A 230,686-nucleotide genomic window follows, 5' to 3' on the forward strand; every position below is an offset into this window, starting at 1 on the left:
GAGCGAACGTCGTCTGGGGTGATACCGCGCAAAATCGCGATGAGCGGAAGTTTAGTTTGCCACTGCATTTGCAATACTCCTTATTCCTGCCTGGAATGCATTGTCGCCATCCAGCACTTTCGCCTGGTAACCCAACAACTCAAGCGCGTGGATATAACGCTGGCTCAAAGAGGGATTGGCAACAATGGTGATAGGTTGTTGACGGCTCGGTGCGTAGTGGCGAGTCATCGCCGCCGCTTCGTTACCAATCAACAATCCGGATAGAAATTCGCTGACTTCGCTACGCGGTAGTTCGCCCAATACGTGGGCCGCGCGTATTTCGAAAAGGCGCGGCAACAAAGCGCCGTCGTTGATACCGCGCTTCAACCCGGCTAGAAATGCGTCATGGCTGGTTTGTTGTTCAGGCAGGCCCGCGCCAATTAAGGAGTGATTGAGCAAGATATGATGCAGTTCACCGGTCATCACCGTGCGGAAATCCTGCACCGTGTCGTTATCCGCATGAACCCATTTGCAGTGTGTACCCGGCATAATGTAGAGCGAGGCCGGGCCGAGAGTTGTCGCGCCAAGAAGCTGTGTTTCTTCGCCGCGCATCACGTTGCAGTTATCTTCACTTTGCACGCTCAGGCCAGGGATAATCCAGACGTTATCCAGCACCGGCGTGAGCTGTTGGCTTAAATCAGAAAAACGAGCCGGACACGGCAGATAGGGGGCAATTTTCCAGCCCGCGTTACTGCCCACCATTCCGGCCATCAAAACCGGCGTGTTTTTTTCACGCCAGCCCTGAGTGACTTCATCGAACACCGCTTCTGGAGTTTTACCGTTCAGGCGCGTAACGCCTGCTGTGGTCTGGCGACTATCAATGCAAATTCCGTCCTGGTAATGCCAGGCGCGGAGGTTAGTCGACCCCCAATCAATAGCGATGTAGCGTGATGTCATGTGATTTCCTTTAGTCGTCTGGTGGAGCTGGCAATCATTGCCAGCGCGGCTTTTTCCGCAGCCTGGCTATCCTGATGGCGAATGGCATCGAACAGCATTTTGTGTTCCTGAAGCGTTCGCGGCATGTTGGCTTCATCGCCCATCCAGGTGCGTTCAAAAACGGCACGCTGGAGTGAACTGATGGCAATGCTTAACTGCTGTAAAACCGGGTTATGTACGGATTCCAATACCGCTTCGTGGTAGCGAATATCCGCTTCATTAAACGCATCCCGATCCTGATTATTTGCCACCATGTCGTTAAGTGCGCCTTCGATACGCGCCAGATCGCTGGAGGTGGCGCGTTCTGCCGCCCAGCGGGCAATCGCAGGCTCGACCAGGTTTCGCACTTCGCTCATGGCGCTAATCAGGCGCGGGTCATAGTCGTTTTCCAGCACCCACTGCAGCACGTCGGTATCAAGGTAATTCCACTGATTGCGTGGCTGCACAAAAGCACCGCGATAACGTTTCATTTCGACTAACCGCTTCGCCATCAAAGAACGAAAAACTTCGCGGATAATATTGCGTGAGGTTTCGAACTCCTCGCAAAGTTCGGCTTCTGACGGCAGTGCCGCACCCGGTGCGTACTTCCCGCCGATAATTTGTTTACCCAGCGTCACGATAATGCGATCGGTCTTAGTCATGGTTTGCCCTGTTCAAATTCAGTAGTAACCACACTTTACCGTGGGCGCTGAAAAACACCGCTACTTTGAAGTACAAATGTGAAGTACATAGCCCTCTACATGTGCACAATGTAGTACAAACATATTATGTTGTACTACAATCCAGATCACAAAACAGACAGCCCACAAAAATGAAAGCAAAAAAAACCCTGACGTAATCGGTCAGGGTTGTGTCGTGTCAAAGACATCTCAGTTCAAAACAAACTTCTCTATCGCGTACGCCACACCATCCTCAAGATTCGATTTAGTAACGAAGTTACTGACTTCTTTCACTTTATCGATGGCATTTTCCATAGCAACACCGATCCCTGCGTATTCCAGCATCGCAATATCATTTTCCTGATCGCCAAGCGTCATCACTTCCTCTTGCTTGATACCGAGGGACTCTGCCAGGGCTTTCACGCCGGTGCCTTTGTTGACGCGCTTGTCGAGTATCTCAAGGAAATAAGGTGAGCTTTTCAGCAAGGTATAACGCTCATACACATCGTCAGGAATTTTAGCGATCGCTTTATCCAGAATCGCAGGCTCATCAATCATCATCACTTTCAGGTATGCGCCATTTTTATCCATGTTTTCTGGCTCGCTGAACACCAGCGGGATATTGGCGATAAAGGATTCATGAACGGTGTAGTAGCTGATGTCGCGGTTCGCGGTGTACAGCGTGTGGCGATCCAGCGCATGGAAGTGAGAACCCACATCACGGGAGAGCTGTTCCAGGAAACGATAGTCATCGTAATTAAGTGCGGTTTGCGCCACGGTGCTGCCGTCACCTGCCTTCTGCACCAGCGCACCGTTATAGGTGATGCAATAATCGTTTGGCTTATCCATATGCAGCTCTCTGAGATAGCTCTCAACACCTGCAAAAGGGCGCCCGGTACACAAAACAACGTTAACGCCGCGTTCACGCGCGCTGGCGATGGCAGCTTTAACGGCTGGAGAAATGGTGTGGTCTGGCAGCAACAATGTGCCGTCCATATCAATAGCAATGAGTTTTATAGGCATAGGATTTTCTGAGGTAGTGAGTTTATCCCATGCTAACGCGATTAAGCTCGCAAAAATAGCGCTACGTTTCGCGTGAAAAAGGTCCGTTTTAGCCGTAAAAAAACGCCACCCGGAACCGCAAATAAAAAGCGTGAGTGGCGTTTTTTAGCTATCTGAAAAATTTATCCTTCAGCATATGGAAGCCTTTGGTCAGCAAATCTTCATCGTGAGCAACTTCACCTGCTGGCGATAAGGTATCGACTATTTTCGGAAACTGCTCGGCCAGCAGTTGTGATGCGCTTCCTACATCTATTCCGAGTTTATCAGCCAGTCCGCTGATTGCTGGTATGCCCAGCACCTCTTGTACTTGCTCAGGGCTAACGCTTTGATTATGCGCGCCGCTCAGCCACGAGGTAACGACATCAGAGAAACCTTTTTCTCGAAACTGTTCAAGAATGGCCTGAATGCCGCCCTGTTCATTAATCCACGTAAGGATGACTTTGAATTTACCTGCATCGCCACCCCCCATCATGCCAGTAACTTGATCGAATAAACCCATGACCGTGTCCTCTTGCAATCACGAAGTGTGCATTAGAAGTGTAGTCTCAAAGGGGTTTTAGCGCGGAAAAATAAGGGAGAGCAAGGAGGATTGCTGGTGAGCAGACGCCCACCAGCAGGGACTGACTTAGATATCGATGTTTGCCGCTTTCAGGGCGTTTTCTTCTATAAAGGCACGACGTGGTTCAACCGCATCGCCCATCAGGGTGGTGAACAGCTGATCGGCGGCAATCGCGTCTTTAACGGTAACGCGCAGCATACGACGGCTTTGCGGATCCATTGTGGTTTCCCACAGCTGATCCGGGTTCATTTCGCCCAAACCTTTGTAACGCTGAATAGAGAGGCCACGACGGGATTCTTTACCCAGCCATTCCAGCGCCTGCTCGAAGCTGGCGACTGGCTGTTGGCGCTCGCCACGTTCGATGAATGCATCTTCTTCGATAAGACCGCGCAGTTTCTCGCCCAGCGTGCACAGACGACGGTATTCACCGCCAACGATAAACTCTTGCTCCAACGGATAGTCAGTATCCACACCGTGGGTACGCACACGAATCACCGGCTCAAAAAGATTCAGTTCACGGTTATGACGAACCAGGGAGTTCCAGGTGCTGCCGTGCTGTTCGTTTTCGTTAAGCGCTGTTACCAGAGCAGAAACCCAGGATGTCACTTTGCTTTCGTCAACCAAATCGGCATCAGCAAGCGTTGGGTGATAAACCAGATTGTTCAGCAGGTTGCGCGGGTAACGGCGCTCCATGCGGCCAATCATTTTCTGGCAAGCTTTAAACTCAGACACCAGTTTTTCCAGCGCTTCGCCTGCAAGAGCTGGGGCGTGGGCATTGGTGTGAAGCGTAGCGCCATCCAGCGCGATTGCGATCTGGTATTGATCCATCGCTTCATCATCTTTGATGTACTGCTCTTGCTTGCCTTTCTTCACTTTGTACAGCGGCGGCTGGGCGATATACACATGGCCACGCTCAACGATTTCAGGCATCTGACGATAGAAGAAGGTCAGCAGCAGGGTACGAATGTGCGAGCCGTCGACGTCCGCATCCGTCATGATGATGATGCTGTGGTAACGCAGTTTGTCCGGGTTGTATTCGTCACGGCCAATGCCGCAGCCCAACGCGGTAATCAGCGTGGCAACTTCCTGAGAGGCGAGCATTTTGTCAAAGCGCGCTTTCTCAACGTTCAGAATTTTACCTTTCAGCGGCAGGATCGCCTGGTTCTTACGGTTACGCCCCTGTTTTGCAGAGCCGCCCGCAGAGTCCCCTTCTACAAGGTACAGTTCGGAGTGAGCCGGGTCGCGTTCCTGGCAATCAGCCAGTTTGCCAGGCAAACCTGCTAAGTCCAGCGCGCCTTTACGACGGGTCATTTCACGTGCGCGACGGGCAGCTTCACGTGCGCGAGCCGCATCAATGATTTTGCCGACAACGATTTTCGCGTCAGACGGGTTTTCCAGCAGGTATTCAGCCAGCAGTTCGTTCATCTGCTGCTCAACCGCGGATTTCACTTCTGAAGAGACCAGTTTGTCTTTGGTCTGAGAAGAGAATTTTGGATCGGGAACTTTTACAGAAACCACAGCAATCAGGCCTTCACGGGCATCGTCACCGGTGGCGCTGACTTTCGCTTTTTTGCTGTAGCCTTCTTTATCCATGTACGCGTTCAGAGTACGCGTCATCGCGGCGCGGAAACCGGCCAGATGAGTACCACCGTCGCGCTGTGGGATGTTGTTGGTAAAGCAGTAGATGTTTTCCTGGAAACCGTCGTTCCACTGCAACGCCACTTCCACGCCAATGCCGTCTTTTTCAGTGCTGAAATAGAACACGGTTGGGTGAATAGGGGTTTTGTTTTTGTTGAGGTACTCAACAAACGCGCGGATACCACCTTCGTAGTGGAAGTGGTCCTGGCGACCATCACGCTTGTCGATCAGGCGGATAGAGACACCGGAGTTCAGGAATGACAGTTCACGCAGGCGTTTTGCCAGGATGTCATATTCGAACTCAATCACGTTGGTGAAGGTTTCGTGGCTTGGCCAGAAACGAACTTGCGTACCGGTCGCGTCAGTTTCACCCGTTACAGCCAGAGGCGCCTGCGGCACACCGTGGATGTAAGTTTGCTGATGGGTTTTACCTTCGCGGCGAATCAGCAGTTCCAGCTTCTGGGAAAGGGCGTTAACAACCGAAACCCCTACGCCGTGCAGGCCGCCAGAAACTTTATACGAGTTGTCATCGAACTTACCGCCGGCGTGAAGCACGGTCATGATAACTTCGGCAGCAGACACCCCTTCTTCCGGGTGAATACCGGTAGGAATACCACGGCCATCATCGGTGACTGAAACAGAGTTATCCGCATGGATGGTGACAACGATGTCTTTACAGTGACCGGCAAGTGCTTCGTCGATAGCGTTATCTACGACCTCAAATACCATGTGGTGCAGACCGGTGCCGTCGTCCGTATCGCCGATATACATTCCCGGGCGCTTACGTACCGCATCCAGCCCTTTAAGGACTTTGATACTGGAGGAGTCATAAGAATTCGACATCAACGTTTCTCGCTCAATTATTCTTGGGTTAATCCGTTATTTTACCCTGATCCACGGCGAACATCTTCGAATTTTTGTCCGCCATATCCATCACATGTTCTGCGCTTATCGCACTGACAAAAACCTGTGATTCCGTCGCCTTTAACCGGCTGGCTAATAGACCACGACGTGCATCATCTAGTTCAGAGGCAAAATCATCTATCAGATACAGGCAACGCCGCCCGTTCTGTCGGGTGAGAAACTCACCCTGCGCCAGTCGTAAGGCGCACATCAGTAATTTAAGCTGCCCGCGCGACAATGTATCTTCTACCGGCGCACCGTCTGCACGGATCCTGAAATCCGCTTTGTGAGGGCCGTGAGCGGTGTAGGTCAGCATTCGATCGCGCTCGAAATTGCGTTCCAGTAGCTCGCCATAATCACTCTCTTTTTCCCAGCCGCGCTGGAAAGAGAAGTTAAGCGAGAACTCAGGTAGAAACTGCGCGCAGGTATCAGCCATATCATCGGCAATGGCTGCGCTGTACTCGGCACGCCAGCGGCTAATTTGCTCCGCTAGTGGGATAAGTTCTTGATCCCATGGCCGCAGTTGCGCATAGCGCGTTACCTGTCGCAACGCAGCGTTACGTTGCTTGAGCAGGCGCTTGAGATTGCTCCAGGCGACAAAAAATCCTGGTTCGTTGTGGAAACATCCCCAATCGAGGAAAGCTCTACGGTATTTAGGGCCACCGTTAAGCAAGGTAAAACCCTCGGGGGTGATGAGTTGCATGGGCATCAATAGGGCAAGTTCAGCCACTTTGTGGCCGTCGCTGCCGTCAATGCGCACTTTGCTATCGCCTGCGCGGTCTTTGGTCAGGCCAACTGCGGTTTCCCGCTCGCCGTTCTGTATGCGCCCGTGCAGGACAAAGGATGCTTGTTCATGACGAATCACGCGCTCTATTTTCAGACTACGGAAAGCGCGCCCGTGCCCGAGGGTGTAAATCGCCTCTAACACGCTGGTCTTGCCACTTCCGTTGGCTCCTACCAGGAAATTAAACCCCGGAGAGAGAGCCAAATCCGCATTTTCGATATTACGAAAGTCTTTAATCAATAAACGCGAGAGCGACATCTACAGTCTCATTGGCATTACGACATAGGCCGCAGCCTGAGACGCTGCATCTTCAATCTGCACACTGGAAACGGAGTCGGTCAGCAAAATGCGCACGTTCTCGCATTTCAGCGCATTCAACACGTCCAGCACGTAGCTGACGTTGAAGCCAATTTCCATATCTGTGCCGTCGTAGGTAACGTCCAGAATCTCTTCGGCTTCTTCCTGTTCCGGGTTGTTAGCCGTGATCTTCAACTGATTGGCGATGACTTGCAGACGAACACCGCGGAACTTCTCGTTCGACAAAATAGCCGCACGTGAAAACGCCTGTTTCAGCAAATCACAACTGGCATCGAGATGTTTGTCCGGATTCTTCGGCAATACGCGGCGATAATCCGGGAAACGGCCATCAACCAGCTTAGAGGTGAAGATAAAGTCACCAACGTGCGCACGAATATTGTTGCTGCCAATCTGGATACGCAGCGGTGAATCACCACCGTCCAGCATACGCATCAGCTCAATCACGCCTTTACGCGGCACGATCACCGAATGGTTAGGCAAAGACTGACCGACCGGCATGGAACATACCGCCAGGCGGTGACCATCGGTCGCCACGGTGCGCAGCTCTTCGCCTTCGGTTTCAAACAGCATGCCGTTCAGATAGTAGCGAACGTCCTGATGCGCCATAGAAAACTGCGTGGCTTCGATCAGGCGTTTCATAGTCGCCTGTGGGAGCGTGAATTCTACTTCACTCTGCCAGTCGTCCAGGTTCGGGAAATCTGCCGCTGGAAGCGTAGAGAGCGAGAAACGGCTGCGCCCAGAGCGCACTAGCATGCGGTCGCCCTCAAGCGTCACGGCGATTTCCGCGCCTTCCGGCAAACCACGACAGATGTCGAAAAATTTACGCGCAGGCACCGTAGTCGCACCCGGCTCATGCGGCTGCACCAATGCAACGCGCGCCACCATCTCCATTTCCAGGTCGGTGCCTGTTAATGAAAGCGTTCCTTCCGCGACTTGCAACAGCAGGTTGCCGAGAATCGGTAACGTCGGACGGCCACCTAATGGGCCACTCACCTGTTGCAGCGGTTTTAATAAAGTTTCACGTTCAACGGTAAATTTCATAGCGTCACGAAGATAATGTTCTGATTAAGTTGGAGAAATCTTCTTTGATGTCGTGGCTTTCTTCACGCAACTGCTCAATCTTGCGGCAGGCGTGCAGAACCGTAGTATGGTCGCGGCCACCAAAGGCGTCGCCGATTTCTGGCAAGCTATGGTTTGTCAGTTCCTTCGCCAGAGCCATCGCCATTTGACGTGGGCGGGCAACCGAGCGGGAACGACGCTTGGACAACAGGTCAGCAATCTTGATTTTATAATACTCTGCCACCGTCTTCTGAATATTGTCGATGGTGACGAGTTTCTCTTGCAGCGCCAGCAGATCGCGCAGCGCTTCACGCACGAAGTCGATGGTAATCGCCCGGCCAGTAAAGTTGGCGTTGGCGATGACACGGTTCAGTGCCCCTTCAAGCTCACGCACGTTGGAACGTAAACGCTTAGCAATAAAGAAGGCGACTTCACCCGGCAGACGAATGTCGTTCTCGTCTGCTTTTTTCATCAGGATCGCTACGCGCGTTTCTAATTCTGGCGGTTCTATAGCAACGGTTAAACCCCAACCGAAGCGAGATTTCAGACGATCTTCAACACCGTTGATCTCTTTTGGATAACGATCCGAAGTCAGAATGATCTGTTGGTTGCCTTCAAGCAGGGCGTTGAAGGTGTGGAAGAATTCTTCCTGTGAGCGCTCTTTGTTAGCAAAGAATTGAATGTCATCTATGAGCAGCGCATCAACAGAACGGTAGTAACGTTTGAACTCTTCAATGGCGTTATTTTGCAGCGCTTTTACCATGTCCTGCACGAAGCGTTCGGAGTGCATATACACCACTTTCGCATTCGGTTTGCGCGCAATAATGCCGTTGCCAACGGCATGCAACAGGTGAGTTTTACCCAGTCCCGTGCCGCCATAAAGGAATAAAGGGTTATACGCGCCGCCTGGGTTATCCGCCACCTGACGCGCCGCCGCGCGAGCCAGTTGGTTAGACTTACCCTCAACGAAGTTATCGAACGTATGCTTTACGTTGACGTTAGAGCGGTATAGCTGTTCAGCCGGAGCCGGAAGGTTATCCCAGCTTGGGCGATGATGAGTTGTAGGGCGTGCAATGTGCGCAGGGGCAGTAGTAGCAACAGTCTGCTGGCTCAGGACCTGGCTGACCGGTTTGCTGCCCACTTCAAAACGCAGAGCGGGTGCATCATTACCACAAAAATCATTGAGCAGGCCATTGATGTTATTGAGGTATTTGTCTCTCACCCAGTCGAGAACAAAACGGTTTGGCGCATACAAGGCCAGCGTGTTATCGCTAAGTTCCGCCTGTAGGGGGCGTATCCACATACTAAATTCTGTGGCTGGTAACTCATCCTGCAATCGGGCAAGACACTGCTGCCAAAGCGAAAGTGACACGGCGGACTCCACTCGAACAAAGTCGATAAAATGACGAAGACTGAAAGTTTATATTCATGATTGTTGACACACGCCGACTCTTCCTCATCGGAACCCCGGTACGGGAAGCGTGCGAACCGCTATCTGCGGTTTACCCCAGGGTGAACGCTAAAGGATCACGATCGGGACCGCGGATCATAGCCTAAAGTGCGCCAGAGATCTTCTGTTTCTCACAGTTTCTTCCCGATTTATCCACAGGGCTATTTTGTGGAGTGTAAGTGTAAACGATCCTGTCAGACGCGCAGCGCTTTACCTTCCTATATTGGAAAAATTACTGACTAGTGCACAAAATCGACTCATCTGATCTAAGGAAGATCCCTGACGATCCTTGCGCTTTAATGGGGACGCCGTATAATTCCCCACCCGTCGCGTGTCACCACGGCTTTATTTTGGTCAGATCCTGGTCGTTTTTGGGGTCAAAAAGCGAATTAAGGCACGGGAATTAAGGAAAGAGAATTGACTCCGGAGTGTACAATTATTACAATCCGGCCTCTTTAATCAGCCACACTGAGGCGTAAGTCGTTTGCAGTTTATGCAAGGCTTCGCGCTAACCCAGTGAAATTTATCCAAGTTTAGGTAGAAATCGCCATGAAACGCACTTTTCAACCGTCTGTACTGAAGCGCAACCGTTCTCACGGCTTCCGTGCTCGTATGGCAACTAAAAATGGTCGTCAGGTACTGGCACGTCGTCGTGCTAAAGGCCGTTCTCGTCTGACCGTTTCTAAGTAATAAAAGCTAACCCCTGAGTGGTTAAGCTCGCATTTCCCAGGGAGTTACGCTTGTTAACTCCCACTCATTTCACTTTCGTCTTCCAGCAACCTCAACGGGCTGGCACGCCGCAAATCACCATCCTCGGCCGCCTTAATTCGCTGGGGCATCCCCGCATCGGTCTTACAGTCGCTAAGAAAAACGTTAAACGTGCACACGAACGCAATCGGATTAAACGTCTGACGCGTGAGAGTTTCCGTTTGCGTCAGCACGAACTTCCGCCAATGGATTTCGTGGTAGTGGCTAAGAAAGGGGTTGCAGACCTGGATAACCGGGCTTTATCGGAAGCATTGGAAAAGTTATGGCGCCGTCACTGTCGCCTGCATCCCGGCTCCTGATAGGCCTGATTAGGGTCTATCAGCGCCTGATAAGTCCGCTTCTCGGGCCGCATTGTCGTTTTACTCCAACCTGTTCTCACTACGGAATTGAGGCATTGCGCAGGTTTGGGGTACTAAAAGGCAGTTGGTTGACGGTGAAACGCGTATTAAAATGCCACCCTTTGAACCCCGGTGGAGACGATCCCGTCCCACCTGGACCTTTTGATACCAGAGAACACTAACGATGGATTCGCAACGCAATCTTTTTCTCATCGCTTTGTTGTTCGTGTCTTTCATGATCTGGCAAGCCTGGGAGCAGGACCACGCTCCGCAACCTCAGGTGCAACAGACCACGCAGACTACGACCACCGCAGCAGGTAACGCCGCAAGCCAGGGTGTGCCGACCAGTGGCCAGGGGAAAATCATCACGGTTAAAACTGACGTCCTTGAGCTTTCCATCAACACCCGTGGTGGTGATGTGGAGCAGGCACAGTTGCTGACCTACCCGAAAGAGCTCAAATCTAATGAGCCATTCCAGTTACTGGAAACGACGCCACAATTTGTCTACCAGGCGCAAAGTGGCCTGACCGGTCGCGATGGCCCGGACAACCCGGCTAACGGTGAGCGTCCTCTGTATAACGTTGATAGCGAAAGCTTCGTACTGGCAGACGGCCAGAACGAAATCGTTATTCCAATGACTTATACCGATGCGGCGGGCAACACCTTCACTAAATCTTTCACTCTGAAACGCGGCGAGTTCGCGGTAAGTGTGGATTACAACGTGAAGAACGCCGGTGAGAAACCGCTGGAGCTGGCTACTTTTGGTCAGTTGAAGCAGTCCATCAATTTGCCGTCTCACCGCGATACCGGAAGCAACAACTTTGCGTTGCATACCTTCCGCGGTGCTGCGTACTCAACGCCTGATGCGAAATACGAAAAATATAAATTCGATAAAATCGCTGACGGTGAGAACCTGAACGTTAACGCCAGCAATGGTTGGGTAGCGATGTTGCAGCAGTATTTCGCAACAGCCTGGGTTCCGCGTAATCAGGGTACCAACAACTTCTATACCACCAAACTGAACAACGATGTGGCCGCGATTGGTTATAAATCCGCTCCACAACTGGTTCAGCCAGGCCAAACAGCTCAACTGGGTAGCACCCTGTGGGTTGGCCCGGAAATTCAGGACAAAATGGCAGCCGTTGCGCCACACCTTGACCTGACTGTGGATTATGGTTGGTTGTGGTTTATTTCTCAGCCGCTGTTCAAGCTGTTGAAATTCCTGCACAGCTTTATCGGTAACTGGGGCTTCTCCATTATCGTTATCACCTTTATCGTTCGTGGCATCATGTACCCGCTGACTAAAGCGCAGTACACCTCCATGGCGAAAATGCGTATGTTGCAGCCGAAACTGGCGGCCATGCGTGAGCGTATTGGTGACGACAAACAGCGCATGAGTCAGGAAATGATGGCGCTGTATAAAGCAGAGAAAGTTAACCCGCTGGGTGGTTGCCTCCCGCTGGTTATCCAGATGCCAATCTTCCTGGCGCTGTACTACATGCTGATGGGTTCCGTGGAGCTGCGCCATGCGCCGTTCGCACTGTGGATTCATGACTTGTCTGCACAAGACCCGTACTACATCCTGCCGATCCTGATGGGTCTGACGATGTTCTTCATTCAGAAGATGTCGCCGACCACTGTGACCGACCCGATGCAGCAGAAGATCATGACCTTTATGCCGGTCATCTTTACGGTGTTCTTCCTGTGGTTCCCGTCAGGCCTGGTACTGTACTATATCGTCAGTAACACCGTGACCATCATCCAGCAGCAGCTGATTTATCGCGGTCTTGAGAAACGTGGCTTACACAGCCGCGACAAGAAAAAGACCTGATAGCGATTTAAGCATAAGCACACGGAAGGCGGTCAATTGACCGCCTTCTTTTTTTCGTAGAGTGGATAAGCAAAGCGCCATCCACCAGCAATCCCGAAGGGACAGTAATGAGCCATAACGAGACAATCGTTGCCCAGGCGACACCGCCGGGACGTGGTGGGGTTGGTATCCTGCGCGTCTCAGGCCTTCAGGCACGTGAAATCGCACAAGCGATTCTGGGTAAACTTCCCAAGCCACGCTACGCCGATTACCTGCCATTCCGCGATGCAGACGGCAGCGTTCTGGATCAAGGTATCGCGCTGTGGTTCCCCGGTCCTAATTCCTTCACCGGTGAAGACGTGCTGGAACTGCAGGGCCATGGTGGCCCGGTTATCCTCGATTTGCTGCTAAAGCGCATCCTGGCACTTCCAGGCGTACGTATCGCACGACCTGGCGAGTTCTCCGAGCGTGCATTCCTGAACGACAAGCTGGATTTGGCGCAGGCCGAGGCGATTGCCGACCTGATTGACGCCAGCTCAGAACAAGCCGCTCGTTCAGCGTTAAATTCTTTGCAGGGCGCGTTCTCCGCCCGTGTAAACCATCTTGTTGAAGCCCTGACCCATCTGCGTATTTATGTGGAAGCGGCGATTGATTTTCCGGATGAAGAAATCGATTTTCTCTCTGATGGCAAAATTGAAGCCCAGCTTAACCAGGTGATTGGCGATCTGGACGCTGTCCGCGCCGAAGCGCGCCAGGGCAGTTTGCTACGCGAAGGGATGAAAGTGGTTATTGCCGGGCGTCCAAACGCCGGGAAATCAAGCCTGCTGAATGCCCTTGCCGGGCGCGAAGCGGCGATTGTGACGGATATTGCCGGAACCACTCGCGACGTACTGCGCGAACATATCCACATCGATGGGATGCCGCTGCACATCATCGATACCGCGGGTCTTCGCGAAGCCAGTGACGAAGTTGAGCGCATCGGTATCGAACGTGCCTGGAACGAAATCGAACAAGCTGACCGCGTGCTGTTTATGGTTGACGGTACCACGACTGACGCAACCGACCCGGCAGAGATTTGGCCTGATTTTATCGCCCGCTTACCGGCTCGTTTGCCGATTACCGTGGTGCGTAACAAAGCTGATGTTACTGGTGAAACGCTGGGCCTGAGCGATGTAAATGGTCACTCACTTGTGCGCCTTTCTGCGCGTACCGGTGAAGGCGTAGATGTGCTGCGCGATCATCTAAAACAGAGCATGGGTTTTGAAACCAACATGGAAGGCGGATTCCTGGCGCGTCGTCGTCACCTGCAGGCACTGGAGCAGGCCGCAAACCACCTGCAACAAGGCAAAGCCCAACTGCTGGGCGCGTGGGCCGGAGAATTACTGGCCGAAGAGCTGCGCCTGTCTCAGCAAAGCCTGAGTGAGATTACCGGCGAATTTACCTCGGATGATTTGCTTGGACGCATTTTCTCCAGCTTCTGCATCGGTAAATGATTTAAAAAAGTAAGCGTGCGCTCACTTTTTATCCATCCCGTGACATGATGTGTGTTGCGGGATTTTTTTGCCTTTTTAGCCGAAAAAGCGAATGTATTTAGCCAGATAATCATCAATTGCAAAAAATGGCTTAGACCGCACAGCATTAAATCCAAAATATTCATACAGTTGATCATTCACGGAAGAGTTGCCGTTTTTTTACACATACCTGGCCGTGCGTTTCGCTGCTAAAAAACCTACAATCAAGAAAAGTGTACATTGCCCATTATCAAGGAGAGACAAATGGCAACGCATTTCGCAAGATGGACGATCACCCCAAAATACCCCTTTTCGAGCCGGCTAAATGACGAGTGTCACGCTCACGCCCGGCAAATGCCAGAGCATCGCCGTTTACGATTTTTAGCCTCGCGCAGTCTGCTGGCTGAGTTACTGCACATGTTGTACGGCATTCAACAACTGCCCACGATTATCACCACCGCAGCTGGACGACCGCACTTTGCCGACCCTTCTCTGATGGATTTCAGTATCGCGTATGCTGGAAATAAAGTCGGCGTGCTGGTCACAACCGAAGGCCGCTGCGGGCTGGATATCGAGATTAACCAATCTTTCGGCAACCTTCCTTCTATCGCTTCAGGGTCAGCGTTTCGCAGCAATGAATCCATCTGGATCAACAATCAAAAAAACCCAGGTGAATCCAAAGCTCAACTGCGCACGCTGCATCAAAGCGCGTTTAAATTGACGGGTTGCGAAGAAAGCTTACAGCTTCTGCCAGGGGCGGGCCGTATTCGCGTTAGCGATCAATCAGAAATTGAAGCAATCAGCGATGTTGAAGGGTTGTTGATATGGGGATGTGTGGTGTCACCTGGCATTGAAAAACTTAATTTGTGGGAGTTTGAAAGCCCACAAAACTGGCATAGTCTATGGGATGTAAAATCTCGCTATCGCGATCCCAACAGCAGCATCATTCGCTTAACCAGTATGTCGTCCGAAAAAGCGTTATCCCCACACTGATCTTTCCTGAACGTCCTGACAAAAAGAGGTATTCATGTCCGACACGTTAAAGATAGTCACGTTATTAGGTAGCCTTCGCCATGGCTCATTCAACGCTATGGTTGCCCGCACTTTGCCAAAAATCGCACCGGCTGGCCTGAGCATCAAGGCGTTACCGTCGATTAAAGACATTCCCCTGTACGACGCCGATATGCAGCAAGAAGAGGGTTTCCCGTCCTCCGTTGAGGCTATTGCGCAGCAAATTCGTGCCGCTGATGGCGTAGTGATTGTCACACCGGAATATAACTACTCGGTACCTGGCGGCTTAAAGAACGCCATCGACTGGTTGTCTCGATTACCAGAGCAGCCGCTGGCGGGTAAACCGGTATTGATTCAAACCAGTTCGATGGGAGCGATTGGCGGGGCACGCTGTCAGTACCACCTGCGCCAGATTTTGGTCTTCCTCGACGCAATGGTGATGAATAAGCCTGAATTTATGGGCGGCGTGATTCAGAACAAAGTGGATACGCAGACGGGCGAAGTGGTGGATCAAAGTACGCTCGACCATCTGACCGGTCAACTGACCGCGTTTGGTGACTATATTCAGCGCGTTAAAAGCTAATTTGCTAATGCACGCCACATAGTTTCAAAACCTAACGCCTTAAAATCGCCAGCACGTTCAGGTTCGCGGCTGGCGAACTCCATCGTTGTTTCTGCCAGTGAAGAAAAAATCGCGTCACTAAATGCACGGTATGGGCCTGACTGAAAAGCCTTTAATATCGACTGCGAACAGATCTCGTGCAGTTCCGGGAATAACTCAGCCACTTTCTCTTTCGTCGCTTCGCCAATCTTGTCGCTCACGGACAATTGGCGGATCGCGCGATGCGCCTGCGGATTGCTGATAGCCCAGTCGATGTAACTGTTCCAGATATAACGCGTATATTCTTTGGGATCGTTCAGGGTTCGGTCGATATTAGCCAGCATCGCCTGGCAAAGGTCTTGTTTTAAAAATAGATAAAGGTCGTTGAGCAATTCATCCTTGGTGGCAAAATAGCGAAACAGAGTCCCTTCAGCGACACCCGCAGCACGAGCAATCTGCGCCGTAGACGCAACGATCCCGGCCAGGGCAATGGCGATGGTCGCCGCTTCCAGTAACGCTAATTTTTTATCTTCACTCTTCGGACGAGCCACAACGCTTTACCTCTTCCATCCTAAAACCCGAATTGAATCACGTGAACCAGGACACTGCAACGCTGATTGTCAGCCTTTGAAAAGCATCTTGACGCTGGTCACTTCCCATCTATAATGAGTGCTTACTCACTCATTATCAAGTTTATCAGCATCGGGCCAGTGGATGGAACGACTATGCGGGCCAGGATATGAAACGTCTCTCCTTATGCACGGTAATAATTATGTTGATTGCAGCAGCAGCCAGTTTACCTTTCGTCCTGAATGCCGGGTTTGGTCAGGCTCCGCAAGGGGAAGGTCTAAGTTTAGTCGAACGCTCGCCAAACTATGTTGATGGGCTGTTCCGCAACCAGGTTCCCACGCTTGGCTATACCGGGCAGAAAAGTAAACTGGCGGCCTGGTGGGGGTTTTTAACCACACGCACTGAAAATGCACGCCCGCAGCAGCCATTGCCGTTGGTCAAAACCGATCTGGCTAGTTTGCCCCTGGGGCAGGACACAATGGTATGGCTCGGCCACTCCTCGTGGTATATCCAGCTCGCCGGAAAACGCATTCTGATTGATCCGGTATTCAGTAATTACGCCGCCCCCTTTTCGTTTCTGAATAAAGCCTTTCCAGGGGATTACCCATGGAAAGCGGAATCGATGCCTGAGATCGATCTGCTAATTATTTCCCACGACCATTACGATCATCTGGATTACGCCACCATAAAAGCGCTGAAACCCAAAATTCGCCAGGTGATCACACCGCTTGGGGTTGGTTCCCACCTGCGCTACTGGGGCATAAATAGCGACATCATTCATGAAAAGGACTGGAATCAGGCGGTAAAAATATCGAACGAGCTGACCGTTCACGTTTTACCTGCACGCCATTTTTCAGGCCGCAGCCTGAAAAGCAATCAGACGTTATGGGCGAGTTTTATGTTCGTAACGGATAGCCAGAAAATCTATTACAGCGGCGACACCGGCTACGGGCCTCATTTCAAAGCGATTGGCGAACAGTTTGGTTCGGTGGACGTAGCCATTATGGAAAACGGCCAGTACGACGAGGACTGGAGCAATATTCATATGATGCCGAATGAGACAGCTCGGGCAGCCGTTGAGCTTAATGCTCGCGCCATATTACCGGGCCATGCGGGTCGCTTTGTTCTGGCAAAACATACCTGGGATGCGCCGTACAAAAGCCTGGCGCAGGCCAGCGAAGGGAAAAACTTTCGTCTGTTAACGCCAAAACAGGGCGAGCCTGTTTGGGTAAATGACAGCACGCAGCAATTTAGCGCCTGGTGGGAATCCACCAGTGCCATGTAAGCGAAACGCGCAGGGGGCTAAATGACAATTTCCGCTCAGGTTATCGACACGATTGTTCAGTGGATTGACGATAATTTGCATCAACCATTACGCATTGATGATATTGCCGATCATGCGGGTTATTCGAAGTGGCATTTACAGCGATTGTTTATGCAGTACAAAGGCGAGAGTCTGGGGAAGTATATTCGCGACCGAAAACTGCTGCTGGCGGCACGCGATCTGCGCGATACCGATAACAAGGTTTACGATATTAGCCTGAAGTATGGATTTGATTCGCAGCAGACGTTTACGCGGATCTTTACGCGAACGTTTCATCAGCCGCCGGGCAGGTATCGCCGGGAGAATCACACGTAGGTCGGATTAGCGCAGCGACATCCGACAAAACAGGCATAAATTAGGGTGGATGTCGCTTACGCTAATCCACCCTGTAAAACCTGTTAGTGTGCGTCGATAAACACGATTTTAAGCACGAACAGCAGCGCCACAACAATCACGCATGGGCTGATTTCACGCCAGCGGCCGGTACCCAACTTCATCACGCAATAAGAGATAAAGCCAAGCGCGATACCTTCGGTGATGGAGAAGCTAAATGGCATCATCACCGCAGTAATGAACGCAGGAACCGCTTCAGTAAGGTCGTCCCACTTCACACGCGAAAGGCTGGATGTCATCAACACGCCAACGTAAATCAGTGCGCCTGCGGCTGCATATGCCGGCACCATGCCCGCCAGCGGTGACAGGAAGATAACCAGCAGGAACAGCAGACCCACGATAACCGCAGTCAGGCCTGTACGCCCACCTACAGAGACGCCTGAAGAACTTTCGATATACGCGGTAACCGATGAAGTGCCGATAAATGCACCCGCAACGGAAGAGACGCTATCCACGTACAGCGCCTGCTTCATGCGTGGGAATTTACCTTTTTCGTCGGCCAGACCCGCTTTATCTGTCACCCCAATCAGCGTGCCGGATGAGTCAAACAGGTTAACCAGCATAAAGGAGAAGATAACGCCTGCCAGCCCGATGTTCAGCGAACCGGCTAAATCAACCTGGCCCACAACGGAAAGCACGCTTGGTGGCGCGGAAACAATACCGTGGTATTGCACATCGCCCATCATCCAGCCGAGCAGCGTGGTCACCACAATGGACACCAGCACAGCCGCATGAATATTACGTGAAGCCAGAATAGCGATGATGAAGAAGCCCAGGGCGCCCAACAGCACGCTGTGCGATGTCAGGTTACCGATGCTCACCAGAGTGTCTTTATTGGCGACGATAATCCCGGCGTTTTTCAGGCCCATCATACCGATGAACAGACCGATACCGCTGGTAATACCCACGCGCAGGCTCATCGGGATATTGGCAATCATCCAGTAGCGCACGCGGAAAATGGTCAGCAGCAGCAGGCCCATGGCACCCCAGAAAATGGCGCCCATACCGACTTGCCATGAAATGCCCATCGCCCCAACAACCACAAAGGCGAAGAATGCGTTCAGGCCCATTGCCGGAGCCAACGCAACTGGCAAGTTAGCGAAAATACCCATCAGGATGCTACCTAATGCGGCAATCAAACAGGTGGTGACAAAAACGGCCTGGGTATCCATACCCGCGGCGCCAAGGATCTGCGGGTTGACGAAGACGATATACACCATCGTCAGGAAGGTCGTAAGACCTGCGATCACTTCTGTGCGTGCCGTGGTGCCGTGTTCGCGCAGTTTAAACACGCGCTCGAGCAGCCCCGGATTCGCGACCGGAGTAGATTGTGGTTGGCTCATTTAGTCTTAATTCCGAACATTGAGAGGGAAAATCCGTCGCTATCCTATACCAAAAATTACAAAACATGATGAACAACGCAGATTTTTTTTCATTGAATTTTCTTATACGGCAACGATTGCGTGCCGCAAAAATTGCGCAAATTGGATAAGATGGTCATTCACTCTTAAATAAGGAAGCGGTATGTCCCGGATAGATGCGGTGTTCTTCGACTGCGATGGCACGCTGGTTGATAGTGAGGTGATTTGCTCCAAAGCCTACGTACATATGTTTGCGCAATACGGCATTGAACTTGCGCTTGAGGAGGTTCATAAGACCTTTAAGGGTATAAAGCTCTACGAGATTATCGACACCATCAATACCCAACACGGAGTGAGCCTGCCAAAAGAGGAGCTGGAACCTGTTTATCGCGCAGAGGTTTCCCGCTTGTTCGAAAGCGAACTGGTGGAAATAGAGGGTGCAGCAGCGCTCATTGCGCAAATCAAGGTGCCGATGTGTATCGTTTCCAACGGCCCGGTAAGCAAAATGCAGCACTCGCTGGGAAAAACCGGCATGCTCAACCATTTCCCGGACAAACTGTTTAGCGGCTACGATATTCAGACCTGGAAACCGGACCCGGCGATCATGTTTCATGCCGCAGATGCCATGCGCGTGGATGTGAAGAACTGCGTGCTGGTGGATGACTCGATGGCCGGTGCGCAATCCGGTATCGCCGCAGGAATGGAAGTTTTCTATTTTTGCGCCGACCCGCATAACAAGCCGATTGATCACCCGAAAGTGACGACGTTTACTGACTTAGCGGACTTGCCGGAACTGTGGCGTGCGCGCGGCTGGGATATTACTGTTTAACGAAAATGGCGGATGGCGCAAGCTTATCCGCCCAACAATTGCCGCACTCAGGTGCTCCGACGTAACTCAATCTGGTAGCTGAATTGCTCAACGCGCGTTTCATCTAATTCATCATCCCGCTCGTCATTCAATAGATCAATCAGCAACTTACCTGCATCTTTACCCATTTTTTTATAATCGACACGGACAGACGTTAGCGTCGGGTGTGTTTGATCGCAGCTATCTGACCCGTCGAGACAAGCCACCGCGATATTTCCAGGGATTTTCAGCAAGCGCCGTTGGCACTCAAACATGATACCCAGCGCAATCTCTTCGTGGCTGCAAATCACGGCATCCAGTTCTGGCTGGCGCAGTAAGATTTCAGATAACGCATAACGCCCGAACTGCAGGCTGGCGGCATCTGGCGTGGTGATAACCTGGTCGGAATTCTGGTAACGATTGAGCATCGCTTTATGCCAGCCGTTTAACTGCTGCCGTTGCAGGCGGTTGTCCATGTGCGCGCCGATAAAACCGATATTCTTATAGCCCTGATCCAACAGGTGTTCGGTCAGTTTATGAGACGCCTCAAAAAATGCCGTCTCAAGCGTAATCCGCGCCTGGCTAAATGGTGAGCCGACAACGTTAATGGTGGGAATGTTCGTCTTTTCGAGAATTTGGTAGGTTTTTTCTGCCAGTTGAGAGCCAAAAACCACCAGCGCAGCCGGGTTGCTTTGCAGCAATGTCATCAAGATTTCAGCTTCTTTATGCTGATTGTGTTCGTGGCAGCCAAGCAGGAGCTGAAACTCATTTTTGTTCAGCACTTGCTGTAACGACTGCATAAAGCGTGAGCTGGATTTGTCGGTCAAAGAAGGTATCAGCACGGCGACCGTATCACTGTGGCCGGAAGCCAGCGCGCCAGCAGCCCGATTGGGGATGTAACCCAACTCTTCTACCGCTTGTTCTATCTTCTCACGCAGTTTGTCAGAAACCTGCTCCGGGGTTCTTAATGCGCGGGAAACTGTCATGGTTCCGACACCCGCAAAATTGGCGACTTCTTGTAGCGTGACTCGTCCGGTGCCACGGCGCTTACGCATCTTTTCCATTCTGGCTCCCGTGACGATTGCAACTCGCTGTTTTCATTATTTTTATTTCACCATTAATCCGTCAACTCTTCGGCCACGGTAGCAAATATCCTGGCTCATTGTATATGCGCGAAACGGATATAGCCAAAATCAGACCGGGAAGAAATGATAGCGCTATCACAAACATTGATAGCGCTATCAGGTAGCGCTATCAAATGAGATGAGCGTCACATTAATTACTGACTTAAAAATCTACTCTCCTGTTAATTATCATCGGGAGTTATCAGTCGCATGTTAAAAAAACTATTAACCGCAGAGGTTGTGCAGGTCGTCGATCAGGCTAAAGACTGGCGCGATGCCGTGGCGATTTCATGCCGTCCGCTGATTGAAAATGGTTCTATCGAGCCGCGTTATGTCGAGGCCATCTACCGCTCGCATGAAGCGATCGGCCCGTACTACGTAGTTGGCCCAGGTATTGCGATGCCCCATGCCCGCCCTGAAGAAGGTGCAAACAAACTCTCTCTGGCACTGACGCTTATCACTTCAGGCGTGAATTTCGATGCCGATGAAAACGATCCGGTGAAATTGTTGATTGTGTTAGCGGCAACCGACAGCACCAGCCACATTGAAGCGATCTCTCAGCTCGCCCAATTATTCGATAACGAACAAGACATTCAGGCCATTTTGCAGGCCAAAACAACGCAAGACATTTTGTCCGTCATTGCGCGCTATTAATCCAGGGGAACAATTATGAAAATTACAGTAGTTTGCGGTAACGGTTTAGGCACCAGTCTGATGATGGAAATGAGCATTAAAAACATTCTGAAAGAACTGGCTGTCCCTGCAGAAGTTGATCATGTCGATCTCGGTTCCGCCAAAGGCACGCCGAGCGATATTTTTGTTGGTACCAAAGACATTGCCGAGCAACTAGTCGCCCAGTCCGTCGCCGGGAAAATCGTCGCTCTGGACAACATGATCGACAAGAAAGCCATGAAAGAACGTCTGTCCGTGGCATTAACCGAATTAGGCGCACTTTAAGTCGAGGTCGTAATGGATTTCTTTCGTTTTTTGATGAGCGATGTGCTTTCCGAACCGGCAGTGCTGGTCGGTTTAATCGCCTTGATTGGCCTGATTGCGCAGAAAAAACCGGTCACCGAATGCATTAAAGGCACCGTCAAAACCATCATGGGTTTTGTGATTTTGGGGGCGGGTGCTGGTTTAGTGGTGTCATCCCTGGGTGACTTCGCCAACATCTTCCAACACGCTTTCGGTATTCAGGGCGTAGTGCCTAACAACGAAGCTATTGTTTCCGTCGCGCAGAAAAGCTTCGGTAAAGAGATGGCGATGATCATGTTCTTCGCTATGGTTATCAATATCTTGATTGCCCGTTTCACGCCGTGGAAATTTATCTTCCTGACCGGCCACCACACGTTGTTTATGTCGATGATGGTGGCGGTGATCCTGGCCACTGCGGGTATGACGGGCGTTACACTGATTGCCGTTGGCTCTTTGGTGGTTGGCGTGGCGATGGTCTTTTTCCCGGCCATTGCTCACCCTTACATGAAGAAAGTCACCGGCTCAGATGATGTCGCCATCGGCCACTTTTCGACATTGTCTTACGTATTAGCGGGTTTCATCGGCAGCAAGTTTGGGAATAAAGAACACTCGACTGAAGACATGAACGTGCCGAAAAGTCTGTTGTTCTTGCGCGATACACCGGTCGCCATCTCTTTTACCATGAGCATTATTTTCCTGGTGACCTGCCTTTTTGCAGGCGCGGATGTGGTGAAAGAGCTGAGCGGTGGTAAGAACTGGTTCATGTTCTCCATTATGCAATCCATCACTTTCGCCGCAGGCGTGTACATCATTCTGCAAGGTGTGCGCATGGTGATTGCGGAAATCGTTCCGGCATTTAAAGGCATTTCCGACAAACTGGTTCCGAATGCTAAGCCTGCGCTCGATTGCCCGGTCGTTTTCCCTTATGCGCCGAACGCGGTGCTGGTTGGTTTCCTGAGCAGTTTCGCCGCAGGCTTAATCGGCATGTTCGCGCTGTACCTGCTGAACATGACGGTCATTATTCCAGGCGTAGTACCGCACTTCTTCGTCGGCGCGGCGGCAGGGGTATTTGGTAACGCGACTGGTGGGCGTCGTGGAGCCATTTTTGGTGCCTTCGCTCAAGGCCTGCTGATTACCTTCCTACCAGTGTTCTTGCTGCCAGTGCTGGGTGATATCGGCTTCGCTAACACCACCTTCAGTGATGCAGACTTCGGTGCGCTGGGCATTCTGTTAGGGATTATCGTTCGCTAGAATTTTGGCCTGAGCATTTACTAACAAAAACGCCAGCAATTAGCTGGCGTTTTTGTCTATTGAAGATTTGACGCCAGGGTTTTTGAATTGCCTCTTATTGTTTGTTTTAGCCTAACTAATATCCGAGTATGTTTTAATACAAATCATAAATTTTATTTACCATTTCTGATGTAGATATCTTTTCCCCTGAAACCAAGACTGTAATCTTTAGCCTTTGTGTTCATAAGGATTTAAATAATGGTTAGAGTATTGGACAGTCTTGGCGGTTGTTGTGAAGCAGGAGCCGCTGACCGTCGCTATATGGTACGTATTAACCTGCCTATTGAGGTGGATTGATTATGCCTGTTTATTATGTTAGCACCCGCATTAACTCGAATGTTCCCCCGAGTTCCATTCTGTATGATTTATGCATTTACCGCATGGATTCAAAAAGAAATAAGTATCCTATTGTGGATGTGAAACAACAACCGCTACAGGATAATTATGAAACCCAGCCTCATGTAACGGAAAATATCAGCGAACCATTTTCAACTATCTATATTATGGAAGTAACACTTTACCGAAAATCGATGCTTAAAACGGTTTGTGTTTCACCTACACCTTTTACCCGCATGTATACACTGGCAGAGTTTGCTTCAGGAAAGGCCTGGTCTTCCGTTAAGCGCGAGAGTCCTTGTTATTTTGAATCGACAGCAACCACAAAACTAAAAAGTGAAGGAGATAATACAGTTACGGTAAACATATCTAAACCGGAAAGACCTTTTATTGCACAGGAATATCCCATTGGTAGCCCTCAGGATCCGTTTGAGAAAGGTATAATCGAAAGAGATATTAAAGACAGGTTTTACCATCGGTCTTATCCATATCAAGCAAGCGCTAGTGTATGTGGCCCTGCTGCATTTTTTTACTGCTTACAAAAAGATCGGCCCGATGTGTATGCACAAATTGCACAGGAACTGTGGCGACATGGAAAAACTAAAATAGGCAAGCTTGAGATAACACCGAGTAATGGCTGCTGCCATCCCGCTGGTCACTTTTACGGAAATATATCTGGTCTTGACTGGATGACCCTGGCAGGGTTGAGGGATTCAGAAAATTCCGTTTTGAGTTTTAATGCACTCGATTCACCGCTCGCAGGAATCACTATGTGGCAAACGCTGACACAATGGTTTGAGAAAGCGGGCTATGAAAAAGTGTTCAGTAATGTTGGAATAACCCAAGCAGGGCCCCAGGGAATAAATGATTTAAATGAGTATGTACGAAAAGGCTACAAGGTTGTTTCACTTATCAATGACAGCTTATTACGGGGTAGTTTATCTGAACGGGCCACTTACCCAACTCACTGGATTGTGTGGGATGGAGCTGTTACGCAAGATACTAACGGACATGTTCATTTAGATTTATTTTCATGGGGTAAAGTTGAAGATCAGATAAAACCTCAAAAGGACCTGTCTTTTTTCATTCATCGATTTTTTGGAGGGGTGGTTTTTAAACCACTGAAATAAAAATGTTGATCTTACGCTTAATTTTCATACTTTGTCTGTCTAGTTTATCTGCATGTAGTCTATTCAGTGCCAAGGCAGAATATATTCCTGATAATGAAATGTTAAAGAACGCAACAGTTGGTGAACCATATTTTTACAAAATAGATATTTTGGGTGGAGGTGTTATTGGAATAATTGGAATGGAAAGAAATGTTGGACTTGTTGTACCTGATGACGCTGGTATTTTTCTGCGTAACTGTCAATTGCCAGCATGGAGAGTCAAAAACATGAAACCAATGGATAGCAATAATTATAACTGTGTAGAGATATATGGCACTCCAACCAAGCCTGGTATTATAAAAATAAATATTAGCGGTGGAATGTATGGGAATATGTTTGTCCCCGCCAGCGAATTCAGCAAGGACTACATATTAAAAATTAATCAGCCATGAATTTTAGTGAGCGAAAGGATTTTCTAAGATCCTTTTGCTCCTTGTGCAACCTCAATAAAAATAAATTTATCTCGCTGGGCCGTTTAGAGTGATTTCACTAACTAGAAATCGCTCTAAGAATAATCTATAAAAAATAGTTATTGGAGGCGTGGTTTTCAAACCACTTAAATAATAATGTTAAAATTAAGCGTAATTTTAATTCCTTGTCTACTTTTCTTGTATGCTTGTACGTTATTAAGCCCCAAAGCAGAATACATTCCCGATAATGAAGTTTTGAAAAGTGCAACCGTTGGAGTTCCTTACCGCCTCAAAATTGACATTCTGGGAGGAGCTGCTTTTAGGGGAACATCGAGAAAACCTGGTTTTGTTTCGCCAACTGATTCTGGCATTTCCATACATTATTGCCAGTTATCCGAGTCGGAAATAAAAGACATGGAACCACGGGATAGCAATAATTATAACTGTGTTGAAATATACGGTACACCAATAAAATCCGGCGTACTGAAAATAACCATAAAAGGAGGGATGTACGGAAGCATGATCGCCCCTGCAAGTCATTTCAGCAAGGACTACACATTAAAAATTAATCAAGCATAAAGATGAGTGCGCGAAAGGATGTTCTAAGATCCTTTCGCACCTTGTGCAACCTCAATAAAAATACATTTAACTCGCTGGGCCGTTTAGAGTGATTTCACTGACTAAAATCACTCTAAGAATAATCTATAAACATAGTCATTGGAGGTGTGGTTTTCAAACCACTTAAATAAAAATGTTAAATTTACGCGTAATTTTCATTCCTTGCCTGCTTTGTTTATCTGCATGTACATTATTAAGCCCCAAAGCAGAATATATTCCTGATAATGGCGTGTTAAAAGATGCGATAGTTGGCATGCCTTATTTTTCAAAGATTAGTATCGTAAGAGGTAGAGTTTTTGGTGGCGTAGAAAGAAAGGCAGGGATTATAGAACCTAATGATTCGGGAATTTTTTTACGGAATTGTCTGTTACCTTCCTGGATGATTACAGAAAACACAAGAGATACCAAGGATCATAACTGTGTTGAGGTTTACGGTACTCCCACAAAGCCTGGTATTATAAATATAAATATCAGTAGCGGAATGTATGGACATATGTTTGCCCCTGCTAGCGAATTCAGCAAGGACTACACTCTGACCGTAGTTAATCCCTAAATGTAGCTAAAGGTTTACGCCGCGTAATCATCATCACTCATCGGTGTTTGAAGCCTTTTTTCCTTTTTGACGGCGCTTAATCTCAGTACGAACAGCGGCAATAATAAACTTAGCTCTTGTCTCATCATCCAGAAGGCACTCATCCATCTCTTCAACAACATCATGTGGAATACGGGCGTTGATTTGTTGAGATTTATTATTGATATAGCCCGTTGCCATGAGTGAATCCCTTGTTCGATGTGATGAAAAATAGTGCTTATACAGTATTGAGGTGTTATTCACTTTACTATAAGGTGAATAACACTAAGGAGCTCTTCCAGACCTTAAAACAACGCTCCGATGTGCGTCAACACATTCGGAGCGTCTAACCAAAACGTTAAAAGGAGTAACGCTATGGCTAACGCCGATAGTAACACAATCGCTCGCCCTGAAATCGAGTCAGCTATCACCATGCAGTTAAAAACCCCGCTTGGTGCCACCCACGATCTTTTTCAGTTACTTGATGGTTGCCAGCGCGATGCTGATGCATTAATTGAAAATGATAACAACACTGAATGCATGGCTCTTTGTGGTCGCTTGCTTGCCGGGCTGGAAGTAATGAAAGGAACACTCAAAGCGCCGCTACCCGATCATCTAATCAAGCGTCTTACGGTCAATAATATCAATGCAGACGACTATCGTTGCCCAATTTCGACGGATTCAGAAACGTTGCGTGAATATTGTGTAGCGCTAACGATAGTGCTGTTAAATCATCAGGAGTCAGCGGAACAGAAGGCGCACATCACGGGAATGTTATTTGAAATGGTAAATCTGCTGGTCGACGATTTAAAAGCACCACGTTTTATTGATACTGGTGAGGGGTTGGCGATGATTAGCGGGGAGAAGGTTTCAGTAATTCATTAAGTTAGAAGAGTGGATAAATCCCCTCTCCCAAAGGAGAGGGAACTGATTAACTCAGATGACGGCAATAAATCACTCTTTCGGATCTTTCCCGGCCAGCAATTTATCCAGCTCGTCGCCGCCGACATGGCGGAAGTCCTGCCCTTTAACGAAGTAGAAGATAAACTCGCAGATATTCTGGCAGCGGTCGCCGATACGCTCGATAGAACGCGCGCAGAACAGCGCGGTCAGCACGCTGGGAATAGTGCGTGAGTCTTCCATCATATACGTCATCAACTGGCGCACGATGCCTTCATATTCCTGGTCAACTTTCTTATCTTCGCGATAGATACGCACCGCTTCGTCGAGATCCATGCGCGCGAATGCGTCCAGCACGTCATGCAGCATTTGCACGGTATGGCGGCCTAATGACTCCAGGCTAACCAGCAGCGGTTGGTGCTGCTGGGAGAATTTCTCCAGCGCCGTGCGGCAGATTTTATCCGCCACGTCACCGATACGTTCCAGCTCAGAAATCGTTTTGATGATCGCCATGACCAGACGCAGGTCGCTGGCGGTTGGCTGGCGTTTCGCGATGATGCGCACACAGGCTTCGTCGATCGCGACTTCCATCATGTTTACTTTCTGGTCGCCTTCAATAACGCGCTTTGCCAGCTCGCCATCCTGATTGTGCATGGCGGTGATGGCATCAGAAAGCTGCTGCTCCACCAGCCCACCCATCGTCATAACCTGGGTGCGGATATATTCCAGCTCGGCGTTAAACTGGCCGGAGATGTGTTTGTTGAGATTGAGGCTATCCATTGTATTCTCCCGGATCAACCGTAGCGGCCAGTAATGTAATCTTCAGTCTGTTTTTTCGCAGGCGTGGTAAACAGCGTATCGGTTTCGCTAAATTCAATCAGCTCGCCCAGGTACATAAACGCGGTGTGATCTGAACAACGCGCCGCCTGCTGCATGTTGTGCGTAACGATAACCACGGTGTAATCCTGTTTCAGCTCGGTGATCAGCTCTTCGATACGACCGGTAGAAATCGGATCAAGCGCTGAGCACGGCTCATCAAGCAGCAACACTTCCGGGCGAATCGCAATGCCGCGCGCGATGCACAGACGCTGCTGTTGGCCACCGGAGAGACTGTATCCGCTCTGGTGTAATTTATCTTTGGTTTCGTTCCACAATGCGGCTTTGGTCAAAGCCCACTGCACACGCTCGTCCATGTCGCTGCGTGACAGCTTTTCAAACAGACGCACACCGAACGCGATGTTGTCATAAATCGACATCGGGAATGGCGTCGGCTTCTGGAATACCATACCGACTTTGGCGCGCAGCAGGGCGATGTCCTGGTTCTGGGTGAGAATATTTTCCCCATCCAGCAGAATTTCACCTTCGGCGCGCTGCTCCGGGTAGAGCGAGTACATTTTGTTGAAGGTGCGCAGCAGGGTGGATTTGCCACAGCCTGACGGGCCAATGAATGCGGTAACCTGGTTCTTAGCGATATCCAGATTGATGTTTTTCAGGGCGTGGAACTTACCGTAGTAGAAGTTCAGATCGCGAACCTGAATTTTGCCTGAGGCTGTATCGACCATACTCATCTGTTTCTTAATCTCCATCCGACGCCGCCGTTGCCGCGCCGTAAAATTTAACCGTGTTTACTCTTTGAGAAAATCACGCGCGCCATAATGTTCAGCAGCAGTACACAAAGCGTAATAATCAGAACGCCAGCCCAGGCTAACTGTTGCCATTCGGCAAACGGGCTCATAGCAAATTTGAAAATGGTGACCGGCAAGTTAGCCAGCGGCTGCATCATGTCGGTGCTCCAGAACTGGTTGGAAAGCGACGTGAACAGCAGCGGGGCCGTTTCACCCGCGATACGTGCAATCGCCAGCAATACCCCAGTGATAATCCCGGAAACAGAGGCTTTCAGCGTAATCGCAGAAATCATTTTCCACTTTGGCGTGCCCAGTGCGTAAGCCGCTTCGCGCAGGCTATCTGGCACCAGTTTCAGCATGTTTTCTGTGGTACGAATGACAATCGGCACCTGCAATAACGCCAACGCAATCACCCCAGCCCAGCCGGAGAAGTGCTGCATTTTCGCCACCACGATGGTGTAGACGAACAAACCCACCACAATTGACGGCGCAGAAAGCAGGATGTCGTTAATAAAACGAATAATTTCAGCCAGAGCGGATTTGCGTCCGTACTCCGCAAGGTAGATACCCGCCATGATGCCCAGCGGCGTCCCAAATACCGTCGCCCACAGGATTAACAGGCCGCTGCCCGCAAGGGCGTTTGCTAAGCCACCGCCTTCGGTATTTGGCGGCGGCGTCATTTCGGTAAACAGTGCAATCGACATACCGTCGATACCGCGCGTCACCGTTGAAAACAGAATCCACACCAGCCAGAACAGACCGAATGCCATGGTTCCCATTGATAGCGTCAGAGCAATGCGGTTTTTGAAGCGGCGACGCGCCTGCATTTTGCGGCGAGATTCAGCTAACGCTGCGCGGCTTTGCATTTCCATTGTTGTCATGAGCGTGTTCCCTCATTCTTCGCGAGGCGCATAACCATAAATTTAGAGATAGCCAGTACGATAAAGGTGATAACAAACAGGATCAGGCCGAGTTCCATCAGCGCTGCGGTGTGCAGGCCAGATTCAGCTTCAGCAAATTCGTTCGCCAGGGCAGACGTAATGCTGTTCCCCGGCATATACAGCGAGGCGCTGTCGAGCTGGTAGGTGTTACCGATGATAAAGGTCACCGCCATGGTTTCACCCAGAGCACGACCCAGTCCTAGCATCACACCGCCAATCACACCATTTTTGGTGAACGGTAAAACAATGCGCCAGATAACTTCCCATGTGGTGCAGCCGATGCCGTAGGCCGACTCTTTCATCATCACCGGCGTTTGTTCGAAGACATCGCGCATAACGGCGGCAATGTAAGGGATGATCATGATCGCCAGGATTACGCCTGCGGCGAGAATACCGATACCGAACGCTGGGCCTGAGAACAGTTCGCCCACAATCGGTACGGAAGAAAGCACGTTGCCAACCGGCTCCTGGAAGTAGGTCGCAAACAGCGGAGCGAAGATAAACAGACCCCACATGCCGTAAACGATACTTGGGATTGCCGCCAGCAGTTCGATAGCGATACCCAACGGGCGGCGCAGCCAGTTCGGAGCCAGCTCCGTCAGGAACAGCGCGATACCGAAACTTACGGGAACGGCGATTAACAGTGCAATAAATGAGGTCACCAGCGTGCCGTAAATCGGCACCAGCGCACCATAAATATCGTTCGGAGCATCCCACTCTTTGGTCCATAAGAACGAGAAGCCAAACTTCTCGATACTCGGCCACGAGGAGATGATCAGGGAGATGATGATTCCGCCCAGCAGAAATAGCACAATCAGCGCAGCCAGTTTTACCAGCGCGCTGAAAATGACATCACCTTGTTTGCCAGGGGCTTTGAACACCGGCTTACTCACTGCCATAACTTACTCTTTTAGTTTAGAAATGTCGGGTAGCGCTGCGCTTACCCGACCTACAGAAGGCTATTGTAGGGGGATAAACGACAACGCCATCCACCAATTTGAAGCAGTTGTAGGGTGGATTAGCGTAAGCGACATCCACCATTTTCGTCAAAATAGACTTAGTACAGCGCCTTACCGGAGCTGTCTTTCACGTTGGTTTTCCATGCTGCACGAACTTGCTCAACAACCGCATCTGGCAGGGAAGCATAATCCAGGTCATTAGCCTGTTTAGCGCCATCTTTATACGCCCAGTCGAAGAACTTCAGCACTTCAACGCCTTGCTCAGGTTTCTTCTGATCTTTGTGAATCAGGATGAAGGTGGTGGAGGTGATTGGCCACACATCATCACCTTTCTGGTTAGTCAGATCCTGAGCGAAAGTTTTGCTCCAGTCAGCGCCTTTAGCCGCGTTGCTGAAACTCTCTTCCGTCGGGCTTACTGGCTTGCCGTCAGCAGAAACCAGCTTGGTGTAAGCCAGGTTGTTCTGTTTTGCGTAAGCGTATTCGACATAACCGATTGAACCCGGCAGACGCTGAACGAAGGCTGCGATACCGTCGTTACCTTTACCACCCAGGCCGGTCGGCCAGTTTACGGTGGAACCTGCACCGATTTTAGATTTCCACTCTTCGTTCACTTTTGCCAGGTAGCTTGTGAAGACGAATGAAGTACCGGAACCGTCAGCGCGACGCACAACGGCGATGTTCTGTTGTGGCAGTTTCATGCCTGGGTTGAGTTTAGCGATCGCTTCGTCATCCCATTTTTTGATTTTGCCCAGGTAGATATCACCCAGGGTTTTACCGTCGAGCACCAGCTCACCGGATTTTACGCCCGGCAGGTTAACGGCCAGAACGACACCGCCGATAACAGTCGGGAACTGGAACAGCCCTTCTTGTTGCAGCTTTTCATCAGACAGCGGAGCATCAGACGCGCCGAAATCCACGGTGTTAGCAATGATTTGTTTAACGCCACCGGAGGAGCCGATACCCTGGTAATTCACTTTGTTACCCGTTGATTTCTGATAGGTATCTGCCCATTTGGCATACACTGGCGCAGGGAAGGTTGCACCGGCACCGGTCAGGCTTGCAGCGGCGTTTGCGCCGAAAGCACTCAGGGATAAGGTCGCGGCGACAACAGTTGCGACAGTGGTACGCATAACTTTCATAATGTCTCCTGCAGAGGTGAACGTAAATCGTTGTTTAGTGGATGCAGGATAGAAAATAGGACAGTTTGGTGACAGTTAAATGTACGAATTATTACAGTTTTATGACAGTGGAGAGTGCGTAGAAAAACAAGAGATTAAATTATTAAATATCAAATGGTTATATTTATTTCATCTCAATAAAAACGTAGAGAAAACTATTAAATCTTTTTCTCTTTAAGACACAATTCTTCATCACTTCTCGCACGTCCCCCGTTTCAATACCGCTTTTCAGTAATACCTCTTATTCGCCATACCACTCATTCATACAAATTATAAAAATCACCCATACCATTACCACCAAAAATGTGACGGACGTCACATAGGTAATCCATAGGGGGTAGATTACTCAATAAAAATTGAGATTAATCACAAATAAAAATGAAACGCCGGTTCATCATCACTGCGTATTGTGATCTTCATAACAAAAACAAGTCCAGGATGGGCCAACCCAGAATCCACGACGTCTTCTGAAGCGCCGCTGATTTTTATCTCCTCTGAATTATTTATTTGCCTGCTGCCTTGCAGCGGTCAGGCCACTTATTGCTTGAAATACGGGACTTAGTTATGCGCAAAACAGGCCACAAGCGCTGGTTTATGCTTTCTCTGGTGACGCTTGGCACCATTCTTTGTTATTTAACCAGAAACACCATTTCTGCGGCAGCGCCAACGCTGCAAAGTGACCTTCACATCACTACCCAGCAATATTCTTACATTATTGCGACATTCTCCGCCTGCTATACCATCGCGCAGCCGATTGCCGGTTATCTGCTTGATACATTGGGCACTAAAGTGGGTTACACCATTTTTGGCCTGCTGTGGGGCGCGTTCTGTATCGGGGCCTCGTTTGCGACCGGCTGGAAAGGCCTGGCAATGTTCCGCGGCCTCGGTGGTTTTGCTGAAAGTGCGATGATTCCCGCAGGTTTAAAATCAGTAACCGAATGGTTCCCGGATACCGAACGTTCCGTCGCGGTGGGTTACTTCAACGTAGGTTCATCTATTGGCGCGGTAATTGCGCCTCCGCTGGTGGCGTGGGCAATCTACATTAAGGACTGGAGACTGGCGTTTATTATGGTTGGCATCATGAGCATGATGTGGGCTATCGGCTGGTATTTCACCTATAACCGCCCGGCAAAAACCAAATCGCTGTCTAAAGAAGAGTTTCTGTATATCACTAACGGACAGCCACAAAAGCCGAAGGTGGAAAAAGTCCGTATTGGTCGCCTGCTGAAACAGCGTAAATTCTGGGGGATCGCTTTACCGCGCTTCCTGGCTGAACCGGCATGGGGAACATTTAACGCCTGGATCCCACTGTTTATGGTGCACAGATACGGCTTTAACCTCAAAGATATCGCCATGTTTGCCTGGATTCCGATGCTGTTTGCCGATTTTGGCTGCATTATTGGCGGTTATCTGCCGGGTATGTTCCAGAAGGTATTCGGGGTGAATATCGTGGTTTCCCGCAAACTGGTGGTCACCATGGGTGCCACGCTGATGATTCTCCCGGGGATGGTCGGTTTGTTCGGTAGCCCAATGGTGGCTATAGGCCTGTTATGCGTTGGTGGGTTTGCTCATCAGTCACTGTCTGGTGCGTTGATCACACTGTCTTCTGATATGTTCGACTCCAACGAGGTCGCTACCGCTAACGGATTTACCGGCATGGCAGCCTGGACCGCCAGCACCATGTTTGCACTGGTTGTCGGTGCGCTGGCCGATACCGTTGGTTTCAGCCCGCTGTTCGCGGTGCTTTCTGTGTTTGATGTTATCGGGGCGATAATCTTATGGATTCTGCTGAAATCCCCGGAACAACCAAAGCTGGTGACGCAGGAAGAAGTTTGATTTAAAGATAAAAAAAGTCCGGTGCAAAACCGGACTTTTTATTTATACATTAATAGTTAGAACGGCTTATTCGACCGTTACTGACTTCGCCAGGTTACGTGGCTGGTCAACGTCGGTGCCTTTAATCAGCGCAACGTGGTAAGACAGCAATTGCAACGGCACGGTGTAGAAGATAGGCGCGATCACTTCTTCGACATGTGGCATCTCAATGATGTGCATATTGTCGCTGCTGGCAAAACCAGCATCTTTATCAGCAAAGACATACAGATGACCGCCGCGAGCACGAACTTCTTCGATGTTCGATTTCAGTTTTTCCAGCAGTTCGTTGTTTGGAGCGACAACGATAACCGGCATATCTGCATCAATCAGCGCCAGCGGGCCATGTTTTAGCTCGCCTGCCGCATACGCTTCCGCGTGAATATAAGAGATCTCTTTGAGCTTCAGCGCGCCTTCCATTGCGATCGGGTACTGATCGCCACGGCCTAAGAACAGCGCGTGATGCTTGTCGGAGAAATCTTCAGCCAGAGCTTCGATGCGCTTATCCTGAGACAACATCTGCTCGATACGGCTCGGGAGCGCCTGCAAACCGTGAACAATATCTTGCTCGATGGATGCATCAGCACCTTTCAGACGGCTCAGTTTCGCCACCAGCATCAGCAGAACGGTAAGCTGAGTAGTAAACGCTTTGGTAGACGCCACGCCGATTTCAGTACCCGCGTTGGTCATCAGCGCCAGGTCTGACTCACGCACCAGCGAAGAACCTGGAACGTTACAGATAGCCAGTGAACCTAAATAGCCCAGTTCTTTAGACAAACGCAGCGCCGCCAGGGTATCCGCCGTTTCGCCAGACTGAGAAAGGGTGATCATCAGGCTGTTGCGGCGAACCGCTGATTTGCGGTAGCGGAATTCGGAGGCAATTTCCACGTCGCAAGGTACGCCTGCCAGGGATTCAAACCAGTAACGCGAAACCATACCGGAGTTATAGGAAGTCCCGCACGCCACAATTTGAATGTGCTCAACCTGGGAGAGCATTTCGTTCGCTTTAGGGCCAAGCTCAGTAAGATCGATTGCACCGTGGCTAATACGGCCAGTCAGGGTGTTTTTAATCGCGTTTGGCTGCTCGTAAATCTCTTTTTGCATGTAGTGGCGGTAAATGCCTTTGTCGCCCGCGTCATACTGCAAATTAGATTCGATGTCAGGGCGTTTAACCTGCTCACCTTTGGTATCGAACACGGTGACAGAACGGCGAGTCACTTCGGCAATATCACCTTCTTCGAGGAAGATGAAACGACGCGTGACCGGCAGCAGTGCCAGTTGGTCAGAGGCGATAAAGTTTTCGCCCATGCCCAAACCTATAACCATTGGGCTACCGGAACGCGCAGCCAGCAGAACGTCTGGGTTGCGGGTGTCCATGATAACGGTGCCGTAAGCGCCACGCAGTTTAGGAATGGTGCGCAGCACGGCTTCACGTAGAGTACCGCCTTGCTCCAGTTCCCAATGGACCAGGTGGGCAATAACTTCGGTGTCAGTCTGGGAAACAAACGTGTAGCCACGACCCTGTAATTCTTCGCGCAGCGGCTCATAGTTTTCAATAATACCGTTGTGAACCACTACGATATGGTCAGAAACATGAGGGTGAGCATTTACTTCGGAGGGTTCGCCGTGCGTCGCCCAACGGGTGTGAGCGATACCGGTGCCGCCATGCAGCGCAGTTTCTGCCGCCGCTTCAGCCAGTTTGTTCACTTTACCCAGACGGCGCAGACGGGTCATATGACCTTTTTCATCTACTACAGCCAGGCCCGCAGAGTCATAACCACGGTATTCCAGACGACGTAATCCTTCGAGAAGGATTTCAGCGATATCACGTTGCGCGACCGCGCCAACAATTCCACACATAAGATTAGATTCCTGATAATGGCGTTATGCCATGTGTTGTCGCTGACCTGTATGTTCCCGGTTATCCGGGGCCCCGAGCCTTGTAGAGAGTGGGGTTATAGTTTTTTTGTACTACATGGGCGGAGGAATATATTTTCCCCTCACCAAATTTTTATTGCCCGAACTGTCGGGTGGCGCTGCGCTTACCCGACCCACGCGGTGTTCGTAGGGTGGGTAAGCAAAGCGCCACCCACCACAGTTGCATTACTTCTTCTTCACCGGACGCTGCCAGCCCTGGATATGCTTCTGCTTCACGCGACTAATCACCAGTTCATCTTCACCCACGTTACGAGTGACCGTGGTGCCCGCAGCGATGGTTGCGCCACGCGCAACGGTGACAGGGGCAACCAGTTGGCTGTCAGAGCCTACAAACACGTCATCGCCGATGATGGTTTTAAATTTGTTCGCACCATCGTAGTTACAGGTGATAGTGCCGGCGCCGATATTCACGTTATCGCCAATTTCGGCATCGCCCAGGTAGCTCAGATGGCCCGCTTTGGAACCTTTCCCCAGACGCGCTTTTTTCATTTCCACGAAGTTGCCAACGTGTGCCCCTTCAGCCAGCTCAGCGCCAGGGCGCAAACGGGCAAATGGGCCGATGGTGCAAGTCGCAGCAAGCGTTGCATCTTCCACCACGGTGTAAGGGCTGATTTCGCAATCATCGCCAATCACACTGTTTTTAATCACGCAGCCGGTGCCAATTTTGACGCGGTTACCTAGCGTTACCGCGCCTTCAATAATGACATTAGTATCAATTTCAACATCGCGCCCGTGCGTCAGTTCGCCGCGCAGGTCGAAACGCGCCGGATCGCGAAGCATAACACCCGCCAGCAGCAGTTTATCAGCCTGCTCGCTTTGATAGACGCGCTCAAGACGTGACAGTTGCAGGCGATTGTTCACCCCTTCAACTTCGCTTAAACGATCGGGATGCACCGCTGTAATTTCGCGGCCTTCATGATGCGCCAGGGCGATAATGTCAGTGATATAGAATTCACCCTGAGCGTTGTTGTTATCGAGTTTCGCCAGCCAACGTTTCAGGTCTGCGCCGTTCGCCACCAGAATTCCGGTGTTAATTTCGTCAATTTTGCGTTGTTCTTCAGTCGCGTCTTTATGCTCAACAATGCCGACCACGTTGCCGTTTTCACGCGCAATACGGCCATAGCCCGTTGGATCAGCCAGTTTTACCGTCAACAATCCAATGCCACCCTGCGGTTTGGCGTCACGCAAGCGCTGCAAAGATTCAACAGAGATGAGCGGCACATCGCCGTAAAGCATCAGAACGTCTTCGTCGTCAGCAAAGAAAGGGGCTGCTTGCTGCATGGCGTGACCGGTGCCTAATTGCTCTGCCTGTAGAACCCAGTTAAGGGAACCATCGCTAAGCGTATTTTTAAGCAAATCACCGCCGTGACCGTAAACCAGGTGCACGCGCTGTGCGCCTAATTTATTCGCGGCATCAATAACATGCTGAACCATCGGCTTCCCGGCAAGGGTATGTAATACCTTCGGGAGATCTGAATACATGCGGGTCCCTTTACCTGCGGCTAGGATAACCACGCTCATTGCACTGTTTGACATACGCGTCCTGACTTTAAATTGTGAGTGAAGTAAAACGATTTCACGTTGAAAATTCTACATATTTTGCAACAAAAAACGTGGCGCCTAAAAAACAGACGCCGACCGTGCTTTTTGATTGCCCATGCGCTCAATTGTAGGTGGATCAGTACGGAAAAAGTACTTCCAAAATGATAAAAGCCATATATCTCTATGGATTAACACTTCTTTTCAGCGGGAAACAAAGCCCCCCCACATATTTTGTTGTTCCTGTTTTAAAAAACGACATTTGTGACAAGAACAAAAGAAACGCTGTTTCATTTTTATACATAATGACGCTGACATTGATAAGGAGAATAAGAATGGCGTCAAAAATACCTCTGGCTCTTACGCTTTGTGGTGCGGCTTTATCGCTGCCCGCGATCGCACAGCAACAACCTGTCTGGCATGCAATTGCTTTTGGGCAATCAACAGACGTTAACTTTTCATCCAACGTGTTACCTGAAAAAATCGGTGTGAATAACGTTACGATCGATGGCAAAAAGCTGACCACCGCCGATGCCGCAGATCTTTCCAAACCCATAACCATTGAGAGCCGCGGCGGTAAAATCGCGAACTCTCATGACGGATTAACGTTCTTCTATACCGCACTACCGGCCAGCGAGAATTTTGTATTACAGGCGACGGTCACCGTCGATCAGTTTGGTCCTGAAAATGGTGCGAAACCTGCCGCTCAGGAAGGTGCTGGGCTGCTGGTCAGGGATGTAATAGGTAACCCGCGCCAGGAGCCGCTAAAAGAGGGCTACGAAGAGTTTCCTGCGGCATCAAATATGGTGATGAATGCCATTATGACGCAGGATAAAAAAGATGCGTCGCGAGTTAAAATGCAGGCGATTGCACGGGATGGTATTACCCAACCGTGGGGAAACACCGGCTCGACCATTTCTCGTAAAAGCTATCAGGAAGCCATTGATCTAAGCAAAACGCCGACGTTCCGCATGAAGCTTGAGCGCACCAACGAAGGCTTTGTCACGTCATGGGCACCAGAGGGCAGCGATGTCTGGGTTTCTGAAAATGTGAAACGCGCTGACATCATCACTTCCCAGGATAAAAACCAGTATTACGTCGGTTTCTTTGCCTCACGCAACGCCAAAATTACCGTTAGCGACGCGTCTTTAGAAACCAGCGAGGCAAAAACGATCTCCTCCGCGCCGTTCGTGCCGAAAGCCTGGCCTGTAGTTATGCAAATAGCTTCGCCACAGAAAAGCACCACCAGCGATTACGTTGTGCAGGCGCGAGCTAACTATGATGGCAACTTCACCGTTCGTCAGGATGAAGTGGTGATTGGTCAGGAAAAAACGGCGAAAGCCGGGGAAATGTTCTCCCTGCCAACCAAACTGAAAGAGCAAAATAGTTTTACGATCACTTTTACGCCCACCAGCGGGAAAGACAAAACGCCGGTAAGCCAGAGTTTCACCGTCGAGCACGTCAAAAATATGCAGGGTAATACGCTGTATGTCGCTCCGAATGGCGTCTCCAGCAATGAGGGATCTAAGACTGCGCCGTTAGATTTGGCCAGCGCGATTTCACTTATCACCCCCGGCGGGAAAATAATTCTTAATAGCGGTGAGTACCCACTTACTACCATTCCTACGGCTGCTAGCGGGCTAAAAGACAAACTGAAAACGCTTGAAGCAGATGGCAAAGTCGTTATCCATGGTTTGCTGCTGGATGGTAATTACTGGCATGTAAAGGGCATTGAGGTTACCGATAAGAGCCTGCGCGTGCAGGGTAGTAATAACCTTATCGAAAACGTTATCGCCTATAAAAATGATGATACCGGTATCCAGATTTCATCCCCTGCAGATGTTGGCCGCCCGCTATGGGCAAGCTACAACAGGGTTGTTAACTCCGAATCTTTCAGTAATGAAGACCCGGGTAAGATCAATGCGGATGGCTTTGCGGTGAAGATGCGAGTTGGTGAAGGTAATCGGCTTGAAGGTTGCTACGCCCACGACAACATTGATGATGGCTACGACCTGTTTAACAAGATTGAAGACGGTGCAAATGGCGTTGTGGTGATCGAGAATTCAATTGCTCGCAACAATACCAGCAACGGTTTCAAACTGGGTGGGGAAGGGCAGCCTGTCGCGCATGAAATCCATAACAGCGTAGCAATTGGTAACCTTCTCGATGGCTTTACCGATAACTTTAACCCTGGCGCGCTGGTGGTGGCGAACAACGTGGCGGTGGATAACCAACGCTTTAACTATATCTTCCGTCCAAGCCCATACGGCAGCGCCGAAACGCAGGGCAAGTTCACCGATAACATTTCATTGCGCAGTTCAGAAGGCAAATACGATGACGCTATTTCCGGGCGCGTAGATAGCAGCAACTATTTCATTCGCGATGGCAAAACAGAGAACAGCGAAGGGAAGCAACTGAGTGTTAAGGACTATCAATCTTTAACCCTGCCGGTGCCTCTGCAACGTAATGCAGATGGTTCGTTTAAAACCGGCGAGTTTCTGACGAAGCAGTAAAAGAGTTCAGACGAAAAAAATGCCAGTCAGGGAAGCCTGGCTGGCATTTGTCTTTTCAAGCAGGTAGTTACATCGCTTTTCTGGTCAACTCGATAACACGAAGTTTCGCGATCGCTTTAGCCAGTTCAGCAGAAGCCTGAGCGTAGTCCACATCACCGTGGGAGCTGTGGATGCGCTCTTCCGCTTTACGCTTCGCTTCCAGGGCTCGAGCTTCGTCGAGATCCTGACCGCGAATTGCGGTATCTGCCAGCACGGTTACCGTGCCAGGCTGCACTTCCATCACACCACCGGACAAGTAGATGTACTCTTCATGTCCGTGTTGTTTCACGATGCGGATCATACCAGGCTTAATGGCGGTGAGCAGCGGGGCGTGGCCAGGATAAATACCCAGCTCACCTTCGCTACCCGTTACCTGGATCTTCTCGACCAGACCGGAGAACATTTGACTCTCCGCGCTGACGACGTCCAGGTGATAAGTCATTGCCATATCACCCTCCGATTAAGGCGTTAAAGTTTTTTAGCTTTCTCAACGGCTTCGTCGATAGTGCCAACCATGTAGAACGCCTGCTCTGGCAGATGGTCGTACTCGCCGTCCATGATGCCTTTAAAGCCACGGATGGTATCTTTCAGCGAGACGAACTTGCCCGGAGAACCGGTAAAGACTTCTGCTACGAAGAACGGCTGAGACAGGAAGCGCTGAATCTTACGCGCACGTGCTACAACCAGTTTATCTTCTTCAGAAAGCTCATCCATACCAAGAATGGCGATGATGTCTTTCAGTTCCTGGTAACGTTGCAGAATAGACTGCACGCCACGCGCGGTGTCGTAGTGTTCCTGACCAACAACCAGCGGATCTAACTGACGGCTGGTGGAGTCCAGTGGATCTACCGCAGGATAGATACCCAGAGACGCGATGTTACGGCTCAGTACCACGGTTGCATCCAAGTGTGCAAAGGTGGTTGCTGGAGATGGGTCAGTCAAGTCATCCGCAGGTACGTATACCGCTTGAACAGAAGTGATTGAGCCAGTTTTGGTGGAGGTAATACGCTCCTGCAAAACACCCATCTCTTCTGCCAGAGTTGGCTGATAACCTACCGCAGATGGCATACGACCCAGCAGCGCAGATACTTCTGTACCGGCCAGGGTATAACGGTAAATGTTATCAACGAACAGCAGAACGTCACGACCTTCGTCACGGAACTTCTCAGCCATGGTCAGACCGGTCAACGCAACGCGCAGACGGTTACCTGGTGGCTCGTTCATCTGGCCATAAACCAGTGATACTTTGTCCAGAACGTTGGAATCGGTCATTTCGTGGTAGAAGTCGTTACCCTCACGAGTACGCTCACCCACGCCTGCAAACACAGAATAACCGGAGTGCTCGATCGCGATGTTACGGATCAGCTCCATCATGTTTACAGTTTTACCAACACCCGCACCGCCGAACAGACCCACTTTACCGCCCTTAGCGAACGGGCAAATCAGGTCCATTACTTTGATACCGGTTTCCAGCAGATCCTGGGAGCTAGACAATTCTTCGTAGCTTGGCGCAGGACGGTGAATAGCCCAACGTTCTTCTTCGCCAATATCGCCTTTCATGTCGATAGGCTCGCCCAGGACGTTCATGATACGACCCAGAGTTGCTTTACCTACCGGCACTTCAATTGGGTGATCGAGGTTAGAAACTTCCAGACCACGACGTAAACCATCAGAAGTACCCATGGCGATAGTACGAACTACGCCACCACCTAACTGTTGCTGAACTTCCAGCACCAGACGGTCATTACCATTTGTAACCTCAAGAGCGTCGTACACTTTTGGTACGGCATCCTGAGGGAACTCGACGTCCACCACGGCGCCGATTACCTGGATAATCTTTCCAGTAGCCATCTCGAATCCTCTAAATACGTAAACCTGGTTATACCGCGGACGCGCCACCGACGATTTCGGTGAGTTCCTGAGTAATGCTGGCCTGACGAGCTTTGTTGTAAACCAACTGCAGCTCTTTAATCAGGCTGCCGCCATTGTCGGTAGCGGCTTTCATCGCCACCATACGTGCGGCCTGCTCGCTGGCCAGGTTTTCTACGACGCCCTGATAAACCTGAGATTCCACATAACGGCGCAACAAGGTGTCCAGCAGCGCTTTAGGATCAGGTTCATACAGATAATCCCAGGATTTCTTTTTCAACTCGCCGTCTTCTGCTGGCGGTAACGGCAGCAGTTGGGTAATCGTTGGAACCTGAGACATTGTGTTAATAAATTTGTTGCTGACAACATACAGCTTGTCCAGACGGCCTTCATCGTAGGCCTGCAACATCACTTTCACCGGGCCAATCAACTCGGACAGAGAAGGGTTATCACCCATACCCGTCACCTGAGCAACAATATTGCCGCCTACAGAGTTGAAGAAAGAAACGCCCTTAGAGCCGATCATTGCGATTTCGCTTTGAACGCCTTTATCGGACCACTCTTTCATGTCAGCCAGCAGCTTTTTGAACAGGTTAATGTTCAAGCCACCACACAGACCACGGTCAGTGGACACCACCAGGTAGCCCACGCGTTTAACTTCGCGTTCATCCAGGTAAGGGTGTTTGTATTCAAGATTACCCAGAGCAAGGTGACCAATCACTTTACGCATGGTGTCTGCATAAGGACGGCTGGCTGCCATGCGTTCCTGCGATTTACGCATTTTGGACGCGGCGACCATTTCCATTGCTTTGGTGATCTTCTGCGTGTTCTGGACGCTTGCGATCTTACTACGTATCTCTTTTGCGCCGGCCATGAGCTTCTCCTCAATGCCTTGCGGCTTGCCCTAAGACAAGCCGCCAGACTTTACCAGGACTGAGTTGCTTTGAAGGAATCGAGGATGCCTTTCAGCTTGCCTTCGATTTCGTCGTTATAGCCACCAGATTGGTTGATTTCTTGCATCAGTGGAGCATGGTCACGGTCAACGTAAGCCAGCAGAGCGGCTTCGAAGCTACCGATTTTAGCCAGTTCCACATCTTCGAGGTAACCACGTTCAGCAGCGAACAGAACCAGAGACTGCTGCGCAACAGACATTGGCGCATACTGTTTCTGTTTCAGGAGCTCGGTCACTTTCTGACCATGGCTCAACTGCTTACGGGTCGCATCGTCAAGGTCGGATGCAAACTGAGAGAACGCAGCCAGTTCACGATACTGTGCCAGAGCGGTACGAATACCACCGGACAGTTTTTTCATGATCTTGGTCTGAGCAGCACCACCCACACGAGATACGGAGATACCCGGGTTAACCGCAGGACGAATACCGGCGTTAAACAGGTTGGATTCCAGGAAGATCTGACCATCGGTAATGGAAATTACGTTGGTCGGAACGAACGCGGAAACGTCACCAGCTTGCGTTTCGATAATCGGCAGCGCAGTCAGGGAACCTGTTTTACCTTTCACTTCACCTTTGGTGAATGCTTCAACGTATTCGGCGTTAACACGCGCAGCACGTTCCAGCAAACGGGAGTGGAGGTAGAAAACGTCGCCTGGGTAAGCTTCACGACCTGGTGGACGACGAAGCAGCAGGGAAATCTGACGGTAAGCAACGGCTTGTTTAGACAGATCATCATAAACGATCAGTGCATCTTCGCCGCGGTCACGGAAGTATTCACCCATTGCGCAACCGGAGTACGGTGCCAGGTATTGCAGTGCAGCAGATTCTGATGCAGTTGCAACAACAACGATGGTGTTTGCCAGTGCGCCGTGCTCTTCCAGTTTACGAACCACGTTAGAAATAGTGGACGCTTTCTGGCCGATAGCCACATAGATACATTTGATGCCGGAATCACGCTGGTTGATGATGGCATCGATCGCCAGAGCAGTTTTACCTGTCTGACGGTCACCGATGACCAGTTCACGCTGACCACGACCGATTGGGATCATGGCATCAACGGACTTGTAGCCTGTCTGCACAGGTTGGTCTACGGATTGACGTTCGATAACGCCAGGTGCGATCGCTTCAACAGCGGAGAAGCCGTCATGGTCCAGAGGACCTTTACCGTCGACGGGTGCACCCAGGGTGTTCACCACGCGGCCCAGCAGGCCACGGCCAACCGGTACTTCAAGAATACGGCCAGTACACTTAACTTTCATGCCTTCGGCAAGGTCAGCGTACGGACCCATTACTACTGCACCTACAGAGTCGCGCTCGAGGTTCAGTGCAATGGCGTAACGGTTTCCCGGCAGGGAAATCATCTCACCCTGCATAACATCGGCCAGGCCGTGTACGCGGATGATACCGTCACTTACAGAAACAATTGTACCTTCGTTATGAGCTTCGCTCACAACACTGAACTGAGCAATGCGCTGCTTGATCAGTTCGCTGATTTCGGTGGAATTCAGTTGCATGCTCCAGTCCCCTTAAGACTGCAAGACGTCTGTCAGGCGATCAAGACGGCCGCGTACGCTACCATCAATGACCATATCACCCGCACGGATGATGACACCCGCCATTACAGACTTATCGATTTTGCAATTCAGCTTAACTTTGCGTGACAGACGTTTTTCCATCGCGGCGCTGATTTTCGAAAGCTGGGTTTCGTTTAACGCGCTAGCAGAAGTCACTTCGACTTCAACCGTAGCTTCACGGGCTGCACGCAGTTGAACGAATTGCTCAAGTACATCAGGAAGAACCTTCAAACGACCGTTTTCAGCCATCACCTTAATCAGGTTCTGACCGTTGGCGTCTAACTGGTCACCACAAATAGATATAAACGACTGAGAGAGCGTTTCCGGAGCTAAAGCACCGGAGAGAAGCTCTGCCATTTGTTCGTTTTTAGACACCTCGGCGGCGAAAGCTAGCATGGACTGCCAGTTATCAATGCTTTGGTGTTCGACGGCAAAGTCAAAAGCTGCTTTGGCGTAGGGGCGAGCTACAGTTACAAATTCAGACATCAGCCCCTCCCTCCTTACAGTTCAGCGACCAGTTTATCAACGATGTCGCTGTTAGCAGCTTCATCTACGGAACGTTCAATGATCTTCTCGGCACCGGCGATAGCCAGCAGAGCCACTTGCTTACGCAGTTCTTCACGAGCGCGTTTACGCTCTGCGTCGATTTCTGCCTGAGCCTGTGCAACGATTTTGTCACGTTCCTGCTCTGCCTCAGTTTTAGCTTCTTCAAGGATCTGAGCGCGGCGTTTATTCGCCTGCTCGATAATCACCTGAGCTTCACCTTTGGCTTTTTTCAGCTGGTCGGTCGCGTTGGCCTGTGCAAGGTCAAGGTCCTTTTTGGCACGTTCTGCAGAAGAGAGACCGTCAGCAATTTCTTGTTGACGCTTCTCGATGGCAGCCATGATTGGCGGCCATACATACTTCATACAGAACAGAACAAACAGGACAAACGCGATGGCCTGGCCGAGGATTGTTGCGTTAAGATTCACAGCACAATGCCTCTTTGTTAGTTAACGTTCTGATATTGCTTAGAATAATAAGCAATGCTTACTACGCGACGGCGAACATCACGTACAGACCCAGACCAACAGCGATCATCGGGATAGCATCCACCAGACCCATAACGATAAAGAACTGAGTACGCAGCAGAGGAATCAGATCAGGTTGACGCGCTGCGCCTTCCAGGAATTTTCCACCGAGGATGCCGATACCGATCGCCGCACCGATTGCCGCAAGGCCCATCATAATCGCGGCAGCCATGTACAGCAGATCCATATTCAGGTTTTCCATGACAGTCTCCAGTTTGTTTCAGTTAAAACGCAGTAGTGGTAAGTAAAATCAATGCTCTTCTGATGCCATCGACAGATAGACAATCGTCAGAACCATGAAAATGAAGGCTTGCAGCGTAATGATCAGGATGTGGAAAATGGCCCAAGGCACACTAAGAATCCACTGTGACCACCACGGCAACAGACCAGCAATCAGAATGAAAATCAATTCACCGGCATACATGTTGCCGAACAGTCGCAGACCAAGTGATATAGGCTTGGACAGCAGGCTTACCCCTTCAAGGATTAAGTTGAATGGTATAAATGCCCAGTGATTGAACGGCTGCAGCGTCAGCTCTTTCGTGAAGCCGCCAATGCCTTTCATTTTGATGCTGTAGAAAAGAATCAGGATAAACACGCCGAGCGCCATAGATAGCGTGATGTTCACGTCCGCAGACGGCACCACACGCAGGGCTGGCAAGCCTAAAACGTGTTCGCCGATAAACGGCAGGAAATCGATTGGCAGCAGATCCATCAGGTTCATCAGGAAGACCCAGACGAAGACGGTCAGCGCAAGCGGTGCAATGACCTTGCTTTTGCCATGGTACATGTCTTTGACACTGCCATTAACAAAGCCGATGACCAACTCAACTGCTGTCTGGAATTTCCCTGGTACACCACTGGTGGCGCTTTTCGCTACCTTACGGAAGATAACCAGGAACAAGAGACCCAGGACCACTGAGAAAAACATGGAGTCAATATTGAGCGTCCAGAAGGTGGCCGGGGGGTTTTGCGGATCCACCAGCGAGAAAGTACGCAGGTCCAACTGAAGGTTATTCAGATGGTGGCCTATATACTCCTGCGGTGTAGAGATTTCTCCTGCAGACATGATGCCTCTTACCCTTTGTTGTTAATTACAGCTGGTGCGAGTATCTGCACAACCAGCACCGAAACCCACGTCACAATAAGCGGCAACAATACCGCCTTAAAACCAGCTAACGCCACCACCAGTATGGTAAAGCTCGCAATAACCTTTAACACTTCGCCGATGGCAAAAGTCCAGGCCACGCGGCCTTTTGAAGGTGTATGCACTTGGTGACGCCAGGCAAAATTCATAAATACAGCATTTGGCAACCAGGCTGCCAGCCCCCCGCCAAAGGCAGAGGCTCCCCATGCAGGGTCTTTGAGGAAAAACAGCAATCCCATTGCTACCACTGCAAGAAGCTGAAGAACCACAAGCTTACGAGCAACGTTTCGACTCAAGAGCGACACAGACATGGCGTATTCTTACTCCTGCTCCCTTTGGGGTATGCCGCGCTGGTATAAAACTGCCTTTACGACTTTGAGTCAAGCCTCAAAAAGCGAGCAAATTATACGGTGCGAGCCCGTGATTTCAAACAATAAGTAGCAAAAAGGTGAACAAATGTTTAAAAAAATTCCATCGCAGTTATTTTTAAACTTTTGCTGAATACCGATTATTTTCCAGAAAACTGCAAACAACCGAAATAACCGCATAATAAAGCGTGCACAAGATCACAAATCAAACATCTCATGGCCGTCAGGCTTTTGTCTGTCTCATAAAGTGCGAAACACAGATGCCTGATAAATAAGCTGATTACTGTCTACTCTATTGAAAATAGCCTGAAACACCATTAAAACAATTCGTTGACATTTTTATTAATATTTTAACATCTGATTTAGCTTAGTCATTCCGCAATATTTAGCAGAGTTATATTTTCGTTCTTGACTAGTTACAAAATCAATTAAGCGTTCAGCGTTAAATTTCGCACCCACAAAAGTTAACGCTGCGTTAAATGTAACCAGAGATTTCAGGCGTTTTCTCCGGTACTTTTAACGTTAAGGAAACAATCCTTTTTCGCCTTTTTTTGATAAATATTAATTTTTGTTTGGTTTAATCATCACCAGATGACGCTCACCATCAAGTTCAGGCACCTGTAAACGAATCACTTCTTCAACGGTAAAGTCCGCTGATAAAGCGGCAATTTCATCATCCGGGCGTAAACCTTTCAGAGCGTAGAAGCGACCATTCTCAGCTGGCAGATGTTTACACCAGGTCACCATGTCAGTCAGAGAAGCAAACGCACGGCTGATTACCCCATCAAATGGCGGTTCAGCCGGGAACTCTTCCACACGGCTTTGTACCGGAGTGATATTCTCGAGGTTAAGCTCATGCTGCACCTGGCGCAGGAAACGCACGCGCTTACCGAGGCTATCGAGCAGGGTGAAATGCGATTCAGGACGCACGATAGCCAGCGGAATACCCGGCAAACCAGGGCCTGTTCCTACGTCGATAAAACGCGAACCCTGCAAATGTGGCTCCACAACAATACTGTCGAGAATATGGCGCACCAGCATGTCAGCAGGATGACGCACTGAGGTCAGGTTATACGCTTTGTTCCACTTGTGAAGCAGTTCTACATAACCCACCAGCTGTTGTTTCTGGTTTTCTGGCAGCGTAATACCTGCGTTATCCAGCAGGCGATTTAGTTTGTTAAGCACGGTGATCTATACCCATCAAAAAAAGAGGCCAGGAAAATCCTGGCCCTGAAATGTATCTATCAGGCGCTACGGCGTAGCAGGCCTTGTTTTTTTAACCAGACCAGCAAAATGGATATCGCCGCCGGGGTTATACCCGAAATGCGCGATGCCTGCCCGATTGAGACTGGTTTATGATCGTTAAGCTTGGCGATCACTTCGTTAGAAAGTCCGCTAACCTGCTTATAATCGAGCGTTGCTGGCAACAACGTGCTTTCGTTACGTTGTTGTTTTTCAATCTCTTCTTGCTGACGCGCAATGTAACCTTCGTATTTGACCTGAATTTCTACCTGCTCGGCAGATTGCGGATCTTCAAGCCCTGGTGCGAACACCGATAATTGCATCATTTCAGCATAGGTCATTTCCGGACGACGCAGCAGATCTTCGCCGTTGGCTTCACGAGACAGCGGAGCACTCAGCTTAGCGTTCACTTCTTCGACACTTTCAGAATGAGGATGCAGCCAGATGTCTTTCAGACGTTGACGCTCAAGCTCAATGCTTTCTAGTTTTTCGTTGAAGCGTGCCCAACGTTCGTCGTCCACCAGGCCCATTTCACGGCCAGCCGCGGTTAAACGCAGATCGGCATTATCTTCACGCAGCATCAGGCGGTATTCGGCGCGAGAGGTAAACATGCGGTACGGTTCTTTAGTGCCGAGAGTACAAAGATCGTCAACCAGAACGCCCAGATAAGCCTGATCGCGGCGTGGCGCCCAGCCCTCTTTCTCAGCAGAGAAACGAGCGGCGTTAAGACCGGCCAGCAAACCTTGTGCCGCCGCTTCTTCGTAACCGGTGGTGCCGTTGATTTGACCCGCGAAGAACAGCCCCTGGATATATTTACTTTCCAGCGTCGGTTTGAGATCGCGAGGATCAAAGAAATCGTACTCAATCGCATAGCCAGGACGCACGATCTTCGCATTTTCCATGCCTTGCATCGAGCGGACGATCTGCATTTGGACATCAAATGGCAGGCTAGTAGAGATGCCGTTCGGATAAATTTCGTTGCTGGTTAAGCCTTCTGGCTCAAGGAAAATTTGGTGCTGGTTGCGATCGGCAAAACGCATCACCTTGTCTTCGATAGACGGGCAATAACGTGGCCCAATCCCTTCGATAACGCCTGCATACATTGGGCTGCGATCGAGGTTATTACGAATAACGTCGTGCGTTTTTTCGTTGGTATGCGTGATGTAGCAAGGGACTTGCGCAGGATGCTGGTTCACATTTCCCATGAACGAGAATACCGGCATTGGGTTATCCCCATGCTGCTGAGCAAGAACGCTGAAATCGATAGTACGAGCGTCGATGCGCGGAGGTGTGCCTGTTTTCAGGCGGCTGACACGCAGTGGCAGCTCACGCAGACGACGAGAAAGCGAAATAGACGGCGGATCGCCAGCACGGCCACCGCTGTAGTTATCCAGTCCGATATGAATTTTGCCATCCAGGAATGTGCCGACTGTCAGCACCACGGATTTAGCTCTGAACTTCAGGCCCATTTGCGTTACAGCGCCGACAACCCGATCGTTCTCAACAATCAGATCTTCAACAGCCTGTTGGAAGATCATCAGGTTTGGCTGGTTTTCCAGAGCGGTACGCACCGCCTGACGATACAGCACACGGTCAGCCTGAGCACGAGTAGCCCGTACCGCAGGCCCTTTGCTGGCGTTTAGTATCCTAAACTGGATGCCTGCCTGATCGATCGCTTTCGCCATCAAACCGCCCAGTGCGTCCACTTCTTTAACCAGATGTCCCTTGCCAATACCGCCGATCGCTGGGTTGCATGACATTTGTCCGAGCGTGTCGATATTGTGTGTCAGAAGAAGGGTTTGTTGGCCCATCCGTGCAGCGGCCATTGCAGCCTCGGTGCCTGCATGACCCCCGCCAATGATGATGACGTCAAAAGGATCTGGATAAAACATGGTACTGCCTCACGGTTTTGCAAATGGGGGATGACTGATTCCCGGGGTTGGCGATTCTACTTAACTTTAGCCTTTCGAGAAAGTGTCGGGATCGTCGGTAATTAAAAGAAGATCTTTTTTATTTAAAGATCTCTTTATTATGATCTCTTATTAGGATCGGCCTGTTCTGTGGATAACCACTTTTAAGGTAAAGAGATCAATTAATTAAGGAGGATCGTTAGCTGTGAATGATCGGTGATCCCAGAACGTATAAGCTGGGATCAAAAGAGGTAGTTATGCACAACTCAAAAAGTGAACAGGAGTTGTTATTGGGATAACTACTGCTTAACCCAAGCTTTTAAGCATACTTATACACAGATAAAAGTGAGATCTTTACAAATCCTGGAGTAAATTCTTCCATGATCCGACCCAAATCTCGGCTGGATCTTCAGGAATATCGTGATCGAGGATGTTCACTTTCAATAAAGAGCCCACTCTTTTGGCACCACATTCCGTCAGAAGGGTGTCCAGTTTCTCAATCGCACCGCAAAAAGTGTCATATTCACGGCTGCCAATCCCGACTGCACCATAATGAAGAGCACTCAGATCCGGGCGTTGTTCATTTATAGCGTTAAAGAAGGGTTGCAGATTGTCAGGAAGATCTCCGGCACCATGAGTAGAAGAGACAATCAGCCATATTCCACTTGTTTGCAGATCTTCTAACTCAGGCCCATGCAGCGTCTGGGTGGTAAAACCCGCCTCATCCAGCTTCTCAGCTAAATGTTCAGCCACATATTCGGCACTGCCCAGGGTACTGCCGCTAATCAGAGTAACTTCTGTCATTGCTGCCCACCTTTTCGAAACGATGGGCATTGTACGCTGTGTAAGGCCTGCGATCTACCTGTGGATAATATGGGTATTAAAAATAGCTGTCAGGGCTTAATGGTACGCATGATTGGGTTCTGGAGGGAGATCAATGTTTCGGTGGACTGAATTTCATCGATTGTTTGGATCTTGTTGATAAGTACCTGCTGCAGCGCATCGATAGATCGACACATCACCTTAATAAAGATGCTGTAGTGGCCGGTGGTGTAATACGCCTCGGTCACCTCTTCCAGGCTTTCGAGTTTTGCCAGCGCAGAAGGATAGTCTTTGGCGCTTTTTAAAATGATGCCGATAAAGCAGCAAACATCGTATCCCAACTGCTTAGGACTGATGTCGATTCGCGCCCCGGTAATAATTCCAGCCTGCTTCATTTTCTCTACGCGAACGTGAATGGTGCCAGGGCTTACACCAAATTGTTTAGCCAATTCGGCATAAGCAGTGCGGGCATTTGCCATTAAAGCGTCAAGAATGCCGCGATCGAGATTATCGATCTGATAATTATCCATCACTTTTTCCTATGATTAGTAACGATAGTTCAGCTTTTATAGCCTTAAATTAGTCGATTAAAAACAGGCAAGCCTTTTTTATTGTTGATTATTGAATGTTAGGCCATGTTTGTTGCTTAATCATCTTCAGTAACACAACACAATAAAGAGAAAGCCATGAAAACTGCCTACATCGCTAAACAACGCCAGATTAGTTTTGTGAAGTCCCATTTCTCCCGTCAACTGGAAGAAAAGCTTGGTCTGATGGAAGTCCAGGCTCCGATTCTTAGCCGCGTGGGTGATGGTACTCAGGACAATCTATCTGGCTGCGAGAAAGCGGTGCAGGTTAAGGTGAAAACCTTGCCTGAAGCGCAGTTTGAAGTGGTGCATTCGCTGGCCAAATGGAAAAGAAAAACACTCGGCCAGCACGACTTCAGCGCGGGTGAAGGGCTTTACACGCACATGAAAGCCCTTCGCCCCGATGAAGACCGTTTGACCCCGATTCACTCTGTGTATGTCGATCAGTGGGATTGGGAACGAGTAATGGGTGAAGGCGAGCGTCATATCGGCACGCTAAAGCAAACGGTAGAAAGCATCTGGGCGGCAATGAAAGCCACGGAAGCCGCAGTGAGCGAGCAGTATGGATTGACGCCTTTCCTGCCTGAACAAATTCACTTTGTTCATAGCGAAGAATTACAACAACGCTTCCCGGATCTAGATGCAAAAGGCCGTGAGCGAGCGATAGCAAAAGAGCTGGGGGCGGTTTTCCTGATTGGCATCGGCGGTAAGCTGGCTGACGGGAAACGTCATGACGTTCGTGCCCCGGATTACGATGACTGGTCAACCGTCAGCCATGGCGATTTTAAAGGCCTGAACGGCGATATTATGGTATGGAACCCGGTGCTGGAAGATGCTTTTGAGCTTTCTTCTATGGGGATCCGTGTGGATGCCGAAACGTTGAAACGCCAGTTAGCCGTAACCGGTGATGACGATCGTTTGAAACTTGAGTGGCACCAGTCGCTGCTGAAAGGTGAAATGCCGCAAACGATCGGCGGCGGTATCGGCCAGTCTCGTCTGGTGATGCTGATGCTTCAACAGCCACACATTGGCCTGGTGCAATGCGGCGTGTGGCCTTCTGAAGTTCATGCCAGTGTTGAATCATTGCTGTAAAGCTTAACGCCGCCAGCGACGCAGCAGGCGGCTACGCATCCCGGTATCAAAGCGCCAGATATGATCGAAAATGCGCATGATGCCGGGTTTGCCATGTGCCGACATAGCAACCGCGTGAAAACGGTGCAGATGTATGCGCTGCAGATCCTTTACTTGCTTCACAACATCATCTGGCAACCGCTGGGCGATAAAATCAGAAATCACCACCGCATCGGCGTCATGCCATTCACTTCCCTGCATCTTTTCTGCGATCGCCCGAAAACAACTGGCGAGATCGGTACCGCCGCGAAAACGTTGACTCAGAAAACGGATCGCCTGCTCAATACCCTCAGAGCTACTCAGCTCGTACCGCACAACTTCGCTGGAAAACAGCATAATGAAACAACGGCGGTTATCGGCCAGCGCAACACGCATTAACGCCAGACAAAAGGCCTTGGCACATTGTTCGTTAAAGCCGCCCATTGAACCTGAGGTGTCGACACAAACAATAAACGGCCCACGGGGCTGTTCATCAAAATCCTGATGAACGACAGGGCGTTCAACGATTTTCTCGCGCCATGAATCCCCATGGAGTCGATAGGTCAGCAACTGTTTTTCCACCAACCGGCGATAAAACTCAAATTCCAGCTCGCTAATGCCCAGCGTGGCCAACTCCGGTGGTAGCAAACGCAAGATGTCATCGCTGCGCTGTAGGCCATCAACTTGTTCAGGAACCGTGGCGGGCTCCCGTACTAACATGCGCCAGGTTTCGGTTGGGGCATCTTTTCTTGGAACCGCTTTGGCTTCTTTGGAACGGCCTAGCTGTTCGGCAAGAGTTAACAATTCAGGCTGGCTTGCGAGAAATTCACCGTACTGAACGATAAGCTGATAATCCCCACGTTGAAGCGAACCGGCGCTCATGTCCCACAGCCGACCGGCTGCGTTATCGCTATCGACCAAAACCGGTTCAAGCTGGCCGCTTAATGCCAGGCGCTGCTGAACTTCTGCCAGAAGCTGATCGCGCTCGTCTTCCAACAACTGTTGATTAAGGGAGGTTGCCTGCACTACCAGACTAAGCCGCCAGCGTTGTAGAAAAAGCGTTTGTTGAGCGGGTGTCAGGTGCGGGGTTTCAGCCACCAGCGTTTGTGCCTGCCCGTAGAACGGTGAGTCGACGCTTTGTAACAGGCGCAAAATTTCTGGAAGTTTTGCCGATAACTGGCTGGTGGTGAGCAACTGACTTTCCTGAAAACACATCACTTCACGGGTTAACTCTTGCGGGACGCTGGTGTCGTGCAGCCTGGCTTTGAGTAATTCGCGCCAGCGAGGAATATCTTTTGTTACGGCGTTTTTTAACCGGGGGAATTTCTCAAAAAATACCGCCAACTGCGGGGCGGCTAAGAGCGTAATAATGATCTCTTCTATTAATTCACCCTCGCCGATCGCGAGGATGAGATCGAGAGCTTCAACGCTGAGCATCAGTGACGAGCCTGTTTAATTTGTTCGGCCACGTCTTGCAGGCTGGCTTCAATTTTTCCCAGCCATTCATTGTGGATAAACAAACATTTTTGCTGATCGTTAAAACGTTCATGCTGCTGGTGGAGAGTGGCTTCCAGGTCGTCAAATTGTTTTTTGATCTCATCCGGCATCCCTTCTTGCTGTTGGCCGGGCAGAACCAGACGTGTACCTTGCAGGCTGACATCGCGCAGCACCAGGTGCTGGCTGGAGTCGACTTCCATATTCAGTACCTGAGCAAAACCGATCCCATTAAGTTTGCCGCGGAGTTCGCCTCCTTTTATTAGCCACTGCGCGCAGGCTTCACGGGAGATAGAAACATGGATAACTTCAATATCGTGCAGTTTCAACGGTTGCTGAAGCAGCAGCGTCAGCGTCTCTCCGGTCAGGGAATCTGGTAACTGATACTGCGGACGGCGGCTGAACATCCCGCCTTGTTTGTTGACGGTAAGCGCCTCGCGGTCGCTATGTTGCTGTTGCAAATGAATACGACGCTGCACGATGGCGCCTAATTTACCGAGCATGGCGTGTTGCTGCCACGCGTGTCCGGTCATCAATATTTCCAGCTGCTGTTGCATCAAATTCATGGCGGCGGTGTCATGCCACAAGCAGTCTTTTAGCAGGATCAAATCAATCGGTGCGACGGCTGTTCGGCCATTAAAATAGGCGCTGGCCTGCAGCAGGCGAATGGCTTTCTTCCAGCGACGGTCTGAAACATAAGGCGCCCCGGCGGTATTTTCGAGTTGCTGGCGTAAGGTGAAGATCAGTTCAAAGACGTTATCGGGTAAACCGACAGTGCCTATTTCCTTCTGCCAGGCGAAATACTCGTCGTCAGTAACCTGTAGGTTTTCTGGCACCGGATTGTCATTTTCATCATGCTGGCTGGTGAGCATTGAACGGAAATTGCCTTTGTCCTGCACTTTATCGAGCCACAGGCGAATCAGCATACGGTCATACAGCGCTTCAAGGCTGCTATCGGCTTCTGGCAATTCGTTGGAGGCTGCCACCAGCAAACGCATCGGGATTTTTTCTTCGCTGGCCCCGTTACGAAAACGCCGTTCATTTATTGCGGTCAGCAGAGTGTTCAGAATGGCGGGGCCTGCTTTCCAGATTTCATCAAGAAAGACGATTTCAGCTTCCGGCAAATAACCGGCGGTCAGGCGTTCATAACGGCCTTCATCTTTTAACGCTTGAATGGATAACGGGCCAAACACCTCTTCAGGCGTTGAGAAGCGCGTCATAAGGTATTCAAAGGCACGGGCGTGCTGAAAGGCAAATTTTAAACGTCGGGCTATCAAACTTTTCGCGATACCCGGCGGGCCAAGCAAGAAAACGCTTTCGCCGCTCAACGCCGCCAATAAACACAGGCGTACCGCGTGGCTTCGTTCAAACAGTCCTTTTTCCAGAGCCTGGCTAAGCCGTGAAATTCTTTCAGCCAATAAATGTGATTGAGCCATAATTAGCATTGCATCCTTACGCGGTTATCGCTGAGCGAAAAACGAATATCTCGTTCCTCTATATTATCGTTAATGGATTGAGGTGCGGCTCTTTTTTCCCTGACATAAGTTAAGCCTGTTGTATTTAGGGGTACGATTTCATTCATTATCGTGCATACTGTGCGCCTTTTTGTGGGCCAAGGGACTAAGCACACGCTTTCAGGATTCCAACAAAAGATTAGTCTATGAGCGCTGATAATAAACAATCATTGCCTGCGATAACGCTGGCTGCAATTGGGGTAGTGTACGGGGATATCGGTACCAGCCCGCTTTATACTCTTCGAGAATGTCTGTCTGGCCAATTTGGATTCGGCGTAGAACGTGACGCTGTATTTGGCTTTTTGTCTTTGATTTTCTGGCTGTTGATCTTAGTCGTCTCTGTAAAATATCTCACCTTTGTTATGCGGGCGGACAACGCCGGTGAAGGGGGGATTTTGACGCTGATGTCTTTGGCCGGGCGAAATACGTCCGCGAGAATGACGTCGGTGCTGGTGATCATGGGATTGGTCGGCGGTAGCTTCTTCTATGGAGAGGTGGTCATTACGCCTGCAATATCGGTTATGTCGGCGATAGAAGGCCTTGAGATAGCCGCGCCGTCGCTTGATGCCTATATCGTTCCGTTGTCGATAGTCGTGTTAACGCTGCTGTTTATGATTCAGAAGCACGGTACTGGCATGGTCGGTAAACTCTTTGCTCCTGTCATGCTGCTGTGGTTCCTGGTGCTGGCCGTTTTAGGTGCGCGCAGTATTATCGCAAACCCTGAAGTGCTTCATGCGCTGAACCCTGCATGGGCAGTGCATTTCTTCCTGGAATACAAAACCGTTTCGTTCTTCGCGCTCGGTGCCGTGGTGCTTTCTATTACCGGTGTGGAAGCGCTGTATGCGGATATGGGCCACTTCGGTAAATTCCCGATTCGTATTGCATGGTTCTCGGTTGTTCTGCCGTCTCTGGTGCTGAACTATTTCGGCCAGGGCGCTTTGCTGCTTAAAACGCCGGAAGCGATTAAGAACCCGTTCTTTTTGCTGGCCCCTGACTGGGCGCTGATTCCGCTGATGATTCTGGCAACGCTGGCAACGGTTATCGCTTCTCAGGCGGTAATCTCCGGTGTGTTCTCTTTGACTCGCCAGGCTGTGCGTCTGGGGTATCTGTCGCCAATGCGTATCATCCATACGTCGGAAATGGAATCCGGGCAGATCTACATTCCGGCGATTAACTGGATACTCTATATTTCCGTTGTGATCGTCATCGTGAGCTTCGAGCATTCCAGTAATCTGGCTGCGGCATATGGGATAGCGGTAACCGGTACCATGGTACTGACCTCTATTCTTTCTTGTACCGTGGCGCGCAAAAACTGGCACTGGAACAAAATTGGCGTGTTGCTGATGGGGGCTTGCTTCCTGTTCATCGATATTCCGTTGTTCTCCGCTAACGCCGTTAAGATTTTCTCCGGCGGTTGGCTGCCGCTCTGCCTGGCACTGCTGATGTTCATCATCATGACGACCTGGAAAAGCGAGCGTTTCCGTCTGCTGCGCCGTATGCACGAGCACGGAAATTCACTGGAAGCGATGATTGCCTCTCTGGAAAAGTCGCCGCCGGTACGCGTGCCTGGCACGGCGGTGTATATGTCCCGCGCGCTGAACGTGATTCCTTTTGCGATGCTTCATAATCTCAAGCACAACAAAGTGCTGCATGAGCGTGTGGTATTGCTGACTCTGCGAACCGAAGATGCACCATACGTTCATAACGTGAAACGTGTTTCTATTGAGCAGTTGTCGCCAACGTTCTGGCGAGTGGTGGCGAGTTACGGCTGGCGTGAAACGCCAAACGTGGAAGAGGTATTCCACCGTTGCGGCCTGGAAGGGTTAAGCTGCCGAATGATGGAGACATCGTTCTTTATGTCCCATGAGTCGTTAATTATCGGCAAACGTCCATGGTATTTACGACTGCGCGGCAAGCTGTTTATGGCGTTACAACGAAATGCGTTACGCGCCCCTGACCAATTCGAAATCCCGCCAAACAGGGTTATTGAATTAGGAACGCAGGTCGAGATTTAACATCTACGCCCCTTCAATCGAAGGGGTGTTTTTTTGTTCTGTTATGTACGCGCTCTCATTTCATTCCTTTTGAAACAGAACAGCGAAACGTTTCGATGTTGATCACAATTTCGTAACGCACTGGTTGTTTTCCCATCACGACATTTTCTACACTTTAGGTCAGCGAAACGTTTCGCTAGTGGAGTAAGAAAATGAAGAAAGGCAAAGTTCTCAACGCTGATATCTCGTCCGTAATTTCTCGTCTTGGCCACACTGACACGTTAGTGGTTGGCGATGCCGGGTTGCCCATTCCACGCAATACACCGCGTATTGATTTGGCACTGACTCATGGCGTACCGGGTTTTATGCAGGTCGTTGAAGTCGTAACGCAAGAGATGCAGGTTGAAGCGGCGATCTTAGCTTCGGAAATCCAACAACATAATCCCCAACTCCACGAAACGTTGCTCAAACACATCGAGCAACTGCAACAACACCAGGGAAACACCATTTCTATTCGTTACATCAGTCATGAGCAGTTCAAGCTTCACACCGCCGATAGCCAGGCGGTTATTCGCAGCGGGGAGTGTTCCCCGTATGCGAATATTATTCTCTGTGCTGGCGTGACCTTCTGAGGCCGGTATGGAAACGTTACTGCAACTTAAAGGGATCAATAAATCGTTCCCCGGCGTAAAAGCCCTTTCAGGCGCTGCGCTGAACGTTTACGCGGGGCGCGTAATGGCGCTGGTAGGCGAAAACGGCGCGGGCAAATCCACCATGATGAAAGTGCTGACCGGCATTTATCAACGTGATGCGGGTTCGCTGTTATGGCTTGGCAAAGAAACCACTTTTAACGGCCCAAAATCTTCGCAGGAAGCGGGCATCGGTATCATTCACCAGGAACTCAACCTGATTCCGCAGCTCAGCATTGCGGAAAACATCTTCCTGGGCCGTGAGTTTGTAAACCGCTTTGGCAAAATCGACTGGAAAACGATGTATGCCGAGGCGGATAAATTACTCGCCAAACTTAACCTGCGTTTTAACAGCCAGCGGCTGGTGGGCGATTTGTCGATTGGCGATCAGCAGATGGTCGAAATCGCCAAGGTTCTGAGCTTTGAATCTAAAGTCATCGTCATGGACGAACCAACCGATGCGCTGACTGACACCGAAACGGACTCTCTGTTCCGGGTGATCCGCGAACTGAAAGCGCAAGGGCGCGGCATCGTCTATATCTCTCACCGCATGAAAGAGATCTTCGAGATCTGTGATGACGTGACCGTCTTCCGCGACGGGCAATTTATTGCCGAGCGCGAAGTGGTGACGTTAAGTGAAGATTCGCTTATTGAAATGATGGTCGGCCGCAAACTTGAAGATCAATATCCTCGTCTGGATAAACAACCCGGTGAGACGCTGCTGCGTGTAGATAACCTTTCCGGACCGGGCGTGCATGACGTCAGCTTTACTCTTCGTAAAGGTGAGATCCTCGGCGTTGCCGGTTTGATGGGCGCAGGCCGCACCGAATTAATGAAAGTGCTGTATGGCGCGCTGCCGCGTACCGGCGGCTATGTAGCGCTGGATGGCCGTGAAGTCGTGACGCGTTCGCCGCAGGATGGCCTGGCAAACGGCATTGTTTATATTTCTGAAGACCGTAAGCGCGATGGCTTAGTGCTTGGGATGTCGGTCAAAGAGAATATGTCGCTGACTGCGCTGCGCTATTTCAGCCATAACGTTGGCAGCCTGAAACACAAAGATGAGCAGCAGGCGGTGCAGGATTTTATCCGTTTGTTCAACGTTAAAACCCCGTCTATGGAGCAGCCTATTGGCCTGTTATCCGGTGGCAATCAGCAAAAGGTCGCTATTGCACGCGGGTTGATGACGCGCCCGAAAGTGCTGATTCTTGATGAGCCAACGCGTGGCGTAGACGTTGGCGCGAAGAAAGAAATTTATCAGCTAATCAATCAGTTCAAAGCCGATGGGCTAAGCATCATCCTTGTTTCATCCGAAATGCCGGAAGTCCTCGGTATGAGCGATCGAATTATGGTGATGCATGAAGGGCATTTGGGCGGGGAATTTACCCGAGAAGAGGCCACCCAGGAAATTCTCATGGCGGCAGCCGTCGGCAAGCTAAATCGCGTGAATCAGGAGTCTGTAAAATGAGTACCCAGTCTATTGCTGGCCGTCGCTGGTTCACTAAAGCGTGGCTATTAGAGCAAAAATCATTGATCGCACTGCTGGTGCTGATTGCTGTTGTTTCGAGCCTTAGCCCGAATTTTTTCACCGTCAATAACCTGTTCAATATCCTGCAACAAACCTCCGTGAACGCCATTATGGCGGTCGGTATGACACTGGTCATTCTGACTTCCGGGATCGACCTGTCCGTCGGTTCTTTACTGGCGCTCACCGGAGCAGTGGCCGCCTCAATTGTTGGCCTGGAAGTGAATGCGTTGGTAGCCGTTGCCGGGGCGCTAGCGCTAGGTGCTGCAATCGGGGCTGTGACGGGCGTTATTGTCGCGAAAGGTCGGGTGCAGGCGTTTATCGCCACTCTGGTGATGATGCTTCTGCTGCGCGGCGTGACGATGGTGTACACCAACGGGAGTCCGGTCAACACCGGCTTCTCTGACAATGCAGACGTATTTGGCTGGTTTGGGATCGGTCGCCCGCTGGGTATTCCTACACCGGTGTGGATTATGGGCGTTGTGTTCCTGGCTGCGTGGTACATGCTGCACCACACGCGTCTGGGTCGTTACATCTATGCGTTGGGCGGTAACGAAGCGGCGACGCGTCTTTCCGGCATCAGCGTTAATAAAGTCAAAATTATTGTCTATTCACTCTGTGGTCTGCTGGCTTCGCTTGCCGGGATCATCGAGGTGGCGCGTCTTTCCTCTGCGCAGCCTACGGCGGGTACCGGCTATGAGCTGGACGCTATTGCCGCCGTTGTGCTTGGCGGAACCAGCCTTGCAGGCGGGAAGGGGCGTATTGTTGGGACGCTGATCGGCGCGCTGATCCTCGGCTTCCTGAACAACGGGCTGAACTTATTAGGTGTTTCTTCTTATTACCAGATGATCGTCAAAGCAGTGGTTATTTTGCTGGCGGTGCTGGTGGACAACAAAAAGCAGTAAATCATAACCCTACAGGACATCTGACTATGAATATGAAAAAGCTGGCTACCCTGGTTTCCGCTGTTGCACTGAGCGCCACTGTTAGCGCAAACGCGATGGCAAAAGATACCATCGCGCTGGTCGTTTCCACGCTCAACAACCCGTTCTTCGTTTCCCTGAAAGATGGCGCGCAAAAAGAAGCGGATAAATTGGGCTACAACCTGGTGGTGCTGGATTCGCAAAATAACCCGGCGAAAGAGCTGGCAAACGTGCAGGACCTGACGGTTCGCGGCACCAAACTGATGCTCATCAACCCAACCGATTCTGATGCGGTAGGTAATGCGGTGAAAATGGCGAATCAGGCTAAAATCCCTGTTATTACCCTCGACCGTATGGCGAATCAGGGAACTGTAGTCAGCCATATCGCTTCTGATAACGTCGCAGGCGGTAAAATGGCCGGTGACTTTATCGCGAAAAAACTGGGTGAAGGCGCGAAAGTGATCGAATTGCAGGGAATTGCGGGGGCGTCTGCTGCGCGTGAACGTGGTGAAGGCTTCAAACAGGCAACCGCTGCGCACAAGTTTACCGTTTTGGCGAGCCAGCCTGCAGACTTTGACCGTACAAAAGGTCTGAACGTGATGCAGAACCTGCTGACCGCGCATCCTGACGTGCAGGCTGTGTTTGCTCAGAACGACGAAATGGCATTGGGCGCATTGCGTGCACTGCAAACTGCCGGTAAATCTGACGTTTTGGTGGTGGGTTTTGACGGAACGGCTGACGGTGTGAAAGCCGTTGAAGGTGGCAAACTGGGGGCAACGGTTGCTCAGATGGCTGACCAGATTGGTGTTATCGGTGTAGAAACCGCAGACAAAGTATTGAAAGGCGAAAAAGTCGACTCCAAAATCCCGGTTGACCTGAAGCTGGTTACTAAATAAGACGACAATAGAAAAGCAGGGCACCGCGCCACTCCTGAGTCTGGAGTGGCGCACTTAACTGGACTGATAAATATGAAAACGAAAGGCAATCTCGTCGTCCTGGGCAGCATTAATGCTGACCATATTCTTAACCTCGAACATTTTCCTACGCCGGGTGAAACTGTCACCGGGCATGAGTACCAGGTCGCGTTCGGTGGAAAAGGCGCAAACCAGGCTGTTGCAGCCGGGCGCAGCGGCGCAGACATTGCCTTTATTGCCTGCGTAGGCGACGATGATACCGGTAGCCGCGTTTGCAAACAGTTAATCAGCGACAAAATCGATACATCCCCCATCAGCACAATTAAATATGCATCAACGGGCGTTGCGCTTATTTTTGTGAATAGCGCCGGTGAAAACGTGATTGGTATTCACGCCGGGGCGAACGGGGCATTAACGCCGGAGCTGGTGGCGGAACAGAATCAAAAAATTGCACAGGCCTCTGCGCTTTTAATGCAACTCGAGTCACCGCTGGAAAGCGTGCTGGCTGCCGCGAAAATTGCCCATCAGAACAAAACCAAAGTGGTGCTCAACCCTGCGCCAGCGTGTGAGCTTTCCGACGAACTGCTCGGGCTGGTGGATATGATTACGCCAAACGAAACCGAAGCGGAAAAACTCACGGGCGTGCGCGTCGAAAATGACGACGATGCGGCGAAGGCGGCTCTCGTTCTTCATGATAAAGGCATTGAAACCGTCATTATTACGCTCGGCAGCCGTGGTGTTTGGCTGAGTGAAAAGGGCAAAGGGCTGCGCGTTCCGGGTTTTAAAGTTAAAGCCGTGGATACGATTGCCGCAGGCGATACCTTTAATGGGGCATTGGTTACCGCGTTGCTGGAAGACAAGCCAATGAATGAAGCGATTCGTTTCGCACATGCTGCCGCCGCAATTGCCGTGACGCGTAAAGGGGCACAACCTTCCGTGCCGTGGCGCCATGAAATCGACGAGTTTTTGCAACAGCAAGGATAATCATGGCTACCATGAAAGACGTCGCGAAAATGGCGGGGGTTTCGACCTCAACAGTTTCGCACGTCATTAATAATGATCGTTTCGTGAGTGATGCCATTCGCGTCAGGGTCGATGCGGCAATCAAAACGCTTAACTATGCGCCATCGGCATTGGCGCGTAGTCTCAAACTCAATCAAACACACACTATTGGGATGTTAATCACCGCCAGTAGTAACCCGTTTTACTCAGAATTAGTGCGCGGCGTTGAACGAAGCTGTTTTGAGCGTGGGTATAGTTTGGTGTTGTGTAATACCGAAGGTGACGAACAGCGTATGAACCGCAACCTGGAGACGCTTCTGCAAAAACGCGTCGATGGGCTTTTACTGTTATGCACCGAAACCCATCTGCCTTCGCCAGAAATAATGAGCCGTTATCCATCTATTCCTACCGTGATGATGGACTGGTCGCCCTTTGAAGGCGAAAGCGATGTGATTCAAGATAACTCTTTATTAGGTGGCGAAACGGCAACGCAACATCTTATTGATAACGGTTATACCCGCATCGCCTGCATTACTGGCCCGCAGGATAAAACACCCGCGCGCTTGCGCCTGGAAGGTTACCGCAATGCGATGCATCGCGCAGGGCTGGAAATTATTGAAGGGTATGAAATTATCGGCGATTTTGAGTTTCAGGGTGGTTTCACCGCCATGAATTCCCTGCTCGCGCTTGGTCAACCGCCTCACGCCGTCTTTACTGGCAACGATGCGATGGCGGTCGGGGCGTATCATGCGTTATATCAGGCGGGTTTGACGGTGCCGAGGGATATGGCCGTTGTCGGCTATGATGATATAGAGCTTGCGCGTTTTATGACGCCGCCGCTCACGACCATTCATCAGCCTAAAGATGAACTGGGTGAGTTGGCTGTCGATGTTCTGATTCATCGCATGGCGCAACCCACCCTGAGCCAGCAGCGTCTGTGTCTGACGCCTGAGCTGGTGGTGCGAAGTTCAGTTTAGCGCTTAATCATATTGCGCCCATCTTTCGGGCGTAATAATGCAAACACCAGAGCCGAAACGAGGGTTACGGCACCCATCGTCAGGAACGTGTAGTGGAACTGCTCAACGGTATTAATATTATCGAACCCTTCATATAAACGAAGTACCGCTGCACTTACTGCAACCCCCAGACTAATGGCAAGCTGCTGCGTCACGGCTAACACACTATTACCGCTGCTGGCGTTTTCATCGGTGAGATCGGCAAGTGTGATGGTATTCATCGCTGTGAATTGCGTAGACATCGCCATCCCAAGAATAAACAGCGGTAAAATCAGCAGCCACACCTCCATTCCCGGCGACTGCAATGAGAATTGCCCAATCAGCAAACCAATCACCAGCGTTACGCCCACCAATGTTTTTCTGTAACCCCATCTACGTAATACCTGCGTGACGGTCGATTTCGCCAGCAGCGATCCAATAGCGGTTGGTGCCATCATGCATCCGGCGATCAATGCCGAATAACCAAAACCCACTTGCAGCATTAAAGGCATCAAGAACGGGACACATCCGGTTCCGAGACGTGAAGCGAGATTTCCTACAATACCAATCGAGAAGGTTCTGGTGCGAAACATCGGGAGGGCGATCAAAGGCGTCGGGTGGCGACGAGCGTGTGCGATATACGCGGCCAGAAGAATAAATCCGCCGAGAATGGTCAGAATTCCAATATAGCTGGCAACAATACGCTCGCCGAATAACTCCATCCCGCTTGAGATCAGTACAAGGCTTAAACCAAATAGAAGAAAGCCTCCCATATCAAAGCCGCGACGTGGGGTCGTAAAGTTCGGCATATACTTGCGGGCGTAGATCAGTCCAAGAATGCCGATAGGTATATTAATGAGGAAAATCCAGTGCCAACTCGCCCACGTAACCAACACACCGCCCAGAAGCGGGCCTAAAATTGGGCCGACAAGCCCAGGCATAGTGACGAAGTTTAAAACTGGCAGTAATTCACTGCGCGGGTAGGCACGTAATAAAGCTAAGCGGGCGACCGGCATCATCATCGCGCCACCAATGCCCTGAATGACGCGGAAGACAACTAATTCTCCGAGCGAGTTGGACATAGCACAGGCAAACGAGCCGAGAGTAAACAGGGTTACCGCAAACATAAACACGCGCCGCGTACCAAAGCGATCAGCAAGCCAACCGCTGACGGGGATAAGCATTGCGACAGTGAGGGTATAACTGATAATCGCGGATTGCATTGCCAGGGGGGAACGCCCAAGGCTGTGGGCAATGGCGGGAAGCGCGGTGTTCAGAATAGTGGCATCTAGTGCCTGCATAAAGAAAGCCATCGCCGCAATCCACGGTAACCCGGCCATACTGCGAGCAGTTTTAGTCATTTTTTTCCTGATGTTTTAAAGCACCGAGGAGAATGTGAGACTTTACCCGTGAGAGAAAGGTTCTTTTAAGAGTGCCTGACCGGCGTCTAGCGCGGCCTGGCTATCACCCTGGGTAATGGCATCAACGATTGCCTGGTGCAAATCGAGCTTAACAACGTCGTTATCGGTTATAGCGGTAAAGTAATTGTAATAAATAGAACGGAATAAGTTAGCGAAAGAACAGAGGAAAGGGTTACCACTCATTGCATAGATTTGTTCGTGGTAGGCCATATCAACTTCTATCCAGCGTTGACGGTCAAATGCACTTTTCATTTTTACCATTTCGCTCATCATTTCACTGAGAAGTGCTTTTTGCTCGCTGCTTCCATTTATCGCGGCAAGTGCACAGGCTTGTGGCTCCAGGCTATTGCGCATAACAAGGAAGTATTCCACTACATCGTTAAAGTTCTCCTCGGTCATCCACCAGGTCAGCAGTTCCTTATCAAGGAAGTTCCAGTGACCGCGAGGCATTACGCGAGTGCCAATGCGTGGGCGGGGTAAAACCATTCCTTTAGCTGTTAATGTCTTTACCGCTTCTCGTACAGCTGTGCGACTCACACCGAAGAGTTCTCCTAATTCAATTTCACCGGGCAAAATACTTCCTGCTTCGTATTCGCCTCTGAGGATGCGTTGTGCGAGTTTTTCTGCAAGAACATAGGATAGGTTCTTCTGTGCCGCGAGTTTTTGTGCAGAGAGAGACATAAATGCAATTCCTTGAGCGTTGTTTCTATTATTAGTATGCCACCGGGTCTCTTTTTCTGATGCTTAAAACAGCAAATATCCGGTGTTATGCGGCTTCAGGAGTGTTTTTGGCGAAAAAAACGCGGACGGTAATATTTTTGCAATAAACACTTGTCAGCCTCCAGAAAATCCCTATACTGCGCCTCCACTGACACGGCACAACGGCTTACAAACCGGCCCGTCAGGCAGACGAAAAGCGAAAATAAACGCTTGACTCTGAAAGAGGAAAGCGTAACATACGCCACCTCGAGTTAGCAAGCGAAAGCGCGTAACTCACTGCTCTTTAACAATTTATCAGACAATCTGTGTGGGCACTCGCAGGATTGATATCTCAGATACCTCCGGGTATCAAAAAAATATCAAGTCTTGAAGAGTGACCAAGCAGTAATTCATTTAGTTGAATTATTACGAAAGTTAATTTTTGAGCACCGCTTACTCATTGTAAGCAAATCAAGCTTTTAATTGAAGAGTTTGATCATGGCTCAGATTGAACGCTGGCGGCAGGCCTAACACATGCAAGTCGAGCGGCAGCGGGAAGTAGCTTGCTACTTTGCCGGCGAGCGGCGGACGGGTGAGTAATGTCTGGGAAACTGCCTGATGGAGGGGGATAACTACTGGAAACGGTAGCTAATACCGCATAACGTCTTCGGACCAAAGAGGGGGACCTTCGGGCCTCTTGCCATCAGATGTGCCCAGATGGGATTAGCTAGTAGGTGAGGTAATGGCTCACCTAGGCGACGATCCCTAGCTGGTCTGAGAGGATGACCAGCCACACTGGAACTGAGACACGGTCCAGACTCCTACGGGAGGCAGCAGTGGGGAATATTGCACAATGGGCGCAAGCCTGATGCAGCCATGCCGCGTGTATGAAGAAGGCCTTCGGGTTGTAAAGTACTTTCAGCGAGGAGGAAGGCATTGTGGTTAATAACCGCAGTGATTGACGTTACTCGCAGAAGAAGCACCGGCTAACTCCGTGCCAGCAGCCGCGGTAATACGGAGGGTGCAAGCGTTAATCGGAATTACTGGGCGTAAAGCGCACGCAGGCGGTTTGTTAAGTCAGATGTGAAATCCCCGGGCTCAACCTGGGAACTGCATTTGAAACTGGCAAGCTTGAGTCTTGTAGAGGGGGGTAGAATTCCAGGTGTAGCGGTGAAATGCGTAGAGATCTGGAGGAATACCGGTGGCGAAGGCGGCCCCCTGGACAAAGACTGACGCTCAGGTGCGAAAGCGTGGGGAGCAAACAGGATTAGATACCCTGGTAGTCCACGCCGTAAACGATGTCGACTTGGAGGTTGTTCCCTTGAGGAGTGGCTTCCGGAGCTAACGCGTTAAGTCGACCGCCTGGGGAGTACGGCCGCAAGGTTAAAACTCAAATGAATTGACGGGGGCCCGCACAAGCGGTGGAGCATGTGGTTTAATTCGATGCAACGCGAAGAACCTTACCTACTCTTGACATCCACAGAATTCGGCAGAGATGCCTTAGTGCCTTCGGGAACTGTGAGACAGGTGCTGCATGGCTGTCGTCAGCTCGTGTTGTGAAATGTTGGGTTAAGTCCCGCAACGAGCGCAACCCTTATCCTTTGTTGCCAGCGGTCCGGCCGGGAACTCAAAGGAGACTGCCAGTGATAAACTGGAGGAAGGTGGGGATGACGTCAAGTCATCATGGCCCTTACGAGTAGGGCTACACACGTGCTACAATGGCGCATACAAAGAGAAGCGACCTCGCGAGAGCAAGCGGACCTCATAAAGTGCGTCGTAGTCCGGATCGGAGTCTGCAACTCGACTCCGTGAAGTCGGAATCGCTAGTAATCGTAGATCAGAATGCTACGGTGAATACGTTCCCGGGCCTTGTACACACCGCCCGTCACACCATGGGAGTGGGTTGCAAAAGAAGTAGGTAGCTTAACCTTCGGGAGGGCGCTTACCACTTTGTGATTCATGACTGGGGTGAAGTCGTAACAAGGTAACCGTAGGGGAACCTGCGGTTGGATCACCTCCTTACCTGAAAGATACGAACTTGCGTAGTGCTCACACAGATTGTCTGATAGATGTAAAGAAGCAAGGCGTCTTGCGAGTGAGACTTCAGTGTCCCCTTCGTCTAGAGGCCCAGGACACCGCCCTTTCACGGCGGTAACAGGGGTTCGAATCCCCTAGGGGACGCCACTTGCTGGTTTGTGAGTGAAAGTCGCCGACCTCAATATCTCAAAACTGACTTAGCAGTCACGTTTGAGATATTTGCTCTTTAAAAATCCGGAACAAGCTGAAAATTGAAACGACACACTGTTTCCTTTCTCCGTAATAAGAAAGGAAGTGAGGTGTGTTCGAGTCTCTCAAATTTTCACGACACCGATTGTGTCTCACGAGACACCTTCGGGTTGTGAGGTTAAGCGACTAAGCGTACACGGTGGATGCCCTGGCAGTCAGAGGCGATGAAGGACGTGCTAATCTGCGATAAGCGTCGGTAAGGTGATATGAACCGTTATAACCGACGATTTCCGAATGGGGAAACCCAGTGTGATTCGTCACACTATCGTTAAGTGAATACATAGCTTAACGAAGCGAACCGGGGGAACTGAAACATCTAAGTACCCCGAGGAAAAGAAATCAACCGAGATTCCCCCAGTAGCGGCGAGCGAACGGGGAGCAGCCCAGAGTCTGAATCAGTTTGTGTATTAGTGGAAGCGTCTGGAAAGTCGCAGGGTACAGGGTGATACTCCCGTACACAAAAATACACATGCTGTGAACTCGAAGAGTAGGGCGGGACACGTGGTATCCTGTCTGAATATGGGGGGACCATCCTCCAAGGCTAAATACTCCTGACTGACCGATAGTGAACCAGTACCGTGAGGGAAAGGCGAAAAGAACCCCGGCGAGGGGAGTGAAACAGAACCTGAAACCGTGTACGTACAAGCAGTGGGAGCCTCTTTATGGGGTGACTGCGTACCTTTTGTATAATGGGTCAGCGACTTATATTCTGTAGCAAGGTTAACCGTATAGGGGAGCCGCAGGGAAACCGAGTCTTAACTGGGCGTTAAGTTGCAGGGTATAGACCCGAAACCCGGTGATCTAGCCATGGGCAGGTTGAAGGTTGGGTAACACTAACTGGAGGACCGAACCGACTAATGTTGAAAAATTAGCGGATGACTTGTGGCTGGGGGTGAAAGGCCAATCAAACCGGGAGATAGCTGGTTCTCCCCGAAAGCTATTTAGGTAGCGCCTCGTGAACTCATCTTCGGGGGTAGAGCACTGTTTCGGCTAGGGGGCCATCCCGGCTTACCAACCCGATGCAAACTACGAATACCGAAGAATGTTATCACGGGAGACACACGGCGGGTGCTAACGTCCGTCGTGAAGAGGGAAACAACCCAGACCGCCAGCTAAGGTCCCAAAGTCATGGTTAAGTGGGAAACGATGTGGGAAGGCACAGACAGCCAGGATGTTGGCTTAGAAGCAGCCATCATTTAAAGAAAGCGTAATAGCTCACTGGTCGAGTCGGCCTGCGCGGAAGATGTAACGGGGCTAAACCATGCACCGAAGCTGCGGCAGCGACGCTTATGCGTTGTTGGGTAGGGGAGCGTTCTGTAAGCCGTCGAAGGTGGCCTGTGAGGGCTGCTGGAGGTATCAGAAGTGCGAATGCTGACATAAGTAACGATAAAGCGGGTGAAAAGCCCGCTCGCCGGAAGACCAAGGGTTCCTGTCCAACGTTAATCGGGGCAGGGTGAGTCGACCCCTAAGGCGAGGCCGAAAGGCGTAGTCGATGGGAAACAGGTTAATATTCCTGTACTCGGTGTTACTGCGAAGGGGGGACGGAGAAGGCTATGTTGGCCGGGCGACGGTTGTCCCGGTTTAAGCATGTAGGCGGGAAGTTTAGGTAAATCCGGACTTCTGTATAACGCTGAGGTGTGACGACGAGGCACTACGGTGCTGAAGTGACAAATGCCCTGCTTCCAGGAAAAGCCTCTAAGCATCAGGTAACATCAAATCGTACCCCAAACCGACACAGGTGGTCAGGTAGAGAATACCAAGGCGCTTGAGAGAACTCGGGTGAAGGAACTAGGCAAAATGGTGCCGTAACTTCGGGAGAAGGCACGCTGTCGGTAAGTGAAACCCCTCGCGGGTGGAGCTGAAGGCAGTCGAAGATACCAGCTGGCTGCAACTGTTTATTAAAAACACAGCACTGTGCAAACACGAAAGTGGACGTATACGGTGTGACGCCTGCCCGGTGCCGGAAGGTTAATTGATGGGGTTAAGCGCAAGCTGAAGCTCTTGATCGAAGCCCCGGTAAACGGCGGCCGTAACTATAACGGTCCTAAGGTAGCGAAATTCCTTGTCGGGTAAGTTCCGACCTGCACGAATGGCGTAATGATGGCCAGGCTGTCTCCACCCGAGACTCAGTGAAATTGAAATCGCTGTGAAGATGCAGTGTACCCGCGGCAAGACGGAAAGACCCCGTGAACCTTTACTATAGCTTGACACTGAACACTGGTCCTTGATGTGTAGGATAGGTGGGAGGCTTTGAAGCGAGGACGCCAGTTCTTGTGGAGCCAACCTTGAAATACCACCCTTTAATGGCTGGTGTTCTAACGTAGACCCGTAATCCGGGTTGCGGACAGTGTCTGGTGGGTAGTTTGACTGGGGCGGTCTCCTCCTAAAGCGTAACGGAGGAGCACGAAGGTTAGCTAATCACGGTCGGACATCGTGAGGTTAGTGCAAAGGCATAAGCTAGCTTGACTGCGAGAGTGACGGCTCGAGCAGGTGCGAAAGCAGGTCTTAGTGATCCGGTGGTTCTGAATGGAAGGGCCATCGCTCAACGGATAAAAGGTACTCCGGGGATAACAGGCTGATACCGCCCAAGAGTTCATATCGACGGCGGTGTTTGGCACCTCGATGTCGGCTCATCACATCCTGGGGCTGAAGTAGGTCCCAAGGGTATGGCTGTTCGCCATTTAAAGTGGTACGCGAGCTGGGTTTAGAACGTCGTGAGACAGTTCGGTCCCTATCTGCCGTGGGCGCTGGAGAATTGAGGGGGGCTGCTCCTAGTACGAGAGGACCGGAGTGGACGCATCACTGGTGTTCGGGTTGTCATGCCAATGGCATTGCCCGGTAGCTAAATGCGGAAAAGATAAGCGCTGAAAGCATCTAAGCGCGAAACTTGCCCCGAGATGAGTTCTCCCTGAGCCTTTAAGGCTCCTGAAGGAACGTTGAAGACGACGACGTTGATAGGCTGGGTGTGTAAGCGTAGCGATACGTTGAGCTAACCAGTACTAATGATCCGTGAGGCTTAACCTTACAACACCGAAGGTGTTTTGTTTGAGAGACAGAGATTTAATTTTCAGCTGAATTCCGGATTTAGGTTAACGGTCACCCGGGAGGTGACGGTTAATGAAACAGAATATGCCTGGCGGCACTAGCGCGGTGGTCCCACCTGACCCCATGCCGAACTCAGAAGTGAAACGCCGTAGCGCCGATGGTAGTGTGGGGTCTCCCCATGCGAGAGTAGGGAACTGCCAGGCTCCAATCAAGTAAGAAGCCCTGCACTGACGTGCAGGGCTTTTTGCCGTCTGCGGTTTATGGAAATTGATACCCCACTTCGCCATAGCCTTCTGTAAAACCCTCAAGTATCAGTATCTTTCTACTTTTTGAGCCAGTTAATAATGAAATCTGCGATCTGTTCAGGCTGATTAATATCCAGAGCAGGCAATGCTACGCTCAAATTGACATCACTTGCGATAGCAATAACATGGCTATCAATCACTAGTTCATCCGAACGCTGAGAAACACCTTCTCTGTAGAGCAAAATTTTCGGCACTGATTCGTGCTTAAAGCCCTCAACCAATATGATATCCAGCGAAGACTCATCCATTCGGCTGGCAAGATAATAAAGATCTAACTCATTTTCATCGGGAGTCTCAGTCATCAGGGCCCAGCGCTGTTGGCTTGCCACAAGCGTTTGTGCTGCTCCGGCTTTGCGTAACTCATAGCTGTCCTTTCCGGGTTTATCGACATCCATATCGTGATGTGTATGCTTTATCAGACCTGGACGAATACCACGTTGGTTCAACAGGGGTATTACCTTCTTCAACAGCGTCGTTTTCCCTGTTCCGCTACTGGCTGCGAATGCTAACAGTGGCAACATCTATTCCTTCTCCCATTGAGCAAGATCTTCAGGTGTATTTACGTTGGCAAAATTTTGCATTTGGTTTGGAAACTCGACTGCTTTCCCACCTATTTGTCTCAGAAAGACCATCACCCGTCGCTCTCCTGAAGCCAGATACTGCTCGAGATCCGTCGCTAATCTGCGATGCATAAGCGCAATAGTCGGATGATCACGTTCACCATCATTTACCCATACGGCTATTGAATCCCCTTTCTGCTCCCACAATTTATATGCCAGATCGCCCGGGATATTGGGCGTATCACAAGGGCAGAATAGAAACCACTCTTCACTCAGATGCTGCATTATTGATAACATTCCGGCCAATGGCCCCGGAAAGTCGGCTAACGTATCACTCAAAACACTTAACCCAACAGACTGATATTTTTCTATATTTCTATTAGCGCTAATCACCACATTGTTAACCTGCGGCGCGAGCTTACTGATGACGTGTTCAAACAACGGTTGGCCATTAAAGTTAATCAGCCCCTTATCCTGGCCACCCATTCTTGTTGCTCTTCCGCCAGCCAACACCACACCAGTCACTTCTGTTAAACAACTCACTTATATCGCCTCTTTTAATGTGGGTTTGAGCCTGCTAACGTGTGACATCTCTCATGTGAATGGAGCACAATCATGAAATGTAAACGCCTTAACGAACTGCTCGAGCTACTTCAGCCCGCATGGCAGAAAGAGCCGGATCTCAATTTGATTCAATTTTTGCAGAAACTCAGCAAAGAGTCAGGTTATACCGGCGAATTAACCGATCTCACCGATGATGTGCTTATTTATCATCTAAAAATGCGTGACTCTGCAAAAGATGCCGTCATTCCTGGCATCCAGAAAGATTACGAAGAAGATTTTAAAACGGCCCTATTGCGCGCTCGCGGCGTAATTAAAGAGTAAAAGCTTGTAAGCCAGGCCACTTTAACGACGATGAAATGTTATCCTAAACTATTCGTATTTACAGTCGGTTGCCTGGATGACAGACAGCGCTTTCAATTTTCAAACATTACATCCGGATACCATCATGGATGCCCTTTTTGAACAGGGTATACGGGTGGATTCCGGCTTGACCCCGCTAAACAGTTTTGAGAACCGCGTCTATCAATTTCAGGACGAGGATCGCAAACGTTATGTGGTTAAGTTTTATCGACCCCATCGCTGGTCCCCGCAGCAAATAGAAGAAGAACATCAGTTTGCGCTTGAGCTATTAGCTGATGAGGTTCCGACCGCAGCACCCATGCATTTCAATGGCAATACAGTTCTGCACCATCAAGGTTTTATGTACGCAGTGTTCCCAAGCTTAGGCGGAAGGCAGTACGAAACAGATAATCTTGATCAAATGGAATGGGTTGGTCGCTATCTTGGCCGTATCCATCAAACGGGTCGCCGAAAGCTATTCAGTGCACGCCCTGATATAGGCTTACGTGAGTACTTATTTGAGCCGCGTGAGCTATTCGAGCATACACCACTGATTCCATCCACCCTCAAGAAGAGCTTTCTTAGCGCAACAGATGCATTAATAGAGGAAGTGAAGCTTCACTGGCACACAGATTTTCAGCCATTACGTCTGCATGGCGATTGCCATCCGGGAAATATTCTCTGGCGTGATGGCCCGCTATTTGTCGATCTCGATGACGCTCGTAATGGTCCGGCAATCCAGGATATCTGGATGCTTCTCAATGGCGATAAGGCCGAGCAGAGAATGCAGCTGGAAATGATTATCGAAGCATATGAAGAATTTGCCCCTTTTGAATCAGATGAAATCGCTCTTATAGAACCTTTACGCGCCATGCGTATGATTTATTATCTCGCGTGGATAGTTCGACGCTGGGATGATCCTGCTTTCCCCAGAAATTTTCCGTGGCTTACCGACGAAGATTACTGGCGAAGACAAACTGCGACTTTTACAGAGCAGGTCCGGGTTCTACGTGAACCACCACTAACATTAACGCCAATGTATTAATCAGTATTTATTCAGGAGAGATTTGATGATGAAAAAGATTTGGCTGGCGCTGGCGGGGATGATCCTGGCATTCAGCGTGTCTGCTGCGCAGTTTAAAGACGGTAAAGAGTTCGTTACTTTGGAAAAACCTGTTGCCGGTGAGCCACAAGTATTAGAGTTTTTCTCTTTTTACTGCCCACACTGCTACCAGTTTGAAGAAGTTCTGCATGTGTCTGATACAGTGAAGAAAAAACTCCCAGAAGGCACAAAAATGACCAAGTACCATGTTGAGTTCCTGGGCCCATTGGGCAAGGATTTAACGCAGGCATGGGCTGTTGCAATGGCGTTGGGCGTGGAAGACAAAATTACTGCGCCAATGTTTGAAGCAGTGCAGAAAACTCAGACTGTTCAGAATGTTGCCGACATACGAAAAGTATTTATTGATGCTGGCGTTAAAGCAGAAGAGTACGATGCCGCATGGAATAGCTTTGTGGTGAAATCACTGGTTGCTCAACAAGAGAAAGCTGCAGCAGATCTGCAATTGCAGGGCGTGCCAGCTATTTTCGTGAACGGAAAATATCAGTTAAATCCACAGGGTATGGACACCAGCAATATGGACGTTTTCGTCCAACAATATGCTGATGTGACCAAATTCCTGGTTGAGAAAAAGTAATTAAAAAAGCCGGTCATTGACCGGCTTTCAACTGTTTATGACTCGAATTACTGTTCGAAGCTCGTTAGCACCGCATCTTTCTCATGCCACACCGCGTTTAGCCACTGCTGGAAGTGTCGTTTAAAAACTTTATCATTCATATAATCGCCATGCAGATCCTCTGCAATTGGTAATAGCGACACTCGCACAACAATTCGCGTCATCTTTCCGGTTAACATGTCGTAAAACGGGCTTTGCGCATTATCCGGATAACACAGCGTTACGTTGAGTAGTTTATCGAACTGTCTCCCTAGAACATTGAGTGCCATTGCAATGCCTGCAGCCTTAGGGGGAAGTAGATTGTGAAATGCCGAACGCGTCTCTAAACGTTTATCTGGTGTGAACCTTGAGCCCTCAACGAAATTCACAATTGTTGTTGGGTGAGTACGGAATTTCTCGCAGGAACGACGCGTTGTTTCAACGTCTTTACCGCGTTGATCCGGGTGACGTAATAAATAACCACGTGAATAGCGCTTCATAAAAGGCATATCCAGAGCCCAACATGCCAGCCCCATAAAAGGTACCCAGGCGAGCTGCTGCTTTAAAAAGTACTTATTCATTGGGATATGTTTGCGAAACAGTACGCACAAAATAACGATATCCGCCCAGCTTCGATGATTACATATTAATAAGTACCAGTTCTTCTTACTGAGCTCATCCAGCCCTTCAACATCCCATTTCAAATGCGGGTTAAGCTTGAGTAAAAATGCTAACCCTTCGCACCAGCAGGACATCATGAAATCAGCAAATCCCGAGATTGATCGCCAGATGGCTGGTACAGGTAAAAGCAGCTTAATAATACCAGCAATAATTATGGGTACTGAGCACGCTACTGTGACCAAAATGGTGAGAGCGACACTCAGAATCAAAGTTATCGCGGTGAATAATCTCGACATAAATAAATTTTTCAGAAGGTTAGAGGAGGAAAATAGTAAGAAAAGGGTAATAAGGCGTGAATTTTATCAGAAATTTGTTGGCAAGGAGGAAACTAAAATAACTCACTAAAAAATGCCATTCGGAAGGCTTTGTTTGTTATCGGTCTATAACATAATTTATTTTTATATCCACATTTGTCGATCTACGATGAAATCTCTTCTCTTTGAAGGGGTAAATCACAACTGCATGAAAATTATAAGTATTTATCATTGTTAAAGTTTCATCTTCGCACAATAATCAATTGCTTAAAGAATTATGCACAAACTTATCCACAATATTGATCTTGAGGCGGATCTCGAAGATCAACAAAACTTTTCACCTTATCTTCCTCAAAAGTTCATGTTTTCAGCCAGGCTATGGCATCCTTTAGCGATAAACTAAAATCAGTCACGGAACGGAACATTATGGTTCAGATCGCGCAAAACCCACTTATCCTCGTTGATGGCTCATCCTATCTCTATCGTGCCTATCATGCTTTCCCACCGCTGACCAATAGCAAAGGTGAACCGACCGGGGCAATGTACGGCGTGCTGAACATGCTGCGCAGTCTGTTATTGCAGTACCAACCGACGCACGCAGCAGTCGTCTTTGATGCCAAAGGTAAAACCTTCCGTGACGAGCTGTTTGAGCACTACAAATCTCACCGTCCGCCAATGCCAGACGATCTTCGTGCACAAATCGAACCTTTGCATGCCATGGTTAAAGCGATGGGTTTGCCGCTGCTTGCTGTTTCAGGCGTGGAAGCCGACGATGTGATCGGTACGCTGGCGCTTGAAGCTGAACGTGTTGGCCGCCCTGTGCTTATCAGCACTGGCGACAAAGATATGGCGCAGCTGGTTACACCGGGCGTTACGCTTATTAACACCATGACTAACACCATTCTTGGCCCGGATGAAGTTCGCACTAAATATGGCGTGCCTCCAGAACTGATCATCGACTTCCTGGCGCTGATGGGAGATTCCTCAGACAACATTCCTGGAGTGCCGGGCGTTGGCGAGAAAACCGCGCAGGCACTGCTTCAAGGGTTAGGTGGTCTGGATACGCTGTATGCCAACCCTGAAAAAATCGCAGAATTGACATTCCGTGGCGCGAAAACCATGGCGGCTAAGCTCGAGCAAAGCAAAGATCTTGCTTATCTCTCCTATCAACTGGCTACCATCAAAACGGATGTGGAGCTGGAGCTTGGCTGCGAGCAATTAGAAGTGCAGCAACCGGCGGATGAAGAACTGCTTGGCTTGTTCAAACAGTATGAATTTAAGCGCTGGATTACTGACGTTGAAGCGGGAAAATGGTTGCAGGCTAAGGGCGTAAAACCTGCGGCACAGCCACAGAAAGCCATTGAGGTAGAAGCTGAGGCTGAAGCAGAAGCAGAAGAGCCAGCCACTGCACTCTCTTATGAAAACTACGTCACCATTCTTGAAGAAAGTGTGCTTGAAGAGTGGATTGCCTGCCTGAAAAAAGCCCCGGTTATTGCCTTTGATACCGAAACCGACAGCCTGGATAACGTCAGTGCGAATTTGGTCGGCCTCTCATTTGCTACAGAGCCGGGTGTTGCCTGCTACATTCCAGTCGCACATGACTATTTAGATGCACCGGTACAAATTCCGCGTGAACGAGCGCTCGAACTGCTGAAACCCTTACTTGAAGACGAAAGCGTGCTTAAAGTTGGGCAGAACCTCAAATATGACCGCGGCATCATGCAGAATTACGATATCGAGCTGCGCGGTATTGCCTTCGATACCATGCTCGAATCCTACATTCTTGATAGCGTCGCAGGCCGCCATGATATGGATAGCCTCTCTGCGCGCTGGCTTAAACACACCACGATTACGTTTGAAGAAATCGCCGGTAAAGGTAAAAAACAGCTGACCTTTAACCAGATAGATCTGGAGCAGGCTGGGCGTTATGCCGCAGAAGATGCAGACGTAACGTTACAGTTGCACCTGAAAATGTGGCCGCAGCTTGAAAAGCGCGAAGGGCCGCTAAGCATCTTTAAAAACATCGAAATGCCACTGGTACCAGTGCTGTCTCGCATTGAACGTAATGGCGTGAAGATCGACCCGGCCGTGTTACATACCCATTCTGAGCAGCTCACAAAGCGTCTTGCGGAGCTGGAAATTAAAGCCCATGAAATTGCGGGCGAGCCGTTTAACCTCTCTTCGCCAAAGCAATTGCAGACTATTTTATTTGAAAAGCAGGGTATTAAACCGCTGAAGAAAACACCAGGCGGTGCACCGTCCACGTCTGAAGAAGTTCTGGAAGAGTTGGCTCTGGATTATCCGTTGCCAAAAGTTATTCTTGAACATCGTGGTCTGGCGAAGCTTAAATCGACCTACACAGATAAATTGCCGCTGATGATCAACCCGAAAACCGGGCGTGTACATACCTCTTATCATCAGGCGGTTGCAGCGACCGGGCGTCTGTCTTCTACCGAACCGAACCTGCAAAATATTCCGGTGCGCAATGAAGAAGGGCGTCGCATTCGTCAGGCCTTTATTGCCCCAAAAGATTATCTGATTGTTTCTGCGGACTACTCGCAAATTGAATTGCGCATCATGGCGCATTTATCCCGCGATAAAGGTCTGCTTACCGCATTTGCGGAAGGGAAAGATATCCACCGTGCAACCGCCTCTGAAGTCTTTGGCACGCCTTTAGATAGCGTTTCAGGCGAACAGCGCCGCAGCGCAAAAGCGATTAACTTCGGCCTGATTTACGGTATGAGCGCATTTGGCTTGTCACGCCAGCTCAACATTCCGCGTAAAGAGTCGCAGAAGTATATGGATCTCTACTTTGAGCGCTACCCTGGCGTGCTGGAATACATGGAGCGTACCCGCAAGCAGGCGAAAGAGCAGGGCTACGTCGAAACGCTGGATGGCCGTCGTCTTTATCTTCCGGACATCAATTCCAGTAATGCCGCCCGTCGTGCTGGAGCTGAACGCGCAGCGATTAACGCCCCTATGCAGGGAACGGCGGCAGACATCATTAAACGCGCGATGATTGCGGTCGATGCCTGGCTTGAAGCTGAGAAGCCACGCGTGAAAATGATCATGCAGGTACACGATGAATTAGTGTTTGAAGTGCATCAGGATGATCTCGATGCAGTATCGAAGAAAATTCACGAATTGATGGAAGGCAGCATGAAACTGGATGTGCCACTACTGGTGGAAGTCGGAAGCGGCGCAAACTGGGATGAAGCTCACTAATTAAAGCGATTTATGTAACTAAGCAACATAAGTCATATCTTTTTGTGATGATGCTTCAAGATCGGTGTGTAAAGGGTGAAAAAAAACTACAAAAAATGCTTTTTCAACCGAAAAAAAAGGAGTAGAGTTATTTGCGTAGGGTACAGAGGTAAGATGTTCTATCTTTCAGACCTTTTACTTCACGTAATCGGATTTGGCTGAATATTTTAGCCGCCCCAGTCAGTAATGACTGGGGCGTTTTTTATTGCGCGCGAGTCAGGAAAAGTACGGGCGAACCCGCGCTTTTATTATTCGCCAGAAGTTTCGTCGTCTTCTTCAACACCGTCTTCTTCAGTTGCTGGTGGGATGTCGTTGTACCAGCCATCAAGTTTATGACGCAGCACATCGACACCGATTTTCTTCAGTGACGAAAACGCCTCAACCTGAATATCACCGTTAAAGTCTACCACCGCTGCACGCACCATATTTAGCTGTGCTTTACGAGCGCCAGACGCCAGTTTGTCAGCTTTGGTCAAAAGCAGCATCACGGGGATATTGCTCGCAACAGCCCAGTGAATCATCTGCTGATCAAGGTCTTTAAGCGGGTGACGGATATCCATCAACACCACCAGGCCTTTCAGGCTATTACGTTTTTGCAGATACTCGCCGAGCGCACGCTGCCATTTCAGTTTTACTTCTTCAGGCACTTCGGCGTAGCCATAGCCTGGCAAATCCACCAGACGTTTACCGTCAGCCACTTCAAACAGGTTAATGAGCTGAGTACGGCCAGGGGTTTTACTGGTACGCGCCAGAGCTTTCTGATTGGTCAGCGTATTTAATGCGCTGGATTTTCCTGCGTTAGAGCGGCCTGCGAAAGCAACCTCAATACCGGTATCAGAAGGTAAATGGCGAATATCCGGTGCGCTAAGCACGAAGTGGGTCAGTTGATAATTCCAGTTTGTCAAAACGGTTGTCTCCCTCAGGATGAGCATTGTGGGGGATTATACCTGAACCTGGGGAAAACGCCGTGTTTCTCGGCGCGGCTGACAGGATTACAGAAATCCGCCCGCGGTTTGTAAGACATTGACCATTCATATTGACAGACAACGTAGTGTTGTTTGATGCGGAAATAATTAAAAGTTTTTATAAAACATGAAGTTAAAGAAATATCTTTGGATTACCTACCAGACTTAATGCAAATAGTAATCTTGTAGAATCAAAGGGTAAGAGTAAAGTAAGCGGCACAGGCAAAGGAGAGCCACAAAGGATAGCAACTCAGGATGAGGGTTCAGGATCGTCAGGAAGGCGAAGAACCAAGGAAATGCCAGGAGGCAACGTCAGGAGACGTTTAATAGGGACAAGGAACTACACGGAAGTTGTTTGCAAGGGAAAGACAGGGCGTCGAGTGCAAACAGGGATTGTGTGACCTATGAAGGGTCCAGAGACAAGAAAAAGGCGACAGGTTAACCTGCCGCCTTTTTTCTTTGCTTGCTTTCTGCTAGATTCCGCCGCAATTCTATACTGAATAAAAACGGCTCAAGACAACTTATTATGAAGCAACAAAACTCAGCAGCACCTGGCTCCAAACCTTCGAAAGTACGTCGCAAAACGCGCGAAGAGATCGATCGCGAAGCGCGCGACCGTAAACGTGAGAAAAAACACAGCGGACACGCTGCGGGCAGCCGTGCAACTGGCGGCAGTCAGGCAAAAAGTGGAAATAGCAGCTCTCAGACTAAAGATCCGCGTATTGGTAGCAAAAAACCTATTGCCCTGGGCGTAACGGAAGTTCAGGTCAAGAAACCTAAACAGCACAAACCTAAAGTCGAGAAACCTATGCTAACACCACAGGCTGAACTGGATTTGCTGGAAAACGATGAGCGCCTGGATGCGCTGCTGGAACGTCTTGAAGAAGGTGAAACACTCAACGCAGAAGAGCAGGCTTGGGTTAACGCCAAACTCGATCGCATTGATGCGCTGATGGAAGAACTCGGCATCTCTTATGAAGATGACGAAGATGAAGAAGAAAAAGAGAAGGGTGATGATTTAATGCGCCTTCTCAAAGGTGGTAACTAAACGTTATCTCAATGGGATTACCTGCTCTTTTCGTGGTTATTCCACTGGTGTGTTATCTGCTGTGGTTATTCGTTAAACTACGGCGGTTGTCGCGATTGCAAAAATCGTTGCGCCGTCAACGAATGCGGCATCACCGGAGGAAGTGATTATGTCTGAGCAGTTAATCGATTGGGATCTGGCCCTGATCCAGAAGTATAATTATTCAGGGCCGCGTTATACCTCTTACCCCACCGCGCTGGAATTCTCCGAAGAGTTCGGCGAGGCGGCGTTTCTGCAAGCGGTTGCTCGTTATCCCGAGCGCCCGCTGTCGCTATATGTTCATATCCCGTTCTGCCATAAGCTGTGCTATTTCTGCGGCTGCAATAAAATCGTTACTCGCCAGACGCACAAGGCCGATCAGTATTTAGATGCGCTGGAGCAAGAGATAGCCAGCCGTGCACCGCTCTTTAAGGGCCGTCACGTCAGCCAACTGCATTGGGGCGGTGGTACACCGACTTACCTCAGTAAAGCGCAGATAAGCCGTCTGATGGGGCTTCTACGGGGTCATTTCAATTTCAACGAAGATGCTGAGCTGTCGATTGAAGTCGATCCGCGTGAAATTGAACTCGATGTGCTGGATCACCTGCGTAACGAAGGTTTTACTCGCCTGAGCATGGGTGTGCAGGATTTCAATAAAGAAGTGCAGCGCCTGGTTAACCGGGAGCAAGACGAAGAGTTTATTTTTGCGCTGATTCAGCGCGCGCGTGACCTGGGCTTTACCTCGACCAATATCGATTTGATCTATGGGCTGCCAAAGCAGACGCCAGAAAGTTTTGCCTTCACGCTCAAACGCGTTGCAGAACTTAGCCCGCACCGCCTGAGCGTTTTTAACTACGCGCACCTGCCGACATTATTCGCGGCACAACGAAAAATTAAAGATGCTGATTTGCCGAGCGCCCAGCAGAAGCTGGACATTCTGCAAGAAACCATCGGCTCTCTGACTCGCGATGGCTATCAGTTTATCGGTATGGACCACTTTGCCCGCCCGGATGACGAACTCGCGATTGCCCAGCGCGAAGGGAAATTGCATCGTAATTTCCAGGGCTACACCACCCAGGGCGATACTGATTTACTCGGCATGGGTGTTTCCGCAATCAGCATGATCGGCGACTGCTACGCGCAGAACCAAAAAGAGCTGAAGAGTTATTATCAGCAGGTTGATCAGCAGGGCGATGCGCTGTGGCGCGGGCTGGCATTAACCCGCGATGACTGTATCCGACGCGACGTTATCAAAGCGCTTATCTGCAATTTCCAGCTTAAATTTGCCGAAGTAGAACAGCTTTGGGATCTGAACTTTGCAGAATACTTCGCAGAAGATCTGAAATTGCTGGCGCCACTTGCGAAAGATGGGCTGGTGGATATCGACGGCAAACACATTCAGGTGACGGCCAAAGGCCGCTTGCTCATTCGTAATATCTGCATGTGTTTTGATAGTTACCTGCGCCAGAAGGCGCGGATGCAACAATTTTCACGCGTAATATAAAAAAACGGGCCAAATAAATGGCCCGTTTTAGTTTGATAGTAAACTTTTTTCGTAGGTCGGATTAGCGTAGCGACATCCGACTATTCCATACCCAATTCTTTCAGTTTACGCGTCAGGGTATTTCGTCCCCAACCGAGTAACCTTGCCGCTTCCTGCTTATGGCCTTGCGTGTGTCGCAACGCCGTTGTCAGCAGCGTGCGCTCCATTTCCGGTTGCGCCTCGGAAAGTAAATTCTGATGACCGGAGCGAAGTGCACGGTCTGCCCACTGCGCCAGAAGCGTCGCCCAGTTATCTGACTGAGAATGTGTCGGGCTATCCGGAATAGTGGTCTCGAACAACTCGGCGGGTAAATCCTGAATCAACACTTCCTGACCGGCAGCCATCACCGTTAACCAACGACAGGTGTTTTCCAGTTGGCGAACGTTTCCGGGCCAGGCCACTCGAGTTAACGCATTTTCCGTTTCTGGATGCAGCAGCTTTGCTTCAACGCCCAATTCCTGAGCCGCAACTTGCAAGAAATGACGCGCAAGGCGTGGAATATCTTCCCGACGTTCACGCAGCGGTGGTAAGTGCACGCGAATAACGTTCAGGCGGTGGAACAAATCCTCACGGAATTTCCCTTCCTGCACGCGTAATTCGAGGTTCTGATGCGTTGCGGCAATAATTCGGACATCGACTTTGACTGGCGCATAACCGCCAACGCGATAAAACTGCCCGTCTGCCAGGACACGTAACAAGCGAGTTTGCACATCTAACGGCATATCACCGATTTCATCAAGGAATAGCGTGCCGCCGTCGGCTTGTTCAAAACGGCCCTGACGAATTTGATTCGCGCCGGTAAATGCCCCTTTCTCGTGGCCAAACAGCTCGGACTCAATCAAATCCTTTGGGATAGCCGCCATATTTAGCGCGATAAAAGGTGATTTCACACGCGGGCTATGGCGATGCAGAGCATGGGCGACCAGCTCTTTGCCCGTACCCGATTCACCATTAATTAGCACGCTTATTGATGACCGGGACAGGCGACCAATAATGCGAAAGACATCCTGCATCGCTGGAGCTTCACCGATAATATCTGTGGTCGGCCCGTTAACCTGCACATTGCGCGGTTGCTGCTGTTCCTGATAGTGGCTGATGGCACGTTCAACAAGTGCTACGGCTTCATCAATATCAAAAGGTTTCGGCAGATAATCAAACGCACCTTGCTGATAGGCGCTAACCGCGGCTTCAAGATCTGAATGCGCCGTCATTATGATGACCGGAAGCATAGGATGGCGCTGTTTAATCTGTTTGAGCAATGCCAGACCGTCCATGCCGGGCATACGAATATCAGATAACAAAACGTCCGGGGTCTTGGTTGCAAGTGCATTCAGGACTTCATTGCCACTTTCAAATGTAGTGCAGGTTAAACCAGCTCCGGTCAGGGCGCGTTCCAGCACCCAGCGGATGGAGCTATCGTCATCAACGATCCAAACTATCCCTCGTTGCATAAAGACCTCTACTTACGAATAGGCAGGTAAACCGAAAACTCGGTATGGCCTGGCCAACTGTTAAATTCGATTTTTCCCGAATGCTGATCGATCAAGTTGCGTGCAATAGAAAGACCTAAACCTGTCCCTCCCTCACGTCCGCTCACCATCGGGTAGAATAGCGTGTCCTGCAGATGGGCCGGAATACCCGGACCGTTGTCTTCAACATCAATGCGTGCAGCCAGACGGTAGCGCGCGCCATGCAGCGTAAGCTGGAAAGCGGTACGCGTACGTAACACAATCTCGCCGCCATCACTGCCCAACGCCTGAAGCGCGTTGCGCACAATATTCAGTAAAATCTGTTCAATTTGGTCGGGGTCGTGTGCCAGTTCCGGCAGGCTTGGATCGTAATCTCTCACCAGCGTCACGTTAGCTGGCAGTTCCATCGACACCAGTTTCATCACCCTTTCGGTGACTTTGTGAATGCTTTCAGTAACGTGCATCCCCGGTTGCTGTGGGCCTAACAGGCGATCCACCAAATTTCGCAAACGGTCGGCTTGCTCAATAATCACTTTGGTGTATTCAGTGAGCGACGGGTCCGGCAAAGCTTTTGCCAGAAGTTGCGCTGCACCCCGTAACCCACCGAGAGGATTTTTAATCTCATGCGCCAGCCCACGGACTAAGTCACGAGCGGCAATTTGCTGCGCATGCTGTAACTGCTCCTGACTCAAACGACGTTGGTTATCCATCGGCGCCATTTCCATCAGGATGTAACCTTCCGGTAAACGTTGAGCGGTCAGGGAAAGAATGTGGGAGCGGCTATCAATAACCAATGTGACTTCGTTATCGGTAAAACCCTGGCCTGCGGTCAGGCTTTCCTGCATTAAGCCAATATTGAGCGAAAAATAACTCAACAGCTCTGGTAGCGGCGTGCCGTACAGCTTGCGCGAACTCTGCGCCAAAAGTTGCTGTGCAGCGGGGTTGGCGTAATGCACCGCCAGTTCGTCATCGACCAGTAAAATGCTGTTGATTAAAGAATTCAGGATCTGCCCAGCATCGGGCAGCGTGCCGGTTGCCATAAAGCAGTCTCCGATAATTTGCACTGTGATGGTGCATTATAGTTTCCTGTTGGCAAAATATATTGCTGTAACAGGTTATTTGTGGAGAAAAAAGCCCATCCGAAGATGGGCTGAAAGTTTCCACGGCAACAAAAAACGACTCTGATTAAACGCTGTAGTACAACTCAAACTCTACCGGGTGCGGAGTCATACGCACACGGTCGTTTTCTTCGATACGCAGAGCGATGTATGCGTCGATGGCGTCATCAGTGAACACGCCGCCCGCAGTCAGGAACTCGCGGTCTTCGTTCAGGCAGTTCAGTGCTTCTTCCAGAGAGCCTGCAACTTGTGGGATCTCTTTCGCTTCTTCTGGCGGCAGGTCATACAGGTTTTTGTCCATCGCTTCGCCTGGATGGATTTTGTTCTTGATACCATCAAGACCAGCCATCAGCAGTGCTGCGAAGCACAGGTATGGGTTAGCTGCCGGGTCTGGGAAGCGCACTTCGATACGGCGTGCTTTCGGAGACGCAACCACTGGGATACGAATAGAAGCAGAACGGTTACGGGCAGAGTAAGCCAACATAACAGGTGCTTCATAACCTGGGACCAGACGCTTGTAAGAGTTGGTTGTCGGGTTAGACAGGGCGTTGATGGCTTTAGCGTGTTTGATAACACCGCCGATGTAGTACAGCGCTTGCTCAGACAGGCCAGCATATTTGTCGCCAGAGAACAGGTTTACGCCGTTCTTGGACAGAGACATGTGGCAGTGCATGCCGGAACCGTTATCGCCAAACATTGGTTTTGGCATGAAGGTCGCAGTTTTGCCGTATGCGTGAGCAACGTTATGAACCACATATTTGTAGATCTGAATTTCGTCTGCTTTTTTGGTCATGGTGTTGAAGCGGGTAGCCACTTCGTTCTGACCAGCAGTTGCCACTTCGTGGTGGTGAGCTTCAACAACCAGGCCCATTTGCTCCATGGTCAGACACATTGCAGAACGCAGGTCCTGGGCTGAGTCGACCGGTGGAACCGGGAAGTAACCGCCTTTAACAGCAGGACGGTGGCCTTTGTTGCCGCCTTCGTATTTGGTTCCGGTGTTCCATGCGCCTTCGATATCGTCGATAGCAACGTGAGAACCGGAAATAGAGCTACCGAAACGGATGTCGTCAAACAGGAAGAATTCTGGTTCTGGCCCAAACAGTACGGTATCGGCAATGCCAGTGGAGCGCAGGTAATCTTCAGCACGTTTTGCGATGGAGCGCGGGTCACGGTCATAACCCTGTAAGGTGCCTGGCTCAAGAATGTCGCAACGAATGATAAGCGTCGAGTCTGCGAAGAACGGGTCAATGACCGCGGTGGATGCGTCTGGCATCAGAACCATATCGGATTCGTTAATACCTTTCCAGCCACCAATCGAGGAGCCATCAAACATTTTGCCTTCTTCGAAGAATTCAGCATTCACCTGGTGAGCAGGGATTGTGACGTGCTGTTCTTTACCTTTAGTGTCAGTGAAGCGCAAATCAACAAATTTCACTTCATGCTCATTCAGCATCGTCAATACGTGTTCAGCGGACATACTTAACTCTCCCGGATTGGTCATTGTCGTCGTGGTAACGAGTGTTCAATACATTCTTCATTGGCTTTTCGCCTTGAAAGTATTAAAGCGAAAACTGTGCCAACTTTTAAATTACCCTAAAAAGGCGCTATCATGCGCACCATAGTGCAAAAGGGATGCACCATGATGGATAGTTTGCACCAATGTAGTGCTTCAGTCTGAGATTTGAGCACCATATTGGTGCAATTTTCGTTATGGCTCCCTTTTTTGCTCCGTGAAAGCGATCACAAACCCTTACTTTCAACATTGTTTGTAAAGGTTCTTTGTGATCCTGTTCTGTCCTTCGATTAATACGTGTACAATAACGCGCTATTTCTAATGCCTGAGGCAAAGTTGTGATCGAAAATCTGCGTAACATCGCCATCATCGCGCACGTTGACCATGGTAAAACTACCCTGGTTGATAAGCTGCTGCAGCAATCTGGTACTTTCAGTAACGAACGTGCTGAAGCTACCGAACGCGTGATGGACTCCAACGATTTGGAGAAAGAGCGTGGGATTACCATCCTCGCTAAAAACACCGCTATCAAATGGAATGACTACCGTATCAACATCGTTGATACCCCTGGGCACGCCGACTTCGGTGGTGAAGTTGAACGTGTAATGTCCATGGTAGACTCCGTTCTGCTGGTCGTTGACGCAATGGATGGCCCAATGCCGCAGACGCGCTTCGTAACCAAGAAGGCATTTGCCCACGGTTTGAAGCCAATTGTTGTTATCAACAAAGTTGACCGTCCTGGCGCGCGTCCTGACTGGGTTGTTGATCAGGTCTTCGACCTGTTCGTAAACCTCGACGCAACCGACGAGCAGCTTGATTTCCCAATCATCTATGCATCAGCATTGATGGGTATCGCGGGTAACGATCACACTGATATGGCGGAAGACATGACCCCGCTGTACCAGGCGATTGTTGACCACGTTAAAGCACCAAGCGTTGATCTTGATGGTCCGTTCCAGATGCAAATCTCCCAGCTTGATTACAACAACTATGTTGGCGTTATCGGCATCGGTCGTATCAAGCGCGGTAAAGTGAAGCCTAACCAGCAGATCACTATCGTTGATAGCGAAGGCAAAACGCGTAACGGTAAAGTCGGTAAAGTACTGACTCACCTCGGTCTGGAGCGTATTGAATCCACCGAAGCGGAAGCGGGCGACATCATCGCAATCACCGGTCTGGGCGAGCTGAACATCTCCGACACCCTTTGCGATACGCAAAATGTTGAAGCGCTGCCAGCACTGTCTGTTGATGAACCAACCGTTACCATGTTCTTCAACGTCAACACCTCTCCGTTCTGTGGCAAAGAAGGTAAATTCGTTACTTCTCGTCAGATCCTTGACCGCCTGAACAAAGAGCTGGTGCACAACGTTGCACTGCGTGTTGAAGAAACCGAAGATGCGGATGCATTCCGTGTCTCTGGTCGTGGCGAACTGCACCTGTCTGTACTGATCGAAAACATGCGTCGTGAAGGCTTCGAACTGGCTGTGTCCCGTCCGAAAGTAATCAACCGTATGATCGATGGCCGTATGCAAGAGCCGTTCGAAAACGTGACTCTGGACATCGAAGAACAGCACCAGGGTTCTGTCATGCAGGCGATGGGTGAGCGTAAGGGCGATGTCAAAGACATGATCCCTGACGGCAAAGGTCGTATCCGTCTGGATTACCTGATCCCAGCACGTGGCCTGATCGGCTTCCGTACTGAGTTCATGACCATGACTTCTGGTACTGGTCTGCTGTACTCCACATTCAGCCACTACGACGACGTGAAACCAGGCGAAATCGGCCAGCGTCAAAACGGCGTGCTGATCTCTAACGGTCAGGGTAAAGCGGTTGCGTTTGCTCTGTTCGGTCTGCAAGATCGCGGCAAGTTGTTCCTGGGCCACGGCGCAGAAGTTTACGAAGGCCAGATCATCGGTATTCACAGTCGTTCTAACGACCTGACTGTAAACTGCCTGACCGGTAAGAAACTGACCAACATGCGTGCGTCTGGTACTGACGAAGCGACAACTCTGGTTCCTGCACAGAAGATGTCTCTGGAGCAAGCTCTGGAATTCATCGATGACGACGAACTGGTAGAAGTAACGCCTACTTCTGTACGTATCCGTAAACGTCACCTGACTGAAAACGACCGCAAACGCGCGGGTCGTGGCGGCAAAGAAGCGTAAGTTTCTTTCTTCGCTAAAAAGTATTGAAGCCCTGCCTGTTTAGGCGGGGCTTTTTTTCGTCCTTTCTTTTGTTGAAAATAATTTTTATTCTTTGTCGATTATTGTTAACCCTGGCCTGTTTTTATTATTGAATATCTCATTAAATAGTCATCCATAAAGTGGTTATTATATTTGCACTGTAAATGGGATTTTATAAAATATAATGGAGGTATATGTATGAGGGCGAAATTAAACAGTATAGAACTAACTATGTCATTGCCCTGTATTGTGTTTTCTACAGCAAATCGTTTTGATGATTATTCTGCCGATGATATGCAGTGTGGGGATTTAGACAGTGCTCAGTTAATAAACCTTGGTCTTGATGATATATCAGAACGGGTTGATCCCTATAAATTATTGAGATATGACTCTCCGCTAAAACCCAGTTATAGCGGAAATTATTTTGGTACATCCCCTTCGTTTCCTAAAGCAACGCCAATTACTCTGCAAGAGTGCAAAAGTATTCTGTTTAATGAAATGAAAGAGTTATCAACAATGTTTGCTAAGGGTCAGTACGCTTATCTCATTAGTGAAATGATAGATAACTTTCAGAACGGAAATGGTGCGGCATATCATCACATGGGTCTGGACCGCGCATTTTTGGATCTTATACAACCGCCTTCAGATAGCAATGTTCTGGATGTAATAAAGTCAACTATAAATAACGAGATAGGGAAAGTTAATAACCTATCTTTAACACATGCTATTTCGAGTGGAATTTATAACTCAAGGTTACCAAAATTCAATCGTATTAAAGATAATTATAACGGACTTGGGATTACGATTCATGATGTACATGCGCAAGAAATTAAACTTTTAACTCTCAATCGGTCAGGGTACTCGTGGAGTGCGGTGGTTAATTTTAAGGCCCAGGATCATTTCGGACTCGATAAAATAGATATCTCCAATCCTTTATTTAAGAATCACCGTTTTTTCCGTATCTGGTTTTTTCTACAGCGCCACAAAAGCTATGCATTTAAGCCGTTTTTCACCAATTTTAGTACAAGTATTACCATTGATGGTAACGTATGAAAATAAAATGGAAAAGATTCAATAAAATAGCGGTTGTTATATTTTTAACAATCACTGTCTGTAATTCATGGACATTACGCCCTGTGAATATAATCCATACCAGCAAGCAGAGAGAAACAATATATGATGTTGTTGTCGATCACTTTCCGTTCACCGACAGGGATAGAATACATTGGTATGTAGATCATAAATCGGAGTTGCGAGAAAAATATGGCATACCTGGGAAGTTAGGTTATGCAATAACCATTTGGAATGTTGGGGATGGTTTTCTAAGTTTTAAAGATAATGCAAGACGGATTGATGATTTATATTGCTTCGGTGATATAGAAAGCGATGAAAGGTGTATAGATAAAAGCATCCCTTTAGTAGTCTATTTATCTGAAAATAATAAAGAATTTTTTGATATGGGTTATAACGGTTATTCATATACTCTCGACAAAGACGGAAAGCTTTCGGCAGCCAAAGATAGGGAGCTGCTGGATCGTATGAAGGGTAGATATTAATAGAGTATTGATGATCGTTCAAAAGCAAGTTTGTTGAGTTATGGGTTTAGTGCCAGCATGATACAAAAATGACATTGGTGGAATTCGCTTCGCAGTTTGCCGTCTGCCCACTATCTACCTTCTCTGATTACCGCTACAGTTATTTGTCCATGCGCAAAGGAGAGGCTTATGTTGTATATCTTTGATTTAGGCAACGTCATTGTTGATATCGACTTCAACCGCGTGATGGGGGTATGGAGCGATTACAGCCGTGTGCCACTAGCGAATTTGCAAAAAAGTTTTGTAATAGGAGAGGCGTTTCACCGCCACGAGCGCGGGCAAATCACCGACGAAGAATTTGCCGCAGCGGTGTGTGAGGAAATGGGCATGGCGCTGAGCTTTGATCAGTTCTCCGCAGGCTGGCAGGCTATCTTTGTGGGCTTACGCCTGGAAGTTATCGCTGTCATGAACACGCTCAGGGAGCAGGGGCATCGCGTTGTGGTACTTTCAAACACCAACCGCCTACATACTTATTTCTGGCTGGGCGAATACCCGCAAATTGCTCAAGCGGCAGATAAAATCTATCTGTCTCAAGAGATGGGGATGCGTAAACCAGACGCTGAGATTTATCAAAAACTCCTCGAAACAGAAGGATTTTCGGCCAGCGATGCAGTCTTTTTTGACGATAACGCCGATAATATTAAAGGAGCTCAACAGTTGGGAATCACCAGTATTTTGGTGACCGGAAAAGAGACCGTGCCCGGGTATTTCGCAAAAAACCTATGATAAAAAACGTTCATCGCAAAACGAGTCAACACCTCAGGCCGTATTTGGCCTGGGGAAAACTACTCTGGCACCGCATCGACCAGGACAATATGACCACGCTTGCAGGTAACCTTGCCTACGTGTCATTGCTTTCGCTTGTGCCTTTGGTTGCGGTTGTGTTCGCCCTGTTTGCGGCTTTTCCAATGTTTGCCGACGTTAGCATTCAACTCCGGCATTTTGTTTTCTCAAACTTTCTGCCCGCGACGGGCGATATCATTCAGCGCTATATCGAACAGTTTGTGGCTAACTCCAACAAGATGACGGCGGTGGGAGCATGCGGGCTTATCGTCACCGCATTGCTGTTGATGTACGCCGTGGATAGCGCGCTCAACACTATCTGGCGCAGCACGCGCACCCGACCCAAAATCTATTCGTTTGCCGTCTATTGGATGATTTTAACGCTTGGGCCCTTGTTAGCCGGGGCGAGCCTCGCCATCAGTTCATATTTACTTTCTCTGCGCTGGGTGACGGGCTTTAACAGCACCATTGATATCGTGCTGCGTATCTTCCCTTTGCTGCTTTCCTGGCTGTCATTCTGGATGTTATACAGCATCGTTCCCACCACTCGGGTTCCCGTACGTGATGCGCTAATTGGCTCGCTGGTGGCAGCTCTTTTATTTGAGCTGGGGAAAAAAGGCTTTGCCCTCTACATCACCATGTTCCCCTCTTACCAATTGATTTACGGCGTATTAGCCGTGATCCCCATTTTATTTGTCTGGGTCTACTGGACCTGGTGTATCGTGTTGCTCGGTGCCGAAATTACTGTCACTCTCGGCGATTACCGAAGGCTTCGCACCGAAGCTCAGCAGGAAGAATTGGACGAACCATGATTGCATTAATTCAGCGCGTCACCCACGCTCGCGTCACCTTGGACGGTATCGTGACGGGTGAAATTGGCCCAGGACTTTTGGTGTTATTGGGTGTCGAAAAAGAAGATAACGAGCAGAAAGCGAATCGCCTTTGTGAGCGGGTTTTAGGTTACCGAATTTTTGGCGATGAAAATGACAAAATGAACCTTAATGTTCAGCAAGCCGGTGGCAGTGTACTGGTGGTGTCGCAGTTTACCCTCGCAGCAGATACCGAGCGTGGTATGCGCCCAAGTTTCTCGGGTGGCGCCGCACCGCAGCTTGCAGAAGAGTTATATGAATACTTTGTAGAACGCTGTCGACAACAGGGTATTGTGGCCGAAACGGGGCGCTTCGCCGCCGATATGCAGGTCAGCCTGACGAATGATGGTCCTGTGACGTTTTGGTTACAGGTCTGAGTCCGCAGCATTTACGGTCCCGCGTAACAAGAGAGAGTACATGTATGTATCACCTTCGCGTACCGCAAACCGAAGAAGAGCTTGAGCTCTATTACCAGTTTCGTTGGGAAATGTTGCGCAAGCCGCTGCATCAACCCAAAGGCTCCGAGCGTGACGCGTGGGATGCCATGGCCCACCATCAGATGGTGGTGGACGAAGAAGGCAATCCGGTCGCCATTGGCCGCCTGTACATCAATGCCGACAACGAAGCGGCTATCCGTTTTATGGCGGTTCACCCTTCTGTGCAAGATAAAGGCTTGGGGACGCTGGTGGCGATGACGCTGGAATCTGTCGCGCGCCAGGAAGGGGTCAAACGCGTCGTGTGTAGCGCGCGTGAAGATGCCGTAGAGTTCTTTGCCAAATTAGGTTTTGAGAACCAGGGCGAAATCACCACACCGTCGACCACGCCCATCCGCCATTTCCTGATGATAAAACGGGTCGCCTCGCTGGATGATATTCTCCATCGGGCTGACTGGTGTGGGCAGTTACAGCAAGCATGGTACGAGCATATTCCATTGAGTGAAAAAATGGGCGTGCGCATTCTGCAATACACCGGGCAGAAATTTATCACCACCATGCCGGAAGCGGGTAACCAAAATCCTCACCAAACGTTGTTCGCGGGTAGCCTGTTTTCACTGGCTACGCTAACCGGTTGGGGGCTGATTTGGCTGATGCTGCGTGAGCGTCACCTGGGCGGCACAATTATTCTTGCCGATGCGCATATCCGATATAGCAGCCCGATCACCGGAAGACCGGGGGCCATTGCTGATTTGGGCTCGCTAAGCGGCGATCTTGACCGCCTGGCTCGAGGCCGTAAAGCCCGCGTAGCATTGCAGGTTGAGCTTTTTGGCGATGATGAACAGGGTGCGGTTTTTGAAGGGATTTACTTAGTGTTACCCGCTAAGCCTTTCGGGCCACTTGAAGAAGGCGGGAACGAAGAAGAGTAGCCTCTCCACCTATTTCAGGCTGTGGGTGCAGCAACGCACCCACACCAGGAATTATTCTCCAGAAACGTTCCCATTCCGCATGGTTTGCTGCACTTGCTTGCCTTCTGCACTGGTGGCTTGCAATGTTCCGTTCACTGAGGTTTTCAACGGCGTTTGTGCCGCAAGGCTACCCGATGCAGATACCTGCAAATTACCGTTGCCTTCCAGTGGTAAAGCAGGCCATCCCCACTGCTGCAACACATTTACCGGCACGGAACGCCCGCGCAGATTGATAATGGTATTACGTTGCGGATTCTGAGAGATTGCCCCGGTTGCTTCCAGCATGCCGTCCCCGGCGAAAGCGCTCAGTTCGGTAATAGAGATTTGGTTATCGTTGGCCGTCAACGAAATAGATGGGCGACGAACATCCACGCGGTTAAGAGTAGCTGCCGATGCATTCAGCGTAGCGTTACCACTCCAGATGCCCCATTGATGGTTACGCACCACTTCGATATTGTCTGCCGCGCCGTCTAATGCGGTGAACTGGAACGGGAAGGCGGGATCGATGTCGATAATCAGATTCCGGTTTGCGGAAAGTTTTTTAATCGTCACCGTATTGAGCCATTCCGGTAACGGCTCCATCCAGCGCGCTTTCCAGTCTGCGGGCAGCGTATATTCAAGCCCGGCCAAAACCACTTCATCGAGCGCCAGCTTTTTCTCGTTGCGCAGCCATTCACCCGCCGCGCGAACCATTCCTCTTTCCCAACGGGAAGTGAACTGGCGCAGCGTGGCGGTTTGCTGGTTAAAATCAATATTCACAATCGGATCGTTCAGATGCAGTGCGCCGTTAATGAAATCACTGGCGTTCATCGACAGGCGCCCGTCATCGCTTTGCCAGCCGCCCTTTGCCAGCGTCAGGTTGCGCAAACTCAGATCGAGATCTGTCACGGCCCAGTCTTTCCCTTCCAGACGCGCATCAGTGACTTCCAGGCTATCAATTTTCAGCGACGGGACAGTAGTGAGCGGTGCCAGGAAATCGGTAATCGTTTTTTCGGTTTGCAGACGGATGTCATTCAAACGCAGGCTGCCGATTTGCCACGAGCCATCCGCGAGACGCCTGGCGTTACCGGTGAGCGAACCACGAGCCATATCCGCACCGATAGTTGAAAGCGTTACCTGCTGATTATTAATTGCGCCCTGCAATAACACGTTAGTCGCAGGCACCCCGTTGAGCGTCATCGAACCGGCGCTAAATTGAATATCCGCGGTATTGCCCTGGGCTTTACCTTGCTGCGGCTGCCAGGGTGTCACTCCGCCGTTAACGCGCTGAGCATGTAAATTCCATTCCGTATTGGGGCTGTTGAGCGCCATATCGCTTAATTGCAGCATATCGGCCTGGAAGGGAAGCGGTGCGGCATTTGGGCTGATATTTAGCGTGCCGTTCTGCAACAAAATTTTATCGACGTGCATGGGATCTGACACCTGGCGTGAGCTCAGGCCAATATCAATATTTTGCGCAACCAGCGTTGCAGGCTGACCTTTGCGCCCAAAGGTCACATTGCTCAGCGTAAGATGCATAGGGGAAGCCCAACGGTGATCCATTTCCTCAAACGAGAAAGTGTAATCACTATTCTGAACGACCCAACGGCTTACCAGGGTGGCACCCCAGCGAGTTTGAAGCAAAATATAGGCAGCGATAAGCGCAACAAATATGACGACCAGTAACGCAACGATTAGCTTTCCGAGAAATTTCATTGTCTTCCATCCCATGAAGTTTCGGTAAGGGTGTTATGCCCCATTTACCGTTATAGCTCAAGGATGGGATTGTCAGGAGGGGTTACACGCGCTGGCAGCAACAAATCACCAGCGCGTGAAGTACATCAATTTTTCTCAGGCGGGAAAATCAGGTTTAACACGATGGCAGTGATACCACCGGCAGCGATACCGGAAGAGAGCAGCGTTTTCAGCCAGTCGGGCGCAAACTGCAAAATCAGAGGCTGCTGAGAGACGCCCATACCGACGGCCAGGGAGAGTGCAATAATCATAATCGCGCGGCGATTCAGCGGCTCGCGGGAAACAATTCGCACGCCGGAAGCGGCAATGGTGCCAAACATCACTATAGTCGCGCCGCCTAAAACGGGCTCAGGAATGTGTTGAACAAACCCGCTTACCGCCGGGAACAGACCCAGCACAATAAGCATCAGAGCGACAACAAAACCGACATAACGGCTGGCAACGCCGGTGAGCTGAATCACCCCGTTGTTCTGGCCAAAGCAAGAGTTAGGGAATGTGTTAAACACGGCGGAGACACAAGAGTTCAGGCCGTTAGCCAGCACACCGCCTTTGAGGCGCTTCATATAAAGCGGGCCGGATACGGGCTGCTCGGAAACGTCAGACGTCGCAGTAATATCGCCGATGGTTTCCAGAGAGGTCACCATAAAGACCAGCATCAGCGGGATAAGCAGATTCCAGTCAATGCCCAAACCGTAGTACAGCGGCGTAGGCACCATTATCAGGTCAGTATTTGTTGATGGCACGGTCTCCGGCAACATGCCCATCGCCCAGGCTAACCCATAACCTACGGCCATGGCGATAACCAGGGAAGCGACGCGTAGGTAAGCGTTACGCTGGCGGTTAAGCAGAATAATCACCAGCAACACCGCACCTGCTAACAACAGGTTTTTCGGTGCGCCAAATGTGTGATCGTTCATGGCGGCATAACCACCGCCAATAGATGTCAGACCAACCTGAATCAGAGAAAGCCCGATAATCATGACCACTACGCCGGAAACCAGCGGCGTGATAATACGACGCGCCAGATGCAAGAAGCGGGATAACAGCATTTCAGTGCAGCTTGCGAGCATTAAGGTACCAAACAGCGCTGCCATCATGGTCGGAACATCGGCTCCGCCATTTTTCAGTGCCATGCCGCCCATAATCAACGGCGACACAAAGTTAAAGCTGGTGCCCTGAATCGACAGAAGCCCGGAACCTACTGGTCCCCAGGCTTTAATCTGGATTATCGATGCTACGCCCGAGGCGAACAGCGACATACTGATAATGTGTTGGGTATCTTCAGCCGGAAGTCCCAGAGCCTGGCAAATCAACATAGCAGGCGTGATCACCGCAACAAACATCGCTAATAAGTGCTGCCCGGCAGCAAAAAGAGTTTGTGGGAGAGGAGGTCTATCCTCAAGGCGGTAAATCAATTCACTGGAACGGGGCTGAGCAATCGGTTGCGCACCTTCAGACTCAACAGCATTAACAGACATCAGAAATTATCCCCTGCGAAAAAACGCTGATTTTAGCGGAGTAAAGAGCAAAAGCAAACGTTTGCTTGTGATGTTTCCTAAGATAAAAAGTATATATAGCGAGCTTTTTATATAACTTTCGGCTGCTTTTTGGTTAAAATCCGGCTGCTGAGTTTTCTAAAACCTGAAATTCCAGTGAAGGATAATTAAAAAGCGTCTGTGAGAATATGCGCAAACAGGAGCACTTCTATGTTTTATCTTGATACTCTTTCTACCCTTGTTGCCGCCACTCTCGTGTTGTTACTGGGCCGAAAAATGGTCCACACCCTACCGCTGTTAAAAAAATACACTATCCCTGAACCGGTCGCTGGTGGCCTGTTGATAGCCCTTGCGCTGTTAGTGCTTAAAAAGAGCCTTGGCTGGGAATTTGAATTTGATATGAGCCTCAAAGATCCTTTGATGCTTGCATTCTTCGCCACTATCGGTCTGAACGCTAACCTTGCCAGCCTGCGTGCGGGCGGCAAAGTCGTCGGTATTTTCCTGATTGTTGTGGTTGGCCTTTTGATTATGCAAAACGCCATTGGTATTGGAATGGCTAGCCTGCTGGGCCTTGATCCGTTAATGGGTTTACTGGCGGGTTCAATTACGTTGTCTGGCGGGCATGGCACCGGCGCGGCCTGGAGTAAGCTGTTTACCGAGCGCTATGGTTTCCAGAATGCAACCGAAGTGGCAATGGCTTGCGCAACGTTTGGCCTGGTATTGGGGGGCTTGATTGGCGGGCCGGTCGCACGTTATCTGGTTAAGCATTCATCCACGCCGAACGGCACTCAAGAAGACAGCATTGACCCAACCGCTTTCGAAAAACCCGCGGTAGGGCGCGTGATCACCTCGATGGTGATGATTGAAACCATCGCGATGATTGCTATTTGTCTTACCGTCGGTAAATTTGCGGCGCATTTCATTCAGGGAACCGCGTTCGAGTTGCCAACTTTTGTTTGCGTGCTTTTTGTTGGGGTCATTCTTAGTAATGCGCTTGCGCTTCTGGGTTTCTATCGCGTCTTTGAACGTGCGGTTTCGGTTCTGGGGAACGTGTGTTTATCGCTGTTTCTTGCTATGGCGCTGATGAGCCTGAAACTGTGGGAACTGGCTTCTCTTGCGTTGCCAATGCTCGCCATTTTGACGGTACAAACTATCTTTATGGCGCTGTATGCAATCTTTGTGACCTATCGCCTGATGGGGAAAAACTACGATGCGGCGGTGCTTGCTGCGGGGCACTGTGGTTTTGGTTTAGGGGCAACACCAACGGCAATCGCCAATATGCAGGCGATTACCGAGCGTTTTGGGCCGTCTCACATGGCGTTTCTGGTGGTGCCGATGGTCGGCGCATTCTTTATTGATATCGTCAATGCGCTGGTGATTAAGCTCTACCTGATGCTGCCAATATTTGGCTAAGCAATCAGGCGTTTGAGTAGCGTTCCGTTTCAGGCATCCAGCGTTCGATGAGCGCTATTGCCTGTTCCGGGTAGCGTTCATGGATATGGCGCGCAAGGCGCTGTACTTCCGGGATCATTGCCTGGTCACGCAGTAAATCTGCCACTTTAAACTCGGCATTGCCCGTTTGGCGCGTGCCGAGTAATTCCCCTGGCCCACGAATTTCCAAATCCTTTTGCGCAATCACAAAGCCGTCGTTGCTATCACGCAATACCTGCAAACGTAGCTGTGCCGTTTTCGATAGCGGTGACTTATAAAGCAACACGCAGTGGGATGCGACCGCGCCACGGCCCACTCGGCCTCGAAGCTGGTGGAGTTGCGCAAGCCCAAGGCGCTCAGGGTTTTCGATAATCATCAGGCTGGCATTCGGCACATCAACGCCAACTTCAATAACCGTTGTCGCAACCAGCAGATGAATCGCCCCTTCTTTGAACGCCTGCATGACTGCCTGTTTTTCTTGCGGCTTCATGCGGCCATGCACCAGGCCGACGCTAAGGTTTGGCAGCACGGCTTTAAGCTCATCCCATGTCACTTCTGCAGCCTGAGCTTCTAAAAGTTCGGATTCTTCAATCAGAGTACAGACCCAATAGGCCTGACGGCCTTCATCGCTACAGGCGTTGCGCACTCGCTCGATAATATCGTTGCGGCGGGTGTCAGGAATAGCGACGGTAGTAACGGGCGTGCGGCCCTGCGGAAGTTCATCGATAGTTGAGGTGTCCAGGTCGGCATAGGCCGTCATCGCCAGCGTGCGTGGAATTGGCGTTGCGGTCATGATTAACTGATGCGGGTGGAAGCCCTGAATTTGGCCTTTCTCCCATAACGCCAGACGCTGATGAACACCAAAACGGTGCTGCTCATCGATGATAACCAGCGCCAGCTCAGAAAATTGCACCTGTTCCTGGAAAATCGCGTGCGTTCCCACCACCATCGACACCTGGCCGCTGGCGATCGCTTCCTGTTGGGCAATGCGCGCTTTGCCTTTTTGCTTACCGGCCAGCCAGCCCACTTCAATACCCAGCGGTGCAAACCACTGGCGAAAATTATTGGCATGCTGTTCGGCGAGCAATTCCGTCGGCGCCATCAGGCCCACTTGTTTGCCATGCGCAATTGCCCGCAACGCAGCGAGCGCGGCAACCAGCGTTTTACCAGACCCAACATCACCCTGCACCAGACGCATCATCGGAACATCCAGAGCCATATCGTGTTCGATTTCCGCCACGACTCGCGCCTGGGCCGCGGTTGGTTTAAACGGTAGTGCAGCTAAAAGGCGGTTTTTTAATTCGTCATGATTACGCAAAGGTAATGCGTGATAACGCTGAGCGCCTGCGCGCAACGCCAGCATGCTTAGGTTATGTGCCAGCAGTTCTTCAAGAATTAAACGCTGTTGTGCAGGGTGTTTGCCAGTTTCAAGATCGGCTAACTGCATGGTTGGCGGCGGGCGATGCAACGTGCGCAGAGCTTCCGGCAGGCTCATCATCCCTTTGCTCAAATCAGCGGGGAGCAGTTCGGCGATAGCGCAAGTATCCAGCAATTCCAGAGCCTGGTCAGTCAGTTTGCGCAGCGTCGCCTGGCGAATGCCTTCTGTGGTGGGGTAAACCGGAGTCAGCGTTTCCTGCAATTCAGGCGTGCTGAGATCGCCCTGAACGCGGTACTCCGGGTGAATCATCTCTGCACCGTGAGCCCCGCGTTTGGCTTCCCCGTAGGCCAGCACGCGTTTCCCGTTCGCCAGACTGTTCTTCATTGCCGCGTTAAAGTTGAAGAAACGCATGGTCAAAATGCCGGTGCCATCAGAAATCTGGCAGGTCATCATGCGGCGACGGCCAAAACTGATATTACAGTTCAGCACTTCACCTTCCACCGTGGCGTAAATACCCGGCAGCAGGTCGTTAATTGGGTAAAGTTGCGTACGGTCTTCGTAGCGTAGCGGGAGGTGGAGCAGGAGATCCTGAATGGTGTGCAGACCAATTTTCGCCAGTTTACCGCTCTGACTGGCACCGACTCCGGCAAGCGTACTTAACGGTATGGCGTCCAGCAAACGGCCTTTCATCTGACTACTCCGCAGATTGCATTGTGGCCCACCATGCGGCATCAGCTTCTATTTCACCTAGCTGATTAACATGTGGGTAGGGCAAACCTTTACGACGGGAAACGCGAGCCAGCACTGGATAGCCACCTTCAAACAGCAAGCGCTGTTGTTCAGATTCTGGCAGGGTGCTGTTTTCGCGCTGATACATACCGGCATTCTGACGCTGGCGCTGCGCTTCGTACAGAATGAGCGCTGAAGCCACGGAAACGTTCAGCGATTGCACCATCCCGATCATCGGAATAATGATGTCCTGGTCTGCAAGCGCTAACGCTTCCTGAGTAATACCGGTTTTTTCCTGGCCCATCAAAATACAGGTCGGAAGCGTGTAATCAATTTCGCGGAAATCGACGGCTTTATCAGAAAGATTAGTGGCAAGGATTTGCATCCCACTACTTTTTAGATGACTCACGGCATCACTAATATTGCGATGCGTTTTAACTTCAACCCAGGAATTACTGCCCGCAGCGGAAGAGGCCATGGTGCGCATACGGCTGCCCGGCCAGACGGCGTGAACTTCGTGTACGCCGACCGCATCTGCGGTGCGAATAATCGCCGAGACGTTATGAGGTTTATGGACTTGCTCCATGCAGACGGTCAGATCAGGCTGACGTCTGGTGAGCATCTCGCAAATACGCGCATAACGTTGAGGATTCATAACACTAATTTCGGTTGCGGGTAACTTTAATGACATCCGGCATTACGCGAATTTTGCGCATAATATTAGCCAGATGAACACGATCGCGGGCAGACATACGGATGAATGCGCTATAAACGCGGCCATCTTTCTCTTCGGTATTCAAGCTATGAATATTCGAGCCTGCGGTGTTGATAGCTGCCGTCAGATTCGCCAGAGCACCCTGATGGTTGAACATATCGACTTTGATTTCAGTGATAAATTCTTGCTCGGTCTCTTTATCCCACTCTACCGCCATAAACTTCTCGGCTTCTTTCTGGTAGCCACGAATATTACGGCAGGACTCGTGATGGATAACCAAACCTTTACCAGGGCTGACATGCGCAACAATCGGATCGCCTGGAATTGGACGGCAACACTTAGCAAAAGTAATCAGTACGCCATCTGCACCTTTGATAGGTAAATGGCTGTGCGCTGGCGTGTTCGCTTGCGCAATTACAGACGATTCGCCCTGAAGATTTTTGGCGACCACCACGCTCATGGCGTTACCCAGGCCGATTTCAGCCAGCAAATCATCAAGCGTAGCGAGCTTCATGCGCTCAAGCTCACGTTGAATACTTTCCGGCGGAACTTCAGCTAACTTACGGCTGCCACCTAAAGCATGATTAAGCAGACGGCGACCAAGGCTGACGGAGTCATCACGCTTGAGGTTTTTCAGCATCTGGCGAATTTTGGCGCGAGCTTTAGAACTCACGACAAAATTTAGCCAGGCCGCATTCGGACGAGCGCCTGGTGCGGTAATAATTTCGATAGTCTGGCCGCTGCTAAGCGACTGAGATAACGGATAGGGCTGCCTGTCGACACGGGCACCAACACAAGCGTGGCCGATGTCAGTATGCACCGCATACGCGAAATCGACGGGTGTTGCGCCAGCCGGTAATTCGACAATGCGCCCTTCCGGGGTGAAAACGTAAATTTCATCCGGGAACAGATCGGATTTCACGCTCTCAATAAATTCAAATGAGCTACCGGCGCTTTGCTGTAATTCCAGCAGGCTTTGCATCCAGCGCTGGGCGCGGATTTGTGCGGTAGTGCTGCTTTCACCTTGCTCTTTATAAGCCCAGTGAGCGGCAACCCCCATCTCTGCCATCTGATCCATATCTTCGGTACGAATTTGCACTTCAACCGGCACGCCGTGCGGGCCAATCATTGAGGTGTGCAGGGACTGATATCCGTTAGCCTTTGGAATGGCGATATAGTCTTTCACCCGCCCGGGACGCGGTTTGTAGAGGCTATGCATCTGCCCAAGTACGCGGTAACAGGTATCCATATCGTGGACGATCACGCGGAAAGCGTAGATATCCATAATCGAGTGGAAACGCTGCTCTTTGAGCGTCATTTTGCAGTAGATGGAGTAAAGGTGTTTTTCGCGACCGCTGACGCGGCAAGGAATACCTGCTTCTTGCAAACGCCCATCGATTTCCGAGAGGATTTTTTGAATCATCTCTTTGCGGTTACCACGCGCCGCTTTCACCACTTCTTTAATGACGCGGTAGCGGTTTGGGTACAGCGCTTCAAAGCCCAGCTCTTCCAGTTCGGTTTTCAGATGGTGAATACCAAGACGGTGCGCAAGAGGGCTATAAATTTCGAGGGTTTCGCGAGCAATGCGGCGACGCTTATCAGGGCGTAGAGCCCCGAGAGTGCGCATGTTATGCGTACGGTCGGCGAGTTTGATCAAAATGACGCGGATGTCTTGCACCATCGCCATGATCATTTTCCGGAAGTTTTCAGCCTGAGCTTCTTTCTTATCGCGGAATTTCAGCTTGTCTAGCTTAGAAACCCCTTCCACCAGTTCGGCAACGCTTTTGCCAAACAGTTGTTCCATATCCTGGTAGGTGGCAGGGGTGTCTTCGATCACATCATGTAGTAGGGCGGCCATGAGTGTTTCGTAGTCGAGTTTCATCTCGGCCAGAATGCAGGCAACCGCTACGGGATGGGTGATGTAGGGTTCACCACTTGAACGTGCTTGTCCCTCGTGAGCATCACGCGCAACAAGGTATGCTTGCCGAAGTCGCTTAATCTGCTCCTCGGGCAAGTATTGTTGAATCAGTTGATTCAGGCTTTCAAACAGATACAAGGGCTACCCGCAGGCTAATTAACGACGACCTTCAGCAATAGCGGTAACGGCCTGCAATTCTGCGGCTTCCTGCTCTTGCTGTTCCTGACGATCACGAACATCGAGAATCTGGTTGGTGATCAACCCTTCTTCGATTTCGCGCAGTGCGATTACAGTCGTTTTGTCGTTTTCTTCAGCAACAAGTGGATCTTTACCACCAGTTTGCATCTGACGAGCGCGACGTGCGGCGACCAGAACCAAGTCAAAACGGTTACCAATTTTCTCAACAGCGTCCTGAACAGTTACGCGTGCCATAATTAAAATGCTCCACAGATGAAGAAATGACTGGGCATGATACTGAAACTGGGCTCAGTCTGCCAATAGTTTGCTGATTAAAGCGTCATGTCGCGCTTTCTGGCGACCCATTCGTAGACGCTCGGCACGAATGATAATCTTTAAATCTGACAGTGCGGTGTCAAAATCATCATTGACGATTAAATAGTCATATTCGGCGTAATGGCTCATTTCTGCAACAGCCTGCTCCATTCGCTTCGTAATAACTTCTTCACTGTCTTGCCCGCGACCGCGCAAGCGTCTGTCCAGCTCGTCTTTTGACGGTGGCAGAATGAAGATACTGCGGGCCTGAGGCATTTTCTCACGAATCTGCTTAGCACCCTGCCAGTCAATATCCAGGAAAACGTCTACACCTGTTGCCAGAACTTGTTCAATGGCATGGCGTGACGTGCCGTAGTAATTACCAAATACTTCCGCGTGTTCAAGGAATGAATCTTCAGCAATCATCTGCTTAAACTCTTCTTTTTCCACGAAGAAGTAATGTTCACCATGATTCTCTCCCGGGCGAATGCCTCGCGTAGTATGGGAGATAGAAACCTGCGTGTCGTACAGCGGTTGTGTCTTTAACAAAGCCTGGATGAGGCTGGATTTCCCGGCACCACTTGGTGCGGAAACGATATAAAGTGTGCCTTGAGCCATGAGTTCTAACTTATTCGGTAAGCATAAAAAGAAGTGCGTATACGGCCCTATTATACACAGCGTCTTCAAGTCACGGTGAATTTGTCATGCCCTTCGGCAATATTTCTGCCAATTTGCGTAGTGCTTTCCAAACAATACACTGTGTTACTGCAACAAAATAACTCCTTCTGAAAGCTCCTCGCATCCCTTTTATTTCCCGTTCGTATTGCTTGTTTCCCGGCGTTATACCTCTCTTCGTTTCGACATGGAGGACGTTATGAAGTGGATAACAATATTTATCGGGTTACTGGGATGGTTCAGCACCATGGCTTTGGCGGCATGCCCGTCCTGGTCACCTGAGCAAGCCCAGCAGGAGATGGCGAAATTGAACGAAAAACTTAGCGAGTGGGATAACGCCTATTATCAACAAGGAAATAGTGTTGTCAGTGACGCGACATACGATGGTTTAAGTAGCCAATTTAATGAATGGCAACGTTGTTTTAAACCTGCGGATAAACTCCAACAGCCCTGGCTTCCCACACAGGGTAAGGCGCTACATCCCATTGCACATACCGGTGTAAAAAAATTGCCAGACAGAGCTGCCGTGGCGCAGTGGATGAAAGGAAAAACCGATCTTTGGGTGCAACCTAAAGTGGATGGTGTAGCGGTGACATTGGTTTATCAAAAAGGGCGCCTGATCAAACTCCTCAGCCGTGGTGACGGTGAGAAAGGGCAGGACTGGACAGCAAAAGCCAAAATGATTCCCGCGATCCCCCAAACCGTTTCCGGCTTGCTGGCGGATAGTGTTTTGCAGGGCGAAATTTTCTGGAAAAGAGAAAGCCACGTACAGAAAACCATGGGCAGCAGCAATGCTCGAAGTAAGGCTGCGGGGGCCATGATGCGCCAAAGTGATCCGTCCTTGCTCAATGAATTAGGGGTCTTTATTTGGGCGTGGCCAGATGGTCCAAACAAAATGAACCAGAAACTGGAAATACTCTCTCAGGGAGGTTTCCCGCTGACGAAAGCCTGGTCTTTGCCGGTTAACTCCGTGGAAGAAATTGTGGCGCAAAGAGAGACCTGGTTCACGACACCCTTACCGTTTGTAACGGATGGCATTGTGGTTCGTGAAGCGGCAGAACCTGCAGGAAAGTATTGGCTACCGGGTAAAGCAACATGGGTTATAGCCTGGAAATTTCCTCCAGCTCAGCAAATTGCTGAAGTTAAAGCCATACAATTTACAACTGGGCGAACGGGGAAAGTCGCAGTAGTCCTTAATCTGAGTCCTTTACAGATTGATGATAAACAAGTGAAACGGGTGAATATCGGCTCGGTTAAACGCTGGCAGGTTCTGGATATTGCTCCGGGCGATCAGGTCATGGTGAGTCTTGCTGGGCAGGGTATTCCACACGTTGAGGAAGTGGTTTGGCGAGTCAGTCAGAGGGATAAACCGCAACCGCCAGTGGAAAAAATGATTACACCGTTAAGCTGCCTTTACTTTGAACCCTGGTGTCGCGAACAGTTTATTGCGCGGCTTGCATGGATAAGCTCCCCAGCCATTTTAAATATTAATGGTGTGAGCGTTCGCTCCTGGCAGCAACTCCAACAAAGTCTTCACATGGAACACATCTTTTCCTGGATAACGGTAACTCAGGAAGCGCTGTCTCAAATTAGCGGCATGTCTACGGCCAGGGTTGCGCATCTTTGGCAGCAATTCACACAAGCCAGGCAACAACCATTCAGGCAGTGGCTGATGGCATTTGGTTTTCCACTTCCAGCGGTGGTATTAGCGACATTGCCAGATTCACAATGGTCACATTTAGTTGCGCGAGATGAACTCAGTTGGCAAAAGTTGCCGGGTATTGGTTCAGGAAGGGCAAAAAAGTTGGTCGAGTTTGTGAATCATCCCCAAATAGCAGCGCTAGCGGCATTTCTGGCACAGCAAGGAATCAGGGGATTTGTCGATCAGTGATCCGCGTGTTTGTAATGAAATACCGGCAACCCTAATCGTAAGCGTAACGCCAGTAAACGCGTGGTGAACCCAAACAGGAGGGTGGAAATAATGACAATATCCTGGTTCGAAACGTAGTGCTGCAAAACGATATAAAGCACTGCGGAGGCAAAAGCGATGCCTGCGTACAATTCCTTCTGAAAGACCAAAGGAATGCGTTTGCAAAACATGTCGCGCAAGACGCCACCAAACACACCGGTAACTACGGCTGCGATAATAGCGATGATTGGGCCTTCGCCCATATCCAGCGCTATTTGTGCACCGATGATAGAAAACACCACCAGGCCTAAGGCATCAAGGACCAGGAAGAGGCGACGCAGATGGGGCATTACGGGGGCAAATACCGTGGTAAGAACGGCTGCGATAGCCACAATCACAACGTATTCGGGGTGCTTTACCCAACCTAATGGATAATGCCCAAGCAGAATGTCACGAACAGAACCACCGCCAAGTGCTGTGGCTGTGGCAATAATAATTACGCCGAAAGTATCCATGCGGCGGCGGCCAGCAGCTAATGCACCGGTCATGGCTTCGGCAGTGATACCGATTAGATAAAGAACATGTAGCAGCATGGATACCCCCAATGGAAACACGCAGAGGGTAACGTTTTGTGAACAATGTCACGATTGAGTTTTTCTAAAGCGAAGCGGTTTGGATTAGTTATTTTAATGCTTGAACTCTATTTTTTACTTAGGAATTAAGTTTGTCTTGCGGAAATTATTTTCCTTGAAGATTAGTTTATCTATCGTTAGTCGCACGGAGTAACAATGATGAACGCGTAAATGATGTTGAGGGCGTTGGCAAATGCGTTAATCCAGAAACCAGCGAGTTATTAAGATGCACTTCTATTGCTCAATCACCTGAAATTATGGCTACAAAAAGGCCCGCATAAAGCGGGCCTGAGCAAGCATAGTCGGCAATTATTCGATGTTCTGAATCTGCTCGCGCATTTGCTCAATCAGTACTTTCAGCTCAATGGCTGAATTGGTGACATCTGAATTAATAGACTTTGATGCCAGGGTGTTCGACTCGCGGTTGAACTCCTGCATCATAAAGTCGAGGCGACGGCCAACGGCTTCCTTTTTCTTCAGAATGTTATATGTCTCTTTAACGTGCGCTTCCAGGCGGTCCAGCTCTTCGGCAACGTCTACGCGCTGGGCCATTAACACCAGTTCTTGTTCAAGACGGTTATTCTCAAGTTGAACCTGTGCGTCTTCGAGTTTCGCAACCAGGCGCTCACGCTGCCATTTCAGGACTTCTGGCATTTGCGCACGAACTTTAACAACTTCGCCGCTTACACCTTCAAGTCGCTGTTCGATAAGTGCTTTCAGCGCCTCGCCTTCGGTTTCGCGGGCAACGATGAAGTCATCCAGGGCACCGTCAAGGGCGGCAAGAATTTCAGCGGTGATGGCATCAAGATCTTGTTCTTGAGCAGACATCACGCCAGGCCAGCGCAAAATATCAACGGGATTGATTTCACCTTCGTCGCTTTGCATTTTTACCCAATTAGCTGCCTCAACAAGCTGTTTAGCCAGTTTTTCATTGAGCAGCAAAGAGCCCTGGGAGCGGGCATCAGGCTCGAAACGCAGGTTACATTCTATTTTTCCGCGGGTTAAACGGGTGCGGATACGCTCGCGGGCGACAGGTTCGAGGCTACGGAACTGTTCCGGCATGCGGATATAAGTTTCGAGATAACGTTGGTTTACTGAACGTAACTCCCAGGAGGCGCTGCCCCATTCGCCTTTTACTTCACGTCGGGCATAGGCGGTCATACTGCGGATCATATTTCGTAACCGTATTCTGTTATAGATGTGGGGATTATAGCCATGCCAGGACTTGCAGGATAGGAATAAGCGAGCGAAGTCCGTATAATGCGCAGCCACATTCGTTTTAGCCGGAGAGAACCCCATGCGTCCATCAGGTCGTAGCGCCGAACAAGTGCGCCCAGTCACCCTGACCCGTAATTACACCAAACACGCAGAAGGCTCCGTGCTGGTCGAGTTCGGCGATACCAAAGTGCTTTGCACCGCCACCGTTGAAGAGGGCGTGCCACGCTTTCTGAAAGGCCAGGGGCAGGGTTGGATCACCGCTGAATATGGCATGTTGCCGCGCGCAACGCATAGCCGTAATGCTCGTGAAGCAGCGAAAGGCAAGCAGGGCGGTCGCACCCTGGAGATTCAACGCCTGATTGCGCGTTCTCTGCGCGCAGCAGTAGATTTAAAAGTTCTCGGCGAATACACCATTACGCTGGATTGCGATGTGTTGCAGGCTGATGGCGGCACGCGTACAGCATCCATTACTGGTGCTTGCGTTGCATTGGCTGATGCTCTGAACAAGCTTGTTGCGGCGGGCAAATTGAAAACCAACCCTATGAAAGGGATGGTTGCAGCCGTTTCAGTGGGTATCGTGAATGGTGCTGCTATCTGCGATCTCGAATATGTTGAAGATTCTTCTGCTGAAACCGACATGAATGTCGTGATGATGGAAGATGGCCGCATGATTGAGATTCAAGGCACCGCTGAAGGGGAACCGTTCTCCCATGAAGAGTTACTGGCGCTATTGGCGCTGGCTCGAGGGGGAATCGAATCCATCGTAACGTCGCAGAAAGCGGCGTTAGAAAATTGATTTTCAGGCGACTCAAGTAGTCGCCTTTTTTATACCCTTCATACTTAAAGCGGCATCTTTGTTGGCTGCGTTCGCTCTCCCGAATCACTTACTTATGTAAGCTCATTGGGGCTCGTTCTCTTGCCGCTGCGATGCAACTCGAATTATTTTGGGTAATTATCTACGTGAAATGCAAAGGAGCAAATCCATGAAACCGTATCAGCGCCAGTTTATTGAATTTGCGCTTAACAAGCAGGTACTGAAGTTTGGCGAATTTACGCTGAAGTCCGGGCGTACCAGTCCTTATTTCTTCAATGCCGGGCTGTTTAATACCGGGCGTGATCTGGCACTGTTGGGCCGTTTTTATGCCGCCGCGTTAGTGGATTCCGGTATTGAATTTGATTTGCTGTTTGGGCCGGCTTACAAAGGTATTCCAATCGCGACGACGACTGCGGTTGCGCTGGCAGAACATCATGAGCGCGACTTGCCCTATTGCTTCAACCGTAAAGAAGCGAAAGATCATGGTGAAGGTGGCAACCTGGTCGGCAGCGTACTGCAAGGTCGCGTAATGCTGGTGGATGATGTGATCACCGCTGGTACGGCAATTCGTGAATCCATGGAAATTATTGCTGCTAACAATGCGTCGCTGGCAGGTGTACTGATTTCTCTGGATCGCCAGGAGCGTGGCCGTGGCGAAATTTCCGCCATTCAGGAAGTGGAACGCGATTATCAGTGCAAAGTGATTTCAATCATTACGCTCAAAGACCTGATTAATTATCTGGAAGAAAAACCTGAAATGGCTGGCCATTTAGCCGCTGTGCGGGAATACCGTACTCAGTACGGAGTGTAAGAAAAAGGGCCTTTTCAAAAGGCCCTTTTCAATTAACGCAGTTGGGATGCCACAAGTGGCCAGCGGGTATCAAAATCATCGGTCGGTAAATAGCGGAACTCGCTACGAACAAAACGCGACAATGTCCCTTCGCAGAAGGCCAGAAGCTGGCTAGCCAGTAACGATTCATCAGTAATGAAGCCTTCACCTTCGCGCATTTTCTTTTCGCGCATAACCTGACGCAACTGCACTTCAATACGTTCAAACAGCTGATTGATACGACCCTGAAGGCGATCTTGTTCAAACATCAATGCATGGCCGGTGAGGATACGGGTGAGGCCTGGGTTGCGCTCGCCAAATCCCAGAATCAAAAGAACGATTAATCGCAGTCGGGCGTGGGTATCTTTCTCGTCTTTCAAAATGAGATTGATACGGGTAATCAGACTGTCTTCAATGAATTCGATAAGGCTATCGAACATTTTTGTTTTGCTTGGAAAATGTCGATACAGCGCAGCTTCGGAAACACCAACCGTCGCCGCGAGTTTAGCGGTAGTGATACGTTGGCTTCCATCGCTGGATTCAAGCATTTGGGCCAGAGACTGAAGTATTTCTTCGCGACGATTCCGTTTCGCAGTTTGTTTTTCTGCCATGTTCTAAAATACCCCTGAAATAACGCACTTGTCAGGCAAGTAGCCACACAGCGCTCGCAAACTTTAAGTTTGCGGTTTTTTCACATTTTTTACGCTGTGGGGTTACGTTTATAAACGCAGTTACTGGCGTCCTGAATGGCCGAAACCACCTTCGCCACGGTCGCTCGAATCGAAATCTTCAACCAGATTGAATTCGGCTTGCACGACAGGCACAAACACCATTTGAGCGATGCGTTCACCTGGCTCGATAGTGAAGTTATCTTGTCCACGGTTCCAGACAGAAACCATCAGTTGCCCCTGATAGTCGGAGTCTATCAGTCCCACCAGGTTGCCTAAAACTACGCCATGCTTATGACCAAGACCTGAACGAGGCAGAATCACTGCTGCAAGAGAAGGATCGGCAATATGGATAGCCAGCCCGGTCGGTATCAACTTGGTTACACCAGGCGCGAGCTCTACGGCATCATCCAGACATGCGCGAAGGTCAAGGCCCGCAGAGCCGGATGTAGCATAGGTCGGCAGAGGGAACTGTTGGCCAACGCGTGGGTCCAGAATCTTAACGTCGATTTTTTTCATCATAACGGGTAACGATCTCGTTCAGTAAAAGATGGCCAAGGAGTTCCTTACGCTCAAGAGGTAAGACTTTATCTCCTTCCTGCCAGAAAAGGTGCAATGCATTATTGTCGCTGTTAAATCCCTGACCGGTTTGCGAGACATCGTTCGCACAAATCAGGTCGAGATTTTTGCTCATACGTTTTTGCCGAGCGTATTCTTCCACATTATTTGTTTCGGCGGCAAACCCAACAACATAGGGGCGATGAGCTGAAAGTGCTGCGACACCGGCGACAATATCGGGGTTTTTTATCATTTTTATTGTAATTTCATCGCCTTGCTTTTTAATTTTTTCATCGGCCACTGCTGCTGCACGATAGTCTGCAACTGCCGCACAACCGACGAAAATTTGCTGTTCCTGAACATGTTGCTGAACTGCGGCCTCCATTTCGAGAGCTGTAGTGACATCAATTCTTTTCACCCACGGTGGAGTGGGTAAAGAAACAGGGCCTGAAATTAACGTCACATTTGCGCCACGTGAAGCGGCGGCGGCGGCAATGGCGTAGCCCATTTTCCCGGAGCTATCGTTAGTGATGTAGCGCACCGGATCTAAGCGTTCACGGGTAGGGCCTGCGGTAATCATGACATTGAGATGTTGCAGATCTTTGATGACGGTAAAATGTTGCACCGCCATCTCTACAATCGTTAATGGGTCAAGCATGCGACCAGGGCCTACGTCGCCACAGGCCTGGCTGCCGCTATCCGGCCCCCACAGCAGCAAGCCGCGTGAGGAGAGCACCTCGAGGTTGTGCTGAGTTGCAACAGCCCGATACATCTGCTGATTCATTGCCGGGACAACGGCGACAGGTGACGGTGTGGCGAGACAAATTGTGCTCACGAGATCATTCGCCATACCTGCGGTAATGCGAGCAATTAAATCTGCTGTCGCAGGGGCAAGAATCACTAAATCAGCCCATTTACCTAATTCTATGTGACCCATCGCAGCTTCGGCGGCGGGATCTAACAAGCTGTCTGACACAGGGTAACCTGATACGGCTTGTAAACTCAGCGGCGTAATAAAGGCTTTGGCGCCCTCAGTCATTACTACCCGCACTTCGGCGCCTCGTTCGCGCAGACGGCGCACCAGCTCTGGGGTTTTATAGGCAGCAATACCACCACTCACACCCAGAACAATTTTTTTGCCAGAAAGCCCCATCATGATTTTTCCACCACAAGTCACAGTCATCTGGCTATTTTACCACACTCATTGGGCAGCGACTTTTTTGGAGTTTGCGAGACATCCCGCATGCAGGAAATCTGGACGTCGAGTGTGCTGGTCGAGTTGTGCACAATAAGCCACGACGAAGAGCAAGGAGGTTCTGATGGATGAGACATTGGGGCAAGACAGAGCAGATCTACCGCGTGAAAAGCTTCTGAAATTTGGTGCAACTTCATTATCTGATGTGGAATTACTGGCGCTTTTCTTACGTACCGGTTGCCATGGCATGAATGTATTGATGTTCGCACAGTGCTTGCTGCATCAGTTTGGTTCACTAAGCCGGCTGTTGTCGGCAGATTATTCGCAATTCAAAGATGTGAAAGGGATTGGAGAAGCCAAATACACGCAACTGAACGCCATTGCTGAGCTGGCCAGGCGTTATTATCACTCGCGCGGTGTGGAGGAGTTAAGCCTAAAGGGGCCGGAATCCGTCAGGGAATTTATTCAAAGCCAGTTGACGACGCAAGAGCGTGAAATATTCATGGTGATTTTCCTGGATAACCAGCATCGGGTTATTAAACACAGCCCCATGTTTTCTGGAACGTTGAGCCATGTTGAGGTTCATCCGAGAGAAATTGTGCGTGAAGCGATGAAATCCAATGCAGCGGCGCTAATACTCGCGCATAATCACCCGTCTGGTCGAGCAGAACCGAGCAAAGCTGATCGTGTTATTACTGAACGTATCGTAAAAGCTTGCCTGTTTATGGAAATTCGAGTGCTCGATCATCTTGTTATTGGGCGCGGAGAATACGTTTCTTTTGCCGAACGCGGGTGGATTTAGGTCGAATTACGCGATCCTTGGGGATCTTTGTCTGTTCGGGACTTGAGCACATGCGTCAGGCAGCGTATACTACGCCACCTTTGAGAATCTCGGGTTTGGCATTATGCGCCTGGCACTGTGGTTCGCATTGAACCGCCAGGGACCAGGCTTGCGGCCTGACGAGGCGCCATAACCCTATACGAAGCTCGAGCTAATTTGATTTTTGGAGAATAGACATGTCCCGAGTCTGCCAAGTTACTGGCAAGCGTCCGGTGACCGGTAATAACCGTTCCCACGCAATGAACGCGACCAAACGCCGTTTCCTGCCGAACCTGCACTCTCACCGTTTTTGGGTTGAGAGCGAGAAGCGTTTTGTCACACTGCGTGTATCTGCTAAAGGTATGCGTGTAATTGATAAGAAGGGTATCGAAACGGTCTTGGCCGATATGCGTACCCGTGGCGAGAAGTACTAAGAGGAACTAAGTCATGGCTAAAGGTGTTCGCGAGAAGATCAAGCTGGTTTCTTCTGCTGGTACTGGTCACTTCTATACCACCACGAAGAACAAGCGTACTAAGCCGGAAAAACTGGAACTGAAAAAGTTCGATCCAGTTGTCCGTCAACACGTACTGTACAAAGAAGCTAAAATTAAATAATTTTAGTCATCTTTGATGAAAACCTCGCTTAGGCGGGGTTTTTTCGTTTTAGGCAGCCACAGTTTGGAGGAGAGATGCCCGAGTTACCTGAAGTCGAGACCAGCCGCCGCGGTATTGAACCGCATCTTGTCGGTGAAACCATCCTGCATGCTGTTATACGTAATGGTCGCTTGCGCTGGCCTGTCTCTAATGAAATCCATGCTCTAAGCGATAAACCTGTTTTAAGCGTACAGCGCCGGGCTAAGTATCTGCTGCTCGAACTTCCCGATGGCTGGATTATTATCCATCTTGGAATGTCCGGGAGTTTGCGCATTCTTCCTGAAGATTACCCGGCAGAAAAGCATGACCACGTCGATTTGGTCATGAGCAACGGTAAAGTGTTGCGCTATACCGATCCGCGCCGTTTTGGTGCCTGGTTGTGGGCAAAAGAGTTAGAAGGCAGTAATGTGCTGGCCCATCTCGGACCAGAACCTTTGAGCGAAGAGTTTTCTGCAGATTATCTGCGTGAAAAATCCGCTAAAAAGAAGCTAGCGATTAAGCCCTGGCTGATGGATAACAAACTGGTTGTTGGTGTAGGTAACATTTATGCCAGTGAATCGCTGTTTGCCGCGGGGATTCATCCTGACCGTGTCGCGCAGTCACTATCAAAAACTGAATGTGAATTACTGGTCAAAACGATTAAAGCCGTCTTGCTACGTTCAATTGAACAGGGCGGGACGACGCTAAAAGATTTTCTACAGTCGGATGGTAAACCGGGATATTTCGCTCAAGAATTACAGGTTTATGGGCGCGCAGGTGAACCATGCCGCGTTTGTGGTGCACCGATTGTGATGAGTAAGCATGGGCAACGCAGCACGTTTTATTGCCGCCATTGCCAGCACTAAATCTTTAGTTTGCAGACTCCTGCTTGAGTCTTTCCTGTAATGCTTTGCATACCGGCTCAGGCAGGAAGTGCGTAACATCGCCATGATGGCGTGCAACTTCTTTCACCAGTGACGAAGAGACAAAAGACCACTCTTTAGATGGCATCAGGAAGACGCTTTCCAGTTCCGGCATTAAGTGACGGTTCATATGAGCCAGTTGCATCTCATATTCAAAATCCGCCGCCGTGCGTAACCCTCTGACTAAAACATTGGCCTGTTGAGTTTTAGCAAAATTCGCCATCAGATCGCTAAACCCAACAACTTCAACGTTAGGCAAATGCGATGTAACGCCTTGTGCAAGCTGAACTCTTTCTTCCAACGTGAACATGGTTTTCTTGTGCGGGCTATTTGCAATCGCCAGAATCAGCGTATCGAACATCATCGCTGCGCGAGTCACGATGTCCAGATGACCGTTAGTGATAGGATCGAATGTGCCAGGATAGATTGCGCGCGTGGTCATAGAAGTTTGTTTTCCGTGTAGCCCTGATTTAACGCCCAGAGTTCAGCATACTTGTTAAACGTATATTGCGCGTTGACGACCGCAAGCAGCCAGCCCTGTTTTCCATCAAGAAAGCCCGCTCGTAACAATAACGTCTTACAAAACGCACCCAATGTATGGCCAAAAATACCGGCGACAGAGACTCGTTTACCGCGTTGGTGGCGTTCCTGCGCCCAGGCTGTAGCATAATTTAACTGTTTACGCTGGAAACTGGCAAAATCACGGCAGGTTAAATGGAGCAAATCCCCTTTAAGCGGGATAACTTTTGCGCCAGGTGCTTCAAGAGATTCATGAACCTGGTTGTCATTATAGCGGTAGCTTGAACGAGCGTAGAGACGAGTCACGCGGTCTGGGTACCAGCCACTGTGGCGCATAAAGCGGCCAAGAAAGAGATTACGACGTGCAATACTGTAAACGGCACCCGGCTGAGGATTTTCTAATACAGATTTGAGCGTGCTGGCTAATTCAGGCGTGACACGCTCGTCGGTATCGATCATCAAAATATAGCCATGGCTGGCGTAGCTCTGAGCAAGTTGACGCTGTTTGCCAAAGCCCTGCCACTCTTCATTAATGAAAACTTTTGCGCCAGCCTGGAGGGCTATTTCGACGGTCGAATCAGTGCTGCCTGAGTCCAGCAAAACCACTTCATCCGCCCAGGCGACTGATGCCAGGCAATCTGGCAACACATCTGCCGCATTTTTTGCGATCATCACAACGGATAAACGGTTGGGCATTAATGGCTCCGTTGTGGCAGGTACGGTTGCAGTAATTGTAGCAAGCGTTGCAGGGCACCCTGGTTTTGATGAAGAACTTCCACGGCGTGACGGCCATAGTAAAGACGATAATCTTCATCCGTCAGCAGAGTGGTGATTTCGTTAACCAGTGAAGCTGCATCGGTGACGGTAATCAGCCCATCAGCATTCTGCAATCTGGCGCAAATATCTTTGAAATTGAAGGTATGTGGGCCCATCAGCACAGGAATAGCATGAGCGGAAGGCTCCAGCGGGTTATGGCCACCGCGTTCTACAAGGCTGCCGCCAACAAAGGCGAGATCGGCAATTCCGTATAACATCATTAGTTCGCCCATGGTGTCGCCAATCACGACTTGCGTGCTGCTTGAAGGTTTTTCTCCGCTGCTGCGCATGATGTAACTGAAGCCAGCTTTTTGCGCCATGTCCCGTGCGTCTTTAAAACGTTCAGGATGGCGTGGGACAAGAATCAGCAATAAATCAGGGAACTTAGCCAACAACTGACGATGAGCATCCAGAATAATGCTCTCTTCACCGTCGTGGGTGCTGGTGGCAATCCAGACTTTACGATGCGGTGCCCACTGGCGACGTAATGTAATTGCGCGTGCGGCCAGTTCTGGAGTAACGGATATATCAAATTTCAGGCTGCCGGTAACCGTTAGCTGTGAGCGTTTCAGACCCAGCTCGATAAAACGGCCACCATCTTCTTCATTCTGCGCGGCGATGAGTGTGATTTTGCTCATCAGACGACGCGTGAAATTACCCAGTTTTTTATACCCGTTTGCCGAACGAGCTGAGAGGCGGGCGTTGGCAATAACCAGCGGGATTTTACGCTTATGCAATTCGTTGATCATATTGGGCCATAACTCGGTTTCCATCACGATAACCAGTTTGGGGCGCACAGTATTGAAAAAACGCTTCATTGCGCAGGGAAGATCATAGGGTAAATAGACGTGATGGACGTTTTGCCCAAAGGCTGATTGAGCACGCTCCGAACCTGTTGGCGTCATTGTTGTAACGGTAATCGGAATGGTCGGGTAGCGATGGCGTAAGGCGCGAACCAACGGAATGGCCGCCAGTGTCTCCCCTACGGAAACTGAATGCAGAAGAATACCATCGGGTTCCACTTTTCCACGGCAATAACCGTAGCGTTCTGCCCAGCGTTTACGATACGCAGGGGCTTTACGGCTACGGAGTAACAGTCGCAGCCACACAAGGGGCTGAATAAGATAGAACAGGGCGGTATACAACGATTCCAAGCGAATTTTCCGTATTTTCATTATCGGCGGGCAAATTCTAAGCATTTGGAAGGCGTAAAGCTATTGTTTTGGTATACCCGTCACTCTTCAGGTTACAGGTACGTTAGCGGTGTGTCGCAGAAATGGCGGGTAGTGAGAAACTACCCGCCAGGAAATGGTCGCTTAACCCGGTACGCGAGTCGCTTTCTTTAGTTTCAAATAACGACGACCCAGGCGCCAGCGCAGGCGGAATCCACGGGCATTTTTCCAGATCAGACGCCAGATTCCGCGATCAAAAAACTCCTGAATAATCATCTTCTTCTTGTGCGGATCTTTCATATTATTGAAGGTATGCAGTATCCCAAGACCCTCTTTGGCGATTTGCCAGTTGCAGGCGGGGATGTTTTTTACTGCTTCCGGATAACGCTGGTTAATGGCGTCCAACATTTCCAGAATTTTCATATAGTGGCGGGCCGAGCGGATTAGCGTGTCATCGGTATCCGGTTTATGAGACACCGACGCGGAATGGATGTAGTAGTCGTAGTATTGCGCGTCAGTGTATTGAACACGTGCCGCTGCGAGTAAAACTTCGGTCGTCCACGGAATATCCTGATGACGTAAACCGGGTTCAAACCTAAAACCATGTTCGCGAATAAAATCATGGCGATAAAGATTCAACCAGGTGACATGCAGGAACTTGCGTGAATCCAGGGCGCGTTTAAGCCATTCGGGGCCACTGAGTACGCCGGTTGACTGAAGTTTGTCCTGCGGGAAAATAGGCCGTGAAGGTTTCTTATTATTTTCATAAACGTAACTACCATTGCAGGTTACGACGTCGAGATTATTTTTCAGCGCTAAATCAAGTAACTCGCGGTACATGCCCGGTTTAAAATCATCGTCGATATCCGGGAAGGAAAGGTACTGCCCCGTTGCGACAGCAAGCCCGGTGTTACGTGCGATAGAGACGCCCTGATTTTCCTGTTCGAGGATTTTCATGCCAGGAAACTTATTTTGCCAGGCTTCAATAATTGCCATGGAGCTATCGGTTGAACCATCGTTCACCATAATAACTTCCATGCCGTCGATATTTTGAGCTTCAAGGCAGGCAAAAAATTTCGCCAAAAAATGTTCGCCGTTATAAACAGCAACGACAACGCTAAGCAGTGGACGTAGGGACTGTTGCATAAAATTACCTGAAAATTTTGTTATCTTTCTTCTGTTGCCAGAGACAAATACTGCTGGCAAATGGCACCAATGCTATATGACTCAATAGTCGTGGTATCAATGTTTGGTGGGTTGTTATAAATATCTGACATGGTATCCGCCAGTTCCTGATCGCTCATACCAGAAAGGCCACGAGCAAGTTCTCCGGTAAGGATTTCAGCTGGCCCGCCGGGGCAACGTGTACTCACCGCTGGCGTCTCACAAATCAGCGCTTCAACCAGCACGTTACCAAATCCTTCGCAATCTGAGCTGAGAAGCAGCATTCGTGCATTAGAAATCCATGGGTAAGGATTAGGAACGAATGATTTCATAATGACACGAGCGGCAACGCCCGAAGCCGTGGCAATTGTTTTTAACTCAGCAATGCGCTCTTTACTTCCATTACCCATCAAGACTAGCGGAGCCTGGATCCCGCTGAGGGCATAGGCTTTAATCAGCCGGTCATGGCGTTTATGCTCATGAAAACGTCCGACATGAATTAAATAGTCCTGTCCGGTCATTTCGCATGGCTCTTTTGCTTTCAGAAGGATGCCATCAATGTCGAAAGGATTATGAATAACGGTGCCGCGTCTGAGCGTAATATCGAAATTTTCAGTGATGTCCTGCAGTACCGCCTGGGATACCCCAACCACATTGCTGTTCTGATAAACGTTTTGGATTTTCTTGCGTTTTAACCAGCGTGAAAAACCATGACGATGCTGAAGATAGGAGAAAGAGAACATCCCATGCACGCAATACCAGAGCTTTTCACGCGGAATGGATTTTGTATGGGCAACGATGCGATCGGTTTTATGCAGATGCGAAAATATGAGGTCAAAATTCCCTTTTTTCTGCGCTTGCTCAACTGCACTATCCAGTAATGCGGCGCGGCGTGACAGTTCTGTTAGCTTACGCCAGGGTTTTTTGCAGATATCCAGAATGACCTGATAATCAACGCCTTCCGGGATTTCATAGTCACAGACGCGACGCAGAGAGAAAACGGATACCTGATGACCCATACCTACCAACCCTTTTGAAAGGGTTAGTACGGTTTTTTCAGCTCCACCGCCAGGTAAACCATCGATAATCATTAGGATGCGCATCGTCTAATCCAGTATGTTTTGATACAGCGAAATAAGTTGCTGTGAAAGTTTTTCCGGTGTCGCATCCCTGACTCGTTCACGCGCGTAAACTCCCATTTTCTCATCCACAAAGCGTGATGGAATTGCCATAACCGCTTCTGACAATTCAGGAATATTGAGCGCGTCGCAAACGTATCCGTTTTGTCCGGTTGCTATAAACTCAGCGCCACCGCAGGTGTGCGAGGTAATAACCGGTAATCCACATGCCATCGCTTCAAGAATGACGTTGGGGAATGGATCATATAGTGTTGGCAGTAATAGTCCATCAGCCACCTGATAGAAGGGCTGCGTATTTTTCTGCATTCCCATAAACCGAACCCGATTCAGGCATCCCAAAGATTGTGCCAGTTCCAGGTACTGTTTTTCGGCTTTATCTTGCCCGACAACCACCAGATAGCGGTCGGTATGAGCTACGGCTTTTATTGCACTGGCGAGCCCTTTACGCTCAAACCCTGAACCCACAAAAACCATTACCACCGCGTTTTGTGAGATTGCCATTTCATCACGCAATTTCGCTCGTAACACTTCATTTGCGGGAACGAAGCGGGAGGAGTCAATGGCATTATAGATGACATGTATCTTATTAGCAGGTATAGAAAAATCTTCGATGATTTCTCTTTTCACCATTTCTGCGTTGCAGATAACGGCTTTGAGTTCTGGCGCCTGGTACATGGCTCGTTCCGCTTGCATCACGTAACGATGGTATCTGTCCATAAATAACCACTTTCCGCGCCATGCGGGTAAAATTCTTGCGCGCTGCATTAACCAGCGGCGATGAACACCATCACCTGCCCGATAAATATCACAGCCCGCTATGCGCTCATGACTTTGAACAATATCGAAGTTTTCGCGCTGCCAGAGTTTACGGGCAGCATCAGCAAACCCTTTTTCACGGCTGATACGCCCTAATTTCATAGGGTCGCAAATATGAATGTGCCAGTTTTCCTGACGTTCGCCCTGCCATTGCCGAGTGATAACGTTAAGTTCCATATCATGGGCGCTTAACGCTTCGAGCGCGCGCGAAACAAAGCGTTCAGCGCCGCCATCCGGACGGTATTTTTGACGGACAATGGCCAGACGGCAGCGCTTCATAACAACTGTTTCCTTGCAGCAGCGATAACAACATCAATAGGAATCGCGTCGAGATAGCGTTCTTTTGTATTGGTATCAATTTTGTCAGGCTCGGGAAGTTCACCGTAATTACCTGCCCAAATCACTTCTCCGATGACGTCCCACGGGCTCCAGAATGTCAATTTTGAAGGGCCAAATAAGGCGATGCAGGGTGTTCTCAAAGCGGCAGCCATATGCATTGGCACGGAATCAACGCCGATGAAAAGACGCGCATGATCGATGAGCGCCGCCAATTGCCGCAGAGTTAATTCACCGGCCAGCGAATGGATAAGTTTTGATGGACATAATGCGCGGATTTTTTCGATCATGGATTTTTCATTTTTATCCGGCCCGGAGGTCAAAATCAGAGTATGGCCGTCATTCTGAAGAGCCGTAATGGTCTGAGCCATTTTGCTCTCATCCCAGCATTTGAAAAACCAGCGGGACGTGGGTTGCACCACAATAAATGAGCCTTCAATGCCCTTACTTTGCAGTTTAGCTTGTACGCACTGCCAGTCGTCAGGCTGATAACTCATCGTCACACTACGACTGTATGGAATCTCAAGAGGGGCAAGAATAGATAAGTTTTGTTCAACGGTATGTAAGGTTTGATGATCGGTCACTGAGGCCAGTTGCGTATGACAATTGCGCCAGAACCATCCACGACGTTTATTGAAATCGAAACCGATGCGTGCAGGGGCTCCAGTAAAACGAGTTACGATGGCGCTACGCCATTGATCGGCAAGATTGATAACCAAAGAATATTGTTGTTCACGCAACGTCTTAAGTAGCTGCCATTCTTTGGACAAATGCTGGCGAGTACCGAGTTTGCGCCATTTACGATCAATCCCGTAAATATGATTAATGAACGGATGAGCCGCCAGCATATCTCGCGTTTCTTCATATAAAAGAACATCAATAGCCGCCTGGGGCCAGGCCTGATGTAAGGCATTGATCACCGGCGTGGTAAGCAACATGTCACCATGATGGCGCAGCTTAATCAGTAAAATGCGAGCCGGTGGCTTGCCTGCGAGAGAGTTCAAAGCGTTATTCATTATCATCTTTAGGTGATCAACCAAAGGGGGATTCTAATAGACCTTGAGTATGGTTGCTACATTTGTGCTCTGGCGTCAGAAATTTGGAGGGAAGCGGTTTGCCCTAATCCGGCAGGCTGCGTAACATGATGTAAACATCGATAGCTCAGAGACGGAAATGACCATTCCAGCATTTATCATCACCATTGATACCGAAGGCGATAATTTGTGGCAAAACCATCGGCAGATTAAAACGGAAAATGCCCGTTACTTGCCTCGTTTTCAGTCGCTTTGCGAGAAATATGGTTTTAAGCCAGTGTGGTTAACCAACTACGAGATGGCTATCGATCCTGAGTTCATCGCATTTGCTAAAGATGTGATTGCTCGTGGTCAGGGCGAAGTTGGTATGCATTTGCATGCCTGGAATAGTCCTCCAGATTATGATTTAACCGGTGATGACTGGCGCTGGCAGCCCTATCTTATTGAATATCCAGATGAGATTTTGCGAGAGAAGGTGGTTTATATGACCACTTTGCTGGAAAATACTTTTGGAACAAAAATGATTAGCCACCGTGCAGGGCGCTGGGCATTCGATAGCCGCTACGCCAAATTGCTGGTGGAGCTGGGTTATAAAGTCGACTGTTCTGTAACGCCAAGGGTTAACTGGCGAAATGCGAAAGGATCACCATTTGGAAAAGGTGGAACGGATTATCAGCATTTCCCGACTCAGGCTTATTTCATGGATCTGGATAATATTAACCAGCCCGGAAACTCAGACTTTCTCGAAGTACCGATGAGCATTCAGTACAAATACAGCTCGTTGATGAATGGTTTTAAACAGGGTTATGACCGACTGCGTGGAAAATACCGTAGCCCTTCGGTTAATTGGCTGCGGCCGTCCGGAGGTAATGCCGCACAAATGATTTCCGTCGCGGAAAAAACGTTATCTAAGGGCAATGACTACGTCGAATTTATGCTTCATTCCTCCGAGTTTATGCCGGGTGGTAGCCCAACCTTCAAAAATGAAGCGGATATTGAGCAGTTATATCAGGATTTAGATGAGCTATTTTCCTGGCTTGCTCAGAGAACCAAAGGTTTGACGTTGGCTGAGTATTATGAGAATAAAAAAGCGCAGTAAACTGCGCTTATCAAATATTATTTTGAGACAGCAACTCTTATCGGTGTGCTGAGGATTACAGCTAATGGGAACCAGAAGAGGAACCAAAATTCCTGTGGGTTCCCTATGATGAACATACCCTGTGATAAGTAATAAATTAAGGAGAAAATGAAAATAGAAATTTCTGTTTTCTGATTAATCTTTAAATGTTTAAATGATTGCAGCAGTCCATAGCCAATGACTGACATAAACAATAAGAAACCAACAATCCCACCTTTTAAGAATGAAGCAAGATAAATAGTGTGGGTTGTTGAGATATTTTGCCCAACACTATTCACAAAAGTTAAACTTTTATCATAACCCCAACCCCAAATAGGTTTTTGCATGCCAGTTTCTAAAGCGTTATGCCAAATACCAAAGCGGATAAAACTTTGTTGGTATAGAGTTTCAAAACGATCAATGAAAACGTTGGAGAATTTAGTCATGAATATAGTGAAGATTACAGCAGCTATAATTGCTATTCCGAAAAGAGCGTTCTTTTTACTATAAGCTGGATTAACAATGAATAAGAGGATAAAAGCAGCCATAAAGGCAATCAATGGTCCTCGACTTTGAGTCAGTATCAAAGAAATCAATAAGACAGGCATTAGTAAGTAAAGCCAGTTTTTGCGAGTCTCACGAATAAATATGATGCCGCAAAAAATGCCGATCACCATATATCCACCCAAGTCTATGACATTATCTGGAGCCCAAGGGAAAGCATTATCGAGTCTATTGACGGCGAGCGTTGATTTATCAACCATGATCAACGTAAGGACAGATAAGAAGGTCATTCCAATAAATACAGCGCCCATTACATATTTTTTATAGCCAAATATTTCCAATTGACGATAAAGACAGATAAAGGCTAATAAATAAAGAACATGTTTTAAAGTTGAAGTTATATTTTCAGGATTACTGGACCATAGATTTGATAATGAAAAGTAAAGAAGGAATATGAAGGGAAAAATAAGCCCTCTTAAAAATTGACGGTCGTTAATAAATTGGTTTCTGGTCTCTTTCGAAACTATTAATGAAAAAATAAAAAGTATAAATGAAATGTGGAACAATAAATTAACTTTTGAAGTGTTGCAAAAAATAGCGCTAAAGAATATAAATCCTATAAAGATAAAGCTATATGATTTTTCAATGCGCGAATGATTATTTAAAAGCATCACGATAATCCATTTTTGGGAAAATATGAGAAGGAATAGCACTCTCTAATGATAAATTAACAACATCAACACCATCTTTTTTCAATTCAAGACTGGCAAGTGAGAAGGCTGGAATGATGATTTCTTGTAGCTTTTCCGCAAGGAAAGAAGGAAGCATGTCATTTTTTGTTTCATAAAACCGAGGGGTGGAAAAATTAGTCATATCAAGACCGACAACATAAATCTTTTTAAACCCTAAATAAGAAAGAATCTGAAGAGACCAATAGATTACAGTCCCGGCATCGAAGATACCGTTTCTAATATCATGATTAAAAGCTATGTTGATATTTTCTTTAGAAAATATGATTCCTTTATGAGTATTGAAATTATTATAAATGTCTGCATTTGATATTTTTTTCTCATAAATGGGATAACACTTATCTTCAATAACAGCTAGTTTGCATTTTACTTTATTTAATGTAAATTTATCAATTATTCTTACTATTCCATGCATGGTTGTGAAAAGTACAAGATCTTCCTTCTTAATAATTTCTTCAATAATATCAGGTTTATTATCGACAAAAATCATATCAACAATAATATAAAATTTAAAATCAAGGTCACTATTGAGATGCCAGGCACCATTTACACCTACAGTTGGCATAGAGGGTACGGTGGAGAAATCTATTTTCTTTATAGAAGGGCCCGTTGCCGTCAATAAAACCTCACCTTTGAAATTTTCTTTAAGTGAAGTAAGGTCCACTAAAGGGACGTTTTCGCCTCTATAATTTAAATGCGATATGGCATTGTTTTTATCACGTTGAATTTTTACGAAAGGCCATAGGTTTTCATTATGTCGCATACTCCGTGGATGCGTATATCTATATATCTGTTTTGTTAACGTTCCCATAAGGCTCTCACCATTATTAACTTGTGGCGCTTATAAACTTTTTTTATTTGCAATGAAATAATGTATTCTTTGAAGATCTTCATCACTTAACGCAAACAACTCTTCCTTTGGCTTATCAAAGTAATATCGGGTTTCGAAAACAAAGGAATTAGTATTTGCGTCGTTACCTATCAGAAGCACATTACCTAAAGGGCGCTGCTCTTTTACACAACAAGGGCCATAGATAAGTATAATGGGGACACCTACCGCATCTGCAATATAAATGTTGCCAGAATCAGATGCGATATAGAAATCCATTTTACTGATGGCATACGGCAGGTCTTCAAGCTGAACTTGTCCAATCATGTTGACGAGATTATCTTGCTCACCTGTAACTTTGAGCAAATCGTCAAGCCATACCTGCTCATTTTTAGAGCCAAAAATGTAGTATAAACACGGCAAATCTTGCAGCGATTCAAACAGGCGATTCCATATAACGGGTGGAATTGTTTTTGCTTTGTTTCCTGCAGAAATACTGAGCCCTATTTTTATAACCCCTTTTTTATCCAGAATTTGTGGATATAAGCTGGGCTTCTTTAAGGGCAACGTTGCATGTTTAGGGCTGTCGCGCCATGTCAGTGAGCGATCGGCTAATTTAATATAATTATCAACACTTAAAGTGTATTTACCATGCTCGACGATGCCATCAGCTGTAAGATAAAGTGGATCTTGATACCAACGCCGAGTGTAGGTGGATAAAAACTGTTTATTAGAGGCGTTGCAGGTGGCTGCAAAGAAAAGGTTTGTACTATTGGGGTGCAATAAGTACACATTCTCGTAGCGGTTTAATAGCTTAAATGCCAGGCGGAACTTACGCCATAGGCTCTTTTTATGTTCTTCGATAAGATAAATGGTATCGATGGTTTCATCGTACTTAGCCAAAGGGAGAACAGTTTTGCTTATTAAAACGTCGCTATGCTTCAGATGGGCAAGCAAAGGCGTTACATTTACGAAATCACCTATTTTTGCCGTTTGAATCAGTAAGTTCCGGCCTGTCTTTTTATAAAAAAGTTTGCCGAACAGCTTGAACGGAAGAAAGAGGATAAAGAGGAATAGATAGCTCATTAATGGTTATTCTGCTGCTAAGTGACTAATTTTCTGTAATGCAGCAAATGTATCTGCAGCGGTAATGTTAGCCATGCTTTTTTCTGCGCCTCTAATTTCATGTTGGTTTTCACCGTAGCCACCAATCAAACCCGGATCGGTAGGGCCGTACAATGTGATATTCGGTCGACCCAGTGCCGCGGTCAGGTGACTCAATCCTGTATCAACAGAGACGACAGCCCGTGCCCCCGCAAGCTCTTTGGCTACTTGTTCAAGAGACAAACGCGGCAACACCTCAACATTATCAAATCCTTCGGCCAGGCGGATTGCACGTTCGTGCTCGTGATTAGCGCCCCACGGGAGTTTAATACGTAAGCCTGTTTTATGCATTAATTGAATAAGATTTCGCCAGTTTGATTCCGGCCAGTGTTTCTCATCCCGAGTGGTGGCATGCAGGAAAACCATGTACTGCCCCATTTCGGATGGGACGGTAGCCAGGAAGTGTCGCGCAATCGCGTAATCTCCCTGCACGGTTGGTTTTTGATAGCCGAGGCTTTTCGCGAATAACTCACGTGTACGCTCAACCGCATGCTGTTGTTTCGTAATGGAATGCCGTCGGTTGTAGAACAGGCTTGCGAGGGGCTCGCGAGCGCTATTCCAGTCCATGCCATGCTTTATGCCTTTAGCTTTTCTCGTCACTAATGCGGCACTTTTAATAAGACCCTGGGCATCAATAATAAGATCGTAATTTTCAGCGCGAAGTGCCTGATAGAACGCGGCTCGCTCGGCTTTTATGGGGGCCGAGAACCAGTTTTTACGCCAGCGACGAATAGCGACGGGCAGAACTTTACCGACTGTGGGATGCCAGGTGGGGATTTGTGCAAAACCCTCTTCAACTACCCAGTCGAAACGGATAGCTGGAATGGCATGCATAGCATCCGTCAGGGCTGGTAGCGTATGCAGGACATCACCCATTGATGATGTTTTAACGATCAATACCCGCATTATGCTTCCTTCTCAGCCAGTAGCAAAGCGGTTAACTCTTCCATCACGCGCTCAGGCGTAATATCAATCAAACTTTGGTGATAACCTTCTGCGGCATCGCCTTTACGCACTTTGTGGTAGCCAGTAATAAGGCGAATCACGCGCGCCTTATGCGAAAGCGGTGGAGTAAAGTCCGGGCTGCTTGGGCCATATAACGCAACAAGGGGACGATTGAGTGCCGCGGCAACGTGCATTAATCCGGAATCATTCGTCACCACAGCCTGGCAGGCGGCAAGTAAAATCACGGCCTGCTCAAGTTCGGTATCTCCCGCCAGATTGCGACAATAAGCCTGCTGCTGGCTGGTTAGCGCGGCGATAATATCATTGCCTGGCTCTTTGTCTTTGGCTGAACCAAACAGCACAACCTGATAGCCGTCATCAATGAGTTTGCCTGCAAGAGTGGCGTAGTGATAATGCGGCCAGCGTTTTGCCGGGCCGAATTCAGCACCAGGGCAAAAACCAATAATCGGGCGCTGAGCGTCCAGACTAAAGGCCTTACTCGTCTGCTCTTTTTCCCCTTCACTAACCTGCAGTTGAGGCCACAGTAACGGTTGCGGGAGGTCTTTTGCCGACTGCATTCTGCCTTTGTCATAAGCCAGGGCGATGTAACGCTCGACCATTAATGGCCAGGCCTGCTTATCCAGAACGCGGGCATCGTTGAGCAAGCCGTAACGCATTTCACCGCGCCAGCCTGTGCGTTGTGGGATGTTGGCAAAGAAAGGAACAAGTGCTGATTTAAATGAGTTTGGCAGCACATATGCCTGATCGTAACGTTTAGCTCGCAGAGCATGCCCAAGACGGCGACGCTCGCCAATTTCCAGCGCGCCATGACCAAGCGGCATTGCCAGCGCTTCGTTAACTTCCGGCATACGTGACAGTAATGGACGGCACCATGCCGGTGCCATCACATCAATGATTGCCTGGGGATAGCGCGCTTTGAGCGTGCGATAGAGACTTTGCGACATCATCATGTCGCCCACCCATGACGGGCCAATCACCAGTATTTTCATACACTTCATCCTTCAAGCTGTCTCTGCGTGGGCTTCATTTGTTCACACCAGTCACATAGTTATCCTATGTTCGTGGCGATTCACTCATTTGCCGCCTTGATCCCGCCTGAATGATTTTGTGTAACTGTGTCACGGTTTAGCCAGGCCATATACTCTGTCACGCCTTCGGCAACAGTTTTGAATGGCTTGTCGTAACCTGCGGCGCGCAGATTGGTTAAGTCGGCCTGAGTAAATGCCTGATAGCGGCCTTTGAGTTTTTCCGGGAAGGGAATGTACTCAATGCTGCCTTTTTTATGGAAGGCCAGGGCTGCGTCGGCAATCGCCTGGAAGGATTCTGCACGACCAGTACCGCAGTTATAGATGCCGGAAACGCCGTTCTGCCAGAACCACAGGTTTACCGCTGCCACATCGCCCACGTAGATGAAATCGCGTTTAAAGCTGTTGCTGCCTTCAAACAGTTTTGGATTTTCGCCTTCGTTCAATTGCGTGTTCAGATGGAAAGCAACGCTCGCCATGCTGCCTTTATGGCCTTCGCGTGGGCCATAAACGTTGAAGTAACGGAAGCCGGTAATCTGGGAGTTGGCTTCAGGCAGGATTTGACGCACATATTCATCGAACAAGAATTTGGAGTAACCGTAAACGTTAAGCGGCTGCTCGTACTCACGAGATTCAATGAAATCGCTGTTACGACCGCCATAGGTTGCAGCGGAAGAGGCGTACAGGAACGGAATTTCGCGCTCGAGGCAATAATGCAGCACTTCTTTTGAGTACTGATAGTTGTTATCCATCATATACTTGCCGTCCCACTCGGTTGTGGAAGAGCAGGCACCTTCATGGAAGATCGCTTCGATGTCGCCGAATTCTTCACCCGCCATAATCTGGATTAAGAAATCTTCTTTATCCATATAGTCGGCGATATTTAAATCTACGAGGTTGGCGAACTTGGTGCCATCCTTCAGATTGTCTACCACCAGGATATCTGTATGGCCGATATCATTCAGTGACTTAATGATGTTGCTGCCAATAAAGCCAGCACCGCCGGTGACAATAATCATAAGCGTAAACCTTAGAAAAAGAGGGCCGTAAGGCACGATACCTCACGCGCTAATGGCTCTTATCATACCATTACATTCATGGACCCGCCTAATCAGAGGAAGTTTCTCAACCTCGTGATTTATGCTGCAAATTTCAATTTCATTGAAACGTCATCTCGTGTCCTGGTATAGCTTTGGGTAATATGTGCCGAAATTAGCCATGCCTGGAGAATCGCAATGCGCGGAGATTTTTACCAACAGTTAACAACCCAACTTGAAACCGCTCGCGCGGAAGGGTTGTTTAAAGAAGAACGTATTATCACCTCAGCCCAACAAGCAGATATCACCGTTGCTGATGGCAGCCATGTCATTAACTTCTGTGCCAATAACTATCTGGGGCTCGCGAACCACCCGCAATTGATTGATGCTGCAAAACAGGGCATGGATAAACACGGTTTTGGGATGGCCTCTGTTCGTTTCATTTGTGGTACGCAAGACAGCCACAAAGAACTGGAGGGCAAACTTGCGGGCTTCCTCGGAATGGAAGATGCGATTCTTTATTCTTCCTGTTTTGATGCCAACGGCGGTCTGTTTGAAACGCTACTCGGCCCGGAAGATGCCATTATTTCTGATGCTCTGAACCACGCCTCCATTATCGATGGCGTGCGTCTGTGCAAAGCGCAGCGCTACCGCTACGCAAACAACGACATGCAAGAGCTCGAAACTCGCCTGAAAGAGGCGCGTGCCGCCGGGGCTCGCCATATCATGATCGCTACTGACGGCGTGTTCTCTATGGATGGCGTGATTGCTAACCTAAATGGTGTTTGCGATTTGGCGGATAAATATGACGCACTTGTGATGGTCGATGACTCTCACGCCGTGGGTTTTGTGGGGGAAAATGGTCGCGGTACGCATGAATACTGTGACGTGATGGATCGCGTAGACATCATTACCGGAACGCTGGGTAAAGCGCTTGGCGGTGCTTCTGGTGGTTATACCGCAGGCCGCAAAGAGGTGATTGAATGGCTGCGTCAGCGTTCTCGCCCGTATCTTTTCTCTAACTCATTGGCCCCGGCTATTGTTTCTGCATCCATCAAAGTTTTGGAAATGCTGGAAACGGGCGCGGAAATGCGTAATCGCCTGTGGGCTAACGCGAGTCTGTTCCGCGAGAAAATGACTGCCGCAGGTTTTACGCTGGCAGGTGCCGATCACGCTATCATTCCTGTGATGTTAGGCGAGGCCGTTGTGGCGCAAAACTTTGCGCGTGAGCTACAAAAAGAAGGGATTTATGTCACTGGGTTCTTCTACCCGGTGGTTCCAAAAGGTCAGGCGCGCATCCGTACTCAGATGTCTGCGGCTCACACGACTGAACAAATTGAACGTGCGGTTGACGCATTTACGCGTATCGGTAAACAGTTGGGCGTTATCGCCTGAGGGAGCTGTCATGAAAGCATTAGCGAAATTAAAAGCAGAAGAAGGCATCTGGATGACGGATGCACCCAAGCCGGAAATGGGTCATAACGATCTGCTGATTAAAATCCGTAAAACTGCGATTTGCGGTACCGACGTGCATATTTACAACTGGGATGAATGGTCGCAAAAGACCATCCCAGTACCGATGGTGGTCGGCCACGAATATGTTGGCGAAGTCGTCGGTATTGGCCAGGAAGTAAAAGGCTTTAAAATTGGCGATCGTGTTTCTGGTGAAGGCCATATTACCTGTGGCCATTGCCGTAACTGCCGCGCGGGTCGTACCCACCTGTGCCGCAACACGACTGGTGTGGGTGTAAACCGCCCTGGTTGCTTTGCTGAATATCTGGTGCTGCCTGCCTTTAATGCTTTCAAAATTCCTGACAATATTTCCGACGACCTGGCTTCAATCTTTGACCCGTTCGGCAATGCGGTGCACACCGCGCTGTCCTTCGATTTAGTGGGTGAAGATGTGCTGGTTTCAGGCGCGGGTCCGATTGGCATTATGGCGGCGGCGGTTGCTAAACATGTTGGCGCACGTAACGTCGTGATCACCGATGTGAACGAATACCGTCTTGATCTGGCACGTAAAATGGGTGTCACCCGTGCGGTAAACGTCAGCAAAGAAAATCTGACCGACGTGATGAAAGAGCTGGGCATGACCGAAGGTTTTGATGTGGGCCTGGAAATGTCTGGCGCACCACCGGCATTCCGCACCATGCTCGATACCATGAACCACGGTGGCCGTATCGCGATGCTGGGTATTCCCCCGTCAGATATGTCTATCGACTGGACAAAAGTCATCTTCAAGGGCTTGTTCATCAAAGGGATTTACGGCCGTGAAATGTTCGAAACCTGGTACAAAATGGCTGCGTTGATTCAATCTGGCCTGGATTTGTCGCCGATTATCACGCACCGTTTTGATATTGATGATTTCCAGAAAGGCTTTGATGCGATGCGTTCAGGCCAATCAGGTAAAGTCATTCTTAGCTGGGATTAACTCTGCTACGACGTTTAAAAAAGGCCGGGAAACCGGCCTTTTTCATCTCTTTATTCGCTTGCTGTTTGCTTTTCAGCATCCGTCAGGTATCGCACTTTACGGGTGTAATCTTGCCCTTTAAACAGCAACTCACTATCCGGTGAGGCAAGATACTTCTGCCACTCTGAAAGCGGGAAACCGCCGTGTGCGCCGATAACTTCTTTTGGAATGATCGACGGTGTGCCGCCGATGCGTTTCGATACCGGCCAGTTCACCCAATCACCTAAATTCACGGTTTTGAAATCCAGCAAATCAAGAAGGGCGGCCAGCGGCAGCTGATCCGTAGGCGGCTGTGAATCGTCCATCAATTCCCAGGTATCCTGGAAGAGTGCCAGCCAGAGCGGGCACAGGCGATGCCATGTGCTGCGTGTTGCAGCAAGAAATGCGCTGTTTACATGATCCTGAAGAGTAGGGCGAATAAGCCCCTGATAATAGGCCGGCGCTTTCCCTTCTGGCGCATTAGCCAGTTTGGCGACCATTTTTCCCTGGCGGAAACTGGAATAAAGCGTGTTCTCTTCGACCATAAGCTGCGGCATCTGCAACAGATTCAGGTCGGAATCAATGATGAGCGCCCCTTCTGTCCTGGCATGCAAAGGAGCCTGAATCTTGATCAGACGGCTACGATAAATTTGCTTAAAACGGTAGTTATCATCTCTTTCCGGAACATTCAGCGTAACTACGCGGGTTTTGCCCGGTAAGTCAGCAAAAGCACTGGCCGGTTGATCGGAGACGATGACTATCTCTTCGAGTTGAGGCGCGAATCGGTTAGCAAAGACAGCAGAAAGCGTGCCTTCTTCAATAAAATCTTTGCCAACGCAGGGGATAACAACAGAAGTCACAGGAACTGCGTTAGCTCCGCTAGCAGCCTGCGCCAAGGGAATATTGTGTCGCGCCGTGATATGGCGATATTTTGCATTCAGAAATTTAAACATTTTCATTCCGAGTTGGTTTTACTGCGCCAAGTACGGCTTCGACACCGGCAACATAGTGTTCGATAGCATAATTATCAATCACGTGCTGGTAAGCACGCTGTGTGATGACATCACGTAATGCGCCATCTTGCCATACTTGCTGAAGATGTGAGGCTAGCGCAACCGTGTCGCCGTAAGGATAAAGCAGGCCGGTGCGCCCTGAGTCGATGAGTTCCGCTGTACCCGTCACACTTGAACCGATAACAATCGTCTTGAGGAGCATGGACTCAAGAACGACTCTCGGTAATCCTTCACTTTTAGACGCAAGGATAAAGGCATCAAACGCGGCAAGATAATCCAGGGGATTATTACGAAAACCGGTAAAGATAACCCGATCGGCAAATCCATAATCAGCGGCCTGGCGTTTTAATTTTTCATGCTCCGCCCCTTCGCCAACCAGAACAAATTTCCATTTTGCATCGGGGTGATGCTGCTGAAAATGATGCAGCGCCTCTATAGTATGGTGACAGGATTTTCTTGGAATTAACGATCCAATACTACCAAACAGGAATGTGCTGTCATCAACTCCGAGCGACTGGCGTATTGCCTGGCCGGATGGCAACGGCTGATGAATATCAATGGCATTAGAGACGGTAGTGCAGAGTGATTTTTTCACGCCGTGGTTAAGCAGTACGCTTTCCACACCGTGAGAGACAGCGATGACAGCATTACCTACGCGATTTACGATTTGTGTGATCGCCGGGCTCATAACAGGTTCAATACGGCAGTGTTGTACGACTGCAACATCAAGAGATTCCGCAGCCAGATAACCTTCCAGATTAGAACCTGGCTGGTTATTCATATACAGAATATCGTAACCACCCTGACGCAGGCGTTCACGTATAGCCATGGCGTTTGGTTTGATGCGCCATTGGGCATCAATAGACGCGGTTATCTTTTTACGCCCTGACTTGCTGAAAAACAAAAATGCCCGGGCCACTTCCTTGCTGATTTTCGCCCAGCCGGGTTGTTTACGTTGTGGGATGAAAATGACAGGAATGTGAATGCTATTGAGCACGTTCTCAATGGTTTCACCTTCACCGCGCGCATAGTTGTAATAAAAGCAGCACGTGATATCAAACCATTGGCGGTCAATACGTTTGAGCAGTTCCAACATGCTGTTGGTACCTCCTCCCCACTCTTTACCGTTATCCAGTAAGAGAATTTTATGCCGCTGTTGCGTCATCGTAGACCGGCTCCTGTCGCATTATTCAACGCGGCATTATAGATGTTCTGAACAGTGATAACTAACGGTTTTGTCGTCTATTGCGAAGGGGTTTCAAAAATCATTTTAAATATATGAGTACGGATACGGACACCACGCTTTTATTTTTATCTCTTTTCACAGTATATAATTTCTCTTTTATAACTCACTTGCCGCCATGTTTAAAATATCAGTTTGTCTACTTACTTATAATTCTGAGCGATTGCTACATGAGGTTTTAACGCCATTATTAAAAGTTGCCGATGAGTTTATCATTGTCGATTCAGGGAGTGTCGATAACACTATTAATATTTGTCGAAATTATCAAATCGAACCAATATATCATTCATTCAAATCACACGGTCAACAGATGAATGTCGCTATCGATCTCGCACACAATGACTGGGTGCTATGTATGGACAGCGATGAGATTTTAGATGAAGAAACCGTCGCGTTTATTCTGGCTTTGAAGGCAGGTGAGGATCCGGGATGTGAGCGCGCATGGCGCTTATCTCGCTACTGGTTTGTTCTGGGGGAGCAGGTGAGAACCATCTATCCTGTTTCGTCGCCGGATTTCCCTGTCAGATTATTCCATCGTAAACAAACCCGTTTTAACGATCGCCCGGTGGACGATCAAGCCGTTGGTCATGGATACAGTTCAATTATTCCTGGATTTGTTCGACATGATACATTCTATAACCTTCATGAAGTGTTTAATAAACTTAATAGCTATACCACCCGTCTTGTTCTAAATAAGCCAATAAAAGCTTCTCTATTACGGGGCTTCGTTAGTGCAATAGGGGCTTTTTTCAAATGGTATTTATTTAGCGGAGCGTGGAGAAAAGGACGAGTGGGATTAGTGACAGGTTTATATGCTACGTTCTATAGCTTTCTTAAATATTTCAAAGCCTGGTATTTGAAAGGGAAATTAAACAACAAAATGCGCAAAGAAAGTCATTCGAAGACTTCCTCTGCGCGTTTGGAGCGTCAGGACTGAGGTGCGGCGGTATTTTTCCAGCCCTGCCATTGATGCTGCATATATTGCAATAGTTGGCTTTGGCTGATGCTTTCACTCAACACGGTAAAGAACGCTGTTGCGTAGACCGGTTGCAATGGCTGCTTAGGTTTGCACAGGCTCACGCCCTTAAATGGATTACGCGGTTGTTCAACCGGCTTTCCCGGCACCACTGGACGTGTGTTATTTGGCCTTGAGGTATCGACTTGTGGCTCATTAAGCAAACTGCTTGGGCGCACCAGAGTAATATCCGAAGGCAAGTTGTACACCATTTGTTGCAGCACGCGCACAGTGGTTGGATGCGGATGACCGATGGCAATAGCTGAACCATTTCGGCGTGCCAACTCAACGGCACGATTAAACTGGAAACGGATATCGGCTTCGTTTTGCGTATCGTCGAGGAACACTTTACGTTTGATCACTTTGACGTTGGTTCCGGCAGCCGCACGCATCGACTGACTGTTCCCGATGGTCATACTATCAAGAAAATAGAGATTATATTGCCCAAGCGACTGCATAACTTTTTGCATGCCAAACAGGCTGGATGTCATCGCGCTACCCATGTGGTTATTCAGCCCAACCGCATAAGGAACCTTGTTTACCGCATCGCGAATAATGCGTTCTATTTCGCCGCTGCTCATTTCCGGACGCAGCGTGTCTTTTTCCAGCGGTTGTTTGCTCAGCGGAGCCATCGGCAAGTGGATAAGCACTTCATGCCCGGCATTGTGTGCTTTGGTTGCCATTTCACGCGCATGGGGTGCGTTAGGTAGAACCGCTACAGAAATATTAGAAGGCAGGGCGATTACCTGATTTTCCTGGGAGGGGCGATAACCGAAGTCATCTATGACAATCGCCAGTTTTCCAGCGTAAACAGGCGTTATCAGCATGAGTGTGCTGATAACGGAGAAAAACACACGACGGAATTGAAGCAAAACTTATCTTCCCAACCACGGTTGTGGATTGACTGCCTGGCCCTGGCGGCGAATTTCAAAATAAAGTGACGGGCGGCCCTGACCACCACTGTTGCCCACCAGTGCAATTGCCTGGCCGGCGCGAACTTGTGTTCCAACATTAACCAGCGCGCTTTGGTTGTAACCGTACAAACTCATATCGCCCTTGCCGTGTTCAACCACAACCACCAGGCCGTAACCTTGCAACCAATCGGCGAGAATGACGCGGCCATCTGCAATAGCTTTAACTTCAGTACCTTCGCCGGCGGCGATAACAATCCCTTTCCAACGTAGCTCACCCTGGAGCTGTTCGCCATAGCGATGCAAGATTGAACCGCGTACCGGCCAGAATGCTTGCCCGCGTGGTGAGCCGAGACCACCCGTGCGTGACATCAGTGAGCGTTCGCTTTCTGTCGGTTTGTAGGTACTGCCTTTGCTGGTTGCTTCTTGTTGGCGGGCGCGAACTTTTTCTGCTTCACGCGCTTCTTTATCGGCACGTGCTTTGGCGGCCGCTTCTGCTCGGGCAAGCTGATCGCGCAGACGTGATTCGTTCTGGCGCATCTCGCTGAGCTTTTGCTGATCCTGCTGCAAAGAAGATTCAAGAGTGGACAGCGTTTTCTTACGTTCGTTACGCGCACTTTCAAGCTTAGTTTGCTGGGCCTGTTGCTCGTAAAGTAGCGTTTGTTGTTCGGACTGCTTGGACTCGAGGCTCTCTTTTTGCTCCGCAACTTCCGCTTTAGTTTGTTTTAACTGTTCGATAGTTTCCTGACGCGCGGCGTTCAGATAGCCAAAGTAAGCCTGCAGGCGTTGCCCGCGCTGGCTCTCTTCACCGCTTAATATCAGTTGAATCCCAGTATGTTGACCCTGGCGGAAAGAGGCGTCGAGTTGAGCGGCCAGATTGCGTTCCTGCGATGCCTGCTGTTGTTGCAGTTTCGCGAGGGAAGCATTCATAGCGTCAATTTGTTTGTTGAGTTCGGCAAGCGTGTTTTGCGTTTCGCGCAGCTTGCGGCTGGCTTCAGCAATGACTTTTTCTTGTGCCTGGAGTTGAGCGAGTAAGGTCGCTCGCTGCTGCTGCTGCTGACGGACCGCTCGCTCTTTCGTTGCAATATCCTGTTGGATAGATTTCAACGCAGCGCGATCGTCGGCATGGCTGATCAAAGGGCATAACAATACGCCAGCGCTTAACACGCTGGCGTAAATCATAGGCCTGACTGAAAACGGTTTCGATTTCACGGCCCATGTTATTGAAAAAATCGCCTTTCCCCTCATGGGGAGGGATTATTCCACGATGAACAGCGGCTTGCCAGTCATCTCTTGCGGGATTTCCATCCCCATCAGGCTCAACATGGTCGGCGCGATATCAGAAAGCTTGCCGCCTTCTACCGCTTTCACGCCACGGGAGCCCACATAAATCAGTGGAACAGGCAGGCTGGTGTGCGCGGTGTGCGCCTGGCCAGTTGCCGGATCGGCCATTTGTTCTGCGTTGCCGTGGTCAGCGGTGATAAGCAGTTGCCCGCCAATATTTTCAACCGCAGAAACAACCTGAGCGATGCAGCCGTCCAGTGCTTCAACCGCAGCGACAGCCGCTTCGTAAACACCGGTATGCCCAACCATGTCACCGTTTGGATAGTTACAAATGATGGTGTCATATTTGCCGCTGTTGATGGCTGCAAGCAGTTTTTCGGTCAGTTCTACAGAACTCATTTCTGGCTGCAGATCGTAAGTGGCCACTTTCGGAGAGTTAATCAGAATGCGGTCTTCACCAGCAAATGGCTCTTCAACACCGCCGTTGTAGAAGAAGGTTACGTGCGCATATTTTTCAGTTTCGGAGATGCGTAACTGAGTTTTATCGTGCTTCGCCATCCACTCACCGAAGGTGTTGGTCAGCGATGCTGGTGGATATGCGCATGCGGCTTTGATGTCTGCTGCGTATTCAGTCAGCATCACGAAATCGCCGAAGTTAACCACTTTCTTACGCGCAAAACCGTCGAAGTCGGCGTTAACAAAAGTACGGGTAATTTGACGCGCACGGTCAGCACGGAAGTTCATGAAGATAAGCGCATCGCCGTCGTTCATGACCGCATCTGCTTCGCCTTCAGCGCGAATAACCGTTGGTTTAACGAATTCATCGTTTTCATCGCGAGCATAGGCTGCTTCCAGACCCGCAACGGCAGTTTCAGCCTGGAACTCGCCTTTAGCTTGAGTCAGCAGGTCGTAAGCCAGTTCTACGCGATCCCAACGGTTGTCGCGGTCCATAGCGTAGTAACGGCCAATCAGGGAAGCCACACGGCCTTTGCCCAGTGCGGCAAATTTGTCGGCAAATTTTTCCAGAGAGGATTTTGCGCTGCGTGGTGGAGTATCACGGCCATCCAGGAATGCATGCAGGTAGATGGCTTCTGCGCCACGTTCTGCTGCCAGTTCTATCATCGCCAGAATGTGTTCTTCATGGCTGTGAACGCCACCGGCTGATGCCAGACCCATGATGTGCACGGCTTTGCCCGCAGCAACCGCTTTATCTACCGCAGCAGTCAACGTTGGGTTAGCGAAGAAAGTACGTTCTTTAATTTCAACGTCCAGACGAGTCAGATCCTGATAAACAACACGGCCAGCGCCGAGGTTTACGTGACCTACTTCGGAGTTACCCATTTGGCCATCTGGCAGACCGACTTCCAGGCCGGATGCGTTGATTAAAGTGTGCGGACGCTGCGCCCACAGGCTATCCATAACCGGGGTTTTAGCATTCAGGATAGCGTTATCCTGCTGCTCTTCGCGGTGGCCATAGCCATCCAGAATCACCAGAACCATAGGTTTTTTAGTAACTGACATTGCGACAACCTCTAAGTCAAAGACAAAATTTGCGTAATTTTACTACAGGCCACGGGGTAAATAGCCGCAGAAGATCAAAGAAAGGGGTTGGATTGTGATCGGTTTTACACCGTTAAGGTAATTTTTTTCGTAACACTCCGCAGAATCTACATTACCTCGCGCTGACTGGCTGTATTTGGCACAACGCAAATGTATACTCCTCACCTGTTTTTTCATATTACTCAGTCGGGAGTTACACCCCCCATGCAAGAAATTATGCAATTCGTTGGTCGCCATCCCATACTTAGTTTGGCGTGGGTTGCCTTACTGGCCGCTGTACTTTTCATGACCTTTAAAGGTTTAACCTCTAAAGTTAAAGTCATCACTCGCGGCGAAGCGACACGTCTTATCAATAAAGAAGATGCCGTTGTCGTTGACGTGCGTTCACGCGATGACTTCCGTAAAGGCCATATTGCTAACTCATTGAATGTGTTGCCAGCTGATATTAAAAATGGCAATTTCGGTGAGTTAGAAAAACATAAAGCACAACCTGTGATCGTAGTTTGTGGCAATGGTGTTTCTTCTCAAGACTCAGCAGCGCTGCTGACAAAAGCAGGTTTCGAAAAAGTAACCTTGCTGAAGGAAGGGATTGCCGGCTGGAGTGGCGAAAACCTGCCGTTGGTTCGCGGTAAATAAATCGATAAGCACATTGGGGAAGACCATGGCGAATATTGAAATCTACACAAAAGCAACCTGTCCGTTTTGCCACCGTGCAAAAGACCTGCTGCAAAGCAAAGGGGTCACGTTTCAGGAGTTGGCGATTGACGGTGATGCCGTTAAGCGTGAAGAGATGATTAAACGCAGTGGGCGAACCACCGTGCCGCAGATTTTTATTGACGCACAGCACATTGGTGGTTGCGATGACTTGTATGCACTCGACGCTCGTGGTGGACTCGATCCCCTGCTGCGCTAGTGCAGTTCTATTGTCGCTTACTGCCGTTTAAGGACGTAATAATTTTTTAAGGGTTTTATAATGTCAGAACAAAACAACACAGAAATGGCTTTCCAGATTCAGCGTGTCTACACCAAGGACATCTCTTTCGAAGCGCCAAACGCACCGCACGTATTCCAGAAAGACTGGCAGCCAGAAGTTAAACTGGATCTTGATACGGCTTCCAGCCAACTGGCTGATGACGTTTATGAAGTTGTGTTGCGCGTAACGGTAACCGCAACACTGGGCGAAGACACTGCATTCCTGTGTGAAGTTCAGCAGGCGGGTATCTTCTCCATCGGTGGGATCGAAGGTCCGCAGATGGCACATTGCCTGGGTGCGTACTGCCCGAACATTCTGTTCCCTTATGCACGTGAAGCAATCACTAGCCTGGTTTCTCGTGGTACCTTCCCGCAGCTGAACCTTGCACCGGTTAACTTCGATGCGCTGTTCATGAGCTATCTGCAACAGCAAAATGGCGAAGGTGCTGAAAACCATCAGGATGCCTGATGAACAGCTTTAATGCTTCAATGACTGTGATCGGTGCCGGCTCGTACGGCACCGCTCTTGCCATCACCCTGGCGCGTAATGGCCACCACGTTGTACTGTGGGGCCATGACCCTAAACACCTTGCTGTATTGCAAGCCGATCGCTGTAATACCGCATTTCTTCCTGACGTTCCTTTTCCTGACACTCTTCACCTCGAAAGCGATTTAGCGAAAGCGTTGGCTGCCAGCCGCAATATTCTGGTCGTGGTGCCTAGCCACGTCTTCGGTGAAGTGCTGCGCCAAATCAAACCGTTAATGCGCAAAGACGCTCGTATCGTCTGGGCGACAAAAGGTTTAGAGGCTGAAACCGGACGTTTGCTGCAAGACGTTGCTCGAGAAGCGTTAGGTGATGAAATTCCCCTGGCGGTAATTTCCGGTCCAACGTTTGCCAAAGAGTTGGCTGCGGGTTTGCCTACGGCAATCGCACTGGCGGCTACCGATGAAACCTTCGCGCAGGATCTCCAGCAATTGCTGCACTGCGGCAAAAGTTTCCGTGTTTATAGCAATCCAGATTTTATCGGCGTGCAATTAGGTGGTGCGGTGAAAAACGTGATTGCGATTGGTGCGGGGATGTCTGACGGCATTGGCTTTGGCGCAAATGCGCGTACGGCGTTGATCACCCGTGGCCTCGCGGAAATGACCCGCCTTGGCACCGCTTTGGGTGCCGATCCTGAAACCTTTATGGGAATGGCAGGCTTAGGCGATCTGGTGCTGACGTGTACTGATAACCAGTCACGCAACCGCCGTTTCGGTATGGCGCTGGGGCAGGGTGCAGACGTTGATTCAGCCCAGCAGAAAATCGGTCAGGTGGTTGAAGGCTACCGCAATACGAAAGAAGTGCGGGAGCTGGCAGCGCGTTTTGGCGTTGAAATGCCAATAACCGAGGAAATTTATCAAGTATTATATTGTGGAAAAAACGCTCGAGAGGCAGCATTAACGTTGCTTGGTCGAACACGCAAGGATGAACGGAGCGGCAGCTAATACCCGTCATACTTCAAGTTGTGGGGGGCTACACTTACCCACAACTCGAATTATTTTGGGTATCGTTACGGATGATGGAACGACAAAACCGCGATAACTGAAGCGTTCCGGTACCTGGTGCCGGGCGCTGTTTTTCTGTCTGGAGAGAGCAATGTCGTCTGAAGAACTGGATCTGGTGTGGAACAACATTAAAGCCGAAGCACGAGCGCTTGCCGATTGTGAACCAATGTTGGCCAGTTTTTATCACGCAACTCTCCTCAAGCATGAAAACCTGGGTAGCGCGTTGAGTTATATGCTCGCCAACAAGCTTGCCTCCCCGATTATGCCCGCTATCGCGATTCGTGAAGTTGTCGAAGAAGCTTATGCAGCAGAACCACAAATGATTGCCTCCGCCGCCTGTGATATCCAGGCTGTGCGCACGCGTGACCCGGCAGTCGATAAATATTCAACTCCACTGTTATATCTGAAAGGCTTTCATGCGCTGCAATCCTACCGAATCGGCCACTGGCTATGGAAAGAGGGCCGCCGGGCATTAGCCATTTTCCTGCAAAATCAGGTTTCTGTGTCATTTCAGGTCGATATCCATCCGGCCGCTAAAATTGGCTGTGGGATCATGCTCGATCACGCCACCGGCATTGTGATCGGTGAAACGGCTATCGTAGAAAATGACGTATCGATTTTGCAGTCGGTCACGTTGGGCGGTACCGGTAAAACCAGCGGCGATCGTCATCCTAAAATTCGTGAAGGCGTGATGATTGGTGCTGGGGCAAAAATACTTGGCAATATTGAAGTTGGGTGCGGGGCGAAAATTGGTGCAGGCTCGGTCGTGTTACAGCCAGTGCCGCCTCATACTACGGCGGCAGGCGTTCCGGCGCGGATTGTTGGCAGGCCTGAAAGCGATAAGCCTGCCATCGATATGGATCAGCACTTTAACGGTGCGAACAACGGCTTTGAGTACGGCGACGGAATCTAACTTCTCAGAACGGCGCCGGGATATCCAAGCTGGCGCCACGCTTCATACACCACTACCGACACCGCGTTCGATAAATTCATACTGCGGCTGTCCGGCATCATCGGAATGCGGATTTTCTGCTCAGCAGGCAAAGCATCCAGAATAGTTGCAGGCAGGCCGCGTGTTTCCGGGCCAAACACCAAATAATCCCCATCCTGATAACTTACGGCGCTATGGGCTGGCGTTCCCTTAGTGGTGAGGGCGAACAGGCGCTGCGGGTTTTCTGCTTCCACAAAAGCGGCGTAGTCTTTATGGCGGTTAACGGCGGCGAACTCATGATAATCCAGCCCCGCGCGGCGCAGGCGCTTATCATCCCATCCAAAACCCGTTGGTTCGATAATATGTAATCGGAAGCCAGTGTTGGCGCATAGACGGATGATATTCCCGGTATTCGGTGGGATTTCAGGTTCAAACAACACGATATTCAGCATACGGCCCCCATAAGACAAGGCGCGCAGAATATCAATTTATCGTCAGAAGGAAAACAGGCCCCGAAGGGCCTGTTCTTTGCGATGAAAAATTAGCGATGGTAGAGTGGTAGCCAAAGCACCAGCCGCAAGCCACCTAATGGACTGTCATCGGCTTTCACCCAGCCACGATGCTGTTGGACGGCAGTTTCTACAATGGCTAACCCCAAGCCAGTCCCACCAGATTCACGATCGCGAGCTTCATCTGTACGGTAGAACGGACGGAATATTTGCTCACGATCTTCCGGGCTTACGCCTGAACCATCATCATCAACCGTGATAGTAATCCCTTGATTATCAACGGAGAAGTTAACGGCAATTTTCGTATGCGAATAACGTAGTGCGTTACGGACAATGTTTTCTAGCGCACTTTCCAGCGAGTTAGGGTTGCCATACATCAGCCAGGGACCAGGCGGATAAGTTACCTCCAGCGATTTGCCCATTTGCTCTGCTTCAAAGGCTGCGTTATCCAACACTTCGGACCAGATTTGGTTGGCCTTCATCGTCTCGCTCGCCAGGGCGTTTTTCTGCTGATTGCGCGACATAACCAACAGATCGTTGATCATCCCATCGAGGCGTTGCGCTTCAGTTTCGATGCGCTCCAGCTCTTTGCTTTCACCGGTTTTACGACGTAATAGCGCTGTGCCTAATTGTAAACGGGTTAGCGGTGTACGCAGTTCGTGAGAAATATCAGACAGCAGCCTTTGCTGCGTAGTCATCATCCTTTCCAGCGCGGTAATCATCTGGTTAAAACTGGCTCCGGCTGCCAGAAACTCTTGCGGTCCGGATTCAAGTTCAGGATGTTGACGCAAGTTACCCTGGGCGACTTCATCGGCGGCGTTTTTCAACTTACGCGCAGGTTTTGCCAGGCTCCACGCCAGCCATAACAGCAGCGGGGAACTCACCAGCATGGTGACAATAAGCAATAATAAAGGTCTATCAAACAGCAGGTTTATAAAATCAGATTGGGAATTGCTTGCAGGGCGAATCTGGTAGAGCTGGTAGTTATCTTCACCATCACGTACCGAGAATGGCCCGACCAATTCTACACGGCCATACTTTTTCTTCTGCGGATGATCGGCGTTATCGGACTGGCCGATAAAGTTACGAATGATCTGCATTTCATTACGCTGGGCGCCAATCACTCGCCCTTCGCTGGTCACCAGTAACAAACGCTGTCCCGGAGGTGCCCATTTATCAATGGCCCGGAACAGGCGGCGCCACCACATCAGGTCGTTGGGTGGATCGTTTTCAAGTTCCGCTTCGACATGCTGTTCAATCATGATGCCTTGACGTTGCTCATTCTCCATCAGCTCGGTCATCTGACGCGAATCCAGTTTAGGCAGCATCAGCACTAGCATTAGCACTAACGCAAGCGTCAACCAGAAGATGGCAAAAATACGCGCGGTAAGGCTACTTATCATGAAGCAGACACCATCAAATAGCCGCGGCCACGTAAAGTTTTAAACCACGGATGACCATCTTTGCGATCCGGTAACTTACGACGCAAATTGGAAATATGCATGTCGATTGCGCGGTCGAAAGGTGTCAGGCGTTTACCCAAAACTTCCTGGCTCAGGTGTTCACGCGAAACCACCTGGCCGAGATGCTGTGCCAGCAAATAAAGCAGGGTGAATTCGGTGCCGGTCAAATCCAGAGCTTGCCCGTCAAAGCTCGCTTCCTGGCGGCCAGGATTAAGACTTAGACCGTCAACTTCGACCGTTGGCGAGCCGCTGTCACTGTTTTGCTGCTGCTCACTCCAGTGTGAACGACGCAAAATGGCGCGTATGCGGGCCACCAGCTCACGATCGTTGAATGGCTTAGGCAGATAGTCATCTGCACCCAGTTCAAGGCCGAGAACGCGATCCAGTTCACTTCCCCGAGCGGTAAGCATAATCACCGGGGTCTGGTGTGATTGACGCAACTCTTTCAGCGTATCAATGCCGTTTTTCTTTGGCATCATCACGTCGAGCAATAAAAGGTCAATGGTGTCATCAAGAAGTTCCAACGCTTGTTCACCGTCGTGGGCAACAATTACGTTAAAGCCTTCCATGTCGAGCAGTTCCTTTAACAGGGAAGTAAGCTCTCGGTCATCATCAACTAGCAGAATTTTATTCATTGTTAAATTACCTCCGAGGCAGAAATTACGTCATCAAGGCGCGCTAATCTATGACTTTACGTTGTTTTACACCCCCTGACGCTAGTTTGCAGCGGGAATCGTAGACTGAATCTCGTTGAATCGCAGCACAGATGATTTCAGGAGCAAGTGATGCGCAATGTTACCGCTGCCGTCATGGCCTCTACATTGACTCTGATAACGCTGACCAGTCAGGCCAGAGATTTACCGGCTAGCGATAACTGGTACCAGGGCGGTGAAGGTTTAGTTAAGCGTAATAACCTTCAGAGCCATATGTTCGAAGGGATAAACCTTACCGAACAACAGCGCCAGCAAATGCGCGATCTTATGCAACGGGCACGGCATGATAGCCCACCCGTGAATGTAAGCGAAATGGAGACCATGCATAATCTGGTCACCGCAGAAAATTTTGATGAAACGGCAGTGCGTGCCCAGGCTGAAAAAATGGCACAAGAACAAGTGGCTCGCCAGGTAGAAATGGCGAAAGTGCGCAATCAAATGTACCGCTTGTTAAGTCCTGAACAGCAGGCCGTTTTGAATGACAAACACCAACAGCGCATGAATCAATTTCGTGAACTGGCGGATCTGCAACAGATGTCTTCGTTGCAGGCACTGAGTAGTAGCAGTAAGCGTAGTAACCAGTAACAAACCCTGTTTTCCTTGCCATAGACACCATCCCTGTCTTCCCCGCCTTAACAGGCGGGTTTTTTTTGCCTGAAGGTTCAGATGAATCCGCTATACTAGCCAGCAATCATTTGCTGGAGCCCCTATGAATCAACAATATGGGAAGCTAGTGAGCCGAGCCGCTATTGCTGCCACGGTCATGGCATCGTTGTTACTTTTGATCAAGATTTTCGCCTGGTGGTATACCGGTTCGGTCAGTATTCTGGCGGCATTGGTGGATTCGCTGGTGGACATTGCCGCGTCGCTGACTAACCTTCTTGTGGTGCGATACTCGTTACAACCCGCTGATGAAGAACATACCTTCGGCCACGGTAAAGCAGAATCACTGGCGGCGCTCGCGCAAAGTATGTTTATTTCCGGTTCTGCGCTGTTCCTGTTTTTGACCGGGATTCAGCATTTAGCCGATCCGGCGCAGATGAAACAGCCGCTAGTGGGCGTCGTGGTCACGATGATCGCGTTATTCAGCACCCTGATACTTGTGACGTTCCAGCGGTGGGTGGTTCGTAAGACACAAAGCCAGGCCGTTCGAGCAGATATGCTTCATTATCAGTCTGATGTTATGATGAACGGAGCCATTCTTATTGCGCTGGCCCTGTCGTGGTACGGCTGGCACCGCGCAGATTCGATATTTGCGTTAGGGATTGGCGTCTATATTTTGTATAACGCGATCCGCATGGGGCATGACGCTGTGCAATCGCTTTTAGATCGCGCACTACCCGATGACGAACGCCAGGCAATTATTGATATCATCAATGCATGGCCGGGTGTAAAAGGGGCGCATGATCTCCGTACGCGGCAGTCAGGGCCGACCCGCTTTATTCAAGTCCATATCGAAATGGAAGACAATTTGCCGCTGGTTCAGGCGCATGTTATTGCCGAACAAGTGGAACAAGCGATTTTGCGTCGCTTCCCTGGGTCAGATGTGATTATTCACCAGGACCCCTGCTCGGTTGTTCCATCGCAGCAGCAAGGGCATTTTGAGCTTTAATTTTTCGTTGTAAAAGTCAGACATAATCGATGTTTTGTGAATAAAATACCGACATATGGCCTGACCTGAATCAATTCAGCAAGAAGCGGTTGTTATACTATTTGCAGCAGAGTTGATGCCTCGGCATATCGTAGGCCGTTTCCGGCAACAGTATTAATTTGCATTCAAAAGTTTAGAGGTAGTCATGATCAAAAAAATTGGTGTGTTGACGAGTGGTGGTGATGCGCCGGGCATGAACGCTGCGATTCGTGGTGTGGTGCGTGCAGCCTTGTCGGAAGGTCTGGAAGTCGTAGGTATTTATGACGGCTATCTGGGATTGTATGAAGACCGCATGGTTAATCTGGACCGCTACAGCGTGTCCGATATGATTAACCGCGGTGGTACCTTCCTGGGCTCCGCTCGTTTCCCGGAGTTTCGTGATGAGAAAATCCGTGAAGTGGCTATCGAGAATTTGAAAAAACGCGGTATCGACGCACTGGTTGTTATCGGCGGTGATGGCTCCTATATGGGTGCTATGCGTCTGACCGAAATGGGCTTCCCATGCATCGGCCTGCCAGGCACCATCGATAACGACATCAAAGGCACCGATTACACGATCGGTTTCTTTACCGCTCTGGAAACAGTTGTGGAAGCCATTGACCGCCTGCGTGATACCTCTTCCTCCCACCAGCGTATTTCTATCGTGGAAGTGATGGGTCGTTACTGTGGCGATTTGACCTTAGCTGCGTCTATTGCCGGTGGTTGTGAATTTGTTGTCTTGCCAGAAGTTGAGTTTAATCGCGAAGATCTGGTTGAAGAAATCAAAGCAGGTATCGCTAAAGGTAAGAAGCACGCTATCGTTGCTATCACTGAGCATATCTGTGACATCGACGAGCTGGCTCAATATATCGAGAAAGAAACCAAACGCGAAACCCGCGCCACGGTTCTTGGCCACATTCAGCGCGGTGGTTCTCCGGTTGCTTACGATCGCATTCTGGCTTCCCGCATGGGCGCTTACTCCATCGAACTGCTGCTGCAAGGCCACGGCGGTCGTTGCGTCGGCATTCAGAATGAGAAACTGGTTCACCATGACATTATCGACGCTATCGAAAACATGAAGCGTCCGTTCAAAGGTGACTGGTTGGATTGCGCTAAGAAACTGTACTAATTCACGCAGTGTGAAAATTGAAGCCGGGGAAACCCGGCTTTTTGTCGTTTGTTATATGCACAATAGTTATAGCCAATCTTTTTTTATTCTTTAATGAATGGGAAACTTTCTGGCACGCTGCTTTCATCAAAACTGATAAAAGAGAGCGAGCGATGAATAAGTGGGGAGTAGGGCTTACATTACTGTTGGCATCAAGCAGTGTTCTGGCGAAAGATATTCAGTTACTTAACGTCTCTTACGATCCCACTCGCGAGCTTTATGACGAGTATAACAAGGCGTTCAGTGCTCACTGGAAGCAGCAAACCGGCGATAACGTGGTTATTCGTCAGTCTCACGGTGGTTCAGGCAAACAAGCCACATCCGTAATCAACGGTATTGAAGCGGACGTCGTGACGCTGGCGCTGGCCTACGATGTTGATGCGATTGCCGAGCGTGGCCGTATCGACAAAAACTGGATTAAACGCCTGCCGGATAACTCTGCCCCGTACACATCGACCATCGTGTTCCTGGTGCGTAAAGGCAACCCTAAACAAATTCATGACTGGAACGATCTGATTAAACCGGGCGTTTCAATTATCACCCCGAACCCAAAAAGTTCTGGCGGCGCACGCTGGAACTATCTGGCCGCGTGGGGCTATGCCTTGCATCACAATAACAACGATCAAGCCAAAGCTCAGGATTTCGTGAAAGCTGTTTATAAGAACGTTGAAGTGCTGGATTCCGGCGCACGCGGTTCAACGAATACCTTCGTAGAGCGTGGTATTGGCGATGTGCTGATTGCCTGGGAAAACGAAGCGCTGCTGGCAACCAACGAGTTGGGCAAAGACAAGTTTGAAATTGTTACTCCGAGCGAGTCTATTCTTGCGGAGCCGACTGTTTCCGTGGTCGACAAAGTGGTCGAGAAGAAAGGAACTCAGAAAGTTGCCGAAGAGTATCTGAAATACCTGTACTCACCGGAAGGACAGGAAATCGCCGCGAAGAATTACTACCGCCCACGTAATGCGGATGTCGCGAAAAAATACGAAAATACTTTCCCGAAACTGAAGCTGTATACCATTGATGAAGAATTCGGCGGCTGGACCAAAGCGCAGAAAGAACATTTCTCGAATGGCGGAACCTTCGACCAAATTAGCCAGCGTTAAATATAATGACGGCCCTGAAAAGGGCCGTTTTGCTTTTGAGTTCCCGGAGTTTGCGTTACGCTGAAAACTCTCTCTTGGTCCTGAGGTTTTCATGCAGCGGCGTCGGCGCACGATAGTTCTCGTCATTCTTTTGTTGATAGTTGCCGCTGTAAGCTGGTTTAGCCTCCGGCAATATCTGCATCACCCTGACGCCCTTTGGCGTATCGTCAGCCAGCAATGTGTTCCCCATCAGCGTGATAACCAAAACCCTGAGCCTTGTGCCAAAGTCGATTTGCGGTCCGGATACGCATTGTTAAAAGACATTAATGGCCCGCTGCAATACCTGTTGTTGCCTACGGTGAAAATGAAAGGCATGGAAAGCCCGGAGTTATTGCAGGCTAAAACGGCTAATTTCTTCTGGCTGGCGTGGCAGCAGCGCGCTGTTATGAGCCAGCGACGGGGAGCGTACGTTCCTGATGAGGTTATCTCTCTCACCATCAACTCCACCACCGGACGCACCCAGAATCAGCTACACATCCATATTTCATGTTTGCGCCCGGACGTGCGTAGCCAGTTAAATCAGTATGCAAAAAGCTTGAATAGCGACTGGCAGAATTTCCCGGTACCGCTGGCAGGAAACGTGTATATCGCAAGGAAAGTCACTGAGGCTGAGTTTTTGCAGCGTAGCCCATTTATTATGCTGGCATCTCAGGTACCGCAGGCTCGCGAACATATGGGGCGTTATAGCCTGGCGATGGCGCAACTGAGGGATGGGGAGTGGGTCGCGTTGGCGACGGAGCGGAATTTACTGCGTTTGAATTTGGCTTCTGCGGAACAACTGCAAGATCACAGCTGCGAACTACTGAAATAATAAAGGCCCTGCCGGAGCAGAGCCTTAATATTTTTAAGCGAGAAAACTTATGCTTTTTTCGCTTCAGCAGCCGCTTTAACGATAACTGCAAATGCGTCAGCTTTCAGAGATGCACCGCCAACCAGCGCGCCATCGATGTCTGGCTGAGCAAACAGCTCTGCTGCGTTTTTATCGTTTACGGAACCGCCGTACTGGATAATGACTTGTTCAGCCACTTTAGCGTCAGCTTTAGCAATGTGGTCACGAATGAATTTGTGAACAGCCTGAGCTTGAGCAGGAGTTGCAGATTTACCCGTACCGATTGCCCAAACTGGTTCGTAAGCGATCACTGCACCTTCGAACGCGTTTGCGCCCTGAGTTTTCAGAACGGCATCAATCTGACGTGCACACACTTCTTCAGTTTTGCCCGCTTCGTTTTCTGCTTCAGTTTCGCCGATGCAAAGAACTGGGATCAGGCCAACTTCTTTCAGGATTGCGAATTTTTTAGCGATCAGTTCGTCAGACTCTGCGTGGTAAGTACGACGCTCGGAGTGACCGATGATGATGTATTTAGCACCAACATCTTTCAGCATCTCTGCGGAAACTTCCCCGGTGAATGCGCCAGACAGGTTCAGGTCAACGTTCTGAGCACCAAGAATGATGTGGCTACCAGAAGCAGCATGTTTAGCCAGATCCAGGTACATAGTAGGAGGAGCGATAGCAACGCCACAGCCAGCAACGCCAGCCAGCTCTTTGCGTAAGCCAGCAATCAGCTCGTGTACCATGTGCTTGCTGCCGTTCAGTTTCCAGTTACCCATCACCAAAGGATGTCGCATCTTTATTCTCCACAAGGTCAAACAAATAAAAGAATCGCTGCCATTCAGGGCAGCATGGTCTGTGAAACAGTATAGAGACTCAGCAAGCTAAAGGCTTTGCTTTTTGTCATATATACCCATCATCCTTCAAGCCGCAGGGGTGTTAGCTGCACTCACTTACCCGAATCACTTACCTTAGTAAGCTCATCGGATAAGCTCCCTGGCCGCCTACCTGCGACTCGAATGCTAATGGGTATATTTAATTGGTGTTAAGCGTTTCAGCTAGCGTCAGCTTAATCGGTTCAACAGCGAAGGTAAGCCCTTTTTCTCCGTTATCCGCGACAACATAGCGAATAGCGCCATCGGTTTGCGCGTAATAGCGTTTATTCTTTCCGTCCGTGAGAAGTTTGGTGAGTTTTGCCACGCTTTGCTGTTTAGAAAGCGACGAAGTGAACGTACGAATCACTGCCGCCATATACTCATTGGCTTTCGCGCGCGCAGTTTTTTGCTCGGGCCCTTGAATGGGCAGCCACGTTATCTGAATGGACTTTATTTTTAGCGTACCGCGCTCAAGCGCTGCGGAGGAATAGAGGTTCTCATTGATTTTACTGGCAGCGCGCATCAGGTTCACCTCATCCGCAGCAGAATCGATGGCGCGAAATTCGTTGATCGGCAAAGACGGGTTTGCGGCGGTGAATTTTTCCCGAAATTGCGTAATATTCATATCAAATGTTGGGGCTCCCGCCAGTAAATACGGGGCGGCCTGTAACGTTGAGGCAGAATCTGCAGGCGGATCGGCCCAGGCCACCGTGGCGGGTAGCGCCAAAAAAGCCAGAGCGGCAAACAGATATCTCATCGACAAATTCTCCAGTGAATCCCTTTCCCGATTAAATCGGCATTCCGTTGGCTTGTCAAAACCCGGCGTTGCCAGGGTACACTACGGCGCTAAACAATAAAATGGACCTTACCATGACCATACAGCAATGGCTGTTCTCTTTTAGCGGACGTATTGGACGCCGTGACTTCTGGATTTGGATTGGCGTTTGGTTAGTTGCGCTGATTATTCTCTTCACCCTCGCGGGTGCGGAAATTATGCCTTATTCCACCGCCGGTTTCTTTTTATCGGGGTCGTTGATTCCGACGGCCGCCGTGATTGTGAAACGTCTGCACGACAGAAACAAGAAAGGCTGGTGGGCGCTACTGTTTATTCCTGCCTGGTTGTTGCTGGCGGGGAACTGGGAAACTTTCGGCACTTTAGCGCAGTGGGGTTTAGGGCGTTTTATCCCGACCCTGATTCTGGTGATGGTTATCATGGACCTGGGCGCGTTTGTTGGCACCCAGGGTGAAAACCGATTTGGCAAAGACACTAGCGAAGTGAAATACCGCTAATAAGCCATTACGTTACCAGTAGTGTTCTGCGGTCATATGGCCCGGTCGACGGCGCAAATGTTTGGTCATCTGCCGGGTATCTTTCAGCAACTGTTGCGTGTCGCGAACCATTTGTGGGTTACCGCACAGCATCACATGGCTGGTCTCGATATTCATTGGCAGGCCTACCGCCGCTTCAAGTTCACCGCTTTCAATGAGTGCAGGCACGCGCCCGGTTAATGAACCCGGAACTGATTCCCGACTCACGACAGTCTGAATACGTAACTTCCCTTCATATTGCTGCTGGAGCTTCTGCATCAAAGGCAGGTAGCTCAAATCTTGCGCATAACGTACCGCGTGCAGCAAAACGATATTCTCGAATCGCTCCAGCCCTTTACCTTCCTGCAAAATCGAAAGATAGGGCCCCAATGCCGTGCCTGTCGCCAGCATCCACAGCGTCTGGCAATCCGGTACTTCATCCAATACAAAGAAACCTGCTGCTTCGCTAACCAGCATAACTTCATCGCCCGGTTGCAGAGCATGTAGGCGAGGGCTCAGTTTGCCCTCAGGAACGGTCACCAGGTAAAACTCAAGATTAGGATCGCTTGGCGCATTGACGTAGGAATAGGCGCGCTGGACGCGTTCGCCATCAACTTCCAACCCAAGCTTGGTAAATTGCCCTGCGGTGAAGGGGTCGACGGGCGCATGAACTGTGAGACTAAAAAGAGCGTCAGTCCAGTTTTGTACCTGGATAACTTTACCTTTAACCCATTCCGCCATGATGTTCTTCCTGCAATTCGAGTAATTTAGAAGGTGTTGCTTTTGCCCTATCTTCCCCAGAAAAATGTGAGATTTCCAGCCGCCGAGAGCTGGAAAGCTCAATCAGACAAACGGCAGCGTTACAGAATATGCGTCTGAACGTCCGGGTCTTTGCGGTCAAGATAGTGAATCGATTTGATGCGACGAATCGTGCGAGATTTACCCCGAATCAGCAGCGTTTCGGTGGTTGCCATATTCCCCTTGCGGGTAATGCCATCCAGCAGATCGCCTTTGGTAATGCCGGTTGCGGAGAAAATAACGTTGTCATTGCGCGCCATATCATCAAGCTTTAACACCGCGCCCGCTTCGATACCCATTGCTATGCAACGCGCAAGTTCTTGCTCGCCGATACGGCGATTTTCTTCGTTGTCGCCTTTGACATGGTGACGAGCCAACAAGCGGCCTTGCATATCGCCATCTAACGCGCGAATGACGGCTGCGGAAATCACGCCTTCAGGAGCGCCACCAATACCGTACATTACATCAACTTCGCTATCCGGCATGCAGGTCAGAATTGACGCGGCTACGTCACCGTCAGGAATGGCGAAAACGCGCACGCCAAGCTTTTGTAATTCGACAATTGTGGTGTCATGGCGAGGTTTAGCGAGAATCGTAACGGTCAGTTCACTCAGCGGTTTGTTGAGTGCAACAGCGATGTTATAAAGGTTTTCAGCTAACGGCAGGTTAAGGTCGATAATGCCTCTGGCCCCAGGGCCTACAATCAGTTTTTCCATGTACATATCAGGCGCGTTGAGGAAGCTGCCTTTATCGCCCACCGCCAGCACAGCCAGCGCATTGGCCTGGCCCATGGCTGTCATGCGCGTACCCTCTATAGGGTCGACGGCGATATCTACCGCATCACCCTGGCCGGTACCGACTTTTTCGCCAATATAGAGCATCGGCGCTTCGTCGATTTCCCCTTCGCCAATCACAATCTGGCCGTCAATATTGACCTGATTGAGCATAATACGCATGGCGTGGACGGCTGCGCCATCGGCAGTATTTTTATCGCCACGGCCTAACCATTTATAACCCGCCAGCGCTGCGGCTTCGGTTACACGGGAAAATTCAATCGCAAGTTCTCGTCTCATTGCACACTCATTTAGCAAGTAGAATTGCGACGGAGTTTAGCACAGGCGGGGGATCGTCAGGGAAAGCGTAGTGTTGGTATGGAAACAGGATGCCCTCATCCCAACCCTCTCCCACAGGAGAGGGAGAGAGTAAGGAGGCTATATCAATACTTAGTTTTCTTCGTGATCTTCCCAGGCCAGCGCACGCTTAACGGCTTTTTTCCAGCCAGCGTAGCGGTAATTACGTTCGGTGGTTTCGATACCCGGACGGAACTCTTTCTCGATAACCGCTTTCTCGCTCACTTCGTCCAGATTCTGCCAGAAGCCAACCGCAAGACCTGCCAGATAAGCGGCACCCAACGCCGTAACTTCACGCACTTCAGGACGCTCCACGCGCGTTCCCAAAATGTCAGACTGGAATTGCATCAGGAAGTTATTCGCTACCGCACCGCCATCGACGCGCAGGGCATGCAGACGAATATCTGCGTCGGCTTGCATTGCTTCCAGAACATCACGCGTTTGGTAAGCGATGGATTCGAGTGTGGCACGGATAATATGGTTTGCGTTCACACCGCGAGTCAGGCCGAAGATTGCGCCGCGGGCATACGGGTCCCAGTAAGGTGCGCCGAGCCCTGTAAAGGCCGGAACGACATACACGCCGTTGGTATCTTTTACTTTCGTGGCAAAGTACTCAGAGTCTGTTGCATCGCTTATCAGTTTCATCTCATCGCGCAGCCACTGAATAGACGCGCCGCCCATGAATACCGCTCCTTCCAGAGCGTAATTCACTTCGCCTCGTGGGCCGCAGGCAATGGTCGTCAGCAAGCCGTGGGTCGATTTAACCGCCTGCGTGCCGGTATTCATCAGCATAAAGCAGCCTGTGCCGTAGGTATTTTTCGCCATCCCTTCTTTAACGCACAGTTGGCCGAATAGGGCGGCCTGCTGGTCACCGGCGATCCCGGCGATGGGAATACGCGTCCCGCCTTTACCGCCGATGTTGGTCTGACCATAAACTTCTGAGGATTTACGCACCTCTGGCAGCATAGCGCGTGGAATATCGAGCGCTTCCAGCATGCGATCATCCCACGTCAGGTCGTGAATATTGAACATCATGGTACGCGAAGCGTTGGTGTAATCGGTAACGTGCACACGGCCTTGAGTCATTTTCCAGATTAGCCAGGTATCGACCGTACCAAACAGCAGTTCGCCACGGCGCGCACGCTCACGTGAGCCTTCCACGTGGTCAAGGATCCACTTCACTTTGGTACCGGAGAAATACGGGTCAACGACCAGGCCGGTGGCTGATTTGATGTACTCTTCGAGGCCGTCACGTTTGAGTTGCTCGCAGATTTCTGCGGTACGGCGGCACTGCCAGACGATGGCGTTGTAAATAGGTTTGCCGGTCTCTTTTTCCCAGACAATCGCGGTTTCACGCTGGTTGGTGATACCGATGGCGGCAATCTGGTCTGAGTTGATGTCGGCCTTTGCCAGGACTTCGACCAGCGTTGAGCTTTGTGTCGCCCAAATCTCCATCGGGTCGTGCTCTACCCATCCTGCTTTCGGATAAATTTGCTGAAACTCGCGCTGTGAAACGCTAACGACGTTGGCATCGTGATCCAGGACGACCGCGCGGGAGCTGGTGGTACCCTGGTCGAGTGCGACAATGTATTTTTTTTCGTGGCTCATAGTTTTGTCCTGAAGTCAGTCTTACAAAGAAGCATTTTGTTGCGTGGAAGTGCTGGATTTCTCATCTTCCACAACACAAACATCGCATGGTAAATGGCGGCCAATCAGCTTACGGTAGCCAAATGCACCTAATGACGCGCCTACTATCGGGCCAAACACTGGCACCAGGAAGTAGGGAATATCGCGACCACCGGTAAAGGCAACATCGCCCCAGCCTGCAAGCCAGGCGAAAAGTTTAGGGCCAAAATCACGCGCTGGGTTCATCGCAAAGCCGGTCAATGGCCCCATGGATGCGCCGATGACCGCAATCAACAAACCAATCAACAGCGGTGCTAAAGGGCCGCGAGGAATGCCGTTGCCATCGTCAGTGAGTGCCAGGATAACGCCCATCAAAATAGCGGTAATCATCATCTCCACGGCAAATGCCTGAACGAGATTAATGTGTGGATTTGGATAGGTTGAGAAAATACCGGCTAAATCCAGGCTTTCTACGCTGCCGCGCACCATGTGATGCGTCTGCTCGTAATCGAGGAATAAATTGTAATACAGGCCATAGACCAATGCTGCGGCGCAGAACGCACCTGCGATTTGCGACACGATAAAGGGCAGTACTTTACGCTTATCGAAGCAGGCGAACAGGCAAAGCGCGATGGTTACAGCCGGATTAAGATGTGCGCCGGAAACCCCTGCGGTCAGGTAGATAGCCATCGCCACCCCCAGGCCCCAGATGATACTGATTTCCCATTGTCCGAAGCTGGCGCCCGCCACTTTTAAGGCGGCAACACATCCTACACCAAAGAAAATCAACAATGCGGTACCCATAAACTCGGCGATGCACTGACCTTTCAAGGTTGATGGAGCTGTCTGACTCATAATAGGGTCCTGAAGGCAAAATTAATGATTATTGTTTGTTCGGGCTTCCCTGCCACGCAGGTGCCATGTAGGCATAGTGTTAATTTATCGTTAACGAACATAAACGAGAAATATCGAACGTTGAATTTGTGTGTCTCGTCATAAAAATGAGCGATCACGCGCTATAAAATGCGCATTATCACCCAATAAAAGCAACGTAAATGCCCAGGTAAGTAATCAAGACGTTAACAAATACTGATTTTGGGCCGCCCGGTCATTCGGCATAAGCCGAAAAACGTTATGTTACGCAAAGAGCGCTTGAACTCGCTGGACACGGCTACTCACGCTACTTACAATCGAGACACGCTGCGTGGAGCGCATATATTCATAAGGTGTCTTCGGGGAATATCCGGGACGGGGATGTAGACATCCATCAACGCCTTGCAATTCAGGAGAGGTTCGAAATGTCATTTGAAGTGTTTGAGAAACTGGAAGCAAAAGTACAGCAGGCGATTGATACCATTACCCTGCTGCAAATGGAAATCGAAGAGCTGAAAGAGACTAACAACAATTTGTCTCAACAAGTTCAACAGGCTCAGGGCAATCACGAAGAATTAGTTCGCGAAAACAATTCTCTGAAAGAACAGCAGCATGTTTGGCAGGATCGTCTGCATGCCCTGTTAGGTAAGATGGAAGAAGTCTAAATACCCGTCATACTTCGAGCCGCAGGGGTGTTGGCTGCTCTCCCTTGCCGCCTACCTGCAACTCGAATTATTTACTAAGAGTATTTAGAAAGAAGAACGGGCGCCTCAGGGCGCCCGTTTTGTTATTCGATATCGAGGGGGTCTTCGGAAAGGATGATACCGGTATTGTCAGCGTAGAGATGGTCGCCGGAGAAAAAGGTCACGCCACCGAAGTTAACGCGCACATCACTTTCACCAACGCCAACACCCGCAGAACCCACAGGAATAGCGGCAATCGCCTGAATACCAATATCCAGTTCTTCCAGGTCATCAACCTGACGGACTGCGCCGTATACCACAATGCCTTCCCACTCGTTTTGAGCAGCCAGACGGGCAAGTTCCGCATCAATCAACGCGCGACGGACAGAGCCACCGCCATCAATTAACAGCACGCGTCCACGGCCATTTTGTTCGAGCAGATCATACAACAATCCGTTGTCCTCGAAACATTTCACCGTGATGATTTGCCCGCCAAAGGACGACCGCCCACCGAAATTGGAAAACAGCGGTTCAACGACGTTGACATCTTCCTGATAGATGTCGCAAAGCTCGGAAGTATCATATTTCATAGGATTAAGATTCTGTTGCTGCACGAGTTGTCAGTATATCGCTTAATGTTAACTGTTGGCAAAATCATCAATTGTTAATTGATATTTGTCAGCTAAAACGACACCGTACTGAGAACAACTCCTACAGCAAACAATAAGTTAGTGAGTAATGCGCCTTTTACCGTGCGCTCAAGCATCGGACGCATTGCGACCGGTTCCGCTTCGCGCAATACGTAACGCGTCTGCTTAATCAACAAAGGTGCCGCCAGGATAAACAGCCAGCCCCAAAGGTTTTGCAGCCAGATCAGATTAAACACCGCCAGGCATGCCAGAGCGCCCATCAGCAGGCAGGCGTGATAGCGACGGGCAAGCTCTGGCCCTAAGCGCACCGCCAGCGTGTTTTTGCCGTTTTCCCGGTCACTGTCAATATCGCGCAGGTTGTTGATATTGAGTACCGCGGTTGCCAGCAGGCCACATGCCGTTGCGGGTAAAAAGACTAACGGAGCGAGAGTATGCGCTTGCAGATACCAGGTCCCTGCCACGCTCAACCAGCCAAAAAAGACCAGTACCGAAATATCGCCCAGCCCCATATAACCATAGGGACGAGTGCCAACGGTGTAGGTAATCGCGGCAATAATTGCCAGCAAACCCAGCGCCAGGAAGCCGAGAAAATCTGCCAGCGTACGGCAGGCGACAGCCACCAGTGCCAGGCCTGAGAAGCAAATTAATACCACGGTAATAATCAGCGCTTTTTTCATTTGCGCCTGCGTGATGACCCCTTTTTGCATCCCACGTAGCGGCCCGATACGGTCTTCTTTGTCACTACCTTTTACCGCATCGCCGTAATCATTGGCCAGATTAGAAAGGATTTGCAGCAAACCGGCGGTCAGTAGCGCCAGGAATGCGATAGCAGGATTAAATACGCCCTGCCAGTAAGCCAGCGCTGAACCACAGACGATAGAAGCAAAAGCCAGAGGCAAAGTGCGGGGACGAAGGCTTTCAAGCCAGGCTTGAGTCGTGCTTACAGAGTGCGATTCGCTCATAGTTCTCTCTGTTAAAGATAAAAAAATGGAGGGCATAAGCCCTCCATTTGAAATGAAGAAAATACGTTGAGCGCGATTATAGGATAAAACGGCTCAAGTCTTCATCTGCTACTAACTCATCCAGATGTTTGCTGACATACTCGCCATCAATCATGATGGACTGGCCGTTCATCTCACTTGCCTCGTAAGAGATCTCTTCTACCAGACGCTCCAGCACAGTGTGCAGGCGACGAGCACCGATGTTTTCGGTGGATTCGTTTACTTGCCATGCGGCTTGAGCGATACGACGGATACCGTCTTCGGTGAAGTCGATATTCACGCCCTCTGTGCCCATCAGCGCCTTGTACTGCACGGTGATAGAGGCATTAGGTTCAGTCAGAATACGTTCGAAATCTTCAACGGTCAGTGCCTGCAATTCAACGCGAATCGGCAGACGACCCTGCAATTCAGGGATCAGATCGGATGGGCTGGCCACCTGGAATGCGCCGGATGCGATAAACAGAATATGGTCAGTTTTCACCATACCGTGTTTAGTGGAAACTGTGCAGCCTTCAACCAGCGGCAGTAAATCGCGCTGAACGCCTTCACGAGAAACGTCCGGGCCGGAACTGTTGCCGCCGCGCTTACAGATTTTGTCGATCTCATCGATGAACACAATGCCGTGTTGCTCAACGGCGTCAATCGCGTCTTGCTTCAGCTCTTCCGGGTTCACAAGCTTCGCGGCTTCTTCTTCAATCAGAAGTTTCATCGCGTCTTTGATTTTCAGCTTGCGAGGCTTTTGCTTCTGGCCGCCCAGGTTCTGGAACATAGACTGCAACTGGCTGGTCATTTCTTCCATGCCCGGAGGAGCCATGATCTCAACGCCCATCGGTGCCGCAGCCAGATCGATCTCAATTTCTTTATCGTCTAACTGGCCTTCGCGCAGTTTCTTACGGAAAGACTGGCGAGCGGCAGAGGGCTCAGCGGGTGCTTCAGCCTGGCCCCAGTTATTTTTTGCAGGTGGCAGAAGAACATCAAGAATACGCTCTTCAGCCATCTCTTCAGCGCGATAACGGTTTTTCTCGATGGATTGTAGGCGAACCATTTTCATCGCGGAATCGGTCAGATCGCGGATGATAGAATCCACTTCTTTACCAACATAACCCACTTCGGTGAATTTAGTGGCTTCTACTTTGATGAACGGCGCGTTAGCTAATTTAGCCAGACGACGAGCGATTTCAGTTTTACCGACACCGGTTGGGCCGATCATCAGAATGTTTTTTGGCGTCACTTCATGGCGCAGCTCTTCATCAAGCTGCATACGGCGCCAGCGGTTGCGCAGCGCAATCGCCACGGAACGCTTGGCATTGTCCTGGCCAATAATATGTTTGTTCAGTTCGCTGACAATTTCGCGTGGGGTCATTTCAGACATGGGGATTCCTTACGCCTTAGACGCTAATTCTTCGATAGTGTGGAAATGGTTGGTGTAGATGCAGATATCACCGGCGATCCCCAGCGATTTCTCTACGATGTCACGCGCACCCAATTCGGTATTTTCAAGCAGCGCACGGGCAGCAGCCTGGGCATATGGGCCACCGGAACCAATGGCGATCAGATCATCTTCTGGCTGAATAACGTCACCGTTACCGGTGATAATCAGGGAGGCATTTTCATCGGCGACAGCCAGCAGCGCTTCAAGTTTGCGCAGCATACGGTCAGTACGCCAGTCTTTTGCCAGTTCAACTGCCGCTTTCACCAGGTGGCCCTGGTGCATTTCAAGCTTGCGCTCAAACAGTTCGAACAGGGTAAAGGCATCTGCAGTACCGCCAGCAAAACCGGCAATCACTTTGTCGTTATACAAACGACGCACTTTTTTCACGTTGCCTTTCATTACGGTATTGCCGAGCGTGGCCTGACCATCACCACCGATTACGACATGGCCGTTGCGGCGCACACTTACTATTGTTGTCACGAGCAGACCCCTTATTGCATCAGCTAAATAAGTACCCCGATATTTTATCGGGGCTGAATGCAATTATAGATGGGGGGGATTTTGGGGGTTTCAACCCCCAGAGCCAAGACGAATACAGTTAGCGTGACCAGCCATCTTCAGACGGTTGAGCGTCCCGTCGGCATTGTCTTTGCCCTTGATTGGGCCAATGACCACACGGTTCCAGCCATTATTGGTGGTAATGCGCGAATCAAACCCTTCGAAAGCAAGCTGCGCACGCACGGTTTCAGCCTGTTCACTGCCTTTGAATGAACCGCACTGAACCATCCAGCGCTTCTCATCTTTTGGCTTGTCCTGAGGTGCTGGGGCCACTTTTGCAACTTCTTCGCGGGTAATCGGAGCCGTTTTAGGCTGCGCACTTGGCTGGGCTGCACGCTGCTGAGTATGCGGCGGCGTTTGCAACAAATCTTGATACGGCTGTACCGTTGACGCCGCTGCGCGTGGTGGCTGTTGCACCGGACGCGGCTGCTGCGATTGCTGCTGCACAACGCGTGGCTGTGGAGCCGTTTGTTGAGCCGTATATTGTTGCTGTTGTTGAATTTGCTGCTGCTGAATCACTTTCTGGCGCTGTAGCGTGTACTGACGCTGCTCTGGCGTCTGCTCATTCCACGGCACTTCGTTAAGTTGAGTTGGCTGCTGACGCATATCTGACTGCATTTGCTCAAGCAACTGGCGCTGTTCGTTCGTCAACTGGTCTTTGTTCTGCACTTCGCCACCAGCCGTTGGTTCAGTAGGGCTACGTACGCCCGTCTGGCGGTTTTCCAGCTCTTTAATATAACGCCAGCGCTCTTCTGGTTTCGGTGGCAGACCATTGCCTGCAACTTTATGACCAGGCAGGGCTTCGCTTTCATCTTTTTTATGATGAGTAATGAAGTACAGAGCGCCAATAAAGGTCACCAGGACGGCGGCCGCAATAGCGACCATTGTCGGCGAGACAGATGGTAGGCTGCGTTGCTTGCTGCGGGTGTTACTTTTCTTACGCCGCGTACCTGACGATTGCCCGCGGCGTACATAATCTCGTTGTGCCACTATTGATTCGCTATATTTTTTTCGTTTATCAGCCCGCCATGTTACTTAATGGGCATCCCTTTGACCAGAATCCAGTGTCCTAAAGCGGTTCATTTTCTACTGCCCGGTGCGCTGGTGGAGCCTCGTTCAATGAGCTCGCAGTCTAACAAGCGCGAACCACTACTCACGGCGTGGCCGTTAAGTTGGTCCAACAGCAACAGCATAGCTTCCCGGCCGATATCGAAACGGGGCTGCGCAACGGTGGTGAGCGGTGGGTCACAGAACTGGGACAGCGCGATGTCATCGAAACCCATAATGGACAAATCTTCCGGCACGCGTAAGCCACTGCGTTTTGCGTGAGAGAGTGCACCCAGCGCCATTACGTCGCTATGGCAGAAAACTGCGGTAGGTGGATTTGGCAGGGCTAATAGTTGTGTTAACGCCGCAGCGCCCGCTTCATAGGTAAAGTTACCCCGAGCGATATAGTGCGGATCAATCACTGTTCCTGCGCGGCGCAATGCCTGGACGTACCCTTGCAAGCGGTAGTGGCAAAGCGGCATTTCTTCAGGGCCTGCAATACAGGCAATTCTTTGGTGGCCTAGCTGCTGCAAATAGTAAACGGCGTTAAACGCGGCCGTCAGGTTATCAATATGAACCGTGGGCAGTTCGAGTTCAGGGGCAAATTCGTTTGCCATCACCATCGGTGGCAAATTGCGTTGTTCTTCAATACTTGCATCGAAGGGAAGACGTGAACCGAGCAGCAACATGCCGTCAATTTGCTTAGTTACAATCAAATTGATGAAGGTTTTTTCCTGCTGATTTTGATGAGCGCAATCACCAATCAACACCAGATAGCCTTGCTCTGCGGCGGTCACTTCAATTCCGCGAATAATCTCGCTAAAGAAAGGGTCGCAGATATCCGGGACGATAACCAAAATGGTGCGCGATTCATTACGCTTTAGATTTCGCCCCAAAGAATGGGGTAAGTAACCAACAGCGATGGCTGCCTGTTCCACAAGATTGCGTGTGCTTTGCGATACTTTTTCCGGATTCATTAACGCCCGGGATACTGTTGCAGTTGAGACTTTCGCCTGAACGGCAACATCTTTCATGGTTGCACTGGCAACCTGCTTCTTCGGCTTCAACTTCTTCTCCTCGCATGCACTTTACAGGTGCTGACAACGTCCGTGGTGTCTGACCATGTTCACATTCTTAGCAGAAATTGATGAGCGCTGGTTACAGTTATTTCATTAAAAGTGTGATGGTCGTTGAATTTTTCGATCTGCTTCGCATATCCATAGGGCATTGGGTTAACCATCAGTAGGGTCAACGTCCAACATCCACTTCACTTTCCGTGACTCCGGTAACGTATTGACCAATTTTAACGAATGGCTAACCAGGCGTTGCAGACGCGCCCGGGAAGGGTGTTGCAAAAGAATTTGCCAGCGGAAACGACCGCCGCGTTTTGGCTGTAGGCAGGGCACCGGTCCCATAATCCAGAGTTGATCATCCCTCAATGGGCTGGACTCCAGAAGGTTTCGTAACTGCTGCAAAAAGAGCGGCGCCTGATGATTATTTTGGTCTTCGGCACGGAACATGATGTGGCTGGTAAACGGGGGCAAAAATACGGTCTGGCGCTCTTTTAGCGCCTGGCTTGCGAAATCGTCATAACCTTTGGTGAGCAGCGTTTGTAATAAAGGGTGCTCCGGGTGGTGCGTTTGTAACAGTACTTCGCCCTGTTTCCCTGCGCGTCCGGCGCGGCCTGAAACCTGAATATACAGTTGAGCAAAACGCTCTGCGGCGCGGAAGTCGGCAGAGAATAGGGCGCCATCGACATCCAGTAATGCCACCAGCGTGACATCCGGGAAGTGGTGGCCTTTGGCTAACATCTGCGTACCAATCAGAATGCGCGCGCCGCCGCGATGAACTTCCGCCAGTTGTTGCTCAAGAGCACCTTTACGGCTGGTTGTATCGCGGTCAATGCGTGAAATCGGCACGCCAGGAAATTCCGGCTCCAGACTATGCTCGAGCTGTTCTGTCCCCATGCCGACCGGCACCAGGTTAGTTGAACCACAGTGCGGGCACTGCTGCGGAATGGCTCTTTGGCTATCGCAATGGTGGCAACGCAAATGGCGCTGGCCCTGGTGGTAGGTGTAATAGTGGTCGCAGCGCGGGCATTCCGCTATCCATCCACACTCATGGCACAGCAGCGCTGGGGCAAATCCACGGCGATTAAGAAACAGGATCACCTGATTATCCGCTTTCAGGTGCTGACCAATTTTTTTGATCAGTGCGGGCGCGAGACCGGATTTCAGCGGCTGACCTTTTAAATCCACCACTTGCTGAGTAGCCGGGCGGGCGTTACCGGCGCGTTTGGTCAGACGCAACTGCCGATATTTCCCCACCTGAACGTTGTGCAACGTTTCCAGCGCAGGCGTTGCGGAGCCAAGAATAATAGGAATATCTTCCGCATGCGCACGGTAAACCGCCAAATCGCGTGCGTGATAACGCCAGCCTTCTTGCTGTTTGTACGAGCTGTCATGCTCTTCATCAATGACGATAACGCCGAGTCGGCAAAATGGTGTGAACAGCGATGAACGGGTACCAATGACAATCGCGGCTTCGCCACTGCGTGCTTTGAGCCACACGGCAAGGCGCTCGCTGTCGTTAAGACCGGAATGCAAGACTTCAACCGGCGCGTTAAAACGTTCACGGAAACGGGCGATGGTTTGTGGCGTCAGGCCAATTTCTGGCACGAGCACCAAGGCTTGTTTACCCTGAGCCAGCACGTTTTCCAGCACACTGAGATAGACTTCTGTTTTGCCCGAGCCGGTAATCCCCGCCAGTAGCCAGACGGCAAAATGGTCGGCGGCACTATGAATGGCCCCGATTGCCGTGGCCTGCTCGGTGTTGAGGCGTAAACGCTCACCTTCAACTGAATAGCTATCGCGCCAGTCCGTAGTAGAAGGCGCGGCACTTTTCAGATCGCATAACCCTTTCGCTCGCAGCGCCTGCAAGCCCGTTTCACTGATTTCCAGCTCGCCTATTTGATGCCGCCAGAGGATATTTTGCCGCACCGCCGCCAGCGCCTGCTGCTGCTTAGGGGCGCGTTTCAAGCTGTTGAGATCAACGGCTTTGCCTTCTTCCGTGGCAAACCAGTACCACAGTGGCGCATGGTGCGCGGGCTTTCCCTGGCGCAATAAACCAGGAAGAGCATGAAAAAGAACATCGCCGAGCGGATGGTGATAATACTCAGCCGCCCATATCAGTACGCGCCATAGCGGAACGGGAAACAGCGATTCACTATCCAGAACCTCAGCCACTGGCTTTAGCTCGTTGAGGGGTAATTCGCTATGCTCGCTTATCGCAACGACAATACCGACAGCCTGGCGTTTACCAAACGGCACCATGACACGACAGCCTGATGCCATCTGCATTCCCTCGGGAATGAAATAGTCAAAAGTACGGGCAAGAGGGACCGGTAAAGCGACGTGGGCGACAGGCATTAAAACATCCAGGCTGATAAAAATGACGAGATAGTGTACACTGTGTGTTCCAGAAAATGCGGATCAGTTTGCATCCATGGTCGGGGTTCTGTATGATTCGCCGCCTTTGATGCGCAGTTTTTGGTATCAAAAAACCTAACTTATCAACTTCGCGTGGTGTCTGGCGTTAGGGCTGGAAGAGCGACGCGGCCTTATACTGAGGTTTTCCATGAAAAAGAATATTCACCCGAACTACGCAGAAGTTACTGCAAACTGCTCTTGCGGTAATTCTATCAAGATCCGTTCTACCGTGGGTCACGATCTGAACCTGGACGTTTGTGGCGAATGCCACCCGTTCTACACTGGCAAGCAGCGTGATGTTGCTACCGGTGGCCGCGTTGACCGCTTCAACAAGCGTTTCAGCGTTCCAGGCGCGAAGAAGTAATTCGCTGCACGGTAAGAGAAAGGCGCCTAACGGCGCCTTTTTTGTTACCCGTCATCCTTCAAGCCGCAGGGGTGTTGGCTGTACTCCTAAACCCCAGTCACTTACCTAAGTAAGCTCCTGGCATTTACTCGCTTGCCGCCTACCTGCGACCCGAATGCTATAGGGTAAACCAATAATTTATTAAGCTAGTATTCCCATGTTTCCGGGTCTATCCCCAGCTCACGCATAATCAACTTCGCTGCTTCTGGAATTTCATCGCTACGCTCTTTGCGCAGGTCTGCATCGTTTGGCAACGGTTGGCCCGTAAACGCATGCAAAAATGCTTCGCACAGGAGCTCACTGTTTGTTGCGTGACGCAGGTTATTCACCTGGCGACGGGTACGCTCATCGGTGAGGATTTTTAACACCTTCAGAGGAATGGACACCGTAATTTTCTTTACTTGCTCACTCTTCTTCCCGTGCTCAGCGTAAGGGCTGATATATTCGCCGCTCCATTCAGCCATGAGATACTTAATCCTCTTATCAATGTATATATGCTTCAATCGTATTGGCACGATTGAAACGATTATCTATTGCGTAGTGTAAGCGTTTATTGGTTCGCGATCTGCGACGCTATCACTCTAAAGTGGGTAATTTTAACGGCTATTGCGACTTTGCTCAATCTATACGCAAAGAAGTTTAGATGTCCAGATGTATTGACGGCTATCGCGGCAATGTTTACTCTGGAGCCTGACTTTAATTCGACCAGCAAGGATTCGAGAGCCATGACGCGCAAACAGGCAACTATCGCAGTACGTAGCGGTTTGAACGATGACGAGCAATACGGCTGCGTTGTACCGCCAATCCATCTCTCCAGTACTTATAATTTCACCGGATTTAACGAACCGCGCGCGCATGACTATTCGCGTCGTGGGAATCCTACGCGTGATGTCGTACAGCGTGCGCTGGCAGAGCTAGAAGGTGGCGCGGGCGCGGTGCTGACGAATACCGGCATGTCGGCAATCCACCTGGTCACCACCGTTTTCCTGAAACCGGGCGATCTGCTGGTGGCGCCGCACGACTGCTACGGCGGCAGCTACCGTCTGTTTGATAGCCTGGCAAAACGCGGTGCCTATCGCGTTTTATTTGTCGATCAAGGCGATGAAGCGGCATTAGCTGCGGCGTTAAGCGAAAAACCAAAACTGGTGCTGGTCGAAAGCCCAAGTAATCCCTTGTTACGTGTAGTAGATATTGAGAAAATCTGCGCTGCCGCGCGTGAAGCCGGGGCAATCAGTGTGGTGGATAACACCTTCCTGAGCCCGGCATTGCAAAATCCGCTGGCGCTGGGCGCCGATTTGGTGCTGCACTCCTGCACCAAATACCTGAACGGTCACTCTGATGTGGTGGCGGGTGTGGTGATTGCGAAAGATGCCGAGACCGTCACCGAGCTTGCCTGGTGGGCGAATAACATTGGCGTCACCGGCAGCGCTTTCGATAGCTACTTGCTACTGCGTGGTCTGCGTACCCTTTCACCACGAATGGAAGTTGCGCAGCGTAACGCCCAGGCGATTGTCGAATTCCTGCAAACGCAACCGCTGGTGAAAAAGCTGTATCATCCATCGCTGCCTGAAAACCAGGGCCACGAAATTGCTGCACGCCAGCAAAAAGGTTTTGGCGCGATGCTGAGTTTTGAATTTAATGGTGACGAGCAAACGCTGCGTCGTTTCCTGAGTAGCCTGACTCTCTTCACGCTAGCGGAATCGCTGGGTGGGGTGGAAAGTTTGATTTCACATGCGGCGACGATGACCCACGCGGGTATGGCGCCAGAAGCGCGCGCTGCTGCGGGGATTTCTGAAACCTTGTTGCGTATTTCAACTGGCATTGAAGATAGCGAAGATTTAATTGCTGACCTGGAAAATGCGTTCCGGGTGGCAAGAGAGGGGTAAGCATGAGTGTTTCAGCACCAGCAGGGACGTCGGGTCGTCAGCTGCATAAATTTGGTGGCAGTAGTCTGGCAGATGTGAAGTGTTATCTGCGCGTTGCGGGGATCATGGCCGAGTATTCAAAGCCTGGCGATATGATGGTGGTTTCCGCCGCGGGTAGCACAACGAACCAGTTAATTAACTGGTTGAAGTTGAGCCAAAGCGATCGTCTTTCTGCGCATCAGGTTCAGCAAGCGCTGCGTCGTTATCAGAGCGAACTGATTAGCGGCCTTGTGGCCCCTGATGTTGCTGACTCCCTAATCGGTCAATTTATTCACGATCTTGAACGTCTGGCGGGTTTGCTCGATGGCAAAATAACCGATGCTGTGTATGCCGAAGTGGTGGGGCACGGTGAGGTTTGGTCTGCTCGCTTGATGTCTGCGGTGCTGAATCAACTCGGTCACGAAGCGGCCTGGCTTGATGCGCGTGAATTCATGCGTGCAGAACGTGCGGCGCAGCCGCAGGTTAACGAAGGCTTATCCTGGCCGCTGCTGCAACAACTGATGGCGCAGCATCCGCACAAACGCCTCGTGGTCACTGGTTTTATCTGCCGGAACGATGCGGGCGAAACCGTTCTGCTTGGGCGTAACGGTTCTGACTATTCAGCCACTCAGATTGGTGCTCTGGCTGGGGTTTCCCGCGTCACCATCTGGAGTGACGTTGCCGGGGTTTACAGCGCTGACCCTCGTAAAGTGAAAGATGCGTGTTTGCTGCCGCTGTTGCGCCTCGACGAAGCGAGTGAGTTGGCCCGTCTCGCGGCACCTGTGCTGCATGCTCGTACTTTACAGCCTGTGTCCGGGAGCGACATCGACCTGCAACTACGCTGTAGCTATTCTCCAGAACAAGGATCAACTCGCATTGAGCGCGTTCTGGCTTCCGGTACCGGCGCGCGTATTGTCACCAGTCATGACGATGTTTGCCTGATTGAACTGCAGGTCGCTCCGCAGCAAGATTTTAAACTGGCTCATAAAGAGCTGGATACGCTGTTAAATCGCGCCCAGATTCGTCCATTGTCGATTGGCGTGCATCCGGACCGCAATCTCTTGCAGCTTTGCTACACCTCTGAAGTTGCCGGTAGCGTGCTGCAAACGCTTCAGGACGCCGGCCTGCTTGGTGAATTACGTCTGCGCGAAGGTCTGGCGCTGGTGGCGATGGTGGGCGCGGGTGTTTGCCGTAATCCACTCCATAGCCACCGTTTCTGGCAGCAACTAAAAGACCAGCCGGTTGAGTTTATCTGGCAGTCTGAAGATGGTATCAGCCTGGTTGCGGTACTGCGCGTTGGCCCAACGGAGAGCCTGATTAAAGGCCTGCATAAATCCTTATTCCGCGCTGAAAAACGCATCGGCCTGGTGCTGTTCGGCAAAGGCAACATTGGTTCACGTTGGCTGGAACTGTTCGCCCGTGAGCAAGAAACTATTTCAGCCCGTACCGGTTTTGAGTTCGTGTTAGCGGGCGTGGTTGATAGCAGCCGCAGCCTGCTGAATTATGAAGGGCTGGATGCCAGCCGGGCGCTTGCTTTCTTTAGTGATGAAGCGGTAGAGCAGGACGAAGAATCACTCTTCCAGTGGATGCGCGCGCACCCATACGATGATTTAGTCGTTCTGGATGTCACCGCAAGCGAACAGCTTGCCGATCAATATCTTGATTTCGCGAGCCACGGCTTCCACGTCATCAGCGCCAATAAACTGGCGGGAGCCAGCAACAGCCAGAAGTATCGCGAAATCCGCAATGCCTTTACCAAAACGGGTCGTCATTGGCTGTATAACGCCACCGTTGGCGCGGGTTTACCCGTGAATCATACCGTGCGTGATCTGCGCGAAAGCGGGGACTCTATTCTCGCCATTAGCGGTATTTTCTCCGGTACCCTTTCCTGGCTGTTCTTGCAATTTGATGGCACCGTACCGTTTACCGATTTGGTGGACCAGGCCTGGCAGCAAGGGCTGACGGAACCCGATCCACGCGTTGATCTCTCCGGGAAAGACGTGATGCGTAAGCTGGTGATTCTCGCTCGTGAAGCAGGGTATGACATCGAACCGGATCACGTGCGCGTCGAGTCCCTGGTGACTAACGGCAGTGAAACGGGCTCCATCGATCATTTCTTTGAAAATGGCGATGAGCTGAATGACCAGATGCTCCAGCGTTTTGAGGCGGCTCAGGAAATGGGGCTGGTTCTGCGTTACGTCGCCCGTTTTGACGCCAACGGTAAAGCGCGCGTGGGTGTAGAAGCGGTGCGTCTAGAACATCCTCTGGCGGCGTTGTTGCCGTGCGATAACGTCTTTGCTATCGAAAGCCGCTGGTATCGCGATAACCCGCTGGTTATTCGTGGGCCGGGTGCAGGGCGTGATGTGACGGCGGGCGCTATTCAGTCTGATATTAACCGCCTCGCGCAGTTACTCTAAAAAACGGGTTATGTAGGGTGGATTAGCGCAGCGACATCCGACCTACAAAAGCGGTTTACCATAAGTTTCAGGCCAGCTATTGCTGGCCTTTTTTGTTCCTTGTCGCCAAACATGAACAAATTTCAAGTTGATTGAGAATTCCTCATTTCTTGTGTTGAATTTTCAGTTGACGTCATCACGCTTTTCCTTCATCTTGCTATCTAGACGTCTAAACGTCTGAGATGCAAACACAACAACATAAAACGATAAATGCGATTGATGAGGTAAGGGTATGAGCTTTTTTCACGCCAACCAGCGGGAAGCACTGAATCAGAGTCTGGCTGAAGTCGCCGGGCAAATTAACGTTTCCTTTGAGTTTTTCCCGCCGCGCACCAGTGAAATGGAACAGACCCTGTGGAGCTCAATCGACAGACTAAGCAGCCTGAAACCGAAATTTGTTTCCGTGACCTACGGTGCCAACTCTGGCGAACGCGACCGTACTCACAGCATTATCAAAGGCATTAAAGAGCGTACCGGCCTGGAAGCCGCGCCGCATCTGACCTGTATCGATGCCAGCCGGGATGAATTGCGCACTATCGCGCAGGATTACTGGAATAACGGCATCCGCCATATCGTTGCTCTGCGTGGTGATTTACCGCCAGGCGGCGGAAAGCCAGACATGTATGCTTCTGATCTGGTCACTCTGCTGAAAGAAGTGGGTGATTTTGATATCTCGGTTGCGGCCTACCCGGAAGTACACCCGGAGGCGAAAAGCGCCCAGGCGGACTTGATCAACCTGAAACGTAAGATTGATGCGGGTGCAAACCGCGCGATTACTCAATTCTTCTTTGATGTGGAAAGTTATCTGCGCTTCCGCGACCGCTGTGCGGCGGCAGGTATTGACGTAGAAATCGTGCCAGGAATTCTGCCGGTCAGTAACTACAAGCAGGCACATAAATTCGCCACCATGACCAATGTTCGCGTTCCGCACTGGATGGCACAAATGTTTGAAGGGCTGGATGATGATGCGGAAACCCGCAAAATGGTCGGAGCCAACATTGCGATGGATATGGTGAAAATCCTCAGCCGCGAAGGCGTGAAAGATTTCCATTTCTATACGCTAAACCGCGCTGAGATGAGCTACGCGATTTGCCACACGCTGGGTGTTCGCCCAACGTTATGATTCAAATTATGGCCCTCCGGGGCCATTGCTAACCCTCTGTTAAAAAACGTCCCCTTCTGGTTTTCCCTTCGCTTTTCATGGTTATTTTTAAAGTTTGCGCGGCTGCGACGTTTCTTTGAAAAACTTTTGTTATGTTGCCCATTAGCCAGACGGTAATAACTATCAAATCTGTAGTTTTTTTCATCTATAACTTATCTGAAAAGCTATATATCCTGGTATGAAAACAGTGAAGGGAACAGGAAGATGAGCACAAACGAAAACGATCATAATACGTTGTCCGCAGGCAAGTGCCCGTTTCATCAAAGCAGTCCTGATGAAAGTGCAGGGGCGGGAACAAGCACTCGTGACTGGTGGCCGAAACAACTCCGCGTAGATCTCCTCAATCAGCACTCCAATCGTTCTAACCCTCTGGGCGAAGATTTTGACTATCGCAAAGAATTCAGCAAGCTAGATTACTCTGCCCTGAAAGGCGATTTGAAAGCCTTATTAACCGATTCTCAGCCATGGTGGCCTGCCGATTGGGGCAGTTACGCAGGGCTGTTTATTCGTATGGCATGGCATGGTGCGGGTACCTATCGTGCCGTGGACGGGCGCGGTGGTGCGGGTCGTGGTCAGCAGCGCTTTGCTCCGCTCAACTCCTGGCCGGATAACGTCAGCCTCGATAAAGCGCGTCGTCTGTTATGGCCAATCAAACAGAAATATGGTCAAAAAATCTCCTGGGCTGACCTGTATGTGCTGGCAGGTAACGTGGCGCTGGAAAACGCCGGCTTCCGTACTTTTGGTTTTGGTGCCGGGCGTGAAGACGTTTGGGAGCCGGATCTTGATGTGAACTGGGGTAATGAAAAGGCCTGGCTTGAGCATCGTAACCCGGAAGCGCTCGCCAAACGTCCATTAGCCGCGACCGAAATGGGCCTGATTTATGTTAACCCCGAAGGGCCAAATGCCAGCGGTGAGCCGCTTTCGGCCGCAGCCGCCATTCGTGCCACCTTCGGTAATATGGGAATGAATGACGAGGAGACTGTTGCGCTTATTGCTGGCGGTCATACGTTAGGTAAAACCCACGGTGCGGCAGAAGCCACCCATGTGGGCGTTGATCCGGAAGCGGCACCGATTGAAGCTCAGGGCTTAGGCTGGACGAGCAGCCACGGCAGTGGTGCAGGTGCCGATGCCATTACATCTGGTCTGGAAGTTGTCTGGTCACAAACGCCGACCCAGTGGAGTAATTACTTCTTCGAGAACCTGTTCAAATTCGAATGGGTGCAGACGCGCAGCCCGGCAGGAGCCATTCAGTTTGAAGCGGTCAATGCACCAGAAATTATCCCCGATCCGTTCGATTCATCGAAAAAACGTAAGCCAACTATGTTGGTCACCGATTTGACGCTGCGCTTTGATCCTGAATTCGAGAAAATTTCACGTCGCTTCCTTAACGATCCTCAGGCTTTCAATGAAGCCTTTGCCCGCGCATGGTTCAAGCTGACTCACCGCGACATGGGGCCGATTGCGCGTTACATCGGTCCGGAAGTGCCAAAAGAAGAGCTAATCTGGCAGGACCCGTTGCCGAAAACGACATTCAGCCCGACGCCTGCGGACATCGATCATCTGAAAGCGGAAATTGCTCATTCTGGCCTGTCTGTCGGTGAACTGGTGTCTGTGGCCTGGGCGTCCGCATCGACGTTCCGTGGCGGCGATAAACGCGGAGGTGCTAACGGTGCGCGCCTTGCTCTGGCTCCTCAGCGTGGCTGGGATGTAAATGCCACCGCGGCACGTGTTTTACCCGCGTTAGAAGCGATTCAGAAAGCGTCCGGTAAAGCATCTCTGGCCGATATTATTGTGTTGGCGGGTGTCGTTGGCGTTGAACTGGCATCGGAAGCTGCAGGTGTCAGCGTACGTATCCCATTTATTCCTGGACGAGTCGATGCCAGCCAGGAGCAAACTGATGTAGAGATGTTTAACCTGCTGGAACCTGTCGCAGATGGTTTGCGCAACTATCGTGCCCGTCTGGATAGTGCGACTACAGAGTCACTCCTGATTGATAAAGCGCAGCAACTGACGCTGACCGCGCCAGAGCTGACGGTACTTGTGGGTGGCTTACGCGTATTGGGTGCCAATTTTGATGGTGGAAAGCATGGCGTGTTCACCGATCGTGTAGGTGTACTCAGCAATGATTTCTTTGTAAACCTGCTGGATATGCGCACCGAATGGAAAGCCACAGACGCCTCTTCCGAACTGTTTGAAGGCCGTGACCGGCAGACGGGAGAAGTGAAATATACAGGGACTCGTGTGGACCTGGTTTTCGGTTCTAATGCGGTGTTGCGTGCTTTGGCGGAAGTATATGCCTGCAGTGATGCCAGCGAGAAGTTTGTGAAAGATTTCGTCGCGGCATGGGTGAAAGTGATGAATCTGGACCGTTTTGATCTGAATTAAGTTTATGTCCGATGTAAAACACCCCGCAAAAAATGCGGGGTGTTTTTATTGAAGTTATTCCCACTCTTGCAGAAAACGCTGACCGTACTGGTCGGCAACGAGTAATGCTGCATAAACCTGGTCTGGTGTGGCACCACCAGGCATGTTGTGAATGGTTTCACCTTCTGCACATGATGCTTGCGCCACAATGCGCATTTTCGCCGGAACATCCTGCTTGATATCCAACTGTGCCAGCGTTATCGGCAAACCGACTGAATGACACAGCGCGGCAACGGTTTCAATCTCCTCCACGGACGCATTCTCCAGAACCAACTGCGTTAGCGTCCCGAAAGCGACTTTTTCACCGTGATAATAATGATGCGCATCTGGAATCGCAGTCAAACCGTTATGCACCGCGTGAGCCGCAGCCAGGCCGCCACTCTCAAAGCCGACACCACTCAGATAGGTATTGGCTTCAATTACCCGCTCCAGTGCCGGGGTCACAACATGCTGCTCTGCGGCGAGCATCGCTTTTTCACCCTCTTCAATCAGCGTGTTGTAGCAAAGTTCAGCCAGCGCCAGTGCCGCCTGGGTGCATTTTCCGCCTGCCATTGTGGTCGCGCCGCTGCGTGAACAGGCACGAGCTTCAAACCAGGTTGCCAGCGCATCGCCGATTCCAGCGGCGAGCAGACGCGCAGGTGCACCCGCCACGATTTTGGTATCAACAATCACCATATTCGGGTTGTTCGGCAACATCAGATAGCGGTCAAATTCACCTTCATCTGTGTAGATAACGGAAAGTGCGCTGCACGGCGCATCGGTGGAAGCGATGGTAGGCGCGATAGCAACAGGCAAGCCCATAAAATGGGCCAGGGCTTTTGCGGTATCAAGCGTTTTACCGCCACCGATGCCGAGTACTGCATCGCACTGCGCATTTTCTGCAATACTTCGCAGACGATCGATTTCATTTTGTGAGCATTCGCCACCAAAAGGTGCAATTTCTAGCGCTAGCCCTGCCTCTTCGAAACTGTCCGTAAGCGCAGACTCGGCGAATCCTAAGACAAATTTATCTCCGACTACCAGCCAGCGTTTGGCCAGCGGTTTGAGATAGTGGCCGAGGCGGGAAATGACCTCAGCGCCCTGAATATACTTACCCGGTGACTGTATTATGCGATCCATTCACTGCCTCCTTGGTTTTCCGTTACAGGCTCAGGCGACCAAACGCTTTCTGCCAGTCTTCTTCAAACTTCATCACTGCCGAGTCTACCGCCGGTGCGGATAAAAATTGCTGGGCAACATCAAGTGGCAGTGTGATGGATTCACACCCCGCCAGCAGACAATCCAGCGCCTGGCGTGGCGTTTTAAAGCTAGCTGCCAGAACTTTGCTCTCTGGAGCATGAAGCTCAAGCAGGGTTTGTAACTCCTGCACCATGCGAATACCGTCGCCACCTTGGGCGTCCACCCGGTTTACGTATGGTGCGACATATTCCGCCCCGGCAAGTGCTGCTAACAAACCTTGCGCTGCGCTGTAAACGGCGGTTCCCAGCGTACGAATACCCAAGGTCTTTAACTGCTTAATAGCTGCCAGGCCTTCAGAGGTAACGGGAATTTTCACCACGATGCCAGGTACGCACTCTTTTAATTGCTGCGCTTCTTTGACCATTCCCGCAGCATCACGACTCATCACCTGCGCAAACAAGCGACCTTCTGGCCCTACCGCTTTCTGCAGGCGCGGCAGCACGTCCCAAATGGATTGACCACCTGCAGCCACAATGCTCGGGTTGGTTGTTACGCCTCGCAGCGGGAAGATGCGTGCCAGACGTTCAACTTCCGCAACGTTTGCGGTATCGAGATAAAGCTCCATCAGTTGTTCCTCTTAGGTGAATTACAGTTCCAGTTCGCGCGCCAGCAAAGCGGCTATGGCCTCACCGTGCGGGGCATTGACCAACGCACTGCGGAATTCTTCATGCATGATGCGCCGCGCCAGACGAGAGAAAATCCTCATATGCTGATCGCCTGCCGCGTGTTTATTCAGCGTCAGCATAATGATGAACTGAGCTTCTTCTTCGCCCCAGCGTACGGGCGAAGGGAGCCGCGCCACGCTGATGGTGGACTGTTCAATATGTTCGGACTTGCTGTGTGGAATGGCGAAACTAAAGCCCAACCCGGTCGAGAACACCGCTTCCCGCGCCCACAGATCGACTTCCAGTTTGCGCGGATAACGGCTGCGTCCGGCGAGCAGAAGGTTATCGGTCATGCCTTTAATCACCTCTTCTTTGCTGCGCCAGTCGTTATCAAGCGAAATGCACTGCGTTGAGATGAGCGGCGCGTCCTGTTGCGTCATACGGAACTGTGCCAGCAGGTGTTCGACTTCAAGGGAGGTACGGCAGGCCATCGCCTGATTGAGCAACTGGCGGCAGGCACGGCTGTCGAGCTGGGCAAGGCGCTCTTTTGTCGCTGGAACTGACGGCGCGCTCATACTGATTTCATCCAGGCCCAGGCCAACCAACAACGGCAGGACAGACCCTTTCGCACCCAGCTCCCCACAAAGACCAATCCATTTTCCCTGGCGATGCACCGCCTGTACGGCGTAATCCAGCGCACGAAGAAAAGCGGGGTTCAGGCTGTTGTAATGACGGGTGACCTTGGCATTGTCGCGGTCGACCGCCAGCAGGTATTGGGTCAGGTCATTGCTGCCAATGCTGAAGAAATCAATCTCTTCGCAGCACTGGTCGATGATGAACATCACCGAAGGTACTTCCAGCATGATGCCGAGGGGGATTTTCTCGTCAAAGGGAATGTGTTCGCTGCGCAGCGACTGTTTGACCTCGGCCAGTTGATCCTTCACCCAAAGGATCTCTTCCATAGAGGAGATCATCGGGATCATGATTTTTAACGATCCGTGTGCTGAGGCGCGCAGAATAGAACGTAATTGGGTATGGAAAAGCGCCAGATATTCCTGATAGATGCGCACGGCGCGATAGCCCAGGAACGGGTTATTTTCTGCCGGGATTTTCAGGTAGTCCACGGGCTTGTCGCCGCCGATGTCCATGGTACGCACAATAATACTGCGCCCGTTGGCACCTTCGAGCGCCTGGCAATAAATGTTGTAAAGTTCATCTTCGGAAGGGGCGAAGGCACGGTCCATATAGAGCATTTCCGTGCGGAACAGACCAATCGCCTCTGCTCCATTATTGAACGCAGGTGCGGCTTCCACGGAATGAGCGATATTTGCCGCGACCTCCTTGCGGATGCCGTCAACTGTACGCCCCGGCTCGTTAAGCCAGACTTTTTGCCGATCGCGAATCTTTTGCTGAACCCAGGCTTCTTGCTGGTAATAACGCTGCACCGGCTCGCTCAGGTTCACCGCCACCAGGCCAAGATCGCCATCGATTTGTACCGGGTGTTGTAGCCACGGCGCCAGGGCATCAATGTCTACCCCGACCAGGGTTGGGATATTGAATGAGCGGGCCAGAATAACCGTGTGGGAAGTGGTGCCGCCGCTGCGTAGCAAAAGCCCTTTTAGCAAGGTTTTATCCAGCTCCAGGAATTGGCTTGGCGTGAGCTCATCCGCTATACAAATGGCTGCCTGGTGGAGTTTACCCGGCGTCGGGAAGCGGTTTTCGCCGTAAATATGCTGTAAAAGCTGGAAGCAAACGTCGCGAACATCCAGAACGCGCTCTTGCAGATACGCGCTCTCGGATTGCGAGAACTGTTCGCAAAAGTGCTCTGCGGTTTTCACGACTGCATCCGCGCAGCTCATACCCGCCAGCACATGCTCCAACAGGAGATTACGCAGCGAAATGTCACTCGCCAGAGAACGGTGGGCTTCCAGAATGGCGCATGCCGTTCCGTCATTTCCAAGTAACTGAATATTGATGCTTTTCACGAGTCTTTCCAGGCCACTTTCCAGCGCCGCCTGCTCTTCATCAACGCTTTTTGCCGCCGGTAATTCACCCAGCTCGTTCAAATCCAGGCTCGCCAATTTCACCAGCGTGCCATTGGCGCTACCAGCGCAGACCGGCATGGCATGGAAAAGGGTTGGGTTAAGACGGGACAAAGATTCAGGGATTGTGGCCGCTTCGCTGTTTTGCATCTGCGCTAGCGGTTCATCGCAATTCGGGAATTCATCGGTCATAAACTCAGAAAGCCGCGTAAAGGCGTTTTCTTCATCGCCACCGCTAATGATTAAACGGCAGTCGTCTCCTTTCAGTGTTCCCGTACCGATAAGCGCCAGCGCACTTTTTGCGTCTCCCGTGCGGTCGGTGCGTAGGTTGTGCCATTCGATGGATGCAGAAAATTGATTACACAGTTTTTCAACGTGACTGGCTGGACGGGCATGCACCCCGTTGGGTAAGTCGCAGCGGAAATTTACTACCAGGGCCATAGGGATTCTCCTGAGCCAACACTTAATAATGGCTACAGGATAAGAGCCGGGAGACTTCCGTCGCCACGGGACAAAACTGTCATAAACTGGATAAATGTAATGTATGTGATGATTTGCGAGATACCTCACAAATCCGATTTTCTGCAATTAATGCAAGGCGTAACGCCAACTTTGAGGCGGATCGCATTTTTCTTTATGTAATACAAAAATCCAGTAAATGGCATTTTTGTCCACTGTCTGCCGCAGCCCGGATTCCCTATTGTGTGCCCAATCTGTTTGCAAATGCGCCGCTATGGCACCGGGAGTGCTTTATGAAAGAGCTAGTCCAGATACTCAAAAATACCCGCCAGCACCTGATGACCGGCGTGTCACATATGATCCCTTTTGTGGTTGCGGGGGGCATTCTGCTGGCCGTGTCCGTCATGCTATACGGCAAAGGTGCGGTGCCGGATTCGTTAACCGATCCCAACCTAAAGAAACTGTTTGATATCGGCGTGGCAGGCTTGACGCTGATGGTGCCGTTTCTGGCGGCCTACATCGGCTATTCCATTGCGGAACGGTCTGCACTGGCACCTTGTGCGATAGGCGCGTGGGTCGGTAACAGCTTCGGCGCGGGGTTCTTCGGTGCCATCATCGCCGGGATTATCGGCGGCATCATTGTCTTCTATCTGAAGAAAATCCCGGTGCCGAAAATTCTGCGTTCGGTGATGCCGATTTTTGTCATTCCTATCGTCGGCACCTTTATTACCGCGGGCATCATGATGTGGGGCTTGGGCGAACCTGTCGGTGCGCTTACGGCAAGCTTGACCCAGTGGCTACAAGGCATGCAGCAGGGCAGCATAGTGGTGCTGGCGGTGATTATGGGGCTGATGCTGGCATTCGATATGGGGGGCCCGGTGAATAAAGTCGCCTATGCCTTCATGTTGATTTGCGTGGCGCAAGGGGTTTACACCGTCGTTGCTATTGCCGCCGTGGGTATTGCTGTTCCGCCGCTAGGGCTTGGTCTGGCAACGCTGATGAACCGTAAAAACTTCAATTCCGAAGAGCGTGAAGCCGGGAAAGCGGCGCTGGTGATGGGGTGTGTCGGCGTCACCGAAGGGGCTATTCCGTTTGCCGCAGCAGATCCGTTGCGCGTCATTCCATCCATCATGTTGGGTTCGGCCTGTGGCGCGGTTACCGCAGCTTTGATGGGGGCGCAATGCTATGCGGGCTGGGGCGGTTTGATTGTGCTACCCGTGGTGGAAGGCAAATTGGGCTACATCGTCGCGCTGTTGGTGGGTGCTGTCGTTACCGCAGTATGCGTGAACCTGCTCAAGACCTACGCCCGTAAAAAACAGGGAGATGCCCCGGCAAAAGCAGAAGACGACCTGGATCTGGATTTTGAAATTAACTGATTGAAAAAATAAGGAATTAATCATGGCTAAAATCATCGCAGTGACCGCTTGCCCATCGGGTGTTGCCCATACCTACATGGCCGCCGAAGCGTTGGAAAGTGCTGCAAAAGCAAAAGGTTGGGAAGTGAAAGTAGAAACTCAGGGTTCGATTGGCCTTGAAAATGAGCTTACTGCAGAAGACGTGGCCGGTGCGGATATGGTGATTCTGACTAAGGATATCGGCATCAAAATGGAAGAACGCTTCACAGGGAAAACTATTGTGCGCGTAAACATCTGCGACGCCGTGAAACGTGCCGAAGCCATTATGAACAAAATCGAAGCTCATATAGCACAGACGGCCTGAGTCTTTTAAAGCAGTAAGGAATCCATCATGACGCTACGTATCGAACGCCTGAAAACAGCCCTGTTTGCACAACCGCGGGAAATCTCTCTGGAACGTGCGGTGCTTTACACGGCGAGCCACCAAACAACCGAGGGTGAGCATGTCCTTTTGCGCCGGGCAAAAGCGACGGCATATATTCTGGACAATGTTGAGATAGCGATTCGTGAAGATGAGTTAATCGCGGGTAACCGCACCGTGAAACCGCGTGCCGGCATTATGTCACCGGAGATGGATCCTTACTGGTTGCTTAAAGAGCTGGATCAATTCCCGAATCGTCCACAGGATCGCTTCGACATTAGCGAGCAGGACAAAACGCTGTACCGCGAGCAGCTCTATCCCTACTGGGAAAAGCGCTCAATGAAAGACTTCATCAATAGCCAGATGACGGATGACGTTAAGGCTGCGGTTAAGACGCAAATTTTCAGCGTCAACCAGACGGACAAAGGGCAGGGGCATATCATTATTGATTATCCTCGCCTGCTGCAAAATGGCCTGGGCAAGCTGGTGGCGGAACTGCGCGGCCACTGCCAACAGGCCCCTGATAACCACTTTTACCAGGCGGCGTTAATTTTGCTGGAATCCTCCCAGCGGCATATCCTGCGTTACGCAGCGCTTGCCGAACAGATGGCGGCGCAGTGCCAGGATGCGGTCCGCCGTGATGAACTGTTAAAAATCGCTGCCGTTTCTCGCCATAACTCGGAATGCCGCCCGGAAGACTTCTGGCAGGCGTGCCAGTTGTTCTGGTACATGAACATCATTTTGCAGTACGAATCTAATGCCAGTTCCCTTTCGCTGGGCCGGTTTGACCAGTACATGCTGCCGTTTTATCAGGCCTCGCTCAACCGTGGTGAAAGCCCGGCATTCCTTTGTGAACTATTAGAGTCGCTATGGGTGAAATGCAACGATATCGTGCTGCTGCGCTCTACCAGTAGCGCCCGTTACTTTGCCGGTTTCCCTACTGGTTACACTATTTTATTGGGTGGGTTGACGGAGAACGGACGCAGTGCGGTAAACGTGCTTTCGTTCCTGTGTCTGGATGCCTACCAGAGCATTCAACTACCGCAGCCAAATCTCGGTGTACGAGTTAACGAACTGATAGATCGCCCGTTCCTGCTCAAAACTGCTGAAACCGTGCGCTTGGGCACCGGTATCCCGCAGATTTTTAACGATGAAGTAGTGGTGCCCGCGTTTCTTAACCGGGGCGTCTCGCTTGAAGATGCTCGTGATTATTCCGTTGTCGGATGTGTGGAATTGTCTATTCCCGGCAAAACCTACGGCCTGCACGATATCGCCATGTTTAACCTATTGAAGGTTATGGAAATCGTTCTTCTGGAAAACGAGGGCAATATGCAGCTCGATTACCAGGGGCTGCTGCAGCAAATTCGCGACAAAATCTGCCATTACATCAAGCTAATGGTTGAAGGCAGTAATATCTGTGATATCGGCCATCGCGACTGGGCGCCGGTTCCGCTGCTCTCGTCGTTTATTGATGAATGCCTGAAAAATGGCAAAGACATTACCGACGGCGGCGCTCGCTATAACTTCTCTGGTGTGCAGGGTATCGGTATTGCCAACCTGAGCGATTCCCTTCATGCATTGAACGGCATGGTATTTAAACAGCAGCGTTTAAGTTTTGATGAGCTGCTGGCTGTTTTAAAAGCGAATTTTGCTATGCCAGACGGGGAGAAAATTCGCGCAAGGCTTATTAATCGCTTTGAGAAGTACGGCAATGATATCGACGAAGTGGATAACATAAGCGCCGATCTATTGCGGTTCTACTGCAAAGAAGTGGAAAAATACGCCAACCCGCGTGGCGGGTATTTCACGCCGGGTTCCTATACGGTTTCGGCTCATGTGCCACTTGGCGCAGTGGTGGGCGCTACGCCCGACGGGCGTTATGCCGGTGAACAGTTGGCAGATGGCGGTTTATCGCCAATGTTGGGGCAAGATTGCCAGGGGCCAACGGCAGTGCTCAAATCAGTCAGTAAACTGGATAACTACCTACTTTCCAACGGGACGTTACTGAACGTGAAGTTTACCCCGAGTACGCTTGAAGGGGAGGCGGGTTTGCATAAGCTGGCGGATTTCCTTGGTGCCTTCACAAAGCTGAAGCTACAGCATATTCAGTTTAACGTGGTGAACGCCGAAACGCTCCGTGACGCGCAGCTTCGCCCGCAGGATTATGCCGGGCTGGTGGTACGCGTGGCGGGCTACAGCGCCTTCTTTGTTGAGCTGTCGAAGGAGATTCAGGATGACATTATCCGTCGTACAGCGCATCAGCTGTGAGGTTATTGATAACGAAGCGCCTAAAGCGCGGATCTTTAATATCCAACGCTATTCGCTCAATGATGGGCAGGGGATCAGGACGGTCGTTTTTTTTAAAGGCTGCCCGCACTACTGCCCATGGTGCGCCAACCCGGAGTCCATCTCCGGGAAGATTGAAACCGTACGGCGTTTGTCGAAGTGCTTGCAATGTGCGCCCTGCCAAAACGACGTGGATGAATGTCCCAGCGGTGCGATGGAGCAGATCGGGCGTGATGTTTCACTTAGCGAACTGGAAAAAGAGGTGCTCAAAGATGATGTTTTCTTTCGCGCATCCGGTGGTGGCGTAACACTTTCGGGTGGAGAAGTGTTGATGCAGGCGGAGTTTGCGACACGTTTTTTGAAACGCATGAAGTCGTTAGGTCTTCGCACCGCCATTGAAACAGCGGGGGACGCCTCACCTGACAAATTTCTCGCGGTAGCCCAACAGTGTGATGAAGTGCTGTTTGATTTGAAAATCATGAACGCAGAGAAAGCAAAGAACGTGCTGAACTTGCACCAGCCACGCGTGCTGTATAACTTCAGAATGCTGGTTGAGAATGGTATTAAGGTTATCCCTCGCGTGCCGCTTATTCCTGGCTACACCTTAAATCAAAGCAATATGCAGGCGATTATCGATTTCCTTGTGCCTTTAAAGCTCAACGAAATTCATCTGTTACCCTTCCATCAGTACGGCGAACCTAAATATCAGTTGCTTGGTAAGCCGTGGCGCATGGCATGCGTTACACCCCCGAATGAAGCAGACATTAGTCCTCTTCGCCAAATGGCTGAACAGGCGGGCTATCATGTCACTATTGGCGGTTAGAATTACTTGAGAGGACGCATATGACACGACATCTGGTTGCGGTTACGGCATGTGTCAGCGGGGTTGCTCATACTTATATGGCAGCAGAACGCCTGGAAAAACTCTGTCAGCAGGAAAAGTGGTCGATAAAAATTGAAACGCAGGGAGCGTTGGGTATCGAAAACCAACTAACCGCGGCTGATATTGAACAAGCGGACGTGGTGCTGTTGATTACTGATATTGAACTTGCTGGCACGGAGCGCTTTTTACATTGCCGCAGCGTTCAGTCAGGCATTAATGCTTTCCTGCGTGAACCGCAAAAAGTGATCTCCGCCGTGCGTCGTATATTTGGTACACCGCAGGATACGCATATCATTCTGGGTTAGGCATTTTTTCTGTCAGTTGGCTGTGATACTGGCGGCGGTACTCAGAGGGCGATCTCTCCGTGTTTTTTCTGAACAAGCGGCAAAAATAATTGCTGTCGATAAAGCCGCAGGCGTGCGCAACTTCTTTTACCTTCAGATCGTAGCGTTTAAGCAGCATTTTAGCGTGCTCAAGCCGGGTATAATTTAGATATTCATTAAAACCCACCGCGCCGGTTTTCTGGAATAAATGAGAAAGATAGTTGGGCGAAATATAAAACGCTTGCGAGACAGATTCGCGAGTCAGTTGCTCGGCATATTTTCCATCAATGTATTCACGTATCGCGTCGAATAACGCTTCACTTCGCGATGCCGTCTGAATTTGGCTACCCAGCAGATCGGTGCAATGGCTAAGAATACTGCTAACGATAAACCTCACCGTTTGTTGATCCTGAGGTTGCTTTATCAGTTCGTTAAGAGCCTGAAGCAGGAATGAACCGATGCGTGGCCCACGGCGCGCCACGTTCTGTTTTCCTAAGGTTTTAAACGTGGCGCCATCCCAGTGTAAAACACTAAACCCGAGCTGTTGCTTGCCGAATAAAATACTCAACGTGGTGACAGGCGCATTCCACTGAGGGTTGTTCCAGCATTTTGCGGGAATATAAAGCACGTCGTTTTGCTCGAGCTTTGCCGGTATGCCGGTATTGCAAGCATCCATTAACACCCCTTCCAACACGATTTCCAGACGCGGGAAATCAACCTGATAGGCGAGTTCCGATGGGGCCGTTTGGCTATCTGCAAACCAGATGCGCTGAATACCGGACGGGCTGTTGAGCAGCCGGGAAAGAATTTGGCTCACGTCGTAATTCATAAGGCTCCACATTGAGGTGTGCAGAATAGTTTTATCCTGCCATAAGACAGATAGAGGGCGTATGAGCAAAAACAAAAAACCCCGCGGCGCGGGGTTTGAATACAGAGTCGTCAGAACTTAGCCAGTGTTACGCATACCGGCGGCAACGCCTGCGATGGTGACCATCAAGGCTTGTTCAACGTGAGCATCTGGCTCTTCACCTTTTTCTTCAGACTGGCGCGAACGGTGCAGCAATTCAGCCTGCAATACGTTCAATGGGTCGGTATAGATATTACGCAACTGGATGGATTCGGCGATCCACGGCAGGTCAGCCATCAAATGCGAGTCGTTAGCGATATCCAGTACCACTTTGATATCTGCTTCCAACTGGTCGCGCAGCTGGGTGCCGAGTTTCCAAAGCTCTGGTTTCACAAGACGCTGATCGTAATATTCCGCCAGCCAGAGGTCGGCTTTCGCAAACACCATTTCCAGCATACCGAGGCGCGTGGAGAAGAACGGCCAGTCGCGGCACATGGTTTCCAGCACGTCTTGTTTACCATCTTCCACCACTTTTTGCAGCGCGGCACCCGCACCTAGCCAGGCTGGCAGCATCAGGCGGTTTTGCGTCCAGGCGAAAATCCATGGAATAGCACGCAGCGACTCAACCCCACCGCTTGCGCGACGTTTTGCCGGACGCGAGCCGAGCGGCAGTTTAGCCAGCTCTTGTTCTGGCGTAGCAGAGCGGAAGTACGGCACAAAGTCTTTGTTTTCACGCACGTAGCCCCGGTACATATCACAGGAGATAACAGACAGCTCCTCCATAATATGTCTCCACTCTTTCTTCGGCTCCGGCGGTGGCAACAGGTTGGCTTCCAGAATTGCGCTGGTGTAGAGCGACAGGCTGCTGATGGTGATTTCTGGCAGACCGTATTTAAAGCGGATCATCTCGCCTTGCTCGGTCACACGCAGGCCACCTTTCAGGCTTCCTGGTGGTTGAGACAGCAGAGCAGCATGCGCAGGCGCACCACCGCGGCCGATAGAACCGCCACGTCCATGGAACAGTGTCAGCGTAATTCCGGCTTTCTCGCAGGTTTTGATCAGCGCGTCTTGCGCCTGATACTGCGCCCAGGATGCCGCCATTACGCCTGCATCTTTCGCGGAGTCAGAATAGCCAATCATGACCATTTGTTTGCCTTGAATGAAGCCACGATACCAGTCGATGTTCAGCAACTGGGTCATGACGTCATCGGCGTTGTTCAGGTCGTCGAGAGTTTCAAACAACGGGGCAACAGGCAGGGCGAAGGTGCAGCCCGCTTCTTTCAATAACAGATGCACAGCCAAAACGTCAGACGGCGTTTTCGCCATGGAAATAACATAAGCGGCAATGGAGCCACGTGGTGCCTCGGCAACCACTTTGCAGGTTTCCAGCACTTCACGCGTTTCTTCGCTTGGCTCCCACTGGCGTGGCAGAAGCGGGCGCTTAGAGTTCAGTTCGCGGATCAGGAATGCTTGTTTATCCGCTTCAGACCAGCTTTCGTAATCGCCGATACCCAGGTAGCGAGTCATTTCGCCCAGCGCTTCGGTGTGACGAGTGCTTTCCTGGCGCACATCAATACGCACCAGCGGCACGCCAAAACTCTTCACGCGGCGCAGGGTATCAAGCAACTGACCGTTGGCGATAATGCCCATGCCGCAGGCTTGCAGGGACTCGTAACACGCATAAAGCGGATCCCAGAGCTGTTCGTTTTGCGTCAACAAACCTTCTGGTTTTGGCAGGCGCTGGCCTTTCAGGCGCGCTTCCAGCCAGGCTTGCGTTGCCAGTAACTGCTGGCGAACGCCTTTCATGATGCAGCGGTACGGTTCTTGCGTGGCGTCCGGGCCTGCAAGGGCGCTCAGTTCAGGTGTGCATTCCACCATGGAAAGCTCGGAAATCAGTACCTGGATATCACGCAGGAACAGGTCAGTTGCTTTCCAGCGGCTGAGCAGCAGAACGTGGCGGGTAATATCAGCCGTCACATTCGGGTTACCGTCGCGGTCACCGCCCATCCAGGAGGTGAAACGTACCGGAACAAAATCGACCGGCAGTTTGTAATTCAGATTGTCTTCAAGCTGTTCGTTCAGCTCGCGCAGGTAGTTTGGCACACCTTCCCACAGGCTGTTTTCGACTACCGCAAAGCCCCATTTCGCTTCATCTACCGGGGAAGGGCGGTGTTTACGGATTTCATCGGTGTGCCAGGCTTGAGCCACCAGTTGGCGCAGACGGCGCATAATCTGGTTGCGTTCGTAATCAGCGATGTCGCTATGGTCGAGCTGTTTCAGGCAGCTATTTACTTCAACCAGTTTATGAATCAGGGTGCGGCGGGTAATTTCAGTTGGGTGGGCGGTCAGAACTAATTCTAGTGACAGCGATTCAACGGCATCACGAATGGCTGTTTCGCTAAGATCCGGCTGATTTTTTAGTTTTTGTAACGTCTTAGCGATAACTTCAGGATTGCTGGCGGCTTCGCCGTTAGCGGAAATGCTGTGATACTGCTCGGCGGTGTTGGCCAGATTCAGGAATTGGCTGAATGCACGGGCTACTGGGAGTAGTTCGTCATTAGACAGGTTCTGTAAGGTCGTTAACAGCTCCTGACGGTTGGCTTCATTGCCCGCCCGGGAGGACTTGGACAATTTGCGGATTGTTTCTACTCGGTCAAGAATGTTTTCACCTAATGCATCCTTGATGGTATCCCCGAGCAACTTGCCGAGCATACTGACATTACTTCGCAAAGCGGAATACTGTTCGTTCATATGACCCCAGACACCCTATCTTTATGTAATTAAATTTCACCCGTGAAGGTTCAACACCGTCTTTATAAAGCCACGTCTCTCATCATTCGTCAATTGCTACGAAATCGTTTCAGCAAACGAATAAGTTACGCGAATTCATGAAATTTAATTACCAACTTCGGCTATAAGCATTTCTTATATAAATCCACAGAAAACCAGTGAAAAAAGGGGCGAAAACCCCTTTCGTCACTATTTATCAATGCCAGCAAAAATGATGCACCACTTGCGTGATGAGTTTGCGCGTCGGCTCGATAAAACGTGTTTCGATGTATTCATCCGGCTGGTGAGCCTGGTTGATGGAACCCGGGCCTAATACAAGTGTAGGGCAGATGGTCTGAATAAATGGCGCTTCGGTGCAGTAGTTCACCACTTCGGTTTGTGCACCCAAAAGTTTTTCTACTACCTGCACGAGCTGGTGATCTTTGGCGCATTCATAGCCAGGGATCGGCGGGTGCAGTTCAGAAATTGTCAGGCGGCCCGGCCATTTCTGGCTAACGGGTTCCAGTGCTTCGTTAAGCAAACCGTTAAGATCGTTTAACGTCAGGCCTGGCAGAGGGCGAATGTCCATATGCAGTTCACAACAGGCGCAAATACGGTTGGCGGCATCGCCACCGCTGATGTGCCCGAGGTTGAGCGTTGGGTATGGCACGGTGAAAGCATCGTGGTGATAACGATCTTTCAGGGTGTTTTTCAGGGACATGATGTGGCCGATAGCATCATGCATTAGCTCAATGGCATTGACGCCGCGCGCCGGATCGCTGGAATGGCCGGATTGCCCAAGAATGCGAATGGCGTTGGAAATATGGCCTTTGTGAGCGCGCACCGGCTGTAATGAAGTGGGTTCGCCGATGATGGCGCAGTCCGGGCGTAAACTCGTGTTTTCAGAGAAATAGCGTGCGCCGGCCATGGTCGTTTCTTCATCGGCGGTGGCCAGAATATAAAGCGGCTTTTTAAGCGTCGTCACATCGACATCGCGTAGCGCATCAAGGATGAACGCAAAGAAGCCTTTCATATCGGCGGTGCCGAGGCCGTAGAGTTTATTTTCGTGTTCGGTCAGCGTGAACGGGTCGCGCGTCCAGCGGCCATCGTCGAACGGGACGGTATCGGTATGGCCCGCCAGTAATAACCCACCGGCACCGCTGCCAGTGCTTGCCAGCATATTGAATTTATTGCGAGTACCCGGCACGGGTTGGATTTCGACGTTAAATCCAAGATCGCGGAACCATCCCGCCAGTAAATTGATTAAAGACTCATTGCTCTGATCCAACGCGCTGTCGGTGGCGCTGATGGAAGGAGTCGCGATCAACGCGCGGTAAATCTCGATAAAAGGAGGTAATTTCATCTTCACTGTTGACAGGCCTTAGCTCGGGTTGGTATACATAATCATGCAGTAATATTGAATAAAAATACATTATTACCTGCCGCGATGGAACCCCAGGTTCCAGTGGTTTTAACCACGAAATTGCACGTTGGGTGATGGCTTCCCGCTGACACCTTTAGCAGACACAACCTAAGAAGGTGTACAGCCGAGATGTTGAATACGCTGATTGTTGGTGCCAGCGGTTATGCAGGCGCAGAACTTGTGACCTATTTGAATCGCCATCCTCATATGAACATAACCGCATTGACGGTTTCAGCGCAAAGTAATGACGCAGGAAAATTGATATCTGATTTGCATCCGCAATTAAAAGGTATTGTCGACATGCCGTTACAGCCAATGTCGGATATCAGCGAATTTACGGATGGCGTGGATGTTGTTTTCCTCGCAACGGCGCATGAAGTGAGCCATGACCTGGCTCCACAATTTCTTGAAGCTGGCTGCGTTGTCATTGACCTCTCAGGTGCATTTCGCGTTAACGATGCTAAGTTTTATGAGCTGTATTACGGCTTTACGCATCAACACCCTGAATTGCTGGAACAAGCCGTATATGGCCTGGCGGAATGGCAGAGCGACAAACTGAAAGAAACCAGTTTGATCTCTGTTCCCGGCTGCTATCCCACCGCGTCACAGTTGGCGTTAAAGCCGTTGATTGATGGCGGACTGCTGGATTTGAACCAGTGGCCTGTCATCAACGCGACCAGCGGCGTGAGTGGCGCAGGGCGTAAAGCAGCGATTTCCAATAGTTTCTGTGAAGTGAGTTTGCAGCCGTACGGGATTTTTAATCACCGTCACCATCCAGAAATTGTTACGCATCTCGGCACGCCCGTTATTTTCACTCCGCATCTTGGCAATTTCCCTCGTGGGATTCTGGCGACCGTTACCTGCCGTTTGAAACAGGGCGTAACGCAGCAGCAGGTCGCGGATGCTTTTAGTCAGGCTTACCAAGATAAACCGTTGGTGCGCCTGTATGAGAAAGGTGTACCGGCACTGAAAAACGTGGTTGGCCTGCCGTTCTGCGATATCGGTTTTGTGGTGCAGGGTGAGCATGTGATTGTCGTGGCAACCGAAGACAATCTGCTTAAAGGCGCATCGGCCCAGGCAGTGCAGTGTCTGAATATTCGTTTTGGCTTCGCCGAAACGCAGTCTCTTATTTAATCGATATCCGGGTGAAATGATGAATCCATTAATTATCAAATTGGGTGGCGTACTACTGGATAGCGAAGAAGCGCTGGAGCGTCTGTTTACCGCGCTGGTGAACTATCGTCAGTCCCATCAACGCCCGCTGGTGATTGTTCACGGTGGTGGCTGCCTGGTGGATGAGCTAATGAAAAAGCTCTCCCTGCCCGTGCAAAAGAAAAATGGCCTCCGCGTCACGCCTGCTGACCAGATCGACATTATTACCGGCGCGCTGGCGGGCACAGCGAACAAAACCCTGTTGGCTTGGGCGAAAAAACATGGCATCAATGGTGTGGGTCTTTGCCTTGGCGATGGCGACAGTGTGACGGTCACCAAACTGGATGAAGAATTGGGTCATGTGGGTCTCGCAAAACCCGGTTCAGCTAAGCTGATTACCACGCTGTTGGATTCCGGTTTCCTGCCAGTTGTTAGCTCTATTGGCATGACCGCCGAAGGTGAGTTAATGAATGTGAATGCCGATCAGGCGGCGACGGCGCTTGCCGCCACGCTTGGCGCGGATTTGATTTTGTTGTCAGACGTCAGCGGCATTCTGGATGGCAAAGGCCAACGTATTGCAGAAATGACGGCGGCAAAAGCCGAGCAGTTAATCGCTCAGGGCATTATTACCGACGGCATGATTGTTAAAGTCAACGCGGCGCTGGATGCAGCCCGCACGCTGGGTCGCCCGGTGGACATCGCGTCCTGGCGTCACGCGGAGCAATTACCTTCTTTGTTTAACGGTGTAGCCATTGGCACCCGTATTCTGGCCTAGTTTAAAAATAAGTTTTTGAAGGATAAGACAATGCAAAATCACGGCATCAAAAAAATCGTTCTCGCCTACTCTGGCGGCCTTGATACTTCTGCCATCATTCCATGGCTGAAAGAAAACTACGGCGGCTGTGAAGTGGTCGCGTGTGTTGTGGATATTGGCCAGGATCGCGAAGACCTGAAAGGCGTTGAGCAGAAAGCACTGCGCTCTGGCGCAACGGAGTGCTATGTCGTGGATGCGCGTGAAGAGTTCATCAGTGATTACGTTTACCCGGTATTGCAGACCGGCGCACTGTACGAAGGCAGCTATCTGCTGGGTACTTCTATGGCTCGTCCGCTTATCGCAAAAGCGCTGGTGGATGTAGCAAATAAAGTCGGTGCAGATGCGCTGTGCCATGGTGCGACCGGTAAAGGTAACGACCAGGTGCGTTTCGAATCTGCCTGGGCCGCGCTGGCTCCGCATCTGAAAGTGGTTGCGCCATGGCGTGAGTGGGATCTGCGTTCCCGCGAAGCGCTGCTGGATTACCTGAAAGAGCGTGATATCCCAACTACCGCTTCGCTTGAGAAAATCTACAGCCGTGACGAAAACGCCTGGCACATCTCTACCGAAGGCGGTGTGCTGGAAAGCCCGTGGAATGCACCGAACAAAGATTGCTGGGTCTGGACTGTTGATCCGAAAGAAGCGCCAGATCAGGCAGAGCAAGTCACTGTTACCGTGAAACAAGGCAAAGTTGTTGCGGTTAACGGTGAAGCCATGACGCCGTTCCAGTGCCTGGAAACGCTGAACAAGATTGGTTCTAAACACGGGATCGGTCGTATTGATATCGTCGAAAACCGTCTCGTCGGGATTAAGTCCCGTGGCTGCTACGAAACCCCTGGCGGCACTATCATGATGGCCGCACTCCGTGGCGTTGAGCAGTTGGTTCTGGATCGCGATAGCTTCAAATGGCGTGAACAACTGGGCCTGGAAATGTCCTACGTGGTTTACGATGGACGTTGGTTCGCCCCGCTGCGTAAATCTCTGCAGGCGTCCGCAGAATCACTGGCAGAAGAAGTGAACGGCGAAGTTGTGCTTGAGCTTTATAAAGGCCAGGTGACGGCGCAGCAGAAGAAATCACCAAACAGCCTGTACAACGAAGAGTTCGCCACCTTCGGCGAAGACGAAGTGTATGACCACAGCCACGCGGGCGGCTTTATTCGTCTGTTCTCGTTGTCATCACGTATTCGTGCTTTGAACGAATTGAAGAAATAATCAGGCTATCTTACTTGTCATTTTGAACCCGAGCACTGCCCGGGTTCAAACTGCCTACGACGATAATGCCTGACGGTAGTCGAATCATTTAATTAATGGAGCATCATTATGGCACTTTGGGGTGGACGTTTTACTCAGGCAGCAGACCAGCGGTTCAAATCGTTTAACGACTCACTACGCTTTGACTACCGACTGGCTGAACAAGACATTGTGGGGTCTGTCGCCTGGTCCAAAGCGCTGGTTACCGTTGGTGTTCTGACCGTTGCTGAACAGCAGGAACTTGAGCAGGCGCTGAATTTCCTGCTTGAAGAAGTACAAGCTAATCCGCAGGCGATTATTGAGAGCGACGCGGAAGATATTCATAGCTGGGTGGAAGGCAAACTCATCGATAAAGTCGGTGCGTTGGGCAAAAAACTCCACACTGGCCGGAGCCGTAACGATCAGGTCGCTACTGACCTAAAACTGTGGTGCAAAATGCAAATCAGCGAACTGCTGGGGGCGACTCGCCAACTGCAACACGCGCTGATTGAAACCGCTGAAAATAACCAGGATGCTGTAATGCCGGGCTACACGCACTTGCAGCGTGCCCAGCCGGTGACATTTGCGCACTGGTGCCTGGCGTATGTTGAGATGCTGGCGCGTGACGAAAGCCGCTTGCAGAGCACGCTGGAACGCCTCGACGTTAGCCCCCTGGGCAGCGGCGCATTAGCGGGTACAGCATACGAAATCGACCGTGAGCAACTGGCTGGCTGGTTAGGTTTTGCGTCTGCAACGCGTAACAGCCTGGACAGCGTATCCGATCGTGACCACGTGCTGGAGCTGCTTTCTGATGCGTCTATCGGCATGGTTCACCTGTCGCGCTTTGCTGAAGACCTGATTTTCTTCAACACCGGTGAAGCCGGATTTGTTGAGCTGTCTGACCGCGTGACCTCTGGCTCTTCGCTGATGCCACAGAAGAAAAACCCGGATGCGCTGGAGCTTATTCGTGGTAAATGTGGCCGTGTGCAGGGCGCTTTAACGGGCATGATGATGACCCTGAAAGGGCTGCCGCTCGCTTACAACAAAGACATGCAGGAAGACAAAGAAGGGCTGTTCGACGCGCTCGACACCTGGCTTGATTGCCTGCATATGTCGGTGCTGGTGCTGGATGGCATTCAGGTGAAGCGTCCGCGCTGTAAAGAAGCGGCCGAGCAGGGTTATGCCAACGCGACTGAACTTGCGGATTATCTGGTTGCGAAAGGCGTGCCGTTCCGCGAAGCGCACCATATCGTGGGTGAGGCGGTGGTAGAAGCGATTCGCCAGGGCAAAGCGCTGGAAGCGTTGTCACTTACGGATCTGCAGAAATTCAGCCCGGTGATTGGTGATGATGTTTATGCGATTTTGTCGCTGCAATCTTGCCTCGATAAGCGTGCCGCCAAAGGTGGTGTGTCACCGAAGCAGGTTGCGCTAGCAATTCAGGACGCAAAACAGCGTCTGGTTTAACCGGCCTGGTGTATATAACGTAAAAGCGGAACCTTGGCCGGGTTCCGCTTTGTCAGTCTTATGAATCAAAGACGGGTTATTACTTCAGCATATCCGCAGTAACAAGAAGTTTAGCTACGGTTGCAGGGTTTGGTGCAGTACGCTCAATAACGATGGTTTCACCAGCGGTAAGCTCGTTGTAACCCCTGCTTACTGTGGTGGTGTCAGTGGCTGGGTTGGTAGAGGTATCAGTTACTGTTTTTGCTGAGGTGTAGTAACAGATGCCAACTTCGCAACTGAAGAGATATTGTCCGTTTTCAGGCGCACCCATGATTTTTGCAACATAGGCTGAGCCATTTGGCGCTTTATAACCCAGTGCTTTGTTATCAAAATCAACGGCTATATTTGGTTGACCGTTGATTCTTTTAACGGTGATGGCTTTTACTTCCCCAGCACTTACTACCGGGTTATTCCCCTTCAACATATCTTCCGTTACAGTCAACTGTGCCAGTACTTCTGGGTTTGGGCTGAGGCGTTTGACGGTAATGACTTTTCCGGCAGTAAGGTGCTTGCTCGGGGCGAGAATATTAGTTTGCTGGCCATAGTTATATTTGTAGCCGTAATAGCTGTGCGCTCCCGATGTCGAAAATATATATTCACCATTGAGATCTACGTTATAAGCGTTTGAGCCTGTTAATTTTGTACTATCAAAGTTAACGTTGATGCGTTTCTCACCGTTAAACAGACTAACGAATACCGCTTTCACATCACCAGGGAGATCGGTTGCTGTGCCGGAATTGTCATGGGTAAATGGTGCAAAGATTGCACTGTAGCCATACGTCGGCATCTGCTGTTCGGTCATGCCACTGTGCTCAGGGCTGACTTGCTTAGCAACACCTGGTTGATCACGCGCCATCGACCAGATACCGATCATGCCGATATCGCGCTTCACAGCGTCTTCCATAACCAGATTGGCATCGGACTTGTAGAAGACTTCGCCCTGAACGTCGTTATAGCCGATCATTGGCGTGGTACCCATCATGGCATTGACTTCTGCGTCAGACTTCTCAGGCCAGATGGTTTTGATCTGTTTAAACAGATTATCAATCGCTGAGGTTGCACATTTACCGTGAATATTCTGGCCTTCAGTGCCATCTGACTGGCAAATGGAATTACCGTAGTCCATGGTCATCACGTTAACGCCAGCGAGTTCTACGCCCTTACTATGTGCGTCTTCCAGAACGTAAATACCTTCAGCCGTTAAGCCCGTTGGCAGAATCGGCAGGGTATACCAGATCTTGACGCTACGACCTTCTTTTTTCCATTGATCCTGCACGGCTTTCACTGCGCGGTTACGGCGCTGGATAGAATCGTGATCGGCAACCCAGTTTCCTTCGATGTCGAAGTCCAGCGCGTTGAGATTCAGGTTTTCCACGATGTCGTGATAAATCTGCTGCAGGTCAGCGTCATTTTTACAGGCTGCGGCCATCGGATAGTTAGCTGCACCGCCAATAGAAACCATTACGTCGCCACCGAGATCGCGCAGCGCTTTGATTTTGCTGTATTGGGTATAGTCTTGCAGATTGTAGTATGTGCCCCATGTCGGGGTACATTGTTCAGCGCTTTTAGCGACCACGAAAGCTATCGTGAAGTGGTCAATCTTTTGTTCAGTCGCCAGTTTGGCTAAGTCTGGAATGTTGTTCAGGCTGAAATCAACATAAGGCGCGTAAACATGGGCTGGCCATGGATTTTTTGGTGTGCCAACGCGATCTTTGGTGCCTGTCCAGTCGGTATAAACGGCCCATAAGTTAGCATCGGTCGGTAAAACAGACTTAACTTGTGCCTGAGAGACATACGGCTGGCCTTTGTATGTCACCAACGTACCTGCCGCATAGAGCGTGGAAGTGCTGAGCTGTGGAGCTGCATTAAGCTGTGCCTGAGTATAATCAACCGTTGCACCCAGTGGTTTCCACGGGCGTCCGTTATTTCCCTGTGGATTTTGATTCGCCGCCAGTGACGGATCGTCGCCAGTGGTGTAGAACAGCGCCTCATAGGACTGACCGTTAACTTTAACGACATCACCTTTTTTGTAGGTTGCCGTTGCGTTCCAGGCTTGCGTCAGGACGTAGAGTTTCCATGGATTATTAGCACCAGGTGTAAAGGAGTGTGCAGGGATTTTGCCAATGGCTTTGTAATTAACCTTTTCCCAGGCAACGATATCGTCAGTGATATAATCTTTGTCAGCGCTGAATGCATCATGTGTAACGGGAGTGACGCTACCTGCGTCGCAGGTCGTTGGGTTGCCGTACTGTGTTATTTCTGCAGGGGTTGCATTTCGAACAAATTTCCACGGGCTGCTTGATGCATCCTGGGCTGCGGCTTGCGGGCAGTCGGTTGCCGCAACCCACCATGCATTTGAATAAACTTTACTGTCAAAGATAACGTCCCTGATTTGGCTACCTTCCTGCCCACTCCATGCTTCCAGTGCCAGAGCGTTAGCCGCACAGCCTAACATTCCCAGAGCTAATAATGTCCGGGATATCGTGTTCATTTTCATATTAATACCGTCCTGATATTTAATTGTTTATATAAAGTCAGCGGTATTTTAATTAAGGGAGTTATTAATGACAAATAATTACTAATTTATTTATCTATAGATTTCAGGGTTATAAAATTCGGTATATATTTAGTTGATGTATAAGTTTGGATATATATTTATGAGGTGAATTAAATTGTCTGCAATAAATTGTGCTGTGAATTTTATATTTGGAATATATATAAAAATATTATGAGGTAATTATTCTTACTTTTATCGGAATAAATATAGAAAAATAATGAATACTAGCTGTTATAAGTATTCACATTAATTTTCATTGACCGTCATACGAGAGAAAAAGTTTCTTCTATAGAATTTTTCTTTAACAGAAGCAGCAAGGGGCGGTTCGTGCGGTGGCTGGCTATTATGGCATATTCCTTCTTGATAGGTAGAGTCGTTCGTTGCTATGATTTCTATCGCCATGGGCTATCATGGCGACGGAGGATAGAGAATGAATATTCGTGATCTAGAATACCTGGTGGCGCTGGCTGAGCATCGTCACTTTCGTCGGGCAGCGGATGCCTGCCATGTCAGCCAGCCAACGCTGAGCGGTCAGATTCGTAAGCTTGAAGATGAACTCGGTGTGATGCTGCTTGAGCGCACCAGCCGTAAAGTGTTGTTCACTCAGGCGGGTTTGCTGCTGGTGGACCAGGCGCGTACTGTGCTTCGAGAAGTTAAAGTGCTTAAAGAAATGGCGAGCCAGCAGGGCGAGGCGATGTCCGGGCCGCTGCATATTGGTCTGATCCCAACAGTGGGGCCTTACCTGCTGCCGCAAATTATCCCGATGCTGCACAAAACCTTTCCAAAACTGGAAATGTATCTGCATGAAGCGCAAACCCATCAGCTGTTAGCGCAGCTTGATAGCGGGAAGCTCGACTGTGCAATTCTGGCGTTAGTGAAAGAAAGCGAAGCTTTTATTGAAGTACCGCTGTTTGATGAGCCGATGAAACTGGCGATTTATCAGGATCATCCGTGGGCGAATCGCGACCGCGTTCCGCTGTCAGATCTGGCGGGTGAAAAGCTGCTGATGCTGGAAGATGGGCACTGTCTGCGCGATCAGGCGCTGGGTTTCTGTTTTGAAGCGGGTGCAGAAGAAGATACGCATTTTCGCGCAACCAGCCTTGAAACGTTGCGTAACATGGTCGCTGCGGGAAGCGGAATTACGTTGTTACCGGCGCTGGCAGTACCGAACGAGCGTGAGCGCGACGGTGTAGTTTATCTGCCATGTTATAAACCAGAACCGCGTCGGACTATCGGCCTGGTTTATCGTCCAGGTTCCCCATTGCGTGGGCGCTACGAGCAGCTTGGTGAGGCCATCCGCACGCATATGGATGGCCATTTTGAGCCAGCGTTAAAACAAGCGGTTTAAACCGTTTAGTGCTGCGACCCGATAGGCTTCCGCCATCGTCGGGTAGTTGAAGGTGGTGTTAACAAAATACTCAATGGTGTTACCACCACCTTTCTGCTCCATAATCGCTTGGCCGATATGAATAATTTCGGCTGCGCGCTCACCAAAGCAGTGAATACCTAAAATCTCTTTCGTCTCACGATGGAAGAGAATTTTTAGCGTTCCCACATTCATCCCAACGATTTGCGCCCGCGCCAGATGTTTAAACTGCGCCCGACCCACTTCGTACGGCACTTTCATCGACGTTAACTGCTGCTCGGTTTTCCCCACGGAACTGATTTCCGGAATGGTATAAATCCCCGTGGGAATATCTTCAATCAGATGGGCAGTCGCTTCGCCTTTCACCATCGCTTGCGCGGCGATTCGACCCTGATCGTAAGCTGCAGAGGCAAGGCTTGGGTAACCAATCACATCACCGACGGCATAAATATGCGGCTGCGCGGTCTGGTACATGCTGTTGACCTTTAAAAGACCTCGGCCATCGGCTTCCAGCCCGACATTTTCCAGCGATAAAGAATCGGTATTCCCGGTACGTCCGTTTGCATAAAGCAGGCAGTCAGCTTTTACTTTTTTGCCAGATTTAAGCGAGACGATAACGCCATCTTCCACGCCTTCGATTTTCTCAAACTCTTCGTTGTGACGAATAACAACGCCGCTATTCCAGAAGTGGTAAGAGAGTGAGTCGGACATCTCCTGATCGAGGAATGCCAGCAGGCGATCGCGAGTGTTAATCAAATCCACTTTGACGTTCATGCCGCGGAAAATCGATGCATATTCACAACCAATTACCCCAGCGCCATAAATAATGACGTGGCGTGGTTCATGGTGCAGGTTAAGAATGGAATCGCTGTCGTAGACGCGCGGATGAGAGAAATCGACTTCCGGCGGGCGATAAGGCCTTGAGCCGCAGGCAATCAGGAATTTCTCGGCGGTGATCATTTCCACTGAACCATCGTGGCATTCCAGCGAAATCGTATGCTCGTCTACAAAACGCGCATCGCCCTGCAACATCTCACAGCGGTTGCGCTCATAGAAGCTCTGGCGCATGCGAGTTTGTTGGTTAATGACGCTATCGGCATGATTTAGAATGTCGGCGAAGGAAGAACGGAGAAGATGGGTGTGGTCGCTGTATAACGGGTTTTGATTAAATTCGATAATGCGGCTGACGGCGTGGCGGAGGGCTTTAGAGGGGATGGTTCCCCAGTGAGTACAACCGCCACCCACGTTATGGTAGCGCTCAACAACGGCTACCCTTGCTCCAAGTTTCACCAGCCCCATTGCGGCACCTTCGCCGCCAGGACCGGAACCAATTACTACTGCGTCATAATCGTAGGTGTGTGACATGGTAAGGCTTACCTGTTCTTATACATAAAAGCAACATGATGGTAACATTAACCGCGTGATAACCCAATTATCCCTGTGCTTTTTGCTGCGTAACGCGAGGAACGTCGCGTAAACAATCATTCACAATCCGGTATAAAACCAGTTAAGTTATTCTCTGGTATAGTGCGAGTTCGATTTAAGAGATTCAGGCAACATGATGGGTGTAAGAGCGCAACAAAAAGAGAGAACCAGGCGTTCTCTGGTAGAAGCGGCGTTTAGTCAGTTAAGTGCTGAACGGAGTTTCGCCAGCCTGAGTTTGCGCGAGGTCGCCCGTGAGGCTGGTATTGCGCCTACATCGTTTTATCGCCATTTCCGGGACGTTGATGAACTCGGGCTGACAATGGTCGATGAGAGCGGCCTGATGCTACGCCAGCTAATGCGCCAGGCTCGCCAGCGAATTGCTAAAGGCGGGAGCGTAATCCGTACTTCTGTCTCAACATTTATGGAATTTATCGGCAATAATCCCAACGCGTTTCGCTTGCTGCTGCGTGAGCGTTCCGGAACGTCTGCCGCATTTCGTGCCGCTGTCGCGCGCGAAATTCAGCACTTTATTGCGGAACTTGCTGACTATCTGGAACTCGAAAATCGCATGCCGCGCAGTTTCACTGAAGCGCAGGCGGAAGCCATGGTTACGATTGTGTTTAGCGCTGGTGCCGAAGCGCTGGACGTTGATGCCGATCAGCGTCGTCAGCTTGAAGAGCGCCTGGTGCTTCAGTTACGCATGATTTCAAAAGGTGCGTATTACTGGTATCGCCGGGAGCAAGAAAAAATGGCATTAGCTCAATTATCCGAAGAGTGAGTGAAGGAAGAGCAATGAAACAGTTACAAGACAGAGGTACGCTCGGGTTGGCGTTTATTGCAGGCCTCGCAATTAACGGGACATTTGCCGCGATTTTTAGCTCAGTTGTACCGTTTTCTATTTTCCCCATTATTACGTTGGTGCTGACGGTGTACTGTCTGCATCAGCGGTATCAAAACCGTACGATGCCGGTTGGCCTACCAAGTCTCGCCGCTGCGTGTTTTGTGTTGGGTGTTTTGCTGTATAGCGCGGTTGTACGCGCTGAATACCCGGTCATTGGTTCTAATTTCCTGCCATCGGTGCTTTCGGTTGCATTGTTATTCTGGATTGGATTTAAGATTCGCGCCCGTAAAACGCAGGTTACGGAATAACGTTCTGAACCAAAAAAACGGACGCCTCGGCGTCCGTTTTGCTGTCTATTTGCGTGTCAGCCACACGCCGCATTCCATATGATGCGTATACGGGAACTGGTCGAAGAGCGCCAGACGCGAAACATGATGAGTTTCGCTCAACACTTCGAGATTTTCGCAAAGAGTTTGTGGGTTACAAGAAATATAAAGAATCCGCGGATAGGCCTGCACCATCTTCACGGTGTCAGCATCCAGGCCGCTGCGCGGTGGATCGACAAAAATGGTTTCGCACTGGTAGCTTTTCAGGTCGATACCTTTCAGGCGGTTAAACTCTCGCACGCCATTCATCGCCTGAGTAAACTCTTCTGCCGCCATACGAATAATTTGCACGTTTTCGATTTCGTTCGCCGCGATATTGTATTGCGCAGCCGCTACCGATGGTTTGGCGATCTCAGTTGCCAGTACGCGATTAAAGTTACGTGCCAGCGCCAAAGAGAAATTCCCGTTTCCGCAGTACAGCTCCAGCAAATCTCCGCTGGAATCTTTCGTCGCATCCAACGCCCATTCCAGCATATGAATGTTCATCGCGGCATTAGGCTGGGTAAAGCTGTTCTCAACCTGGCGATAAATCATCTCTTTACCGGCGACAGGTAAACGCTCATCGATGAAATCCTGATCCAGTTCGATTTTGGTTTTGGTCGCACGGCCAATCAAATGCACGTTGAAACCTTGCGCACGCAAATTGTCGCGCAGCGCCGTGGCGTGCTGCTGCCACTCTTCATCTAATTTGCGGTGATACAGCAAAGAAACGACCGCCTGGTTACTCATCGTCGTCAGATAATCAATCTGGAAGAGTTTATGGCGCAGGGCAGGAATATCACGCACGCCGTCGAGCATGGCAGGCATGAGCGCATTAATCAGCGCGCTGGCAGCCGGGAAGCTGTTAACTCGAATACGTTGTTTGGTCTGGCTTTCAAACATGATGTGGTACAGGTCGTCTTCATCATGCCAGATACGGAATTCAGCACGCATCCGGTAATGACTGACGGGTGAACGGAACACCTCCGGCGCAGGCGCGGCAAAAGGGGCCATCATGCTTTGCAAGCGGGCGACTTTTTCGGCCAGTTGCGCGTCGTATTGTTCAATCGGGAGATGTTCGGGTGTCATAGGCTGCTACCTGTTAATAAAGTCAAACAACGCGGCGATTGTAGGGAATAGGTGCGTGATGTCCAGTGCTGTTGCATTTTGATGTTTCTAGACAAACTTATTAACAAGATCGTAGCATGGCGTTTCCGGTCTTTTTACATAAGTTAAAAGGGAACCCAGTGCAATTCTGGGGCTGACGCGCAGCGGTAAGGAAGAGTGGGATGAGCGCCTTGGGCAGACACTGCTTAATAAAGTGGGAAGTCATCATCCAAAAAACACCTCCAAGCCCGAAGACCTACCGGTATACGTCGCAATCTGCATAACTATCGCGTGCTATCGGTTATGTCTGCGGCATCCTTATTGGAAAGCGGATGCTTATATAAATGAAGTTAAAAAAACTTTCGCTGCTTACGGCGTTGTCCGTAACGGCTTTTTCAGGCTGGGCGCAAGACAGCAATTCTGACGAAACTTTGGTGGTAACGGCGAACCGTTTTCAGCAACCGGTGAATACTGTTTTGGCTCCTGCGGATGTTGTTACCCGGGAAGAGATCGACCAGTGGCAGGCAAAATCACTTAACGATGTGATGCGTCGCCTGCCTGGGGTAGACATTTCACAGTATGGTGGTTTGGGGCAGACGTCCTCTATGTTTGTCCGTGGAACGAGTGCCAGCCATGTATTAGTGCTGGTGGATGGCGTTCCGCTGGCACGTCCTGGTATTTCTAACTCCTCAGACATTAACCAAATCCCTATCTCTTTAGTACAGCGAGTGGAATACATTCGCGGCCCTCGTTCAGCCGTTTATGGTTCTGGTGCGATTGGTGGCGTGGTTAACATTATTACTCAGACCGATGAAGAAAAATCGCAGATCAATGCGGGCGTTGGTTCGAATAGTTACCAGCAGTATGACGGTACCGTGCGCCAGCGTTTTGACGATACGATAGCGACAGTTTCTGGGGCGTACGAAACGACCAAAGGTTTCAATGTTCAGCCACATTCTACTTATAGCCGTGATAATGATCGCGATGGTTACCGCAGTAAGAGCTATTGGGCAGGCCTTGAGCACAAATTTAACGAAGAGTTTGATGGTTTCTTCCGTACCTACGGTTACACCAACAATAGTGACTACGATTTAGGTGCGCCGCCGTATACCCCAGCGTACAGCGCAGATGAGCACCAGCTCTATAACCAGAATTACGATGCTGGCATGCGTTTCCATTCCGGCATCTATTCGTCGCAATTATTGGCGAGCTATCAAAAAGTGAAGGACTACAACTATAGCAGCGAGTATGGACGCTATAACGATGGCACAACCCTCGACAATATGACCCAGCGCAATATCCAATGGGGCAACAACTTTGTTGTAGGGAATGGTTCGATCAGCGCAGGTGTTGACTGGCAACAGCAGCGTCTGACGTCTTCCGACACCACGCTGTCTGATAGCTATCACCGTGACAACACTGGCGTCTACCTGAGCGGTCAGCAGCAGTTTGGCGATGTAACATTAGAAGCGTCTGGCCGTGAAGATAATGATGAGCAATTTGGTTGGCACGGTACCTGGCAGACGGCTGCTGGTTGGGAGTTTATTGAAGGTTATCGCGCTACCGTTTCCTACGGTACAGGGTTCCTTGCGCCATCGCTTGGGCAGCAGTTTGGATCAACGCGTTTTGGTATCGACTCTAATCCAAATCTGAAACCAGAAGAATCTAAACATTGGGAAGCTGGGCTTGAAGGGTTAACGGGTCCGCTGGACTGGCGTTTGTCCGCTTATCGCTACAAGATTGATAATCTGATTACGTACTACTCTGATCCTGTGACTTATGATGGAGCCTACGACAATATAAAATCCGCAACCATCAAAGGGCTTGAGTGGACGGGTAGTATAGATACCGGCATCTTTACTCACAAAGTCACGTTGCAGTATTTGGATCCACGTGATGACCAGAATGGTGAAGTATTGGCTCGTCGTGCTAAACGTCAAGCAAAGTACCAGCTCGACTGGACCATGTTTAATGTGAATATGGATGTGGCGTGGCAGTACTACGGGAAGCGCTACGACAACAACACCTCTGCTTATAACAACACTCAGCAAATTTTGCCGAGTTACAGCACAGTTGATATCGCTGCATCTTATCCGGTCACCTCACACCTCACCGTTCGTGGTAGAATCGCCAATCTGTTCGATAAAGATTACGAGACGGTTTATGGCTATCAAACTCCAGGACGGGAATACTACCTCACTGGCAGCTATACCTTCTAATACACGTCCCACCGTGCTGGTCTTTGATTCCGGTGTCGGTGGGCTTTCTGTGTATGATGAAGTCCGGCAGCTATTGCCTGACCTGCACTACATCTATGCCTTCGATAACGTAGCGTTTCCCTATGGCGAGAAAAGCGAAGCGTTCATTGTTGAACGAGTAGTAGAAATTGTTACTGCGGTTCAGGAACGATATCCGCTTGCACTTGCCATTATCGCCTGTAATACGGCAAGTACAGTTTCGCTTCCCGCACTCCGTGAAAAATTCGCTTTCCCTGTTGTCGGCGTAGTTCCTGCAATTAAGCCAGCCGCGCGCCTGACGACTAATGGCGTGGTGGGTTTGCTTGCGACACGCGGTACGGTGCGCCGCCCTTATACTCACGAATTGGTCGCGCGCTTTGCATCAGAATGCAAAATCGAAATGCTCGGCTCCGCAGAGTTGGTGGTATTAGCAGAAGCAAAGTTACAAGGTAAACCTGTTGACCTTGAAGAACTGCGTAAGATCCTTCGTCCATGGCTGCGAATGAAAGAGCCGCCAGATACAGTTGTATTAGGTTGCACCCATTTCCCCCTATTAGAAGAAGAGTTGTTACAAGTGCTGCCGGAAGGCACCCGGTTGATTGATTCAGGTGCTGCGATTGCCCGACGTACAGTATGGCTGTTAGAGCACGAATCTCCTGATGCCTTATCTGCTGATGAGAATATTGCCTTCTGTATGGGGTTCACTCCTGAGATTGCTCAATTAGCGCCCGTTTTGCAGCGTTATGGCTTTCCAAAGCTTGAAAAACTAGCTGTTTGTAGCAAATTTGAATAAAAAATCGGCGGTTGAAATAAAAATTGAAAATAGGGGTTGTCAGCTTCCAGAAAATCCCTATACTGCGCCTCCACTGACACGGCACAACGGCTTACAAACCGGCCCGTCAGCCAGACGAAAAGCGAAAATAAACGCTTGACTCTGAAAGAGGAAAGCGTAATATACGCCACCTCGAGTTAGCAAGCGAAAGCGCGTAACTCACTGCTCTTTAACAATTTATCAGACAATCTGTGTGGGCACTCGCAGGATTGATATCTCAGATACCTCCGGGTATCAAAAAAATATCAAGTCTTGAAGAGTGACCAAGCAGTAATTCATTTAGTTGAATTATTACGAAAGTTAATTTTTGAGCACCGCTTACTCATTGTAAGCAAATCAAGCTTTTAATTGAAGAGTTTGATCATGGCTCAGATTGAACGCTGGCGGCAGGCCTAACACATGCAAGTCGAGCGGCAGCGGGAAGTAGCTTGCTACTTTGCCGGCGAGCGGCGGACGGGTGAGTAATGTCTGGGAAACTGCCTGATGGAGGGGGATAACTACTGGAAACGGTAGCTAATACCGCATAACGTCTTCGGACCAAAGAGGGGGACCTTCGGGCCTCTTGCCATCAGATGTGCCCAGATGGGATTAGCTAGTAGGTGAGGTAATGGCTCACCTAGGCGACGATCCCTAGCTGGTCTGAGAGGATGACCAGCCACACTGGAACTGAGACACGGTCCAGACTCCTACGGGAGGCAGCAGTGGGGAATATTGCACAATGGGCGCAAGCCTGATGCAGCCATGCCGCGTGTATGAAGAAGGCCTTCGGGTTGTAAAGTACTTTCAGCGAGGAGGAAGGCATTGTGGTTAATAACCGCAGTGATTGACGTTACTCGCAGAAGAAGCACCGGCTAACTCCGTGCCAGCAGCCGCGGTAATACGGAGGGTGCAAGCGTTAATCGGAATTACTGGGCGTAAAGCGCACGCAGGCGGTTTGTTAAGTCAGATGTGAAATCCCCGGGCTCAACCTGGGAACTGCATTTGAAACTGGCAAGCTTGAGTCTTGTAGAGGGGGGTAGAATTCCAGGTGTAGCGGTGAAATGCGTAGAGATCTGGAGGAATACCGGTGGCGAAGGCGGCCCCCTGGACAAAGACTGACGCTCAGGTGCGAAAGCGTGGGGAGCAAACAGGATTAGATACCCTGGTAGTCCACGCCGTAAACGATGTCGACTTGGAGGTTGTTCCCTTGAGGAGTGGCTTCCGGAGCTAACGCGTTAAGTCGACCGCCTGGGGAGTACGGCCGCAAGGTTAAAACTCAAATGAATTGACGGGGGCCCGCACAAGCGGTGGAGCATGTGGTTTAATTCGATGCAACGCGAAGAACCTTACCTACTCTTGACATCCACGGAATTCGGCAGAGATGCCTTAGTGCCTTCGGGAACCGTGAGACAGGTGCTGCATGGCTGTCGTCAGCTCGTGTTGTGAAATGTTGGGTTAAGTCCCGCAACGAGCGCAACCCTTATCCTTTGTTGCCAGCGGTCCGGCCGGGAACTCAAAGGAGACTGCCAGTGATAAACTGGAGGAAGGTGGGGATGACGTCAAGTCATCATGGCCCTTACGAGTAGGGCTACACACGTGCTACAATGGCGCATACAAAGAGAAGCGACCTCGCGAGAGCAAGCGGACCTCATAAAGTGCGTCGTAGTCCGGATCGGAGTCTGCAACTCGACTCCGTGAAGTCGGAATCGCTAGTAATCGTAGATCAGAATGCTACGGTGAATACGTTCCCGGGCCTTGTACACACCGCCCGTCACACCATGGGAGTGGGTTGCAAAAGAAGTAGGTAGCTTAACCTTCGGGAGGGCGCTTACCACTTTGTGATTCATGACTGGGGTGAAGTCGTAACAAGGTAACCGTAGGGGAACCTGCGGTTGGATCACCTCCTTACCTGAAAGATACGAACTTGCGTAGTGCTCACACAGATTGTCTGATAGAAAACGAGCAGTAAAACCTTATAGGCTTGTAGCTCAGGTGGTTAGAGCGCACCCCTGATAAGGGTGAGGTCGGTGGTTCAAGTCCACTCAGGCCTACCAAATTCTCGCCTGTCCTGCATTACAGCATCACTCACATACATTAAGTATGCTACGTGACGCTGCGCTTTGGCCAGCCATGAATTATGGGTAAATCAAAGGTTTTACGAAATCGATGGGGCTATAGCTCAGCTGGGAGAGCGCCTGCCTTGCACGCAGGAGGTCAGCGGTTCGATCCCGCTTAGCTCCACCATTATTTCACGCTCATTCAATATCTCAAAACTGACTTAATCAGTCACGTTTGAGATATTTGCTCTTTAAAAATCCGGAACAAGCTGAAAATTGAAACGACACACTGTTTCCTTTCTCCGTAATAAGAAAGGAAGTGAGGTGTGTTCGAGTCTCTCAAATTTTCACGACACCGATTGTGTCTCACGAGACACCTTCGGGTTGTGAGGTTAAGCGACTAAGCGTACACGGTGGATGCCCTGGCAGTCAGAGGCGATGAAGGACGTGCTAATCTGCGATAAGCGTCGGTAAGGTGATATGAACCGTTATAACCGACGATTTCCGAATGGGGAAACCCAGTGCAATTCGTTGCACTATCGTTAAGTGAATACATAGCTTAACGAAGCGAACCGGGGGAACTGAAACATCTAAGTACCCCGAGGAAAAGAAATCAACCGAGATTCCCCCAGTAGCGGCGAGCGAACGGGGAGCAGCCCAGAGTCTGAATCAGTTTGTGTATTAGTGGAAGCGTCTGGAAAGTCGCAGGGTACAGGGTGATACTCCCGTACACAAAAATACACCTTCTGTGAACTCGAAGAGTAGGGCGGGACACGTGGTATCCTGTCTGAATATGGGGGGACCATCCTCCAAGGCTAAATACTCCTGACTGACCGATAGTGAACCAGTACCGTGAGGGAAAGGCGAAAAGAACCCCGGCGAGGGGAGTGAAACAGAACCTGAAACCGTGTACGTACAAGCAGTGGGAGCCTCTTTATGGGGTGACTGCGTACCTTTTGTATAATGGGTCAGCGACTTATATTCTGTAGCAAGGTTAACCGTATAGGGGAGCCGCAGGGAAACCGAGTCTTAACTGGGCGTTAAGTTGCAGGGTATAGACCCGAAACCCGGTGATCTAGCCATGGGCAGGTTGAAGGTTGGGTAACACTAACTGGAGGACCGAACCGACTAATGTTGAAAAATTAGCGGATGACTTGTGGCTGGGGGTGAAAGGCCAATCAAACCGGGAGATAGCTGGTTCTCCCCGAAAGCTATTTAGGTAGCGCCTCGTGAACTCATCTTCGGGGGTAGAGCACTGTTTCGGCTAGGGGGCCATCCCGGCTTACCAACCCGATGCAAACTACGAATACCGAAGAATGTTATCACGGGAGACACACGGCGGGTGCTAACGTCCGTCGTGAAGAGGGAAACAACCCAGACCGCCAGCTAAGGTCCCAAAGTCATGGTTAAGTGGGAAACGATGTGGGAAGGCACAGACAGCCAGGATGTTGGCTTAGAAGCAGCCATCATTTAAAGAAAGCGTAATAGCTCACTGGTCGAGTCGGCCTGCGCGGAAGATGTAACGGGGCTAAACCATGCACCGAAGCTGCGGCAGCGACGCTTATGCGTTGTTGGGTAGGGGAGCGTTCTGTAAGCCGTCGAAGGTGGCCTGTGAGGGCTGCTGGAGGTATCAGAAGTGCGAATGCTGACATAAGTAACGATAAAGCGGGTGAAAAGCCCGCTCGCCGGAAGACCAAGGGTTCCTGTCCAACGTTAATCGGGGCAGGGTGAGTCGACCCCTAAGGCGAGGCCGAAAGGCGTAGTCGATGGGAAACAGGTTAATATTCCTGTACTCGGTGTTACTGCGAAGGGGGGACGGAGAAGGCTATGTTGGCCGGGCGACGGTTGTCCCGGTTTAAGCATGTAGGCGGGAAGTTTAGGTAAATCCGGACTTCTGTATAACGCTGAGGTGTGATGACGAGGCACTACGGTGCTGAAGTGACAAATGCCCTGCTTCCAGGAAAAGCCTCTAAGCATCAGGTAACATCAAATCGTACCCCAAACCGACACAGGTGGTCAGGTAGAGAATACCAAGGCGCTTGAGAGAACTCGGGTGAAGGAACTAGGCAAAATGGTGCCGTAACTTCGGGAGAAGGCACGCTGTCGGTAAGTGAAACCCCTCGCGGGTGGAGCTGAAGGCAGTCGAAGATACCAGCTGGCTGCAACTGTTTATTAAAAACACAGCACTGTGCAAACACGAAAGTGGACGTATACGGTGTGACGCCTGCCCGGTGCCGGAAGGTTAATTGATGGGGTTAAGCGCAAGCTGAAGCTCTTGATCGAAGCCCCGGTAAACGGCGGCCGTAACTATAACGGTCCTAAGGTAGCGAAATTCCTTGTCGGGTAAGTTCCGACCTGCACGAATGGCGTAATGATGGCCAGGCTGTCTCCACCCGAGACTCAGTGAAATTGAAATCGCTGTGAAGATGCAGTGTACCCGCGGCAAGACGGAAAGACCCCGTGAACCTTTACTATAGCTTGACACTGAACACTGGTCCTTGATGTGTAGGATAGGTGGGAGGCTTTGAAGCGAGGACGCCAGTTCTTGTGGAGCCAACCTTGAAATACCACCCTTTAATGGCTGGTGTTCTAACGTAGACCCGTAATCCGGGTTGCGGACAGTGTCTGGTGGGTAGTTTGACTGGGGCGGTCTCCTCCTAAAGCGTAACGGAGGAGCACGAAGGTTAGCTAATCACGGTCGGACATCGTGAGGTTAGTGCAAAGGCATAAGCTAGCTTGACTGCGAGAGTGACGGCTCGAGCAGGTGCGAAAGCAGGTCTTAGTGATCCGGTGGTTCTGAATGGAAGGGCCATCGCTCAACGGATAAAAGGTACTCCGGGGATAACAGGCTGATACCGCCCAAGAGTTCATATCGACGGCGGTGTTTGGCACCTCGATGTCGGCTCATCACATCCTGGGGCTGAAGTAGGTCCCAAGGGTATGGCTGTTCGCCATTTAAAGTGGTACGCGAGCTGGGTTTAGAACGTCGTGAGACAGTTCGGTCCCTATCTGCCGTGGGCGCTGGAGAATTGAGGGGGGCTGCTCCTAGTACGAGAGGACCGGAGTGGACGCATCACTGGTGTTCGGGTTGTCATGCCAATGGCATTGCCCGGTAGCTAAATGCGGAAAAGATAAGCGCTGAAAGCATCTAAGCGCGAAACTTGCCCCGAGATGAGTTCTCCCTGAGCCTTTAAGGCTCCTGAAGGAACGTTGAAGACGACGACGTTGATAGGCTGGGTGTGTAAGCGTAGCGATACGTTGAGCTAACCAGTACTAATGATCCGTGAGGCTTAACCTTACAACACCGAAGGTGTTTTGGTGAGAGAGATTTGATTTTAATTTTCAGCTGAATTCCGGATTTAGATTAACGGTCACCCGGGAGGTGACGGTTAATGAAACAGAATATGCCTGGCGGCACTAGCGCGGTGGTCCCACCTGACCCCATGCCGAACTCAGAAGTGAAACGCCGTAGCGCCGATGGTAGTGTGGGGTCTCCCCATGCGAGAGTAGGGAACTGCCAGGCTCCAAATTCAAAGCAGTAAGAGCCAGGGTGACATCTGGTGGTAGTAAGAAATTCGGTGGAGCGGTAGTTCAGTCGGTTAGAATACCTGCCTGTCACGCAGGGGGTCGCGGGTTCGAGTCCCGTCCGTTCCGCCACTTATTAAAAAAATTATGCCTGCTAAATCAGCGGGCTTAATAATAAGCGTTATTTAGGGGCGTAGCTCAGTTGGTAGAGCACCGGTCTCCAAAACCGGGTGTCGCGAGTTCGAGTCTCTCCGCCCCTGCCATATAATGATCCTTTGCTTCGGCAAAGGATTTTTTTTACCTGAAATTCCTCAAAACTGCCTCCCAAAACGACTAAAGCGCATTACTGCGCTATAAGTGGTGTCTTTAATAACTCTTTGATCGTAACTTGTTTATCGCTGTTCTGTAGCCAAATTGCATACAAAGGACGCGAAAGCGTGTTTGTGTCAGGCACCTGGTAAATTCCTTCCCGCTTTTGGGCCCACTCCACGGGTAAAAATGAACATCCGTTGAGCTGCGGTAATAGCTTATAGGCTATTTGAGCCGAGCTGGTCGTCAGAACCGGAATGTCATCATTGTTAATCAGCCCAGTTTCATGCTGTTGAAAATCCGGCCCCCACTCCAGACGTAAATAGGTTAGCCCTGCTATTGTGTTTTGCGGCGAAGCAGAAAATAACGCCAGACTAAAATGCCCCAATAACTGGCTGGAAAATTCATCCATTTTAGGTGATTCGGTGGTGATCAGCAGATCAAGCTGCCGCTCATGCAATTGTTTGACGAGCGACTGGCGTTGGGAGATGCGTGCTTCAAATTGAAGATCTTTATGCTGCTGATAGAGGGTAACCAACCACTCTGAGAGCATGCATTCCCAAAGAGAGGAACTTGCCCCGATCGTAAGTTCATTGTGCTGAGATGTGTGGGAAACTTCTTTTTTCGCGGCGAGCCAGATATTCATCAGATTCTCTGCATAGGGCAGTAAACGCTCACCGGCGGTCGTTAGACGAATATTGTTACGGTGGCGCGTAAAAAGATTTACCCCAAGCTGATTTTCTAATTGGCGAATTCGAAAGCTAACGGCTGATTGTGTTAGATAAAGAGCCTCTGCAGCCCGCCCAAAATGTCGCGTTCGACTCACTTCTAGAAACGTTTTAAGTAATTCAGTATCCACGGGCCACTCCCAAAAAAAATTTGTCGTTATGATTTAAATGTTTTGTTTGACGGTCTGTCAAGCGTAACTAATACTCCGCGCCATAAATAGCTAGACCAAGAGAATTAGGAGCGTGCAGGATGGCGGAAAGCTTTACGACGACTAATCGGTTTTTCGACAATAAACATTATCCGCGCGGGTTCGCTCGCCATGGTGACTTCACCATCAAAGAAGCCCAGCTGTTAGAACGTCATGGTTATGCGTTCAATGAGCTGGATCTCGGCAAGCGTGAACCTGGAACTGAAGAAGAAGTTCTGTTTGTAGCAGTGTGCCGCGGTGAACGTGAGCCCGTTACAGATGCTGAACGTGTGTGGAGCAAATATATGACGCGCATTAAGCGTCCTAAGCGTTTCCATACTCTCTCCGGTGGCAAGCCGCAAGCTGATGTAGTTGAAGACTACACCGAAAGCGACGACTAAGAGAAATGGGGCGAATGCCCCATTTTTTATCCTGTTAACTGCTGCAAATGAATTAATAACCGATCAATCGCACGATAACTTAGCGCTTCTAAAAGATGTTCCCGCTTTATCTGCTCGCATTGCTGGATATCTGCAATTGTCCGGGCGACCTTCAATAAACGATGCCATGCGCGTATCGATAAACCCAATTTCACAAGCGTCTCTTCAAGCCATACGGCATCACTTTGTTCAATACCACAATGTTTTCTGATTTCATGGTTATCTAATCTTGCATTGAGTTTTTGCTGGCGATCGTATTGCCGCTGCTGTGTCTCTATGACCCGCCTTCTTATGTGCGGACTACTTTCGCTATTCAGATTGGGGTTACTTAGCATGCCGGTTGGAGGAAGAGGTATCTCAACGGACAAATCAAAGCGATCAAGAAAGGGGCCGGAAAGACGGCTCAGATAGCGAAGTGTCTGCTCTGGCGTGCAGCGGTTATGCTTCCCTTGATAATGCCCCGTTGGGCTCGGGTTCATGGCTGCCAGCAATTGGAAATGTGCGGGATAGCTAATTTTTGCGCGAGTACGAGAGATGTGGATTTCCCCCGATTCTATAGGCTCCCGTAATGCATCGAGCACACGACGTTCAAATTCTGGAAGCTCATCAAGGAATAATACGCCGTTATGAGCCAGAGATATTTCACCCGGTCTGGGAATAGAGCCTCCACCAACCATTGCGCTCAATGAAGCACTATGATGAGGGGCCCTGAATGGACGCTGACGCCACTGTTGCTGCAAAGTGTGTGGATTGACCAGGCTAATAATGGCTGCACTCTCCAGCGCTTCGCTGTCGTTTAATGGCGGAAGCAATGTATTAAGTCGGCTGGCCAGCATCGTTTTACCTGTTCCCGGTGGACCTATCAGAAGCAGATTGTGGCCGCCTGCCGCCGTGATTTCTAACGCTCGCTTGCCTTGTGATTGACCGAAGATTTCATTGAGATCTTGAGCGTGTTCAGTCTGTAGTAACTGTAATTTTTCTGGAGCAGACAATTCACCTTTGCCTTCAAGAAATGCGCATACTTCTGTTAGATGGTTTGCGATAAAGCATCCTGGTTGCTCTATCAAACCGAGCTCTGCGGCATTTTCATCTGCAACAATTATCTTCTTACCCAGTTTTAAAGCTTCCATAGCTGATGAGATTGCCCCTGGTACGCCACGTAACGCACCGGTAAGCGCCAATTCCCCGACGAACTCATATTGACTCAACTTATCAATTGAAAGCTGCTCAGAGGCTGCCAGCAACGCCAAAGCGATAGGTAAATCGTATCTGCCCCCGTCTTTGGGAAGATCTGCGGGAGCAAGATTGATTGTTATCTTCCGGGCTGGGAAGGTGTAACCGCTGTTGATGATGGCGCTACGCACTCGGTCACGCGCTTCTCGCACGGTTGTTTCCGGTAAACCTACAAGCGTTAAGCCCGGCAATCCCTGGCTGAGATGAACCTCTACGGTCACCAGTGGAGCTGCGATACCTAAAGCTGCCCTTGTATTCACAACGGCTAGTGACATAGTTCTTTCCTCTCATGTGAACGCTTATCCTGTCAGCTTCCATATATCGCCAAAAGAGATGAAATGACGTTCCTCGAAACGCCTTCCAGACTTTCTGGTTTTGATTTCTTTTTTTGAAATTATTCTGCGAAGTATTTCCCAAAAGAGTAATTTTTTGAGGAAGTAACACGAGAGGAAATAAGAATTGGCTCTGAGTGAAATATTTTCACTATCTTGTTATTTATTGAAAATAAAACGTTTTCGTAGGCACTTATTTTTAAAGTGCAAAATCTATCATAAAAAATTCTTGTGCTTTTACTTACCTCTGTGATAACTCTGTAGGTATTACGTCGAACAAGTACTAAGAATATACAAATATGAAAGCCCTTCTACGAGTGATTAGCCTGGTCGTGATTAGCGTGGTGGTGATTATTATCCCACCGTGCGGGGCTGCACTTGGAGAAAGAAAGGCTTAAAAATCAAGCCTGAATCGAAAAGAACCCCCGCACCGAAAGGTCCGGGGGTTTTTTGTTGGCTAAAGAAATGCGGAGAGAAACAGATTATGCATTACAGAATAAAATGCTGTTTCTCCGATAATGAGACGGGGAACTAACTATGAATGGTGCACAGTGGGTGGTACATGCGTTGCGAGCGCAGGGTATAGAGACCGTTTTCGGCTATCCGGGCGGCGCCATAATGCCCGTCTACGATGCGCTGTATGATGGCGGTGTGGAACATTTACTGTGCCGCCATGAGCAAGGCGCAGCCATGGCAGCCATAGGCTATGCACGTTCTACTGGAAAAACAGGCGTTTGCATCGCCACTTCTGGGCCTGGTGCCACTAACCTGATAACCGGCCTTGCTGATGCCCTGTTAGATTCTGTCCCCGTTGTTGCTATTACCGGCCAGGTTGGCGTATCGCTAATCGGTACCGATGCTTTCCAGGAAGTGGATGTTTTAGGTTTGTCCCTTGCTTGCACCAAACACAGTTTCCTCGTTGAATCTTTTGAAGATTTACCTCGCGTTCTCGCAGAAGCCTTCGAAATTGCAAATTCAGGTCGCCCGGGCCCGGTTTTGGTAGATATCCCTAAAGACATCCAATTAGCTCAAGGCGATCTGGAACCGTGGTTATCCACCGTTGAAGATAATTGCGAAATGCCACATGCCGAGTTGCAACTGGCTCGTGAAATGATAGTGAGTGCGCGCAAACCTATGCTGTACGTTGGCGGTGGAGTCGGTATGGCACAGGCTGTACCAGCACTGCGTGAGTTTATCGCGGTGACCAACATGCCTTCGACCGTCACGCTCAAAGGATTGGGCGCGGTTCCGGTAGATCACCCGTTTTATACCGGAATGTTAGGCATGCACGGTACTAAAGCGGCAAACCTCTCGGTGCAAGAATGTGATTTGCTGATTGCGGTTGGGGCGCGTTTTGACGATCGCGTGACCGGCAAGCTGAACACATTTGCTCCGCACGCCAAAGTCATCCATATGGATATCGACCCGGCAGAATTGAGTAAATTGCGCCAGGCGCATGTCGGTTTGCAGGGTGATTTGACGCAATTATTACAGGCGTTGCAGCAGCCGTTAGAAATTGCCGCCTGGCAGCAGGAAGTCGCTACTTTACGCGCCGAAAACCCATGGCGTTACGATCATCCAGGCCAGCCTATTTATGCACCGTTATTACTGAAACAACTCTCTGACCGCAAACCGCAGGAGAGTGTAGTTACCACCGATGTGGGCCAACATCAGATGTGGACGGCGCAACATATGTCCTTCACTCGTCCGGAAAACTTTATTACTTCCAGCGGCCTGGGAACGATGGGCTTTGGGTTGCCTGCGGCAGTGGGCGCGCAGGTAGCCCGACCGAACGATACGGTAATCTGTATCTCGGGTGACGGCTCTTTCATGATGAACGTTCAGGAGCTGGGCACCGTAAAACGAAAACAGTTGCCGTTGAAAATCGTTTTACTGGATAACCAGCGTTTAGGGATGGTTCGCCAGTGGCAGCAAATGTTTTTCTCAGAACGTTATAGTGAAACCAACCTCTCCGATAACCCCGATTTCCTCACGCTGGCCAGTGCCTTCGGTATTCCGGGCCAACATATTACTCGTAAAGACCAGGTAGAAGCCGCCCTCGACACCATGCTCAATAGTGATGGTCCGTACATGCTTCACGTCTCAATCGATGAGTACGAAAACGTCTGGCCGTTGGTACCGCCCGGTGCCAGTAACTCACAAATGCTGGAGAAATTATCATGATGCAACATCAGCTCGCAGTAACGGCCCGTTTTCGTCCCGAAACGCTGGAGCGCGTTTTGCGCGTAGTACGCCATCGCGGTTTTCAGGTTTGTTCTATGAACATGGTCACGGTGGGGAATGCCGACGATATTAATATTGAATTGACCGTTGCCAGCCTGCGTCCAGTCGAATTACTGTTTAGTCAATTAAGCAAACTGGTTGACGTGGGCCGCGTCGAAATCCAGCAACAAACAACACAACAAATCCGCGCCTGAGCGTAGAAGGAAGAGAATAATGACGACGAAGAAAGCTGATTACATCTGGTTCAATGGAGAGATGACGCCGTGGGGCGAAGCAAAGGTTCACGTAATGTCACACGCACTGCATTACGGTACATCGGTGTTTGAAGGAATCCGTTGCTATGAATCTCACATTGGCCCAGTGGTGTTCCGACATCGTGAACACATGCAGCGTTTGCGTGATTCCGCAAAAATCTATCGTTTCCCTGTATCACAAAGTGTTGATGAGCTGATGGAAGCTTGCCGCGCCGTTATTCGCAAAAACAATCTGACCAGCGCGTACATCCGCCCTCTGGTATTTGTTGGTGATGTGGGTATGGGTGTTAACCCGCCAGACGGTTATACCACCGATGTGATCATCGCAGCCTTCCCATGGGGGGCATACCTGGGTGCCGAAGCGCTGGATCAAGGGATCGACGCGATGGTTTCTTCCTGGAACCGTGTAGCGCCAAACACTATTCCTACTGCTGCGAAAGCGGGTGGTAATTACCTCTCGTCCTTACTGGTTGGCAGCGAAGCGCGGCGTCATGGTTATCAGGAAGGTATTGCGCTGGACGTAAATGGCTTCCTGTCTGAAGGTGCTGGCGAAAACCTGTTTGAAGTGAAAGATGACATCCTGTTTACCCCTCCGTTTACCTCCTCAGCTCTGCCGGGTATTACCCGCGACGCCATTATCAAACTGGCGAAAGATCTGGGGATCGAAGTGCGCGAGCAAGTGCTTTCTCGCGAATCACTTTATCTTGCGGATGAAGTCTTTATGTCTGGAACGGCGGCAGAAATCACGCCGGTTCGTAGCGTGGATGGCATTCAGGTAGGTGAGGGCCGCTGTGGCCCGGTCACTAAGCGCATTCAACAGGCATTCTTTGGCTTGTTCACCGGCGAAACAGAAGACAAATGGGGCTGGTTAGATCCAGTAAACCCGCAGTAAAAATATAACCAGGCGGATGGCGATGACCGTCCGCTCGACTGACAGACTGGAGTAAATAAGCATGCCTAAGTACCGTTCAGCCACCACCACCCACGGCCGTAATATGGCGGGTGCCCGCGCTCTGTGGCGCGCAACCGGGATGACCGATGACGATTTCGGCAAGCCGATTATTGCGGTAGTAAACTCCTTTACTCAGTTCGTGCCAGGTCACGTCCACCTGCGCGATTTGGGCAAGTTGGTTGCCGAACAAATTGAAGCCTCCGGCGGCGTGGCGAAAGAATTCAACACCATTGCCGTTGATGACGGTATCGCTATGGGCCACGGCGGTATGCTTTATTCTCTGCCGTCGCGCGAACTGATTGCCGACTCCGTGGAATACATGGTGAACGCACACTGTGCGGACGCCATGGTTTGTATCTCTAACTGCGACAAAATCACCCCCGGAATGCTGATGGCGTCTTTACGCCTGAATATCCCGGTGATTTTTGTTTCTGGCGGCCCGATGGAAGCCGGGAAAACCAAACTGTCTGACCAAATCATCAAACTCGATCTGGTTGATGCGATGATCCAGGGCGCCGACCCGAAAGTGAGTGACGAGCAAAGCGATCAGGTTGAGCGTTCTGCCTGTCCAACCTGTGGTTCCTGCTCTGGTATGTTCACGGCGAACTCCATGAACTGCCTGACCGAAGCGCTGGGCTTATCTCAGCCGGGTAACGGCTCTTTACTGGCAACGCACTCCGATCGTAAAGAGCTGTTCCTGAATGCCGGTAAGCGCATCGTCGCTCTGACCAAGCGTTATTACGAACAGAATGACGAAAGTGCATTGCCACGCAGCATTGCCAGCAAAGAAGCGTTTGAGAATGCGATGACGCTCGATGTCGCGATGGGCGGCTCAACCAATACCGTTCTGCATTTGCTGGCTGCGGCTCAGGAAGCAGAAATCGACTTCACGATGAGCGATATCGATCAGCTTTCCCGCAAAGTTCCGCAACTGTGTAAAGTCGCCCCAAGTACCCAGAAATACCATATGGAAGATGTGCACCGAGCTGGTGGCGTCATCGGTATTTTAGGCGAACTGGATCGCGCAGGCTTATTGCATCGCGACGTGAAAAACGTGCTGGGTCTGACGCTGCCGCAAACGCTGGAACAGTACGATGTCATGCTGACCAAAGACGAAAGCGTGAAAAGTATGTTCTCCGCGGGCCCGGCGGGTATTCGTACCACCAAGGCATTCTCACAATCCTGCCGTTGGGATTCGCTGGACGTTGACCGTGAAAACGGTTGTATCCGTTCGAAGGAAAACGCCTACAGCCAGGATGGCGGTTTAGCCGTTTTGTACGGTAACTTCGCAGAGAATGGTTGTATCGTGAAAACGGCAGGCGTTGACGAAGGAAGCCTGGTATTCCGTGGCCCTGCAAAAGTATACGAAAGCCAGGATGATGCGGTTGAAGCGATCCTTGGCGGTAAAGTTGTGGCGGGCGATGTCGTTGTGATTCGCTACGAGGGGCCAAAAGGTGGGCCGGGCATGCAAGAAATGCTCTACCCAACTACCTTCCTGAAATCGATGGGCCTGGGTAAATCTTGTGCGCTGATCACTGATGGGCGTTTCTCCGGCGGTACCTCTGGCTTGTCTATCGGCCACGTTTCTCCGGAAGCGGCAAGCGGCGGTAATATCGCGCTGATCGAAGATGGCGACATGATTGCCATTGATATCCCTTCTCGTGGTATTCAACTGGAACTATCCGATCAGCAAATGGCGGCACGCCGTGAAGCGCAGGATGCTCGCGGTGCTCAGGCCTGGACTCCACGTGCGCGTGAACGCCAGGTTTCCTTTGCTCTGCGCGCCTACGCAATGCTTGCCACCAGTGCTGATAAAGGTGCGGTGCGCGATAAAAGTAAGCTTGGAGGCTAATGATGGCCGAATCGCAACCGCTACCAGACGCCCCTTGCGGGGCGGAATATCTGCGAGCCGTGCTGCGCGCGCCGGTTTACGAAGTCGCGCAGGTCACGCCATTACAGAAGATGGAAAAGCTCTCTTCGCGTCTGGATAACGTCATTCTGGTGAAGCGTGAAGACCGACAGCCGGTGCACAGTTTCAAACTGCGCGGCGCTTATTCGATGATTGCCGGGCTTAACAGCGAGCAAAAAGCCAGCGGTGTGATTACTGCTTCTGCGGGAAATCACGCGCAGGGCGTGGCACTTTCTTCCACACGCTTAGGCATCAAATCCTTGATCGTTATGCCGGTTACCACGGCTGATATCAAAGTGGATGCTGTGAGAGCCTTTGGGGGCGAAGTGCTGCTGCATGGCGCTAACTTCGACGAAGCCAAAGCGCGAGCAATCGAGCTTTCGCAGCAGCAGGGTTTCACCTACGTTCCCCCGTTCGACCATCCGGCAGTGATTGCCGGGCAGGGTACGCTGGCGCTGGAGCTATTACAGCAAGATGCGCATATCGACCGAGTATTCGTGCCGGTTGGCGGCGGTGGTTTAGCGGCGGGCGTTGCGGTGCTTATCAAGCAACTGATGCCGCAAATTAAAGTGATTGCCGTTGAAGCGGAAGATTCAGCCTGCCTGAAAGCTGCGTTGGATGCAGGAAAACCCGTCGATTTGGCGCGTGTAGGTTTGTTCGCTGAAGGTGTGGCGGTTAAACGCATCGGCGATGAAACATTCCGTCTGTGCCAGGAATATCTCGACGACATCATTACCGTGGATAGCGATGCGATTTGTGCGGCAATGAAAGATCTGTTCGAAGATGTGCGAGCGGTTGCGGAGCCATCAGGTGCGCTGGCGCTGGCGGGGATGAAGAAATACATCCAGCAGCATCAGATCCGCGGCGAGCGTCTCGCGCATGTGCTTTCTGGCGCAAACGTAAACTTCCACGGCCTGCGTTATGTCTCTGAACGCTGCGAGTTGGGCGAACAGCGTGAAGCGCTGCTGGCGGTTACCATTCCTGAGCAGAAAGGCAGCTTCCTGAAATTCTGCCAGGTACTTGGCGGACGCTCGGTTACGGAATTTAACTATCGTTATTCCAGTTCGTCAGAAGCCTGCATTTTCGTCGGTGTCCGGCTGACGCGCGGCGTTGAAGAGCGGCAGGAAATTATCGCCCTGCTCAATGAAGGCGGCTACGGCGTTGTCGATCTGTCTGATGACGAGATGGCGAAACTGCATGTGCGTTACATGGTGGGCGGGCGCCCGTCGAAGCCACTACGCGAGCGGCTGTACAGTTTCGAATTCCCGGAATCTCCTGGTGCGCTGCTGAAATTCCTGCAAACGCTGGGCACACACTGGAATATTTCGCTGTTCCATTACCGCAGTCACGGCACGGATTATGGCCGCGTGCTGGCGGCATTTGAGCTGGGTGAAAATGAGCCGGATTTTGAAACCCGACTCAACGAGCTGGGCTACGACTGCCACGACGAGACAAATAATCCGGCGTTTCGTTTCTTCCTCGCAGGTTAGTGACTGCCCGGCAGTAATTTCCAGAACGCATGTATGAGCGGCTCATTGAGCCGCTTTTTTTGTGCGCAAACGCCAAGTTCAAATGGGGCATCTTCATCGCTACGTTCCAGAATCTGCACGCGGTTACGCACCGGCTCAGGGCTATTTTCCAGTACGATTTCCGGAATCAGCGCCACGCCACAGCCCAGCGCCACCATTGACACCATCGCCTCATGCCCGGCGACCGTGGCATAAATAAACGGATTGCTGACCTTTTTACTGCGGAACCACAATTCGATGCGGCGGCGTACCGGACCTTGATCCGGCAAAATAAACGGTACTTTTGCCCAGTCGGGATCGGGCTGATTCACTTGTAGGCGAACCGGGCACGCCAGCGCAGGGGCAATAAGCGCCACGGCTAAATTTTCCAGCATTGAAAAGGCGATACCCGGCGGCAACGTTTCAGGTTTACCGGCAATGGCCAAATCCGCTTCGTTTGCATCCACTTTTTCTACCGCGTCTGCCGCATCGCCCGTCGTCAGTTTTATTTCGACATTTGGATGTTCAGCACGGAATCTATCGAGAATGGGTGGTAAATGACTGTACGCGGCAGTGACGGAGCAAAAAAGATGTAACTCGCCGGACAGCGATGGCTCTTCTTGCCCAATGGTGTGGCGCATTTGCTGATACTGCAAAAGCGTGTGTTGGGCGAATTGTTTGAGCTGTTCCCCGGCGTCGGTCAACGTAACTGTGCGGTTGTCGCGTAAAAACAAAGGGTGACCCAGATCGTCTTCAAGCCGTTGAATTTGTCGGGAAAGCGTCGAAGGGCTGACGTGCATAGCCCGTGCGCTGCGCCCGAAATGGCGGCTTTCTGCAAGGTGGAGAAACGTTTTAAGATCGCGTAAATCCATGGTCATCAGCTCTCGTTTTTACGTTGCAAAAATTGCAACGTCACGTTGTTAATATATCAATTTAAGCAACGCATTTCCTGTCATATAGTGAGTTCATTATCGCAAGCAAGACACGGCTGGCGAACCTAACAAAAGCACAACACGACAATTACGGAGTACCACCACGATGGCTAATTATTTCAATACTTTGAACTTGCGTCAGCAGTTGGCGCAACTGGGTAAATGTCGTTTCATGGGGCGTGCAGAATTCGCCGATGAAGCAAGCTACCTCAAAGGCAAAAAAGTCGTCATCGTCGGTTGTGGCGCACAGGGTCTGAACCAAGGCCTGAACATGCGTGATTCCGGTCTGGACGTGGCTTATGCCTTGCGTTCAGAAGCTATCGCTGAGAAACGCGCTTCATGGCGTAAGGCGACAGAAAACGGTTTTAAAGTGGGGACTTACGAAGAGCTGATCCCGCAGGCTGACCTGGTTGTTAACCTGACGCCAGACAAACAGCACTCCGCAGTGGTTAAAGCTGTACAGCCGATGATGAAAGACGGGGCGGCGCTGGGTTACTCCCACGGTTTTAACGTGGTTGAAGTTGGCGAACAAATTCGTAAAGACATCACTGTTGTGATGGTTGCGCCAAAATGCCCGGGTACTGAAGTTCGTGAAGAGTACAAACGTGGTTTCGGCGTGCCGACGCTGATTGCGGTTCACCCGGAAAACGATCCGAAAGGCGAAGGTATGGCCATCGCTAAAGCCTGGGCTGCGGCGACGGGCGGCCACCGTGCGGGTGTTCTGGAATCCTCTTTCGTGGCAGAAGTAAAATCTGACCTGATGGGCGAGCAAACGATTCTGTGCGGTATGTTGCAGGCCGGTTCTTTGCTGTGCTTCGATAAGCTGGTGGAAGAGGGTACTGACCCGGCATACGCAGAAAAACTGATTCAGTTCGGTTGGGAAACCATCACCGAAGCGCTGAAACAAGGCGGTATTACGCTGATGATGGACCGCTTGTCCAACCCAGCAAAAATCCGTGCTTATGCGCTGTCTGAACAACTGAAAACGATTATGGCTCCGCTGTTCCAGAAACATATGGACGACATCATCTCCGGTGAATTCTCTTCCGGCATGATGGCTGACTGGGCAAACGACGATAAGAAACTGCTGACCTGGCGTGAAGAGACCGGTAAAACCGCGTTCGAAACCGCTGCGCAGTTTGACGGCAAAATCTCTGAGCAGGAGTACTTCGATAAAGGTGTTCTGATGATCGCGATGGTGAAAGCGGGCGTTGAGCTGGCATTTGAAACCATGGTTGATGCGGGCATCATCGAAGAGTCTGCTTACTACGAATCACTGCACGAGCTGCCGCTGATTGCGAACACCATCGCACGTAAGCGCCTGTACGAAATGAATGTGGTTATCTCTGACACCGCGGAGTACGGTAACTACCTGTTCTCTTACGCAGCGGTTCCACTGCTGAAAGAGTTCATGACTACGCTGCAGGCAGGCGATCTGGGCAAAGAAATCCCGGCTGGCGCGGTGGATAACGCGCAACTGCGTGATGTTAACGAAGCGATTCGTAACCACGAAATCGAAACCGTTGGCAAGAAACTGCGCGGCTATATGAAGGATATGAAGCGTATCGCTGTAGCGGGTTAATCGATTTTATCGGATGGCGCTAGCGCTTATCCGAGCTATAAACAAAAAAAGCCCGGTGCATTTAGCTACCGGGCTTTCTTTTTAGTTACGGTACAACACTTTAATCACGTGGTAGCCAAACTGCGTGTGCAGTGGGCCAACGGGCTCAAGCAGTGGGCAAGAGAACACCACTTTATCGAACGCCGGAACCATCTGGCCCTGACGGAATTCACCTAAGTGACCGCCTTTTTTGCCTGATGGGCAGGTGGAGTGTTTTTTAGCCAGTTTCTCAAAGTCGCCGCCATTTTTCAGCTGTTCGAGAATTTCCTGAGCCAGTTTTTCTTCCTTAACAAGGATATGCAATGCTGCCGCTGTTTTTGCCATGATAGTGCCTTGAGTCGTATGGATTACGCTCGCTATACTACCACGCTGTTTTTCTCCCCTCCCGACTTTCATTGAGTGACCTTATGCGTTTAAACCCTGGCCAACAACAAGCCGTTGAATTTGTAACCGGACCCTGCCTGGTGCTGGCGGGCGCAGGCTCGGGCAAAACGCGTGTGATCACCAACAAAATGGCGTACTTGATTCGCGAATGCGGTTATCAGGCGAAACATATTGCTGCCGTGACGTTTACCAACAAAGCGGCGCGTGAAATGAAAGAGCGTGTGGCGCAAACGCTGGGGCGCAAAGAGGCGCGCGGTTTGCTGATCTCCACTTTCCATACCCTGGGGCTTGAGATCATCAAGCGTGAGTTTGCCGCGTTGGGGATGAAATCGAATTTCTCGTTGTTTGATGATACCGACCAGACCGCATTGCTCAAAGAGCTGACCGAAGGCTTGCTCGAAGATGATAAGACATTATTGCAACAACTGATCTCGACGATCTCAAACTGGAAAAACGATCTGATGACTCCGTCTCAAGCGGCAGCGCAGGCGAAAGGTGAACGCGATCGGATCTTTGCCCATTGCTACGGTCTGTACGATACCCATCTGAAATCCTGCAACGTGCTGGATTTTGACGATCTGATTTTGCTGCCGACGCTGCTTTTGCAACGTAATGAAGAAGTACGTGAGCGTTGGCAAAACCGCATTCGCTATTTGCTGGTGGATGAGTACCAGGATACCAACACTAGCCAGTACGAGCTGGTGAAATTGCTGGTGGGCGCGCGGGCTCGCTTTACTGTTGTGGGCGATGACGATCAGTCTATTTACTCCTGGCGCGGTGCAAGGCCACAAAACCTCGTTTTGCTAAGCCAGGATTTCCCGGCACTTCAGGTAATCAAACTTGAGCAGAATTACCGCTCTTCGGGGCGCATTCTGAAAGCGGCGAATATTCTGATCGCCAATAACCCACACGTGTTTGAAAAACGCCTTTTTTCTGAGCTTGGATATGGCGCGGAGCTAAAAGTGGTGACGGCGAACAGTGAAGATCATGAAGCTGAACGCGTCACAGGCGAGCTTATCGCCCATCACTTTATCAATAAGACCAACTACAAAGATTACGCCATTCTTTATCGAGGTAATCACCAGTCGCGGGTTTTCGAAAAGATGCTGATGCAGAACCGCATTCCGTATCGCATTTCTGGCGGCACATCGTTTTTCTCGCGCCCTGAAATCAAAGATCTGCTGGCCTATCTGCGGGTGCTGACTAACCCGGATGACGACAGTGCCTTCATGCGAATTGTGAATACGCCGAAACGCGAAATCGGCCCGGTGACCATGCAAAAGCTGGGAACCTGGGCGACGCAGCGCAATAAAGGTTTGTTCGGCGCAAGTTTTGATATGGGCCTGAGCCAGACGCTGAATGGTCGTGGTCTTGAGTCGTTACAGCGTTTTACTCACTGGCTTCGTGATGTTGCGACTTTGGCCGAACGCGAACCGATTGCTGCGGTGCGGGATTTGATTCACGGCATTGACTATGAAAGCTGGTTATACGAAACCTCGCCCAGCCAGAAAGCGGCCGAAATGCGCATGAAGAACGTTAACCTGCTCTTTAGCTGGATGACGGAGATGCTGGAAGGCTCCGAAATGGAAGAGCCTATGACGCTCACTCAGGTCGTCACGCGTTTTACGCTGCGCGATATGATGGAGCGGGGTGAAAGCGATGAAGATACCGATCAGGTTCAATTGATGACGCTTCACGCCTCGAAAGGTCTGGAATTTCCCTATGTCTTTTTAGTGGGAATGGAAGAGGGGCTTCTGCCGCATCAGAGTAGTATCGACGAAGATAATATCGAGGAAGAGCGCCGCCTGGCGTATGTGGGAATTACCCGCGCACAGAAAGAACTGACCTTTACACTTTGCAAAGAGCGCCGACAGTATGGCGAGCTTATTCGTCCGGAACCGAGCCGTTTCTTACTTGAATTGCCGCAAGATGATTTGCAGTGGGAGACTGAGCGTAAAGTGGTTTCCGCTGAAGAGCGTATGACAAAAGGGCAGAGTAATGTTGCCAACATCCGTGAAATGCTGGCAAAAGCGCGTAAAAGCTGAGTTATTGAACGGACAAAGGCCAGTGGACATAACTTTGCCACAGCCTTTCTTGTTCAAGCACTTCAGCCCCGAGAGGATGGCACTCCAGCCACTTCTCTGGCAGCGCAAGAATCAGGGTTTCGCTTTCCGCTTTCAGCGTAATTTGCGGCAGGATGTCATCCCGGCGGCGGCTAGCGAAGATAATCGCCAGTCGTAGCAGGCGACAAATATGTTCTGCAATGCGCGGAGGGAGGGCATTTTGCTGATGCAGCGATGACAAATCGACAGGGTTAGTCTGATTGAGCATTAACGTCGCCAGCAGTTTTTTCTGCGCTGGCGTATAGCCTGGAAGATCAAGATTTTTCACCAGATAGGCGGCATGCTGTGGCGCCTGTTTGAAATCCACACTTAGGCCAATCTCATGAAGCAACGCTGCACTATTGAGCATTTCGATGCTGAGTGGCGTCAAGTTCCATGCATTTGTAACCTGGCTGGCAAATGCCTGAGCTAACTGCCCAACGCGTTCGGCCTGACCGGTATCCACCATAAAACGACGCTGGATATTGCGAACCGTGCGGCTTCTGATTTCCTGGTTAACGGACAAATGAAGCATGCCGTAGACCAACCCTTCACGCAGCGCACCGCCTGCAAGCGTCATGCAATTAATTGATAACTCTTCGAATATCGCAATTAAAATAGCGAGGCCGCTCGGGAAGACCAGCGCTCTTTCAAGCGTTAGACCTTCAATTTCCAGCTCTTCAAGACGACCACACTGAATCGCTCTTTGCTTCAACTGCTGAAGTTTGGCAAGGGTAATGTGCTCATCCATCCCTTGCGCCATCATGATTTCTTGTAATGCTTGTACGGTGCCTGACGCGCCGACACACACTTTCCAGCCATGATGTTTTAAACGATCGCAAACCGGTTTAAGAACCTCTTTTGCAGCGGCTTCAGCCGCATCAAAGTTTTCTTTCGCTAAGTTTCGGTCAGCGAAAAAACGCTCAAGCCAGGTCACGCAGCCCATCGATAAACTAAACAGAGCGGTGGTTTGCGCCCCCGTTCCGGTGACCAGTTCTGTGCTGGCACCGCCGATATCAACGACTAAACGCTGATCGGCCCCGCCCGTCGTGTGAGCTACGCCCTGATAAATCAGGCGAGCTTCTTCTTCACCGTGGATAATTTGCACCGGGCAGCCGAGAATCTTTTCAGCTTGCTGAATAAATTCATGGGCATTGGTAGCCAGACGGAGTGTCGCTGTTGCGACAACACGAATTTGAGCTTGAGGAATATCCTGGAGACGTTCAGCAAATAGGCGCAGGCATTGCCACCCGCGCTCCATCGCTTCACGTGAAAGCGAATTATCTTTGCTTAAACCAGCGGCAAGACGGACTTTCCGCTTTATTCGGGCAACGGTTTGTATGCTCCCTGCCACCTCACGTACAACCAACATATGAAAGCTATTAGAGCCTAAATCAATTGCAGCATACAGTGAGGTGGAGCTGAGCATAAATTTTTAACCTGTGCGACGACGATTGCCACGGGGAGCGCCACCATTACGGCGAGGACCGTTACCCGGACGGGAACGTGTCAGACGCTTCGGTGGAGGAAGTTCGCTTAACAGTGCTTCGGTTTTATACTTGCTGACTGGAATTGAGTGACCAATGTAGGTCTCAATGGCAGACAGGTTTAACGCATAATCTTCACAGGCAAGACTAATAGAATGGCCACTTTCACCCGCACGGCCGGTACGGCCAATACGGTGAACGTAGTCTTCGCAGTCATCCGGAAGATCGTAGTTGAACACGTGCGTGACAAGCGGGATATGTAAACCGCGAGCCGCAACGTCGGTCGCAACCAGAATATCGAGATCGCCACGGGTGAATTCATCAAGAATGCGCAGGCGCTTCTTCTGAGCAACATCACCTGTTAACAGGCCGACACGATGCCCATCTGCTGCGAGGTGACCCCAGATATCTTCACAACGGTGTTTTGTGTTCGCAAAGATAATTGCGCGGTCTGGCCACTCTTCTTCGATAAGCGTCTGCAACAGGCGCATTTTCTCTTCGTTGGAAGGGTAGAACAGCTCTTCTTTGATGCGATGACCGGTTTTTTGTTCCGGCTCGACTTCCACGTATTCCGCGTTGTTCATCTGTTCGAACGCCAGTTCACGCACACGGTAAGATAATGTGGCGGAAAAGAGCATGTTGAGACGTTGAGTAACAGGCGGCATACGGCGGAACAGCCAGCGAATATCTTTAATAAAGCCCAAATCGTACATACGATCGGCTTCATCCAAAACCACAACCTGAATTGCGCCTAAGTTAATGTGGTTTTGCTTAGCATAATCAATCAAACGGCCGGTCGTGCCGATAAGAATATCAACACCGCTTTCCAGCACTTTAAGCTGTTTGTCGTAGCCATCGCCACCGTAGGCAAGGCCGAGTTTGAGGCCAGTCGATTGTGCAAGTGGCTCTGCGTCAGAGTGAATTTGGACAGCCAGTTCACGAGTCGGTGCCATAATTAAAGCACGCGGCTGGTTCACCTGACGGTTCTCTGGAACCGGGTGAGAGAGTAAATAATGGAACGTTGACGTTAAAAACGCCATCGTTTTGCCAGTACCGGTTTGCGCCTGCCCTGCAACGTCACGATTCGCTAGTGTCAGCGGTAGTGCCAGAGCCTGAATAGGGGTGCAGTTATGAAACCCTTTATTTTCAAGGGCTTCAATCACCTTAGGGTGCAGGGCGAAGTCGGAAAACTTCTGTTCGGTCAAATGTGTTTTGCTCATAGTGTGGTAGAATATCAGTTTACTATTGCTTTACGAAAGCACATCCGTTGAAATAAACGGGGTGAAATAAAGTCACCCTGAGTTGGTTAATGCTACACCAACAAGGTAGACATAATCCTGCGGAGTAGAACATGAGCGATAAAATTATTCACCTGACTGACGACAGTTTCGACACGGACGTACTAAAAGCTGATGGGTTGATTCTGGTTGATTTCTGGGCAGAGTGGTGTGGTCCATGCAAGATGATCGCCCCGATTCTTGATGAAATCGCTGATGAATATCAGGGCAATCTGACCGTTGCTAAACTGAACATCGATCAGAACCCGGGCACGGCGCCAAAATATGGTATCCGTGGTATCCCAACTCTGTTGCTGTTTAAGAACGGTGAAGTGGCTGCGACCAAAGTGGGTGCGCTGTCTAAAGGCCAGTTAAAAGAGTTCCTCGACGCTAATCTGGCATAATGGAATCTCAGCCGGTGCGTGCGGGCTCGCAATTTTTTGTGAGCTGCTGGACGCCCGGCGTCAGTCATGCTAAGTTACTTTTACTGCATTTTTGAACTTGTCTTGTAGTTTGATTCTTTGTACTACCCAATGCTTCCAGTTAACTTTCACTAAGACGCTGTTTTACAGTGAACATACGGTCGCATAATCGATTTCGGGCGTATCACCCATTCCGTCGTGTCGTTTCAGTTCTGCGTTTTTCCTATGACCAGGCAGCGATAAGACATGTGGTGGTGGCCATTAAACAGGCATGGATGATCCTGCCATACCATTCACGATACATGTTCGAGATTTACCCCGAGTTTAAGAACCCACCATTATGAATCTTACCGAATTAAAGAATACGCCGGTTTCTGAGCTGATTACTCTCGGCGAAAATATGGGGCTGGAAAACCAAGCCCGTATGCGCAAGCAGGACATTATTTTCTCCATCCTGAAGCAACATGCGAAGAGTGGCGAAGATATCTTTGGTGACGGTGTACTGGAGATATTGCAAGACGGATTTGGTTTCCTCCGCTCTGCAGACAGCTCCTACCTCGCCGGTCCTGATGACATCTACGTTTCTCCCAGCCAAATCCGCCGTTTCAACCTCCGCACAGGGGATACCATCTCCGGTAAGATTCGCCCGCCGAAAGAAGGTGAACGTTACTTTGCACTGTTGAAAGTTAACGAAGTCAACTACGACAAACCGGAAAACGCGCGTAGCAAAATCCTGTTCGAAAACTTAACCCCGCTGCATGCTAACTCTCGTTTACGCATGGAACGTGGTAACGGTTCTACCGAAGACTTAACGGCTCGTGTACTGGATCTGGCATCGCCAATCGGTCGTGGCCAGCGTGGGCTGATTGTGGCACCGCCGAAAGCCGGTAAAACCATGCTGCTGCAAAACATCGCGCAAAGCATCGCCTACAATCACCCGGATTGCGTGCTGATGGTTCTGCTTATCGACGAACGTCCTGAAGAAGTGACCGAGATGCAACGTCTGGTTAAAGGTGAAGTTGTTGCTTCTACCTTTGATGAGCCAGCATCTCGTCACGTTCAGGTTGCTGAAATGGTTATCGAGAAAGCTAAGCGCCTGGTTGAGCATAAGAAAGACGTTATTATTCTTCTCGACTCCATCACCCGTCTGGCTCGTGCTTACAACACCGTTGTACCGGCATCCGGTAAAGTATTGACCGGTGGTGTGGATGCAAACGCCCTACATCGTCCAAAACGCTTCTTCGGTGCGGCTCGTAACGTTGAAGAGGGTGGTAGCTTGACTATCATCGCAACGGCTCTGGTTGATACCGGTTCTAAAATGGATGAAGTTATCTACGAAGAATTTAAAGGTACCGGCAACATGGAATTGCATCTGGCGCGTAAAATCGCTGAGAAACGCGTATTCCCTGCCATCGACTATAATCGTTCCGGTACGCGTAAAGAAGAGCTGCTTACGACTCAGGAAGAGCTACAGAAAATGTGGATCCTGCGTAAAATCATCCACCCAATGGGTGAGATTGATGCGATGGAATTCCTCATCAACAAACTGGCGATGACGAAAACCAACGAAGACTTCTTCGATATGATGAAGCGCTCGTAAGCAACAAAAACTCGGGGAACGCCACGCTTAGACGTGGCGTTTTTCTTTTGGTAGGCTAATTTTATAGTCGGCTGATGGAAGTCATAAATATAATTAAATGTTCCTTAAAGTTTATAAAAACCATCAGCAATGTTTTTTGGTATGTTTTTTGCTTTAATAGCTTGTATGATTTAGCAGAGAGTCATCTATTGTGAACTTACTCAGTCTGAGTACTGACCTCATTGTTGTCTTTATCTTCACACTCGTCTTTTTATTTTTTGCCCGAAAAGGAGCAAAAAAAATTGGCCTGGTGGATAGACCTAACTACCGCAAACGGCACCAAGGATTAATCCCATTGGTTGGGGGGGTTTCTGTCTACGCTGGGGTCTGCTTTGCATTTTTAGCTTCGTGGTTTTCCTCTAGCTATTACGTTCCTCACGCTCCGCTTTACTTGGCCTGCGCAGGCATTTTGGTGCTTGTAGGTGCAATTGATGACCGCTTCGATATTAGCGTGAAATTCCGTGCTTTCGCCCAGGCTTTTGTAGCAATTATCATGATGGCCTATGCCGGGCTCTACCTTTCAAATTTTGGTCATATCCTTGGTTCTTGGGAGTTTTTACTCGGGCCATTTGGCTATATCGTGACTTTATTTGCGGTCTGGGCTGCAATCAATGCCTTTAATATGGTTGACGGTATTGATGGTCTTTTAGGAGGACTATCGAGTGTGTCTTTTGCTGCGCTTGGTATTATTCTCCTTTTTGATGGGCAGACCAGTCTTGCTATGTGGTGTTTTGCAATGATTGCTGCCATCCTTCCTTATATCCTATTGAATCTGGGTGTATTTGGTCGGCGTTATAAGGTTTTTATGGGGGATGCTGGAAGCACATTCATTGGGTTTACGCTGATTTGGATGCTTTTGCAGACAACGCAAGGGCATCCTCATCCGGTAAGTCCAGTGACGGCTTTGTGGATCATCGCCATCCCGTTGATAGATATGATTGCTATCATGTATCGTCGACTGCGCAAAGGATTAAGTCCATTTTCGGCTGACAGGCAACATATTCATCACCTTATCATGCGAGGGGGCTTTACCTCGCGGCAGGCATTTGCCTTGATCACCCTTGCGGCAGCATTGTTAGCTTCCGTCGGCGTTATCTCTGAATATTATGCTAATGTACCTGAATGGGTAATGTTGGCATTATTCTTGCTTGCATTTGTTCTGTATGATTATTGCATCAAACGCGCCTGGAAAGTGGCGCGTTTTATAAGACGTCATAAGCGTCGGCAACGTAGAAACAGCAGCAGCATTTCTTAATTCTGAATGTAATTGGGGAAGTGATGAAACAAAACGTGCCAGGAAGTAACCCGGGAATGGTAGACAACGAGTTGGACATTCGTGGTTTATTCCGGACACTGTGGCGAGGAAAGTTTTGGATTTTAGGGATGGCAGTTTTGTTTGCTGCCGTTGCTTTAATCTACACTTTTTTTGCCAGACAAGAGTGGAGTGCTAACGCGATCACCGATCGCCCGACGGTGAATATGTTGGGCGGATACTATTCGCAGCAGCAGTTCCTGCGCAATCTTGATCTCAAAGCCAACATGATGCCGGTCGATCAGCCATCGGTCATGGACGAAGCTTACAAAGAGTTCATCATGCAGCTCTCTGCCTATGATACTCGCCGTGATTTTTGGCTGCAGACTGACTATTACAAACAGCGCCAGGTCGGTAACAGTAAAGCTGACGCTGCCCTGCTTGATGAAATGGTTGATAATATTCAGTTCACCGCAGGCGATATCGCCCGTAATACCAGCGATAGCGTCAAGCTCATCGCTGAGACTGCTGCAGATGCCAACAATTTGCTACGCCAGTACGTTGCGTTCGCCAGCCAGCGTGCGGCAAGCCATCTTAATGAAGAGCTGACCGGTGCCTGGGCTGCTCGTACTGTTCAGATGAAAGCGCAAGTGAAACGCCAGGAAGCCGTTGCGAAGTCAATTTATGACCGTAAAGTGCACAGCGTTGAGCAAGCGCTAAAGATCGCACAGCAGCAAAACATTGCTAAAAGTGAAACAGAAGTTCCTGCCGACGAGTTACCGGATTCTGAAATGTTTATGTTAGGGCGTCCTATGTTGCAAGCACGGCTTGAAAGCCTGCAAGCCGTAGGGCCGAACTATGACATCGACTATGACCAGAACCGAGCCATGCTGTCGACGCTGAACGTTGGGCCGACGCTTGACGCTCGCTTCCAAACCTACCGCTATTTACGTACCCCTGAAGAACCTGTGAAGCGTGATAGTCCGCGCCGGGCATTCTTGCTGATTATGTGGGGTATGGTTGGGGCCCTGATTGGCGCCGGTGTGGCCTTAGCCCGTCGTCCAAAATTGCTATAACGCCCTTACCCGGTGAAGGCTCGACGGACGGCCTTCACCCTTTTTAACAAAAGAGAATTGCTGTGAAAGTGTTGACTGTTTTTGGCACGCGCCCGGAAGCTATTAAAATGGCTCCTCTGGTGGATGCGTTG

The 230,686-nt window shown here is 50.2% G+C and carries 205 protein-coding genes, 5 tRNA genes, 6 rRNA genes and 1 riboswitch (2 of these 217 cut by a window edge); of the genes, 110 read left to right on the forward strand and 106 right to left on the reverse strand.

Annotated features, from left to right (window positions below):
* The 9 genes from AB1E22_RS09200 to dnaA form a co-directional block, all read right to left on the reverse strand.
* Window positions 1-68 carry the beginning of a 2-dehydro-3-deoxy-6-phosphogalactonate aldolase gene (locus AB1E22_RS09200; RefSeq protein ID WP_367595060.1) on the reverse strand. 553 nt of this gene lie to the left of the window's left edge, so 68 of the gene's 621 nt are visible here — the first part of the coding sequence; it begins with the start codon at window positions 66-68; its stop codon lies off the left edge, out of view.
* Window positions 52-936 carry a 2-dehydro-3-deoxygalactonokinase gene (locus tag AB1E22_RS09205; RefSeq protein WP_367595061.1) on the reverse strand — a complete coding sequence of 295 codons (885 nt, stop codon included), beginning with the start codon at window positions 934-936 and terminating at the stop codon, window positions 52-54. Before AB1E22_RS09205 ends, AB1E22_RS09200 begins: the two co-directional genes overlap by 17 nt.
* Window positions 933-1,616: a D-galactonate utilization transcriptional regulator DgoR gene (gene dgoR, locus AB1E22_RS09210; RefSeq protein ID WP_367595062.1), complete on the reverse strand. Its 684-nt coding sequence runs from the start codon at window positions 1,614-1,616 to the stop codon at window positions 933-935. Before dgoR ends, AB1E22_RS09205 begins: the two co-directional genes overlap by 4 nt.
* A 228-nt stretch (window positions 1,617-1,844) precedes the next feature.
* The gene (gene yidA / locus AB1E22_RS09215; protein ID WP_367595063.1) at window positions 1,845-2,657 is read right to left on the reverse strand and encodes a sugar-phosphatase; all 813 of its coding nucleotides are present in this window, start codon (window positions 2,655-2,657) and stop codon (window positions 1,845-1,847) included.
* 148 nt (window positions 2,658-2,805) lie between these two features.
* Entirely contained in the window at window positions 2,806-3,195 is a 390-nt protein-coding gene (locus AB1E22_RS09220; RefSeq protein WP_367595064.1) for a YidB family protein, read from the reverse strand.
* A gap of 126 nt (window positions 3,196-3,321) precedes the next feature.
* Window positions 3,322-5,736, reverse strand: coding sequence for a DNA topoisomerase (ATP-hydrolyzing) subunit B (gene gyrB, locus AB1E22_RS09225; protein ID WP_367595065.1), 2,415 nt, complete (start codon window positions 5,734-5,736; stop codon window positions 3,322-3,324).
* Window positions 5,737-5,764: 28 nt separating this feature from the next.
* Window positions 5,765-6,838: a DNA replication/repair protein RecF gene (gene recF / locus AB1E22_RS09230; protein ID WP_367595066.1), complete on the reverse strand. Its 1,074-nt coding sequence runs from the start codon at window positions 6,836-6,838 to the stop codon at window positions 5,765-5,767.
* A complete protein-coding gene (gene dnaN / locus AB1E22_RS09235) occupies window positions 6,839-7,939 on the reverse strand; it encodes a DNA polymerase III subunit beta (RefSeq protein WP_064514826.1) in 1,101 nt (366 codons plus the stop codon).
* A gap of 4 nt (window positions 7,940-7,943) precedes the next feature.
* On the reverse strand, window positions 7,944-9,329 hold the full coding sequence (gene dnaA, locus AB1E22_RS09240) for a chromosomal replication initiator protein DnaA (protein ID WP_367595067.1): 1,386 nt from the start codon (window positions 9,327-9,329) through the stop codon (window positions 7,944-7,946).
* Window positions 9,330-9,956: 627 nt separating this feature from the next.
* Between dnaA and rpmH the strand changes: the two genes are divergently transcribed.
* The 7 genes from rpmH to AB1E22_RS09275 all read left to right on the forward strand — a co-directional run bounded on the left by rpmH (window position 9,957) and on the right by AB1E22_RS09275 (window position 15,428).
* Window positions 9,957-10,097 carry a 50S ribosomal protein L34 gene (rpmH, locus tag AB1E22_RS09245; RefSeq protein WP_003849659.1) on the forward strand — a complete coding sequence of 47 codons (141 nt, stop codon included), beginning with the start codon at window positions 9,957-9,959 and terminating at the stop codon, window positions 10,095-10,097.
* Window positions 10,098-10,114: 17 nt separating this feature from the next.
* Window positions 10,115-10,474 carry a ribonuclease P protein component gene (gene rnpA / locus AB1E22_RS09250; protein ID WP_367595068.1) on the forward strand — a complete coding sequence of 120 codons (360 nt, stop codon included), beginning with the start codon at window positions 10,115-10,117 and terminating at the stop codon, window positions 10,472-10,474.
* Window positions 10,438-10,695, forward strand: coding sequence for a membrane protein insertion efficiency factor YidD (gene yidD, locus AB1E22_RS09255; RefSeq protein ID WP_367595069.1), 258 nt, complete (start codon window positions 10,438-10,440; stop codon window positions 10,693-10,695). The genes rnpA and yidD overlap by 37 nt, the downstream gene beginning before the upstream one ends.
* A gap of 2 nt (window positions 10,696-10,697) precedes the next feature.
* Entirely contained in the window at window positions 10,698-12,344 is a 1,647-nt protein-coding gene (gene yidC / locus AB1E22_RS09260; protein ID WP_367595070.1) for a membrane protein insertase YidC, read from the forward strand.
* Between the two features lie 107 nt (window positions 12,345-12,451).
* Complete coding sequence (mnmE, locus tag AB1E22_RS09265; protein ID WP_367595071.1) at window positions 12,452-13,816, forward strand: tRNA uridine-5-carboxymethylaminomethyl(34) synthesis GTPase MnmE; 1,365 nt, start codon at window positions 12,452-12,454, stop codon at window positions 13,814-13,816.
* A gap of 282 nt (window positions 13,817-14,098) precedes the next feature.
* Window positions 14,099-14,827, forward strand: a complete 729-nt coding sequence (locus AB1E22_RS09270) for a 4'-phosphopantetheinyl transferase family protein (RefSeq protein ID WP_367595072.1) — start codon at window positions 14,099-14,101, stop codon at window positions 14,825-14,827.
* A gap of 34 nt (window positions 14,828-14,861) precedes the next feature.
* The gene (locus AB1E22_RS09275; protein WP_367595073.1) at window positions 14,862-15,428 is read left to right on the forward strand and encodes an NADPH-dependent FMN reductase; all 567 of its coding nucleotides are present in this window, start codon (window positions 14,862-14,864) and stop codon (window positions 15,426-15,428) included.
* Here AB1E22_RS09275 and AB1E22_RS09280 read toward each other — a convergent pair.
* Window positions 15,425-15,997, reverse strand: a complete 573-nt coding sequence (locus AB1E22_RS09280; RefSeq protein ID WP_367595074.1) for a TetR/AcrR family transcriptional regulator — start codon at window positions 15,995-15,997, stop codon at window positions 15,425-15,427. The genes AB1E22_RS09275 and AB1E22_RS09280 overlap by 4 nt on opposite strands.
* Before the next feature lie 188 nt (window positions 15,998-16,185).
* On the opposite strand from AB1E22_RS09280, the gene AB1E22_RS09285 reads away from it, so the two are divergent.
* Together AB1E22_RS09285 and AB1E22_RS09290 are read left to right on the forward strand one after the other, a co-directional pair.
* On the forward strand, window positions 16,186-17,301 hold the full coding sequence (locus tag AB1E22_RS09285) for an MBL fold metallo-hydrolase (protein WP_367595075.1): 1,116 nt from the start codon (window positions 16,186-16,188) through the stop codon (window positions 17,299-17,301).
* 21 nt (window positions 17,302-17,322) lie between these two features.
* Window positions 17,323-17,655, forward strand: coding sequence for a RamA family antibiotic efflux transcriptional regulator (locus AB1E22_RS09290; RefSeq protein ID WP_367595076.1), 333 nt, complete (start codon window positions 17,323-17,325; stop codon window positions 17,653-17,655).
* A gap of 83 nt (window positions 17,656-17,738) precedes the next feature.
* On the opposite strand, the gene AB1E22_RS09295 is transcribed toward AB1E22_RS09290, so the two are convergent.
* Window positions 17,739-19,076, reverse strand: coding sequence for an NCS2 family permease (locus AB1E22_RS09295; protein ID WP_367595077.1), 1,338 nt, complete (start codon window positions 19,074-19,076; stop codon window positions 17,739-17,741).
* Window positions 19,077-19,257: 181 nt separating this feature from the next.
* On the opposite strand from AB1E22_RS09295, the gene yieH reads away from it, so the two are divergent.
* A complete protein-coding gene (yieH, locus tag AB1E22_RS09300; protein ID WP_367595078.1) occupies window positions 19,258-19,923 on the forward strand; it encodes a 6-phosphogluconate phosphatase in 666 nt (221 codons plus the stop codon).
* Window positions 19,924-19,970: 47 nt separating this feature from the next.
* Here yieH and AB1E22_RS09305 read toward each other — a convergent pair whose 3' ends face one another.
* Window positions 19,971-21,005: a LacI family DNA-binding transcriptional regulator gene (locus tag AB1E22_RS09305; RefSeq protein WP_367595079.1), complete on the reverse strand. Its 1,035-nt coding sequence runs from the start codon at window positions 21,003-21,005 to the stop codon at window positions 19,971-19,973.
* 270 nt (window positions 21,006-21,275) lie between these two features.
* On the opposite strand from AB1E22_RS09305, the gene AB1E22_RS09310 reads away from it, so the two are divergent.
* The 7 genes from AB1E22_RS09310 to AB1E22_RS09340 all read left to right on the forward strand — a co-directional run bounded on the left by AB1E22_RS09310 (window position 21,276) and on the right by AB1E22_RS09340 (window position 26,416).
* Window positions 21,276-21,719 carry a PTS sugar transporter subunit IIA gene (locus tag AB1E22_RS09310; protein WP_367595080.1) on the forward strand — a complete coding sequence of 148 codons (444 nt, stop codon included), beginning with the start codon at window positions 21,276-21,278 and terminating at the stop codon, window positions 21,717-21,719.
* Window positions 21,720-21,734: 15 nt separating this feature from the next.
* Window positions 21,735-22,022 (forward strand): PTS sugar transporter subunit IIB, encoded by a 288-nt coding sequence (locus AB1E22_RS09315; protein WP_367595081.1) that lies wholly within the window; start codon window positions 21,735-21,737, stop codon window positions 22,020-22,022.
* A gap of 12 nt (window positions 22,023-22,034) precedes the next feature.
* Entirely contained in the window at window positions 22,035-23,291 is a 1,257-nt protein-coding gene (locus tag AB1E22_RS09320; RefSeq protein ID WP_367595082.1) for a PTS ascorbate transporter subunit IIC, read from the forward strand.
* A 338-nt stretch (window positions 23,292-23,629) separates the two neighbouring features.
* Window positions 23,630-24,796 (forward strand): hypothetical protein, encoded by a 1,167-nt coding sequence (locus AB1E22_RS09325; RefSeq protein ID WP_367595083.1) that lies wholly within the window; start codon window positions 23,630-23,632, stop codon window positions 24,794-24,796.
* Between the two features lie 2 nt (window positions 24,797-24,798).
* Window positions 24,799-25,227 carry a hypothetical protein gene (locus AB1E22_RS09330; RefSeq protein ID WP_367595084.1) on the forward strand — a complete coding sequence of 143 codons (429 nt, stop codon included), beginning with the start codon at window positions 24,799-24,801 and terminating at the stop codon, window positions 25,225-25,227.
* Between the two features lie 174 nt (window positions 25,228-25,401).
* Window positions 25,402-25,824, forward strand: coding sequence for a hypothetical protein (locus AB1E22_RS09335; RefSeq protein ID WP_367595085.1), 423 nt, complete (start codon window positions 25,402-25,404; stop codon window positions 25,822-25,824).
* A 172-nt stretch (window positions 25,825-25,996) separates the two neighbouring features.
* A complete protein-coding gene (locus AB1E22_RS09340) occupies window positions 25,997-26,416 on the forward strand; it encodes a hypothetical protein (protein WP_367595086.1) in 420 nt (139 codons plus the stop codon).
* 33 nt (window positions 26,417-26,449) lie between these two features.
* Here AB1E22_RS09340 and AB1E22_RS09345 read toward each other — a convergent pair whose 3' ends face one another.
* Window positions 26,450-26,635 carry a YlcI/YnfO family protein gene (locus tag AB1E22_RS09345; protein WP_367595087.1) on the reverse strand — a complete coding sequence of 62 codons (186 nt, stop codon included), beginning with the start codon at window positions 26,633-26,635 and terminating at the stop codon, window positions 26,450-26,452.
* Window positions 26,636-26,809: 174 nt separating this feature from the next.
* Here AB1E22_RS09345 and AB1E22_RS09350 point away from each other — a divergent pair, with 174 nt between their 5' ends.
* A complete protein-coding gene (locus AB1E22_RS09350; protein WP_367595088.1) occupies window positions 26,810-27,319 on the forward strand; it encodes a hypothetical protein in 510 nt (169 codons plus the stop codon).
* 69 nt (window positions 27,320-27,388) lie between these two features.
* Here the strand turns inward: AB1E22_RS09350 and phoU are convergent, their stop codons facing one another.
* The 5 genes from phoU to pstS all read right to left on the reverse strand — a co-directional run bounded on the left by phoU (window position 27,389) and on the right by pstS (window position 31,998).
* Window positions 27,389-28,114: a phosphate signaling complex protein PhoU gene (gene phoU, locus AB1E22_RS09355; RefSeq protein WP_034460681.1), complete on the reverse strand. Its 726-nt coding sequence runs from the start codon at window positions 28,112-28,114 to the stop codon at window positions 27,389-27,391.
* Between the two features lie 14 nt (window positions 28,115-28,128).
* Entirely contained in the window at window positions 28,129-28,902 is a 774-nt protein-coding gene (pstB, locus tag AB1E22_RS09360; protein WP_367597353.1) for a phosphate ABC transporter ATP-binding protein PstB, read from the reverse strand.
* 47 nt (window positions 28,903-28,949) lie between these two features.
* Window positions 28,950-29,840, reverse strand: a complete 891-nt coding sequence (gene pstA / locus AB1E22_RS09365; RefSeq protein WP_367595089.1) for a phosphate ABC transporter permease PstA — start codon at window positions 29,838-29,840, stop codon at window positions 28,950-28,952.
* A complete protein-coding gene (gene pstC / locus AB1E22_RS09370) occupies window positions 29,837-30,799 on the reverse strand; it encodes a phosphate ABC transporter permease PstC (protein ID WP_367595090.1) in 963 nt (320 codons plus the stop codon). The genes pstA and pstC overlap by 4 nt, the downstream gene beginning before the upstream one ends.
* A gap of 158 nt (window positions 30,800-30,957) precedes the next feature.
* Window positions 30,958-31,998: a phosphate ABC transporter substrate-binding protein PstS gene (pstS, locus tag AB1E22_RS09375; protein WP_367595091.1), complete on the reverse strand. Its 1,041-nt coding sequence runs from the start codon at window positions 31,996-31,998 to the stop codon at window positions 30,958-30,960.
* A gap of 603 nt (window positions 31,999-32,601) precedes the next feature.
* Here pstS and AB1E22_RS09380 point away from each other — a divergent pair.
* Window positions 32,602-33,873 (forward strand): MFS transporter, encoded by a 1,272-nt coding sequence (locus tag AB1E22_RS09380; RefSeq protein ID WP_367595092.1) that lies wholly within the window; start codon window positions 32,602-32,604, stop codon window positions 33,871-33,873.
* A gap of 66 nt (window positions 33,874-33,939) precedes the next feature.
* Here the strand turns inward: AB1E22_RS09380 and glmS are convergent, their stop codons facing one another.
* Both glmS and glmU read right to left on the reverse strand, forming a co-directional pair.
* Window positions 33,940-35,769, reverse strand: a complete 1,830-nt coding sequence (gene glmS, locus AB1E22_RS09385; RefSeq protein WP_367595093.1) for a glutamine--fructose-6-phosphate transaminase (isomerizing) — start codon at window positions 35,767-35,769, stop codon at window positions 33,940-33,942.
* 243 nt (window positions 35,770-36,012) lie between these two features.
* Window positions 36,013-37,383, reverse strand: coding sequence for a bifunctional UDP-N-acetylglucosamine diphosphorylase/glucosamine-1-phosphate N-acetyltransferase GlmU (glmU, locus tag AB1E22_RS09390; protein ID WP_367595094.1), 1,371 nt, complete (start codon window positions 37,381-37,383; stop codon window positions 36,013-36,015).
* A 338-nt stretch (window positions 37,384-37,721) separates the two neighbouring features.
* Here glmU and AB1E22_RS09395 point away from each other — a divergent pair, with 338 nt between their 5' ends.
* Window positions 37,722-39,899 carry a right-handed parallel beta-helix repeat-containing protein gene (locus AB1E22_RS09395; protein ID WP_367595095.1) on the forward strand — a complete coding sequence of 726 codons (2,178 nt, stop codon included), beginning with the start codon at window positions 37,722-37,724 and terminating at the stop codon, window positions 39,897-39,899.
* Between the two features lie 67 nt (window positions 39,900-39,966).
* Here the strand turns inward: AB1E22_RS09395 and AB1E22_RS09400 are convergent, their stop codons facing one another.
* From AB1E22_RS09400 to asnC, 13 genes are all read right to left on the reverse strand, one after another.
* Entirely contained in the window at window positions 39,967-40,386 is a 420-nt protein-coding gene (locus AB1E22_RS09400) for a F0F1 ATP synthase subunit epsilon (protein ID WP_124025055.1), read from the reverse strand.
* A 20-nt stretch (window positions 40,387-40,406) separates the two neighbouring features.
* Window positions 40,407-41,789: a F0F1 ATP synthase subunit beta gene (gene atpD, locus AB1E22_RS09405; RefSeq protein WP_139878374.1), complete on the reverse strand. Its 1,383-nt coding sequence runs from the start codon at window positions 41,787-41,789 to the stop codon at window positions 40,407-40,409.
* Window positions 41,790-41,817: 28 nt separating this feature from the next.
* Window positions 41,818-42,681 carry a F0F1 ATP synthase subunit gamma gene (gene atpG / locus AB1E22_RS09410; RefSeq protein WP_367595096.1) on the reverse strand — a complete coding sequence of 288 codons (864 nt, stop codon included), beginning with the start codon at window positions 42,679-42,681 and terminating at the stop codon, window positions 41,818-41,820.
* Window positions 42,682-42,731: 50 nt separating this feature from the next.
* Entirely contained in the window at window positions 42,732-44,273 is a 1,542-nt protein-coding gene (atpA, locus tag AB1E22_RS09415; RefSeq protein WP_367595097.1) for a F0F1 ATP synthase subunit alpha, read from the reverse strand.
* A gap of 12 nt (window positions 44,274-44,285) precedes the next feature.
* Window positions 44,286-44,819, reverse strand: coding sequence for a F0F1 ATP synthase subunit delta (gene atpH, locus AB1E22_RS09420; RefSeq protein WP_367595098.1), 534 nt, complete (start codon window positions 44,817-44,819; stop codon window positions 44,286-44,288).
* Window positions 44,820-44,833: 14 nt separating this feature from the next.
* Window positions 44,834-45,304: a F0F1 ATP synthase subunit B gene (gene atpF / locus AB1E22_RS09425; RefSeq protein ID WP_034460698.1), complete on the reverse strand. Its 471-nt coding sequence runs from the start codon at window positions 45,302-45,304 to the stop codon at window positions 44,834-44,836.
* Between the two features lie 61 nt (window positions 45,305-45,365).
* A complete protein-coding gene (gene atpE, locus AB1E22_RS09430; protein ID WP_004393045.1) occupies window positions 45,366-45,605 on the reverse strand; it encodes a F0F1 ATP synthase subunit C in 240 nt (79 codons plus the stop codon).
* 48 nt (window positions 45,606-45,653) lie between these two features.
* On the reverse strand, window positions 45,654-46,472 hold the full coding sequence (gene atpB / locus AB1E22_RS09435) for a F0F1 ATP synthase subunit A (RefSeq protein WP_367595099.1): 819 nt from the start codon (window positions 46,470-46,472) through the stop codon (window positions 45,654-45,656).
* Between the two features lie 8 nt (window positions 46,473-46,480).
* Window positions 46,481-46,861, reverse strand: coding sequence for a F0F1 ATP synthase subunit I (atpI, locus tag AB1E22_RS09440; protein ID WP_367595100.1), 381 nt, complete (start codon window positions 46,859-46,861; stop codon window positions 46,481-46,483).
* A gap of 618 nt (window positions 46,862-47,479) precedes the next feature.
* Window positions 47,480-48,103, reverse strand: coding sequence for a 16S rRNA (guanine(527)-N(7))-methyltransferase RsmG (gene rsmG, locus AB1E22_RS09445; RefSeq protein ID WP_367595101.1), 624 nt, complete (start codon window positions 48,101-48,103; stop codon window positions 47,480-47,482).
* 59 nt (window positions 48,104-48,162) lie between these two features.
* Window positions 48,163-50,052: a tRNA uridine-5-carboxymethylaminomethyl(34) synthesis enzyme MnmG gene (mnmG, locus tag AB1E22_RS09450; RefSeq protein ID WP_367595102.1), complete on the reverse strand. Its 1,890-nt coding sequence runs from the start codon at window positions 50,050-50,052 to the stop codon at window positions 48,163-48,165.
* Between the two features lie 372 nt (window positions 50,053-50,424).
* Window positions 50,425-50,874, reverse strand: coding sequence for an FMN-binding protein MioC (gene mioC, locus AB1E22_RS09455; RefSeq protein ID WP_367595103.1), 450 nt, complete (start codon window positions 50,872-50,874; stop codon window positions 50,425-50,427).
* A gap of 89 nt (window positions 50,875-50,963) precedes the next feature.
* Window positions 50,964-51,422, reverse strand: a complete 459-nt coding sequence (gene asnC, locus AB1E22_RS09460) for a transcriptional regulator AsnC (protein ID WP_034499887.1) — start codon at window positions 51,420-51,422, stop codon at window positions 50,964-50,966.
* A gap of 156 nt (window positions 51,423-51,578) precedes the next feature.
* Here asnC and asnA point away from each other — a divergent pair, with 156 nt between their 5' ends.
* Entirely contained in the window at window positions 51,579-52,571 is a 993-nt protein-coding gene (gene asnA, locus AB1E22_RS09465; RefSeq protein ID WP_367595104.1) for an aspartate--ammonia ligase, read from the forward strand.
* Window positions 52,572-52,574: 3 nt separating this feature from the next.
* On the opposite strand, the gene viaA is transcribed toward asnA, so the two are convergent.
* Both viaA and ravA read right to left on the reverse strand, forming a co-directional pair.
* Window positions 52,575-54,026: an ATPase RavA stimulator ViaA gene (viaA, locus tag AB1E22_RS09470; protein ID WP_367595105.1), complete on the reverse strand. Its 1,452-nt coding sequence runs from the start codon at window positions 54,024-54,026 to the stop codon at window positions 52,575-52,577.
* Window positions 54,026-55,519 carry an ATPase RavA gene (gene ravA, locus AB1E22_RS09475; protein ID WP_367595106.1) on the reverse strand — a complete coding sequence of 498 codons (1,494 nt, stop codon included), beginning with the start codon at window positions 55,517-55,519 and terminating at the stop codon, window positions 54,026-54,028. Before ravA ends, viaA begins: the two co-directional genes overlap by 1 nt.
* Before the next feature lie 224 nt (window positions 55,520-55,743).
* Here ravA and kup point away from each other — a divergent pair, with 224 nt between their 5' ends.
* The 7 genes from kup to rbsR all read left to right on the forward strand — a co-directional run bounded on the left by kup (window position 55,744) and on the right by rbsR (window position 63,618).
* Complete coding sequence (gene kup / locus AB1E22_RS09480; RefSeq protein WP_367595107.1) at window positions 55,744-57,612, forward strand: low affinity potassium transporter Kup; 1,869 nt, start codon at window positions 55,744-55,746, stop codon at window positions 57,610-57,612.
* A 191-nt stretch (window positions 57,613-57,803) separates the two neighbouring features.
* On the forward strand, window positions 57,804-58,223 hold the full coding sequence (rbsD, locus tag AB1E22_RS09485; protein WP_367595108.1) for a D-ribose pyranase: 420 nt from the start codon (window positions 57,804-57,806) through the stop codon (window positions 58,221-58,223).
* Window positions 58,224-58,230: 7 nt separating this feature from the next.
* Window positions 58,231-59,745, forward strand: coding sequence for a ribose ABC transporter ATP-binding protein RbsA (rbsA, locus tag AB1E22_RS09490; protein ID WP_367595109.1), 1,515 nt, complete (start codon window positions 58,231-58,233; stop codon window positions 59,743-59,745).
* Window positions 59,742-60,707 carry a ribose ABC transporter permease gene (rbsC, locus tag AB1E22_RS09495; protein WP_367595110.1) on the forward strand — a complete coding sequence of 322 codons (966 nt, stop codon included), beginning with the start codon at window positions 59,742-59,744 and terminating at the stop codon, window positions 60,705-60,707. Before rbsA ends, rbsC begins: the two co-directional genes overlap by 4 nt.
* 26 nt (window positions 60,708-60,733) lie before the next feature.
* Window positions 60,734-61,621 carry a ribose ABC transporter substrate-binding protein RbsB gene (gene rbsB / locus AB1E22_RS09500; protein ID WP_367595111.1) on the forward strand — a complete coding sequence of 296 codons (888 nt, stop codon included), beginning with the start codon at window positions 60,734-60,736 and terminating at the stop codon, window positions 61,619-61,621.
* Between the two features lie 72 nt (window positions 61,622-61,693).
* On the forward strand, window positions 61,694-62,623 hold the full coding sequence (gene rbsK / locus AB1E22_RS09505) for a ribokinase (protein ID WP_367595112.1): 930 nt from the start codon (window positions 61,694-61,696) through the stop codon (window positions 62,621-62,623).
* Window positions 62,624-62,625: 2 nt separating this feature from the next.
* The gene (rbsR, locus tag AB1E22_RS09510) at window positions 62,626-63,618 is read left to right on the forward strand and encodes a ribose operon transcriptional repressor RbsR (RefSeq protein WP_367595113.1); all 993 of its coding nucleotides are present in this window, start codon (window positions 62,626-62,628) and stop codon (window positions 63,616-63,618) included.
* Here the strand turns inward: rbsR and mdtD are convergent.
* Both mdtD and AB1E22_RS09520 read right to left on the reverse strand, forming a co-directional pair.
* Window positions 63,615-64,997 carry a multidrug transporter subunit MdtD gene (mdtD, locus tag AB1E22_RS09515; protein ID WP_367595114.1) on the reverse strand — a complete coding sequence of 461 codons (1,383 nt, stop codon included), beginning with the start codon at window positions 64,995-64,997 and terminating at the stop codon, window positions 63,615-63,617. The genes rbsR and mdtD overlap by 4 nt on opposite strands.
* Before the next feature lie 42 nt (window positions 64,998-65,039).
* The gene (locus AB1E22_RS09520; protein ID WP_367595115.1) at window positions 65,040-65,738 is read right to left on the reverse strand and encodes a FadR/GntR family transcriptional regulator; all 699 of its coding nucleotides are present in this window, start codon (window positions 65,736-65,738) and stop codon (window positions 65,040-65,042) included.
* A 498-nt stretch (window positions 65,739-66,236) separates the two neighbouring features.
* On the opposite strand from AB1E22_RS09520, the gene AB1E22_RS09525 reads away from it, so the two are divergent.
* The 4 genes from AB1E22_RS09525 (at window position 66,237) to rrf (AB1E22_RS09540) (ending at window position 71,290) form a co-directional block, all read left to right on the forward strand.
* A 16S ribosomal RNA gene (locus AB1E22_RS09525) occupies window positions 66,237-67,778 on the forward strand.
* Window positions 67,779-67,864: 86 nt separating this feature from the next.
* Window positions 67,865-67,940: transfer RNA gene (locus AB1E22_RS09530), tRNA-Glu, on the forward strand.
* A 218-nt stretch (window positions 67,941-68,158) separates the two neighbouring features.
* A 23S ribosomal RNA gene (locus AB1E22_RS09535) occupies window positions 68,159-71,066 on the forward strand.
* 108 nt (window positions 71,067-71,174) lie between these two features.
* Window positions 71,175-71,290 (forward strand): 5S ribosomal RNA (gene rrf / locus AB1E22_RS09540).
* Together the 16S, 23S and 5S rRNA genes with 1 tRNA gene alongside form the textbook arrangement of a ribosomal RNA operon.
* Before the next feature lie 119 nt (window positions 71,291-71,409).
* On the opposite strand, the gene mobB is transcribed toward rrf (AB1E22_RS09540), so the two are convergent.
* Together mobB and mobA are read right to left on the reverse strand one after the other, a co-directional pair.
* Window positions 71,410-71,913, reverse strand: coding sequence for a molybdopterin-guanine dinucleotide biosynthesis protein MobB (gene mobB, locus AB1E22_RS09545; protein ID WP_367595116.1), 504 nt, complete (start codon window positions 71,911-71,913; stop codon window positions 71,410-71,412).
* Complete coding sequence (gene mobA, locus AB1E22_RS09550; RefSeq protein WP_367595117.1) at window positions 71,914-72,495, reverse strand: molybdenum cofactor guanylyltransferase MobA; 582 nt, start codon at window positions 72,493-72,495, stop codon at window positions 71,914-71,916. It abuts the gene before it with no gap.
* A gap of 72 nt (window positions 72,496-72,567) precedes the next feature.
* On the opposite strand from mobA, the gene AB1E22_RS09555 reads away from it, so the two are divergent.
* The 3 genes from AB1E22_RS09555 (at window position 72,568) to dsbA (ending at window position 74,552) form a co-directional block, all read left to right on the forward strand.
* Window positions 72,568-72,837, forward strand: a complete 270-nt coding sequence (locus AB1E22_RS09555; RefSeq protein WP_034499931.1) for a YihD family protein — start codon at window positions 72,568-72,570, stop codon at window positions 72,835-72,837.
* 76 nt (window positions 72,838-72,913) lie between these two features.
* Entirely contained in the window at window positions 72,914-73,900 is a 987-nt protein-coding gene (locus AB1E22_RS09560; protein ID WP_367595118.1) for a serine/threonine protein kinase, read from the forward strand.
* Between the two features lie 28 nt (window positions 73,901-73,928).
* Window positions 73,929-74,552: a thiol:disulfide interchange protein DsbA gene (gene dsbA / locus AB1E22_RS09565; protein ID WP_367597354.1), complete on the forward strand. Its 624-nt coding sequence runs from the start codon at window positions 73,929-73,931 to the stop codon at window positions 74,550-74,552.
* Window positions 74,553-74,599: 47 nt separating this feature from the next.
* Here dsbA and AB1E22_RS09570 read toward each other — a convergent pair whose 3' ends face one another.
* Window positions 74,600-75,433: an acyltransferase gene (locus tag AB1E22_RS09570; protein WP_367597355.1), complete on the reverse strand. Its 834-nt coding sequence runs from the start codon at window positions 75,431-75,433 to the stop codon at window positions 74,600-74,602.
* Here AB1E22_RS09570 and AB1E22_RS09575 point away from each other — a divergent pair.
* Both AB1E22_RS09575 and polA read left to right on the forward strand, forming a co-directional pair.
* Window positions 75,327-75,596: a hypothetical protein gene (locus AB1E22_RS09575; RefSeq protein WP_367597428.1), complete on the forward strand. Its 270-nt coding sequence runs from the start codon at window positions 75,327-75,329 to the stop codon at window positions 75,594-75,596. The genes AB1E22_RS09570 and AB1E22_RS09575 overlap by 107 nt on opposite strands.
* Window positions 75,597-75,931: 335 nt before the next feature.
* Window positions 75,932-78,730, forward strand: a complete 2,799-nt coding sequence (gene polA / locus AB1E22_RS09580) for a DNA polymerase I (protein ID WP_367595119.1) — start codon at window positions 75,932-75,934, stop codon at window positions 78,728-78,730.
* A 287-nt stretch (window positions 78,731-79,017) separates the two neighbouring features.
* On the opposite strand, the gene yihA is transcribed toward polA, so the two are convergent.
* Window positions 79,018-79,674: a ribosome biogenesis GTP-binding protein YihA/YsxC gene (gene yihA / locus AB1E22_RS09585; RefSeq protein WP_367595120.1), complete on the reverse strand. Its 657-nt coding sequence runs from the start codon at window positions 79,672-79,674 to the stop codon at window positions 79,018-79,020.
* A gap of 586 nt (window positions 79,675-80,260) precedes the next feature.
* Here yihA and yihI point away from each other — a divergent pair.
* Together yihI and hemN are read left to right on the forward strand one after the other, a co-directional pair.
* Entirely contained in the window at window positions 80,261-80,782 is a 522-nt protein-coding gene (gene yihI, locus AB1E22_RS09590) for a Der GTPase-activating protein YihI (protein WP_367595121.1), read from the forward strand.
* A gap of 148 nt (window positions 80,783-80,930) precedes the next feature.
* Window positions 80,931-82,304 (forward strand): oxygen-independent coproporphyrinogen III oxidase, encoded by a 1,374-nt coding sequence (gene hemN / locus AB1E22_RS09595; RefSeq protein ID WP_367595122.1) that lies wholly within the window; start codon window positions 80,931-80,933, stop codon window positions 82,302-82,304.
* 80 nt (window positions 82,305-82,384) lie between these two features.
* On the opposite strand, the gene glnG is transcribed toward hemN, so the two are convergent.
* From glnG to glnA, 3 genes are all read right to left on the reverse strand, one after another.
* Entirely contained in the window at window positions 82,385-83,794 is a 1,410-nt protein-coding gene (gene glnG / locus AB1E22_RS09600) for a nitrogen regulation protein NR(I) (protein ID WP_367595123.1), read from the reverse strand.
* Window positions 83,795-83,802: 8 nt separating this feature from the next.
* The gene (gene glnL, locus AB1E22_RS09605; RefSeq protein WP_367595124.1) at window positions 83,803-84,852 is read right to left on the reverse strand and encodes a nitrogen regulation protein NR(II); all 1,050 of its coding nucleotides are present in this window, start codon (window positions 84,850-84,852) and stop codon (window positions 83,803-83,805) included.
* Window positions 84,853-84,997: 145 nt separating this feature from the next.
* Window positions 84,998-86,407, reverse strand: coding sequence for a glutamate--ammonia ligase (gene glnA / locus AB1E22_RS09610; protein WP_367595125.1), 1,410 nt, complete (start codon window positions 86,405-86,407; stop codon window positions 84,998-85,000).
* Window positions 86,408-86,781: 374 nt separating this feature from the next.
* Here glnA and typA point away from each other — a divergent pair, with 374 nt between their 5' ends.
* The 7 genes from typA (at window position 86,782) to fabY (ending at window position 93,236) form a co-directional block, all read left to right on the forward strand.
* The gene (typA, locus tag AB1E22_RS09615) at window positions 86,782-88,608 is read left to right on the forward strand and encodes a ribosome-dependent GTPase TypA (protein ID WP_367595126.1); all 1,827 of its coding nucleotides are present in this window, start codon (window positions 86,782-86,784) and stop codon (window positions 88,606-88,608) included.
* A 216-nt stretch (window positions 88,609-88,824) separates the two neighbouring features.
* Window positions 88,825-89,679 (forward strand): DUF3289 family protein, encoded by an 855-nt coding sequence (locus AB1E22_RS09620; RefSeq protein ID WP_367595127.1) that lies wholly within the window; start codon window positions 88,825-88,827, stop codon window positions 89,677-89,679.
* Window positions 89,676-90,182 carry a DUF943 family protein gene (locus AB1E22_RS09625; RefSeq protein ID WP_367595128.1) on the forward strand — a complete coding sequence of 169 codons (507 nt, stop codon included), beginning with the start codon at window positions 89,676-89,678 and terminating at the stop codon, window positions 90,180-90,182. The genes AB1E22_RS09620 and AB1E22_RS09625 overlap by 4 nt, the downstream gene beginning before the upstream one ends.
* Window positions 90,183-90,350: 168 nt before the next feature.
* The gene (yihX, locus tag AB1E22_RS09630; protein WP_367595129.1) at window positions 90,351-90,947 is read left to right on the forward strand and encodes a glucose-1-phosphatase; all 597 of its coding nucleotides are present in this window, start codon (window positions 90,351-90,353) and stop codon (window positions 90,945-90,947) included.
* On the forward strand, window positions 90,944-91,816 hold the full coding sequence (locus AB1E22_RS09635; protein WP_367595130.1) for a virulence factor BrkB family protein: 873 nt from the start codon (window positions 90,944-90,946) through the stop codon (window positions 91,814-91,816). Before yihX ends, AB1E22_RS09635 begins: the two co-directional genes overlap by 4 nt.
* Entirely contained in the window at window positions 91,813-92,250 is a 438-nt protein-coding gene (gene dtd / locus AB1E22_RS09640; RefSeq protein ID WP_367595131.1) for a D-aminoacyl-tRNA deacylase, read from the forward strand. The genes AB1E22_RS09635 and dtd overlap by 4 nt, the downstream gene beginning before the upstream one ends.
* A 44-nt stretch (window positions 92,251-92,294) precedes the next feature.
* Window positions 92,295-93,236 (forward strand): fatty acid biosynthesis protein FabY, encoded by a 942-nt coding sequence (gene fabY / locus AB1E22_RS09645; RefSeq protein WP_367595132.1) that lies wholly within the window; start codon window positions 92,295-92,297, stop codon window positions 93,234-93,236.
* A 51-nt stretch (window positions 93,237-93,287) separates the two neighbouring features.
* Here fabY and AB1E22_RS09650 read toward each other — a convergent pair whose 3' ends face one another.
* Window positions 93,288-94,970, reverse strand: a complete 1,683-nt coding sequence (locus tag AB1E22_RS09650) for an AsmA family protein (protein ID WP_367595133.1) — start codon at window positions 94,968-94,970, stop codon at window positions 93,288-93,290.
* A 125-nt stretch (window positions 94,971-95,095) separates the two neighbouring features.
* Window positions 95,096-96,487, reverse strand: coding sequence for a nucleobase:cation symporter-2 family protein (locus AB1E22_RS09655; RefSeq protein ID WP_367595134.1), 1,392 nt, complete (start codon window positions 96,485-96,487; stop codon window positions 95,096-95,098).
* A gap of 228 nt (window positions 96,488-96,715) precedes the next feature.
* Between AB1E22_RS09655 and gltS the strand changes: the two genes are divergently transcribed.
* Complete coding sequence (gene gltS, locus AB1E22_RS09660) at window positions 96,716-97,918, forward strand: sodium/glutamate symporter (protein WP_367595135.1); 1,203 nt, start codon at window positions 96,716-96,718, stop codon at window positions 97,916-97,918.
* A 4-nt stretch (window positions 97,919-97,922) separates the two neighbouring features.
* Here gltS and recG read toward each other — a convergent pair whose 3' ends face one another.
* The 5 genes from recG to gmk are packed head-to-tail and all read right to left on the reverse strand — an operon-like array spanning window position 97,923 to window position 103,786.
* Window positions 97,923-100,004 (reverse strand): ATP-dependent DNA helicase RecG, encoded by a 2,082-nt coding sequence (gene recG, locus AB1E22_RS09665; protein ID WP_367595136.1) that lies wholly within the window; start codon window positions 100,002-100,004, stop codon window positions 97,923-97,925.
* A 4-nt stretch (window positions 100,005-100,008) separates the two neighbouring features.
* Window positions 100,009-100,698, reverse strand: a complete 690-nt coding sequence (trmH, locus tag AB1E22_RS09670) for a tRNA (guanosine(18)-2'-O)-methyltransferase TrmH (RefSeq protein WP_367595137.1) — start codon at window positions 100,696-100,698, stop codon at window positions 100,009-100,011.
* Window positions 100,699-100,702: 4 nt separating this feature from the next.
* Window positions 100,703-102,814, reverse strand: a complete 2,112-nt coding sequence (gene spoT, locus AB1E22_RS09675) for a bifunctional GTP diphosphokinase/guanosine-3',5'-bis pyrophosphate 3'-pyrophosphohydrolase (protein ID WP_367595138.1) — start codon at window positions 102,812-102,814, stop codon at window positions 100,703-100,705.
* An 18-nt stretch (window positions 102,815-102,832) separates the two neighbouring features.
* A complete protein-coding gene (gene rpoZ / locus AB1E22_RS09680; protein WP_034499980.1) occupies window positions 102,833-103,108 on the reverse strand; it encodes a DNA-directed RNA polymerase subunit omega in 276 nt (91 codons plus the stop codon).
* 54 nt (window positions 103,109-103,162) lie between these two features.
* Window positions 103,163-103,786, reverse strand: a complete 624-nt coding sequence (gene gmk / locus AB1E22_RS09685) for a guanylate kinase (protein ID WP_367595139.1) — start codon at window positions 103,784-103,786, stop codon at window positions 103,163-103,165.
* A 256-nt stretch (window positions 103,787-104,042) separates the two neighbouring features.
* On the opposite strand from gmk, the gene ligB reads away from it, so the two are divergent.
* Window positions 104,043-105,734 carry an NAD-dependent DNA ligase LigB gene (gene ligB / locus AB1E22_RS09690; protein ID WP_367595140.1) on the forward strand — a complete coding sequence of 564 codons (1,692 nt, stop codon included), beginning with the start codon at window positions 104,043-104,045 and terminating at the stop codon, window positions 105,732-105,734.
* Here the strand turns inward: ligB and AB1E22_RS09695 are convergent.
* Both AB1E22_RS09695 and AB1E22_RS09700 read right to left on the reverse strand, forming a co-directional pair.
* Window positions 105,728-106,345 carry a trimeric intracellular cation channel family protein gene (locus AB1E22_RS09695; protein ID WP_367595141.1) on the reverse strand — a complete coding sequence of 206 codons (618 nt, stop codon included), beginning with the start codon at window positions 106,343-106,345 and terminating at the stop codon, window positions 105,728-105,730. The two genes, ligB and AB1E22_RS09695, sit on opposite strands and share 7 nt — an antisense overlap.
* A 348-nt stretch (window positions 106,346-106,693) precedes the next feature.
* Window positions 106,694-107,557: a YicC/YloC family endoribonuclease gene (locus AB1E22_RS09700; RefSeq protein ID WP_367595142.1), complete on the reverse strand. Its 864-nt coding sequence runs from the start codon at window positions 107,555-107,557 to the stop codon at window positions 106,694-106,696.
* Window positions 107,558-107,681: 124 nt separating this feature from the next.
* Between AB1E22_RS09700 and rph the strand changes: the two genes are divergently transcribed.
* On the forward strand, window positions 107,682-108,398 hold the full coding sequence (gene rph / locus AB1E22_RS09705; RefSeq protein WP_367595143.1) for a ribonuclease PH: 717 nt from the start codon (window positions 107,682-107,684) through the stop codon (window positions 108,396-108,398).
* Window positions 108,399-108,585: 187 nt separating this feature from the next.
* The gene (pyrE, locus tag AB1E22_RS09710; RefSeq protein ID WP_367595144.1) at window positions 108,586-109,227 is read left to right on the forward strand and encodes an orotate phosphoribosyltransferase; all 642 of its coding nucleotides are present in this window, start codon (window positions 108,586-108,588) and stop codon (window positions 109,225-109,227) included.
* A 32-nt stretch (window positions 109,228-109,259) separates the two neighbouring features.
* Here the strand turns inward: pyrE and slmA are convergent, their stop codons facing one another.
* From slmA to coaBC, 3 genes are all read right to left on the reverse strand, one after another.
* Complete coding sequence (slmA, locus tag AB1E22_RS09715; RefSeq protein ID WP_367595145.1) at window positions 109,260-109,856, reverse strand: nucleoid occlusion factor SlmA; 597 nt, start codon at window positions 109,854-109,856, stop codon at window positions 109,260-109,262.
* A gap of 120 nt (window positions 109,857-109,976) precedes the next feature.
* A complete protein-coding gene (gene dut / locus AB1E22_RS09720; protein WP_147295662.1) occupies window positions 109,977-110,435 on the reverse strand; it encodes a dUTP diphosphatase in 459 nt (152 codons plus the stop codon).
* Window positions 110,413-111,624 (reverse strand): bifunctional phosphopantothenoylcysteine decarboxylase/phosphopantothenate--cysteine ligase CoaBC, encoded by a 1,212-nt coding sequence (gene coaBC, locus AB1E22_RS09725; RefSeq protein ID WP_367597356.1) that lies wholly within the window; start codon window positions 111,622-111,624, stop codon window positions 110,413-110,415. The genes dut and coaBC overlap by 23 nt, the downstream gene beginning before the upstream one ends.
* A 166-nt stretch (window positions 111,625-111,790) precedes the next feature.
* Here coaBC and radC point away from each other — a divergent pair, with 166 nt between their 5' ends.
* The 4 genes from radC (at window position 111,791) to mutM (ending at window position 113,985) form a co-directional block, all read left to right on the forward strand.
* Window positions 111,791-112,468: a RadC family protein gene (radC, locus tag AB1E22_RS09730; protein WP_367595146.1), complete on the forward strand. Its 678-nt coding sequence runs from the start codon at window positions 111,791-111,793 to the stop codon at window positions 112,466-112,468.
* Window positions 112,469-112,683: 215 nt separating this feature from the next.
* On the forward strand, window positions 112,684-112,920 hold the full coding sequence (rpmB, locus tag AB1E22_RS09735; RefSeq protein WP_034461465.1) for a 50S ribosomal protein L28: 237 nt from the start codon (window positions 112,684-112,686) through the stop codon (window positions 112,918-112,920).
* A 13-nt stretch (window positions 112,921-112,933) separates the two neighbouring features.
* Window positions 112,934-113,101: a 50S ribosomal protein L33 gene (rpmG, locus tag AB1E22_RS09740; protein WP_002208990.1), complete on the forward strand. Its 168-nt coding sequence runs from the start codon at window positions 112,934-112,936 to the stop codon at window positions 113,099-113,101.
* Window positions 113,102-113,175: 74 nt separating this feature from the next.
* A complete protein-coding gene (mutM, locus tag AB1E22_RS09745; RefSeq protein WP_367595148.1) occupies window positions 113,176-113,985 on the forward strand; it encodes a bifunctional DNA-formamidopyrimidine glycosylase/DNA-(apurinic or apyrimidinic site) lyase in 810 nt (269 codons plus the stop codon).
* Window positions 113,986-113,989: 4 nt separating this feature from the next.
* Here the strand turns inward: mutM and coaD are convergent, their stop codons facing one another.
* From coaD to rfaQ, 7 genes are all read right to left on the reverse strand, one after another.
* Window positions 113,990-114,484: a pantetheine-phosphate adenylyltransferase gene (coaD, locus tag AB1E22_RS09750; protein WP_367595149.1), complete on the reverse strand. Its 495-nt coding sequence runs from the start codon at window positions 114,482-114,484 to the stop codon at window positions 113,990-113,992.
* The gene (locus AB1E22_RS09755) at window positions 114,481-115,257 is read right to left on the reverse strand and encodes a glycosyltransferase family 2 protein (protein WP_367595150.1); all 777 of its coding nucleotides are present in this window, start codon (window positions 115,255-115,257) and stop codon (window positions 114,481-114,483) included. Before AB1E22_RS09755 ends, coaD begins: the two co-directional genes overlap by 4 nt.
* Window positions 115,257-116,531, reverse strand: coding sequence for a lipid IV(A) 3-deoxy-D-manno-octulosonic acid transferase (gene waaA / locus AB1E22_RS09760; RefSeq protein WP_367595151.1), 1,275 nt, complete (start codon window positions 116,529-116,531; stop codon window positions 115,257-115,259). Before waaA ends, AB1E22_RS09755 begins: the two co-directional genes overlap by 1 nt.
* 162 nt (window positions 116,532-116,693) lie before the next feature.
* Window positions 116,694-117,695 carry a glycosyltransferase gene (locus AB1E22_RS09765; RefSeq protein ID WP_367595152.1) on the reverse strand — a complete coding sequence of 334 codons (1,002 nt, stop codon included), beginning with the start codon at window positions 117,693-117,695 and terminating at the stop codon, window positions 116,694-116,696.
* Between the two features lie 20 nt (window positions 117,696-117,715).
* Window positions 117,716-118,816 carry a glycosyltransferase gene (locus AB1E22_RS09770; protein ID WP_367595153.1) on the reverse strand — a complete coding sequence of 367 codons (1,101 nt, stop codon included), beginning with the start codon at window positions 118,814-118,816 and terminating at the stop codon, window positions 117,716-117,718.
* Window positions 118,817-118,819: 3 nt separating this feature from the next.
* Entirely contained in the window at window positions 118,820-119,947 is a 1,128-nt protein-coding gene (locus tag AB1E22_RS09775) for a glycosyltransferase family 4 protein (protein ID WP_367595154.1), read from the reverse strand.
* Entirely contained in the window at window positions 119,944-121,020 is a 1,077-nt protein-coding gene (rfaQ, locus tag AB1E22_RS09780) for a putative lipopolysaccharide heptosyltransferase III (protein ID WP_437178411.1), read from the reverse strand. Before rfaQ ends, AB1E22_RS09775 begins: the two co-directional genes overlap by 4 nt.
* Window positions 121,021-121,177: 157 nt before the next feature.
* Here rfaQ and AB1E22_RS09785 point away from each other — a divergent pair, with 157 nt between their 5' ends.
* Window positions 121,178-122,137, forward strand: a complete 960-nt coding sequence (locus AB1E22_RS09785) for a polysaccharide deacetylase family protein (protein ID WP_367595155.1) — start codon at window positions 121,178-121,180, stop codon at window positions 122,135-122,137.
* Between the two features lie 17 nt (window positions 122,138-122,154).
* Here AB1E22_RS09785 and AB1E22_RS09790 read toward each other — a convergent pair whose 3' ends face one another.
* From AB1E22_RS09790 to rfaD, 6 genes are all read right to left on the reverse strand, one after another.
* Window positions 122,155-123,330, reverse strand: coding sequence for an O-antigen ligase family protein (locus AB1E22_RS09790; RefSeq protein WP_367597358.1), 1,176 nt, complete (start codon window positions 123,328-123,330; stop codon window positions 122,155-122,157).
* Window positions 123,317-124,219 carry a sugar glycosyltransferase gene (locus tag AB1E22_RS09795; RefSeq protein WP_367595156.1) on the reverse strand — a complete coding sequence of 301 codons (903 nt, stop codon included), beginning with the start codon at window positions 124,217-124,219 and terminating at the stop codon, window positions 123,317-123,319. The genes AB1E22_RS09790 and AB1E22_RS09795 overlap by 14 nt, the downstream gene beginning before the upstream one ends.
* 30 nt (window positions 124,220-124,249) lie before the next feature.
* Window positions 124,250-125,323, reverse strand: a complete 1,074-nt coding sequence (locus tag AB1E22_RS09800; protein WP_367595157.1) for a glycosyltransferase family 9 protein — start codon at window positions 125,321-125,323, stop codon at window positions 124,250-124,252.
* 6 nt (window positions 125,324-125,329) lie between these two features.
* Window positions 125,330-126,307, reverse strand: coding sequence for a lipopolysaccharide heptosyltransferase RfaC (gene rfaC / locus AB1E22_RS09805; RefSeq protein WP_367595158.1), 978 nt, complete (start codon window positions 126,305-126,307; stop codon window positions 125,330-125,332).
* Window positions 126,307-127,356: an ADP-heptose--LPS heptosyltransferase RfaF gene (rfaF, locus tag AB1E22_RS09810; protein ID WP_367595159.1), complete on the reverse strand. Its 1,050-nt coding sequence runs from the start codon at window positions 127,354-127,356 to the stop codon at window positions 126,307-126,309. Before rfaF ends, rfaC begins: the two co-directional genes overlap by 1 nt.
* Window positions 127,357-127,436: 80 nt before the next feature.
* Window positions 127,437-128,411, reverse strand: coding sequence for an ADP-glyceromanno-heptose 6-epimerase (gene rfaD / locus AB1E22_RS09815; protein WP_367595160.1), 975 nt, complete (start codon window positions 128,409-128,411; stop codon window positions 127,437-127,439).
* Between the two features lie 216 nt (window positions 128,412-128,627).
* On the opposite strand from rfaD, the gene kbl reads away from it, so the two are divergent.
* Together kbl and tdh are read left to right on the forward strand one after the other, a co-directional pair.
* A complete protein-coding gene (kbl, locus tag AB1E22_RS09820; protein ID WP_367595162.1) occupies window positions 128,628-129,824 on the forward strand; it encodes a glycine C-acetyltransferase in 1,197 nt (398 codons plus the stop codon).
* A gap of 10 nt (window positions 129,825-129,834) precedes the next feature.
* Window positions 129,835-130,860, forward strand: coding sequence for an L-threonine 3-dehydrogenase (tdh, locus tag AB1E22_RS09825; protein WP_367595163.1), 1,026 nt, complete (start codon window positions 129,835-129,837; stop codon window positions 130,858-130,860).
* A gap of 50 nt (window positions 130,861-130,910) precedes the next feature.
* Here tdh and AB1E22_RS09830 read toward each other — a convergent pair whose 3' ends face one another.
* The gene (locus tag AB1E22_RS09830; protein ID WP_367595164.1) at window positions 130,911-131,831 is read right to left on the reverse strand and encodes a hypothetical protein; all 921 of its coding nucleotides are present in this window, start codon (window positions 131,829-131,831) and stop codon (window positions 130,911-130,913) included.
* Window positions 131,824-133,056: a glycosyltransferase gene (locus AB1E22_RS09835; protein ID WP_367595165.1), complete on the reverse strand. Its 1,233-nt coding sequence runs from the start codon at window positions 133,054-133,056 to the stop codon at window positions 131,824-131,826. The genes AB1E22_RS09830 and AB1E22_RS09835 overlap by 8 nt, the downstream gene beginning before the upstream one ends.
* Before the next feature lie 196 nt (window positions 133,057-133,252).
* Between AB1E22_RS09835 and AB1E22_RS09840 the strand changes: the two genes are divergently transcribed.
* Complete coding sequence (locus AB1E22_RS09840; protein WP_367595166.1) at window positions 133,253-134,071, forward strand: glycosyltransferase family 2 protein; 819 nt, start codon at window positions 133,253-133,255, stop codon at window positions 134,069-134,071.
* Here AB1E22_RS09840 and AB1E22_RS09845 read toward each other — a convergent pair.
* The 3 genes from AB1E22_RS09845 to gpmM are packed head-to-tail and all read right to left on the reverse strand — an operon-like array spanning window position 134,062 to window position 137,865.
* Window positions 134,062-135,021: a divergent polysaccharide deacetylase family protein gene (locus AB1E22_RS09845; protein WP_437178380.1), complete on the reverse strand. Its 960-nt coding sequence runs from the start codon at window positions 135,019-135,021 to the stop codon at window positions 134,062-134,064. The genes AB1E22_RS09840 and AB1E22_RS09845 overlap by 10 nt on opposite strands.
* 3 nt (window positions 135,022-135,024) lie before the next feature.
* Window positions 135,025-136,308, reverse strand: coding sequence for a murein hydrolase activator EnvC (gene envC / locus AB1E22_RS09850; protein WP_367595168.1), 1,284 nt, complete (start codon window positions 136,306-136,308; stop codon window positions 135,025-135,027).
* A 9-nt stretch (window positions 136,309-136,317) separates the two neighbouring features.
* Window positions 136,318-137,865: a 2,3-bisphosphoglycerate-independent phosphoglycerate mutase gene (gene gpmM / locus AB1E22_RS09855; protein ID WP_367595169.1), complete on the reverse strand. Its 1,548-nt coding sequence runs from the start codon at window positions 137,863-137,865 to the stop codon at window positions 136,318-136,320.
* A 243-nt stretch (window positions 137,866-138,108) separates the two neighbouring features.
* Here gpmM and AB1E22_RS09860 point away from each other — a divergent pair, with 243 nt between their 5' ends.
* The 5 genes from AB1E22_RS09860 to cysE all read left to right on the forward strand — a co-directional run bounded on the left by AB1E22_RS09860 (window position 138,109) and on the right by cysE (window position 141,337).
* The gene (locus AB1E22_RS09860) at window positions 138,109-138,540 is read left to right on the forward strand and encodes a rhodanese-like domain-containing protein (protein ID WP_367595170.1); all 432 of its coding nucleotides are present in this window, start codon (window positions 138,109-138,111) and stop codon (window positions 138,538-138,540) included.
* A gap of 25 nt (window positions 138,541-138,565) precedes the next feature.
* Window positions 138,566-138,817, forward strand: a complete 252-nt coding sequence (gene grxC / locus AB1E22_RS09865) for a glutaredoxin 3 (RefSeq protein ID WP_124022207.1) — start codon at window positions 138,566-138,568, stop codon at window positions 138,815-138,817.
* A 60-nt stretch (window positions 138,818-138,877) separates the two neighbouring features.
* Complete coding sequence (gene secB / locus AB1E22_RS09870; protein WP_139881178.1) at window positions 138,878-139,345, forward strand: protein-export chaperone SecB; 468 nt, start codon at window positions 138,878-138,880, stop codon at window positions 139,343-139,345.
* Complete coding sequence (gene gpsA / locus AB1E22_RS09875) at window positions 139,345-140,364, forward strand: NAD(P)H-dependent glycerol-3-phosphate dehydrogenase (protein ID WP_367595171.1); 1,020 nt, start codon at window positions 139,345-139,347, stop codon at window positions 140,362-140,364. Before secB ends, gpsA begins: the two co-directional genes overlap by 1 nt.
* Window positions 140,365-140,515: 151 nt before the next feature.
* Entirely contained in the window at window positions 140,516-141,337 is an 822-nt protein-coding gene (gene cysE, locus AB1E22_RS09880; protein WP_367595172.1) for a serine O-acetyltransferase, read from the forward strand.
* Here cysE and trmL read toward each other — a convergent pair.
* The 3 genes from trmL to cpxR form a co-directional block, all read right to left on the reverse strand.
* Complete coding sequence (gene trmL, locus AB1E22_RS09885) at window positions 141,334-141,807, reverse strand: tRNA (uridine(34)/cytosine(34)/5-carboxymethylaminomethyluridine(34)-2'-O)-methyltransferase TrmL (RefSeq protein ID WP_367595173.1); 474 nt, start codon at window positions 141,805-141,807, stop codon at window positions 141,334-141,336. The two genes, cysE and trmL, sit on opposite strands and share 4 nt — an antisense overlap.
* Before the next feature lie 89 nt (window positions 141,808-141,896).
* Window positions 141,897-143,267: an envelope stress sensor histidine kinase CpxA gene (gene cpxA / locus AB1E22_RS09890; RefSeq protein ID WP_367595174.1), complete on the reverse strand. Its 1,371-nt coding sequence runs from the start codon at window positions 143,265-143,267 to the stop codon at window positions 141,897-141,899.
* A complete protein-coding gene (gene cpxR / locus AB1E22_RS09895; RefSeq protein WP_034461436.1) occupies window positions 143,264-143,962 on the reverse strand; it encodes an envelope stress response regulator transcription factor CpxR in 699 nt (232 codons plus the stop codon). Before cpxR ends, cpxA begins: the two co-directional genes overlap by 4 nt.
* Window positions 143,963-144,112: 150 nt before the next feature.
* Between cpxR and cpxP the strand changes: the two genes are divergently transcribed.
* The 5 genes from cpxP to AB1E22_RS09920 all read left to right on the forward strand — a co-directional run bounded on the left by cpxP (window position 144,113) and on the right by AB1E22_RS09920 (window position 148,791).
* Window positions 144,113-144,625, forward strand: coding sequence for a cell-envelope stress modulator CpxP (gene cpxP / locus AB1E22_RS09900; protein WP_367595175.1), 513 nt, complete (start codon window positions 144,113-144,115; stop codon window positions 144,623-144,625).
* A 124-nt stretch (window positions 144,626-144,749) separates the two neighbouring features.
* Window positions 144,750-145,652 carry a CDF family cation-efflux transporter FieF gene (gene fieF / locus AB1E22_RS09905; protein WP_367595176.1) on the forward strand — a complete coding sequence of 301 codons (903 nt, stop codon included), beginning with the start codon at window positions 144,750-144,752 and terminating at the stop codon, window positions 145,650-145,652.
* A gap of 184 nt (window positions 145,653-145,836) precedes the next feature.
* Window positions 145,837-146,799 carry a 6-phosphofructokinase gene (pfkA, locus tag AB1E22_RS09910; protein ID WP_367595177.1) on the forward strand — a complete coding sequence of 321 codons (963 nt, stop codon included), beginning with the start codon at window positions 145,837-145,839 and terminating at the stop codon, window positions 146,797-146,799.
* 152 nt (window positions 146,800-146,951) lie between these two features.
* The gene (locus tag AB1E22_RS09915; protein ID WP_367595178.1) at window positions 146,952-147,941 is read left to right on the forward strand and encodes a sulfate ABC transporter substrate-binding protein; all 990 of its coding nucleotides are present in this window, start codon (window positions 146,952-146,954) and stop codon (window positions 147,939-147,941) included.
* 91 nt (window positions 147,942-148,032) lie between these two features.
* Window positions 148,033-148,791: a CDP-diacylglycerol diphosphatase gene (locus tag AB1E22_RS09920; protein WP_367595179.1), complete on the forward strand. Its 759-nt coding sequence runs from the start codon at window positions 148,033-148,035 to the stop codon at window positions 148,789-148,791.
* 47 nt (window positions 148,792-148,838) lie between these two features.
* On the opposite strand, the gene tpiA is transcribed toward AB1E22_RS09920, so the two are convergent.
* A complete protein-coding gene (gene tpiA / locus AB1E22_RS09925; protein ID WP_367595180.1) occupies window positions 148,839-149,606 on the reverse strand; it encodes a triose-phosphate isomerase in 768 nt (255 codons plus the stop codon).
* Window positions 149,607-149,844: 238 nt separating this feature from the next.
* On the reverse strand, window positions 149,845-150,441 hold the full coding sequence (locus AB1E22_RS09930; protein WP_367595181.1) for a DUF1454 family protein: 597 nt from the start codon (window positions 150,439-150,441) through the stop codon (window positions 149,845-149,847).
* Window positions 150,442-150,554: 113 nt separating this feature from the next.
* Here AB1E22_RS09930 and AB1E22_RS09935 point away from each other — a divergent pair, with 113 nt between their 5' ends.
* On the forward strand, window positions 150,555-150,974 hold the full coding sequence (locus tag AB1E22_RS09935; protein WP_367595182.1) for a DUF805 domain-containing protein: 420 nt from the start codon (window positions 150,555-150,557) through the stop codon (window positions 150,972-150,974).
* Window positions 150,975-150,986: 12 nt separating this feature from the next.
* On the opposite strand, the gene fpr is transcribed toward AB1E22_RS09935, so the two are convergent.
* The 4 genes from fpr to AB1E22_RS09955 form a co-directional block, all read right to left on the reverse strand.
* Complete coding sequence (fpr, locus tag AB1E22_RS09940; RefSeq protein WP_367595183.1) at window positions 150,987-151,733, reverse strand: ferredoxin--NADP(+) reductase; 747 nt, start codon at window positions 151,731-151,733, stop codon at window positions 150,987-150,989.
* 119 nt (window positions 151,734-151,852) lie between these two features.
* Window positions 151,853-152,863, reverse strand: coding sequence for a class II fructose-bisphosphatase (gene glpX, locus AB1E22_RS09945; protein ID WP_367595184.1), 1,011 nt, complete (start codon window positions 152,861-152,863; stop codon window positions 151,853-151,855).
* A 150-nt stretch (window positions 152,864-153,013) separates the two neighbouring features.
* On the reverse strand, window positions 153,014-154,528 hold the full coding sequence (gene glpK / locus AB1E22_RS09950) for a glycerol kinase GlpK (protein WP_367595185.1): 1,515 nt from the start codon (window positions 154,526-154,528) through the stop codon (window positions 153,014-153,016).
* Window positions 154,529-154,549: 21 nt separating this feature from the next.
* Window positions 154,550-155,401, reverse strand: coding sequence for an MIP/aquaporin family protein (locus AB1E22_RS09955; protein ID WP_367595186.1), 852 nt, complete (start codon window positions 155,399-155,401; stop codon window positions 154,550-154,552).
* 443 nt (window positions 155,402-155,844) lie between these two features.
* Here AB1E22_RS09955 and zapB point away from each other — a divergent pair, with 443 nt between their 5' ends.
* Window positions 155,845-156,084 carry a septal ring assembly protein ZapB gene (zapB, locus tag AB1E22_RS09960; protein ID WP_367595187.1) on the forward strand — a complete coding sequence of 80 codons (240 nt, stop codon included), beginning with the start codon at window positions 155,845-155,847 and terminating at the stop codon, window positions 156,082-156,084.
* Window positions 156,085-156,206: 122 nt separating this feature from the next.
* Here zapB and rraA read toward each other — a convergent pair whose 3' ends face one another.
* From rraA to priA, 7 genes are all read right to left on the reverse strand, one after another.
* Window positions 156,207-156,692 (reverse strand): ribonuclease E activity regulator RraA, encoded by a 486-nt coding sequence (gene rraA, locus AB1E22_RS09965; RefSeq protein ID WP_367595188.1) that lies wholly within the window; start codon window positions 156,690-156,692, stop codon window positions 156,207-156,209.
* A 92-nt stretch (window positions 156,693-156,784) separates the two neighbouring features.
* Window positions 156,785-157,714 (reverse strand): 1,4-dihydroxy-2-naphthoate polyprenyltransferase, encoded by a 930-nt coding sequence (gene menA / locus AB1E22_RS09970; protein WP_367595189.1) that lies wholly within the window; start codon window positions 157,712-157,714, stop codon window positions 156,785-156,787.
* Between the two features lie 76 nt (window positions 157,715-157,790).
* Window positions 157,791-159,125, reverse strand: a complete 1,335-nt coding sequence (gene hslU, locus AB1E22_RS09975) for an HslU--HslV peptidase ATPase subunit (RefSeq protein WP_367595190.1) — start codon at window positions 159,123-159,125, stop codon at window positions 157,791-157,793.
* A 9-nt stretch (window positions 159,126-159,134) separates the two neighbouring features.
* Window positions 159,135-159,665, reverse strand: coding sequence for an ATP-dependent protease subunit HslV (gene hslV / locus AB1E22_RS09980; RefSeq protein ID WP_034461419.1), 531 nt, complete (start codon window positions 159,663-159,665; stop codon window positions 159,135-159,137).
* Window positions 159,666-159,755: 90 nt separating this feature from the next.
* On the reverse strand, window positions 159,756-160,733 hold the full coding sequence (gene ftsN, locus AB1E22_RS09985) for a cell division protein FtsN (protein ID WP_367595191.1): 978 nt from the start codon (window positions 160,731-160,733) through the stop codon (window positions 159,756-159,758).
* Window positions 160,734-160,822: 89 nt separating this feature from the next.
* Window positions 160,823-161,857 (reverse strand): DNA-binding transcriptional regulator CytR, encoded by a 1,035-nt coding sequence (cytR, locus tag AB1E22_RS09990; protein ID WP_367595192.1) that lies wholly within the window; start codon window positions 161,855-161,857, stop codon window positions 160,823-160,825.
* 165 nt (window positions 161,858-162,022) lie between these two features.
* A complete protein-coding gene (gene priA, locus AB1E22_RS09995; protein ID WP_367595193.1) occupies window positions 162,023-164,218 on the reverse strand; it encodes a primosomal protein N' in 2,196 nt (731 codons plus the stop codon).
* A 208-nt stretch (window positions 164,219-164,426) separates the two neighbouring features.
* Here priA and rpmE point away from each other — a divergent pair, with 208 nt between their 5' ends.
* Entirely contained in the window at window positions 164,427-164,642 is a 216-nt protein-coding gene (gene rpmE, locus AB1E22_RS10000) for a 50S ribosomal protein L31 (protein WP_124022232.1), read from the forward strand.
* 185 nt (window positions 164,643-164,827) lie between these two features.
* Here the strand turns inward: rpmE and metJ are convergent, their stop codons facing one another.
* Window positions 164,828-165,145: a met regulon transcriptional regulator MetJ gene (metJ, locus tag AB1E22_RS10005; protein ID WP_367595194.1), complete on the reverse strand. Its 318-nt coding sequence runs from the start codon at window positions 165,143-165,145 to the stop codon at window positions 164,828-164,830.
* A gap of 261 nt (window positions 165,146-165,406) precedes the next feature.
* On the opposite strand from metJ, the gene metB reads away from it, so the two are divergent.
* From metB to katG, 4 genes are all read left to right on the forward strand, one after another.
* On the forward strand, window positions 165,407-166,567 hold the full coding sequence (metB, locus tag AB1E22_RS10010) for a cystathionine gamma-synthase (RefSeq protein WP_367595195.1): 1,161 nt from the start codon (window positions 165,407-165,409) through the stop codon (window positions 166,565-166,567).
* A gap of 2 nt (window positions 166,568-166,569) precedes the next feature.
* Entirely contained in the window at window positions 166,570-169,002 is a 2,433-nt protein-coding gene (locus AB1E22_RS10015; RefSeq protein WP_367595196.1) for a bifunctional aspartate kinase/homoserine dehydrogenase II, read from the forward strand.
* A gap of 271 nt (window positions 169,003-169,273) precedes the next feature.
* A complete protein-coding gene (gene metF, locus AB1E22_RS10020) occupies window positions 169,274-170,164 on the forward strand; it encodes a methylenetetrahydrofolate reductase (protein WP_367595197.1) in 891 nt (296 codons plus the stop codon).
* A gap of 243 nt (window positions 170,165-170,407) precedes the next feature.
* Window positions 170,408-172,588: a catalase/peroxidase HPI gene (gene katG, locus AB1E22_RS10025; protein ID WP_367595198.1), complete on the forward strand. Its 2,181-nt coding sequence runs from the start codon at window positions 170,408-170,410 to the stop codon at window positions 172,586-172,588.
* Window positions 172,589-172,642: 54 nt separating this feature from the next.
* On the opposite strand, the gene gldA is transcribed toward katG, so the two are convergent.
* From gldA to ptsP, 3 genes are read right to left on the reverse strand one after another with little or no spacing between them, the layout of a single operon-like run.
* Window positions 172,643-173,746: a bifunctional L-1,2-propanediol dehydrogenase/glycerol dehydrogenase gene (gene gldA / locus AB1E22_RS10030; RefSeq protein WP_367595199.1), complete on the reverse strand. Its 1,104-nt coding sequence runs from the start codon at window positions 173,744-173,746 to the stop codon at window positions 172,643-172,645.
* 22 nt (window positions 173,747-173,768) lie between these two features.
* Window positions 173,769-174,431, reverse strand: coding sequence for a fructose-6-phosphate aldolase (fsa, locus tag AB1E22_RS10035; protein WP_367595200.1), 663 nt, complete (start codon window positions 174,429-174,431; stop codon window positions 173,769-173,771).
* A gap of 21 nt (window positions 174,432-174,452) precedes the next feature.
* Window positions 174,453-176,954, reverse strand: a complete 2,502-nt coding sequence (ptsP, locus tag AB1E22_RS10040) for a phosphoenolpyruvate--protein phosphotransferase (RefSeq protein WP_367595201.1) — start codon at window positions 176,952-176,954, stop codon at window positions 174,453-174,455.
* Window positions 176,955-177,265: 311 nt separating this feature from the next.
* Here ptsP and AB1E22_RS10045 point away from each other — a divergent pair, with 311 nt between their 5' ends.
* From AB1E22_RS10045 to AB1E22_RS10065, 5 genes are read left to right on the forward strand one after another with little or no spacing between them, the layout of a single operon-like run.
* Window positions 177,266-178,348 carry a PTS fructose transporter subunit EIIC gene (locus AB1E22_RS10045; protein WP_367595202.1) on the forward strand — a complete coding sequence of 361 codons (1,083 nt, stop codon included), beginning with the start codon at window positions 177,266-177,268 and terminating at the stop codon, window positions 178,346-178,348.
* A 22-nt stretch (window positions 178,349-178,370) separates the two neighbouring features.
* Window positions 178,371-178,691 carry a PTS fructose-like transporter subunit IIB gene (locus AB1E22_RS10050; protein WP_367595203.1) on the forward strand — a complete coding sequence of 107 codons (321 nt, stop codon included), beginning with the start codon at window positions 178,371-178,373 and terminating at the stop codon, window positions 178,689-178,691.
* A 27-nt stretch (window positions 178,692-178,718) separates the two neighbouring features.
* A complete protein-coding gene (locus AB1E22_RS10055; RefSeq protein ID WP_367595204.1) occupies window positions 178,719-181,016 on the forward strand; it encodes a formate C-acetyltransferase in 2,298 nt (765 codons plus the stop codon).
* Window positions 180,982-181,857, forward strand: a complete 876-nt coding sequence (locus tag AB1E22_RS10060; protein WP_367595205.1) for a [formate-C-acetyltransferase]-activating enzyme — start codon at window positions 180,982-180,984, stop codon at window positions 181,855-181,857. The genes AB1E22_RS10055 and AB1E22_RS10060 overlap by 35 nt, the downstream gene beginning before the upstream one ends.
* A 20-nt stretch (window positions 181,858-181,877) precedes the next feature.
* The gene (locus AB1E22_RS10065; protein ID WP_367595206.1) at window positions 181,878-182,222 is read left to right on the forward strand and encodes a PTS fructose-like transporter subunit IIB; all 345 of its coding nucleotides are present in this window, start codon (window positions 181,878-181,880) and stop codon (window positions 182,220-182,222) included.
* On the opposite strand, the gene AB1E22_RS10070 is transcribed toward AB1E22_RS10065, so the two are convergent.
* The 3 genes from AB1E22_RS10070 to argE all read right to left on the reverse strand — a co-directional run bounded on the left by AB1E22_RS10070 (window position 182,209) and on the right by argE (window position 187,225).
* Entirely contained in the window at window positions 182,209-183,069 is an 861-nt protein-coding gene (locus tag AB1E22_RS10070; RefSeq protein WP_367595207.1) for an AraC family transcriptional regulator, read from the reverse strand. The two genes, AB1E22_RS10065 and AB1E22_RS10070, sit on opposite strands and share 14 nt — an antisense overlap.
* Before the next feature lie 117 nt (window positions 183,070-183,186).
* Window positions 183,187-185,838: a phosphoenolpyruvate carboxylase gene (gene ppc, locus AB1E22_RS10075; RefSeq protein ID WP_367595208.1), complete on the reverse strand. Its 2,652-nt coding sequence runs from the start codon at window positions 185,836-185,838 to the stop codon at window positions 183,187-183,189.
* 235 nt (window positions 185,839-186,073) lie between these two features.
* Entirely contained in the window at window positions 186,074-187,225 is a 1,152-nt protein-coding gene (argE, locus tag AB1E22_RS10080; RefSeq protein ID WP_367595209.1) for an acetylornithine deacetylase, read from the reverse strand.
* A gap of 183 nt (window positions 187,226-187,408) precedes the next feature.
* Between argE and argC the strand changes: the two genes are divergently transcribed.
* The 4 genes from argC to argH all read left to right on the forward strand — a co-directional run bounded on the left by argC (window position 187,409) and on the right by argH (window position 191,936).
* Window positions 187,409-188,413 (forward strand): N-acetyl-gamma-glutamyl-phosphate reductase, encoded by a 1,005-nt coding sequence (argC, locus tag AB1E22_RS10085; protein ID WP_367595210.1) that lies wholly within the window; start codon window positions 187,409-187,411, stop codon window positions 188,411-188,413.
* Between the two features lie 16 nt (window positions 188,414-188,429).
* Window positions 188,430-189,206 (forward strand): acetylglutamate kinase, encoded by a 777-nt coding sequence (gene argB, locus AB1E22_RS10090; RefSeq protein WP_367595211.1) that lies wholly within the window; start codon window positions 188,430-188,432, stop codon window positions 189,204-189,206.
* A 30-nt stretch (window positions 189,207-189,236) separates the two neighbouring features.
* Entirely contained in the window at window positions 189,237-190,454 is a 1,218-nt protein-coding gene (locus AB1E22_RS10095) for an argininosuccinate synthase (RefSeq protein WP_367595212.1), read from the forward strand.
* A gap of 108 nt (window positions 190,455-190,562) precedes the next feature.
* Window positions 190,563-191,936, forward strand: a complete 1,374-nt coding sequence (gene argH / locus AB1E22_RS10100; protein ID WP_367595213.1) for an argininosuccinate lyase — start codon at window positions 190,563-190,565, stop codon at window positions 191,934-191,936.
* A 79-nt stretch (window positions 191,937-192,015) separates the two neighbouring features.
* Here argH and AB1E22_RS10105 read toward each other — a convergent pair whose 3' ends face one another.
* The gene (locus AB1E22_RS10105; RefSeq protein WP_367595214.1) at window positions 192,016-194,472 is read right to left on the reverse strand and encodes a carbohydrate-binding protein; all 2,457 of its coding nucleotides are present in this window, start codon (window positions 194,470-194,472) and stop codon (window positions 192,016-192,018) included.
* 490 nt (window positions 194,473-194,962) lie between these two features.
* Between AB1E22_RS10105 and oxyR the strand changes: the two genes are divergently transcribed.
* A complete protein-coding gene (gene oxyR / locus AB1E22_RS10110) occupies window positions 194,963-195,880 on the forward strand; it encodes a DNA-binding transcriptional regulator OxyR (RefSeq protein ID WP_367595215.1) in 918 nt (305 codons plus the stop codon).
* Here oxyR and sthA read toward each other — a convergent pair.
* The gene (gene sthA / locus AB1E22_RS10115; protein WP_367595216.1) at window positions 195,863-197,263 is read right to left on the reverse strand and encodes a Si-specific NAD(P)(+) transhydrogenase; all 1,401 of its coding nucleotides are present in this window, start codon (window positions 197,261-197,263) and stop codon (window positions 195,863-195,865) included. The two genes, oxyR and sthA, sit on opposite strands and share 18 nt — an antisense overlap.
* Window positions 197,264-197,459: 196 nt before the next feature.
* Here sthA and fabR point away from each other — a divergent pair, with 196 nt between their 5' ends.
* Window positions 197,460-198,101: an HTH-type transcriptional repressor FabR gene (gene fabR, locus AB1E22_RS10120; protein ID WP_139881287.1), complete on the forward strand. Its 642-nt coding sequence runs from the start codon at window positions 197,460-197,462 to the stop codon at window positions 198,099-198,101.
* Window positions 198,102-198,115: 14 nt separating this feature from the next.
* A complete protein-coding gene (locus AB1E22_RS10125) occupies window positions 198,116-198,472 on the forward strand; it encodes a YijD family membrane protein (protein ID WP_367595217.1) in 357 nt (118 codons plus the stop codon).
* A 45-nt stretch (window positions 198,473-198,517) separates the two neighbouring features.
* Here AB1E22_RS10125 and trmA read toward each other — a convergent pair whose 3' ends face one another.
* Entirely contained in the window at window positions 198,518-199,618 is a 1,101-nt protein-coding gene (gene trmA, locus AB1E22_RS10130) for a tRNA (uridine(54)-C5)-methyltransferase TrmA (protein ID WP_367595218.1), read from the reverse strand.
* A gap of 109 nt (window positions 199,619-199,727) precedes the next feature.
* A riboswitch (cobalamin riboswitch) is annotated at window positions 199,728-199,914 on the forward strand.
* Between the two features lie 66 nt (window positions 199,915-199,980).
* On the opposite strand from trmA, the gene btuB reads away from it, so the two are divergent.
* From btuB to AB1E22_RS10175, 9 genes are all read left to right on the forward strand, one after another.
* The gene (btuB, locus tag AB1E22_RS10135; RefSeq protein ID WP_367595219.1) at window positions 199,981-201,855 is read left to right on the forward strand and encodes a TonB-dependent vitamin B12 receptor BtuB; all 1,875 of its coding nucleotides are present in this window, start codon (window positions 199,981-199,983) and stop codon (window positions 201,853-201,855) included.
* Complete coding sequence (gene murI / locus AB1E22_RS10140; protein ID WP_367595220.1) at window positions 201,800-202,666, forward strand: glutamate racemase; 867 nt, start codon at window positions 201,800-201,802, stop codon at window positions 202,664-202,666. The genes btuB and murI overlap by 56 nt, the downstream gene beginning before the upstream one ends.
* Before the next feature lie 384 nt (window positions 202,667-203,050).
* A 16S ribosomal RNA gene (locus tag AB1E22_RS10145) occupies window positions 203,051-204,592 on the forward strand.
* A gap of 69 nt (window positions 204,593-204,661) precedes the next feature.
* Window positions 204,662-204,738 (forward strand) — tRNA-Ile (locus tag AB1E22_RS10150).
* Between the two features lie 114 nt (window positions 204,739-204,852).
* A tRNA-Ala gene (locus AB1E22_RS10155) sits at window positions 204,853-204,928 on the forward strand.
* A gap of 203 nt (window positions 204,929-205,131) precedes the next feature.
* Window positions 205,132-208,039: ribosomal RNA gene (locus AB1E22_RS10160) — 23S ribosomal RNA — on the forward strand.
* 109 nt (window positions 208,040-208,148) lie between these two features.
* Window positions 208,149-208,264: ribosomal RNA gene (gene rrf / locus AB1E22_RS10165) — 5S ribosomal RNA — on the forward strand.
* A 57-nt stretch (window positions 208,265-208,321) separates the two neighbouring features.
* Window positions 208,322-208,398: transfer RNA gene (locus AB1E22_RS10170), tRNA-Asp, on the forward strand.
* A 55-nt stretch (window positions 208,399-208,453) separates the two neighbouring features.
* A tRNA-Trp gene (locus tag AB1E22_RS10175) sits at window positions 208,454-208,529 on the forward strand.
* 80 nt (window positions 208,530-208,609) lie between these two features.
* Here the strand turns inward: AB1E22_RS10175 and hdfR are convergent.
* Entirely contained in the window at window positions 208,610-209,434 is an 825-nt protein-coding gene (gene hdfR, locus AB1E22_RS10180) for an HTH-type transcriptional regulator HdfR (RefSeq protein WP_367595221.1), read from the reverse strand.
* A 119-nt stretch (window positions 209,435-209,553) separates the two neighbouring features.
* On the opposite strand from hdfR, the gene AB1E22_RS10185 reads away from it, so the two are divergent.
* The gene (locus AB1E22_RS10185) at window positions 209,554-209,892 is read left to right on the forward strand and encodes a DUF413 domain-containing protein (protein ID WP_367595222.1); all 339 of its coding nucleotides are present in this window, start codon (window positions 209,554-209,556) and stop codon (window positions 209,890-209,892) included.
* Between the two features lie 26 nt (window positions 209,893-209,918).
* Here AB1E22_RS10185 and AB1E22_RS10190 read toward each other — a convergent pair whose 3' ends face one another.
* Entirely contained in the window at window positions 209,919-211,439 is a 1,521-nt protein-coding gene (locus tag AB1E22_RS10190; RefSeq protein WP_367595223.1) for a YifB family Mg chelatase-like AAA ATPase, read from the reverse strand.
* A gap of 356 nt (window positions 211,440-211,795) precedes the next feature.
* Here AB1E22_RS10190 and ilvL point away from each other — a divergent pair, with 356 nt between their 5' ends.
* The 6 genes from ilvL (at window position 211,796) to ilvA (ending at window position 218,345) form a co-directional block, all read left to right on the forward strand.
* Complete coding sequence (gene ilvL, locus AB1E22_RS10195) at window positions 211,796-211,894, forward strand: ilv operon leader peptide (protein WP_072279198.1); 99 nt, start codon at window positions 211,796-211,798, stop codon at window positions 211,892-211,894.
* A gap of 139 nt (window positions 211,895-212,033) precedes the next feature.
* Window positions 212,034-213,680, forward strand: a complete 1,647-nt coding sequence (ilvG, locus tag AB1E22_RS10200; protein ID WP_367595224.1) for an acetolactate synthase 2 catalytic subunit — start codon at window positions 212,034-212,036, stop codon at window positions 213,678-213,680.
* Window positions 213,677-213,934 carry an acetolactate synthase 2 small subunit gene (ilvM, locus tag AB1E22_RS10205; protein ID WP_367595225.1) on the forward strand — a complete coding sequence of 86 codons (258 nt, stop codon included), beginning with the start codon at window positions 213,677-213,679 and terminating at the stop codon, window positions 213,932-213,934. The genes ilvG and ilvM overlap by 4 nt, the downstream gene beginning before the upstream one ends.
* 19 nt (window positions 213,935-213,953) lie before the next feature.
* Window positions 213,954-214,886 carry a branched-chain amino acid transaminase gene (locus tag AB1E22_RS10210; RefSeq protein WP_367595226.1) on the forward strand — a complete coding sequence of 311 codons (933 nt, stop codon included), beginning with the start codon at window positions 213,954-213,956 and terminating at the stop codon, window positions 214,884-214,886.
* Between the two features lie 61 nt (window positions 214,887-214,947).
* Window positions 214,948-216,798, forward strand: coding sequence for a dihydroxy-acid dehydratase (gene ilvD / locus AB1E22_RS10215; RefSeq protein ID WP_367595227.1), 1,851 nt, complete (start codon window positions 214,948-214,950; stop codon window positions 216,796-216,798).
* A gap of 2 nt (window positions 216,799-216,800) precedes the next feature.
* A complete protein-coding gene (ilvA, locus tag AB1E22_RS10220; protein ID WP_367595228.1) occupies window positions 216,801-218,345 on the forward strand; it encodes a threonine ammonia-lyase, biosynthetic in 1,545 nt (514 codons plus the stop codon).
* On the opposite strand, the gene ilvY is transcribed toward ilvA, so the two are convergent.
* On the reverse strand, window positions 218,342-219,235 hold the full coding sequence (ilvY, locus tag AB1E22_RS10225) for an HTH-type transcriptional activator IlvY (protein ID WP_367597359.1): 894 nt from the start codon (window positions 219,233-219,235) through the stop codon (window positions 218,342-218,344). The genes ilvA and ilvY overlap by 4 nt on opposite strands.
* Before the next feature lie 166 nt (window positions 219,236-219,401).
* On the opposite strand from ilvY, the gene ilvC reads away from it, so the two are divergent.
* Window positions 219,402-220,877, forward strand: coding sequence for a ketol-acid reductoisomerase (gene ilvC, locus AB1E22_RS10230; protein WP_367595229.1), 1,476 nt, complete (start codon window positions 219,402-219,404; stop codon window positions 220,875-220,877).
* Between the two features lie 81 nt (window positions 220,878-220,958).
* Here ilvC and ppiC read toward each other — a convergent pair whose 3' ends face one another.
* Window positions 220,959-221,240: a peptidylprolyl isomerase PpiC gene (gene ppiC, locus AB1E22_RS10235; RefSeq protein WP_034461726.1), complete on the reverse strand. Its 282-nt coding sequence runs from the start codon at window positions 221,238-221,240 to the stop codon at window positions 220,959-220,961.
* A gap of 83 nt (window positions 221,241-221,323) precedes the next feature.
* On the opposite strand from ppiC, the gene rep reads away from it, so the two are divergent.
* A complete protein-coding gene (rep, locus tag AB1E22_RS10240) occupies window positions 221,324-223,345 on the forward strand; it encodes a DNA helicase Rep (protein ID WP_367595230.1) in 2,022 nt (673 codons plus the stop codon).
* 1 nt (window position 223,346) lies between these two features.
* Here the strand turns inward: rep and gppA are convergent, their stop codons facing one another.
* Window positions 223,347-224,831, reverse strand: coding sequence for a guanosine-5'-triphosphate,3'-diphosphate diphosphatase (gene gppA, locus AB1E22_RS10245; RefSeq protein WP_367595231.1), 1,485 nt, complete (start codon window positions 224,829-224,831; stop codon window positions 223,347-223,349).
* Window positions 224,832-224,837: 6 nt separating this feature from the next.
* The gene (gene rhlB, locus AB1E22_RS10250; protein WP_367595232.1) at window positions 224,838-226,109 is read right to left on the reverse strand and encodes an ATP-dependent RNA helicase RhlB; all 1,272 of its coding nucleotides are present in this window, start codon (window positions 226,107-226,109) and stop codon (window positions 224,838-224,840) included.
* 131 nt (window positions 226,110-226,240) lie between these two features.
* On the opposite strand from rhlB, the gene trxA reads away from it, so the two are divergent.
* From trxA to wecB, 5 genes are all read left to right on the forward strand, one after another.
* Window positions 226,241-226,570 carry a thioredoxin TrxA gene (gene trxA / locus AB1E22_RS10255; protein WP_034461718.1) on the forward strand — a complete coding sequence of 110 codons (330 nt, stop codon included), beginning with the start codon at window positions 226,241-226,243 and terminating at the stop codon, window positions 226,568-226,570.
* Window positions 226,571-226,928: 358 nt separating this feature from the next.
* Window positions 226,929-228,188 carry a transcription termination factor Rho gene (gene rho / locus AB1E22_RS10260; RefSeq protein WP_034461716.1) on the forward strand — a complete coding sequence of 420 codons (1,260 nt, stop codon included), beginning with the start codon at window positions 226,929-226,931 and terminating at the stop codon, window positions 228,186-228,188.
* Window positions 228,189-228,378: 190 nt separating this feature from the next.
* On the forward strand, window positions 228,379-229,482 hold the full coding sequence (gene wecA / locus AB1E22_RS10265) for a UDP-N-acetylglucosamine--undecaprenyl-phosphate N-acetylglucosaminephosphotransferase (protein WP_367595233.1): 1,104 nt from the start codon (window positions 228,379-228,381) through the stop codon (window positions 229,480-229,482).
* Between the two features lie 23 nt (window positions 229,483-229,505).
* Complete coding sequence (wzzE, locus tag AB1E22_RS10270; protein WP_367595234.1) at window positions 229,506-230,555, forward strand: ECA polysaccharide chain length modulation protein; 1,050 nt, start codon at window positions 229,506-229,508, stop codon at window positions 230,553-230,555.
* A 62-nt stretch (window positions 230,556-230,617) separates the two neighbouring features.
* Window positions 230,618-230,686, forward strand: the 5' portion of a protein-coding gene (gene wecB, locus AB1E22_RS10275; RefSeq protein WP_367595235.1) for a non-hydrolyzing UDP-N-acetylglucosamine 2-epimerase. It continues 1,062 nt past the right edge of the window; only the first 69 of its 1,131 coding nucleotides appear in the window; it begins with the start codon at window positions 230,618-230,620; the stop codon falls past the right edge of the window.

It is taken from the genome of Buttiauxella gaviniae (genome assembly GCF_040786275.1).
GTDB lineage: Bacteria > Pseudomonadota > Gammaproteobacteria > Enterobacterales > Enterobacteriaceae > Buttiauxella > Buttiauxella gaviniae_A.

What these genes read in the sequence shown, in the direction of transcription:
- rpmG (WP_002208990.1), top strand. Translation starts at nt 112,934, where the DNA reads ATGGCTAAAGGTGTTCGCGAGAAGATCAAGCTGGTTTCTTCTGCTGGT.
- glnA (WP_367595125.1), bottom strand. Translation starts at nt 86,407, where the DNA reads ATGTCCGCTGAACACGTATTGACGATGCTGAATGAGCATGAAGTGAAA.
- AB1E22_RS09695 (WP_367595141.1), bottom strand. Translation starts at nt 106,345, where the DNA reads ATGCTGCTACATGTTCTTTATCTAATCGGTATCACTGCCGAAGCCATG.
- AB1E22_RS09395 (WP_367595095.1), top strand. Translation starts at nt 37,722, where the DNA reads ATGGCGTCAAAAATACCTCTGGCTCTTACGCTTTGTGGTGCGGCTTTA.
- AB1E22_RS10190 (WP_367595223.1), bottom strand. Translation starts at nt 211,439, where the DNA reads ATGTCACTAGCCGTTGTGAATACAAGGGCAGCTTTAGGTATCGCAGCT.
- yidC (WP_367595070.1), top strand. Translation starts at nt 10,698, where the DNA reads ATGGATTCGCAACGCAATCTTTTTCTCATCGCTTTGTTGTTCGTGTCT.
- ilvY (WP_367597359.1), bottom strand. Translation starts at nt 219,235, where the DNA reads ATGGATTTACGCGATCTTAAAACGTTTCTCCACCTTGCAGAAAGCCGC.
- rph (WP_367595143.1), top strand. Translation starts at nt 107,682, where the DNA reads ATGCGTCCATCAGGTCGTAGCGCCGAACAAGTGCGCCCAGTCACCCTG.
- AB1E22_RS09830 (WP_367595164.1), bottom strand. Translation starts at nt 131,831, where the DNA reads ATGTTTAAATTTCTGAATGCAAAATATCGCCATATCACGGCGCGACAC.
- cpxA (WP_367595174.1), bottom strand. Translation starts at nt 143,267, where the DNA reads ATGATAAGTAGCCTTACCGCGCGTATTTTTGCCATCTTCTGGTTGACG.
- rbsD (WP_367595108.1), top strand. Translation starts at nt 57,804, where the DNA reads ATGAAGAAAGGCAAAGTTCTCAACGCTGATATCTCGTCCGTAATTTCT.
- rfaF (WP_367595159.1), bottom strand. Translation starts at nt 127,356, where the DNA reads ATGAAAATACTGGTGATTGGCCCGTCATGGGTGGGCGACATGATGATG.
- atpI (WP_367595100.1), bottom strand. Translation starts at nt 46,861, where the DNA reads ATGTCTGTGTCGCTCTTGAGTCGAAACGTTGCTCGTAAGCTTGTGGTT.
- AB1E22_RS09275 (WP_367595073.1), top strand. Translation starts at nt 14,862, where the DNA reads ATGTCCGACACGTTAAAGATAGTCACGTTATTAGGTAGCCTTCGCCAT.
- AB1E22_RS09315 (WP_367595081.1), top strand. Translation starts at nt 21,735, where the DNA reads ATGAAAATTACAGTAGTTTGCGGTAACGGTTTAGGCACCAGTCTGATG.
- AB1E22_RS10210 (WP_367595226.1), top strand. Translation starts at nt 213,954, where the DNA reads ATGACGACGAAGAAAGCTGATTACATCTGGTTCAATGGAGAGATGACG.
- ptsP (WP_367595201.1), bottom strand. Translation starts at nt 176,954, where the DNA reads ATGGCCCTGGTAGTAAATTTCCGCTGCGACTTACCCAACGGGGTGCAT.
- zapB (WP_367595187.1), top strand. Translation starts at nt 155,845, where the DNA reads ATGTCATTTGAAGTGTTTGAGAAACTGGAAGCAAAAGTACAGCAGGCG.
- rraA (WP_367595188.1), bottom strand. Translation starts at nt 156,692, where the DNA reads ATGAAATATGATACTTCCGAGCTTTGCGACATCTATCAGGAAGATGTC.
- glmS (WP_367595093.1), bottom strand. Translation starts at nt 35,769, where the DNA reads ATGTGTGGAATTGTTGGCGCGGTCGCGCAACGTGATATCGCTGAAATC.
- rpmB (WP_034461465.1), top strand. Translation starts at nt 112,684, where the DNA reads ATGTCCCGAGTCTGCCAAGTTACTGGCAAGCGTCCGGTGACCGGTAAT.
- wzzE (WP_367595234.1), top strand. Translation starts at nt 229,506, where the DNA reads ATGAAACAAAACGTGCCAGGAAGTAACCCGGGAATGGTAGACAACGAG.
- pstC (WP_367595090.1), bottom strand. Translation starts at nt 30,799, where the DNA reads ATGGCAGTGAGTAAGCCGGTGTTCAAAGCCCCTGGCAAACAAGGTGAT.
- AB1E22_RS09785 (WP_367595155.1), top strand. Translation starts at nt 121,178, where the DNA reads ATGACCATTCCAGCATTTATCATCACCATTGATACCGAAGGCGATAAT.
- fsa (WP_367595200.1), bottom strand. Translation starts at nt 174,431, where the DNA reads ATGGAGCTTTATCTCGATACCGCAAACGTTGCGGAAGTTGAACGTCTG.
- AB1E22_RS09310 (WP_367595080.1), top strand. Translation starts at nt 21,276, where the DNA reads ATGTTAAAAAAACTATTAACCGCAGAGGTTGTGCAGGTCGTCGATCAG.
- sthA (WP_367595216.1), bottom strand. Translation starts at nt 197,263, where the DNA reads ATGTCACACACCTACGATTATGACGCAGTAGTAATTGGTTCCGGTCCT.
- AB1E22_RS09305 (WP_367595079.1), bottom strand. Translation starts at nt 21,005, where the DNA reads ATGGAAAAGATGCGTAAGCGCCGTGGCACCGGACGAGTCACGCTACAA.
- mobB (WP_367595116.1), bottom strand. Translation starts at nt 71,913, where the DNA reads ATGTTGCCACTGTTAGCATTCGCAGCCAGTAGCGGAACAGGGAAAACG.
- AB1E22_RS09345 (WP_367595087.1), bottom strand. Translation starts at nt 26,635, where the DNA reads ATGGCAACGGGCTATATCAATAATAAATCTCAACAAATCAACGCCCGT.
- AB1E22_RS09800 (WP_367595157.1), bottom strand. Translation starts at nt 125,323, where the DNA reads ATGAGCTATCTATTCCTCTTTATCCTCTTTCTTCCGTTCAAGCTGTTC.
- rpmH (WP_003849659.1), top strand. Translation starts at nt 9,957, where the DNA reads ATGAAACGCACTTTTCAACCGTCTGTACTGAAGCGCAACCGTTCTCAC.
- AB1E22_RS10015 (WP_367595196.1), top strand. Translation starts at nt 166,570, where the DNA reads ATGAGTGTTTCAGCACCAGCAGGGACGTCGGGTCGTCAGCTGCATAAA.
- glmU (WP_367595094.1), bottom strand. Translation starts at nt 37,383, where the DNA reads ATGTCAAACAGTGCAATGAGCGTGGTTATCCTAGCCGCAGGTAAAGGG.
- metJ (WP_367595194.1), bottom strand. Translation starts at nt 165,145, where the DNA reads ATGGCTGAATGGAGCGGCGAATATATCAGCCCTTACGCTGAGCACGGG.
- AB1E22_RS09320 (WP_367595082.1), top strand. Translation starts at nt 22,035, where the DNA reads ATGGATTTCTTTCGTTTTTTGATGAGCGATGTGCTTTCCGAACCGGCA.
- ilvD (WP_367595227.1), top strand. Translation starts at nt 214,948, where the DNA reads ATGCCTAAGTACCGTTCAGCCACCACCACCCACGGCCGTAATATGGCG.
- oxyR (WP_367595215.1), top strand. Translation starts at nt 194,963, where the DNA reads ATGAATATTCGTGATCTAGAATACCTGGTGGCGCTGGCTGAGCATCGT.
- AB1E22_RS09955 (WP_367595186.1), bottom strand. Translation starts at nt 155,401, where the DNA reads ATGAGTCAGACAGCTCCATCAACCTTGAAAGGTCAGTGCATCGCCGAG.
- grxC (WP_124022207.1), top strand. Translation starts at nt 138,566, where the DNA reads ATGGCGAATATTGAAATCTACACAAAAGCAACCTGTCCGTTTTGCCAC.
- hemN (WP_367595122.1), top strand. Translation starts at nt 80,931, where the DNA reads ATGTCTGAGCAGTTAATCGATTGGGATCTGGCCCTGATCCAGAAGTAT.
- metB (WP_367595195.1), top strand. Translation starts at nt 165,407, where the DNA reads ATGACGCGCAAACAGGCAACTATCGCAGTACGTAGCGGTTTGAACGAT.
- AB1E22_RS09330 (WP_367595084.1), top strand. Translation starts at nt 24,799, where the DNA reads ATGTTGATCTTACGCTTAATTTTCATACTTTGTCTGTCTAGTTTATCT.
- rbsC (WP_367595110.1), top strand. Translation starts at nt 59,742, where the DNA reads ATGAGTACCCAGTCTATTGCTGGCCGTCGCTGGTTCACTAAAGCGTGG.
- pstA (WP_367595089.1), bottom strand. Translation starts at nt 29,840, where the DNA reads ATGACAACAATGGAAATGCAAAGCCGCGCAGCGTTAGCTGAATCTCGC.
- AB1E22_RS10050 (WP_367595203.1), top strand. Translation starts at nt 178,371, where the DNA reads ATGGCTAAAATCATCGCAGTGACCGCTTGCCCATCGGGTGTTGCCCAT.
- AB1E22_RS09350 (WP_367595088.1), top strand. Translation starts at nt 26,810, where the DNA reads ATGGCTAACGCCGATAGTAACACAATCGCTCGCCCTGAAATCGAGTCA.
- glpK (WP_367595185.1), bottom strand. Translation starts at nt 154,528, where the DNA reads ATGAGCCACGAAAAAAAATACATTGTCGCACTCGACCAGGGTACCACC.
- rhlB (WP_367595232.1), bottom strand. Translation starts at nt 226,109, where the DNA reads ATGAGCAAAACACATTTGACCGAACAGAAGTTTTCCGACTTCGCCCTG.
- btuB (WP_367595219.1), top strand. Translation starts at nt 199,981, where the DNA reads ATGAAGTTAAAAAAACTTTCGCTGCTTACGGCGTTGTCCGTAACGGCT.
- ravA (WP_367595106.1), bottom strand. Translation starts at nt 55,519, where the DNA reads ATGGCTCAATCACATTTATTGGCTGAAAGAATTTCACGGCTTAGCCAG.
- katG (WP_367595198.1), top strand. Translation starts at nt 170,408, where the DNA reads ATGAGCACAAACGAAAACGATCATAATACGTTGTCCGCAGGCAAGTGC.
- recF (WP_367595066.1), bottom strand. Translation starts at nt 6,838, where the DNA reads ATGTCGCTCTCGCGTTTATTGATTAAAGACTTTCGTAATATCGAAAAT.
- rfaD (WP_367595160.1), bottom strand. Translation starts at nt 128,411, where the DNA reads ATGATTATTGTCACCGGCGGTGCTGGCTTTATTGGCAGCAACATCATT.
- AB1E22_RS09340 (WP_367595086.1), top strand. Translation starts at nt 25,997, where the DNA reads ATGTTAAATTTACGCGTAATTTTCATTCCTTGCCTGCTTTGTTTATCT.
- atpG (WP_367595096.1), bottom strand. Translation starts at nt 42,681, where the DNA reads ATGGCCGGCGCAAAAGAGATACGTAGTAAGATCGCAAGCGTCCAGAAC.
- gppA (WP_367595231.1), bottom strand. Translation starts at nt 224,831, where the DNA reads ATGCTCAGCTCCACCTCACTGTATGCTGCAATTGATTTAGGCTCTAAT.
- AB1E22_RS09335 (WP_367595085.1), top strand. Translation starts at nt 25,402, where the DNA reads ATGTTAAAATTAAGCGTAATTTTAATTCCTTGTCTACTTTTCTTGTAT.
- dgoR (WP_367595062.1), bottom strand. Translation starts at nt 1,616, where the DNA reads ATGACTAAGACCGATCGCATTATCGTGACGCTGGGTAAACAAATTATC.
- tpiA (WP_367595180.1), bottom strand. Translation starts at nt 149,606, where the DNA reads ATGCGACATCCTTTGGTGATGGGTAACTGGAAACTGAACGGCAGCAAG.
- trxA (WP_034461718.1), top strand. Translation starts at nt 226,241, where the DNA reads ATGAGCGATAAAATTATTCACCTGACTGACGACAGTTTCGACACGGAC.
- recG (WP_367595136.1), bottom strand. Translation starts at nt 100,004, where the DNA reads ATGAAAGGCCGTTTGCTGGACGCCATACCGTTAAGTACGCTTGCCGGA.
- AB1E22_RS10060 (WP_367595205.1), top strand. Translation starts at nt 180,982, where the DNA reads ATGACATTATCCGTCGTACAGCGCATCAGCTGTGAGGTTATTGATAAC.
- ilvM (WP_367595225.1), top strand. Translation starts at nt 213,677, where the DNA reads ATGATGCAACATCAGCTCGCAGTAACGGCCCGTTTTCGTCCCGAAACG.
- AB1E22_RS09295 (WP_367595077.1), bottom strand. Translation starts at nt 19,076, where the DNA reads ATGAGCCAACCACAATCTACTCCGGTCGCGAATCCGGGGCTGCTCGAG.
- coaBC (WP_367597356.1), bottom strand. Translation starts at nt 111,624, where the DNA reads ATGGGGCTTTCTGGCAAAAAAATTGTTCTGGGTGTGAGTGGTGGTATT.
- rep (WP_367595230.1), top strand. Translation starts at nt 221,324, where the DNA reads ATGCGTTTAAACCCTGGCCAACAACAAGCCGTTGAATTTGTAACCGGA.
- polA (WP_367595119.1), top strand. Translation starts at nt 75,932, where the DNA reads ATGGTTCAGATCGCGCAAAACCCACTTATCCTCGTTGATGGCTCATCC.
- atpH (WP_367595098.1), bottom strand. Translation starts at nt 44,819, where the DNA reads ATGTCTGAATTTGTAACTGTAGCTCGCCCCTACGCCAAAGCAGCTTTT.
- AB1E22_RS09205 (WP_367595061.1), bottom strand. Translation starts at nt 936, where the DNA reads ATGACATCACGCTACATCGCTATTGATTGGGGGTCGACTAACCTCCGC.
- glpX (WP_367595184.1), bottom strand. Translation starts at nt 152,863, where the DNA reads ATGAGACGAGAACTTGCGATTGAATTTTCCCGTGTAACCGAAGCCGCA.
- pfkA (WP_367595177.1), top strand. Translation starts at nt 145,837, where the DNA reads ATGATCAAAAAAATTGGTGTGTTGACGAGTGGTGGTGATGCGCCGGGC.
- AB1E22_RS09380 (WP_367595092.1), top strand. Translation starts at nt 32,602, where the DNA reads ATGCGCAAAACAGGCCACAAGCGCTGGTTTATGCTTTCTCTGGTGACG.
- mdtD (WP_367595114.1), bottom strand. Translation starts at nt 64,997, where the DNA reads ATGACTAAAACTGCTCGCAGTATGGCCGGGTTACCGTGGATTGCGGCG.
- AB1E22_RS10055 (WP_367595204.1), top strand. Translation starts at nt 178,719, where the DNA reads ATGACGCTACGTATCGAACGCCTGAAAACAGCCCTGTTTGCACAACCG.
- rbsK (WP_367595112.1), top strand. Translation starts at nt 61,694, where the DNA reads ATGAAAACGAAAGGCAATCTCGTCGTCCTGGGCAGCATTAATGCTGAC.
- cpxR (WP_034461436.1), bottom strand. Translation starts at nt 143,962, where the DNA reads ATGAATAAAATTCTGCTAGTTGATGATGACCGAGAGCTTACTTCCCTG.
- AB1E22_RS09635 (WP_367595130.1), top strand. Translation starts at nt 90,944, where the DNA reads ATGATAAAAAACGTTCATCGCAAAACGAGTCAACACCTCAGGCCGTAT.
- glnG (WP_367595123.1), bottom strand. Translation starts at nt 83,794, where the DNA reads ATGCAACGAGGGATAGTTTGGATCGTTGATGACGATAGCTCCATCCGC.
- atpA (WP_367595097.1), bottom strand. Translation starts at nt 44,273, where the DNA reads ATGCAACTGAATTCCACCGAAATCAGCGAACTGATCAAGCAGCGCATT.
- metF (WP_367595197.1), top strand. Translation starts at nt 169,274, where the DNA reads ATGAGCTTTTTTCACGCCAACCAGCGGGAAGCACTGAATCAGAGTCTG.
- AB1E22_RS09775 (WP_367595154.1), bottom strand. Translation starts at nt 119,947, where the DNA reads ATGAAGCGCTGCCGTCTGGCCATTGTCCGTCAAAAATACCGTCCGGAT.
- AB1E22_RS10070 (WP_367595207.1), bottom strand. Translation starts at nt 183,069, where the DNA reads ATGAATTACGACGTGAGCCAAATTCTTTCCCGGCTGCTCAACAGCCCG.
- gmk (WP_367595139.1), bottom strand. Translation starts at nt 103,786, where the DNA reads ATGGCTCAAGGCACACTTTATATCGTTTCCGCACCAAGTGGTGCCGGG.
- AB1E22_RS09755 (WP_367595150.1), bottom strand. Translation starts at nt 115,257, where the DNA reads ATGCCCAACCGTTTATCCGTTGTGATGATCGCAAAAAATGCGGCAGAT.
- AB1E22_RS09325 (WP_367595083.1), top strand. Translation starts at nt 23,630, where the DNA reads ATGCCTGTTTATTATGTTAGCACCCGCATTAACTCGAATGTTCCCCCG.
- fabR (WP_139881287.1), top strand. Translation starts at nt 197,460, where the DNA reads ATGGGTGTAAGAGCGCAACAAAAAGAGAGAACCAGGCGTTCTCTGGTA.
- envC (WP_367595168.1), bottom strand. Translation starts at nt 136,308, where the DNA reads ATGAGGGGAAAGGCGATTTTTTCAATAACATGGGCCGTGAAATCGAAA.
- rbsB (WP_367595111.1), top strand. Translation starts at nt 60,734, where the DNA reads ATGAATATGAAAAAGCTGGCTACCCTGGTTTCCGCTGTTGCACTGAGC.
- AB1E22_RS09620 (WP_367595127.1), top strand. Translation starts at nt 88,825, where the DNA reads ATGAGGGCGAAATTAAACAGTATAGAACTAACTATGTCATTGCCCTGT.
- glnL (WP_367595124.1), bottom strand. Translation starts at nt 84,852, where the DNA reads ATGGCAACCGGCACGCTGCCCGATGCTGGGCAGATCCTGAATTCTTTA.
- rpoZ (WP_034499980.1), bottom strand. Translation starts at nt 103,108, where the DNA reads ATGGCACGCGTAACTGTTCAGGACGCTGTTGAGAAAATTGGTAACCGT.
- rfaQ (WP_437178411.1), bottom strand. Translation starts at nt 121,020, where the DNA reads ATGAATAACGCTTTGAACTCTCTCGCAGGCAAGCCACCGGCTCGCATT.
- pstB (WP_367597353.1), bottom strand. Translation starts at nt 28,902, where the DNA reads ATGAGTATGGTCGATACAGCCTCAGGCAAAATTCAGGTTCGCGATCTG.
- cpxP (WP_367595175.1), top strand. Translation starts at nt 144,113, where the DNA reads ATGCGCAATGTTACCGCTGCCGTCATGGCCTCTACATTGACTCTGATA.
- AB1E22_RS09840 (WP_367595166.1), top strand. Translation starts at nt 133,253, where the DNA reads ATGTTTAAAATATCAGTTTGTCTACTTACTTATAATTCTGAGCGATTG.
- menA (WP_367595189.1), bottom strand. Translation starts at nt 157,714, where the DNA reads ATGAGCGAATCGCACTCTGTAAGCACGACTCAAGCCTGGCTTGAAAGC.
- AB1E22_RS09270 (WP_367595072.1), top strand. Translation starts at nt 14,099, where the DNA reads ATGGCAACGCATTTCGCAAGATGGACGATCACCCCAAAATACCCCTTT.
- AB1E22_RS09860 (WP_367595170.1), top strand. Translation starts at nt 138,109, where the DNA reads ATGCAAGAAATTATGCAATTCGTTGGTCGCCATCCCATACTTAGTTTG.
- AB1E22_RS09835 (WP_367595165.1), bottom strand. Translation starts at nt 133,056, where the DNA reads ATGACGCAACAGCGGCATAAAATTCTCTTACTGGATAACGGTAAAGAG.
- cysE (WP_367595172.1), top strand. Translation starts at nt 140,516, where the DNA reads ATGTCGTCTGAAGAACTGGATCTGGTGTGGAACAACATTAAAGCCGAA.
- argH (WP_367595213.1), top strand. Translation starts at nt 190,563, where the DNA reads ATGGCACTTTGGGGTGGACGTTTTACTCAGGCAGCAGACCAGCGGTTC.
- gpsA (WP_367595171.1), top strand. Translation starts at nt 139,345, where the DNA reads ATGAACAGCTTTAATGCTTCAATGACTGTGATCGGTGCCGGCTCGTAC.
- AB1E22_RS10125 (WP_367595217.1), top strand. Translation starts at nt 198,116, where the DNA reads ATGAAACAGTTACAAGACAGAGGTACGCTCGGGTTGGCGTTTATTGCA.
- mioC (WP_367595103.1), bottom strand. Translation starts at nt 50,874, where the DNA reads ATGACAGAAGTTACTCTGATTAGCGGCAGTACCCTGGGCAGTGCCGAA.
- dut (WP_147295662.1), bottom strand. Translation starts at nt 110,435, where the DNA reads ATGATGAAAAAAATCGACGTTAAGATTCTGGACCCACGCGTTGGCCAA.
- ligB (WP_367595140.1), top strand. Translation starts at nt 104,043, where the DNA reads ATGAAGTGGATAACAATATTTATCGGGTTACTGGGATGGTTCAGCACC.
- dtd (WP_367595131.1), top strand. Translation starts at nt 91,813, where the DNA reads ATGATTGCATTAATTCAGCGCGTCACCCACGCTCGCGTCACCTTGGAC.
- fabY (WP_367595132.1), top strand. Translation starts at nt 92,295, where the DNA reads ATGTATCACCTTCGCGTACCGCAAACCGAAGAAGAGCTTGAGCTCTAT.
- AB1E22_RS09575 (WP_367597428.1), top strand. Translation starts at nt 75,327, where the DNA reads ATGAAATCAGCAAATCCCGAGATTGATCGCCAGATGGCTGGTACAGGT.
- yihX (WP_367595129.1), top strand. Translation starts at nt 90,351, where the DNA reads ATGTTGTATATCTTTGATTTAGGCAACGTCATTGTTGATATCGACTTC.
- AB1E22_RS09935 (WP_367595182.1), top strand. Translation starts at nt 150,555, where the DNA reads ATGACCATACAGCAATGGCTGTTCTCTTTTAGCGGACGTATTGGACGC.
- atpB (WP_367595099.1), bottom strand. Translation starts at nt 46,472, where the DNA reads ATGTCTGCAGGAGAAATCTCTACACCGCAGGAGTATATAGGCCACCAT.
- mnmE (WP_367595071.1), top strand. Translation starts at nt 12,452, where the DNA reads ATGAGCCATAACGAGACAATCGTTGCCCAGGCGACACCGCCGGGACGT.
- pstS (WP_367595091.1), bottom strand. Translation starts at nt 31,998, where the DNA reads ATGAAAGTTATGCGTACCACTGTCGCAACTGTTGTCGCCGCGACCTTA.
- hslU (WP_367595190.1), bottom strand. Translation starts at nt 159,125, where the DNA reads ATGTCTGAAATGACCCCACGCGAAATTGTCAGCGAACTGAACAAACAT.
- kbl (WP_367595162.1), top strand. Translation starts at nt 128,628, where the DNA reads ATGCGCGGAGATTTTTACCAACAGTTAACAACCCAACTTGAAACCGCT.
- AB1E22_RS09790 (WP_367597358.1), bottom strand. Translation starts at nt 123,330, where the DNA reads ATGCTTTTAAATAATCATTCGCGCATTGAAAAATCATATAGCTTTATC.
- AB1E22_RS09655 (WP_367595134.1), bottom strand. Translation starts at nt 96,487, where the DNA reads ATGTCTGTTAATGCTGTTGAGTCTGAAGGTGCGCAACCGATTGCTCAG.
- yieH (WP_367595078.1), top strand. Translation starts at nt 19,258, where the DNA reads ATGTCCCGGATAGATGCGGTGTTCTTCGACTGCGATGGCACGCTGGTT.
- AB1E22_RS10045 (WP_367595202.1), top strand. Translation starts at nt 177,266, where the DNA reads ATGAAAGAGCTAGTCCAGATACTCAAAAATACCCGCCAGCACCTGATG.
- trmA (WP_367595218.1), bottom strand. Translation starts at nt 199,618, where the DNA reads ATGACACCCGAACATCTCCCGATTGAACAATACGACGCGCAACTGGCC.
- murI (WP_367595220.1), top strand. Translation starts at nt 201,800, where the DNA reads ATGGCTATCAAACTCCAGGACGGGAATACTACCTCACTGGCAGCTATA.
- AB1E22_RS09285 (WP_367595075.1), top strand. Translation starts at nt 16,186, where the DNA reads ATGAAACGTCTCTCCTTATGCACGGTAATAATTATGTTGATTGCAGCA.
- yihI (WP_367595121.1), top strand. Translation starts at nt 80,261, where the DNA reads ATGAAGCAACAAAACTCAGCAGCACCTGGCTCCAAACCTTCGAAAGTA.
- viaA (WP_367595105.1), bottom strand. Translation starts at nt 54,026, where the DNA reads ATGCTCAGCGTTGAAGCTCTCGATCTCATCCTCGCGATCGGCGAGGGT.
- AB1E22_RS09700 (WP_367595142.1), bottom strand. Translation starts at nt 107,557, where the DNA reads ATGATCCGCAGTATGACCGCCTATGCCCGACGTGAAGTAAAAGGCGAA.
- AB1E22_RS09555 (WP_034499931.1), top strand. Translation starts at nt 72,568, where the DNA reads ATGAAATGTAAACGCCTTAACGAACTGCTCGAGCTACTTCAGCCCGCA.
- ilvL (WP_072279198.1), top strand. Translation starts at nt 211,796, where the DNA reads ATGAAAGCCCTTCTACGAGTGATTAGCCTGGTCGTGATTAGCGTGGTG.
- tdh (WP_367595163.1), top strand. Translation starts at nt 129,835, where the DNA reads ATGAAAGCATTAGCGAAATTAAAAGCAGAAGAAGGCATCTGGATGACG.
- slmA (WP_367595145.1), bottom strand. Translation starts at nt 109,856, where the DNA reads ATGGCAGAAAAACAAACTGCGAAACGGAATCGTCGCGAAGAAATACTT.
- gyrB (WP_367595065.1), bottom strand. Translation starts at nt 5,736, where the DNA reads ATGTCGAATTCTTATGACTCCTCCAGTATCAAAGTCCTTAAAGGGCTG.
- ilvG (WP_367595224.1), top strand. Translation starts at nt 212,034, where the DNA reads ATGAATGGTGCACAGTGGGTGGTACATGCGTTGCGAGCGCAGGGTATA.
- gltS (WP_367595135.1), top strand. Translation starts at nt 96,716, where the DNA reads ATGTTTTATCTTGATACTCTTTCTACCCTTGTTGCCGCCACTCTCGTG.
- AB1E22_RS09765 (WP_367595152.1), bottom strand. Translation starts at nt 117,695, where the DNA reads ATGCAACAGTCCCTACGTCCACTGCTTAGCGTTGTCGTTGCTGTTTAT.
- radC (WP_367595146.1), top strand. Translation starts at nt 111,791, where the DNA reads ATGGATGAGACATTGGGGCAAGACAGAGCAGATCTACCGCGTGAAAAG.
- atpD (WP_139878374.1), bottom strand. Translation starts at nt 41,789, where the DNA reads ATGGCTACTGGAAAGATTATCCAGGTAATCGGCGCCGTGGTGGACGTC.
- AB1E22_RS09220 (WP_367595064.1), bottom strand. Translation starts at nt 3,195, where the DNA reads ATGGGTTTATTCGATCAAGTTACTGGCATGATGGGGGGTGGCGATGCA.
- rpmE (WP_124022232.1), top strand. Translation starts at nt 164,427, where the DNA reads ATGAAAAAGAATATTCACCCGAACTACGCAGAAGTTACTGCAAACTGC.
- asnC (WP_034499887.1), bottom strand. Translation starts at nt 51,422, where the DNA reads ATGGATAATTATCAGATCGATAATCTCGATCGCGGCATTCTTGACGCT.
- rho (WP_034461716.1), top strand. Translation starts at nt 226,929, where the DNA reads ATGAATCTTACCGAATTAAAGAATACGCCGGTTTCTGAGCTGATTACT.
- dnaN (WP_064514826.1), bottom strand. Translation starts at nt 7,939, where the DNA reads ATGAAATTTACCGTTGAACGTGAAACTTTATTAAAACCGCTGCAACAG.
- trmL (WP_367595173.1), bottom strand. Translation starts at nt 141,807, where the DNA reads ATGCTGAATATCGTGTTGTTTGAACCTGAAATCCCACCGAATACCGGG.
- yidD (WP_367595069.1), top strand. Translation starts at nt 10,438, where the DNA reads ATGGCGCCGTCACTGTCGCCTGCATCCCGGCTCCTGATAGGCCTGATT.
- AB1E22_RS09915 (WP_367595178.1), top strand. Translation starts at nt 146,952, where the DNA reads ATGAATAAGTGGGGAGTAGGGCTTACATTACTGTTGGCATCAAGCAGT.
- argC (WP_367595210.1), top strand. Translation starts at nt 187,409, where the DNA reads ATGTTGAATACGCTGATTGTTGGTGCCAGCGGTTATGCAGGCGCAGAA.
- ilvC (WP_367595229.1), top strand. Translation starts at nt 219,402, where the DNA reads ATGGCTAATTATTTCAATACTTTGAACTTGCGTCAGCAGTTGGCGCAA.
- kup (WP_367595107.1), top strand. Translation starts at nt 55,744, where the DNA reads ATGAGCGCTGATAATAAACAATCATTGCCTGCGATAACGCTGGCTGCA.
- gldA (WP_367595199.1), bottom strand. Translation starts at nt 173,746, where the DNA reads ATGGATCGCATAATACAGTCACCGGGTAAGTATATTCAGGGCGCTGAG.
- mnmG (WP_367595102.1), bottom strand. Translation starts at nt 50,052, where the DNA reads ATGTTTTATCCAGATCCTTTTGACGTCATCATCATTGGCGGGGGTCAT.
- dsbA (WP_367597354.1), top strand. Translation starts at nt 73,929, where the DNA reads ATGAAAAAGATTTGGCTGGCGCTGGCGGGGATGATCCTGGCATTCAGC.
- ilvA (WP_367595228.1), top strand. Translation starts at nt 216,801, where the DNA reads ATGGCCGAATCGCAACCGCTACCAGACGCCCCTTGCGGGGCGGAATAT.
- AB1E22_RS09770 (WP_367595153.1), bottom strand. Translation starts at nt 118,816, where the DNA reads ATGCGCATCCTAATGATTATCGATGGTTTACCTGGCGGTGGAGCTGAA.
- trmH (WP_367595137.1), bottom strand. Translation starts at nt 100,698, where the DNA reads ATGAATCCTCAACGTTATGCGCGTATTTGCGAGATGCTCACCAGACGT.
- AB1E22_RS10185 (WP_367595222.1), top strand. Translation starts at nt 209,554, where the DNA reads ATGGCGGAAAGCTTTACGACGACTAATCGGTTTTTCGACAATAAACAT.
- AB1E22_RS10105 (WP_367595214.1), bottom strand. Translation starts at nt 194,472, where the DNA reads ATGAAAATGAACACGATATCCCGGACATTATTAGCTCTGGGAATGTTA.
- AB1E22_RS09520 (WP_367595115.1), bottom strand. Translation starts at nt 65,738, where the DNA reads ATGTCTCTCTCTGCACAAAAACTCGCGGCACAGAAGAACCTATCCTAT.
- AB1E22_RS09400 (WP_124025055.1), bottom strand. Translation starts at nt 40,386, where the DNA reads ATGGCAATGACTTATCACCTGGACGTCGTCAGCGCGGAGAGTCAAATG.
- secB (WP_139881178.1), top strand. Translation starts at nt 138,878, where the DNA reads ATGTCAGAACAAAACAACACAGAAATGGCTTTCCAGATTCAGCGTGTC.
- AB1E22_RS10095 (WP_367595212.1), top strand. Translation starts at nt 189,237, where the DNA reads ATGCAAAATCACGGCATCAAAAAAATCGTTCTCGCCTACTCTGGCGGC.
- AB1E22_RS09930 (WP_367595181.1), bottom strand. Translation starts at nt 150,441, where the DNA reads ATGAGATATCTGTTTGCCGCTCTGGCTTTTTTGGCGCTACCCGCCACG.
- AB1E22_RS10065 (WP_367595206.1), top strand. Translation starts at nt 181,878, where the DNA reads ATGACACGACATCTGGTTGCGGTTACGGCATGTGTCAGCGGGGTTGCT.
- coaD (WP_367595149.1), bottom strand. Translation starts at nt 114,484, where the DNA reads ATGACCACGCGCGCAATCTATCCTGGCACATTCGATCCTATCACTAAC.
- gpmM (WP_367595169.1), bottom strand. Translation starts at nt 137,865, where the DNA reads ATGTCAGTTACTAAAAAACCTATGGTTCTGGTGATTCTGGATGGCTAT.
- yidA (WP_367595063.1), bottom strand. Translation starts at nt 2,657, where the DNA reads ATGCCTATAAAACTCATTGCTATTGATATGGACGGCACATTGTTGCTG.
- ppiC (WP_034461726.1), bottom strand. Translation starts at nt 221,240, where the DNA reads ATGGCAAAAACAGCGGCAGCATTGCATATCCTTGTTAAGGAAGAAAAA.
- asnA (WP_367595104.1), top strand. Translation starts at nt 51,579, where the DNA reads ATGAAAACTGCCTACATCGCTAAACAACGCCAGATTAGTTTTGTGAAG.
- fieF (WP_367595176.1), top strand. Translation starts at nt 144,750, where the DNA reads ATGAATCAACAATATGGGAAGCTAGTGAGCCGAGCCGCTATTGCTGCC.
- AB1E22_RS09795 (WP_367595156.1), bottom strand. Translation starts at nt 124,219, where the DNA reads ATGGGAACGTTAACAAAACAGATATATAGATATACGCATCCACGGAGT.
- AB1E22_RS09650 (WP_367595133.1), bottom strand. Translation starts at nt 94,970, where the DNA reads ATGAAATTTCTCGGAAAGCTAATCGTTGCGTTACTGGTCGTCATATTT.
- fpr (WP_367595183.1), bottom strand. Translation starts at nt 151,733, where the DNA reads ATGGCGGAATGGGTTAAAGGTAAAGTTATCCAGGTACAAAACTGGACT.
- priA (WP_367595193.1), bottom strand. Translation starts at nt 164,218, where the DNA reads ATGCCTGTCGCCCACGTCGCTTTACCGGTCCCTCTTGCCCGTACTTTT.
- mutM (WP_367595148.1), top strand. Translation starts at nt 113,176, where the DNA reads ATGCCCGAGTTACCTGAAGTCGAGACCAGCCGCCGCGGTATTGAACCG.
- rfaC (WP_367595158.1), bottom strand. Translation starts at nt 126,307, where the DNA reads ATGCGGGTATTGATCGTTAAAACATCATCAATGGGTGATGTCCTGCAT.
- AB1E22_RS09920 (WP_367595179.1), top strand. Translation starts at nt 148,033, where the DNA reads ATGCAGCGGCGTCGGCGCACGATAGTTCTCGTCATTCTTTTGTTGATA.
- rbsA (WP_367595109.1), top strand. Translation starts at nt 58,231, where the DNA reads ATGGAAACGTTACTGCAACTTAAAGGGATCAATAAATCGTTCCCCGGC.
- rbsR (WP_367595113.1), top strand. Translation starts at nt 62,626, where the DNA reads ATGGCTACCATGAAAGACGTCGCGAAAATGGCGGGGGTTTCGACCTCA.
- atpE (WP_004393045.1), bottom strand. Translation starts at nt 45,605, where the DNA reads ATGGAAAACCTGAATATGGATCTGCTGTACATGGCTGCCGCGATTATG.
- phoU (WP_034460681.1), bottom strand. Translation starts at nt 28,114, where the DNA reads ATGGATAGCCTCAATCTCAACAAACACATCTCCGGCCAGTTTAACGCC.
- ppc (WP_367595208.1), bottom strand. Translation starts at nt 185,838, where the DNA reads ATGAACGAACAGTATTCCGCTTTGCGAAGTAATGTCAGTATGCTCGGC.
- AB1E22_RS09290 (WP_367595076.1), top strand. Translation starts at nt 17,323, where the DNA reads ATGACAATTTCCGCTCAGGTTATCGACACGATTGTTCAGTGGATTGAC.
- AB1E22_RS09625 (WP_367595128.1), top strand. Translation starts at nt 89,676, where the DNA reads ATGAAAATAAAATGGAAAAGATTCAATAAAATAGCGGTTGTTATATTT.
- argB (WP_367595211.1), top strand. Translation starts at nt 188,430, where the DNA reads ATGATGAATCCATTAATTATCAAATTGGGTGGCGTACTACTGGATAGC.
- pyrE (WP_367595144.1), top strand. Translation starts at nt 108,586, where the DNA reads ATGAAACCGTATCAGCGCCAGTTTATTGAATTTGCGCTTAACAAGCAG.
- AB1E22_RS09560 (WP_367595118.1), top strand. Translation starts at nt 72,914, where the DNA reads ATGACAGACAGCGCTTTCAATTTTCAAACATTACATCCGGATACCATC.